This is a genomic window from Leptospira venezuelensis (assembly GCF_002150035.1).
GTDB classification, from domain to species: Bacteria; Spirochaetota; Leptospiria; order Leptospirales; family Leptospiraceae; genus Leptospira_B; species Leptospira_B venezuelensis.
In genome coordinates, this window is record NZ_NETS01000011.1 from 633999 (window position 1) to 864684 (window position 230686).

Annotated in this window: 208 protein-coding genes and 1 pseudogene (2 of these 209 only partly in view); 89 read left to right on the top strand and 120 right to left on the bottom strand. The window is 38.9% G+C overall.

The window, feature by feature from the left end:
• The 6 genes from B1C82_RS19085 to B1C82_RS19110 form a co-directional block, all read right to left on the bottom strand.
• On the bottom strand, positions 1-214 hold the 5' end (the start) of the coding sequence (locus B1C82_RS19085) for a hypothetical protein (protein ID WP_008591236.1). It extends 221 nt beyond the left edge of the window; 214 of the gene's 435 nt are visible here — the first part of the coding sequence; the start codon lies at positions 212-214; its stop codon lies beyond the left edge, outside the window.
• A 288-nt stretch (positions 215-502) separates the two neighbouring features.
• On the bottom strand, positions 503-919 hold the full coding sequence (locus B1C82_RS19090; RefSeq protein ID WP_010514617.1) for a hypothetical protein: 417 nt from the start codon (positions 917-919) through the stop codon (positions 503-505).
• Positions 916-1629, bottom strand: a complete 714-nt coding sequence (locus B1C82_RS19095; RefSeq protein WP_008589799.1) for a hypothetical protein — start codon at positions 1627-1629, stop codon at positions 916-918. Before B1C82_RS19095 ends, B1C82_RS19090 begins: the two co-directional genes overlap by 4 nt.
• On the bottom strand, positions 1622-2071 hold the full coding sequence (locus B1C82_RS19100) for a Mov34/MPN/PAD-1 family protein (RefSeq protein WP_008591230.1): 450 nt from the start codon (positions 2069-2071) through the stop codon (positions 1622-1624). The genes B1C82_RS19095 and B1C82_RS19100 overlap by 8 nt, the downstream gene beginning before the upstream one ends.
• Before the next feature lie 33 nt (positions 2072-2104).
• Entirely contained in the window at positions 2105-3925 is a 1821-nt protein-coding gene (locus B1C82_RS19105) for a ThiF family adenylyltransferase (protein WP_008589660.1), read from the bottom strand.
• A 9-nt stretch (positions 3926-3934) separates the two neighbouring features.
• Complete coding sequence (locus B1C82_RS19110) at positions 3935-5002, bottom strand: ComEC/Rec2 family competence protein (protein WP_008591308.1); 1068 nt, start codon at positions 5000-5002, stop codon at positions 3935-3937.
• Between the two features lie 137 nt (positions 5003-5139).
• Here B1C82_RS19110 and B1C82_RS19115 point away from each other — a divergent pair, with 137 nt between their 5' ends.
• Entirely contained in the window at positions 5140-5496 is a 357-nt protein-coding gene (locus tag B1C82_RS19115; RefSeq protein ID WP_010514620.1) for a helix-turn-helix domain-containing protein, read from the top strand.
• Positions 5474-6016, top strand: a complete 543-nt coding sequence (locus tag B1C82_RS19120; protein ID WP_008591552.1) for an ImmA/IrrE family metallo-endopeptidase — start codon at positions 5474-5476, stop codon at positions 6014-6016. Before B1C82_RS19115 ends, B1C82_RS19120 begins: the two co-directional genes overlap by 23 nt.
• Before the next feature lie 179 nt (positions 6017-6195).
• On the opposite strand, the gene B1C82_RS19125 is transcribed toward B1C82_RS19120, so the two are convergent.
• Both B1C82_RS19125 and B1C82_RS19130 read right to left on the bottom strand, forming a co-directional pair.
• Positions 6196-10452 (bottom strand): NACHT domain-containing protein, encoded by a 4257-nt coding sequence (locus B1C82_RS19125; RefSeq protein ID WP_086449148.1) that lies wholly within the window; start codon positions 10450-10452, stop codon positions 6196-6198.
• A 109-nt stretch (positions 10453-10561) separates the two neighbouring features.
• Positions 10562-11419 (bottom strand): hypothetical protein, encoded by an 858-nt coding sequence (locus tag B1C82_RS19130; protein ID WP_008589851.1) that lies wholly within the window; start codon positions 11417-11419, stop codon positions 10562-10564.
• Between the two features lie 87 nt (positions 11420-11506).
• On the opposite strand from B1C82_RS19130, the gene B1C82_RS19135 reads away from it, so the two are divergent.
• From B1C82_RS19135 to B1C82_RS19145, 3 genes are all read left to right on the top strand, one after another.
• Complete coding sequence (locus tag B1C82_RS19135) at positions 11507-12166, top strand: tyrosine-type recombinase/integrase (RefSeq protein WP_008591022.1); 660 nt, start codon at positions 11507-11509, stop codon at positions 12164-12166.
• Between the two features lie 7 nt (positions 12167-12173).
• Positions 12174-12563: a hypothetical protein gene (locus tag B1C82_RS19140; protein WP_008590197.1), complete on the top strand. Its 390-nt coding sequence runs from the start codon at positions 12174-12176 to the stop codon at positions 12561-12563.
• Between the two features lie 65 nt (positions 12564-12628).
• Complete coding sequence (locus tag B1C82_RS19145) at positions 12629-13027, top strand: LIC_13246 family protein (protein ID WP_010514627.1); 399 nt, start codon at positions 12629-12631, stop codon at positions 13025-13027.
• A 299-nt stretch (positions 13028-13326) separates the two neighbouring features.
• On the opposite strand, the gene B1C82_RS19150 is transcribed toward B1C82_RS19145, so the two are convergent.
• Both B1C82_RS19150 and B1C82_RS20515 read right to left on the bottom strand, forming a co-directional pair.
• On the bottom strand, positions 13327-13734 hold the full coding sequence (locus B1C82_RS19150; protein ID WP_008591550.1) for a hypothetical protein: 408 nt from the start codon (positions 13732-13734) through the stop codon (positions 13327-13329).
• Between the two features lie 456 nt (positions 13735-14190).
• Positions 14191-14547 (bottom strand): hypothetical protein, encoded by a 357-nt coding sequence (locus B1C82_RS20515; protein WP_010514629.1) that lies wholly within the window; start codon positions 14545-14547, stop codon positions 14191-14193.
• A 156-nt stretch (positions 14548-14703) separates the two neighbouring features.
• On the opposite strand from B1C82_RS20515, the gene B1C82_RS19155 reads away from it, so the two are divergent.
• The gene (locus tag B1C82_RS19155) at positions 14704-15063 is read left to right on the top strand and encodes a hypothetical protein (protein WP_008590773.1); all 360 of its coding nucleotides are present in this window, start codon (positions 14704-14706) and stop codon (positions 15061-15063) included.
• 10 nt (positions 15064-15073) lie between these two features.
• A complete protein-coding gene (locus B1C82_RS19160; protein WP_008589841.1) occupies positions 15074-15619 on the top strand; it encodes a tyrosine-type recombinase/integrase in 546 nt (181 codons plus the stop codon).
• Positions 15620-15676: 57 nt separating this feature from the next.
• On the opposite strand, the gene B1C82_RS19165 is transcribed toward B1C82_RS19160, so the two are convergent.
• The gene (locus B1C82_RS19165) at positions 15677-16705 is read right to left on the bottom strand and encodes a hypothetical protein (RefSeq protein WP_008590964.1); all 1029 of its coding nucleotides are present in this window, start codon (positions 16703-16705) and stop codon (positions 15677-15679) included.
• Positions 16706-17173: 468 nt separating this feature from the next.
• Positions 17174-18235, bottom strand: coding sequence for a hypothetical protein (locus tag B1C82_RS19170; protein ID WP_008596728.1), 1062 nt, complete (start codon positions 18233-18235; stop codon positions 17174-17176).
• Positions 18236-18872: 637 nt separating this feature from the next.
• Here B1C82_RS19170 and B1C82_RS19175 point away from each other — a divergent pair.
• Positions 18873-19979 (top strand): hypothetical protein, encoded by a 1107-nt coding sequence (locus B1C82_RS19175; RefSeq protein WP_008591729.1) that lies wholly within the window; start codon positions 18873-18875, stop codon positions 19977-19979.
• Between the two features lie 50 nt (positions 19980-20029).
• Here the strand turns inward: B1C82_RS19175 and B1C82_RS19180 are convergent, their stop codons facing one another.
• From B1C82_RS19180 to B1C82_RS19200, 5 genes are all read right to left on the bottom strand, one after another.
• Positions 20030-22315 carry a plasmid replication protein, CyRepA1 family gene (locus B1C82_RS19180; RefSeq protein WP_008590377.1) on the bottom strand — a complete coding sequence of 762 codons (2286 nt, stop codon included), beginning with the start codon at positions 22313-22315 and terminating at the stop codon, positions 20030-20032.
• 319 nt (positions 22316-22634) lie between these two features.
• A complete protein-coding gene (locus tag B1C82_RS19185) occupies positions 22635-23408 on the bottom strand; it encodes a DUF932 domain-containing protein (protein ID WP_008590676.1) in 774 nt (257 codons plus the stop codon).
• Positions 23409-23520: 112 nt separating this feature from the next.
• Positions 23521-24984 (bottom strand): hypothetical protein, encoded by a 1464-nt coding sequence (locus B1C82_RS19190; RefSeq protein ID WP_008589756.1) that lies wholly within the window; start codon positions 24982-24984, stop codon positions 23521-23523.
• A 113-nt stretch (positions 24985-25097) separates the two neighbouring features.
• Complete coding sequence (locus B1C82_RS19195) at positions 25098-26090, bottom strand: hypothetical protein (RefSeq protein ID WP_234008354.1); 993 nt, start codon at positions 26088-26090, stop codon at positions 25098-25100.
• A gap of 57 nt (positions 26091-26147) precedes the next feature.
• Entirely contained in the window at positions 26148-26540 is a 393-nt protein-coding gene (locus B1C82_RS19200; protein WP_010514636.1) for a TIGR04452 family lipoprotein, read from the bottom strand.
• Positions 26541-26651: 111 nt separating this feature from the next.
• On the opposite strand from B1C82_RS19200, the gene B1C82_RS19205 reads away from it, so the two are divergent.
• Together B1C82_RS19205 and B1C82_RS19215 are read left to right on the top strand one after the other, a co-directional pair.
• A complete protein-coding gene (locus tag B1C82_RS19205) occupies positions 26652-26957 on the top strand; it encodes a helix-turn-helix transcriptional regulator (RefSeq protein ID WP_010514637.1) in 306 nt (101 codons plus the stop codon).
• Between the two features lie 474 nt (positions 26958-27431).
• A complete protein-coding gene (locus tag B1C82_RS19215) occupies positions 27432-30398 on the top strand; it encodes an Eco57I restriction-modification methylase domain-containing protein (protein WP_008591331.1) in 2967 nt (988 codons plus the stop codon).
• 70 nt (positions 30399-30468) lie between these two features.
• On the opposite strand, the gene B1C82_RS19220 is transcribed toward B1C82_RS19215, so the two are convergent.
• A complete protein-coding gene (locus tag B1C82_RS19220; protein WP_008590176.1) occupies positions 30469-32673 on the bottom strand; it encodes an AAA family ATPase in 2205 nt (734 codons plus the stop codon).
• Between the two features lie 117 nt (positions 32674-32790).
• Here B1C82_RS19220 and B1C82_RS19225 point away from each other — a divergent pair, with 117 nt between their 5' ends.
• The gene (locus tag B1C82_RS19225) at positions 32791-34125 is read left to right on the top strand and encodes a transposase (protein ID WP_086449149.1); all 1335 of its coding nucleotides are present in this window, start codon (positions 32791-32793) and stop codon (positions 34123-34125) included.
• Here the strand turns inward: B1C82_RS19225 and B1C82_RS19230 are convergent.
• Positions 34093-34956: a flagellar hook-basal body protein gene (locus tag B1C82_RS19230; RefSeq protein WP_086449365.1), complete on the bottom strand. Its 864-nt coding sequence runs from the start codon at positions 34954-34956 to the stop codon at positions 34093-34095. The two genes, B1C82_RS19225 and B1C82_RS19230, sit on opposite strands and share 33 nt — an antisense overlap.
• A gap of 495 nt (positions 34957-35451) precedes the next feature.
• Here B1C82_RS19230 and B1C82_RS19235 point away from each other — a divergent pair, with 495 nt between their 5' ends.
• Genes B1C82_RS19235 through B1C82_RS19250 form a run of 4 tightly spaced genes read left to right on the top strand, consistent with a single transcriptional unit; the run spans position 35452 to position 40439 of the window.
• A complete protein-coding gene (locus B1C82_RS19235) occupies positions 35452-36702 on the top strand; it encodes an ATP-grasp domain-containing protein (RefSeq protein WP_086449150.1) in 1251 nt (416 codons plus the stop codon).
• A complete protein-coding gene (locus B1C82_RS19240) occupies positions 36689-37327 on the top strand; it encodes a class I SAM-dependent methyltransferase (RefSeq protein WP_086449151.1) in 639 nt (212 codons plus the stop codon). The genes B1C82_RS19235 and B1C82_RS19240 overlap by 14 nt, the downstream gene beginning before the upstream one ends.
• Positions 37303-38190, top strand: a complete 888-nt coding sequence (locus B1C82_RS19245; RefSeq protein ID WP_167373775.1) for a class I SAM-dependent methyltransferase — start codon at positions 37303-37305, stop codon at positions 38188-38190. Before B1C82_RS19240 ends, B1C82_RS19245 begins: the two co-directional genes overlap by 25 nt.
• The gene (locus B1C82_RS19250) at positions 38187-40439 is read left to right on the top strand and encodes a YhjD/YihY/BrkB family envelope integrity protein (protein WP_086449153.1); all 2253 of its coding nucleotides are present in this window, start codon (positions 38187-38189) and stop codon (positions 40437-40439) included. Before B1C82_RS19245 ends, B1C82_RS19250 begins: the two co-directional genes overlap by 4 nt.
• Positions 40440-40479: 40 nt before the next feature.
• Here the strand turns inward: B1C82_RS19250 and B1C82_RS19255 are convergent, their stop codons facing one another.
• Genes B1C82_RS19255 through B1C82_RS19275 form a run of 5 tightly spaced genes read right to left on the bottom strand, consistent with a single transcriptional unit; the run spans position 40480 to position 45434 of the window.
• Positions 40480-40881 (bottom strand): DUF2721 domain-containing protein, encoded by a 402-nt coding sequence (locus B1C82_RS19255; RefSeq protein ID WP_086449154.1) that lies wholly within the window; start codon positions 40879-40881, stop codon positions 40480-40482.
• Positions 40882-40931: 50 nt separating this feature from the next.
• Positions 40932-41759, bottom strand: coding sequence for an SDR family oxidoreductase (locus tag B1C82_RS19260; RefSeq protein WP_086449155.1), 828 nt, complete (start codon positions 41757-41759; stop codon positions 40932-40934).
• The gene (locus B1C82_RS19265) at positions 41756-42703 is read right to left on the bottom strand and encodes a fumarylacetoacetate hydrolase family protein (protein ID WP_086449156.1); all 948 of its coding nucleotides are present in this window, start codon (positions 42701-42703) and stop codon (positions 41756-41758) included. The genes B1C82_RS19260 and B1C82_RS19265 overlap by 4 nt, the downstream gene beginning before the upstream one ends.
• A 17-nt stretch (positions 42704-42720) precedes the next feature.
• Entirely contained in the window at positions 42721-43830 is a 1110-nt protein-coding gene (locus tag B1C82_RS19270; protein ID WP_086449157.1) for a VOC family protein, read from the bottom strand.
• Complete coding sequence (locus B1C82_RS19275; protein ID WP_234008353.1) at positions 43827-45434, bottom strand: bifunctional 3-(3-hydroxy-phenyl)propionate/3-hydroxycinnamic acid hydroxylase; 1608 nt, start codon at positions 45432-45434, stop codon at positions 43827-43829. The genes B1C82_RS19270 and B1C82_RS19275 overlap by 4 nt, the downstream gene beginning before the upstream one ends.
• A gap of 150 nt (positions 45435-45584) precedes the next feature.
• On the opposite strand from B1C82_RS19275, the gene B1C82_RS19280 reads away from it, so the two are divergent.
• Positions 45585-46241: a TetR/AcrR family transcriptional regulator gene (locus tag B1C82_RS19280; RefSeq protein ID WP_234008348.1), complete on the top strand. Its 657-nt coding sequence runs from the start codon at positions 45585-45587 to the stop codon at positions 46239-46241.
• On the opposite strand, the gene B1C82_RS19285 is transcribed toward B1C82_RS19280, so the two are convergent.
• From B1C82_RS19285 to B1C82_RS19315, 7 genes are all read right to left on the bottom strand, one after another.
• Positions 46231-46704, bottom strand: a complete 474-nt coding sequence (locus tag B1C82_RS19285) for a rod-binding protein (RefSeq protein WP_199775796.1) — start codon at positions 46702-46704, stop codon at positions 46231-46233. The two genes, B1C82_RS19280 and B1C82_RS19285, sit on opposite strands and share 11 nt — an antisense overlap.
• Entirely contained in the window at positions 46701-47768 is a 1068-nt protein-coding gene (locus B1C82_RS19290) for a flagellar basal body P-ring protein FlgI (RefSeq protein ID WP_086449160.1), read from the bottom strand. The genes B1C82_RS19285 and B1C82_RS19290 overlap by 4 nt, the downstream gene beginning before the upstream one ends.
• On the bottom strand, positions 47765-48430 hold the full coding sequence (locus B1C82_RS19295; RefSeq protein ID WP_086449161.1) for a flagellar basal body L-ring protein FlgH: 666 nt from the start codon (positions 48428-48430) through the stop codon (positions 47765-47767). The genes B1C82_RS19290 and B1C82_RS19295 overlap by 4 nt, the downstream gene beginning before the upstream one ends.
• Before the next feature lies 1 nt (position 48431).
• Positions 48432-49340 (bottom strand): flagellar basal body P-ring formation chaperone FlgA, encoded by a 909-nt coding sequence (flgA, locus tag B1C82_RS19300; RefSeq protein WP_199775784.1) that lies wholly within the window; start codon positions 49338-49340, stop codon positions 48432-48434.
• A 5-nt stretch (positions 49341-49345) separates the two neighbouring features.
• Positions 49346-50143, bottom strand: a complete 798-nt coding sequence (gene flgG, locus B1C82_RS19305) for a flagellar basal-body rod protein FlgG (protein WP_008590869.1) — start codon at positions 50141-50143, stop codon at positions 49346-49348.
• 267 nt (positions 50144-50410) lie between these two features.
• Entirely contained in the window at positions 50411-51412 is a 1002-nt protein-coding gene (locus B1C82_RS19310) for a zinc-dependent alcohol dehydrogenase (protein ID WP_086449162.1), read from the bottom strand.
• A gap of 3 nt (positions 51413-51415) precedes the next feature.
• Positions 51416-52207 carry a crotonase/enoyl-CoA hydratase family protein gene (locus B1C82_RS19315; protein ID WP_086449163.1) on the bottom strand — a complete coding sequence of 264 codons (792 nt, stop codon included), beginning with the start codon at positions 52205-52207 and terminating at the stop codon, positions 51416-51418.
• 132 nt (positions 52208-52339) lie between these two features.
• Here B1C82_RS19315 and B1C82_RS19320 point away from each other — a divergent pair, with 132 nt between their 5' ends.
• A complete protein-coding gene (locus B1C82_RS19320; RefSeq protein ID WP_086449164.1) occupies positions 52340-52933 on the top strand; it encodes a TetR/AcrR family transcriptional regulator in 594 nt (197 codons plus the stop codon).
• A 237-nt stretch (positions 52934-53170) separates the two neighbouring features.
• Here the strand turns inward: B1C82_RS19320 and B1C82_RS19325 are convergent, their stop codons facing one another.
• A complete protein-coding gene (locus tag B1C82_RS19325; protein ID WP_167373776.1) occupies positions 53171-54322 on the bottom strand; it encodes a DNA methyltransferase in 1152 nt (383 codons plus the stop codon).
• 266 nt (positions 54323-54588) lie between these two features.
• On the opposite strand from B1C82_RS19325, the gene B1C82_RS19330 reads away from it, so the two are divergent.
• The 3 genes from B1C82_RS19330 to B1C82_RS19340 all read left to right on the top strand — a co-directional run bounded on the left by B1C82_RS19330 (position 54589) and on the right by B1C82_RS19340 (position 58187).
• Entirely contained in the window at positions 54589-55095 is a 507-nt protein-coding gene (locus B1C82_RS19330) for a hypothetical protein (protein WP_086449166.1), read from the top strand.
• Positions 55092-55952, top strand: coding sequence for a penicillin-binding transpeptidase domain-containing protein (locus B1C82_RS19335; RefSeq protein ID WP_086449167.1), 861 nt, complete (start codon positions 55092-55094; stop codon positions 55950-55952). Before B1C82_RS19330 ends, B1C82_RS19335 begins: the two co-directional genes overlap by 4 nt.
• 75 nt (positions 55953-56027) lie before the next feature.
• Positions 56028-58187: a cation:proton antiporter domain-containing protein gene (locus B1C82_RS19340; protein WP_167373777.1), complete on the top strand. Its 2160-nt coding sequence runs from the start codon at positions 56028-56030 to the stop codon at positions 58185-58187.
• Positions 58188-58200: 13 nt separating this feature from the next.
• Here the strand turns inward: B1C82_RS19340 and B1C82_RS19345 are convergent, their stop codons facing one another.
• From B1C82_RS19345 to B1C82_RS19375, 7 genes are all read right to left on the bottom strand, one after another.
• Positions 58201-58872, bottom strand: a complete 672-nt coding sequence (locus B1C82_RS19345; RefSeq protein WP_086449169.1) for a response regulator — start codon at positions 58870-58872, stop codon at positions 58201-58203.
• Positions 58873-58882: 10 nt separating this feature from the next.
• Positions 58883-61558 (bottom strand): sensor histidine kinase, encoded by a 2676-nt coding sequence (locus B1C82_RS19350; protein ID WP_086449170.1) that lies wholly within the window; start codon positions 61556-61558, stop codon positions 58883-58885.
• A 10-nt stretch (positions 61559-61568) separates the two neighbouring features.
• Positions 61569-62138, bottom strand: a complete 570-nt coding sequence (gene kdpC / locus B1C82_RS19355; RefSeq protein ID WP_086449171.1) for a potassium-transporting ATPase subunit KdpC — start codon at positions 62136-62138, stop codon at positions 61569-61571.
• On the bottom strand, positions 62135-64225 hold the full coding sequence (gene kdpB / locus B1C82_RS19360) for a potassium-transporting ATPase subunit KdpB (protein ID WP_086449172.1): 2091 nt from the start codon (positions 64223-64225) through the stop codon (positions 62135-62137). The genes kdpC and kdpB overlap by 4 nt, the downstream gene beginning before the upstream one ends.
• Before the next feature lie 11 nt (positions 64226-64236).
• Positions 64237-65916: a potassium-transporting ATPase subunit KdpA gene (kdpA, locus tag B1C82_RS19365; protein WP_086449173.1), complete on the bottom strand. Its 1680-nt coding sequence runs from the start codon at positions 65914-65916 to the stop codon at positions 64237-64239.
• 9 nt (positions 65917-65925) lie between these two features.
• On the bottom strand, positions 65926-66009 hold the full coding sequence (gene kdpF / locus B1C82_RS19370; RefSeq protein WP_008590037.1) for a K(+)-transporting ATPase subunit F: 84 nt from the start codon (positions 66007-66009) through the stop codon (positions 65926-65928).
• Between the two features lie 186 nt (positions 66010-66195).
• Complete coding sequence (locus B1C82_RS19375; RefSeq protein WP_086449174.1) at positions 66196-66909, bottom strand: nitroreductase; 714 nt, start codon at positions 66907-66909, stop codon at positions 66196-66198.
• 106 nt (positions 66910-67015) lie between these two features.
• Here B1C82_RS19375 and B1C82_RS19380 point away from each other — a divergent pair, with 106 nt between their 5' ends.
• On the top strand, positions 67016-67615 hold the full coding sequence (locus B1C82_RS19380) for a TetR/AcrR family transcriptional regulator (protein ID WP_086449175.1): 600 nt from the start codon (positions 67016-67018) through the stop codon (positions 67613-67615).
• Positions 67616-67657: 42 nt separating this feature from the next.
• Here B1C82_RS19380 and B1C82_RS19385 read toward each other — a convergent pair whose 3' ends face one another.
• From B1C82_RS19385 to B1C82_RS19400, 4 genes are all read right to left on the bottom strand, one after another.
• Entirely contained in the window at positions 67658-68191 is a 534-nt protein-coding gene (locus B1C82_RS19385; protein ID WP_086449176.1) for an LIC20153 family lipoprotein, read from the bottom strand.
• A 157-nt stretch (positions 68192-68348) separates the two neighbouring features.
• Complete coding sequence (gene arsS, locus B1C82_RS19390) at positions 68349-69392, bottom strand: arsenosugar biosynthesis radical SAM (seleno)protein ArsS (RefSeq protein ID WP_086449177.1); 1044 nt, start codon at positions 69390-69392, stop codon at positions 68349-68351.
• 14 nt (positions 69393-69406) lie between these two features.
• Positions 69407-69748, bottom strand: coding sequence for an arsenosugar biosynthesis-associated peroxidase-like protein (locus B1C82_RS19395; protein ID WP_086449178.1), 342 nt, complete (start codon positions 69746-69748; stop codon positions 69407-69409).
• A gap of 21 nt (positions 69749-69769) precedes the next feature.
• Positions 69770-70255 (bottom strand): DUF4395 domain-containing protein, encoded by a 486-nt coding sequence (locus tag B1C82_RS19400; protein ID WP_086449179.1) that lies wholly within the window; start codon positions 70253-70255, stop codon positions 69770-69772.
• A gap of 80 nt (positions 70256-70335) precedes the next feature.
• Here B1C82_RS19400 and B1C82_RS19405 point away from each other — a divergent pair, with 80 nt between their 5' ends.
• From B1C82_RS19405 to B1C82_RS19420, 4 genes are all read left to right on the top strand, one after another.
• Positions 70336-71739 (top strand): MptA/MptB family glycosyltransferase, encoded by a 1404-nt coding sequence (locus B1C82_RS19405; protein WP_086449180.1) that lies wholly within the window; start codon positions 70336-70338, stop codon positions 71737-71739.
• Positions 71740-71748: 9 nt separating this feature from the next.
• Positions 71749-73053 (top strand): adenylate/guanylate cyclase domain-containing protein, encoded by a 1305-nt coding sequence (locus tag B1C82_RS19410; protein ID WP_086449181.1) that lies wholly within the window; start codon positions 71749-71751, stop codon positions 73051-73053.
• Positions 73053-73781, top strand: a complete 729-nt coding sequence (locus tag B1C82_RS19415) for a class I SAM-dependent methyltransferase (protein ID WP_086449182.1) — start codon at positions 73053-73055, stop codon at positions 73779-73781. Before B1C82_RS19410 ends, B1C82_RS19415 begins: the two co-directional genes overlap by 1 nt.
• Positions 73782-73907: 126 nt before the next feature.
• A complete protein-coding gene (locus tag B1C82_RS19420) occupies positions 73908-77195 on the top strand; it encodes an efflux RND transporter permease subunit (protein ID WP_086449183.1) in 3288 nt (1095 codons plus the stop codon).
• Between the two features lie 103 nt (positions 77196-77298).
• Here the strand turns inward: B1C82_RS19420 and B1C82_RS19425 are convergent, their stop codons facing one another.
• A complete protein-coding gene (locus B1C82_RS19425; protein WP_086449184.1) occupies positions 77299-77898 on the bottom strand; it encodes a TetR/AcrR family transcriptional regulator in 600 nt (199 codons plus the stop codon).
• Between the two features lie 3 nt (positions 77899-77901).
• Positions 77902-78891 carry an aldo/keto reductase gene (locus tag B1C82_RS19430; protein WP_086449185.1) on the bottom strand — a complete coding sequence of 330 codons (990 nt, stop codon included), beginning with the start codon at positions 78889-78891 and terminating at the stop codon, positions 77902-77904.
• Between the two features lie 151 nt (positions 78892-79042).
• On the opposite strand from B1C82_RS19430, the gene B1C82_RS19435 reads away from it, so the two are divergent.
• Together B1C82_RS19435 and B1C82_RS19440 are read left to right on the top strand one after the other, a co-directional pair.
• Complete coding sequence (locus tag B1C82_RS19435) at positions 79043-80617, top strand: FAD-dependent thymidylate synthase (protein WP_086449186.1); 1575 nt, start codon at positions 79043-79045, stop codon at positions 80615-80617.
• A 100-nt stretch (positions 80618-80717) separates the two neighbouring features.
• The gene (locus B1C82_RS19440; RefSeq protein ID WP_086449187.1) at positions 80718-81896 is read left to right on the top strand and encodes a M20 metallopeptidase family protein; all 1179 of its coding nucleotides are present in this window, start codon (positions 80718-80720) and stop codon (positions 81894-81896) included.
• A 186-nt stretch (positions 81897-82082) separates the two neighbouring features.
• On the opposite strand, the gene B1C82_RS19445 is transcribed toward B1C82_RS19440, so the two are convergent.
• The 4 genes from B1C82_RS19445 to B1C82_RS19460 form a co-directional block, all read right to left on the bottom strand.
• Entirely contained in the window at positions 82083-82511 is a 429-nt protein-coding gene (locus tag B1C82_RS19445; protein ID WP_086449188.1) for a hypothetical protein, read from the bottom strand.
• 275 nt (positions 82512-82786) lie between these two features.
• Entirely contained in the window at positions 82787-84076 is a 1290-nt protein-coding gene (locus B1C82_RS19450; protein ID WP_086449189.1) for an aminopeptidase P N-terminal domain-containing protein, read from the bottom strand.
• Positions 84077-84078: 2 nt separating this feature from the next.
• Positions 84079-85101 (bottom strand): glycosyltransferase family 9 protein, encoded by a 1023-nt coding sequence (locus tag B1C82_RS19455; RefSeq protein WP_086449190.1) that lies wholly within the window; start codon positions 85099-85101, stop codon positions 84079-84081.
• Positions 85102-86226, bottom strand: a complete 1125-nt coding sequence (locus tag B1C82_RS19460) for a thiolase family protein (RefSeq protein WP_086449191.1) — start codon at positions 86224-86226, stop codon at positions 85102-85104.
• Positions 86227-86357: 131 nt separating this feature from the next.
• Between B1C82_RS19460 and bfr the strand changes: the two genes are divergently transcribed.
• The 4 genes from bfr (at position 86358) to B1C82_RS19480 (ending at position 90715) form a co-directional block, all read left to right on the top strand.
• The gene (gene bfr, locus B1C82_RS19465) at positions 86358-86825 is read left to right on the top strand and encodes a bacterioferritin (RefSeq protein WP_086449192.1); all 468 of its coding nucleotides are present in this window, start codon (positions 86358-86360) and stop codon (positions 86823-86825) included.
• Positions 86826-88004: 1179 nt separating this feature from the next.
• On the top strand, positions 88005-89171 hold the full coding sequence (locus B1C82_RS20955; RefSeq protein ID WP_086449368.1) for a THUMP domain-containing class I SAM-dependent RNA methyltransferase: 1167 nt from the start codon (positions 88005-88007) through the stop codon (positions 89169-89171).
• Between the two features lie 18 nt (positions 89172-89189).
• On the top strand, positions 89190-90368 hold the full coding sequence (locus tag B1C82_RS19475) for an acetylglutamate kinase (RefSeq protein ID WP_086449193.1): 1179 nt from the start codon (positions 89190-89192) through the stop codon (positions 90366-90368).
• On the top strand, positions 90368-90715 hold the full coding sequence (locus B1C82_RS19480) for a DCC1-like thiol-disulfide oxidoreductase family protein (RefSeq protein ID WP_086449194.1): 348 nt from the start codon (positions 90368-90370) through the stop codon (positions 90713-90715). Before B1C82_RS19475 ends, B1C82_RS19480 begins: the two co-directional genes overlap by 1 nt.
• On the opposite strand, the gene B1C82_RS19485 is transcribed toward B1C82_RS19480, so the two are convergent.
• Genes B1C82_RS19485 through B1C82_RS19495 form a run of 3 tightly spaced genes read right to left on the bottom strand, consistent with a single transcriptional unit; the run spans position 90712 to position 93805 of the window.
• On the bottom strand, positions 90712-91389 hold the full coding sequence (locus tag B1C82_RS19485) for an iron-containing redox enzyme family protein (protein ID WP_086449195.1): 678 nt from the start codon (positions 91387-91389) through the stop codon (positions 90712-90714). The genes B1C82_RS19480 and B1C82_RS19485 overlap by 4 nt on opposite strands.
• Positions 91386-92543, bottom strand: coding sequence for a D-alanine--D-alanine ligase family protein (locus B1C82_RS19490; RefSeq protein ID WP_086449196.1), 1158 nt, complete (start codon positions 92541-92543; stop codon positions 91386-91388). The genes B1C82_RS19485 and B1C82_RS19490 overlap by 4 nt, the downstream gene beginning before the upstream one ends.
• Positions 92540-93805: a KamA family radical SAM protein gene (locus B1C82_RS19495; RefSeq protein ID WP_086449369.1), complete on the bottom strand. Its 1266-nt coding sequence runs from the start codon at positions 93803-93805 to the stop codon at positions 92540-92542. Before B1C82_RS19495 ends, B1C82_RS19490 begins: the two co-directional genes overlap by 4 nt.
• A gap of 107 nt (positions 93806-93912) precedes the next feature.
• Between B1C82_RS19495 and B1C82_RS19500 the strand changes: the two genes are divergently transcribed.
• From B1C82_RS19500 to B1C82_RS19520, 5 genes are all read left to right on the top strand, one after another.
• Positions 93913-94584, top strand: coding sequence for an HAD family hydrolase (locus B1C82_RS19500; RefSeq protein ID WP_086449197.1), 672 nt, complete (start codon positions 93913-93915; stop codon positions 94582-94584).
• A gap of 58 nt (positions 94585-94642) precedes the next feature.
• Positions 94643-95473, top strand: a complete 831-nt coding sequence (locus B1C82_RS19505) for a GerMN domain-containing protein (RefSeq protein WP_086449198.1) — start codon at positions 94643-94645, stop codon at positions 95471-95473.
• Between the two features lie 80 nt (positions 95474-95553).
• On the top strand, positions 95554-96018 hold the full coding sequence (locus B1C82_RS19510) for a hypothetical protein (RefSeq protein WP_086449199.1): 465 nt from the start codon (positions 95554-95556) through the stop codon (positions 96016-96018).
• Between the two features lie 2 nt (positions 96019-96020).
• Positions 96021-96323 (top strand): DUF3817 domain-containing protein, encoded by a 303-nt coding sequence (locus tag B1C82_RS19515; RefSeq protein WP_086449200.1) that lies wholly within the window; start codon positions 96021-96023, stop codon positions 96321-96323.
• Between the two features lie 231 nt (positions 96324-96554).
• Entirely contained in the window at positions 96555-97808 is a 1254-nt protein-coding gene (locus B1C82_RS19520) for a GGDEF domain-containing protein (protein ID WP_086449201.1), read from the top strand.
• On the opposite strand, the gene B1C82_RS19525 is transcribed toward B1C82_RS19520, so the two are convergent.
• Positions 97756-98154, bottom strand: coding sequence for an LIC11299 family lipoprotein (locus B1C82_RS19525; protein ID WP_086449202.1), 399 nt, complete (start codon positions 98152-98154; stop codon positions 97756-97758). The genes B1C82_RS19520 and B1C82_RS19525 overlap by 53 nt on opposite strands.
• A 92-nt stretch (positions 98155-98246) precedes the next feature.
• Complete coding sequence (mqnC, locus tag B1C82_RS19530; RefSeq protein ID WP_086449203.1) at positions 98247-99347, bottom strand: cyclic dehypoxanthinyl futalosine synthase; 1101 nt, start codon at positions 99345-99347, stop codon at positions 98247-98249.
• A gap of 266 nt (positions 99348-99613) precedes the next feature.
• Between mqnC and B1C82_RS19535 the strand changes: the two genes are divergently transcribed.
• Positions 99614-101695 carry a heterodisulfide reductase-related iron-sulfur binding cluster gene (locus B1C82_RS19535; RefSeq protein WP_086449204.1) on the top strand — a complete coding sequence of 694 codons (2082 nt, stop codon included), beginning with the start codon at positions 99614-99616 and terminating at the stop codon, positions 101693-101695.
• A 508-nt stretch (positions 101696-102203) separates the two neighbouring features.
• Here the strand turns inward: B1C82_RS19535 and B1C82_RS19540 are convergent.
• The 6 genes from B1C82_RS19540 to B1C82_RS19570 all read right to left on the bottom strand — a co-directional run bounded on the left by B1C82_RS19540 (position 102204) and on the right by B1C82_RS19570 (position 106481).
• Positions 102204-102443: a hypothetical protein gene (locus tag B1C82_RS19540; RefSeq protein WP_086449205.1), complete on the bottom strand. Its 240-nt coding sequence runs from the start codon at positions 102441-102443 to the stop codon at positions 102204-102206.
• A 93-nt stretch (positions 102444-102536) separates the two neighbouring features.
• The gene (locus B1C82_RS19545) at positions 102537-102917 is read right to left on the bottom strand and encodes a hypothetical protein (RefSeq protein WP_086449206.1); all 381 of its coding nucleotides are present in this window, start codon (positions 102915-102917) and stop codon (positions 102537-102539) included.
• A gap of 13 nt (positions 102918-102930) precedes the next feature.
• Positions 102931-103332, bottom strand: a complete 402-nt coding sequence (locus tag B1C82_RS19550) for a hypothetical protein (protein ID WP_086449207.1) — start codon at positions 103330-103332, stop codon at positions 102931-102933.
• A 101-nt stretch (positions 103333-103433) separates the two neighbouring features.
• Positions 103434-103961: a hypothetical protein gene (locus B1C82_RS19555; RefSeq protein WP_086449208.1), complete on the bottom strand. Its 528-nt coding sequence runs from the start codon at positions 103959-103961 to the stop codon at positions 103434-103436.
• A gap of 417 nt (positions 103962-104378) precedes the next feature.
• Entirely contained in the window at positions 104379-104708 is a 330-nt protein-coding gene (locus B1C82_RS20960; RefSeq protein ID WP_411550329.1) for a DUF6984 family protein, read from the bottom strand.
• Positions 104709-104855: 147 nt separating this feature from the next.
• Positions 104856-106481, bottom strand: coding sequence for a peptide chain release factor 3 (locus B1C82_RS19570; protein ID WP_086449210.1), 1626 nt, complete (start codon positions 106479-106481; stop codon positions 104856-104858).
• A gap of 292 nt (positions 106482-106773) precedes the next feature.
• Between B1C82_RS19570 and B1C82_RS19575 the strand changes: the two genes are divergently transcribed.
• From B1C82_RS19575 to B1C82_RS19585, 3 genes are all read left to right on the top strand, one after another.
• Positions 106774-107706 carry an ornithine carbamoyltransferase gene (locus tag B1C82_RS19575; protein WP_086449211.1) on the top strand — a complete coding sequence of 311 codons (933 nt, stop codon included), beginning with the start codon at positions 106774-106776 and terminating at the stop codon, positions 107704-107706.
• Between the two features lie 102 nt (positions 107707-107808).
• Positions 107809-108798, top strand: a complete 990-nt coding sequence (locus B1C82_RS19580; RefSeq protein ID WP_086449212.1) for an HpcH/HpaI aldolase/citrate lyase family protein — start codon at positions 107809-107811, stop codon at positions 108796-108798.
• 135 nt (positions 108799-108933) lie between these two features.
• Positions 108934-109422 carry a hypothetical protein gene (locus B1C82_RS19585; protein WP_086449213.1) on the top strand — a complete coding sequence of 163 codons (489 nt, stop codon included), beginning with the start codon at positions 108934-108936 and terminating at the stop codon, positions 109420-109422.
• 57 nt (positions 109423-109479) lie between these two features.
• Here B1C82_RS19585 and B1C82_RS19590 read toward each other — a convergent pair whose 3' ends face one another.
• Positions 109480-109923, bottom strand: a complete 444-nt coding sequence (locus tag B1C82_RS19590; protein ID WP_086449214.1) for an LIC11177 family protein — start codon at positions 109921-109923, stop codon at positions 109480-109482.
• Between the two features lie 137 nt (positions 109924-110060).
• On the bottom strand, positions 110061-111086 hold the full coding sequence (locus B1C82_RS19595; protein ID WP_086449215.1) for a rhomboid family intramembrane serine protease: 1026 nt from the start codon (positions 111084-111086) through the stop codon (positions 110061-110063).
• Between the two features lie 162 nt (positions 111087-111248).
• On the opposite strand from B1C82_RS19595, the gene mtnA reads away from it, so the two are divergent.
• Positions 111249-112328 carry an S-methyl-5-thioribose-1-phosphate isomerase gene (gene mtnA, locus B1C82_RS19600; protein WP_086449216.1) on the top strand — a complete coding sequence of 360 codons (1080 nt, stop codon included), beginning with the start codon at positions 111249-111251 and terminating at the stop codon, positions 112326-112328.
• Here the strand turns inward: mtnA and B1C82_RS19605 are convergent, their stop codons facing one another.
• From B1C82_RS19605 to B1C82_RS19625, 4 genes are all read right to left on the bottom strand, one after another.
• The gene (locus tag B1C82_RS19605; RefSeq protein ID WP_086449217.1) at positions 112329-113819 is read right to left on the bottom strand and encodes a DUF342 domain-containing protein; all 1491 of its coding nucleotides are present in this window, start codon (positions 113817-113819) and stop codon (positions 112329-112331) included. It abuts the gene before it with no gap.
• A 254-nt stretch (positions 113820-114073) separates the two neighbouring features.
• Positions 114074-115099: an alpha/beta hydrolase family protein gene (locus B1C82_RS19615; protein WP_086449218.1), complete on the bottom strand. Its 1026-nt coding sequence runs from the start codon at positions 115097-115099 to the stop codon at positions 114074-114076.
• 23 nt (positions 115100-115122) lie between these two features.
• Entirely contained in the window at positions 115123-115635 is a 513-nt protein-coding gene (locus B1C82_RS19620) for a chemotaxis protein CheX (protein WP_086449219.1), read from the bottom strand.
• A complete protein-coding gene (locus tag B1C82_RS19625) occupies positions 115626-116726 on the bottom strand; it encodes a hypothetical protein (protein WP_086449220.1) in 1101 nt (366 codons plus the stop codon). Before B1C82_RS19625 ends, B1C82_RS19620 begins: the two co-directional genes overlap by 10 nt.
• Positions 116727-116793: 67 nt before the next feature.
• On the opposite strand from B1C82_RS19625, the gene B1C82_RS19630 reads away from it, so the two are divergent.
• Together B1C82_RS19630 and lpdA are read left to right on the top strand one after the other, a co-directional pair.
• Positions 116794-117534, top strand: coding sequence for a class I SAM-dependent DNA methyltransferase (locus B1C82_RS19630; protein WP_086449221.1), 741 nt, complete (start codon positions 116794-116796; stop codon positions 117532-117534).
• Between the two features lie 237 nt (positions 117535-117771).
• Complete coding sequence (lpdA, locus tag B1C82_RS19635) at positions 117772-119190, top strand: dihydrolipoyl dehydrogenase (RefSeq protein ID WP_086449222.1); 1419 nt, start codon at positions 117772-117774, stop codon at positions 119188-119190.
• A 6-nt stretch (positions 119191-119196) separates the two neighbouring features.
• On the opposite strand, the gene perRB is transcribed toward lpdA, so the two are convergent.
• A complete protein-coding gene (gene perRB, locus B1C82_RS19640) occupies positions 119197-119646 on the bottom strand; it encodes a peroxide-responsive transcriptional repressor PerRB (RefSeq protein ID WP_086449223.1) in 450 nt (149 codons plus the stop codon).
• Positions 119647-120025: 379 nt separating this feature from the next.
• On the opposite strand from perRB, the pseudogene B1C82_RS19645 reads away from it, so the two are divergent.
• Positions 120026-121360: pseudogene (locus B1C82_RS19645) on the top strand (sodium:proton antiporter); the annotation flags it as partial.
• 39 nt (positions 121361-121399) lie between these two features.
• Here the strand turns inward: B1C82_RS19645 and B1C82_RS19650 are convergent.
• Positions 121400-122398, bottom strand: coding sequence for a hypothetical protein (locus B1C82_RS19650; RefSeq protein WP_411550333.1), 999 nt, complete (start codon positions 122396-122398; stop codon positions 121400-121402).
• Positions 122379-122993, bottom strand: a complete 615-nt coding sequence (locus B1C82_RS19655; protein WP_024864129.1) for a helix-turn-helix domain-containing protein — start codon at positions 122991-122993, stop codon at positions 122379-122381. Before B1C82_RS19655 ends, B1C82_RS19650 begins: the two co-directional genes overlap by 20 nt.
• A 96-nt stretch (positions 122994-123089) precedes the next feature.
• On the opposite strand from B1C82_RS19655, the gene B1C82_RS19660 reads away from it, so the two are divergent.
• Together B1C82_RS19660 and B1C82_RS19665 are read left to right on the top strand one after the other, a co-directional pair.
• On the top strand, positions 123090-123797 hold the full coding sequence (locus B1C82_RS19660; RefSeq protein WP_086449226.1) for an RluA family pseudouridine synthase: 708 nt from the start codon (positions 123090-123092) through the stop codon (positions 123795-123797).
• A gap of 33 nt (positions 123798-123830) precedes the next feature.
• Positions 123831-124676, top strand: coding sequence for a hypothetical protein (locus B1C82_RS19665; RefSeq protein WP_086449227.1), 846 nt, complete (start codon positions 123831-123833; stop codon positions 124674-124676).
• Here the strand turns inward: B1C82_RS19665 and B1C82_RS19670 are convergent.
• Both B1C82_RS19670 and B1C82_RS19675 read right to left on the bottom strand, forming a co-directional pair.
• Entirely contained in the window at positions 124669-125496 is an 828-nt protein-coding gene (locus B1C82_RS19670; protein ID WP_086449228.1) for an HAD family hydrolase, read from the bottom strand. The two genes, B1C82_RS19665 and B1C82_RS19670, sit on opposite strands and share 8 nt — an antisense overlap.
• Positions 125497-125501: 5 nt before the next feature.
• Positions 125502-126287 (bottom strand): M23 family metallopeptidase, encoded by a 786-nt coding sequence (locus B1C82_RS19675; RefSeq protein ID WP_411550328.1) that lies wholly within the window; start codon positions 126285-126287, stop codon positions 125502-125504.
• Between the two features lie 735 nt (positions 126288-127022).
• On the opposite strand from B1C82_RS19675, the gene B1C82_RS20610 reads away from it, so the two are divergent.
• Positions 127023-127304 (top strand): hypothetical protein, encoded by a 282-nt coding sequence (locus tag B1C82_RS20610; RefSeq protein WP_157894151.1) that lies wholly within the window; start codon positions 127023-127025, stop codon positions 127302-127304.
• Between the two features lie 11 nt (positions 127305-127315).
• On the opposite strand, the gene B1C82_RS19690 is transcribed toward B1C82_RS20610, so the two are convergent.
• From B1C82_RS19690 to B1C82_RS19700, 3 genes are all read right to left on the bottom strand, one after another.
• Positions 127316-127729: a thiol-disulfide oxidoreductase DCC family protein gene (locus tag B1C82_RS19690; protein WP_086449231.1), complete on the bottom strand. Its 414-nt coding sequence runs from the start codon at positions 127727-127729 to the stop codon at positions 127316-127318.
• Positions 127730-127794: 65 nt separating this feature from the next.
• Complete coding sequence (locus B1C82_RS19695; RefSeq protein WP_086449232.1) at positions 127795-129951, bottom strand: alpha-glucosidase; 2157 nt, start codon at positions 129949-129951, stop codon at positions 127795-127797.
• Positions 129952-130013: 62 nt separating this feature from the next.
• A complete protein-coding gene (locus B1C82_RS19700) occupies positions 130014-130865 on the bottom strand; it encodes a sulfurtransferase (RefSeq protein WP_086449233.1) in 852 nt (283 codons plus the stop codon).
• A gap of 260 nt (positions 130866-131125) precedes the next feature.
• Between B1C82_RS19700 and B1C82_RS19705 the strand changes: the two genes are divergently transcribed.
• The 4 genes from B1C82_RS19705 (at position 131126) to B1C82_RS19720 (ending at position 135770) form a co-directional block, all read left to right on the top strand.
• Positions 131126-131944 (top strand): LIC11113 family protein, encoded by an 819-nt coding sequence (locus B1C82_RS19705; RefSeq protein ID WP_234008341.1) that lies wholly within the window; start codon positions 131126-131128, stop codon positions 131942-131944.
• Positions 131937-133406, top strand: a complete 1470-nt coding sequence (locus B1C82_RS19710; RefSeq protein WP_086449234.1) for a S1C family serine protease — start codon at positions 131937-131939, stop codon at positions 133404-133406. Before B1C82_RS19705 ends, B1C82_RS19710 begins: the two co-directional genes overlap by 8 nt.
• Positions 133403-134776: a PDZ domain-containing protein gene (locus B1C82_RS19715; RefSeq protein WP_086449235.1), complete on the top strand. Its 1374-nt coding sequence runs from the start codon at positions 133403-133405 to the stop codon at positions 134774-134776. Before B1C82_RS19710 ends, B1C82_RS19715 begins: the two co-directional genes overlap by 4 nt.
• Positions 134777-134870: 94 nt before the next feature.
• Positions 134871-135770, top strand: a complete 900-nt coding sequence (locus tag B1C82_RS19720; RefSeq protein WP_086449236.1) for an ATP-binding response regulator — start codon at positions 134871-134873, stop codon at positions 135768-135770.
• Between the two features lie 51 nt (positions 135771-135821).
• On the opposite strand, the gene B1C82_RS19725 is transcribed toward B1C82_RS19720, so the two are convergent.
• Positions 135822-137120 carry an oligosaccharide flippase family protein gene (locus B1C82_RS19725; RefSeq protein ID WP_086449237.1) on the bottom strand — a complete coding sequence of 433 codons (1299 nt, stop codon included), beginning with the start codon at positions 137118-137120 and terminating at the stop codon, positions 135822-135824.
• Positions 137121-137124: 4 nt separating this feature from the next.
• Positions 137125-138129, bottom strand: a complete 1005-nt coding sequence (locus tag B1C82_RS19730; protein ID WP_086449238.1) for a phosphatase PAP2 family protein — start codon at positions 138127-138129, stop codon at positions 137125-137127.
• Positions 138130-138327: 198 nt separating this feature from the next.
• Between B1C82_RS19730 and B1C82_RS19735 the strand changes: the two genes are divergently transcribed.
• The 7 genes from B1C82_RS19735 to B1C82_RS19765 all read left to right on the top strand — a co-directional run bounded on the left by B1C82_RS19735 (position 138328) and on the right by B1C82_RS19765 (position 146728).
• On the top strand, positions 138328-141696 hold the full coding sequence (locus B1C82_RS19735) for a methylmalonyl-CoA mutase family protein (RefSeq protein WP_086449239.1): 3369 nt from the start codon (positions 138328-138330) through the stop codon (positions 141694-141696).
• A gap of 82 nt (positions 141697-141778) precedes the next feature.
• Positions 141779-142090, top strand: coding sequence for a hypothetical protein (locus B1C82_RS19740; RefSeq protein ID WP_086449240.1), 312 nt, complete (start codon positions 141779-141781; stop codon positions 142088-142090).
• Complete coding sequence (locus B1C82_RS19745) at positions 142087-142533, top strand: LIC_11090 family protein (RefSeq protein ID WP_086449241.1); 447 nt, start codon at positions 142087-142089, stop codon at positions 142531-142533. Before B1C82_RS19740 ends, B1C82_RS19745 begins: the two co-directional genes overlap by 4 nt.
• Positions 142534-142629: 96 nt before the next feature.
• Entirely contained in the window at positions 142630-143619 is a 990-nt protein-coding gene (locus tag B1C82_RS19750) for an MbnP family copper-binding protein (RefSeq protein ID WP_086449373.1), read from the top strand.
• Between the two features lie 51 nt (positions 143620-143670).
• A complete protein-coding gene (locus tag B1C82_RS19755; protein ID WP_086449242.1) occupies positions 143671-144822 on the top strand; it encodes a methanobactin export MATE transporter MbnM in 1152 nt (383 codons plus the stop codon).
• Positions 144823-144836: 14 nt separating this feature from the next.
• Positions 144837-145706, top strand: a complete 870-nt coding sequence (locus B1C82_RS19760; RefSeq protein WP_234008339.1) for a hypothetical protein — start codon at positions 144837-144839, stop codon at positions 145704-145706.
• Positions 145697-146728, top strand: a complete 1032-nt coding sequence (locus B1C82_RS19765; RefSeq protein WP_086449243.1) for an LIC11086 family outer membrane transporter — start codon at positions 145697-145699, stop codon at positions 146726-146728. Before B1C82_RS19760 ends, B1C82_RS19765 begins: the two co-directional genes overlap by 10 nt.
• Positions 146729-146931: 203 nt before the next feature.
• Here the strand turns inward: B1C82_RS19765 and B1C82_RS19770 are convergent, their stop codons facing one another.
• Complete coding sequence (locus B1C82_RS19770) at positions 146932-147216, bottom strand: LIC_11321 family protein (RefSeq protein ID WP_086449244.1); 285 nt, start codon at positions 147214-147216, stop codon at positions 146932-146934.
• A 141-nt stretch (positions 147217-147357) separates the two neighbouring features.
• Here B1C82_RS19770 and B1C82_RS19775 point away from each other — a divergent pair, with 141 nt between their 5' ends.
• On the top strand, positions 147358-148356 hold the full coding sequence (locus B1C82_RS19775) for an LA_0442/LA_0875 N-terminal domain-containing protein (RefSeq protein ID WP_086449245.1): 999 nt from the start codon (positions 147358-147360) through the stop codon (positions 148354-148356).
• Here B1C82_RS19775 and B1C82_RS19780 read toward each other — a convergent pair.
• From B1C82_RS19780 to B1C82_RS19790, 3 genes are all read right to left on the bottom strand, one after another.
• The gene (locus B1C82_RS19780) at positions 148353-149333 is read right to left on the bottom strand and encodes a cysteine synthase A (protein WP_086449246.1); all 981 of its coding nucleotides are present in this window, start codon (positions 149331-149333) and stop codon (positions 148353-148355) included. The genes B1C82_RS19775 and B1C82_RS19780 overlap by 4 nt on opposite strands.
• 181 nt (positions 149334-149514) lie before the next feature.
• Positions 149515-150570, bottom strand: a complete 1056-nt coding sequence (locus B1C82_RS19785; RefSeq protein WP_086449375.1) for a class I fructose-bisphosphate aldolase — start codon at positions 150568-150570, stop codon at positions 149515-149517.
• A gap of 115 nt (positions 150571-150685) precedes the next feature.
• Complete coding sequence (locus tag B1C82_RS19790; RefSeq protein ID WP_086449247.1) at positions 150686-152179, bottom strand: ATP-binding response regulator; 1494 nt, start codon at positions 152177-152179, stop codon at positions 150686-150688.
• Positions 152180-152528: 349 nt separating this feature from the next.
• Between B1C82_RS19790 and B1C82_RS19795 the strand changes: the two genes are divergently transcribed.
• The 3 genes from B1C82_RS19795 to B1C82_RS19800 all read left to right on the top strand — a co-directional run bounded on the left by B1C82_RS19795 (position 152529) and on the right by B1C82_RS19800 (position 153909).
• Positions 152529-152969 (top strand): CBS domain-containing protein, encoded by a 441-nt coding sequence (locus B1C82_RS19795; protein WP_086449248.1) that lies wholly within the window; start codon positions 152529-152531, stop codon positions 152967-152969.
• Between the two features lie 248 nt (positions 152970-153217).
• The gene (locus tag B1C82_RS20715; protein WP_167373778.1) at positions 153218-153394 is read left to right on the top strand and encodes a hypothetical protein; all 177 of its coding nucleotides are present in this window, start codon (positions 153218-153220) and stop codon (positions 153392-153394) included.
• 8 nt (positions 153395-153402) lie between these two features.
• Positions 153403-153909, top strand: a complete 507-nt coding sequence (locus B1C82_RS19800) for an LIC_12238 family plasminogen-binding lipoprotein (RefSeq protein ID WP_086449249.1) — start codon at positions 153403-153405, stop codon at positions 153907-153909.
• Between the two features lie 30 nt (positions 153910-153939).
• Here the strand turns inward: B1C82_RS19800 and B1C82_RS19805 are convergent, their stop codons facing one another.
• The 8 genes from B1C82_RS19805 to B1C82_RS19840 form a co-directional block, all read right to left on the bottom strand.
• Entirely contained in the window at positions 153940-155880 is a 1941-nt protein-coding gene (locus tag B1C82_RS19805; protein ID WP_086449250.1) for a tetratricopeptide repeat protein, read from the bottom strand.
• Positions 155877-156341: a chemotaxis protein CheW gene (locus B1C82_RS19810; RefSeq protein ID WP_008591961.1), complete on the bottom strand. Its 465-nt coding sequence runs from the start codon at positions 156339-156341 to the stop codon at positions 155877-155879. Before B1C82_RS19810 ends, B1C82_RS19805 begins: the two co-directional genes overlap by 4 nt.
• Positions 156342-156351: 10 nt before the next feature.
• Positions 156352-157083, bottom strand: coding sequence for a hypothetical protein (locus B1C82_RS19815; protein ID WP_086449251.1), 732 nt, complete (start codon positions 157081-157083; stop codon positions 156352-156354).
• Between the two features lie 282 nt (positions 157084-157365).
• A complete protein-coding gene (locus B1C82_RS19820; protein ID WP_086449252.1) occupies positions 157366-158427 on the bottom strand; it encodes a mannose-1-phosphate guanylyltransferase in 1062 nt (353 codons plus the stop codon).
• Positions 158428-159303, bottom strand: a complete 876-nt coding sequence (locus B1C82_RS19825) for a hypothetical protein (RefSeq protein WP_086449253.1) — start codon at positions 159301-159303, stop codon at positions 158428-158430.
• On the bottom strand, positions 159304-159555 hold the full coding sequence (hfq, locus tag B1C82_RS19830; RefSeq protein ID WP_008592014.1) for an RNA chaperone Hfq: 252 nt from the start codon (positions 159553-159555) through the stop codon (positions 159304-159306).
• Positions 159556-159561: 6 nt separating this feature from the next.
• Positions 159562-160446 (bottom strand): tRNA (adenosine(37)-N6)-dimethylallyltransferase MiaA, encoded by an 885-nt coding sequence (miaA, locus tag B1C82_RS19835; protein ID WP_162494900.1) that lies wholly within the window; start codon positions 160444-160446, stop codon positions 159562-159564.
• A 17-nt stretch (positions 160447-160463) separates the two neighbouring features.
• On the bottom strand, positions 160464-160910 hold the full coding sequence (locus B1C82_RS19840) for an FYDLN acid domain-containing protein (RefSeq protein WP_086449255.1): 447 nt from the start codon (positions 160908-160910) through the stop codon (positions 160464-160466).
• A gap of 113 nt (positions 160911-161023) precedes the next feature.
• On the opposite strand from B1C82_RS19840, the gene B1C82_RS19845 reads away from it, so the two are divergent.
• The gene (locus B1C82_RS19845) at positions 161024-161782 is read left to right on the top strand and encodes a pyridoxine 5'-phosphate synthase (RefSeq protein ID WP_086449256.1); all 759 of its coding nucleotides are present in this window, start codon (positions 161024-161026) and stop codon (positions 161780-161782) included.
• A 126-nt stretch (positions 161783-161908) separates the two neighbouring features.
• Here B1C82_RS19845 and B1C82_RS19850 read toward each other — a convergent pair whose 3' ends face one another.
• A complete protein-coding gene (locus tag B1C82_RS19850; RefSeq protein WP_234008338.1) occupies positions 161909-162823 on the bottom strand; it encodes a hypothetical protein in 915 nt (304 codons plus the stop codon).
• Between the two features lie 97 nt (positions 162824-162920).
• On the opposite strand from B1C82_RS19850, the gene B1C82_RS19855 reads away from it, so the two are divergent.
• Together B1C82_RS19855 and nadB are read left to right on the top strand one after the other, a co-directional pair.
• Positions 162921-164741, top strand: a complete 1821-nt coding sequence (locus B1C82_RS19855) for a S41 family peptidase (RefSeq protein WP_086449257.1) — start codon at positions 162921-162923, stop codon at positions 164739-164741.
• Positions 164742-164780: 39 nt separating this feature from the next.
• Positions 164781-166397 carry an L-aspartate oxidase gene (gene nadB, locus B1C82_RS19860; RefSeq protein ID WP_086449258.1) on the top strand — a complete coding sequence of 539 codons (1617 nt, stop codon included), beginning with the start codon at positions 164781-164783 and terminating at the stop codon, positions 166395-166397.
• Between the two features lie 119 nt (positions 166398-166516).
• Here nadB and lsa25 (B1C82_RS19865) read toward each other — a convergent pair whose 3' ends face one another.
• The 8 genes from lsa25 (B1C82_RS19865) to B1C82_RS19900 form a co-directional block, all read right to left on the bottom strand.
• Positions 166517-167203 (bottom strand): surface adhesin Lsa25, encoded by a 687-nt coding sequence (lsa25, locus tag B1C82_RS19865; RefSeq protein WP_086449259.1) that lies wholly within the window; start codon positions 167201-167203, stop codon positions 166517-166519.
• Positions 167204-167213: 10 nt separating this feature from the next.
• Positions 167214-168731, bottom strand: a complete 1518-nt coding sequence (gene omp85 / locus B1C82_RS19870; RefSeq protein WP_086449260.1) for an Omp85 family outer membrane protein — start codon at positions 168729-168731, stop codon at positions 167214-167216.
• Positions 168732-169163: 432 nt separating this feature from the next.
• Entirely contained in the window at positions 169164-169850 is a 687-nt protein-coding gene (lsa25, locus tag B1C82_RS19875; protein WP_086449259.1) for a surface adhesin Lsa25, read from the bottom strand.
• A 10-nt stretch (positions 169851-169860) separates the two neighbouring features.
• Positions 169861-171384, bottom strand: a complete 1524-nt coding sequence (gene omp85 / locus B1C82_RS19880) for an Omp85 family outer membrane protein (RefSeq protein ID WP_086449261.1) — start codon at positions 171382-171384, stop codon at positions 169861-169863.
• Between the two features lie 225 nt (positions 171385-171609).
• Positions 171610-172089, bottom strand: coding sequence for an acyl-CoA carboxylase biotin carboxyl carrier protein subunit (locus B1C82_RS19885; protein ID WP_086449262.1), 480 nt, complete (start codon positions 172087-172089; stop codon positions 171610-171612).
• Positions 172086-173561, bottom strand: coding sequence for an acetyl-CoA carboxylase biotin carboxylase subunit (locus B1C82_RS19890; RefSeq protein ID WP_086449263.1), 1476 nt, complete (start codon positions 173559-173561; stop codon positions 172086-172088). The genes B1C82_RS19885 and B1C82_RS19890 overlap by 4 nt, the downstream gene beginning before the upstream one ends.
• On the bottom strand, positions 173558-174355 hold the full coding sequence (locus B1C82_RS19895) for a 1-acyl-sn-glycerol-3-phosphate acyltransferase (RefSeq protein WP_086449264.1): 798 nt from the start codon (positions 174353-174355) through the stop codon (positions 173558-173560). The genes B1C82_RS19890 and B1C82_RS19895 overlap by 4 nt, the downstream gene beginning before the upstream one ends.
• A gap of 198 nt (positions 174356-174553) precedes the next feature.
• Positions 174554-175663 carry an LIC11274 family protein gene (locus tag B1C82_RS19900; RefSeq protein WP_086449265.1) on the bottom strand — a complete coding sequence of 370 codons (1110 nt, stop codon included), beginning with the start codon at positions 175661-175663 and terminating at the stop codon, positions 174554-174556.
• A 134-nt stretch (positions 175664-175797) separates the two neighbouring features.
• On the opposite strand from B1C82_RS19900, the gene B1C82_RS19905 reads away from it, so the two are divergent.
• Genes B1C82_RS19905 through B1C82_RS19920 form a run of 4 tightly spaced genes read left to right on the top strand, consistent with a single transcriptional unit; the run spans position 175798 to position 179645 of the window.
• Entirely contained in the window at positions 175798-176679 is an 882-nt protein-coding gene (locus tag B1C82_RS19905) for a DUF2225 domain-containing protein (protein WP_086449266.1), read from the top strand.
• A gap of 58 nt (positions 176680-176737) precedes the next feature.
• Entirely contained in the window at positions 176738-177565 is an 828-nt protein-coding gene (gene truA / locus B1C82_RS19910) for a tRNA pseudouridine(38-40) synthase TruA (protein WP_086449267.1), read from the top strand.
• Positions 177562-178383: a hypothetical protein gene (locus tag B1C82_RS19915; RefSeq protein ID WP_086449268.1), complete on the top strand. Its 822-nt coding sequence runs from the start codon at positions 177562-177564 to the stop codon at positions 178381-178383. Before truA ends, B1C82_RS19915 begins: the two co-directional genes overlap by 4 nt.
• The gene (locus B1C82_RS19920) at positions 178380-179645 is read left to right on the top strand and encodes an LIC11270 family surface protein (protein WP_086449269.1); all 1266 of its coding nucleotides are present in this window, start codon (positions 178380-178382) and stop codon (positions 179643-179645) included. The genes B1C82_RS19915 and B1C82_RS19920 overlap by 4 nt, the downstream gene beginning before the upstream one ends.
• Positions 179646-179818: 173 nt before the next feature.
• Here the strand turns inward: B1C82_RS19920 and B1C82_RS19925 are convergent, their stop codons facing one another.
• The 4 genes from B1C82_RS19925 to B1C82_RS19940 are packed head-to-tail and all read right to left on the bottom strand — an operon-like array spanning position 179819 to position 184220.
• Positions 179819-180820 carry an adenosine kinase gene (locus B1C82_RS19925; RefSeq protein WP_086449270.1) on the bottom strand — a complete coding sequence of 334 codons (1002 nt, stop codon included), beginning with the start codon at positions 180818-180820 and terminating at the stop codon, positions 179819-179821.
• A 36-nt stretch (positions 180821-180856) separates the two neighbouring features.
• Complete coding sequence (locus tag B1C82_RS19930; RefSeq protein WP_086449271.1) at positions 180857-181765, bottom strand: 50S ribosomal protein L11 methyltransferase; 909 nt, start codon at positions 181763-181765, stop codon at positions 180857-180859.
• Positions 181762-182544 (bottom strand): PrsW family glutamic-type intramembrane protease, encoded by a 783-nt coding sequence (locus tag B1C82_RS19935; protein ID WP_086449272.1) that lies wholly within the window; start codon positions 182542-182544, stop codon positions 181762-181764. Before B1C82_RS19935 ends, B1C82_RS19930 begins: the two co-directional genes overlap by 4 nt.
• Positions 182541-184220 carry a TonB C-terminal domain-containing protein gene (locus B1C82_RS19940; RefSeq protein ID WP_086449273.1) on the bottom strand — a complete coding sequence of 560 codons (1680 nt, stop codon included), beginning with the start codon at positions 184218-184220 and terminating at the stop codon, positions 182541-182543. Before B1C82_RS19940 ends, B1C82_RS19935 begins: the two co-directional genes overlap by 4 nt.
• 114 nt (positions 184221-184334) lie before the next feature.
• Here B1C82_RS19940 and B1C82_RS19945 point away from each other — a divergent pair, with 114 nt between their 5' ends.
• Positions 184335-185732, top strand: a complete 1398-nt coding sequence (locus tag B1C82_RS19945) for a glycine--tRNA ligase (RefSeq protein WP_086449377.1) — start codon at positions 184335-184337, stop codon at positions 185730-185732.
• Here the strand turns inward: B1C82_RS19945 and B1C82_RS19950 are convergent, their stop codons facing one another.
• Positions 185733-186548 (bottom strand): hypothetical protein, encoded by an 816-nt coding sequence (locus B1C82_RS19950; protein ID WP_086449274.1) that lies wholly within the window; start codon positions 186546-186548, stop codon positions 185733-185735. It abuts the gene before it with no gap.
• 127 nt (positions 186549-186675) lie between these two features.
• Between B1C82_RS19950 and B1C82_RS19955 the strand changes: the two genes are divergently transcribed.
• Entirely contained in the window at positions 186676-187158 is a 483-nt protein-coding gene (locus B1C82_RS19955) for a GNAT family N-acetyltransferase (protein ID WP_167373779.1), read from the top strand.
• A 257-nt stretch (positions 187159-187415) separates the two neighbouring features.
• Here the strand turns inward: B1C82_RS19955 and B1C82_RS19960 are convergent, their stop codons facing one another.
• A complete protein-coding gene (locus tag B1C82_RS19960) occupies positions 187416-189530 on the bottom strand; it encodes a sodium-translocating pyrophosphatase (protein ID WP_086449276.1) in 2115 nt (704 codons plus the stop codon).
• Between the two features lie 101 nt (positions 189531-189631).
• Here B1C82_RS19960 and B1C82_RS19965 point away from each other — a divergent pair, with 101 nt between their 5' ends.
• A complete protein-coding gene (locus B1C82_RS19965; protein ID WP_086449277.1) occupies positions 189632-190813 on the top strand; it encodes a hypothetical protein in 1182 nt (393 codons plus the stop codon).
• Between the two features lie 92 nt (positions 190814-190905).
• A complete protein-coding gene (locus B1C82_RS19970) occupies positions 190906-191550 on the top strand; it encodes a hypothetical protein (protein WP_086449278.1) in 645 nt (214 codons plus the stop codon).
• Between the two features lies 1 nt (position 191551).
• Here B1C82_RS19970 and B1C82_RS19975 read toward each other — a convergent pair whose 3' ends face one another.
• Both B1C82_RS19975 and B1C82_RS19980 read right to left on the bottom strand, forming a co-directional pair.
• Positions 191552-192673: a hypothetical protein gene (locus B1C82_RS19975; protein ID WP_086449279.1), complete on the bottom strand. Its 1122-nt coding sequence runs from the start codon at positions 192671-192673 to the stop codon at positions 191552-191554.
• Between the two features lie 177 nt (positions 192674-192850).
• Positions 192851-193177, bottom strand: a complete 327-nt coding sequence (locus B1C82_RS19980; protein WP_086449280.1) for a TRL domain-containing protein — start codon at positions 193175-193177, stop codon at positions 192851-192853.
• A gap of 486 nt (positions 193178-193663) precedes the next feature.
• Between B1C82_RS19980 and B1C82_RS19985 the strand changes: the two genes are divergently transcribed.
• The 4 genes from B1C82_RS19985 (at position 193664) to B1C82_RS20000 (ending at position 197602) form a co-directional block, all read left to right on the top strand.
• Complete coding sequence (locus B1C82_RS19985) at positions 193664-194158, top strand: DUF3015 family protein (RefSeq protein WP_086449281.1); 495 nt, start codon at positions 193664-193666, stop codon at positions 194156-194158.
• An 11-nt stretch (positions 194159-194169) separates the two neighbouring features.
• Positions 194170-194649: a DUF3015 family protein gene (locus B1C82_RS19990; protein ID WP_086449282.1), complete on the top strand. Its 480-nt coding sequence runs from the start codon at positions 194170-194172 to the stop codon at positions 194647-194649.
• Positions 194650-194724: 75 nt separating this feature from the next.
• Positions 194725-196761 carry an Lnb N-terminal periplasmic domain-containing protein gene (locus B1C82_RS19995; protein WP_086449283.1) on the top strand — a complete coding sequence of 679 codons (2037 nt, stop codon included), beginning with the start codon at positions 194725-194727 and terminating at the stop codon, positions 196759-196761.
• Complete coding sequence (locus tag B1C82_RS20000) at positions 196727-197602, top strand: alpha/beta hydrolase (protein WP_086449284.1); 876 nt, start codon at positions 196727-196729, stop codon at positions 197600-197602. Before B1C82_RS19995 ends, B1C82_RS20000 begins: the two co-directional genes overlap by 35 nt.
• On the opposite strand, the gene B1C82_RS20005 is transcribed toward B1C82_RS20000, so the two are convergent.
• A complete protein-coding gene (locus tag B1C82_RS20005; protein ID WP_086449285.1) occupies positions 197599-198138 on the bottom strand; it encodes a hypothetical protein in 540 nt (179 codons plus the stop codon). The genes B1C82_RS20000 and B1C82_RS20005 overlap by 4 nt on opposite strands.
• Between B1C82_RS20005 and B1C82_RS20010 the strand changes: the two genes are divergently transcribed.
• The 6 genes from B1C82_RS20010 (at position 198137) to B1C82_RS20035 (ending at position 205655) form a co-directional block, all read left to right on the top strand.
• Positions 198137-198580, top strand: coding sequence for a hypothetical protein (locus B1C82_RS20010; protein ID WP_086449286.1), 444 nt, complete (start codon positions 198137-198139; stop codon positions 198578-198580). The genes B1C82_RS20005 and B1C82_RS20010 overlap by 2 nt on opposite strands.
• Positions 198581-198583: 3 nt before the next feature.
• Complete coding sequence (locus B1C82_RS20015; protein WP_086449287.1) at positions 198584-199927, top strand: class I SAM-dependent RNA methyltransferase; 1344 nt, start codon at positions 198584-198586, stop codon at positions 199925-199927.
• A gap of 60 nt (positions 199928-199987) precedes the next feature.
• On the top strand, positions 199988-201109 hold the full coding sequence (locus B1C82_RS20020) for a SpoIID/LytB domain-containing protein (protein WP_086449288.1): 1122 nt from the start codon (positions 199988-199990) through the stop codon (positions 201107-201109).
• A gap of 334 nt (positions 201110-201443) precedes the next feature.
• Entirely contained in the window at positions 201444-202151 is a 708-nt protein-coding gene (locus tag B1C82_RS20025; RefSeq protein WP_086449289.1) for an ABC transporter ATP-binding protein, read from the top strand.
• Positions 202148-204655, top strand: a complete 2508-nt coding sequence (locus tag B1C82_RS20030) for an ABC transporter permease (protein ID WP_086449290.1) — start codon at positions 202148-202150, stop codon at positions 204653-204655. The genes B1C82_RS20025 and B1C82_RS20030 overlap by 4 nt, the downstream gene beginning before the upstream one ends.
• A 49-nt stretch (positions 204656-204704) precedes the next feature.
• The gene (locus B1C82_RS20035; protein ID WP_086449291.1) at positions 204705-205655 is read left to right on the top strand and encodes a hypothetical protein; all 951 of its coding nucleotides are present in this window, start codon (positions 204705-204707) and stop codon (positions 205653-205655) included.
• Here B1C82_RS20035 and B1C82_RS20040 read toward each other — a convergent pair.
• Positions 205642-206361 (bottom strand): hypothetical protein, encoded by a 720-nt coding sequence (locus B1C82_RS20040; RefSeq protein ID WP_086449292.1) that lies wholly within the window; start codon positions 206359-206361, stop codon positions 205642-205644. The genes B1C82_RS20035 and B1C82_RS20040 overlap by 14 nt on opposite strands.
• A complete protein-coding gene (pyrE, locus tag B1C82_RS20045) occupies positions 206361-206918 on the bottom strand; it encodes an orotate phosphoribosyltransferase (protein WP_086449293.1) in 558 nt (185 codons plus the stop codon). The genes B1C82_RS20040 and pyrE overlap by 1 nt, the downstream gene beginning before the upstream one ends.
• 175 nt (positions 206919-207093) lie before the next feature.
• On the opposite strand from pyrE, the gene B1C82_RS20050 reads away from it, so the two are divergent.
• Positions 207094-208182 carry an acyl-CoA desaturase gene (locus B1C82_RS20050; protein WP_086449294.1) on the top strand — a complete coding sequence of 363 codons (1089 nt, stop codon included), beginning with the start codon at positions 207094-207096 and terminating at the stop codon, positions 208180-208182.
• 104 nt (positions 208183-208286) lie between these two features.
• Here the strand turns inward: B1C82_RS20050 and B1C82_RS20055 are convergent, their stop codons facing one another.
• The 7 genes from B1C82_RS20055 to B1C82_RS20085 all read right to left on the bottom strand — a co-directional run bounded on the left by B1C82_RS20055 (position 208287) and on the right by B1C82_RS20085 (position 221279).
• Complete coding sequence (locus tag B1C82_RS20055) at positions 208287-209192, bottom strand: transglutaminase family protein (RefSeq protein WP_086449295.1); 906 nt, start codon at positions 209190-209192, stop codon at positions 208287-208289.
• Entirely contained in the window at positions 209185-211701 is a 2517-nt protein-coding gene (locus tag B1C82_RS20060; protein WP_086449296.1) for a circularly permuted type 2 ATP-grasp protein, read from the bottom strand. Before B1C82_RS20060 ends, B1C82_RS20055 begins: the two co-directional genes overlap by 8 nt.
• 33 nt (positions 211702-211734) lie before the next feature.
• Positions 211735-214155: a TonB-dependent receptor family protein gene (locus B1C82_RS20065; RefSeq protein ID WP_086449297.1), complete on the bottom strand. Its 2421-nt coding sequence runs from the start codon at positions 214153-214155 to the stop codon at positions 211735-211737.
• A complete protein-coding gene (locus B1C82_RS20070; RefSeq protein ID WP_086449298.1) occupies positions 214155-215426 on the bottom strand; it encodes an imelysin family protein in 1272 nt (423 codons plus the stop codon). Before B1C82_RS20070 ends, B1C82_RS20065 begins: the two co-directional genes overlap by 1 nt.
• A gap of 110 nt (positions 215427-215536) precedes the next feature.
• Complete coding sequence (locus B1C82_RS20075; protein ID WP_086449299.1) at positions 215537-218824, bottom strand: transglutaminase family protein; 3288 nt, start codon at positions 218822-218824, stop codon at positions 215537-215539.
• Positions 218825-218826: 2 nt separating this feature from the next.
• Positions 218827-219771 (bottom strand): alpha-E domain-containing protein, encoded by a 945-nt coding sequence (locus B1C82_RS20080; RefSeq protein WP_086449300.1) that lies wholly within the window; start codon positions 219769-219771, stop codon positions 218827-218829.
• An 83-nt stretch (positions 219772-219854) separates the two neighbouring features.
• Positions 219855-221279 (bottom strand): circularly permuted type 2 ATP-grasp protein, encoded by a 1425-nt coding sequence (locus B1C82_RS20085; RefSeq protein ID WP_086449301.1) that lies wholly within the window; start codon positions 221277-221279, stop codon positions 219855-219857.
• A gap of 378 nt (positions 221280-221657) precedes the next feature.
• Here B1C82_RS20085 and B1C82_RS20095 point away from each other — a divergent pair, with 378 nt between their 5' ends.
• Positions 221658-222764, top strand: a complete 1107-nt coding sequence (locus tag B1C82_RS20095; RefSeq protein ID WP_157894152.1) for a hypothetical protein — start codon at positions 221658-221660, stop codon at positions 222762-222764.
• A gap of 19 nt (positions 222765-222783) precedes the next feature.
• Here B1C82_RS20095 and B1C82_RS20100 read toward each other — a convergent pair whose 3' ends face one another.
• The 3 genes from B1C82_RS20100 to B1C82_RS20110 all read right to left on the bottom strand — a co-directional run bounded on the left by B1C82_RS20100 (position 222784) and on the right by B1C82_RS20110 (position 225506).
• Positions 222784-223686 (bottom strand): hypothetical protein, encoded by a 903-nt coding sequence (locus tag B1C82_RS20100; RefSeq protein WP_199775780.1) that lies wholly within the window; start codon positions 223684-223686, stop codon positions 222784-222786.
• Positions 223687-223691: 5 nt separating this feature from the next.
• The gene (locus tag B1C82_RS20105; protein ID WP_234008337.1) at positions 223692-224366 is read right to left on the bottom strand and encodes a hypothetical protein; all 675 of its coding nucleotides are present in this window, start codon (positions 224364-224366) and stop codon (positions 223692-223694) included.
• 78 nt (positions 224367-224444) lie between these two features.
• Positions 224445-225506, bottom strand: a complete 1062-nt coding sequence (locus B1C82_RS20110) for a saccharopine dehydrogenase family protein (RefSeq protein WP_086449304.1) — start codon at positions 225504-225506, stop codon at positions 224445-224447.
• Between the two features lie 168 nt (positions 225507-225674).
• On the opposite strand from B1C82_RS20110, the gene B1C82_RS20115 reads away from it, so the two are divergent.
• Positions 225675-227009 carry a sterol desaturase family protein gene (locus B1C82_RS20115; RefSeq protein ID WP_086449305.1) on the top strand — a complete coding sequence of 445 codons (1335 nt, stop codon included), beginning with the start codon at positions 225675-225677 and terminating at the stop codon, positions 227007-227009.
• A gap of 62 nt (positions 227010-227071) precedes the next feature.
• Positions 227072-227842 carry a phytanoyl-CoA dioxygenase family protein gene (locus B1C82_RS20120; RefSeq protein ID WP_086449306.1) on the top strand — a complete coding sequence of 257 codons (771 nt, stop codon included), beginning with the start codon at positions 227072-227074 and terminating at the stop codon, positions 227840-227842.
• Positions 227843-227964: 122 nt separating this feature from the next.
• Here the strand turns inward: B1C82_RS20120 and B1C82_RS20125 are convergent, their stop codons facing one another.
• Both B1C82_RS20125 and B1C82_RS20130 read right to left on the bottom strand, forming a co-directional pair.
• Positions 227965-229161: an LIC_12337 family protein gene (locus tag B1C82_RS20125; RefSeq protein WP_086449307.1), complete on the bottom strand. Its 1197-nt coding sequence runs from the start codon at positions 229159-229161 to the stop codon at positions 227965-227967.
• Positions 229158-229343, bottom strand: coding sequence for a hypothetical protein (locus B1C82_RS20130; RefSeq protein ID WP_020770936.1), 186 nt, complete (start codon positions 229341-229343; stop codon positions 229158-229160). Before B1C82_RS20130 ends, B1C82_RS20125 begins: the two co-directional genes overlap by 4 nt.
• A 185-nt stretch (positions 229344-229528) precedes the next feature.
• Between B1C82_RS20130 and B1C82_RS20135 the strand changes: the two genes are divergently transcribed.
• Positions 229529-230161, top strand: coding sequence for a TIGR04282 family arsenosugar biosynthesis glycosyltransferase (locus tag B1C82_RS20135; RefSeq protein ID WP_086449308.1), 633 nt, complete (start codon positions 229529-229531; stop codon positions 230159-230161).
• A 179-nt stretch (positions 230162-230340) separates the two neighbouring features.
• Positions 230341-230686: the beginning of a hypothetical protein gene (locus tag B1C82_RS20140; RefSeq protein ID WP_086449309.1), read on the top strand. It continues 467 nt past the right edge of the window; the window shows 346 of its 813 coding nt (coding positions 1-346); its start codon is at positions 230341-230343; its stop codon lies beyond the right edge, outside the window.

The following is a 230686-nucleotide window of genomic DNA, read 5'->3' on the forward strand; positions in this document are numbered from 1 at the left end:
AACTTGAACCGTATCTCGGATTAACTGATTCACCATTGATTTTTCTTGGATTCCCGCCGAATACACTCTTATCCACCTTTCCCCAGTAGAATGGCTTCTTATCCCATTCATGCAGATAGATCCCCTGAGTATGATCTTTTGCATCCTCATATTTCTCACATAGCTCCCAAATTATTTCAATACTATCTATTTGATCTAATTCGAGCTCCGACATTTCTAAATCCTTTAATGCGTTTTTATATTAACGAAAAAATTCCCAGTATTCCAATCTAACTTAGGCTGATCCATGAAGATAGACTCCGAAGTTCGTAAGCCGCAGGAATTGCATTGGATCCAATAGTGCCATTCCCCGGCTTCTGCTTTTCTCTTTCTGAACCTAACTCCAAACCAGTTCTTACACGTTGGACATTTCTTTAAGTTTATAGACTGACCAATAAATTTCAGCATTCTAAACAATGATAGGCATGTCTACGTAGTTAATAAGTTGTATGAAATAAAATCATTATTCCCTTGTCGCCAAATAGCCAAGCCCAAGAAAAAGCAATGCGGCCCCCCAATTTCGCACGTCGTTAGATACTTCGTAACCATCGACAATCGAAGAAGAGAAATGCTGACAATTATAATTAAGCAAATCATACCGCCTATTTCGAACTATAGCATTCTTTATGTTGGTCTTAATTTGAGAGAGTAGCAATCGAGGTCGGCGAAGGCTGTAATATTTCCGTCCATCCATAAACTCATCGATTGAGACTATAGAAATATTTGATTCCGGGTGATTATGAATGACCATAATCTGGCCAAATTCATTTTCACCTAATATGACTCCAGTATGCTTTGTTCCGTATTCTTTAGAGCGCGAAATCTCCCAACTGACAAAACGTCCCAGCGAATGGTAATTACTATCAAAAATTTCTTTCATTTAATTTCTTCCTCTAATTTATAAATACTTTTAAGCAAGGCCTTTGAGTAATTGAAGGCCGTATCTTTAATTTTTGCCTTAGTCGACAAAATTGAAACTCCAATCCAATAAAGTAACGAAAATGATAAATATAATAGTAAGAAGGATAAATTTCCGTTTATAAAATAATAGCTACCAATTGCGACGATTATTCCAGTAAGAGAATAAATGGCAAATTCTAATCGAACAGCATATAAGTTCCTCCAAAAACCGTAAGTTATATTTTCTTCTAACAATAAGCCGTTCGCCCGATTTAATTCTATTAATCTAAATATAATCGACTCCATATTATCTATATTTATTCTTTCAGGATTCTTTATATCCTTCCGGCCAAACTTCTTTGCAAGTATTCTAAGTAGCTCTTTTCTTTGTCCGTTTGAAAATGCAGCATTTTTGCCAATCAGTAACAATGACGATGGATTCCCTCCCCATTCTTTCCAAAGCACACTTTGTATTTCTTGTCCCCTTTTTCTTACGCGGTATACTAACAAAAAAGGGATCCCGAAGAGAAAGAAATAATGTAATATAGGATATTCTTTATACGAAATATTAGAATTTAAAGCAAGTACGAGGGAAAGTGTAGCCGGAAATGTAATTATAAATGCGGGAATAAATCGAGCTCGTAAAGAGTATTCTTTATCCAGTAGTGATCTAATAAATATATCATTCATATCCGTTGCCTTCAATTATACCGTTTTTATCAAAAACATAATATGCCAAACCAATGGAATCGGAATCATTTATTAGGGATGCTATAATTAATATTGGCATTGGACATGAGTATTTTTCACTTAATGCGATCCGCTTCATTGAATTAATATCAGAAATACTTGGCTTATTAATATGAGAAGGATGAAAATGCCATTCACCGATATAAAATAAATTCTTTTGAAAGCCCTCTTCCAAAGCTTCGGCAATACCAGCTACTCCGCGAACAAAACTACTCGGTCGATGCACAGAATCTCGGGTTGGACCAAGAGATTTTTCTACATATGCAATTCGTCCTCTTATTGAATAATTTCCCAAAATAATTCCACCCGTTTCTATTTTTTTATTCTTTATCACTTCTTTAAAAATAGAATCTTTAGTATCCGTCGATATCTTTATTAACATACAGAAAGGGTTATTTATTACATTTATTACACGTTAAGATACTTTCCTAATTCCAAGGTAATCCATATCTTCATTGATTACTTTTTCATAGACGGAGAAATGAAATTCACCAGAAGCCAGTTTCGTTGCTTTTTCAATATTCGTAATTATTGCACTCGTAAATGAAATAATATCATCTAAACGAGCTGGAAATAATGGGTCCCAACATCCTGTACCTTCTGGCCTAAAATCAGATCTATGAAGGTTTTGCTCGCTATATTCAACTTGAGCCCATTTTGCATATTCATCTCGAAAACGTTGAACCATAAACTTGGAAGATTTTGATGCGAAAAAATACAGTCTTTGAGCATTCATACCAAGGAAAACAGTTATCCATATTTTTTCTTTTTTGGGGTTATAATTTTCAAATATTGAAAGCACTGTAGCATCGGCCGAAATATCTATCAGGATATCATAAGCTCCCCAAGATTCAATATCCGGCCCTCTATGAAATATATGCGCATGAGCAGTTACCTCAACTCCGGGTCGTACTAACTCTAATTTCTTTTTCAAAAAGATAGACTTTGGAATTCCGACTTCAGTTAATGAAGCTGAAAATCTACTTAAATTTCCCGCTTCAATCGTATCCCCATCATGTATTTGGATTTTATCCATTCCAAGACGTACTAGATTTTCAATCAGGACTGACCCTAAAGCACCACCGCCAACGATGACCGCAGATAGATTTTCTAACGCCAAGGATTTTCCGCGCTGAATTAAATTCCCTTTTGCCCAATTCTCGGTTTTCTGCCATGCTATATTCAAACTCGAAGCTGACTCAAATACTACTTGCAAATATTTTGATAATTTAATATTCTTTCTGGAGCCGGGAAATTTCTGGACTTCCTTAAGATCTACACTAAAAGCAATCCAAAATATTTCAGAACAAGCGTCTCCATATTTTAGCGGGACAGGAAAGCCCAAGAGTACTAATACTTTTTTTTCTTTAGATAAGCTACCCTTCACTGAAGCGGCCTTAAGCAAAGAATTTTGAAGTCTATTTAATATTTCCGGATATACATTCAACAAATCCCCGTAAGTTTTAGGAAATGCCCAGTCCTTTTGAAAAGGATACTTCTCGCATTTAACCCATATACCGATTTTTTCTTCAGAGTTCTGGTTCAGAATCTCCTTAGACCAGTGATATAACATCACTTCATCACTATTAGTATCTAAAAACCTACATGGAAATATGAAATCTCTTCCTGCGTGAGGCTTTGTTTTTACATATTCAAAATAACCGAAATGTCTTGCTTCTTTGTTCCATTTTAGAAATGACTCTGTAGTTTCCTGAAATAAAATATAGAGTTCGTTCCTTGCACGCCCTGAGAGCCCAGGGATACTTGGCAGTTCAAAGTATTCTCCAGGGTTTTGTAGTTTTTTCTGAAACGCACATTCAAGATAGGCCCTAAGACGAACAATATGACGATGCAAAACAACGCCTTCAAAATTCGAGGAGAACAAATCAGTTCTATTTTTTGCCTTATTAAAATAATCTGCTAAGCAAACTTTTCCAGATCGGCTATTATACTCTTTATTAACAGATGAATTATCTAATTGGTGTGGGAACGTGAGATTCAATCCATTATCAATAGCAGGATATACTTCAATTACTCCTCGAGGATAAGGATTATCGATTACAAAAATCCAATTACTCAAAGAATATTTTTTATATTGAACAGGTATATCAGGAAGATCGACTCTTATGCTTAATTCTATTCTGACTTTCTGCTTTTCTAATTCATCGATTGAGTGAACTTTAACCCAATCAAAAATATCAAGCAATTCAATATCTTTTTTAAGCCGAAGTAACATCTTGGTTTCCTAAGCAAACCTCTCTGGCTCAGGCTCTGATGGTCTTTTGGAATGAAAAAATTTCTGTTCCTTCCTTTTCTTCTCTTTATTAGAGCAATACTCCTCTATCAAGCTTTTGTCTTTACTAAAGCTCATTTTTCCATCTGGCGATATATCTACAACAAGGCAAAATTCTTCTTCTCCTAAATTGAAAATATTTTCTTCTACTACGTACTTCTTATACTGCTCCAATGCTTCTTCATGTGGATGCCCATGCTTGCTTTCCTTAGGAGCACTTATGACTAAATATTCTGGCCTTATTGAATCCATATGTTCAAGATAAACATCAAGGTCTACGTCACCGTTTTCCCAAAAAAAGTCTTTCGATCCATGATGCGAAGCGCTAAGAATTTCGCTTTTCAAAATGCCATTATGATATTCCACAATATGGTTTTTCCAAGCAATACAGTTCGAATCACCGGTAATAAGGATGGATTTTTCCGGATTTCCGTACGTAAATTTTATTACTCCGCAATATTCATGGATACGAGCATAATGCGTTTCTGCATTTTCATCTTCAATGTCATCTTTTACATATTCTGCGGGAGCTAAAACTTGATATGAGATACTTCCAAGTTCCCTAATGACATCTTTTTCATCTTTCGAATTTCTTACTTTGTTTTTTGAATTTGTACCTTTTAGAAGAAAAACCTTGTCAGTACCCAATTGATTGATTACATCTTTCATTTCCTCAAAAGAAGACTTATGATCTCCCTTAGGTGTGTGGCCTGAATGCCATAATTCACTGATACCAAATCTTTCTTGAATTTCTTTGACCTTAGCGTTGTGGTCTTTATGAGGATGAGTGTTGATATAATAATCTAAGGATTCACCACCTAATAAATCCTCTAACATTTCAATCAGATCGACTCCGTCGACTGATGTATCTATGTTTGAATCTATGAGTGCATACTTATGTGCCCCATCTTTATTAGGAATTGCGAGCAAAGTGCTCTCCCCTTGCCCCACGTTTAAAAAGATAATTCGAAACGTATCCGACTTTTCTGGCTTAATTACTTCAACTGCTACATTCTTCATGCTCCAATTCTAGCTCCATTTAATTACTGAACTTTAGACAAAATATATCAGTCTAACTGATATATTTCACTAGTTTTTTTTCATAGATATTCTAAAAAATTACTTGAAATTCCGAATTATGTCTCATTCTTAACTCGATGGAACCTTCATGGATTGTAAGTTTAAATCAATCTATTGGTCGAAATGTCCGAAATTATAGAAAGGACCGGAAGATTTCTGTAGAAAATATAGCAAAAATGGTATCCCTATCTAAATCCTCAATCGTCCAGATTGAAAGAGGGCAACAAGCTACGCCGGTTCATAAGCTATATTTGATTGCAGAGGCATTAAATTGTAGTATATTTGATTTACTACCCTCTATGGAGGATTTTAAGCGTTCTAAAAATAGCAATGTAGATTCTCAGTCTTTGAAAAGAATAAAAGACGATGAATTGAAGAGAATTCTCAAAACAATTTCAAAAGGAAAAACTAGTGCGCGGAAGAAAAAATCCTGAGCGAATCGCGGAATTATTTTTAGAAGAGAATAATATAACCAAGTATCCAGTTAATATAAAAAAATTAATTAAGAAAGCTGGACTCCAATTAGTTGAAATGGAATTACCTGGAGATGTTTCAGGCATTCTTGAAGTGAATGGGAAAGAATATACAGTTTTTGTTCATGAAAAACATCATGAACATAGACAGCGTTTTACAATGGCGCATGAATTAGGGCATTTCTTAATTCATCAACCGAAAGCAACTCACATCGATCGTAAATCTTTCTTCAGAAGTCCATCTTCTTCAGAAGCGCTGAATTATGAAGAAATAGAGGCGAATCGATTTGCAGCTTCGCTATTAATGCCGAAGGAATGGGTGATTAAAGAAATTAATCACTTTGCCTCTCTACATGGTGGAGACCTAATTGATAATGATCAAGATTTAATAGAGTACCTCGCTGACGAATTCGACGTGAGTTACGCAGCAATGGCCTTTCGAATTCAAAACATCGGAATCTTTAAAGGATTCTTTAGTTAATAATGCTATTATTTAAACTTCGCATGACGTTGGAATTACTTTCGTTGCGCTTCAGCATATTAACTTTCAACTTCCGAGAAGAGGAAGTTTTCAGAAGTAATAATATTAATATATTATAATTAAATGGCTACCATCCGAGACACAGCCAATCTCATCTTCTTTATTGCACAATATTCATATTAAATTTTTTCTTTTTTCTTATTTGAATTCTTAGTTTTATGCCCCCCTTTTAAGGTCAAATCTATGCCAATCACAAGAACAGCTTCGATGCTTTTTTTGCTTTCCTCAATAAATCCTTTAGCTAAGGTGTTTAGCTCATCAACAACTTGCACAAATCCAATTTTTTCACCAGTAGATGGACTATCCCAATTCCTTGTGGATCTATTAAACAAAATATAAATACCATACTTTGAATTTTTATCGAGAAGATACTTCCCAATAAGTTGATCCCTTAAGCCCTTGATTAAGTTTAAAAAGGATAAATTTTCAACAACTTTCAACTCCAAGGTAATCGACCCTGATATTCGATTATTAATTAATCTTAAATCCGTCCTATTACCGTCTGAAAATTGTATTTCTTGTTCGACTCTATAGTTACCGCGAGATAGGTCTTCAAGCCTATTTTTCAAATGATTTCGAATATCTGCTTCAAGTACAGAGATAAGTAATTTTGCTTCACTACTTTCTCCAAGTTCCAAAGCACTCTTTATCTCAAAAACATGATCCATTGATAGCTCATGCAAATCACCTAAACTTTCAGGCTTCCGAACATTTCCTTTTTCAAATTCCAGAATGTCATCAAGCTTCTGAAAGTATCTCTCAGAATCATTTTCCGCTCTCTCTCGCGCCATTCTAAGGAAATTTGGTCTCAATTCAATCACAGGATGAATTTCGGATAACTCTATTAGCTTGTTATATGTTTCTTCACCTGGAATGTCACATAGATAAGATAAAATAAACCCTCTACTCATTTGCTCTTCATCGCGAATATCAACTTGGTGCGGAACTCCTTCTAGTCGAATATTATCCTCCTCATATTTAATAAACTCATACGAAAGCTTGTATAATGAATAAACATTTTCAGAACTCAACCTTCCAATATCGAAAGTAGCTCGGGTTCGATTACAAAGAGAACGGATAAAATTCCCTACTATTTCCTTCTGATTTACAACAACTTGGGACCTCACATAATTCTCGAACCTATTAATTCCGCTTTCCGGATCAACTGTTACTAGTAAACAAAACCAAAATATTCTTAAGTCAAGACGATCAGTAACCAATCTCCTTTCCGCTATGTTAATTAATATTGTTCGATCATAGTCGCTCAGCTTAATTAGACATCGCGTAGCATCAGTCAAAAGTCTAATATTCTCAATCGGGATTTCGTATAATAATTTAAGAATTTTGTTCTTTATGGATTGTTTCAATTCATCAAAGGAACTGGAAATAGCATGCAGCAAGAAATCAAAAATTGAATCTTGCTCTTCCGCAGGAAGCTTCATTTCATACTCGATTTCCCTAAGAAGTAATACTTCAACCTCCTTTGAATAATTTAAATAAAGGCTCTCAAACCAGTTCGGGAAATGGTATTCTAAAAACGCATATCGACAGAGTAGTTCAACTTCCGCAACATTCAAGTTTTTGAAAAAAACGTTAGAATGAAAAACTTCAAATCCTATTCCAATTAAAGCATATTTCCTTAAATAATGATTATCCGATTTTATTCTTTCAGATCTGAAGGAAGGCTTTAATAATCTCCAGAGCTGCATTGAAATTCTTGCATAATTTTCTACAAATTCATCTCCAAAATTTTCCTTAAGAATTTCAACATTCTCCGATTGAAAATCAAATTTGGGGTCGACCTCATATTGGAGCTTACCTAATGCAATTTCTATTGCTTGCAGATCGAGGTCTCCAACTTTCGAATTTTGAAAAATCATTTCGATACTCTTTTTGACTTCCGCCTGTCTTTGAAGATTTCTTTTTTCTGAATTTATATTTATTTGCGATCTTTTTCCCCAAGCGCGTTCTGACCTTCTATAATTACGTTGCTCTTTTACTATCTTAATTAATTCTTCCTTTAATTCTATATTGTCCTTAACATTATCTTTTAAAATTTGATTGTTCTTTTTATTTTTATACTTTAGGTACAAGAGATAAGAGATTCTTAAAGCTAGCTTCCTTTTCTTAATATCCACCTGCTCTTGAAATGATCTAATAGCTAAATCAAACGATATTTTCCCAATTTCCCATAACGAATGGTGAATGAAATAAATGTTGGATATGGTAGGTTCAGGAAAATCTTTTTTCCCTTCCCGTTCATTCTTCACAAAAAATAGATCACAATCTTGCCAAATTAAATCCAATGCCAATCGTTCATTTAAGAGAATGAGTTCTTTAAGCTCCCCTCTGTTTTCAAAACCCGAGTGATCATCCGTCCATAAAGAACAAAATAAAATTAATTTGATTAATTCCTTGTTATTATCGTTTAAATTTCTTTTCTTAATAATATAAGCGCATAGTAATCTTGTCGGCTCTCGAAACCAGCTAAATTCTGAAGAATTTTGGACTTCAATGGCGATATTTACAGATTCTTTATATACAATGGAATTAATACCACTGACCAAATTAATTAAGCCTATTTGATTTAACTTAGTAAAATATTTAACAAATACATCTCGAAAACGAGCATTTTCTTTAAACGTTAATGATCTAACATTCGAAAGAAATTCAAGCATTAATTCAACTTTTAGAGAGGCGGACGAAAAACAATCAATACACTCTAAAATTAAAGATATTTTATATTTATCCTTTTTTAAAAGACTTCCCAATACATTTTCTTGGAAAGCAATATCTGGTAATGTAGAAATGTATCGTATACAAACAATTCTTGAATATTCATCAAAATTATCATTATTAACTATTTCTAAAGCTATTTCGGCACATTCCGTATATTCACCTTGCCATATCAAACGAAGTAAGAATTCCCGAATTTCTTTATTTTCTAAATAATCAACCAGAAGCTCTTTTACTTCGTTGCCTATATTAGAATTTGTCGCGAAGCGACGAATTGAAAAAATATCAAATCCAAACCGACCAAAAGGTTTATTACTATACTTCCGACAGAATTCTCTTAAAATTAATATTTTAGTATTTGGATTATATTCGGAAGGACTCCCTTCAGTTAAGAGCACTTCTGGGGCAATTTGCAAAACTTTGTCGAAAATCTCCGGTTTTTCTTGTGCAATCCAAGCACAGATCGCTTTTAATCCCGGTGCAATAAATTCTTCAGAGTATTTTTTCTTAAAAAGTATTTCTTCAATTTTATATTTTGAACTTCTTGCTTCATATAATCTAAGGAACCATTTGGCTGCCAAATATTCTCGAGGTATTCTGTGATAAAAGGCAACTGTCCCGTAGATGGCAGGACTAAATATCGGACGAGCTAATAATCGGTTTAATTTATCTTTTTCCCAATCTGGAAAAAGCTTTTGTATATTTAAGCCTGAAATTGAACTTTCACACTCTGGCAATTTAATTTTCGGAATTCCTGTCAAGGTAACCCCACCCGCCAATTTTTGAACACCTTCCTTAAGCTCATTTAATGATAAATTATCATGATAGGTTTCATTTGATTCTCCTAAGCGAAGTTCAATATTATTTTCTAGTAAAGCAACATACCCTCCGATCTTATGATTTTTCATCCAATATTGAGCAAGCTCTTCAAGGTCAATTGGTCTCTTTAAAAATAAATTTGCTCCTTTTAGATCTACTTCGTGTAAAAATTGATCAATTTTATTCACACCAATAAATTGTAAAAATTCTCGAATCATTCGATCGTCCAGATCCATTAGATTCACAATCAACAATTCTAATGGAATACTTTCATCTAGTCCGGTCTTAAATTGGCTTAGTGCATTGATATGACTGGAATAAACTTTCCTAAAATCCTCTTTGGTTCTCCATTCACTTACTCGACTAGTAATATAAATATTTGACTGGTTTATTTTTGAACCTAATATTTGATAAAATTTTCTCAAAGCGATATCGAAATTGGTTCTGCTAATCAACTTTGCTTCGTCAACTGAATCTAGAAAAATCCAGCCTTGAGTTTCAGAATTTTTCCATTCTTGAAATTCTCGAATAGAACCAACCACAAACGAATAATCAAAATTCGACGGTATGCTTTCGATCTTAATGCAAAATGAATATTTACCTTGCTCTTTTAATTCTTGAGCTTTATTAATCAATTCTACTGTCTTTCCAGTTCCAGCTTCTGACAATATAACGACAAGTTTATTACTAAGCAAATTTTCCCAAGATAATATAACCGAATTAAATCCTATATGATAATCTTCATAATAACTACCGAAGCTTTCATCTTTCTCAATTAAACAGAACTCTCTATTTAGATTTATATAATTAATAGGACTCAAACTTTACGTCTCCGCACGACTATCATCAGATAACAGGTATTCAAATATTAGCCAAACAATTACTTTACTTTCTATGCCCGAAGATTCCTCTTCTTCTGTTTTCCAGAAGCTAAATTAATCGTATTAAACTATTAATTTCGAAATCGAACTCCATTCCTAATTTCACCTTAAACACTTCCAATACAAGATTTGCGCGTAGAGTTACAAGAGCATTCAAACTATTTTCATAATACTCTATAAGGACTCCGGATAATCTAGGGACAACTGGTTCCTTAATTTTATAAAAAACTTTTGGAATTAACCAAAGACCACAACCTGAACATCCTCTTGGAAATTTCCCAGTAACAATTCCAATGGCTGGGTCAATAACCTGCTCTCTATCATATTCGACTAACAAGTGCGAATTCCTATGGATTCCTAACTTATCATATAAGCTCTTATCTTTATGCTCAGGGTTCGTAAAAATAAAAGGTTTACTTTTAATTTCTCGAGTTCTCTTATCGATTTTAGTATTCGAATTCGGATACCCATAAAGAAAATAGGTTTGAGGCTTTTCAATAGCCGGATTAAAGTCAATATTATCAATCTTCATAAATTCATAGATTTCATAAATTTTCTTTAAGACTTCTGAATCAATCTCAATTATTCCAAGATCGATTCGTGACTCTCCAATATCTTTTGATCCAGCGGTTTTAAAAATTCGCCAATTGCCGTCAAGAGGTAGATTCACATCATCTTTATAATAAAAGAAAAGATTTTCATTATACCATTCTAAAGTATGAGCCGTTGTGATTACGAAATACCGATCATTATGTGAAAACAATAATGATGTTGATGCCAAGTCTACATAACCCTTGTCATTCATGTAAAACAAAGGCATTGTAAATTTATTTATTTCAAAGACTCCTTGCTTCGTAATATCAGCAACGTATTGTCGCATACTTAAGAGCTCGTTACTATTAGACATTTTTTGTAGCTTATCCAAAATTTTCCTTTTCTAAAATACCTGGGTACCTTTTGTCAGATTAGTCCGTTTTGGATTGGTTAAAAAATAATGTCAATCAGATCTAACGTTATAAGAATTGAAGAATATCAAAATCGTAGAAGCAAAGGACCACGTGACTCGGAACCAGAAACCGGTATAATGCTCGGAAAGGGACTGACGGATCAGACAATGGTTGAATTGACTCGGAAGTTTTCAACTCCTGTAACTGAAAGAGATTTTCGTAACCGCGCCCTATTCTCCCTAATGAGCAAAACAGGGCTTAGAGCTAAAGAAATTGTTTCTCTTCGCTTCTCCCAATTGTTTCAATCTCCTTCCAGTGAAATGCTAATCACTTATATTAAGAAAGGTGGACGAAGAGGCTTTTCAGTTATAGCAGAGGAAACATTACTTTTTCTTAAAGAATATCATTCTTGGTTTAAGGAGAAGCATGACTATTTTATTCTTTCTCTTTCCGGGAGGAACCAATCTGCCCGCTCTAACCTAAGCACACGAGGGCTTCAGCTGATTGTCAATTCTTGGGGAGTAACTACTTGTAGTGGTCGGCTCGTACATCCCCATTCGCTTCGCCATACATTAGGGGCCAAGCTTCTTGAAACCGCCGGATCAATCGCTGCTCAAAAGGTTTTAGGTCATTCGACACCAGTTACCACTTCTAAGTATTACACAAAACCCTACTTTGATGCTTCTAAGTTTCTTACCTGGGAATAAAGAAAGAATGACCTTACTTGAAAAGATAGAAACCAACTCCGTTCAAGAATTGATCGAATCTGGAGAAATTGTAAGCCTCATGATTCCTCCTTATAGATATCGAGTCGAAGAATTCTATAATTGTCAGGTATACGTTTCCAAAACTGTTTGGTCCGAGTTAAATACGGTATATAGCAAATCACGAGACAAAAAATCTCCTACTCGAATAGTTTATAACCTAATGGCTGGTAGCACAGGCCGAGTAATCGACGAAGTAGAAGAGAAGATAGAAATATTCTTAGTTTATTTCAAAGGCCTATTACCCTCTCTAAATAGATACAGAGCGTTTAGGAAAATTTCATTACCGAAAGATTCGGAGGATCAATACTTACTGATTCTCAGCATAAACGAAGACTAACTTCTTTTTTATTATAATTTAAGTTTTTTCCTTTCGGTATTTTACTGTTTTCGAATATTATTTCGGTGACTGAAATAAGAAATCAAAAACACCAATGGCTCCAAATAAATGAAGAAGGCTTAAAGATCTTCAATGAGATTCTCCGCTCCTTAATTGCCTTCCATGAAATGATCTATGGAAACACTAAAGCCTCAGACGAAACCTGGATATTTAAAAAGAGACTTGTTGAATCTACCAATCCCTTAGTTGCAATAAAGAAATTTGGAGACTATGAATACTTAGTCTTCGCCAAGATTCAAGATAAGTACAACTCCTGGATCCACATTGATGGAATACAAATGGAAAGAATAGAATTAGAAAAGATTGGGACACAAAAGCATGATGTTTTCAATATTCTCAATATGACTGACATCTACACGAATCATTGTGAGCCGTATGCTGGGGAAATACCAGAAGACGTCTAAAAACTACTCAGACAAACGTAAGCGGATAGAAGGATTGATGTATTAATTACTCTACAGGAGGAGTAGACAACTAGTATTTTTATTATAATATCTAACCAACTTCTACTCCACCCTGCGTTTTAGATAGACTGGAAATTCCAATCGAATGAATGCAATCAGTTGGTTTCGATACCAAGAATCATGAAACCTTTGATTACTTGGTAAAACTGATACTTTTCAGACACTAATTTTGGTGACTAAATAAGTCCATATTAAGGGTTCCGGACAGCCACATGGATTATAGTCATTGGTAATTTCAATTAATTCAATTTATATCCTTCAGCTAACCAAGGGTACAATCTCATCAAATCATCTGCAGCTCTATCACGTAGAATATCTAAAGCTTTCTCATTCTTTGAAATGCGTTTATATCCATTATAAAAATTTGACATTTCACTCAAAATAAATTTGCGAACGATATTTACTATTGAATCAGAATCATTCTGAATTTTGTTGAATTCTATTTCACCATAAACTCTTTTATATTTAGAAACCGCATTGGATATAATCTCCTCTTTAGGTAACCTATCAATCACTATTGGAAACCGTTCAGCAAATTCCCTCGGGTAAATTTCCTTATTATTAAGTTCAAGGGAAAGTTTTTCCGTTTCGATCTCCAGTAAACTTCTACGTTTATGATAGCTACTTAGCTTTCTTCTCGTTCTCATTCTAATTTTACTTTAGCAGAACTGACTAGTTCCGCCATTTCTCCTTATTGTTAGTTTCAAATTCCTTCGAAATCATTTCGAAAAAATCTTAGAAATCATTTTGATTTCATAATTATATTGTATGGGCAGGTTTCTCTTTCTCAAAATCAAAATGGGAAAAAAGTTTAACTTTTCAGATTTTTTTTTCAAAAGTCGGACTTGATTAGTAAATTATAAATGAGTGATGTGAATTATCGCATTATGCTTTTTGATTATTGGAAATTTGTAATTAGAACTTTTTTTCTGAGAATTGAAACTTTTTTCCCATTTTGATTTTGAGATATAGCCATTTTTAAAAACCGTGGTCATTTTAATCTTTGATTCACGATCAAATTAGTCGGAGAGAATGCATTCATCACACAATGTAAGCTCTCCCCGGTCGCGTTTACGGAACACTTCTGCAGCTATTCGAACAACTTAAGTTTCTTTCTTCTTCCTTACCTTCTTCTTCATTCCGCATCCTGGAACTCCGACGCAAGTCCAGAACTTACCATACTTCCCGCCCAAGGCTTCCATTCTAATCTTGCAATTGCAAAAAGGACCGAGTTTAATCTTCTTTCCTTTAGCATCTGTCTTACGAGTGCCAAAGGGAAGCTCCATTTCACTAGTTTTATCTATCAGATAGTATTTGGTGGTGGTTAGCTCATCTCTTTGATAGACTGTAGTTCCACATTTTTTACAAGGAACTTCCACTTTCTGTGGCTGACGACCTCCTTTGTTATCATGGCAGAGATCGAACTCTGCGAGACAATACGGACAAGTTAAATTAGCCATTTCTGATTTCCTCCTAATTTGTTTAATTAGTGGAAACAGTTCCGAAAAGTTTCTAACAGAGTTAGAATTAATAGGCTAATGAGTAACCTTCTTAATCCGCATTCATTTATTCTGAATTAATACAATCTCCTACTAATTCCTTAGGTAAAAAAATCTATGGAATTCAAACATATAACACATATTGAGAACCCTCCTAAAGCAACAGAAGGGAGACTCATAATTTCTAAAAAAGTTAAAGACGAGATCAAAAAAGCCAACGAGAAGAGTAGACCTCCGAAAGATCCCGAAACAATTCTTCAGGATATAATTCACGGAAGTAAGGACGGTATTATCACGACCTTAACTCCGAAGATTAAGCTCTTCTTAGTTCGGTTTTCACCGGTCCATCTCTTTCAAATACCTTTCCAAGTCTTTGTCGCTATATCTTCAACGGATGATTTCGGCCAGCCAGTTACTTACATCCGAACTCTCGACGAAGACGACTCCAAACCCGAAACCGTTTCAATCAAGTCCTAAGGAATCTATCATGTCTATTGAATCAAATGTAATCTACCTATCCTCACTTTATCCTAAGTCCGAACCAAAGGATCAAAACTTCTCACTTACCGAAAATCGACTTTCAGAAAAAACACTTACGAAACTGTATCTTGATTTCTCTGAACCTGAAACAGAAGAAGACTATCGAAATAAGGCTCTCTTCCTTGTAATGCAGGAGTTAGGACTATTGGCTATGGAAATCGTCTCCTTAAAGCTCTCAAACGTGTCTAAAGGCCTCTCTGAGCAATCTTACATCAGTTATATGGGTAAATGTGGAAAAAAGAAATCTTCAGCTATTAGCGAAGCTTCTCTAAACGCTGTAAGGGAGTATCACGAAAAGTTCAGAATCGAATCTGACTATTTCTTTGTAAGCCGTCCGAGAAAAAACCAAAAAGAAAGGAAGAACCTTACAACTAGAGGTTTGCAATTGATTGTAAACTCTTGGAACGCTCGTACTCTTTCTGGAAAACTCATTCACCCTCAAAGCCTAAGAAACACCGTCGGTCAAAGACTATTGACCGGGACCTACCCCTAAATGGTCCCGGCCAACAATCACTCTAATTCCTTATTAACAAAATTGCATTTACTTACTTTAGTTTTTTAACTCAATTTTGAACTCTGGACTAATAAGTTTTTTACCAAGCTTTTCTATTGATTTTAGAATGGAAATGGAAACTCCCTCCTGGTCCACAAGTCCTCTTGTTAAGTAGGTAACAAAACTTCTAAACTCATGTAGATTTCTAAGATTTTGAGAAAATCTATCCACAGAATTAAATGAATTTTCATCAGGCTCATCTTCCTCTAAAAATTCAGCATTGCTCATAGATACTGCACAATTCCAGAGAGAGCCAATGTCTGCTTTGATCTCATCTGTGCATTTAAGCAATCTCAATAAAGGATGAATGTAGCCAAGGCTGCTAAAGAAAGAGACTGCATTATCTCTCATAACTTTCTTTAAAGATCCTTCAGTCAGTGCTTCTAATTTATTTTCACCGACGCTTTGCTTGACACTTTGAACATTTTCTAACACAACACTGAACTCAAATTGATACTCATCAGCAGCAAGACTTTTCCAATGGGATTTGTCAGCAGGAGAAAAAATCTTCAATTTCTGAATAATTCTTCCTCCACTAATGGAGTCTACGCATGCTTCAAACTTTGGATAATCTCCATTGTATTTTCCATATATCCATTTTTGTAATTGGAAAATTTCCTGAGGTTCTCCTTCAATTTTTATAGCTTGTATTAGATGAAGCTTTTCAATTTCCATATTATCAAAGCTCTTAATCAGACATCCCTTTTTCTCACCAAGGTTATAACGCATCATCATCATGATAAATGTCTCGTCATGCTCAGTGTCTGTAGGAAGTGTGAATCCTTTATACAATTGTGCCAATGGATAAGTAACGAAAACTTTTCTGCTTTTGACTTGAACTTCAATTTCAGAATATTTAGGACTTTCCCCTTTCTCAGCAGTTAGGTTATCAGTATCAAGTTTCTCAACGTCTTCTATAGGGAAAGAAAAAGTAATCTTCTCTATCCCAATGTTTACACCATCAGGGCGACAAATCAAGTAGCCATCTACCATCATCCCCTGATCCATTTCTTCAACAAGTTCCATTATAGGAACCTCCTAATAATAATTTTCAAAACGGATCGAAGGAATATTCGAAATTAGGTTTTCCCTTTTTCGTACTTCGAAGTTCCGATTTATTAGTTAGTGGAAAGTTTTCCAAAAACTGTTCTGGGATCATTAGCGAAATGAAAGGTTCAGCTTTCAGATTGGGAGTTGTTTCCAAAGTCCTGCTTAAAACCTTCTTAAAACGATTTTAAAGGCCCTTAGAGATGCTAAAATCTCTCACCGCTCCTTTTTCCCTTTCGAATTCAAAAACCGTTAGGAGATCTTTAATAAGCTTAAGTAAAGCCCTAATTACAGACTGGCAAATCCGGTTGATGAAACCTTAAAGACTAAAAATACTATTCAAAAAGTGATGAAGGGGGAACTGTCATCCCCCTCTACAAGTGTTTTAACTTTGATTAAGAAATAGATCTATTAGTTTTCCCTAATTTTCATAAAACCAACTTTGATTTAATTCAGCAGGCCTATCTCCTCTGCAGGATTAATCAGCTTGTTTTTCAACTCTTTAAGTTTTTCAAGCCTGTCATCTAACATCCAGTCTCCGAGCTTCTGCTTGTTTTGGTAATCTTCCAAGCCATAAGACTTAGGAATCCTTATTACCTCTTGGAAACCTTCAATCATTTCAATAAAAGCTGAGATAACACTACCTTCATACTTCCCTTCCATTGCATAAGGAGTCACATCATCTACAATATTGACCAGCTTCTTAGCTCTTTCAAGATGTTCATTGAAAGCCGGGTAATAGTATGTTTTTATCAAGTTTAAGTTTGCTTCTAAGAAAACACTGACGGAGTAGTCTACGTCATATTCTTCAATAGAAGGGAGGAACTCTTCAAGGAAATACTCAAATATTGCATTTATTGAACTTTCATCAAATTCGAAAAATCCTACAGAAATATCTCCAAACAAATTATTTAGAATTTCCCGATCCTTTATCTCTATCCAAATCAGTAGAGCATCTTCTTCATAGCCAGTTTCAATATCATGGTTAATAGGAGAATTATTCTCAGGACCCAACTCACGCTCAAGATTACTACTGGAAAATTCAATGCGACATTCATCATTCTCAAATCTAATAGTGTTATTTTCTTCTAAATAACTCTTCAAAAACCCAGGAGCATTCAAGACATTAAGTAAATGACGATAGTCTTGATAATTATATTTCAAATAGGTTTTTTTAACCAATGTAACATTCATAACATCTAAGGAATAGATACCTTCAAGCAAATATACGCCTAGGTCTCCCAATGCATCCGTCATCATTTCATCGAAGTAATCTTCTCCATCAAATTCAACACCTGGTAACACATACGGAATACTAATGGCATTCATATTGAATCTAATATGAAGATACTCTTCATCTTTACGAAGATAGATTTTAACAGGATCTATTTCCAACTGATCCTTATACTTTTCAGAAAAATCTACTTCATCAATGTATGCTCTAAGAGTAATCCACTCTATTCCAATAAAATCTCTTTTCTCATTCATTTCATTATGAATATCTGTCATTAAATTCTCCTTATTCAATAAACAGTTTTGAAGAATCATTCATTCGAATCTCCAATAAGTTAAGTATTTACTAATACTGTAACTACTAGTAGGTAAAAGTAATTAGAGTAGTAGTTAGGTAGATAAAAACGTTCCAAGTTTTGTATAATAATAGAAAGTTATACAAAACCTATCAGCAATCCCCAAAGTCCTGGGAAATCGCTTGACGAAGTCACCAAACTCGGAAATCATTAAATCTACCAACCAAGTGCTGAAAAAAGGGCCAGCCAGCCTTAAACCCCTACCTGGCCGACCCTAAGTGTTAAGCTTGTTTTTCTCTTTTTTAGTAACCCCTAATTGATCTGAACTCGGGTCGGCGAATTTGCAAAATTCGGAAACCCTACATATATATTATAACGGGAAGTTTCACCGAAATTTGGGAAATCGGAACTTTTTTCAAAAAAAGTTATCACTTTAAAATAACATTTGTTATATAAGTAATTTATAATTCACTTTTTCTTAATACTCTTCCTGAGAATTCGGAAATTGTTGAGTTACGAGTTAAAAAGTATAAATTCTAGGCGTTTTTGCCTCGAACTCGATTTTACGGAGAAACTGACTTTATAAAAAAATTTGAAAGGAATCCACTAACTCAGAAATGACGAACTACAACTTACAATACATTGAAGACTTCTTGGGGATTGATCGGGTCTGCTTTTTCACTCCTTACGGTAATATTAAACATGGGTCGGGAGCTTGGGGACTAAATACTCCACCAGATCAGAAAGTCGAGACCCCAATAGCCAGATTAGGTAATAGCGGGATAGCCTACCGCCGAATGCAGCATACTGTTAAGCAGGATTTAGTATATTTCTGGTTTTCGTACTCGCGCTTATTCAATGGAATCAATCTTTCCTCTTATACTCCGGTAGGACGACTCTTACCTTTGAACGATTTTATAAGTATCGCTGAGGAAAATGGAATTTCCTTTAAAAGCAGCGATGAAATTCACCTAGCTACAATTGAAATTTTCTCCAATATTCAATTAGAGCATCCATATCCCAAATACTACGGACTCTTTAGAACAATGATTTTGCCTCGGATGAAGCTCTTTAGTTATGCGGATACTGTGTATTTAGGAAACAGGCAGTCGAAGATTAAAACCTACGACAAGACGAACGAAGTATTCAATCGGCATGGTATCGGATTGAATAAGAATTTTGCCCGTATCGAACTAACTATAAAGAGGAAGGCGAAAGTTTCAAAATTAATTTCGAAAGCCATACCTCAAGTAAGCTCTGAAGATGATATGGCAGAGTATTTTGGTTACCCCTACAATTTAATTTTTCAGAAGGTCTACTACGATAACATTGAGAAAGCTTTTAAAAAACTACTTAAATTCGACTTCAAACCAAACTCTGGAAATTTGCGGGACGAATTAGTATCTTACTACAAAAATAAAAAGTCCCCCTCTAAATGGGCGGACAAAGCTCTAAATACTCTCTCTGAGATAAGATCTATTGGATTAGGAAACGTTTTCGCTAAACGATTGGAAGAGATCGAAGCGCAAGCGACAAAGCCTTTTGAAGTTAAAGGAAAGATGCAAAGAGTAAGAAAGGAAATCTTAGACTTATATTCCGATGCTCTTCTCATTGAGCATCAAATTAAATTCGGACCTTCACTTCTCGAAGAACTAAGGCGAAAAATGATTCTTCAGCGGAAGAAAATGCTCATATTCGGCGAAAATATCGAATTAGCATCATAATTTGAAAAAGCTCCAGTCCTTTTAACTGAATCTGGAGCTTTCTTGAACTCTTAGAGTAGCATTAACTTCTTATTGAAAAAATCGGGAAGCTTACCCTTCCAACGGATAAAACATCTTTCAAGAAAAGCTAAGTCTTTTCGCTTAAATTTATAGTGCTCTACACCTTCTATTTTCTTAACCAATAGGGAAGTTCCAAATTTTTTCAAAATACTATTCAGCGTATTTACAAATAATTGGCGATTAGAATGCGTAATTTCAATTCCGAAATATTCTCTTACTTGATCTTTATTGCTGTATAGGATGAATCCAAACTTTGCAATTTCAAGGGCAGTGAAATATTTAAACTTATTTAGCTCCTTAAGAGGCGAATAGATTAAATCATAAAACTGGCTCCTTCCGGGTATGCCTTCTTCTATGAAATTCGCGATCTTTACTGTACTTTTAATATAACCTAGAGCCTCACTTGTATTCATACGGAATATGAAGTATTCTTTAAGGCATTCGTAAAGTTTCTTAGTAGACGAAAACGAGACGCATGCATAGTCAAAGTTTCTTTTGCTATCCCAGCTTCCATCAAACCCAATAATACTTTTGATCTGATAGCTTTTTAAACCTAATGCTTCATTGACCGAAATATTACCTTTAGATTTTAAAGCAAGAGCCTCCTTAAATTGAATCTCTGGTGCTACTATTAGCCCAAAAGATTCCTCTGTTTGTCTTTCTTTTACAAATGTTTGGTCCAACGTAGCTATATGAGAACCATCTATCCGGTTGTCTATTTCCGTAATTATAAAATTACGCTCATAGCAGTACAATTTGAAGAAGTATCCAAGATACTTTCTTGAAATTTCACTCTCCGAAACGACCATCTCCCGAGCAATATCCCATGCTGTAATATCGAAATCCGAAGTTATATCCCCACCAGCTTCCATAAATTGAGTCATTTCAATTTGAACTTTAGCTTTTTCGTTATATGATCTTTTCAAGTCCTCTTTGGTTCTAAACTGTTTTATACCAGGTGGGGCATCATAGTTTTTCGTAAACACATGTAAATTTTCGTATTTCCTAAATCGATTGCATAGTTGAAAGGTCTCCCATACATCGAGAGTTTTGTCTGTATTCGCAATTAGGTACATGTTGTTTGCGAACCAGAACTGAAAATCTACTCCGGAGCCAATTACAGATGTATATAATACCACATCAAAATTACTGATGTCTCGGGCATATAATAACACTTCTTGTTGGAGCTTTCCCTCTTTCGTTTCTTCGTTAATTGTTAATATTTTCTTATCAGGATATTTCTCTCTAATTTTAAATTCAAGGTCCTGCAGAAAGGTCTTTGAATGCCCACATACTGATACTCGGAATCCGTTCTGAATATCTCTTTCTATTTGCGACAAGATCGACTTTAAACTTTTATGGCAAACCAATTGTCGCTTTGAATACTTTGTCTTCCGGTTGAAAAAGTACCTAATATCTTCCTTAGAAGCAATCGACTGAATAAAATGTACAGTGCTCGGTAAAATGTCAGCGGATGAAAAAACTGCATATTTGCAATTCTCGATTAAATTCGAAATTGTATATATTACGTCCCTCCATTGTTTTCGCATTGTTTCCTTAAATATTTGAGCAACAACCTGGTCAACCTCATCAATTATCACGACCGCGTCTCGGAAATATCCCGGATCAATCTTGTGAATCGAATTCACACAAATCGCAATACTATCCCTTACGTTATTTAATCTTTCATCTCCTAATTTGTTGTAATTGCGAATTGGGATACCCCCGTTATTAAACCTGAAACATATTTGATCAATGAGACCTACTCTATGGGCAATATATATGACTTTCTCGCCTTTAAACAAATGACAGAATGCCTCAGTCTTACCAGTCCCATGAGCTGATTGCAGAATATTGACTTTGCTAAGATATCTTGAATCTGACAAATATTCGGATACGTAATTTTTTTCAAAAATGGAAGGCTCATATAATTTGCTTAAGTATACTGGAATTTCTAAACGACCATTAAACTTTTGAAAATTTGGATCTACCCAACCGTATTCTTTTGCTATCTTGAAGAATGTTTTAATTTCCCCGAACTTTCTTGTTCTCAAAATTTCACCTAAATTGAAACTATTGGAACCGGATATCTTCTCTTTCATTAATTTAGCGATATCTTCTGCGCTTAACTTATCCGCCAGGGTGCTTGCTATCGTTCGATATTTTGACCAAAGCCCTTTTTCGTCCGACAAGAGATTCGGAATTTGTTTTAAGGCTGACTGAACTACTCCTATTAATATTTCCTTTTCTCCAATACCATCTGACTGGTTATTCATCTTTACAGATTTCTCCAAATATATTTCTATACATTAACTAAAGTAAAAAACAAGAAACCAGCACACGATTTTCTTATTATATAATCATTAATTAACTTATTTAGATATATCAATGGTTGCACCTTGTTTATAAAATAGTCAAACCAACCTCGAAAAAAAATTAAAATCGGATTAAACTTTTTTTCACAATTTTAGATTTTTTTTATAAATATTCAGGATTTTTCAAAACTTTCAATTATAATAGAGTTTTATAGAAAGAATGAAATTTTGATAAATTTTTTGCATTTTTAAGATTTTTTTTCAAAAACATTGATCCGACTTATATTTTTTTTGCCAACTGCCAGAGATCATTATTGAAAGAGACTAACCTATCAATGCTCGTGAGACTCTTTATTTTTCTTTGACCGACGGAAGGAACTATATATCGACCAAGACCTTTGACAAAAGTTTCCTGGACTCGATTTAGGACCTTCCAAGAATCAAATCCCTGGTCTTCGGTGCGGCGAACTCTTAGGACTGAGTTTTCAATACTTTCCTGGTCTCCAACAAAGTCAGATCCGAAACGAAGATCTACAGCGTTCTTTACGAATAGTTTTACCTTGTCGGGAGAAAGTTCCTTAGCTTTTAGAAATCTAATCTCTTCGACAAAACCATCAAACCCATTCAAAACTTGATTAATCTTAGTTTGAATCGGTTCTCGATTCTTCTTGTAGTGTCGAAAGATTGAATGACCGCCAGTCCCCAGGTTTCGGACCATTAACTGATTACCACAAACGACTCTCATAAAGCCGTAGAATAATTCGAGTGAGTTTGTTTGATCGTGGGAATTACGGATTACTACATTTAGGTTTCCTTCGTCCTCAATTTTGTAGTCATTGTGTTTTAAGATCACAAGGTGCTTCTGAAAACCTCTCCGATCTTCTACCCTGACATTCTTCTCTGAGGCAGTTTGAATCTCCCACCCTTTCTCTTGAAAGAGTGAGATGACATCAGAGGTTTTAATATGCAAATATCTTTCGCTTGTTTGCCCGTAATGGGAATCCGAAAAAACAGATGGAGCTCTTTCTTTCAACTCCTCGTAATTAATACTCATTTGAACTCCTAAGAACTAGGAATTTCATTTTCTTCATTTGTAATATACGAAAGCGTTTTTTCTGAGAAGCCAGTATTTTTAGATTAGTCAAATTGAATTACGAAAGTCTATTTTAAATTTTCTTTTTTGTTCTATCTCGTTGCATCGGACTAACTATTGGCAAAGAATAAAATTTCATTCGAGAACCATTATCCCACGAATAATCTATATATTCTCCTGAATAAAAGAGAAGTTTTAATATAATTCTATTTAACAAAGTTCTAAAAGCCAATGTTCGATTACTTAGTTTTGTATAGTTTTTAGGCTTTAATGATCCATGCACGACAGAATTTCTTTCTCTAATAACCTCCTTTTCGACTATATCGAATTCCAGCCCGATTTCATTTAAAAAGATTAAATTCTTTTCGTTATTAGATAAAGCATTCACTCCTTCTATTTTCGAAATCAATTTGGCTCCAGAAGGAACAGCGCTTAGTCGATCCTTAATTGCACCAAACTCTTGTCCAAGTAGTTCTAAATATTCATCAGGTTCAACATGAAAAGAAAATTTAGAATTTGCTTCATTCTTAAACCAAGCGTTCTTCAAAAGATCAAATGCTGTCGCAAGGGGTTGCATTTGTATATCGAGAGGTAAATAATGAGATTGATTAATAAGCCAAATCGCTTCATGAATCGGCAACGAATCAAATTTTAAAACAAATACCTCTAATAAAGATTCAAATAACTCTTCAATTTTTATTCCGCTCTTATCTATTCTTCTTAATTCGATTGGAATTGGATAGATGTGTATTTTTTCTATAATTTCCTTAAGATTACTTCGAATAGAATTTCTATGCAAGGTCTTCGTCGGCTCAAGATTTTTATCTAAAAAGCTATATCCGTTATTAAGTAATTCTTTCCCGCACAAAAAAGAATAAAGAGAAGCTGTTGCATCTACTACTTTTTGAGGCGGTGGGCTTTCACCATAGAATCGAATAATTGATATTGGAATGGGCGATTTATCATCGCTTATTGAATAACATAATTCAATTCTCCAAATTAAATATTTAAATTGAATATGGTTTCTAGAAAAAGAAGGACCAGAAAAATCCTTTAATCTTATGCTTTTATTTTCGCCAACGCGAATTGTAGTAATCTTTCTAGATTCGATGATCTGAAAGCGATTAAATGGAAAATGGCGATCACCATTTAAATACCAATAATTATAATGATTAGTGACCTCACTCTTGCGACGCCTAAAATTAATTGTAATAACTTCACCGGTGGCTATTACATCGTTACCTTTAAAACTTACCTCCTGAATGTAATAATCTCTAATTACTGCAATAAAGAGGTTTCCACTTGTGAGAGCAAAAATTGAGTTCTTTTTAGATTTTCGATTATCATCAAGGAGGCCGGCAGTAATTCGATTCACATCATCCCGGGATTCAGCGTTACAAGTTAATTTAAATTTTATACGATAATTTTCGTCGTATTCTATTTCAATTTCTCTTACTTCAGTAGGCAATGAACCACCAATTACATTAAGTTTAGCCCCTGGCAATAAATTCTGGTTTAGAAAGCGAGAAGTATCCATGGCCAAAAATCCGCGCAAGAGAATAATAATAAAAGAATTTTCTAAATAATTTGAACAGAAATTTGCACTATAATTTATATCCTGAAGATCCTTTGTAATTAATTAAAGAATACTCACTTCTTAATACCAAATTCATTATTTAAAGAACTGCGAATAATAGGAATACAGGAGGAGAAATTGTAAACACAAGGGGAATAAGAATCTGTTCCGTCAAACTTCTTACATGCAGAATTTACTAGACCTTGAGCAACCAATTCATTGGTATAATTACCTTCATCTGAAATATGATTTATACTCTCACGTAAAATAGAATAATCGAAAGAAGCTTTACACTCTGATTCTTTCTTCTTCATCCAAGCATTGTTGATCCTTTTATATGCACTCGCGGAATAGATCTTTTCGCCTTCAATCCAGGCTGCTGGGATCAAATTGTTATTCTGCAGGTCGGTTACAAAATAGAAATAGGAACTTTGCTCGGATTTATATACAGGACGATCATTCCAGTAATGCTGAACCTCCGCGCTCTTTGTTAGCTTGAACATATCGAGATCAGAGATTGGAACTGTGACTTTTCCATTTTTGAATATATAGCTCTTTGCGAAATTCAATCCTTTATTCACTAAGGTAACTGCGGCAGGAGTATTTTCAATTTTTACAGCACTCTTCGGAGACCTTTCTGTCTCTCTCTTTGTTTCATCATAGGTTTTAAGTCGGTAAATCGGATAAGTAGCCCAATCATAGATAAGTATAGGAAGAGTAAAAATGATTCCAATACCCATGATTGTAAACGGACCTTCAACCAAACATTTGGAATAATTCTTTCTTTCACCGCAAACATCACTATCGAAGTCAGCACCGGTCCTTTGAACATTGTAAGTTCTATCATAAGCTACTTTGTCGAAGTTAGTCTTGTTCTCAGTAAAGGAAAACTGCAGACCGCTTTCGGTTAACTTATACTCAATAGAATATTCGGACTTTGAATCAAAATCCGCATTCCTACTTACTTCTGTCTGTGAAATAAGAGTTCTCTTTTTCTGATAAGGCAAACAACCAAAGATTCCAAAAACAATTACTACTTTAATTAAACCTAATATTATCTTCTGCATTCCAATACCCTCGAAACCTGTCATTCCTCCCAGTTCTTTTTACGAAAGGATTTTTTTCTAATAAATTGGACTAGAAGGTTTTAAATGGCACTGAATCATTGCAATGAAGCCAGGAGATCTAATCAGATACCCCCAGGTCTGAATTTCACTGATACATTTATCCACATCTGATTTGTGATAGTAGTCACCGGAATTGATACCTGCAAGACTCGAAGCTTGAGCATTTAATAGAGCATTACTGGCGGTAAGGACTGAAGGATCATAAGAAGCGGCTACAGCGACGTATGTATTTACTGCATCTTGGATCCTTTGCTTTACTTCAGATCCCTTTAGTCGATCATCAGCTAACCCTGCTTCGTTGAGAAGATTGCAGTCATAAAAGGAAAAACAAAGAAAAAGAGTTAATCGAACGAGAAACCTACTCTTCTTGCAATTTAGACAGTTCGTCATTGAACGCCTCCTAGTTTAAGATCCTAAAATAGATCTGGAGCGAATATAGTTAATTTTATCGCACTTTATATAGTGTGTTTTATAAGTCAAATTGGAATTATTCTTCTATATGTGGATTTCACTACCTTTCGCCGAAAAGTCGGTCTTAGATTAAAGGAATTGCGGATTGAAAGGAACCTTTCTCAGGAAGATCTAGATTCTGGCGATGATGGAATTCCTTATCGAACGATACAGAATATTGAAGCGGGAAGATCTAGTATAAATCTCCGAACAATCTACAAGATTTGTAGAAAGCTAAAGGTCAATGCAATGGAACTGTTTGATTTAGAAAAGCTGAGTAATCATCCACCCAAAAAAAGAGCCCGCAAGAAGACACTATATAAGAAAGTGACTACAAAAAGTAATTTAAATAAGTAAAGTTATCTTACTTGAGGTCACTTAGAATCGGCACCCGATTAACTCAGGAAGATATGGATGAAGGAGATTTGGCTGTTCGTTTCAGAACGATTCAAGAAATATAGAATGGTCGAACTAATCCGAATGTAAATACTTTGTTTCGTATTTCTAAAAGATTAAAAGTTAAACCGAAGGATTTATTTGATTTTTGACTGTTTAAATGAGCAACATTTTGTCATAGTATATCTCATTATAAAGATCTTCTTTTATCTAAATTCCATCAACTCGCCTAAATCAATATAATTGAAAGGCTTATTTAATATTACATCTACGATTTTGATCATCTCAGCTCCTGTTACCATTCTTTTGAATTCATTTTTAAACGCTTCGTATTAACTATTTGCTAAGCAATCGAAATTTCGTTCATTATTAGATTATTCTGTATTTTCAATTGACATTATATTTTTTGAAAGGATTTCATACATACGACTGCCTATGGATTTTAAAAGTAAAATAAGAAAGTTAGTATGGGACTTTGAAAATGAAAATACATGGAAAAGTTCAGAAGAACATATTCAAACTTTATTCACTTCTAGACTTTTAGAGATATTAGGATACAGAGTCGGTAATATTCGAATTAACAAAGGCCAAGAAGTAAAAACTGGTAAAATACCTGATATACTATTACTAAATGATTCAGGGAATACTCTATTAGTTATCGAATCAAAAGATGCCAAAAAAAGTGAATCTTTAGACTCCCGATATAAAAGTAAAACATTCATTGAACAGCTTTTGGGCTACTGTAGAGCTGAAGGAATTCATTGGGGAATATTAACTAATTTTGTAGAATGGCGAATTTATTCAGTCTATCAAAACAGATTATATTTGAATAAGAAATTTGCATTTCATGAACTACTCTGGCCCGGAATAAATAAAGAAGACTATGTCGACCTATTATCGGATGAGGGAATACGTTTCCTCGAACTTATCTCTAAGGATAAACTTGTGCGAAGTAAAGGTCGCATTGATGATGATCCAGTTTATTATCCAAAGCAAGATGAAATTAAAGAAAAATTTTTCCAAGATTTAAAGAAATGGAGAAGTAATATTCGGAATTATATTTCAAAAAACTATTCCCACTCCTTTGAATTGAGTAAAATCGATTTAATGACACAACAAATATTGGATCGGCTTATTTTCATCGATTATTGTGCTGATAACAATATAATTACGCAAGATCGGTTACATGCAATAGTTCATAGTAAAGAAAAGTTATATCAAGAATTAAGAACCATTTTCCTTGATATGGATGAAAAGTTCAATTCTGAGTTATTTTCTCAATCAGATTGCGATCTAATAGAGATAGAAGATAGCGTTCTTAGGCCAGTAATAATTGAACTTTCTAATACAGATTTTAGCAAACTGACCGTTCATGTCTTAGGAGAGGTCTATGAAAACTACCTGGGAGAGCTTCTCCAATCAGGCCGAAAAGGAGAAATTATTGACAAAAAGAAAACACAAATTAAGGGTTCGCATGGAATTTATTACACTCCTGATTTTATTGTAAATTATATAGTTGAAAACACGGTCGGGATAGTATTAAGTAAATGTAAAACTTTGCATGAAATTAGCCAGGTAAAAGTTTTAGACCCCGCATGTGGTTCCGGTTCATTTCTTATTCGCGTATTTGATGAATTTCTAAAACACCATGAAAGGATTAGTCCTATCGGACTATATCATTTTGAAGTTAGAAAGAAAATTCTTCAAAATAATATCTACGGCATAGACCTGGACGAAAGGGCTGTCGAAATCGCAAAATTAAATTTATTAGTAAAAGCGTTAGAAGGAAGTGCAAGAACTTCATTGACCGGAAGAAAACTTTTGCCAAACCTTAAGCTAAACATTCGCTGCGGAAACAGCCTAATCTTCGGAGAAGGCAATAGCTCGCAAATGGAATTGTTTCGAAATCAACATTTTCGAGATCTTGCCGAACTAACGAAACTCACTGAGCAATACCATCATGAAAAATACGATGATAGTGAGAAGGAAAAACTGTATAGTCAGATTCAAATAATTGAAGATACAGTGAATCGTAAGTTAAACAAAAATCTATTTAACTATTTTGAAAACCCAGATAACGTTAGACCGATGAATTACTCTGTGCTATTTCCACAGGTAAAAGCTGCTGGAGGATTTGATTGCATTGTGGGAAATCCTCCATATTTAAGCTACTACGCCCGATTTAAACAAGAAATGTTAAAAAAGGAAGAAATCTATTATAAAGAACATTATGAATTCATATCAGAATCCAATCGAATTATTGATAAAAATCAAATTAAAGGAAAATTCAATACGGTAATGTTCTTCTTTGAAAGATCGATTCACCTTTTGAAAGACAGAGGATTATGCTCATTTATCGTTGATTTAAATATTATCAAAGAGCCTTACAAAGATATTCGTCAATATTTAGTGAATACAGCTTCAATTAGTGAAATAGTTACTGATATTGAAGGGTGGGGAGAAGTCGGATCTGGCCAAATAATTATCAATTATCAAAAGGGGTTAAATAGTAATAAAAAAATTAGAATTAAAAAAACTCTACTTGATAAAAGCCCAAGATATGAACAGCAATCGAGTTTTATTTCATTCTTTACCGACTTTAACAATCGAAAGAGTAAGAAAGACTCATTAGAATCAATAATTAAGAAAATTGAAAATAATTCCAAAAAGCTAAGCGAGATTTTTCCAAATAAATTAATTCGTACGTCTATAAATTTCGCGGGGAAAAAATCCACATTTCTGACCACACGAAATGCAAATGACGCAAAACCTCTTGCTGAAGGCGGCGACTCGATTACGCACAAATATTGCATACCTCAAATTAATTCGTATATAAAATATGATAAAAATATAATTCATTCCATTAATAAAAGTAATAATAAGAAGGAAATTGCGAAACAAAACAAACAGGGTAAGGTTGGCGGCCTTGGTGATATTTCAGTCTTCCTGAATCCAAAGATAATAGTTCGTCAGGCTGGAGAGTCTATAGTGGCAACTTTCTATGAAAAAGAACTTTATTTAGATTATAGTCTGTTTTCCATTTCAAAAGGAGACGGACCAAATTTTAAAAGCGTAGATTTAAAAGAAGTATTAGCTATATTAAATTCTAAATTAATATCATTCTATGCTTGGAATAAAAATATTATTGAACACGGTAAAGGAGGGACTCCACAGATTCGAATAAAGGGCCTAAGGAATATTCCGTATCCAAATTTAACGAAAGAGGCCTCGGTAGCTCTAAGTCAATTAACAGATTCCATTTTAAAACTCAACAAAGACACAAACACATTGCAGAATAATAAAATTCGCATACAATCACTTTCTAGAGAAATAGATCAAATTGTTTATCAAATTTACGGACTGACCGAAAGCGAAATTAATATTATTGAAAATTCGAAATAAATTTTTCAAGTTTCATTTTAGTTAGCATTATGTACCTATCGTATGCGCTCTTAGCTTATTTAGCCTAAGCTTAATTACTATCATTGCCCATCATCATATTATAGTGGGCTTCGTGTCCAGACCTGTTAAAAATTTCGCGAAAAACTTGTAGATAATTCTCAATCTGGATATCGTCAATTGCTACATAAAGATCGTCCTGTGCAAAATGAGATCCATCATGAACCCAAGAAAAAAGCGACTTGCAAATCAGTTTATCCCGACCTTCAAACATATCACATATTCGATCAGGATCTATACCTCCCAATATCTTAAAATAGTTTTCTAAAATTCTTCGTAAAGTATTCTGAATTGTAAGATTCGATCTACTCGGATTTCGTATCTCAGACCATAGCAATTCATAAGATGTTTTTATCGGATTGCTTGTATGTTTTTGAAGTTTTTGAGTATTTTCTAGTTTTCTAATGATCCAAAAGGATTCATCATTTACTCCTCGAGTTCGTCTCTTAGGATTAAAAGCTACCTCCTTTTGAAAATAGACATTATGAGTAAGGACAAATATCTGCTTAATAATTCCAGCTTCCGATCTCACCTCTTCAAATAATTTCTTAATCAATGAGCTAACAATAAAAAGAACTTCACTATCTAAACTTGAAATAGGATCATCGAATACGACAATACGATCCGTTATCATGCCACTTTCCGATTCACTACCTTTTAACAAATAATAAAAGTACAAAAAGCATACAAATGTCTTCTCGCCTTCACTGAGCGTATCTTTCGCATTTGCGCCATTCGATCGGATCAATTTATAGAAATTACCGGCATCTGACTTATCGAGCTTGAAATTTTGAAAACCAAATTTCAAAAGCAAATCGTTAATTCCGTCAATAGTTGGCTGAATAGTAGTCATCCTCATTTCTAAGTCACGCAATTGCTGAGATTTAGTTCCAATCTCTCTATCATTTTCATGAATCTTATCTTGAATATTTGAAATGGCCTTTTGAAGTTCATGCTTTTTCTTTTTATAAGAATCAAGAATATCCTTTAACTCAGAAAGAACTAAACACCAAACTTCTCCGATAAGTTTATCTTTTTCTATTGAAATATTTGCAATGACTTGATTGTAATTATTAATTTCCAAATTCACTGTTGAAATTAAAGTATTGAAAACTTCCAAAATACTCTCGAGAGGCTCTAACACTACAATCTGACTAGGTTCCTTAACTTTCTCAGTGATCCTCTGATTATTTATGACTATTTTTGTATTTAATAAATCACTTTGAAATTTCAATTTCTCGAGATCCAAAAAACGAGATGGGTTAGCGATAATTTGATTGATTGACTGTTGTAAAAGGTCTGCATCAGCAGAGTAACGGAAAGCTAAATCTTGAATTCCTTTGGTATCTTTAATAAAAGTTTCGTCAAAGTATTCAGTCAAACTTTTAGTAAATGACTCTTCTGTAGTCCGTTGACAAAAGGGGCAAACACTATTATTAAGTTCGAAATAATTAAGGCCAGCTCGAACCCAATCACTATTCCCTAACTTTTTAATCATTGCTGCTATATCTACATCATCCTTACCTATGATACGTTTTGATAAGATGGCATTGCTTTCGTGCTTTACAAGAGAATTTCCGTCGATCTCAATAACCTTGTCTTCCGGTAGAGACTCTTCACTGAAAACATTTTCCGCTTTCTTTAGCAATTCACTTAGATCAAGAAGAGTTGATTTATTAGATGAATCTTCAATTAAAACTTTATCGCGAAATCTATCTGCAGAATTTCGATATCCTATAAATGCGGTACCAAACGAATCATCATACTTTTTCTTCATTTCCCAACAATCATCTTTAAATTTGGATTCAATGATCGTCATGTCTTTAATCATTCCATTGGAATCTTCATTTCCATTCAATTCTTCGGAAAGTCTTATATTCTTTCTTCTTAATGTATCAATCTCACCTTTCTTATTTTCTATCTGAGATAAAACTTCTGCCTGTTCTTCACCTAGAGTAAAAACCCCTTTCATTTCACTCAATTGAACGAAATTACGATCAACAAAATCGGAATTATAGACCATAGGCTGAAGCTTTGTTCCTGCCTTCCATAATACTGAGCAAGATCCATATTCTTCTTCATTAGCAATAATACGACTTATCGTTGTTTTTCCCGAACCATTAGAGCCAAAAATAAAATTAATTCTAGAAAGACTGCTAAGTTCCTCAGGTGTGGAACCAAAAGCCGCAACGTCGGAAATTCTAATCAACTCAATCATAGCACCCTACTGTTATTTGCACTTTATCGAAATAACTTTTTCAATATCCATTTTTTTTACTTTCTTTTTCTATGTGTCTACCGTTTTGCTTCCTTAAAAAACAAAAAAGTAATACTCATGCAAGCAGCCTTAAAATACACGGAAATCAACTCTCGCAGACAATCCTTCACTCCTACTCGACCTTGGATTGAATTCGGAATATTTAATACACGTAATCCGAACCGAGGACCACCTTTCCTCCAATCCAGAACCGCCCCTTCCATTAGAAATACCGAAAATATAAACCTCTTCCCAACACCCCTACCTAAACACTACAACCCAGCACTAAACACTGATTACTTCACGGAAATAACCAAGAAGATACTTAATGACTTCTACCCAAAACACTGTCCTACTCCTGAATGTAACAATAGAATCTTAGATAAGGAAATCTCAACAAGACCAGATCTAATTAGATGTCCTCAATGTAGATATCTAACATCAAGACTAAGTTACACTCCCCTTCATCATTTCAAACTTCCAATATGGATGTTCGGATATATCCTTTATGAATCACTAATACAATACCCAAAGGTAGTAACAGCAACAGAACTAAGTAAGAGGCTAAGAATAGGATATAATGCAGCCAGCTTACTAAAGAGAAGATTCCAACTCTTTGCATCAAACCAATTACCAAAGTATAAGAAGCTAACCTACGAGGCTCTAAATGATCAGTTCAAGGACTTCCTACTCCCTCCAAATGAGAATAGAGACATTACTAAGATCATGGCAAAGAAGCCTTATACTTGCGTAGACACTGTTGTATTATATTCAGCAGGTGAAAGAGCGAGCCAAGGTAGGAAACGTTACAGACATAGTGGACAAACCGCTTCTATATACCTTTCAGAGAAATTAGGAGGGAGACAAGTCGGAACTCTCGTCCAAACTATAGCAATAAAACAAGGACCAGTATTCTTCTCATCAGTATCTAATCAGAAAGCGGATACGCTTGGACCTCTAATCAAAGAACATCTCCCTACTTGCACTCCCCTTTTTACAGACCAAGGATACCCATGGCTTTGGGGAATATACAAGAACCACAGATCAGTAAATCACTCTGCAAGATCAAAGGACAATAGATTCAGATTCGCTCGAAATCGTTGGTCGAAGAATGGAGTCCACAATCAAGTAGCAGAAGGAAACCATAGAGTTTTAAAAACTGCTTTTGCTGCTTACGGATATATCAAGCCTAAATATTCCCAAATGTATCTGAATGAGTTTAGCTTCATTAAGAATGCTAACGTATTCGGACTGGATGTGCTGGTTGAATGTGATGGTGATGATGCCAACGAAGGAATGAGGTGTAGAGATAGGGATGCTTTTGCTGTCAATCCGAGAGCCGGGATGAAGGAGGCGGTTCGGATTGAGAGGAAAGGATGTTTATCTCAAAACATCATTCAGAAGTTTCCCTAACATCTGATCTTGAGTCTGAACAGTCTTCTGATTCGCTTCATAAGAGCGGTTTACTTCAATCATCTCTACCATTTCAGTGACAACACTAACATTAGAAGCTTCTAAATAACCTTGGAGAAGATTCGGTTCTTCTTCCAAAAGAAAAGGTCTTGGTTCGCCTGATTCAGGAGTATCATTATAGAATGAGTCCCCTTCTTTATCCAAGTGACGAGGATTTTCTACGGTGCGGATCTTGATACGATCCAAAAGAACAGGAGTTTCGAATCTATTCTTATCTGCACCGACAGAATTGCGAGGGTCATTACCGATCTCTCCGTTGATCCAAATTTCACCGTTCTCTTTGACCAAAAAATTGCCTCGAGCAACTTTAATTGGACCATTCTCACCCATTAAAGGAAAACCCTGAGGAGTCACCAAGTAACCATTCGTATCCAAAACAAATGCGCCTGAGCGAGAAAGTCTTTCTCCTCTATTAGTCAATACGCTAAAAAATGCAGGATGTTCAGTGCCAGGTCTGTCTTGCAGCATCATATCGAAAGGATTATCAGTCTTCTTCACAGCACCTTGTTCGAATCTTGTATAAATTTCATTTACCTCGGCACCTAATCCGAGTTTGCCGACCACGGGAGCAGTATCGAACGAGCCCATCGGCACTTTGCCCACACCATCCTCGCTGAATCTATGGATCAAAAGTTCAGGAAAAGTTTTGAACAACGTTGTGTCCCTTTTGAAAGCGGTTTTGTCAACGTTTGCAAGGTTGTTGGAGATCACGTCCATTCGTGTCTGCTGCACGATCATCCCATTGGATCCAGTGTACATTCCTCTTAACATTCTGCTTTCTCCTGCTCTTTTTAAGGATCGGAGTTTTTCAAAAATCCCATTACGCTTTTGAAGACATAAAAAGAAAAAATAAGAAGGAGTTCCTACCCATTTCAAAAATCGAATGAGTGATTTGGCCGCCTCCCTCCCTTACGGCCGGGACCGGGCTGCTACGGATTCGGCGAGTCCGCCTCATCCCACCTGCGGTGGGACAAGTCCTGCGCATCCCTGGCGGATCCTGATTCGGAAAATTCGAATAAAAATCAAGACGTCAACGGAATCCAGAATCTACATTCCATCCCAAACCATGGAAACCAAACTTGATAACTTGAAAATTTTCTGATATAGAGCAAAGGCAGAACCTCCCACGGGCCCTCCTCCACCACCCAAACCAGGGCGGGGGCCGCCCTTCAACACCATGTGGGAGTTCCTACAAAGACCTTGGATTTTGTCTCATTCCTAAAAAACCTTTGACATCCCTTGTTCTGAAGGCTATTTATCCAGAGGATGAAGAAAAAAGGGTATTTTCTCTCCTTAGGAGCTGGTAAAAACCAGGTACCCTTAATCTCTGCTGCAAGAGCCCTAGGCTTAGAAGTAGCAGCAGTAGACAAAAATGATAAGGCCCCAGGCTTCGCATTGGCAAGCATGCGGATCATAGAGTCCACCTTCGAATACAGAAGGATCTTAAGAGCAGTCGCCGAAAATCCATTGCCAACCCCAATCATCGGAGTTGGAACAAGATCCTTCGGCAAAGCAACGTATAGCACAGCCTATCTTGCAGAAAAATTAAAACTCAAGTATGCAAGCACAGAATCAGTATTAAAATTTTCTGATAAACAAATTTTAAAAGAGACTCTTGCCCCGAAAGGGATCAGGGTTCCGAGAGAAATCCCAGCTTCCGAGATCAAAGCTAAATCTAAATCTTTTTCTTATCCTTGGATCTTAAAACCAAGCCAAGGTAGCGGCAAATCTGGGATTCAGCTCGTTGAATCAGATTCAGATCTAAAGTCAGTTTCGAATATAATATCGCCTAAAAAACAATCCAAAGCAAAAGTTACAGCTAACTCTCCTCACCCGGAGACCTGGCTTTTAGAAGAGTATATTCCTGGTCCTGAATATACTGTTTTGGGATTGGTAGAAGGTTCTGAATTTCATTTAGTAAATATCTCCTTAAAGGAAACTTCTTCTTTTCCGCCCTTTTTGGAAGCAGCTCATCGTTTACCCTTTCCTAAATCGGAATTGGAAGGTGAGATCAAGATGTTATGTAGAGCAATTGTAAAAGCAACCGGCTTGAAAAATTGTCCCTTTGTGGCTGAATTCAGATCGGATGAAAATGGGGATCTTGTTTTGATCGAAGCCGCTCCCGAAGTGGGTGGTGAATACTTGGCAGACGTTCTTGTACCAGGTTATTCAGGTTATGATTATTTCACGAACCTAGTAAAACTTTTAGTAGGGGAACCGATTACCCCTCCCCCTTCTAGTTTAGAAATTCCTAAAAAACTAAAATCTCAAGTTCGTTTTGATATTCCACCCAGAGGTGTTTCTGTTCTCAAATCCTGGGAGGACTTTCCTACAAATTATGGTGAAACCATTCTTTTAAATCAGAATTTAAAAGAGCCAGGTTCTAAATTGGATACTTCTCTTGGAAATGAAACAAGAACGAGAGTTCTTTGTCTGAAATCAAAGGCGTCTTCCTCGGAAGAAGAATGGAATGGTTCCGTTAAAAATCGTTTGAAGGCGGAATATGAAGCCCGCTGATCATCCTTCCAAAGAAGCTTGGGAAACTCATTATACAAGACCTAAAGCAAAACTTTCTTATCCGGATGAGAACTTAGTTCGGATGATCTCTAAATTTCCATCTTCTTCTTCTACTTCTCCCAAAGCTTTAGATTTTGGGACCGGTTCTGGAAGACATTGTGTTCTTTTGAAAGATTTCGGTTATGAAGTATATGCAGCAGATTACAGTGAGAATTCCATTCAATCCGTTAAAGAATCTTATCCTTGGGCTAAAACTTTTCTTTTAAATTCTCCTCCTTATCCATTTTCGGATGAAGAATTTGATCTTATCGTAAGTTGGGGAGTCCTACATTACAACTCACCAGATCTCGCAAAATCAATGTTAGATGATACCTTTCGTATTTTAAAAAAAGGTGGTTATCTTGCAGCTTCCGTAAGGGCAGAAGGCGATACTCATCTTAAAGCAGAAAAAGGCAAAATAGGAACTGCAGATCTCGCTGGTGGCGCAACCTGGTTTTATTCTAAAGAAGATGTGCAAAGTCTTCTTCAAATTTTCTCTTCTTTTGAGCTTGGTTATACGGAGAGGACACCATTAGGAAAATTGGATGAGAGGATTTGTCATTGGATCTTTCTCGCCCAAAAGTAATCCAAGAAGAATGTCCCTTAAATGGGGACTGCAATTGGGAACCTTTATACAGATCTGAATTCGGCAATTTCGATCTTTCCATCCAATCTTGCAAAACTTGTGGGTTCCAGGCTCAATTTCCAAGACCAGAACCTGAGTCATTATACACAGAAGAATATTATACAGGCGATAAAGGATTTACTTATAGAGACGAAAGGCAGACTGAAAAATTCGACCGATATGTTTGGTTTGCTCGTTTAAAAAATATTTCCAAGTTCAAATCTTCAGGGAATTTCTTGGACATAGGTTGTTCCTTTGGTGGTTTTTTAGAATGTGCTAAAGAGAAAGGATTCACTCCCTTTGGTGTGGAAATTTCCCCCTTTTCCGCCAAACAAGCGGAAGCGAGAGGTTTCAAAGTTTGGCAGGGCCAATTCTTAGACGCAGATCTTCCCGAAAATTTTTTCGATGTCATAACACTCATAGAAGTGATAGAACATTTAGAAAATCCAAAAGAAGTATTTAATAAACTTGCAAAGGTCCTAAAACCTGGCGGATTACTTCTCATACAAACTGCAAATTTTGATGCCTGGCAGGCAATGGAAGCAGGCAAAAATTATCACTATTATTTACCTGGCCATGTGTATTATTATTCTGCAAAAATTCTCCGGAAAATTCTTGCCATAAGGGGATTCGAAAGACAGATTACCTACCTCGGAGTGGACTTCCCCCTTTCGGCCAAACTTTTAAAATCGAGGGGAAGTTTTTCAAGCTGGAAGGATTATTTAAAATGGTTTAGGATCACTTTTTACCATTTCAAAAGTAAACTTTCAAAAAAAGGAATACCGCTCACTTCTTCTATGGTGCATTACGCGATTAAGAAATGAATTCTCATCCGAATACAAAGTACAGTAGATTTTTCGATTATATTCCAGACGCAGGTTTAGGCAGAAAAATAAACTTCACAGTTCGAGTTTTAGCAGCCTCTGCCTACCGCTTTGCCAAAGACGAATGTCTCATCAAGGCTTCCGGTATTTCTTATACTACGATCGTTTCTTTAATTCCAATGCTTGTAGTAGCTCTTTCTCTTTTAACAATCACTTCCGGATTGGATAATCGAAAAGAAGAAATATTCGATAAAATTAATGCGTTTTTCCTCGTAAGCAATATCAACTTGGATATTAATCCTTACTTGGACACTTTAGGAGAATTGATTGATGCAGCCAGACAAATCGGCGCAATCGGCTTTATTCTTTTAGTATTCTCTGCAACCACTGTACTAAGATCTTTAGAAAACTCGTTTAACTCTATATGGAGAATCGAAGAAAAAAGATCCGTTCTACAAGAATTCGTATTTTACTTTTTTGTTCTTTCTATCGGACCTTTACTCCTAGTGATCGGGGACAATCTGGCTAAAAAGGTAACTGATGTATTTCGCCCTCCTCATTATCTAAGCATGGACAAGGATCCAGAAAATCATGTTTGGATTTCAGGTGAAAATGGCACACTATTTCGAATGGATTCCGGTCTCAAACAAGACTATTATCTGGATGAGAAGGACATCGATCTAAAGAATATCCGTTGTTTAGATTCTTTCGGAGTCAGAGTAGATTTTTGTGAAAAACCCGATATCTCTAAAGAGAATTTCGTAAGAGTTTCCATAAAAGACGGAAAAGTGTATGTACTTTCCGAAAAAGGTTTATTTCTATCTAAACCTGTCGAAGGCTCCGTATGGAATGCCATCTATTTCGATAATTCTAATTTTAAAGATTTCGAATATATAAATGAGGGAAATTTTTATCTCATCTTCTCCAATGGAGAAGTCCTACATTTTTTCACCCAAGGGAGAAGCTACAAACCAGTATTCACAAATCTATTGAAGATCCGTGCAAATCGAGTTTATTTCCCGGAACCATACCTGGGCTATATCGTAGATGAAGACGGAAATGTCTGGAAAAGCGAAGATGGTGGCTATACTTGGAACGCTACTAAGATCACCGGTCACGGCCTAAAAGATATTCATCGGATCAGGCCTGGAGAATTTTTTGTCACTGGAGAAAGAGGTTCCGTTTTCAAAACGGAAGATGGGGGTTATTCCTGGAAAAATCTCAGTCACAAAAGATATACATTTACTAAAGTTTGGTCCATCGAAAACGAAGAATCGGCTGATATCTTTCTTTTAGATGCACTCGGCAATATTTTAGTTTCTATAGACGGTGGAGAACATTGGAATACTTTTTATATTCCTGCCAAAGGAAAAGTTTTCGCTTCCGGCTTATTGGACAGAAGCGAGAATGGAAGATTCAGATTATTGAATATAGGAGAATATAAAAAGATCAGTCTCTCCGAATATAAAGACGTTAAATATGAGACAATCATCCTTCAAGGAGGAGAGTCACTATTCTCACCTTATAATATTCTAAAATTCTTCTTTCCTTTAATAGGGATCTGGCTCTTTTTCTTAGCATTATTCACTTTGATCCCAAATACAAAAGTTCCAATCAGAGCATCTGCATGGGGAGCGGGTTTTACAAGCGTGATCTTCTTGGTCTTCCTATATGGATTTCAAGTATATATCACTTCCTTTTCGGAAACCACAATGATTGTCTATAAGGCACTCGCCTCCATTCCTATCTTTTTAATTGGAGTGTATTCATTATCATTGATCGTTCTATTCGGTGCAGAAGTAACCGCATGCGTGCAATATCCGGAAAGATATTACGCACCTTTCCAATTGATAGAAGAACATCATACTGCATTTAGTTATGAATTCAGAAAATTGATCGGAGTTTTAAAAGCAGTCTACTCCGTTCAAAAAGAAAGTAAGATTGCTCCTCGAAATGCTGATCTTGCAATCAAATCAGGGCTTCATGCAGAAGAGATCCCTAGATTGACTAAAACATTATCAGAAGCAGGACTTTTAGTAGAAACAAATGAGGGTGGAGCTTGGTTGCCAGTGGTTTCCGGAGAAGATTTGACTCTGGGAGATTTTTATCGCAGGATACCGGAACCCCTTTTAAAAGAAGATCCTTCTTTTCATGTTTATCCTGATAAGGTTCGGGAAAAAATGGATAAGGCCGAAACCTCTTTGCAAAAAGATCTGGATGCAATTAGCTTTAGGGATCTAATCGATTGAAATTTCGGATTTCTTATTAGACTAATCTGTTAAATTCAATTTAGTTCTTAGTAGAACGAATTGTTGTTTCGATTTCTATTTCTAAAGCTTTAACTGAAAGTTGGATTTCAATCAACGAATACATTAAAGAGATAAGCATAGAAACCAACGAAAATCCAAAAAAATACCAAGCTCCCATATTCCATATCGCTACCAAACTTATGGAAATCGTACAAAACGTAAGACTTAGAATTCCAAAAGCCTGAGCTGATCTAATCTGAGAAATCCTAATTTTTAGATTTTGGATTTGCGCAATAAGCGCAGAGTCCTGGTGTTCTCTATATTTATCCAATAGTTGTCTAACAAGAGAAGTAAGTCCAAAAAAACGATTCGTAAATGCGAGCATTAAAAGAGAAATTGCAGGAAACAAAATTCCTGGAGTATTATAAGTCAGAACTTCCATATTCACATCGACCCTAATAAGCAATTTCACTGCAAGATAAAAAGACTCTATTATATTACTCTTGCTCTCGTTAGAAACAAACTGAAAAATTTAGGAAAGAATTTATGTAAAAAAATACCAAATCGTTCCTTTATACTGGCAATAATGATTTCTTGTTCACCTGAAACGATAGCATCTAAGATCCTCTTGGCACATTCTTCTACTTCTATACCTCGCTGGATTCCCGGGTCTAATATCCCATGTTTAGAGCCATCTCCTGAAAAAGCGTTTTCTGAAATTTTCGTTTTTATAAATCCAGGATATACCAATAGAACTTTTAAATTATCGCCCGAGTTCTCCGCCCTAAGACCTTCGTAAAAGCCGGATAACGCGAACTTAGAAGCGGAATAACCAGTTCGAAAAGGAACTCCAAATTTTCCAGCTATACTGGAAATACTAACAATATAACCCTTTTTCTCTTTTCGAAAATAAGGAAGAGTCGCTAAGGTTATGGCGATATTTCCAAAAAAGTTAATATTCATCAAAGATCGATAGGTAGAAATCAAAGTCTCATGAGCAAGGGAGCGTTGACTAATTCCACCGTTATTTATTAACACATCTATCTTTCCAAATTTTCGGATCACTTCTTCTGGAAATTGTTTTAAAGAATCATAATTTTCCAGATCAAGAGGAAGGATCATAGAATCCTCCTCTTTCCATCCCTGAGCATCTCTTACTCGTAACAATTCTTGGGTTCTCCTAGCAGAAAGTATTAATTTCGCCCCGGTTCCCTTTAATTCCGCTGCTAAAGCCTCTCCTATTCCGGAAGAAGCCCCTGTAATCCATACTACCTTATCTTTAAAGAAGGAATATGAGTTTTCATTAGAAAAACTTATCATTCTTGAACAACCTTTAAAATCTGATCACCCAAATCAATTCTACGATCTGCACTCCTGATAAAGGAATGAATCTTATCTCCTGGCTGTAAATACTCTGATCGTTTAAGTTGCCCTTTGATAAATAATTCCCATTTCTTTTTTTCAGGAAGAAGTGCCGCAATTTTCTGAAGTAATTTTCCAGGAGCGCGGAGAGCACAGCCTGACGGAGTTCCTGTAAGAAGCACATCTCCAGGAGCTATATCACAAAAACTTGATAATTCAGAAATTGTCTCAGCCGGTTTGAAAACGAGGCTGGAAACAGAATCATGTTGTCTAACTTGATCGTTTACAAGTAAGGTCAGTTCCAAACTTTCTAAAAGAGCGAAATCTCCTGGTTCTAATACTGCAAGAACAGGCCCGGCAGGAAGAAAACTGCGATAAGATTTGCCCTTATACCATTGCATTTGCGGAAGCTGAATATCTCTGGCTGAAACATCATTAGCCATAAACAAAGCGGCTACGTATTCAGAAATATTTTCGGGACCAATCTCCAAAGGCCCTGTAATCGATTTTCCGAATACAAGCCCAAGCTCTATTTCATAATCTAATAATTTTACATTACTTGGTCGGACCACTTCTCCCAAAGGAGAGGAAATAGATGCATCCGATTTAGTAAAAAATAAATTGTACGTTTTTTCGTTAGGATCTAATCCGGATTCGATCAAATGTTGCCGGTAATTCGCACCTTGGCAGATAATCTGGCAAGGTGCCGTGATCGGGGAGAGTATTTTCAAGTCCTGGTATTTATAAACTGTAGAATTCGAAGATGATCGGTTTCCTTTTAAAAACTCTAAAAAATCTCTGGTATTCAAGTCGCCTGCTTTCAATGGAATGGCAGTCCCTTGTTCCAATTTTGCCCAATCTATTTTCCGATCTTTTTCAAAACGTATATAATTCTTAGCCATAGGTATATTCCTTTTTATTAATACTTAATCCAATTTCTAGGAGATTTTGAAGCCACTTTTTTAAGCTCCAATAAAGTTCGGATCTTTATATCCTTGCCAGCGAAAATTCCCTTTAACAGTTCTTTTACTTTATGAAAAGAAAGTTTGGTGTCTAAAAAATTTTCCGGCATATCCTCTCCCCATTGATATAAACTTTTACGATTGATCCAATGAAAACCAACCGGAACTGTGTTATCGAATTTATCCCCGTCCGAGTAGTGTTCCACAAGCATACCGCTCGGATCTCTTTGATAATCGAATATCTGACTCCCTAACAGATGTCTTCCTATCCCCCATGCAGATTTCCAACCTTGTTCCAACATCCATTCCCTCCCTTTGGCGACCTCGTCCAAATCTTCCAATTCGAAAGCACAATGTTCTAATCGATCATCAACACCAGTAGCAATTACAATCGTATGATGGTCCGTAGGTGTTTCACCGTTATCACATCTTAGAAATACTATTACAGGCTCCTTGGATTCCGGTAGGATTTGAATATCAGATGGAATAAACCCGAAAGTATCACAGTACCACTGAGCATTCTTTAAGAATTCCTGTTTTAGAAAAACGGCATGTCCCAAACGGTTTACTTTTGCAGGACCGGAGTCATACGGTCGAGGCAAATTAATCCTTTTTGATTCTCTTGGAGTGTTCCATAATTTTGGAAGAGATAGATCCGAAGTCTCCCTTTTTGGAATATTCGATAATAACACATCGACTGGAAGACCGGACGGATCAATCAAAGTAACAGAAGGACAAGTCCCGAATCTTCCCATAGGCTGGAATTTTGCATTTTCTAGTTTCTTGAGTCTTTCAAATTCTTTTTCTGAAGAAATATACACGCCTAGACCCAATAAAAAGTCCCTGCTAGCTTTTTCTAAAGACCAGCAGGGCAGATCGGAGCTATTACCATGAAACAAGATCCTATTTTCTGTTTTCTCCAGGATAGAAAGCCCGAAATCAAGATAATAATTGGAGGCAGATTCCAAATGTTTTCTACCTAATCGAATGTACGCTATATCGCTTACTTTACTCAAAGGTTGATCTGCTCGAACTGGACATAGAGAAGTAGATTGAATTTGTTTCATAGCATGGATCCTTGATAGACTTTCGTAAATTTACGCACGACTTGGTCAGCGTTTTGAGCAGAAAAGACAGCAGCCACGATTTTATCTGGTCGAACAATCGCAAATCTTTCTAACCCACCGAATGCAGAGAAAAAAGAAGATGTCACATCTTCAGCCTCAGGGGCAAAGGAATCAGATTCAATAATCTTTTGTTGATTAGAAATATATAATATTTTTCCACCCATCTTATTCCATATTTCAGATGAACTCGAATCCAAAATAGAATGAGGATGTTTACCGTAGCCAACAATATACAATGCCGGTTCAAACAAGTCATCCGATAATACTAAAGAACCGTTCTTCGATCGAACTGGTGCCTGTGGAAAAAGTGAACCTGGATAAAGATTACATTTGGACAAAGTTTCTCTTTTTAAAAAAAGTCCTTTTTTAAAAGAATTTTGAGGTCGTATCCTCAAGTCGGATAAATAAGGCCTGAGAGGAGTATAATGTAAAAATTTAAATAGAAGATCCCTAAAAAAGGCTTTAATTTTGCTTCGAGTCATGATGATAGATCCTAAAAATACAGCCAAACGTATCATCTTTTTTGCATGTGGTTTTCTTTCCGTATTATAACTAAATAAAATTTTAGGAGAAGCTTTCTTCTTTAAGACGGCAGCGATTTTCCAAGAAAGATTAAAGGTATCTCTTATTCCACTTACTAAGCCTTGCCCAGCAAAGGGAGGAGTTAAATGAGCAGCATCTCCGAGAAGGAACACCCTTCCCTTTCCCATACAATCCGCTGTCTTTGCCTGAAATCTATAAACCGCGATCCTTTCCAGCTTCATGGAAGAAACGTCTCCCCAAGGTTTCATGAGTTCCGATACTTTCATAGGTGTTTCCATTTCTTCTTTTGTTTCTCCATCTCTCAGGAGGAACTCCCATCGTTGGGACCCATTTGGTCCCGGGACATGAGCGATTGGTCTTTTAGGATCGCAGATAAATTCAACTTTATCTAATGTTTCCGGTAAATTCGCGACATCTAGAATGAGCCAATCTTCCTTATATGCGGAACCTTTTAATCTCCAACCTTGCTTTTCCCTTACTTTACTATGGGCTCCATCGGAACCTAAAAGATAAGCTCCGGTAATTCTATATTCCGTTTCTTTGCATCGAACTCTTACGATAATCTCCGAATCTGTTTCCGTATGAGTAATATAAGTACATTCCGACCAAAGACGAACATTAGGAAATCTTGTAAGACCTTTTCTTAAAATTCGTTCCAGTTCAGGTTGATAGATTGAGACCAAACGAGGATGCCCATCCATGGACCCGGCTGAATTGATTTTGGCAAAGATCCCACTGAAAGGAGAAATCATCTCTATACTGGATATTGCAGGCATACTTTTTGAGATCTGCTCTCCAAAACCAGCAGCCTGTAATATCCTCAATGCATCTTGGTCCAAAGAGATAGCTCTTGGAATTTCCAATACTCCAGGATTTTGATCGATCAAAAGGACCGGAATCCCCTGCTGACCTAAAAGATTTGCTGCGAGCACTCCTACGGGACCAGCTCCAACTATGATCACATTCGGCTTTTCAGGCCATTCTTCAGTTATCGATCGCAAATTCGCTCTCTCTTCCATAAATTGAGAGATTATTCAAAATTGAAATATATGTCAAATATTTTCGATATTCCTCATTCGGTAAACTGTTAATTTTTGAGAAAACTCTCAAAAATGTAATTGTAGCGCAATTGAAGGGGATTTAACGGTATTATGATGGCCTCTACACCTAGAAAAAAATTAGCCCCTAAGCGGGAAAGAACTAAGCTCCAAATCATGAAAGCCGCCCTGAGATTGTTCGCACAAAAAGACGCGGGCGAGACTTCGATTGCGGAAGTAACGGCAGAGGCAGAAGTCGCAAATGGAACCTTCTATAATTATTTCAAAACAAAGGAAGAACTATTGGAAGCTTCCTCCTTTGCATTGATCGAATCAATTGCGTCGGAAGTAGAAACAAGTATGAATGAGTTGGAAGATTCTGCAGAGAGAATGGCTTTAGCAGGGATTTTTTTCTTTAAAAAGGCAAGAATGGATTCTGATTGGGGATGGGCCTTGATTAGAGTTGCAGCGGCTGCGCCAAGGATGAGCGATATGCTACTTAGTTACCCTCTGAAAGATCTACAAAGAGGGATAAAGTCCGGAAAATTCTCCATTGAATCGATAGAATCAGCTCTCGGACTTTTTGTAGGAGCTCTTCATTATGGAATTAGAAATATTTTGGAAGGAAGAGCCAAAGACAAATCGCATGATAAAGACATGATGATATTAGTATTAAGAAGTTTTGGAGTCCCTCTTACCTCTGCCAAAAGCCTGGCTTCTAAGGGTTTCGATAGAGCCTGGAAAAGTGAGCCGGGACTTTCTAAACTTTAGAATCTAATTTAGAGATCGGTGGAAGATTAGAAGACAAAGACTGATAGATCTGCTCTGCCAATCCCAAAGAAGAATTCGCAGATAAGTTCTTAGAATACTCATCATACAGCATATCTTCGAAAATTTCTTCTGCATATCCACCATCGATGAGGCCCGATTTATGAACTGTAGATTTCATTTCTTTCAACATCATCTTAACAAAGATGGATTCAAATTCACCGGAGGCATCGAATAACTTTTTGCGGTAAGGATCCGCAGCAATCTCTTCTTTAATATTATGAGGCATTCTTACTTCGGAGGAAGAAACCTTTCCGGATAAGGTATTATTAAACTCTTCCCTCAGTTGGTCCGGAAAACTTTGGCCCGGCTTAACATTTTTTTCTTCACGTAAAAGTCTTTGCACTTCCGGTCTTTCAGTAAGATCCAATTTAGATCGATAGTCTTGTATTTTATCTATCATTATTGTATCTCCAATTCTGCATGAAGCGCGCCTGCCGCTTTCAATGCTTCTAAAATTGCTATGATATCTTTTGTGGAAGCCCCCACCTTGTTCAATGCTTCCACTACGTCGGAGACCTGAGTGGCTTCTTCAATCACGAAAGACTCTTTAACGGGGAGTTTTTCTCCACTCAGTCTTGTAGGTCTCCTATTCTTATCTGCGACCGAAAGACTTAGGCCAGATCTTGCAACTGCTACCTCATCGATTGTGATGTTCCCTCCCATTACAATTACGCCGGATCTTTCGTTGATTACAACTTTTGCTCTAGGATTTGATTCGACAGTAATGTTTTCCAGATCAGAAAGAAGATTAAGAAGTCCAGGAGATTTAACGGAGAATCCAGCTCCTACTTCTATCACAATCTCGGAAGGAGTTAACGCCTGAATGGACTCGGCTTTCAATCCGAATTTTTCAGGAATGGTTTCCTTAATACGATTAACAACATTATTCATTAAAGAGAAATCTTGGCTATTCAAACGAATAACTACTCTTTGGTTAGAAAAGAAATCTTCTTTTAGCTCAGTTTCTACAATTGCACCTGCATGAACAATTCCTACAGTCTTTTTGGAAGCTCTTCCGAGTCCTCCCGTGCTGTTCTCTTTCCCACCGAAAGAGATAACTCCGCTTGCTACTGCATAAATTTTATCGTTAGCAGTTTTCAAAGGAGATTGAAGAAGAACTCCTCCCTCCAAAGACTTAGCGTCTCCGATAGATGAAACAGTTACATCTAGTCGATCACCTTTGCGAGCATAAGAAGGAATATTAGCGGTAATTAATACAGAAGCTATGTTCTTTGTTTGCTCCGGTTTGAGATTAGCATCCACTCCAAGATTTTTGAGATAATTTTTCATACTTTCAGTAGTCATTGGAGTTTTAGAATCTCCAGTACCCGGAAGCCCAACCACGATTCCGTAGCCAGTTATCTGATTATCTCTGATTCCTTCTATCTTAGCTAAATCCTTCAAACGAACTTCTGCTCCAGAAAGAGATAAGGAGAATATTACAAAAAGAAAAATACCTTTTTTCATTTAGATTCTCCTAATAGACGGTTCAGCTGTTCCAAAATATATCTTTGCTTTTCTTCTTCCGAAAGTTCCGCCTTAACGGTTACAGTTCCATCTGGGTTATTGATCGTTTTTAAAGTAATAGGAGGTTGTAGATTCTTAGGCTCAATTCTGCCAGTAAACTGGATTTGCAAATCAGCGATACGATCCGCATCCACAGAATTATCTTTCGCGATAAATTCAGGGGACAATCTTCCTGTTAAAAGAACTTGAGAAGGTTCTCCATTATAAGTAGAAGAACGTTGTCCCTGTAAAGTTAAAAGTCCGGTATTTGCATCTATCGCTGTTACAACAGCAGTTAGATTTCCTTTTAGTTTTCCTAAGGATTTAATCTTACCTTTATTCTTTCTAACGATAGTGCGGTCTGTATTATAAGCGGGATTATCAGGGATCACTTTTTTATCAGGCACAGCCTTGATCGTGATATTTTCATCCGCAGTGGATTCGATCTCGAACTCCGCAGTAAAACCTTCTTTCAATTTTACGAATATAGCGGTTCCCACTTTCAGATTTTGGCTTCTGGAGTAAGGATTTTTATCCTGCCATTGGGAAAGATCCTGAGCGAATAGAGCGATCATTCCGGATAAAAAGAGAAGTGGAAGTATAAATTTCAAAATACGGATCATATCAATTCTCTAAAAGGACTGTGCCCTTCTCCACTACTCTTGCAGAAATTTTCCCCTCTTTGGAATGAGAAGAAACATCCACGATCTCTCCAATATTACCGGAACTTAATGCTTTTGTCTTAGATTTTACGACCAGGTTTCCCTTGGTATAAACAAGGTTTACATCCCCGCCTCTCTGTACATCGAATAAGAACCTGAATTGTTTTTTGCGGAGAAGTTCCCCTGGTTGCAGATCTTTCAATGCAGTAGAACCAATATCCTTGCCGGAAATTCCATCTGTGAAAGATTCTTCCATATAGACAGTTCTTTCTTCCAGATCGTCTGCCTGTAGTTTTTGTCCCTTGCGGATCTCTTTTTTGGCAAAGAGAGCGTTCGTTCTTCTTTCCAATTTAAATTTGATCCTTTGAGTATGGACCTTTCTGCTCTCGAAATAGAAATCCAAAGATGCAACAATCTGCCCTGGATGAATCACTTGTGGAAGTCCTGCCCATTTCAGTTCCACACCTTGGCTTGGAACTAACCTTTCTCCGCTCAAATAGGAGATTTTGAAATCTCCTTCTTTATCTTGAGGAAGTTTAGATACTTCTTTTTTAAGACTTTCTTCCAAGTCTTCTGGATCCAATTCTGAATCCAAAGGCAAAACTAAAGTTTCCTTTCCAGAAACTGGGATTCCCGCTAAGACTTCTTTTAAATATTCAGGACGAATGACTGTTGGTGCATTTAGATTTCTTAATACAACCTTGTCTTTCATTCCGTCTGGAAGTTTTGCGATCTCGGATAATAAAACTTCTTTCTTTTGGGTTAAAAGTTTTCCGCGAAGATATACCGCTTCCATTCCTTCTATCTTTCCCACACCAGACACAAATAGACCGGTTAAGATATAGAACGAAATATAAAAGCGGAAACTCATATTAATTAACGTTTCAGTCCGATCGCAGTAGATAACATGTTATCAGAAGTTTGGATAGCTTTGGAGTTAGATTCATAAGCTCTTTGAGCCACGATCATATTCACCATCTCTTCCACGATTTTCACGTTAGACATCTCTAAGAATCCTTGCAGAACATTCCCAAATCCTTCCATACCTGGAGTTCCAGGGATTTCAGGGCCAGAAGCAACAGTCTCTTGGAATAAGTTTTTACCTATCGCTTGGAGACCAGCAGGGTTCACGAAACGATACAATTCCACCTGACCTATCACAGTAGGACGGATATCTGCTCCGATCTTTACAGTAACTTCTCCTTGTTCGGAGATCATCAAAGTGTTTAGGATCGCTCCCTCTGGAAGAATAAGAGGAGGTTCCAACAAATAACCGTTAGATGTTACTACTTGTTGGTTAGAATCAATCTTATAAGAACCGTCACGAGTGAATGCAAAACTTCCGTCAGGCATTTGGATCTTGAAAAATCCCATCTCGCTTGTGATCGCAAGGTCCAACTTATTACCGGTTGCTTGGAAAGAACCGATCTCGAATAATTTCTGAGAAGCAGCTGCCCTCACCCCGTGACCCACATTCACACCTGTAGGAATTTCGCTCACGGAGGTAGCAGGAGTTCCTGCCAAAACCATATGTTGGTAAACTAAGTCCTCAAAATCCGCGCGGTTCTTTTTAAAACCGGTGGTATTCACGTTTGCCAAGTTATTGGAAATTGTATCTATATGAAATTGCTGAGCGATCATTCCGGTCGCGGCTGTCCAAAGGGAACGCATCATTTGAGTTTATACCTCGATCCCTTAACCTATCGGCCATTCCCAAAAAATCCACAGGGTCAATTCAGGATTTTTGAGACAAAATACAGGTTTTTCGGAAGTTGGAGACGCAGAGGGATAGAGACTTTTCTCACGCAGAGGCGCTAGACGCGGAGAAAAAGGTTTCGTGTAGGAGTTCCTACATACTTTATAAGCCTCGCAATCTACTTGTTGGAATTCCAACAAAACCCCTCTGCGACTCCGTGACTCTGCGTGAGAAATAGACCTGGTTCAGAATTTCACAAGTAGCTTTGTCGCCCTCTGGCCATACCCTTCTACTGCGTCCTGCCAATTGATTGTATGAGTGGTGATCTTTTCCGGATGCAATTTCCCTTTTGAGATGAGGTCGAAAATTTCTTCGGTATAAGCCCCTACGTTTGCTCTTCCTACTTTCAAAGTAACTCCAGTATTGTACATCTTCCAGTACGGAACAGGAATATCATTTTTGAAATGAACGCTCACACAAGCGCAGGTCCCTCCAGGTTCCAGACTTTCCAATGCAGTGAATAATCCTGCTCTAGTATTTGTGCTATCAACCACCAGATCGAATTTACCTGGACTTTCGGAATGAGGGGCTTCTATCGCTTCCGCACCCAACTGTTTTGCAAGTTCTAACCTAGAAAGATCCGTGTCTGTAAAAACGGGCTTGGCACCTAACGCAATTGCAGACGCAACCGCATATAGACCGCAACTTCCTACACCACCTAAAACCAGTATAGACTGAGAAGGATTTTCTTTCAGATAAGGAGCCACACATCTGTAACCGTCCGCAAGATTGTCTGCTGCAGAAACAGCCTGTTCCGGCAAAACTCCGGTTGGAATTTTTTTCAGCATACTTTCCGCATAAGGAACTCTTACTAATTCCTGCAAGGAGCCTCCCCATTCATACCCGAATCCATATCCAGGGCTATCAATCACAGATGAACAAAATGCAAGAAGACCTTTATCACAATGAGAACAGTGACCACAATTGATATGCCAAGGGACCATGACGATTTCTCCTATTCGGAAATTTTTCACGTCCTCTCCTAATTCAGTAATCTCTCCCACCATCTCATGTCCTAAAGCGATCGGCCCAGGAAGAGGTGTAGCTCCGTAAATAATACCGAAATCAAGATCGCATCTGCTTACATAAATTGGTTTAACGATCGCTTCTATCCCACTCTTTAGCTTGGGCTCAGGCACATCCATCCAAGAGAGTTTTCCTCTTCTGATAAAATTTAATTGTTTCATTGATTATATCCCTTGATAAACCGCAGGACGTTTTTCTAAAAAGGATTGAACACCTTCTTTAGAATCTTCCGTATGAAATAATTTCAGCCCATTCTTCATAAGAGAATCGAATGCGGTTTTTTGACCTTCTTGGATAGAAAGTCTGGCAGATATTAAAGTTTCTTTTAAAGCCAAAGGAGCACATTGTTCCGCGATCAATTGAGCAATGGAATAAGCTCGATCAAACAGTTTATCTTTTTCTACTAGTTCTTGAACGAGTCCTAACTGGAGAGCTTTCTCTCCATTGAATTCTTCTCCCGTAAGAAGATAACGCATTGCATTCCCCCAGCCCGCGATCTCCACCATACGAATAGAGGCTCCTCCCAAAGGCATGATCCCCCTGCGAACTTCAAACTGAGAGAACATGGTTTTGTTGGAAGAAAGTCTTATGTCCGCTGCAAGTAATAGCTCGATCCCTAAGGTAAAACAAAAACCTTGGGCAGCAGCAACGATAGGTTTAGTTCTTGGCCTTGCTTTTAAATTAATTCCGAAAGGATCCACTCCCCCTTCTACAAGAGGCCATTCTCCTCTTTCCTTCACTTTTTCTGCGATGGTATCTAACTCCAATCCCAAGGTAAAATGTTTCCCAGAAGCCACTAAAAGACCAACCCTCGCCTCCGTTGTCTCTTCCAACTCCGTATAAGCCCTGGAAAGATCCTCCAACATTTCCCAAGTGAAAACGTTCCTCTCTTCAGGACGGTTGATCCGAATGACCAATACCTTCCCCTTTAACTCTCTTTCTATAAATCTATCCACAACATTCCCCTAAATTTAAAGTAGAACGATCATTCCACCTTATATTTTTTAAAGTAGAATGATCTGTCTACTTTATTTCCACAGGAAAGTTAATATTTTGACATTTAAACTTGTCTCTTAAATCCTTTATCTGTGAAGAAATGGACATCTCCGGAAGAAACCAAAGGACGAATCGTCCAAGAGGCATTGAATTTATTTTATACCCAGGGCTATTCGAATACAGGGATCAATCAGCTATTAGAAGAAGCAGGAGTATTTCGAAAGAGTTTTTACACTCATTTTTCTGGAAAAGAAGAACTAGGATTGGAATACTTACATGCACAGGACAGATCTTATATAGGTTATATGCGTACCATGATGGAAAAATATCCGGACGCTCAAGATTTTATCCATGCGTGGTGTGCAATGATACTGCGCAATTCCAGGACGAAAAAATTTATAGGTTGTCCTTTTTCGAATTTTGCCAGCCAAACCTTGGACCAAACTGAATATTTCGGAAAGAACTTAAATGAAATCATGAATAATTGGAAAAACGAATTGGCTAATTATTTTTCCAAAGCAAGTTTTAAAGGTAAACCTTTAAGATCTAAGGACACCCAGGATCTTGCTATCCGTTTCCTTACCTGTTACGAAGGTTTAGTGCAACTGTATATTACGATGAGAGAATCTAAGTATTTATCTCGCTTAGAAAAAGATCTAGAAAAGATATTAGAAGAATATTATTAACAAATTATCACGCAGAGACGCAAAGCCGCGGAGAAAAGACGAATTTTGGTATAGTTACTTACTTTAGCTTCCTTTGTGTGCTCCGTGAACTCCGTGCGAAATTCTTTCACATTGGGTTCGCACTGAAATCACCGAGAACAGCGCATATTGGAGTTCCTACGATCCCAACTTTTCGCCCCTCTGCGACTCCGTGACTCTGCGTGAGAATAACCTTGCGGCTCTTCTTTATCCGGGTCTCTACTTCAGATTGCGGAAGACCACGCAGCGATTTGAATTCGTGCCCTTCTCATTATTCGAAACATTCCAGCAATTGGCAAGTTTCGTGAATTTCTGGTCGTTAATGTATGTATTTTCCCAGACAAGACCGGTAGATTCTGCACATTTGATCACATACTCGTCTAGATTGAAGACTGTTTTACCTTTTCGAACTTCTCCCACTTCCATGACGACTGTTCCACCAGGTTTTACCACCCTGGATAGTTCTGCCAAGGTTCCTTGGATAAATTCACACCAACCTGCAAGAGTCGCGAATATACTTGGTTTCTGGTCCTTCTCCAATTCGATATCTAAGAACCAATATCTAAGCCAATTGTCCTCTTCGTAGTTTACCTTGTCCAAAAATGGTGGGCTGGTCACTACGAGATCTACAGAATCATCTTCTAAACCAAATAGGTCCAAAGAAGAATGATTTATGTATTCGTTTCTGGAAGAAAACTCATGATAAAAAGGTGTAAGCGACTCTTTCAGGTCCCTTCTTATCTTTTGAAGGATCCGAGGTTTGATTTCTCTATAATCAGGGACAACTCCCCTCTTTTCGTTATTTCTTTTTTGAGCCAAAGGAGGAATAGAGATCTGAGGAAAACTATAAACAGAAAAGAAACCGTTACTATGGCCATGAAGCCTAGATAATGCTGTCAGACCCAAATATCTAAGTTCAGAAGAATCTGAATCCGAAAGAATCTTTTTTAAATTTTTGATCTCTTTTAAAGTATCTTTATGATAAAAATGTAAAAGACCTTCATCTTCCTTTTCTTCTTTTACTTTTGCACTTAAATTGAGAGAATCAAGCGCTCTTTCCAGTTTTTCGATAGAAGGTACAGTCTGTCTGGATTTCGCTAAGAACAAGGACATAGGACTGATATCGTTATGGATAGCAGCATAACCTTCTAAATTTGCTTGGACTGCAGTGGTCCCTCTTCCGCCAAAAGGATCGAACACAATCCCTTTTCGATTCTCTAAATATTTTCCAATGAAGAAGGCGGGCAATTCAGGCTTGAACGAAGCTCTGTAGCTGACCACATAATGGATTGGATGAGCCTGTCTTTGTTTAGAGGTCCAAAATTCACCGGTGAGTATCTTTCTTTCTTTTTTACGAACTGCGCCGCTCATCAGCTCCGCCTTTTCTTTTTTCTTATTTTCGGAAGAAGGCGCAATTTTCAGTTTTGATTTTTAAGTTCTTGCCTGAGACATAAGAGCCTTTCGACTCTTAAAGCCCGGGACAAGACGCTTACTAGCCAACCTAAGTATAGCAAAACGGACTATAAGAGAAGAATGGCGGAAGTGAAGTCAGAAATACTTGTCTCCCTGCCGAATCCCAAAATCTTAGCATTCAGATCGGGGTTTTTTGGAAAGACTAAGCTCAAATCGCGAACAGAATGGAAACTGTATCCTCTAAACTTTACGAAGAATTTTTAAAAGAGAAAAAAACGAATCGAAGATTCGAACTCGCCGGGTTATATCTAGGATACGGAGCTTATGTAGTAAGCCTTGGGATCGTATTCTGGTTCAAGAGAGAAAATCCACTCTTCTCAGCAATGTTCTTCCTAGGACTATTTACAAGAGTCTCAAGCCTAATGATAGGAAGAGTATTCTTGGTTCCTAAAGTTTTTCTCCAACTTCTCTCTTCCGATATTTCGGAAAAGGAAGAGGCCTGGAAAATCATCCAAGCTCATAAAGATGAGATGATAGGTAGACTCGCTGGAAATATTTTGGGCTGGAATGATTCAAGCGAGTTATACTCGATGAATCAGGAGCAAATGGTCGAATTCGTAAAAAAATATACAGTCACGGATTGGAGAAAGATCGGAAAAATTTTCCTAATCTTCTACATCCCACTTTCATTATTCGTGACTTATCTTACGATTTACGCCTGGTTTTCATGAGGCTAATATTAAGTTTTTCTCTTGTCCTACTTCTGCTTTCCTGTTCCGTAAAAACAGGAACAGACTCACCGCTCATACAAAAAGAAGATCTAAGTCTCTCCGATAAAAAAGTCTGTTTATTCCTAGCCGAAATGGAAGAAGGTACACTACTAAAAGTGGGAGAAGATAACTGTAAAAAAAGCTCCCCTTCTATGTATGTATTCCAACCTGTACTCGCTCTCGCGGCATTGGAACTTGGAACATTGAAAGATCCTCATGGATACTTTCCTTGGGACAAAGCCAAATATCCATATATCAGATGGCAGAAGGAACAGAATCTAAGAACTTCTTTAGAAAGTTCCACTGTTTGGTATTTTCAAAAGATCTGGACGGATACAGGAACCACTAAACTTAGAAGCTGGCTACATTCTGTTGGACTTCCTACCTCGGTCCCATTCGAACCTTCTAAATCCTTTTGGATGGATGGAGGATATTCTTGGACAGCTGAAGAATTCTATCTATTCTTATGGAAACTATTCAATGGAGAGTTAGATGTCAGAAAGAAAAACCTAAACTCGGTTTTAGTCGGCTTGGAAAGAAATCCCGGAGAGATTAAAAATCCAACCGGCACTCACAGATTGGATGGCAACTTTGGGAACTATTCTGGTTTTTATTCTGATTCAGCAACAGGATATGCGCAAGGAAGATCGGTCTCTTGGTATTGGTTCTTCTGGAAAGGACCAAAAAGATCTTATCTATTCTTATCTAGAATAGAAAGTGAATCCGAAACCTTATCTCCATTAGAGGCTGCAAAATTCGGGATGGAATATCTAAGAGAAAAAGGCTTTTGGGAAAAATATTTCTCTCCTTCAAACTAAGTATTATCCTTTTCGCATTCTTTCCATTTTTATAGTATGGAGGAACTCCAACATTCCGAGGGTTTCTTTCTAAGGATGAAACGAAACGCGATTTTCTACATAACTCTGTTATTACTTTCTTTCGGAGCCTTTTTCTTTATAACAAAACAAGGCAAGTCATTAGAAATAGGTAAAGTTGCCGGAATTGAATCCAGCTCTTCCACCTCGGTCGAGTCCACAGAAGATCCAATAGATATTTGGAAAAAAGCTGGGTCAAAACTATGGAAAGGTTTCCATGAACCCCTTCCACTCCTATTATTACAAATCGGAGTCGTAATTGCAGCTACTCGAGTAATGGGTAAACTTGCAGTCATTGCAAGACAACCCTTCGTAGTAGGAGAAATACTTGCAGGTATATTATTAGGCCCATCTTTATTCGGGTTATTATTCCCTGAACAGTATCAATTCCTATTTCCCAAAGTCTCTTTAAGTTCCTTACAACTATTAAGCCAGATTGGTCTGGTGTTCTTCATGTTCGTTGTAGGAATGGAATTGGATATAAAGATACTTAGAAACCAAGCTGATTCTGCAATACTCATCTCACATGCAAGTATTCTTCTTCCATTTTTACTCGGAGCCATCTTAGCACTTTCCATTTACAAAACATTGGCTCCTCCTGAGGTAACATTCTTATCCTTCTCCTTATTTATGGGAATAGGAATGAGTATAACCGCCTTTCCCGTGCTCGCCCGAATTGTCCAAGAAAGAGGACTTACCAAAACAAAATTAGGAGGCCTCGCACTTACCTGTGCCGCTTCCGATGATTTAACCGCTTGGTGTTTACTTGCAATAGTGATCGCTCTTGTGCAAGCAGGAGGACTTTTAGCAGCCTTATTCACCATAATACTAGCGATCATTTATGTTATTATAATGTGGAAGATCGTACAGCCTGCGATGCATAGAGCAGGAAGAATTTTCACAAACAGAGAAGCATTCACCAAAATGGCAGTGGCATTGTTTCTTCTCTTCCCGATCGCTTCCGCTTGGATCACTGAATCCATCGGAATACATGCATTATTTGGAGCTTTCTTGGCAGGTGTTGTCATGCCAGACAAACCAAAGCTTAGGACTCTTCTCGCTGAAAAAGTAGAAGATTTAAGTACCGCAATCTTTCTTCCACTATTCTTTGCACTAACCGGAATCAGGACTCAGATTGGTCTACTGAACCAGGGAAATTTATGGTGGGATTTCCTAATGGTACTTACAGTCGCTATTGTAGGAAAATTTGCAGGAAGTACAATCGCCGCAAGAGCATCCGGAAACAACTGGAAAGATTCCCTGTCCTTGGGCGCACTCATGAATACTAGAGGGCTAATGGAATTAATTGTACTCAATATCGGTTATGATATAGGAGTATTATCCTCAGAAATCTTCTCTATGATGGTGTTAATGGCATTGGTCACAACATATATGACCGGTCCAAGTTTAAATCTAATAGAGAGAATTTTCTCAGTAGTAAAAGATAAAAGAGAAGAAGGTATACTACTCGCTTTCGCATTACATTCCAGAGGAGTAGATCTTTTAAGACTAGCTTCCGGATTATTCCAAAACGGAAACAAAACAAAAGAAGTAACTGCACTTCACCTTACTCCTGATTCTTGGATCTCAGGAAAAACCGCTCAAAAATACGAGAAAAAAAGTTTCGAACCTTTATTTAAACTTTCTAAAGAACTTGGGATCAAACTTAAGACCCTATACAAACCTTCTGATAATGTAACAAGAGACATTCTTAAAACGATCCAATCAGGAAATTATAATATATTCCTGACTGGAGGAGCAAGATCCTTATTCAGCGACGACGTACTCGGTGGAAAGATCAGGACACTTCTTTCTGAATCGGAAACAAACGCGGGAATACTGGTCGCAGAAAAATTAAAGGATCTAGATCGTTTTATCTTAGCAGTTTATTCAGACAAAGACATAAAACTATTAGGATTTGCCCTTGCAATGGCTAAAAAGATAGGAGCCAAACTTTCTATCTGGGATCCAAAAGGTAAAGTTCTGCAATTCTCCCAAAAGGAAAGAAATCTTCTTAAAAAAGAAAAAATCACAATCTTAAAAGGGGAAAATCCTCAGGTTCTTTCCGAAGCAGATTTAGTAATTTGTGATCTTGAAACTTGGGAAGAAGAAACCGAATTTAGGAATTGGGAACTTTCAGACGGTTCGGGTCTATTCTTAGTACGTTATAAAGAATAATATTATAAAGATATTAAGTATCTATTTTTAGAAAGTAACCGACCCCGGGTTCCGTGATCAGAATTTCAGGATTACTCGGGTCTTTTTCTATCTTTTTGCGGATCTGATTTACGTACACTCTCAAATAGCCGGATTCCGCCATTTGATTTGGTCCCCAGAGTTCTTTTAAGATTTGAGTCTGGGTCACTATCTTTCCCGGATAAGTGGCCAATAGTTTCAAAAAAGAATATTCAGTAGGCGTTAGTCGGACTTCCTTACCTTCTTTCAAAACCTTTCTAGTCCCAAAATCCAACTCTAAAAGGCCAATCCTGACTTTAACATCCGTTTTCTCTGGAGAAGAATGTCTTAATAATACCCTAATCCTTGCGAGTAATTCTCCAATGCCGAAAGGTTTGGTAAGATAATCATCTGCTCCATTATCCAGCAAAAGGATCTTATCTTTTTCTGAATCTCTAACACTTAAAACTAATACAGGAATTTTAGAACCGGACTCTCTTATCTTCTTTAGGAATTCATCCCCACCTTTCTCAGGTAAACCTAAATCCAAGATAATAGAATCTGGACGAACCATATAAACTTTTGATAATGCATCATCTACTGAAATTGCTTCTTCTACCTTATAACCTTCCTTTTCCAGAGCAACTCGGAGCAATCGACGGATCTGGATCTCGTCATCTATGATCATTATGATTGGACTAGACAATTGAATCCCCCAAAGGAGGAAAAGTAAGCACGGGGATCCTAATCAGGAATCTAGCTCCCCCTTCTTGTCTATTCTCCGCCCAGATCTTTCCACCTTGCGCTTCCACAAGTCCTTTGCATATAGAAAGTCCAAGACCCGTTCCTTGCATAGAACCTGAAACCTTGGTAAATTTTTCGAAAATTCTATCCTCTTGTCCAACCGGAATCCCTGGTCCATTATCCTCTACCGTTAATAGAAGATGATCCTTCGGAACACTTGCTCTTACTATAACCGTACTATTTTTTTCAGTATGTAAAAATGCATTTTGCAAAAGATGCACCAAAACTTGTATCATCAGTCTTCTATCCATTCTAACAAGAGGCATACTGTCATCTGTTTGGACTGATAATGTATGTTCTCCCTTTTCATATTCTGCAATCTGAATCGTCTCATTCACCAGATCTATAGGGTCTTCCCATTGGAGATCTAACATCAATCTTCCTGATTCCAATCTGGACATATCCAGAAGATCCACTACCAATCTATCTAATTTTTTATAAGCGATTCTTATTTCAGAAAATAGCTGAGACCTTTCTTTTTCATCCTTTTTGGCGCCAGCTTCCAAGAGATCCAATGATGCACGGATCACAGTCAAAGGGGTTCTGAAATCATGACTGACTGAATTAAATAACGCGGAATAAAATTTTTCGGATTCTTCCACTAGCTTTGCATTTGCACGAATTCCAAGTAATTGTATTCTTTCTAATGCTAAAGCAATTTGGTTTAACATAGAAAACAAAAGAGTCTCTTCTTCTAATTCCAGACTTTCCTTATTTTCTCTGTCGAGTCCCACCACTCCGAAACATCCTCCTGGAGTGAGTAAAGGAAGATACAAGCCTTTAGACATTGGAACAGTGTCAGTATCTTTTCCGGACGGTTTTCTATTTTGAAAAGTCCAAGCTGCAAGAGCTGACTCTTTCATATCGAGCTTAAAGCCACTTTTTGGATGAGGAGTGTGAGAAAGATACAAATCCTGATCCGTGAGCAAGATCAAAACCGAAGATTGGAATGTCTCCTCGATTGTCTCTATGGCAACTGATGCGATCTCATCCACGCTATGGGTTTTAGATAATGCTACTGAAAGTCGATAAAGACCGGAGAGTGCCTCTTCACCTGCTTGCAATGCTTCTTCTCTATCCCTTAACCTCGTGGTGAGGACTCCTAAGACTAAGGCTAATACGAAATAAGTTCCGAACATCATCCAATCTTCTACTTTTTCAATATAGAAGGTAAACTTAGGAGGGATGAATAAAAAGTTCCAGAAGATAGCGCTCAAAGAAGCAGTGACTAAAACAGGACCTCTTCCTGCAAATAAAGCCACAAACATTATAAAAAACAGATATACTAGTCCAATCGACCAATAACCTGCAAAAATGTTTAACAAAAGGTTAAAAGAAGTGATACCAAGTAATGCTAAAAAGGAAAGAAAATATTGGATTGGTTTAGATCTGGTCCCTTTCGTAAAAAATCCTAACCGGACTTTAGTTACCTCTTTAATAATTTCAGTAGGGGCAAGAAGTATTTGAAAATCTCCAGGTTGTTCACTCAGTTTTTCTACAAATGAACCACCTGTTAAAACTTTAGAAAGTTTAGACTTACCACTTCTTCCAATGACTACATGAGTCGCCTTAGTACGATTAATTGCTCTTACGATCCCAAGAACTGGATCTCTATCTGAAAAATTCAGGATCTCTGCACCCAACTCTCGCGCAAGAGCTAAGTTTTCCCTTATCAGATCCTTCGCTTCTCGAGCCAATACATTCCCATCGTCCACATGTACTGCAACCAAAGGACATTTTAATCCGAAGGAAATCCGTTTTGCATAACGTATCAAATTAGCTGCTTGCGGAGAAGAAGACACTGCCACTAATATTTTATCTGAAAGTTTGGAGTCTTTTGTTGGCTCTAATCTAGAAAGCTCTCGGTCCACAAGTTTAGAGGTAAAATTTAAAGAAAGTTCCCTAAGAGCGGTTAGATTTGGGACCTTAAAAAAAGAATGTAAGGCCTGGGGAACCTTGTCAGAAGGATAAACCTTACCTTCTTTCAAACGTTTGATTAGGTCATCAGGTACAAGATCGATCAATTCGACTTCATCAGCAATTTCTAAAATAGAGTCTGGAACTCTTTCCCCAACAGGAGCACCCGAAATTTCTTCTACTATGCCCGCCCTACTTTCCAAATGTTGTACATTCAAAGTAGAATAAACATTTATTCCTTGGTCTAAAATTTCCAGAACGTCTTGGTATCTTTTTGGATGTCTAGAACCAGGAACATTTGTATGAGCAAGTTCATCTATTAATATCAGATCCGGTTTTTTCTCCAGAATCGCATCCAGATCCATTTCTTCCAAATCAACCGATTTATATTTAAATCTTTTTCTCGGAATAATAGAAAGTCCCTCTGCCTGAGCTTCCGTTTCTTTTCTATTATGAGTTTCTAGATAACCGATCCAAACATCGACTCCTTCCGATTTTGCTTTTTGAGCATCTCGAAGCATTTCAAACGTTTTGCCTACACCTGCGGCCATACCGAAGAAAATTTTCAATTTTCCTCTGGTTTTAGAATTTTCTCCTCCAATCCTGGAAAGTAACTCATCCGGATCAGGTCTATTTTCTTCTGCAGGTCTCACTCTATGTACTTTAATTTTTAAGAATATTCTTCTCTAAGTAAACCGATCTCAACCTTAGATTCAATTTTAGAATATTGATCTTAGCAGAACCGAACAATCCCCATTTAGGCGATTCTATTGAGTCTTCTACCAATTGAATCAATCTACCTTCTGAAATTCCATTCGATTTCGCAACAATTGGAATTTGATATTTCACAGCTTCCGGGCTCAGATGGGGATCTAATCCACTTCCGGATGAATACAATAGTTCAAGAGGAACAGGCTCTGCTCCTCCAAGAGCGATCCAATAGTCTTTCCTCTCATCTACTTTTTTAGAAAGTTGAGAACTAGTAGGTCCAAGATTAGAAGCGCCGGAAGAAGAAGGATCATATCCTACTGCAGAAGGTCTAGAATGAAAATATTCAGGTGAATCGAAAGACTGAGCAAGTAATTCGGAACCGACTATTTTTCCATTTAACGCAATCAAAGAGCCTGAACTTTCCTTTGGAAAAGTTAATTTAGAAAATCCAAATACTAGAGCAGGATAAATAATCCCACAGACAAAAGTCCAAAGCCCTAATTGTAAGAGAGCCCTTATCATGCGAACACCCCTTTAGTAAAACTTAAAATCAGATCGATACCTTTTATCCCGAAAAAAGGAAGTATGAGTCCGCCTAAACCATAGATAAACACATTTCGGGCCAGAACTGAATCTGCACCCGCTGGCCTATAACTCACTCCCTTTAATGCGAGGGGAACCAAAAATACCAAGATAAGCGCATTAAAAATCACTGCACTTAAAACCGCAGATTCAGAACTTGCAAAACCAAGAATATTCAAAATAGATAAAGCACCTACTCCAGCGATGGGAAATAATCCAGCAAACATCGCAGGAAGGATCACAAAATATTTAGAAACATCATTTGCAATACTAAAAGTAGTCAAAGAACCTCTTGTCATAAGAAGTTGTTTTCCAATCTCTACGATTTCAATTAGTTTAGTCGGATTACTATCCAAATCGATCATATTCCCAGCTTCTCTTGCTGTTTGGGTTCCTGTATTCATCGCAACACCCACATCCGCTTGTGCTAAAGCTGGTGCGTCATTTGTTCCGTCACCTATCATTGCTACAAGTTTCCCACCGGATTGTTCTTCACGGATACGTTTTAGTTTCGTTTCTGGAGTTGCTTCTGCAATAAAATCATCCACTCCAGCTTCCGCAGCAATCGCTGCCGCAGTTAAAGGATTGTCCCCGGTGATCATCACTGTTCGAATTCCCATTTGCCTAAGCCTTGAAAATCTTTCTTTGATCCCACCTTTTACGATATCTTTCAAGTGAATGACACCTAAAATTTCTCTTCCTTCCGAGACAACCAGAGGAGTTCCTCCCTCTCTTGCAATCTCATCTACAATATCCGAAATCTCTTTTGGATATTCTCCACCTAAACCGGTAATATAATTTCGGATGGATTCAGAAGCTCCCTTTCGGATCGAAGGTCTTGTTTTTCCTTCTGCGTCGGGATCAAAGTCAACACCGCTCATTTTACTTTTAGCAGTAAAAGGAACAAATCGCCCTCCTAACTCTGATAAATTCCTTCCTCTTAGATCGAATTTTTCTTTTGCGAGTACTACAATCGATCTTCCTTCCGGTGTTTCGTCAGAAAGGGAAGCAAGTTGCGCAGCATCGGCAATATTCTTTTCTGAAATTCCTGGAGCAGGAAGGAATCTCGTTGCCATTCGGTTCCCTAAAGTGATTGTTCCTGTTTTATCTAAAAGGAGAACATCTATATCTCCGGCTGCTTCTATTGCTCTTCCCGATTTGGCAATTACGTTCCTTCTCATAAGCCTATCCATACCGCTGATCCCAATTGCGGACAATAACCCACCGATTGTAGTGGGGATTAAACAAACTAGAAGACCAACTAACGCAGGAAAAGAACCTGAAAGTCCTAAATTTCCACCTCCTTCTTTTTGGCTATAGAAGACTGCTGGCACCAGTGATGTAATCGCTACTAAAAAAACCAAAGATAATGCAGAAAGAAGGATCGAAAGCGCGATCTCATTCGGAGTCTTTTGCCTAGAAGCTCCTTCTACAAGAGAGATCATCTTATCAATGAAAGTTTTTCCGGGATCTGTTGTGATCTGAACTACGATCCTATCACTTAAAACTTTTGTGCCCCCGGTAACTGCAGATCTGTCCCCTCCTGATTCCCGAATTACTGGTGCGGACTCTCCGGTTATAGCAGACTCATCCACGGATGCGATACCTTCTACCACCTCACCATCACCCGGTATTTGGTCTCCTGCTTTACAAACTACCTTATCTCCAGTTCTTAACTCGGAAGAAGGAACTATAACTACAGAATTTCCGTTTAATTTATTCGCTTTGGATTCCTTTCTTGTTTTTTTCAGGGATTCTGCTTTTGCCTTTCCCCTACCTTCTGCTAAAGCTTCTGCAAAATTTGCGAACAAGACTGTGGCCCATAACCAAATAGAAATTTGCAGGCCAAAACTAAAATTTACAGGATGAAAGACCAAATCATAAGAACTTAATATTGCTCCTATGTATACGATAAACATCACAGGATTTTTCCATTGAATTTTCGGATCCAATTTCAGGAAAGAATCCAAAATAGCTTTTAGCAAAGACTTAGGATCCTGAAAAAAAGATGAATTTTTATTTTTCATTATATTAAACCTTAAAATTTAGAACCGGAATGAAGAAGAATATGTTCACTTCCAGGTCCTAAGACTAAAACCGGAAGAAACGTTAGAGCTCCTACCAAAAAGATTACAGAAAGAAGAAGTATTACAAACAGAGGACTTTCTGTTGAGAAAGTTCCATCTCCCTTTGGAGCAATCTTCTTACCCAATAAGGCTCCGCTTAGCCCCAGAGCTGGAATGATCACAGCAAATCTTCCTATCAACATACAAACAGAAAGAGCAAAATTATAAAATGGAGTATTCGTATTCAAACCTGCAAACGCTGATCCGTTATTTCCCGACGCGGACGCAAATGCGTATAATATTTCAGTTAGACCATGAGGTCCTAAATTCGTCCGAGAAGAAAGTGCAGATTCATGAAGAAGAGAAAATGCGGTGAATAATAGAATGCAAAGTCCAGGCACCAAAACACCTATGAGTGCAAGTTTCACTTCCTTAGCTTCTATTTTCTTTCCGAAATATTCAGGAGTTCGACCGACCATGAGTCCCGCAATAAATACTGTCAGAATCACGTAGAATAACATTCCGATTAATCCAACACCCACTCCACCGAATACAACTTCTCCTAGAAGAATATTCCAAACTGCAAGTCCCCCTGCAAGAGGAGAAAAACTATCATGCATAGCGTTCACAGAACCATTAGATGCTGCCGTGGTCGCTATTTCCCAAAGTACACTTTGGGCCACTCCGAACCTGATTTCCTTACCTTCCCAGTTTCCTATAAAATTACTTTCCGACCAAAGTGAGATGGAAAGGCTTATCACAAATAGAAATGTCATCCCCAAAAATATAGAAAGACCTGCCTTCCAAGAACCAACCCATCTTCCATAAGCAAAAGGTAATGCTCCCGGAAGAAGTAGGATCAAAATACATTGCACCCAGCTGGAAAAAACTGTAGGGTTCTCAAAAGGATGAGCTGAGTTGACTCCAAAAAATCCTCCCCCATTGGTTCCCAATTGTTTGATCGCAATTTGAGAAGCTGCAGGGCCAAGAGGGATTTTTACCGCATTGCCTTCGACCCCGATCGAATCCACATATTTGGAAAAATCCATAACTACTCCTTGGGAGACCAAGATAAACGCGACTAAGATAGAAATTGGTAAAAGAATATATAATATACTTCTGGTTAAATCTATATAGAAGTTACCTATGCCGGAATATTCACCTGGTTTAGAGATCATTCCTCTTGCCATAGCTGCAAGAGCTGCAATCCCCACGCCCGCGCTTACAAAATTCTGCACTCCCAGAAGCAACATCTGGCTTAAATAAGAAAGGGAAACTTCCCCAGAATAAGACTGCCAATTCGTGTTTGTTACAAAACTAACGGAAGTATTCCAGGCGAGATCCCAAGGAACTCCTAACTTTCCTTCCGGGTTTCCTGGAAGAAAGTTTTGGAAATGAAGCCCTAGTACTACCAAGATTAAACCAAAAAAGGTAAAAATCCCAATATCTAGTAAATAATTTTTCCAATCAGAATTTTGATCCTCTCTTATTCCAGAAATCTTATAGAGAAAAGATTCGGTTCTGGCAAAGAATCGAAAACGTTTGGAAACTTCTCCCTTAAGGAGATCTGCTATATAAATTCCTAAAAAAGGAGATAGAAGAAATAAAACTGTAAAATATAAAAAGAAGAAGATAGAGTCGTTTCCGTTCATTTATTTCTCCTAAAATTTTTCCGGTTTTAAAATGGAGAAGGAGAGATAACCGCATAATGCGATGACTAAAACGATTAGAAATGTATAAGACAAGATTCCTCCCAGGCGGAAACATTCCGTCTATTCCAAAAACCTAACCTGTTTTTTGGAATTCGTCAATGCGAACCCGCATGAGAAGAAACTATATTTGCGTTAATTTTGCGTTAAGATTACACACAGACCACAGAAGCCAAGGATCTTGAAAACTCCGAGTTCTCAGTGAGCTCTGTGTAAAATATTTTACGTGTAAAATTTCACTAAATCGGAAACTTCCTCTCTCGGTGTATGAAACTTATTTAATGTTGAGTCGGGCTTAGGATAACCCAGACTTAGGCCGCAGACAATTTTTTCTGATTCTGATAGACCTAATTCTTTTCGGACCACTTCCGGAAAGGCAGATAATGCAGCCTGGGGAACAGTTCCTAGTCCGTAACTTCTGGCAAGAAGCATAACTGTATTCAAGAAACATCCGATGTCCAATGCGATATAAAAATTAAGTTCGAATTCAGTCGTGATAAATACTGCTGTAGGAGCTCCAAAAAACTCGAAATTCCGAAGCATAAACTTATCTCTCGCTTCTTTGTCTTTTCTTTCAATACCCGCTGCACCATATATCTTCATTCCAAGATCAAACATTCTACGTTTCGCATCCGCAGGAAAACCGGTTGGCCAAATCGTATCAGGCACTGGAGTTTCGGACTGTTTTGCTCTTTCTTGTAATAGTTCCGCCATTCTATCTCGTCTAGAGCCACTCACCACATGCACCTTCCAAGGTTGGCTGTTTTTCCAACTTGGAGCACGCAGAGATTTAGAGAATAATTCCTTTAATACGGAATCTTCTACAGGTTTAGAAAGATAGTCCCGGATACTGTGGCGGGTAAAGATTGCCTCTTCCACACTGGAAGCAATTCCTGAAATATCAATGGATTCGGTTTCTGAGGATAAAGAAGACATATAGACCTCCGATTTAGACTTGCATTTTAACAAATTTCGGTCTTTCTGGAATAAGAAAGGACCGGACAGACAAGTCTGTCTGTTATTCAACCCCAGGAAGAAAAAAATGTCAACCAAAGAAAAAGGAGTAAAAGATAGGATTTTGGAAACTGCGGTTCGACTTTTCCAAACCCAAGGGTATGGGAACACAGGGATCAACCAGATCATCCAAGAATCTCAGACTGCAAAGGCAAGCTTTTACGATTACTACCCCTCTAAGGATTCTTTAGGAAAGGCATACATAGAATTTTACGGAAAGGAACAGCTCGTATTATTAGAAAAGTTACAGTCCAGATCGGAGAATGCGCGGGACTTTATCCAAGCCTGGACCCATATCCTAAGAAGACAAACCAGGAACAGTGAGTTTGCAGGTTGCCCAATGGCAAACACCGCAGCTCAAATTGCATCCACTTCTCCTTCCATCTCGGAAGAAGTTAAAAAATTGGCCCTACGGACAGTAGACTTTCTTTCTATCTATTTAAAAGAAATGCAAAAGAAGGGACAAGGACAGATACCAAAGACCGCGGACACACAAACCTTGGCTCGAAAGATATTCGCTTGTTACGAAGGTGTATTACAGATCTGGAAACTGACTGGAAAAATTTCTGCGTTAGACGATTTACCGGAGATGGTAGATGCGATCATTAAAAGTTCAGGAAAGAAGTGAATGATCCCCTCCGCTCGGAAGCGGAGGAAATCGATTTTCAAATTAATTGCGTTCGATTGTTGCAGCAGGAGCTGTAGTTCCAACAATGTATAGCAAGAAATAATAAGAACCGGGAGCATTATCATTAGTCCATACATATGGCCCAGCACCGTTTCGGTTTGTGCTATTGAAAGGAACAAATCCATCTACAATAGTAGATTCTGCTAAAGGACAGTCAGCACTTTCATAAACGACCGGCTCATCTCCTCCGGCTTCTGGATTTGCAATTACATCGACTCCAGTAAATGTTACGGTGTCACCATTCTGCATGCCTAAAGCTTCTACAATTGCAATAGGGTGATTCACGAATGGGATTCTTCCCCAGATTACACTAGTAGCACCAGCCCCTTCTATTGCACGAGTACGGTTTACGCCTACTGATGCTTTACCTGGGAAGGCTACTAAACAATCTCCCCCACCGCCAAGTGCGTTTAATAGCGCTAAGTTTGTTAGGTCGCTACCATCTTCCTTTTTACAATCCACGAAAGAAGCCGAGAGCAAAAGTACCAATAATAACCATATAGCTTTTTGTTTCATTTTAGGTTGTCTCCACAGAACAGTCGTTCCTAATACTCTTTTTCAAGAACGGGTCTGAGTTTCAATCTCAATATTTAAACAAAGAAAGAAATTGATGTTAATTACTGTCAATTTGTCTCAATATTTGGAAAAAAAGTCAGGTTTCTTTACTTTTTTGCTAAGCGATGGAACCGCCACAGGATGAACCTGCACCAGCGGTACATCCATAACAATGTTGGTGTAATAAGATCTCTCTGGAATCCAATACGGATTTGTTGAATTCTGAAATTTTGGAGATCTTCCCTTCTATCTTCATATCCAACATTTGGTTAAAATCGCAATCATATAGACTTCCTTCCCAACCTACACTTAATGTGTTACGGCACATAACGCCTGTAGCAGCTACTGGATTAAAAGCAGTTACTAATTTTTCTAAATAAGCCTCTAAGTTGCCGCTTTCGAGTAAGGATTCCAAAAATCTGCTAATTGGCATATTGGAAAGAGCAAATAAAGAATTGAATTGAACATCGTAGATCTGCTTCAATTCCTTTTTAAAATCGTTCTCTAACGTGGATTGCCCTCCTGCAAGAAAAGAGCCCACAGGATTATAAACTAAATTTAATATAAGATCGGAACCAGGAATACCGTATCCGATAGAATTCAATTTTCTTAATGCTTCAATAGAACGGTCGAATACACCTTCTCCTCTTTGAGCATCCGTTCTTCTTTTCTGGAAATAAGGGAGACTTGAAACCACTTCCACCTTATGTTTCGCGAAAAATTCAGGAAGGTCTTTGTATTTTTCTCCAGCCAGAAGAATGGTAAGATTGCAACGGATCATGATCTTCTTCCCTAATTTGGAAGCTTCTTCCACGAACCATCTAAAATTAGGATTCATCTCAGGAGCTCCTCCTGTGATATCCAAAGTATTCACACCGGGAGTTGCTAAGGCCACCAGACATTCTTCCATGGTTTCCTTGCTCATGATCTCCCTGCGATCCGGACCGGCATCCACATGACAATGTTTGCAGGTCTGGTTGCAGAGTTTCCCCACGTTCACTTGTAGTATGTCCACCCCGGTAGGGCGCAAAGGATAGAGTGCCGCTTCTTTTAATTTATCTGAAAAACTAGGCAGACCCAATTTTCCGGAAACTTCCGTAAGAATTTTCAATTGTTCTTTGGAAGAAGCGAGCTCGCTCCCTCTTGCTAATAGGGATTTCATACTTTAGAAACTCCTTATAAACCGAGTTCTTTTACTTTGTTTAATGCTTGTACGCTATGAACAAGAGTAGCTCCACCTCGGATCGCTGCTCCCACGTGGATCGCTTCCCAGATCTGTTCTTCGGTTACACCTTTTTCTACAGTATCAGTTGTGTAAGCGTCAATACAATAAGGACATTGTACAACATGGGCAACTGCAAGAGCGATTAATGATTTTTCTTTAGCAGATAAGGCTCCATCCGCAAAAACTGCTCCGTAATAATCAAAAAATTTTTTTGCTAGATCAGGCTCGAATTCTCCTATATTCCCGAATTTTTTTAGATCTTCCGGCTTGTAATAAGTTGTTTCCTGCGCCACAAAAGGCCTCCATCGTTTAATTTATTTTTTAATCGCGAATTGGATATTATTGCACTTCTCGCAGACTTCCTCAGGAATCCATCCCCATTGTATCAGAAATCCGAAAACAAAACAACCTGCACAGAATCCCAAAATAGATTCTAAACTTGCAAAAATTACAAGAACTCCAAGAACAACTTGGAATGAGAATACTTGTCCGAAGAATAATAGTATGAATGCAGTTCCGCTAAAGATAACTCCCACAAATTGAGCGAATCTTTTAGGAGGGCCTGCCACTGTTTTGGACCCAAGACCAAGTAACGGTACGATCCCATGTATAGCGAGTTTTGCAAACAGTGAGAACTTAGGCCCGTACAATACTCTAGCGGAAAATCCGTAGAACAAAGCTCCCGCTAACCAAAGCGATTGCGTAATTATCGCGGCCAAACTTAAGATGACAACAAGGCCCGCAACGGTCCTAGCCGCATATTCATTAACAGTGTCTGGGAAATTACCAATTCGAATCATTCTTTCTTGCCCAATACCTTTTCGCCTAGTTAGACCAATACATCTGAGAACTCAAGAATATTTTCGCTATATTGAACAAAATGGTTAATATAATTGTACGAGATATAAATAACTGGCGGCTAAATGTAGGCACTTCTACAATTTTACTCCTTTGGGCACTTCCACTCGCACTATTCCCATTGTTTTTCCAAAGGAGTGATATCTGGCAACTCTCTGGAGCATTCTTCCTTAGCCTGAGCTTCTACTTTGTATTCCTAAAATTCTTTTCGGACAGAAGAGAGAAAATCGGGGTCTGGGCAGGGATCTTACTGAGGGTTTGCTTCCTATTCACTCCCGTATTTTTGTCGGAAGATACATTTCGTTTTTTATGGGATGGTCTTTTAGTTTCGGAAGGTATCTCCCCTTATTCGGAACTTCCTATAAATATAAAATTGGGATTCGACCAAAACTTGGAGAAGGAACTACTCTCCAAAATGAATTCTCCCAATTATTACTCTGTTTATCCACCCGTACTGCAGTTTTTATTTTTGGTTCCGGTATTCTTCTTAAAAAGAGGACTTTCCATTTTCTGGGCGATCTCTATCTGGAAAGGTATTTTAATTTTATTTGAATTAGGAATTCTTTATATATTTTCAAAAAGAAAAAAAGAAGAAGGGTCCGGGAATTTTCTCACATACTGGCTCCATCCACTCGTGCTATGGGAAGGAATTGGAAATGGTCATCCGGAGCCTATCCTATTTTTCTTTGTATTCTTAGGAATACTCTCTTGGGAAAAGGAAAAAGTTTTGAGCGGAATTGTATTTTATATAACTTCCATCCTAACTAAAATACTTCCTCTACTCGCCCTGCCCTTTTTGTTTTTCTATTGGTGTAGAAGGTCCACTGGTCGCAAAATTCTATTGTTATTCAGTGCAAGTTTTATAATATTCGGATCTACATTTGGTTGGTTTTTATTTTCAGAAGCTGGAGAAAAAATTTTAGAAGAACATTGGAGAAAAGGAATAGGAGTCTATTTTACTTTATTCGAATTCCATGGAGGATTTTACTATCTTCTGAAAAATTTAATCAGGCACACTTGGTATCCATACTCTACAGGAATTTTATTAGGTATTTTAAGTATCTTTACAATTTCTTTTTATTCTTTCAGAACTTCTAAAATCGAAACAAAGAACAAAACAATTTTTCTCCTTACAGTCTGGATCCATTTATGTGGAATTTATTATTTGTTTTCGAGCACTGTACATCCTTGGTATTTTCTTCCAATCCTAGCAGCTTCAGTTTTTACAAAAATGATTTGGCCTTTAGTTGCTTCTTCTATTTGGATATTATCTTATTCCACTTATTCTTCTTATCCATATTACGATAGGGACTGGGTCCTGATCCTAGAACATTCTCTTGTAATTGGGACCTTCTTCTTTGAAAATTTTCTCTTGCTTAAAGAAAGGAGAAAACGAATATATTTCGAAAATTCTAGCTCTTGTTAGGAATCATCCATGCTATCCAAACATTTCGAAACCCTTTCAAACACCTTGGAAAAAGAGATCCTAGCCAGCGAACAGATCCGAAGTAAGATCCTTTTAGCGGCTTTCGCATTTGCAGCAGTTTCCTGGAGTATCCTATTCCTATTTTTAAAAGAGGAATTTAACCAGAGCACCGGGATAGATTTTCCATTTGAAGTACTGATAGGAGCATTGGCATTTGGAACAGTTTACGAATTCGGATTCTTAAAATTACTGAATTATCTAAAAGCAAACGGATTTAAACTTCCACTTCTACCCAGATTCGGGAATACGCTCATAGAAACATCCCTTCCTGGGATCATATTATTCATTCTAATCCAAAAACATTCTCACCCGGTAGTTCCTTTAAACTCCCCTATTTCAAATCTATATTTAATTTTCATAATACTTTCTGTTCTCAGAATGGAGTTTGGACTTTCGCTTTTCACAGGAGCTATTGCTGCAATCCAATACTTAGTCACTGGTTTGTTCTTCGTGCCTGAGTCCCCTCTGGACGGAGAATCTGCATATAGTTTCTTCTATTCTAAGATTCCAACTTATATGCGCTCAGGATTATTTTTAGCGTCGGGGATCGTGGCAGGACTAGTAGGCCTAAGACTCAAAAAGGTATTAAAAAACTCAGTAGAACGTTTAGAAGAAAGGAACGAAATTTTGGGAATGTTTGGACAATATGTTTCTCCATCTGTCGTGGATAAACTGATGAGCCAAAAAGCGGATACCGCATCCGAAAACAAGGATGTATGTGTAATGTTTTTGGATATTCGTAACTTCACAAAATTTTCGGAGGATAAAAGTCCTTCAGAAGTAATCTCTTACCTAAATACTCTTTTCGAAGATATGATAGAGATTGTGAACAAACATAATGGTATCATTAATAAATTTTTGGGAGATGGATTTATGGCAGTATTCGGAGCACCTCTCTCAGACAATGGAAAAGATGCAAAAAATGCAGTTTCTGCTTCGTTAGAAATTCAGAAAAAAGTAATAGAAATGAATATCTCCGGCAAAATCCCTGAAACAAAAATCGGAATAGGTTTACATTTCGGAGAAGCAATGACAGGAAGTGTAGGTTCTTCTCAAAGAAAAGAGTACACAATCATCGGAGATACTGTCAATCTAGCTTCTAGAGTGGAACAATTGAACAAAGATTTTGGAAGTGAAATTTTAGCGACAGATACAGTTTATGAACATGTAAAACATTTCTTAGAGGCAGAGTCCCTTCCCCCTGTAAAGGTAAAAGGAAGAGAAAAAGAAGTCCTAATTTACAAATTAACTTAATGCAAACTCCTAAATCACATTACGAAAACTTCTTAGCTCAAAAATATTCCTGGATGTTGGGAGATCTTTCTTCGAAAGAAAAGGAACAATTAGAATTATTCAGATCCTTCGAAATTTCTCCCCAAGGAAATGGAGTCGCTTGGGATCTAGGAGCAGGCAGCGGAATACAATCCATTCCATTGGAAGAATTAGGATTTCAGGTCTTAGCAATTGACTTCAGCGAAAAATTATTATCGGAGATCAAGGACAGAAAATCGGACACAAAGATCAGAACCAAAGTTGCAGATATTAGATCTAGAGACTTATACCAAGGAGTTTCTCCGGAAATCCTTTTATGTATGGGAGATACGATCACTCATTTAGAATCAGAAAAAGATTGGGAGACTACTATAAGTCTTTGGTCTAGTTTCCTTTCTCCAGGAAGTAAATTAATTTTAGGTTATCGAGATCTGAGCCATGGAAAGCCGGGAGAAAAAAGTATTTTTGTAGTCCGTTCAGATGAATCCCAAATTTTCTCATGCCAATTACAATTCTTTCAAGATAAAGTTGATATTACGGATATATTTCATGAAAAGACTGATAAAGGTTGGTCTGTTTCTTCCAGTTCGTATAACAAACTCATACTTCCGATAGATGATTTGATCAAAACTATATCATATAAAAATTTTGAACTGAAAAGAAAGGATGAGAAAAACGGGATGAATTTTTTACTTTTCGAAAAGCTTTAATTGGACCCTAGTTCTTAGAATCCGTTCCTTTTTAGAGTTATATTTAAGAGTTCCTTTTTCTCAAAAACCATTCGACAAGTCCGGACTGACTGGGAATTTGTTCGTATCCTTGCCCGGAACCCTTCCATGATAGATAAACTGATACGTCTCTCCATCAAGAATAGGATTTTTATCCTGATACTCACTGCAGGCATCACCATAATTGGTTTTTATAATGCATATCAACTTTCTATCGACGCAATTCCGGATATTACAAACGTTCAGGTATCCGTAGTAACTCAATCTCCCGGCCTTTCTCCTGTAGAGGTGGAACAGTTTATCACATATCCGATTGAGATGGAACTCACTGGTGTTCCTCACGTAACAGAGATCCGTTCTATTTCCAGAACTGGAGTGAGTAGTGTTACAGTTATCTTCAAGGACGGGACCGATATTTATTTTGCAAGGCAACTCATCAACGAAAGATTGAGAGCTGCAGAAGCAGTGATCCCCAAAGGTTATGGAAGTCCTGAGCTTTCTCCTATTGCTACAGGTCTTGGAGATATTTACGAATTTGTTCTAACAAGCGATCGCCATACTCCGGAAGAACTCAGAACTTATATGGAATGGGAACTTGCTCGAGAGATCAAATCAACCGAAGGTATTATCGATGTAAATATTATTGGCGGGGAAGCAAGACAATATCAAATCAAGATCGATCCCCAAAGATTAGCAGTTCATAATATTACATTATCTCAACTTTGTGATAAACTGGAAACAGCAAACCAGAATACTGGCGGCGGTTATATCTCCAAAAATGCGGAACAAATCGTGATCCGAGGAGAAAGCCAATTCAAAACTGTGGATGAGATCCGAAACGTTGCGGTCCAAACAGAAAGAGACGGAGTTCCTTTACTCTTAGGACAGATCGCTACTGTTGAGACTGGTCCTGCACTTCGTTTCGGGCTTATGACCAAAGATGCCAAGGGAGAAGTTGTTGGCGCTACTGCAATGATGCTCCTGGGCCAAAACTCCTTAGAAGTTGTAAAAAAAGTCAAAGAAAAGGTAGAGGTATTAAGAGCCAGACTTCCGGAAGGAATGAAGATCGTAACATTCTACGATCGTTCAGAATTTATCGGAAGAACGTTAGGAACCATCTTCACTAACCTGGCAGAAGCAGCGGTACTCGTAATTATCGTTTTAATTTTTGCGCTCGGAACAGTAAAAGGTGCACTCTTAGTTAGTTTATCCATTCCGATCCCAATGCTTGCCGCCACAATATTTATGAGAATGTTCGGTATTGTTGGTAACTTGATGTCACTTGGAGCCTTGGACTTCGGACTCTTGGTAGACGGAACCATCGTGATGTTGGAATCCGTTCTTCACGGTTTTATATTGAAACAGGCATTCTACGAACAACAAAACTCACAAGAAGACAGAAAACTCGCAGCAGAACAGATCATCACTGATTCATGCGTGAGAGTAGGAAGGGCTGCAGCTTTCTCTGTTGGGATTATCTTATTGGTATACCTACCTCTCATGACGTTAGAAGGTGTAGAAGGTAGAATGTTCAAACCGATGGCAATGACTGTTGTTATCTCGCTTGCTATGGCACTTCTATTCTCTTTAACTACCTTCCCTGCTGCAGCTAGTATCCTATTCCAAAAGCCGATATTCCACCATAGCAAGTTCTGGGACAGAGCAGAAGAAATTTATATGCAACTTCTCGACTTCGGAATGGCGAATAAAAAGTTATTCCTAAGAGCAGGTGTAGGAGTATTTGCAGTTTCTCTAATATTAGGATCTACTTTAGGATCAGAATTCCTTCCACGTATCGACGAAGGAGAATTTGCTATAGATATCAAAAGACTTCCATCTACTTCTATCAATTATTCCAGAGATACGAATACTGAAATGGAGAAGGTAATCGCTCAATTTCCGGAAGTAACAAGCGTCGTGAGCAAAATGGGTAGAGGCGAATCTGCGGCAGAACCTATCGGAACGGAAGAAGGTGAGTCTATGGTGAAACTCATTCCTTCTAACGAATGGACAAGCGCTTCTTCTCGAGACGAACTTATGGATAAGATGAAGGACGCGATCTTAAAATCAGTTCCTTCTAGTACGATCTCACTTTCTCAGCCGATCGAGAACAGAGTGAATGCACTTCTTTCCGGATCCAAAGCTGACGTTGTAATTAAAATTTACGGAGACGATCTCCAGACATTAAAGGATACTGCATCCAAATTTGCAGATAAGATCAAAAAAGTACCTGGCGCTGCTGACTTAAGAGTACAGAGAGTTCTTGGTCTTCCTTTAATCCAAATCAAAGCAGATCGACAAAAGATGGCACGTTACGGCGTGGCTGCAGAAGAAATACTTACCACAGTTGAATCTTTGCGGATCGGAAGAAAAGCTGGAAAAGTATTTGAAGGATTCAAACGATTCGATCTTGTAGTTCGTCTTCAGTTGGATGTTTCAGATCTGGACAAATTGGAAAATATTCCAGTCATGACTTCTACCGGAGTTACAGTTCCTCTCGGCCAGGTTGCAACAATAGAATTTGTAGAAGGACCTGCCGCAATCTATAGAGAATCCTTAAAACGTAGGATCATGGTCGAAGCAAACGTTCGAGGAAGAGACTTAGTAGGTTTCGTAAACGAAGCACAGAAAGTCACTGCGGATATAGAAAAAAATCTACCGGAAGGTTATAGAACAGATTGGGGTGGTCAGTTCGAGAACTTCCAAAGAGCGAAAAACAGATTGATGCTCGTGGTTCCAATTGCTCTCGGAATCATCTTCGTAATGTTAATTGCCGCATTCGGAAATATTTATTATGCAGCTGGAGTCTTCATTGTAGTACCTCTCGCAGTCGCAGGAGGGATTATTGGTCTTGTGCTAAGAGGACTTCCTTTCAGTATTCCTGCAGGTGTTGGATTTATCGCGGTAAGTGGTATCGCAGTTTTGAACGGGGTTGTGTACGCTTCCACTCTCAAAGAAGAATTAGAGAAAGGGATTACGATATCTAAGGCAGTCTTATCTGCAGGACTTCATTCACTTCGCCCAGTAATGACAACTGAGATTATTGCAGCGGTTGGATTTATTCCAATGGCAATCTCTACGATGGCCGGAGCAGAAGTGCAAAGACCTTTAGCAACAGTGGTGATCTTCGGAGTAATTGTTGCAACTGTTCTTTCCCGAGTACTTCTTCCTATAGTGATGGAATTCCTACTGAATATCTATCAAGACCAAGAAAGAAGAAAAGAAGCTCGAAAAAGAAAATTAGAGTCTGAATTCCAAGCTTCCAGAGCCCAAGAAAAAATTCCGCAAACTTTAGAAGAAGTTTCCTGGGATTCCGAAGAAGTTACAGAAGAGCCGGAAGAAATAATAAGTTCCAAATCAAAACGTTCTAAGAGTGGATTGAAAAAGAAAAAGTAAGGATCAGAATCCGGACTTTCGTCATTTTGATGCGCACGGAGAACACAGAGGTGCTTATATTTTTTTTAACTCAGTGTGCATAGTGATCTCTGTGTGAAAATTTCTATTTCTTACTTTTCAAACCTGATAGGATCGTATTCACAACAGATCTTAAAAACTCGACCCTATCTTCTTCTATATTATCGAATACCATACGCGGATGATGAAAAGCAGCAGTTCCTTCGAAGATAATCCTCGCTCCTTCCTTTGGAGTATTACAAAAAAATAATCCTTTTTGGATTCCTTCTTGGACCATTGCTTCCAATTGCTCATACATTGTCTGGATATGTTTTTTAACGAATGGTCTTGTTTTCTCGGCAGAATTATTGAATGCTGTATAAATTCTAGGATCTGATTGGACCTTCTCTCTTTTCATCGTATGGAGTGTCATAAGCCATTCCAAGATCCTTTCTTCCAATGGACTAGTCTTTGAGGAAACTTTCGCAAGAGCCGCATCGATACGGTCCAACCATCTTTTAGAAATGGAGTCGAGTAGAGCTTCTTTGTCTGCAAAATGTTTATATAAGGCTGCGTGGCTTAGGTTTAGGTTCCTAGCCACGTCTGTAAGTTTCAAACGCTCGACACCGTTTCTTCTGATCTCAATCTCTGCGGCATCGAGCACTTTTTCTTGTAATTCTTCTGGCTTTAAACCTGTTTTAGGCATTTCTCATTTAACGACGAGCTGCATCGAATGAGAAGGATATCTATCTCCTTGGAAAGCACCTTCCGGAAAAGTATCATCCAGGGTTTTCACTTCTTCCGGACTTAATTGGACCGAAAGAGCTTCTAAATTTTCCCTAAGACTTTCTCTTCTTGTGGAACCGATTAAAGGAAAAATATCTTCTCCTTTATGAAGCACCCAAGCGATAGCAAGTTGGGCAGTAGAACAACCCTTCTTCTTTGCAAGCTCTTGTAGCAGACTCACACGCTCCAAATTCGCTTCAAGGTTTTTTCCCTGAAAGCGAGGAGAAATAGATCTAAAATCCGCAACGCCCAAATGGTTTTCGATCTTTCCGGTCAGAAGTCCACGCCCCACAATTCCATACGGAACAATCGCGACTCCAAGTTCTCTCGCAGTATCAAGTAGTTCCTTCTCAATCACACGAGTTGCCAAAGAATATTCAATTTCCAAAGCAGTTACCGGATGAACTTTATGTGCCCTTCTCAAATTTTCAGGAGAAGCTTCCGAAAGTCCTAGATAACGCACATACCCTTCCTTGATCAGATCTGCGATTGCACCAACGGTATCTTCGATTGGAACTTCTGGATCGACTCTTGATGCCTGATAAATATCGATCACATCCACTCCAAGTCTAGTAAGGGAATGTGCCGCAAAGTTTTTCACAGAGTTCGGTCTAAAATCGTATCCGATGAATGCTCCATTCGGATTTCGAAGTCCTCCAAATTTCACACTGATCATTGGTTTGTCTTTTCTTCCTTTGAGTGCTTCAGAGATTAAAAGTTCGTTATGACCTATCCCGTAGAAATCACCCGTATTCAGAAAATTGATCCCTGAATCCAGTGCCTCGTGGATGGTCGCGATAGATTCTTGTCTGTTTCTGGTTTCTTTTGTGCCGTAAAAGTCCGACATCCCCATACAACCCAACCCGACTTGGGAAATTTCTGGGCCATTTTTACCTAATTTTCTCAGTTTCATTCGAAACCTCCATTTAGTTACAGTTTACATATTTTATAATTTGTAACTAAATGCAAGCGATTTTCTAAACGGTTTTTGTCGGAACTCCTACATTTCTTGCTTTTCGCTTACCGACATAATACCATTTTAGTTTTCCGGAGTAGCAGATCCCATGGAACACCAGAAACCAATCGTCCAACTTTTAGATGCGACCACAGAACCTTTCAACCTTGCCATAGCTTCTGCCAGAACCTGCTATTCTTCTAAAGGGATCCTTCTTCCTGAGGACATGATCCGTACTGAAAAATCTCTGGAGATCAGAGACAAGGTGGCCAAATCCACCAAGAAAGCGGGTCACCTCACCACTAGACAGCATCCTCATTTTATATTCACATTGGACAAGGTATCCCGTCAGTTCGTTTGGTCCTTTCTACATTCTCATCCTTATTATAACTCCGAGCAAGTGAGCCAAAGATATGTAGAAGTGAAAAAGGAAAACTATTATATCCCACCTACTCTATCAGGAAAGCAGAAGGAACTGTATCTGGAAGCGGTGGAATCAGCGTCTAACGCGTATTTCGAATTTGTAGAATTACTACATCCATTCATTCAGGATGAATATTTCCTAGTATACAAGGCTCGTGCAAATTATCCTGAAAAATGGCAACAGCCAATCAAGAAGAAGTGTCTAGAAGTTGCACGTTACCTTCTTCCTTTGGGAACTTATACTTATTTATATCATTCAGTAAACGGACTCACTCTTCACAGATATCATCGTTTGATGAATTCTTTTGATGTTCCTGAAGAGCAACGTTTAGTTGTTGAAGAGATGATCGAAAAAGTAAAAGAGATTGATCCACTTTATGTAGAAGAAATGGATGACCCGATCCCTTTAGAAGAAACTGCAGAATATAGATTTTTCAAAGACTTCTACCAGGATGGTTCTTTAGAATATAGGCCAGAAGCGGCTAAAAACTTCGTTAGAGAATTCGACGAAGATATGGATAATCGTTATTCAAGGCTGGTTTCCTACTCTTCTAATGGGCCAGAAGTGCTGGCTTCATCCGTCCGCGCTGTTTTAGGTTTGTCTAAAAATTCTTTAAACGATGAAGAAGCAATCCGACTTGTAATGGATCCTTCTAAAAACAAACATCTGACTTCTACTCTGAATGAAACTACGATGAGCCCTCTCTCCAGAGCGATGTTTAATGTGCATTATTCTTTCAAAAAAAGAATCTCTCATTCTGCCGACAGCCAAGACCAAAGACATAGAATGGTTCCAGGTTCTCGCCCAGTCTTAATGAGCCAATATACTGGAATGCCAGACTATATTGTTCCTAAAGTTGTATTAAAATATCCTCAATTAGAGGAAACTTATAGAAGAAGAATGGACGGCATTTTCAAGAGCCTGAACCGTTTTATTGAAGCCGGGGGATCTCCTGAACATGCTTCTTATCTTCTTCCAAACGCTTTCCCGGTCCGTTTTTATGAAAGCGGGGATCTATTGAACCTTCATCATAAGTGGAGAGCAAGAACTTGTTATAATGCTCAGGAAGAAATTTTCCAAGCTTCTATTAATGAACTTGTGGATTTGACAAAGGTTCAACCGGAAATCGCAAAATGGATCAAAGCACCTTGCTGGATCCGTCTGCAAGGCGATATCAAACCATATTGCCCGGAAGGAGATCACTATTGCGGTACACAAGTTTGGAAAAGAGAATTGGACGAGTACGATAGAACTCTATAGTTCGTCGGTCTTACCTCTACTTCTTTCCTGAAAGTATTTCTAAAAAATAAAAAAGGAGGGACTAAAAACCGATTTCGGGATAAACCATCCTAGATATAGTATGAAAACAGTCTCCCCCGCAAGGACCGAAGAACTGGTCCGATATCGTAGATTCATTCATAAACATCCCGAACTCAGATATGAAGAAGTTGGGACAGCAGATTTCGTATCTAAACATTTAGAATCCTTAGGTTATACGTTCCAATCCGGAATTGCAAAAACAGGGATCGCTTGTCTAATTGATTCAGGAAAACCAGGCAAAACTCTTTTGGTAAGAGCAGATATGGATGCTCTTCCTATCTTTGAGGAGAATAAGACAGATTACACTTCAGTTCATAATGGAGTCATGCATGCCTGCGGGCATGATGCTCATACTTCTGTCTTAATGGGGCTTGCCTCCGAACTTAAAGAAAATCCGACTGCTATCGTTCCTAAAGGAAGAGTCTTACTAGTATTCCAACCGGCGGAAGAAGGTGGACAAGGCGCTGATCGAATGATTGAGGAAGGAATATTAGAAAAATACGATGTTTCTGCAGCCTTAGCTCTCCATGTATGGAATCATATTCCTGTTGGAAAAGTGGGAGTCGTAGACGGACCGATGATGGCGGCAGTAGATGAGTTCCAGATCACTGTGCAAGGTATCAGTGGACATGGAGCCATGCCGCAACATACTGTGGACCCTATATTAGTAGGTTCTCATATAGTTACCGCTCTTCAAAGTATAGTGTCTCGCAACACCGATCCATTGGATTCTTGCGTAGTTACAGTAGGTGCTTTCCATGCAGGACATGCATTCAACGTAATTTCGGAAACTGCAGAACTAAAAGGAACTATCAGAACATTCACAAAGGAAATGTTCGATAAGGCACCCGAATTATTCAAAAGAGTGGTAGAAAATACTGCCTCCGCTTTTGGTGCCAAGGCAATCATCCATTACGAAAGAACGAATGCTCCAACCATCAATCATCCTGAAATGGCAAATATTGTCCGAAAAGCATCGGAAAATATTTTAGGTCCAAATTCAGTCACAGAAGAACATACAAAAACAATGGGTGGAGAAGACTTCTCAGCATTTCTAATGAAAGTCCCAGGATGTTATTTTTTCGTGGGTTCCATGAACGAAGAGAAGGGACTTACTCACCCGCACCACAGTTCCAAGTTTGATATAGACGAAGCTTCACTTCCTATTGGTTTATCTGTAATGAAGGAAGCAATCAGACTTTATTTAGAGACTCATTAAGTACTTATCTGAGGGATCTGCCGTTTGTCGGAGCTCCTACGTGAGTTGAAAACCAGCCCCCACCCGGTCGGGTGGAGGAGGTGGGCTTGTGGGAGAAGCCATTTCCCCTATACTTGAAAATCCCTTAAACTACAACCCCAATTTTCACTTACAACTCATGTTGGAATTCCAACATAGAGCTCGCATTCAAGCGCCCCAGGGCAAAAACTTTTCCTCATTTTTTGCAGTTTTATTTTTCAGCTTCGGATTTTCTATCCTAAACGAACTAAACCCGGAACTCAAGATCCATTCCATCTTTAAAAGTGAACTTAAAAAACTACTAGTAGAAACATTCCTTTCTTTAGCGTAACCCATTGCTTCCCAATAATCAGAACCATAAACTCTGATCCTTTTCCTGAAATCGCTGCTTTTGACTTTTTCAAAATCGAATCTTAGGATTTTACCCTTTTGTTTTCGTTCTTTAAAAGCAGAAATCAAGAATTCAAGGATGTCCTTCGGCTCTCCCAGACTAAAAATTGCATCTCTCCAGATTGATTCCATTTCCATAGGAATTCTCCAATCTATCTGGATCTTACCCTCATTCTCTAAAATTCGTTTTCTAAATACTTCTTCCATATTCGCTCCCAAATGTTGAGATCGAATCCATAATATTAAACAAATATATTCAAATGAAAAACAGACTGAATATTAAAATTTTTGAATTTAGTTCACCTTAGACCAAAATTAGCCGCTAAGACGAAAAGTTAGGAGACGTAAACAAGAAATTAAAGCAGCGATCAAAAGTAAAACCCAGGTCAATTATAAAAACAACGCTGATATCAACAGCGTCTGGCAACTTTTGGAATCAATATTCCGGAATATATTATAGAAATTGAATTGAATAAATTAGCTCAACCCCTCATCGCCTCTATCTCATCAACTTCTTTTGCGATCATAGATGTCAGAACGATAGGGTTTTCGCCATTCAACAAAACATCATCCTCAATCCTAACTCCGATGCCTCTAAAACCTGCCGGAATCGTTTCATCCGTAGGATCAAAGTATAATCCGGGCTCCACAGTTACAACGAGTCCGTTCTCCATAGGTTTACTTTTTCCGTTCTCGAAATAACGCCCCACATCATGTACATCCATTCCGAGATAGTGACCAGTCCGATGCATATAAAATCTGCGGTATTCACCCTTTTCGATGACATCTGAAAGATTACCTTTCAATAATCCAAGATCAATCAAACCAGAGGTTAAATTTTTCACTGTCTTTTCATGAACTGCATTAAACTCAACTCCTTGTTTTGTATCCAAGATCGCTTGTTTTTGCACATCCAATACGAGTTGATAAATAATTCTTTGTTCTGAAGTGAATTTTTTCCCGGATGGGAAAACGCGAGTGACGTCAGCAGTGTAATAATCCTTCTCCGCTCCGCTATCTACTAGTATCAGTTCATTGTCACCTATCTTCGCGCGATTAGTTGTATAATGAAGAATGGTTGCATTCTTCCCTGCTGCAACTATATGACCGTAACCTCCACCCCAGGCACCATGTTTCAAATATTCAGATTCCAGAATAGACTCTAATTCGAATTCGTACATTCCAACTTTAGTCTCTCTGAATAATCTTTCGTGACCGAGAGCAGTGATCCTGGAAGACTCTTTTAGTTTTTCGATCTCTTCCGGGGATTTGTACATCCTCATTTCATGAAGAAAGTTTGGGATCTCCCATCTTTGAGGACCGAATTTCCCTTCTCTTAATCTTCTGTTCAAAGAGCTGATTAGTTCGAGTAACTCAGAATCTCTTTTAGAGTCCTTTCCAAAAAAATGATATAGCGTAAATTGGTTTGTGAGAATATCAGAAATTTTAGAATCCCATTCTCCGAGATCGAAACTTTGGTCCAACTCTAAGTTTTTTTTGATCTCTTCTTTGCCTAAACGAATGCCTGTCCAAATTTCTTTCTCTTTATCTTTAGGAAGGGCAAAATGAGCGGAGAAATCTCTACGTAAAACCAAAACACCGTCTTCTTCCTCAATACCCGTCAGATAATAATAATCGGAGTCCTGTCTAAACTTGTACTCCACATCCCTATTGCGGATCTTTTGAGGAGCAGCAAATAGCAGTAGGACTTCCGACTCTTTTAAAAGATTCTGAACGTCTCGGATCCGTTTTCTAAAAATGTTTTGGTCCATAATTATCCTTTTATTAGACGAATTCCTTCTTCCACCATTCTGTTCGTATCCTGATCCAACATACAACGAAAATGTTTTTTAGGACAAACCCTTCCCCCATGAATACCACAAGGACGACAGTCTAGGCCGTTTACCTCGGATATAAACACTCTATCAGCTAAAGGAGTATAACCGAATGCTGGAATGGTGGCACCAAAAGCAGCCAAAGTTGGGATATTAAATGCAGAAGCAAAATGAATCGGAGAAGAATCATTGGTCACAAGTAGTGCGGCCCCGCTCATCAAATAACTCATCTCGGGTAGAGAAGTTTTACCAGCAAGATTGATCCCGAAACCTTCCCCCACTTCTTCGCAAAGTTTAGAATCTCCTTTGCCTCCGGTCAGAACAATTTTCAAACCTGTTCTTTCATGAAGAAGTTTACTAACGGTCTTAAATTTATCCGCAGGCAAACGTTTTGTTTCCCAAACAGAAGAAGGTGATACCAGGATATAATTCCCTTTTTCTAAACCATTCTTCTTCATTTCAGATTGGATGCCAAAAACGGATTCGGACTTCCAAAATAGTTCAGGTTGCCTTGGAATATTTTTTCTTTCTTCTTCCGAGTAGATCAAAGAAAGAAGTTTATCTACTTCGTGAGGCCCTCTTAATAACCTTGGCCTTCTTTCATTCAATAAAAATGAAAATCCTGCCGTCTTATATCCGATCCTTCTTTTAGCCCCGCTTAAAAAAGAAATAATAGAGGAACGAAATGAAAAATGTGGAGAAATACAAATTGTAAAATTATGTTTTCTTAATTCTCTACAGAAATTCCAAAAACCAAAAAAGGAAGATTTGATCTGCTTTTTATCTAAAGGAATGATCTGATCTATCCAGGGACTCTCTTCCAACACAGATTCAGTTCCTTTATTAACGATCACCGTCATTTTAGAACCAGGAAACTTTTTCTTGATCTCTCTAAAAAGTGGAGTGGTTAAGATCAGGTCTCCCAAGAAAGCAGTTTGGATTACTAAAATATTTTCTGGCATTTATTTTTTGGCCTCGAGGATTGTGGCAAAATTATTCACTCCCAATCCTCCGATGGATAAACCGAGTGCAGTATCCGAATCATTCGTATTCATAAATTCGCAAAGTTCAGCAATCTGTGCGAGACCTGAAACTCCAACCGGGTGACCTCTTGTTTTCAATCCTCCAGATGGATTAATCGGAAGCCTTCCTCTTTTGTCTGTGATTCCCTCGGCCACATTTGCAAGAGCCTTACCTTGCGGAAATAACCCTGCATCTTCTGCGGCAATGATCTCGAAAATAGTAAATGCATCGTGAAGCTCGGCCACTTTGATATCGGACGGTTTTTTACCAGATTCCACATATGCCTGCTGAAACGCTGATTTAGAGGCAGGAAAACTAAGTCCTCCTGGAACTCCGTTTACCTGACCCAAACCATGTCCCGTTCCTGTGATTTCAATCTTTTTGCAGTCCTTCTTCAATCTTGCCGGATCCGTTTCCAATAATAACGCGCAGGAACCGTCCGACAAAGGAGAAATATCATATAAACATAATGGACTGGAAAACATCGGAGAGGAGAAGTATTCCTCTTCGCTTAAATTTTTCTGAATATGTGCGATCTTATTTTCGAGACCGTTATCATGAAGTTTTTTAGATAACTTAAAAAGTTCCTTTCTAGTATATCCAAAATCCCTTAAATACCTGGTAGCTGTCAGTGCCCCACCCTGGGCCATAGACATCGCCAGATTTCTTTGCTGAGAAGAAAGCACTGAACCTAAGAGAAGATTATTTTCTTCTCGAGGAAGCCTACTCATTACCTCTGTCCCAATCACGATTCCTCTTTTAAATTTTCCTGATAGAAGAAGATAACGGGCCAGATGCAGAGCAGAAGCCCCACTGGAAGATGCAGTCTCAGAACGGATCGCGAATAAGGAAGAAAGTCCCAGATCTTCTTTGATCTTTGCCGGTAAAAAAATTTCCCCTGTATAACGTTCCGGGGCCATACATGCAAATATTAGAAATTCAGGAATAAAACCCGGATTCCTCTTAAGTAAATGATTCGCAGTATCATAAGATAGCGATTGATAGTCGGAATCAGTCTTGCCAAATTTGCTTAAATGAGAGTCGAGCACATAGGCCGAGGTCATATTCCTACAAATTTCCCGGCGAATGATTTCGAGCAAAGTCAAAAACTTAAGAGACAACGCTGCCTTTTTTCGAATCTCGCTTTTCAAAATAGGCACTCTCGTTTATAGTGATCTTAGGTAGGAGAAACGACGTGAAAGGAAACCAAGAAGTCCTCGAAATCTTAGCGGAAGTGCTCTCCGCCGAACTCACAGCGATCAACCAGTATTTTATCCACGCAAAGTTGAACAAGAACTGGGGTTACGACAAACTTGCTTCTTACATGAAGAAGGAATCTATTGAAGAGATGAATCACGCAGACCAAGTGATCGAACGTATTCTCTTCCTGGACGGAATTCCTGATCTGCAAAGATACATGAAGATCAATGTAGGCAAGGATATTGAAAGTATCCTAAAGAATGATTTAGACGTAGAGTATAATGCCGTAGAACGTCTGAATCGCGGGATTGAAATTTCCACCAAGAACAAAGACAACGGCACACGTGAATTGCTCGAGAAGATCCTCGTCTCCGAGGAGGAGCATATCGACTGGCTCGAGGCCCAGCTAGAGATCATCAAAACCATTGGGGTCCAAAATTATTTGGCCCAACAAATCGCTTAAGCATTGAATTCCAAAAAACCATCCGCTAAAAAATCCCCTTCTTCCGGTTATGGCAAGAAGGGGCCTGCTAATAAATCAGGTTCTTCTTTTTCAAAACCGACTCGCTCCAGAAACTCTGACTCCGATCGAGATTCCGATCGTAAACCTTATCGCTCTAAAGAAAGAGGCGATTCAGAAAGACCGTATCGCTCAAAAGACGGAAATTCCAAACCGGGATATTCTTCCGACAGACCCTTCAAAGCAAGAAAAGAAGAAGGTTCCGAAAGACCTTATAAAAAAAGAGAAGATAGAGAAACTTCTGATTTCAAAAAAGAAAGAGGTGGCGCTAAACCATTTCGTTCAGGCAATGATCGCAATCCGCCTGCCCGCTCCGGAAATCGTAAATTTTCTGACGATGACAGAAAACCTTATCGAGATAAAGATTCCGATCGCGGAGATCGGAAACCATTCTCACGTAATTCAGACCGTGGAGAAAGAAAGCCCTTCTCTCGAGATTCCGAACGCAGTGAAAGAAAGCCATACTCTCGTGATTCAGACAGAGGCGATAGAAAACCTTTCTCTCGTGATTCAGACAGAGGCGATAGAAAACCTTTCTCTCGTGACTCTGACCGAGGAGAAAGAAAACCTTTTTCAGGAAATACGAGAAGAGAAGGTAGGAGCTCCTACAACGAAGGCTCCTCCGATAGAGGCGACCGCAAACCATTCTCACGTAATTCAGATCGTGGCGAAAGAAAACCTTTTTCTCGCGACTCTGATCGCGGTGAAAGAAAGCCATACTCTCGCGACTCTGATCGCGGTGAAAGAAAACCTTACTCTCGTGACTCTGATCGCGGTGAAAGAAAGCCTTACTCTCGTGACTCTGACCGAGGAGAAAGAAAACCGTTTTCCGGAAATACAAGAAGAGAAGGTAGGAGCTCCTACAACGAAGGCTCCTCCGATAGAGGCGACCGCAAACCATTCCCACGTAATTCAGATCGTGGCGAAAGAAAACCGTTCTCTCGTGATTCTGAACGTGGTGAAAGAAAGCCATTTTCCCGTGACTCAGATCGCGGAGAAAGAAAACCATTTTCCCGTGATTCCAACAGCGGTGAAAGACGTCCGTTCTCACCTCGGGGGAAAGAAGGATTTCGTTCGGAACGCCCTACTCGTCCTTATGAAGAAGATAATTATAGAGAAGGTATCCGTGCTGGTTGGCAGTCAGCAAAACTTTCTCTTTCCGAATTCGATAGACCGGAAGCACTCACCTATCACGCGTCATGCGGAGATGGTCTTGCATTCTTATTAAAAGAAGAAGTAAAGGAAGCAGGCTTAGAAATTCTCTCTGACAATCGAGGAGGGGTTTTCTTCCAGGGACCTGCTAAAAAAGTCAGAGACTTCTGTTTGAGTTCTGGGATTTCTTCCGGGATCAGCTTTGAGTTGTCTTCTTGGCAAGATATACAAGGGCCAGACGATCTTTACGAAGTCGCGGCAATGTTTCCTTTTGAGAAATTACTTTCTCCCGGCACCAAGTTCAGAATAGACGCCGCGACAAAAGACAACCTGCAAGATTCACGTTACGCAACCTACCGCTTAAAAGATGCGATATTCGACAGATTCAGAGCCCAAGGTCTGGAACTACCAGAAGCGGATCGTGAAGAACCTGAAGTATTATTCTATCTTCGTTCCAGAATGAACCAGGTAAAATTATTCGTAGCATTACACGCGCAACCTTTACAAAGAAGGGGACATGGAAGAGAAGGCGGAGAAGCTCCGCTCAGAGAAACCTTGGCCCAAGCACTTCTCCGTTTTTCTGGCTGGAAACCGGGAGAGGCATTGTACGATCCATTCTGCGGTTCCGGAACTCTATTAATAGAAGCCGCGCTCAGAATGAGAAACGGCGGCTGGGTGAATTATAAAAGTTTATCTAGATCTTCTATCTTCACTAGGCTTTTTGGACCTTGCAAAGCCAAAGAAGAATGGGATTCTAAGGAGCCCCTACTCTTTGGTTCGGATATTTCAGAAGATGCAATAGAGCTTGCTAAGAAGAATGCAAAAGAAGCCGGTGTTGCTGACCTAATCCGCTGGAAGGTTGCTTCCGCAGAAGAATTGGATTCAAGCTTTGGATTCAAAGAAGGAAAGATCGTAACAAATCCTCCTTACGGAGTCCGATTGGGAGATAAAGATTCCGTTTCAGAACTCTACTCAACCTGGGGAGAGTCTTTGAAAAAGAATTTCTCCGGATCCTATGTGGCATTAGTTGCAGGAGATCCTTCCCTTTTAGGCTTCTTAAAACTGAAGTCAGACAAAGAACAATCGGTTACCATCGCAAAGTTAAAAGGAAAATTAGTTGCCTATCGGATCGACTAAATCAGACTCCCGGGAGAGATGAATCACCAGGAGATCCTACTCAAACTTTTAGAAGTCACAGAAAACTCCAAGGACAGTTTTCAGTTCCTGAAACTCTTCCAGTCCTTGGAGCCTGAAAAATTTGCGGTTATACATGCAAGCTCCGAGACCTTAACCGAGTCGGCTGAAGCATTCTTATACAATCTAAAATTATTACAAAAGTTACAGTTATTCCCGGTAGTCGTTCTGGAGAAGGACGGAGTCTCATACGCAAATCTATTCTATCGCTCTCCTGCTTCCAAGATCAGTTTGGAATCAATCAAGGACTCCCTGGAAGAAGGACAAGAACTTCCAGGTTCTAGAAACCTTCCTGCCAAATGGTTCAGAAATCCAAGTCATGCATTGGAATCCGTTCTTTCTTCCTTAAAGGAGAAGAAGATCCCAGTATTTGTGACAGACCAAGGTGGATCTGAAATTTATCCTTATCTTTCTAATTTATGCAAAGAACTTAGAACTAAAAAGTTAATTCTTCTTACTACAAGAACGGGACTTCATAATTCAGAAGATAAAAAGATCTCCATATTAGATTTCGAATCTACTGAAACCCTCCAAAAAGAAGATGAGACACTATTCAAAGAGTGTAAAATGATCTTTGAATATACAGGAGATCCGAACCTTCAGATCGCAATCACATCTGCTCCGGGTTTATTAAAAGAATTATTCACTATCAAAGGTAGTGGAACTCTATTAAGAAAAAAGAATAAAATAGAATTCCATACCGATTTCCAGAAAATAGATCCTAAAAGGTTGAATAAACTTATAGAAGATTCTTTTGGAAGAGGACTTAAACAAGGTTTTTGGAATAAGGAATTTTCAGGGATCGTTTTGGAATCAGAATACAAAGGATGTGCACTTCTACAAAATACTCCTTGGGGAACTTTTCTATCTAAATTTGCAGTGAACGAGATTGCAAGGGGTGAAGGAGTAGGAAGAGATATCTGGGACGAGATGTTAAAGAAAACACCTACTCTTTTCTGGAGAGCCAGGGCAGAAAATACAATTTCTAAATGGTATGCTAAAGAATGTAGCGGACTTCAAAAAGAAGGTATCTGGATCTATTTTTGGATAGGATTACAAGAGAAAGAAATTCCTTCCGTATGTGATTTTTTAAGAAACCTTCCGGAAGATTTGGAATCTAAACAACGGATCGATTCCTGATGAAACAAAATGTTTTTTTGTATGATGGTGACTGTGAATTTTGTTCTGGTCTTGCTTCTAAACTTGCAAAACTATCCTTAGATCAAAACGTAAAATTTGTAAGTTTTAGAGATTTATCTTCTCAAGATCTAAAAGATTTACATCCAAGTTTAGAAACTAAATTGGTAGAGGGGAATGTGCAGCTTATCTCTGGAAACACGAGATATCCTGGTTTCTTTGCAGTTCGAAAACTTTCTCATTCATTAAAAGGATGGAGATGGATTTCTCCACTTCTTTATTTACCCTTGGTTCCTTTATTAGGAATGTTCTTTATGAGTTTATTAAAATCAATCCGCTCTAAGATTTAATGAGAAACAGAAGATACTACCTTCTTTAAACCTTCATAAAATACTAAACGTGCATCCAATGCTAATCGAGAGCCTTCTCTTACCTTTTGCATTTTTTCAGGATCTGTAGCAACCTCCTCTATCAATCTAAACATTTTTTCGGAATGAGATTCGTCTGCCTCCAGATTCACCTGGAAAAATTTTCCTTCCGGAAGAGTGATTCTGGATTTTAGATCAGAATAAGACTTATACATTCTAGAATATTCTAATTTCAGAAGATATTCGTTCGCAGGTCCAAGAGCTCCTAATGCAGAATAAAAATCAGTGGTAGTAATTCTTTTCATTAAATCCAGATAGGCTTTGGTCTCAGGAAGCATATCTTCCTGAGTCACTGCCTCTCCCATTTCAGAGAGAAATTTCCGAAGGATAGAAACATGTGAATCTTCTTCTTTACCTTCTCCCAACTCTTCCCAAATATTATGCACTAGTATTATCTTAGAAGGTACAAAATTAGTTAGAGCGGCAGTGTTCAAGAACCAGTTCACAAAATCCACGGACACAAAATATTCCTGCTTCAACCAAAGAAGAAGGTCCGATTTTTCCATTTTCTCTTCTTTTTCTTCCAACCATAAATTTGCAGTCAATACAGGATGATATTTGACCTGGTCTATTAATTCTTCTCGAAACGTTTTCATCCTTCGATCCCGTTCGTTTGTTTTTCTTTTTTCAGTTTGGAATAGTGAAATCTTTCCGTTAAAAATTCTTTTCTTGCGATCTCCAAAAGTTCCTTCATCAGATCAGAATAAGTTCCTAAACTTTCAGAATAGCAGATAGGAAAGCTACTATAATAAGAAGAAAGCCCAGGAGTCAAATTCCACTCTAAGAACATAGGTTTACCTTGGGCATCCGCCTTCCAATCCAAACGAACTGCTCCGGAACTTTTAAGTAATTTACATAATTCTAATGAATTCTTCTGAATATATTCAGATCTTTCCTTATCTAAATCGAAATACAATCTTTCAGGCATGCTCAGTTTGGTTTTAGTAATTTCTCCGTAAATCGTTTCGGGAGAATTTTCTAAACCGATCCTTGCCACCTTGCTTGCCTTGTATCCGCATGTTGGTGAACCTATCACAGCAAGAGTCCATTCTTCTCCTGGTAGATACGATTCACAAACCCAAGAAGAGTATTCTTGGAATTTGGAGTTAAGAAATTGATTCAAATCTGCTAAATCTGAGATTAGATTTTTCTCTCCCACTCCCAAACTGGAACCTTCGAATCTGGGTTTGAAGAATACTGGGAATTCGGATCCTAGCGGAAGTCGATTGCCGCGGAATGTGGAATCCAAATTCAGCATGCCATCTGCGCCGCGGAATATAGAATCCGAATTCCGTGCCGCATCTACATCCTCAATAAATGTAGTAACTTCGACAGAATCCTTCTCCAAAATCGTCCATGCGCTACTAGGAACACCTGCAGAAACACAAAACAATTTAGAAAGATGTTTATCCAGACTCAAATTCTGCGCATATGCATCCGATCCAGTATGAGGAAATCCCGCATATTCTGCGATTGCAGGAAGTAGAGCTTCGCGATTCCGAGACCGAAAACCTTCTACCAGATGAAATAGAACAGGTCGATCTTGCGGTTCTAAAGATGAATAGTCTGAAAGATTCTGTAGTAGCTTCGATGGAAATTCAAGGATCTCAACCTTCTCCCCTAATTCCTCAAGGGTCCGTTTCATTTCCAGAACTGAATTTCGATCTTCCCATTCCTGAGTATCCTTTGGATCCAAGTCTGGCTTTTGGATATCCGCAACGATCAAAACAGATGGAGAATCTGAATTCATTTTCCCGATTCTCCTAAAGGACCAAGACCTTTAAATGCAGAATAAGAATTCTGTAGTATCTTCGACCAAGTTTCTTCGCTGATCTCTGGATAAAATTCCGCGTATTCGCTATCTGTCGGTTCCGGACTAAGATGATAAGTCCCTCTCACCGCAGATCTAAACACATGATTTCGAGAAGGTTTGTGAAATCCAAGATACCAATTTGGACCAAGACTTACTTTTCCGCCACCACCTGGAAGATCGTTCACAAACTGCGGGATTCCCATACCTGCAACTTTTCCGCGCATATATTCAATTATTTGAATACCTTTTGCAAGTGGAGTCCTGAAACCGCGAGAACCAGGGATCAATTCCGGATCATACATATAATAAGCGCGGATCCTGAGTTCCAAAAGTTTTCGATGGAGTTTAAGCATTGTCTCTCCATCATCATTAATTCCTTTTAGAATGACACATTGGTTTCCAACGCTTACTCCAGCTTTTAGAAGTTTGAGAATTGCTTCCTTTGCTTCCGAAGTGCATTCCTTTTCATGATTGAATTGTGTATTACAAAAAATGGATAACTTATCGGTATTATGAGATTCTATGATCTTACATAGATCAGTAGTAATTCTCATAGGAAGAGTAACTGGGTTGCGAGTCCCTAACCTGCAAATTTTCACATGAGGGATCTTTTCCAAATTTTCCAAGATCCAATCTATTTTGGAATCGGATAGATTGAGAGGATCTCCACCCGAGATCACAATATCTGAAATTTCAGGATGATTTCGAATATAATCAAAACATAATTCCAGATCCGCAGTTTCCATTCTTTCAGAAGAATCTGAAACTTTTCGTCCCCTCATACAATGTCTGCAATACACAGAACATTCATGATTCGAAAAGAGTAATACTCTGTCCGGATACATATGAGTGAGACCTTTTACGGGAGAAAGGTCTTCTTCATGCAAAGGATCCAGTGTTTCTTCCGGAGAGAAGAAACACTCTTCTTTTCTCGGAACAATCATTTTTCGGATGGGACAATTCGGATCTTCGGGATCTGAAAGAGAAAGATAATATGGAGTAGTTCCTACATTCAGTCGGATGGTTTCTTGGATCCCGATTTTCTCAGATTCGGTTAAATGAAAATATTTAGGAAGGTCTTCTACCCTTACCCTTTTTTGGAGTTGGGCTTTATAATCTATCCAGGCAAAAGAAGAATATAAACTCTTTCTAGAATCTGCAGGTGACTCTAGATCCGCTAATCCCCGGTTTTTACCCATTCTCTCCATCCGGAACTCTTTTCCCATCCTTACGCCAGTGCTAGGAAAATCAAGCGAAGGAAAAAAGGAATGCCTCGAATTCCCCAACCAAAACTATTGTCTTGCTAATGGATTGGAATCCCAAACGAGTCCGCGCACTTGCCTTCGATGTGGACGGAACCCTATTTTCTTCTGAAGGAATCATCTTAGAAACCTATGCGGAAGCAATCCGCAGATTTTCGGCCAACTCCCAGATCCCAATCGAGGTCCCTGATAGAGAGAGGATCATGCTCGAGATCGGAAAACCGGTCAAAACCATCTTCCTAAACCTGGTTCCACAACTTAAAGAGTCAGAAAGGGACCAGATCTCCGACTCAGTCCTAGAACTTTTGGTGTCTAAGATCCGACAAGGAGAAGGTGAATTCTACCCTAAGGTCAAGAAAACGGTCACCTCCCTCAAAAATAAGGGTTATCAGATCTTAGCTGCTTCCAATGGCAGAATGCCCTATGTAAAAACCATCCTGGAAGTCTCGGGCATCCTGCCTCTTTTCGACCCGATTGTAGTTTTGGACAATGAAACGATCAAGACCAAGCCGGATATAGTCGCAAAATACATCCGAGATTATTCTTATTCCCCAGACGAAATTTTGATGATCGGGGATAGAAGTTCTGACCACGAAGCGGCCCGCAAAAACGGTACCCCATTCGCATTCTGTGCCTACGGTCACGCACCTGAGGGAGAAATTCCGGATTGGGAAGTGAGTCTGGCACAATTGGAAGATTTGGACCGTATATTCTAATCACTTTTCCTCCTAAAAAAGTGAGAAGGCGGTTTCCGGATCAGCCGAAAATTGTATTGTGCCCGAATCGGATAAACTTAAATCACTTCTTTATATCCTGACAGGGGCTCTATTCGTTTTAGTTTTATTGGATAAATCTATGGGGAATAAGAATACCGCCTCCCCCGGACAAGAATCTCCTTCTTTCTTTTCAAAATTTAATACAATCGGAAAAACAAATCCATTATCTCCTTCTTCTTCTTCAGAGAATAAAGGAAAACAAACCCATGAACAGGTAATCGATCAGGCAGAAGATGAAATTCTAAATGAATTAATGCAGAATGGAGAAAACTCTTCCGAAGAACTTTCCTCGGACTCAGGTGATCCGGAAGAAATGTTTATCCCTATCGTGGAAATGCCTAAACCTGGACCAACCGGACCTTCTCCCAAAATTCGATTGGATCATTCTCCTGGAGAGATCAAACTTTATTTTCTGAAGTTTTATGGAAGAGGAAACAAAAGTCACTCTAGACTAGTTCAATTGAAAAGAAAATTCGATCATGGGGATAAGATCCTATTCATCCTAAAGGAACTTACAAAGGGACCTACTGCGGATGAAAAGACCCAAGGTGTTTTGAACGCACTTCCAAACAGAATGGAATATTCCAAAGAATACTCAGTGGAAAATGGAGTATTAAAACTATATCTTGGTCCTGACTTTGAAGCGGGAGCAGGTCCTGAACTTTTGAAAGATAGAGTGGACCAAATATGTTATAGTATTCTGGAAAACTCTGAGTTAAAAGGGATCAGACTATTTATTAACGGAAAACAAGTCCGTTCTCTAGGTGGTGTAGGACTTCCTATTCCAGAAGTTCTAACCAAAAATCCAAGAAAGATCGCTACTCTTTAATCTAAAAATCCTTTAGATTTTGGTTTATTTTTCTTGAAAAAATAACATGATCGATCGTTCTTTCAATTCATGATCTCGGTATGTATTCATATTTATTAATATTTCATTCATTTACGCGATGGATCGTTCTATTTTTCCTTTTGTTCACATTGGTAAGATGTATCCGAGGAATCCTATTCAAAAAGAATTTCAAAAAATGGGATAATTTAGGGAGAGTCCTGCTGATTACATTCTCTCACTTACAATTGATATTAGGATTTTTCCTATATTTCAAAAGTCCTATTGTTCAGGCTTTTTTCCAAAACCCCTTAGGATCCCTTCAAATTTCTGAGATAAGATTTTTCGCGGTAATCCATATCTCAATTATGACTATTTCGGTGGTGCTTCTTACTATTGGATCTGCAATCTCCAAACGTAAAAAAGAAGACTCCGAAAAATTCAAAAGTTTATTCGTTTGGCTGCTGATCTCGATCATCTTAATATTGATTGCGATCCCTTGGCCTTTTTCTCCATTTGCGCATAGACCATATATCAGAGAGTTTTAGAAATGACAAAATTTTTTACAACTGAGCTTGGAAGGCTTAGGCTTTTAGGATTTTTAGAAGGGACTTCCCTACTTCTTCTTATATTCATAGGAATGCCTTTGAAATATTATTTCGGATCTCCTGAGCTAGTAAAACTTTTAGGTCCAATCCATGGAGGGTTATTTCTCCTATTCCTTCTTCAGACATTTCATTTTTCTATAGAGAATTCCTGGAGTTTTAAAGAAAGAACTTGGAAGGTAGCACTTGCCTCCGCTTTTCCTTTCGGGACCTTCTATATAGATAATACGATTCTCAGGAAACTATAGACCATCCCAAAATCTATCCCTTTGTGGATAGATTTCTCTCTCTCGAAAAGGGGTCCTATTTATCCTAACGCTCCTGGAATTCCAATCTTCTGACAAAGACGCCAATCACTTGCCTTAGAATTTTTTTGACTAATTATAGATTCTTCCTTGCCCCAAGGTAGGTTATATTTGAACGCTAGTCTTATTATGGAGGTTTTTTTCAGAAAACCTTCCATGCGGAAATGAAAACATATGTTCAAGTGGTTCCCAGGCATTGACCGAAGAATTCGCTTACTATCTAAGCGGATCTTCTTTAATCGATATCCCCAAGGATTTTTAGAGACCAATTGGAGCGAAATTCGCCAATCCTTGGTGGCTCACTATTCCCTCTGTATCGTAATCAGTTTAATTACCTATTTCCTGCCGAATTCACGGGACTTCGAAGACGACTCCCTGATACTTCTACAATCTAGCCGAATCACGTTAATTGTCCTTTCGCTCATATTTTTATGGAGACATGCACGTAAAAAGGATTGGGTACCTAAAAAACTGGAGTTCTACAAGGTATGGACTTCTTCTACTCTACTGATCTCATTCTTTCCTTTCTTATATTCAGATAAAGTTCATTACGATGTCTATCTTCACCAGGCATCTGCGATCTTACTCAGCATGAACCTTCTTCTTTGGTTAACCACTACAACGGCAGTTGCTACAAACCTTGCGTTTTGTTTGATGTTCTTAGGTGTATGCTACTTAGGAGATTCTCCTGTGGAAGCTATGAAAGAGTTTCCGATCCTTCTGACCTATTTATTCGTAGGAACTTTCGGTAATGTGATCATGAATTACTGGAGAACGATGGATTACCGAGATAAAAGAAAATTATCCGGTGCTGTACTGAGACTACAGGCAAAAAATCTGCATATAAGAATGATTTCCAATTTGGATGATCTTACTGATCTTTATAATCGCAGATATCTGATAGAACAATTTGATATATTTAAGAAGAGAGCGAGACGACACAGATTCCAAATGGCACTTGTGATCCTGGACCTAGATCATTTAAAAGAGATCAATGATAAATATGGACATATGGCAGGAGACGATGCCCTCCAAACTCTTTCTGCAGTTATGAAGTCAAGAGTGAGATCTACTGATATTTGTGCTCGTATCGGCGGAGACGAATTCTGCGTTCTTTTAGATTCAGTAGATCCTAAAAGTTTGAAAACATTATGCGAGTCTTTACGTAAAGGTGTAGAATCTCATGCACTTTCTTCCGTCAGAGATGCAAACAATAAACCTGTGAAAATCACAGTATCTATAGGTGCTGCCATTCTTTCTTATGACGAAGATTTTACTTTCGATGATCTATACCAATCTATAGATTCAGGATTGTATAAATCCAAATCAGCCGGTCGAAACAGAGTTACGATAGTAGAGGCTACTAAGCTAAATACTAAGGTTGATCTTTCTGCTTCTTGGCCGGAGGAAGTTCGTATATATAAGTAAGTTCGCAGTATTCCCCGTCTCCAAAGTATTTCTGTTCTTTTTGTTCTAAGAAGAATTGTCTATGCTTCTGGTCTGCTTCCAATTCATCCAATCTTTGGGTAACTTGTAATTTTGCAGCCTCGCAGGAAGTCTTCTTCATTTTGAATAGATCCTGGTCTTCCACGGAAGGAACAGAGGCTTTTCCAATTGCCACGAATTGGTATTTATGAGGACCTAAAGTTTTTACGCTTACTCCTGTATCCATATGGATTCTCTCTCTATGAGAATCCAAACAATTCGATACACAGAATAGAAATCCGCAGATCGCGGATAACTGCAGTATTTTAGAGCTCAAAGATTTTTTCATTCTTCCCCCGTTCGAATCTATCTATTTAGAAACTTTAACGGACTGAAGTCACCCGGATTTTTGAAAAAAATTTACAATTAAATAGGAAAAGATCAAACCGTGGAAAGCTCTCTTCCCTCATATCTTTCGTAATTGTAAAGAAGGTCTCTTCTTTTAGGTATAAACCCACCTTCTTTTAGGAACTTGATTGCTTCTTTTTCTGTTTTTAGACCAAAAGAACGTAATACGTTTTCTTCAATCACCACGGAAGAAATATCATCAGCGCCACTTGTAAGAGCCAACTGACCGACACCTTTTCCAAGAACCATAACTGAAGTTTCAATATGTTTTATATTGTCTAAGAAGATCCTACAAATCCCAAGAACTTTTAGATACTCTTGAGTAGAAACTGCTCTTACCTTAAATCTTTTAGTTTGGGGTTGGAAGGTCCAAGGGATAAAAGATAAAAATCCTCCAGTCCTGTCCTGAAGATTACGAACCACAGTGAGATGTTCTATCACTTCTTCTTTAGTTTCTTCTGAACCAAAAACAATATTTGCACTTCCAGGAAGTCCTGCTTCATGACAAGTCTCCATCGCGCGCACCCATTCTTCGGTAGTTGCTTTTTTAGGAGAGATGATGTTTCTCATTCTATCCGTTAAAATTTCCGCTCCTGCTCCGGGAACGGAATCTAAACCGACTGATTTTAAAATTTGTAAAACTTCGAATAAAGATTTACCTGTGATCTTCTCTAAATTGATAATTTCAACAGGAGAGAATGCACGAATATGCATTTCAGGGTATTTGGATTTTACAGTGGAGATCACATCCAAATAATAATCGAAAGGTAGATCAGGATACACTCCACCTTGCAAAAACATTTGGTCCGCTCCTTCCGAAACGGCATAATCCATTTTTTCTAATATTTCTTCTTTAGAAAGTACGTAACCTTTTCCATTTCCAATCTCGTCCATGAAGGAACAAAAATTGCATTCAACATTGCAATAATTGGTGTAGTTCACCACTCTGAACATTGTGTAACTGGCATGTGTATGAGGCAGAACCTTTTCCCTCAAGGTCCGAGCAGTTGCCATAATTTTAAGATGATCTCCAGACTCGTACAACTCCAGTGCCTCACTGGGTGAAATACGTTCTCCATCTAAGGCTTTTTCTAATATAGAATCTGTGGAATGATTTGGGAATATTTGGCTCATCTGGCTGGAAAGATTTCTTCCTTAACTTCTTCAAAGTTTTCTATTTCTTCAGAAATGCACGTCCTTTTTAAATCATATTCTCATTTATTGCGATTGAGTCGCAGTTAAATATTTACAAGATTTGAAATAAGAAGGGCCCGGACCTTTTCTCCATAGGTAGGAATTCCTACAAGGAGACTAAGTATCTTTTTTCCTGGACAGGGCACCTCCTAATCAGTAGCCTGCTATGAAAGACCATCCAAATACAAAGGGTAACCTGAAAAACTATGGCTATTTCTCAAATCGCCTTCCACGTGATCTTCACGGCTCTATTTATAGTAGCAAATGTTGTATTCGTTCGTGCCGTTCTCTACAGATTAAATCTTGTATTTAATGCTAGAAAGGCAAACGGAACCGAAAACTTCCTGGAACATAAAAACTGGGGATTCCGGATCAAGAGTTTCGTATTAAACGTAATCTTACAAAAAAAGAACTTTAAAGAACCATTACGCGGTATCATGCACGCATTCGTATTTTACGGATTCGTCACTTACTTACTGCATACCACCAGCCAGTTCATCTCAGGTGTATTTGGATATGCGATGGATGATCCTTACAAATTTACTTTGGTAGGAAGTCTACTCGGAGAAACTGCAAGTCACTATTACGAAGCAACCGTTCAAGCGGTTTCCATTTTAGTATTAATTGGACTAGGCTTCTTTGCATGGAGACGTTGGATCCAAAAAGCAAAAGGATTAGATGTTCATTCTCCTGCTTCTGCAATCGTAATCGGAATGATTTCCCTGCTCATGATCTCCACCCTATTGGGAGAAGGTGCAAGAGCAGTTGGAGCAGAATATGCAAACCCATTCCATGACGCTGCCCCTATCGCAAGCGCTATTGGATCCTTTTGGGAATTAATCGGTGTAGAATATTCCTCAGCTGACTTGGTTTTCCAAATCATGTGGTGGACACATATTCTTTCAGTGTTCGCGTTCATGTTATATGTTCCAACATCCAAGCACGCACACTTGATCTTTGCGCCATTTAACTATTTCTTACAATCTGATACTCCTAAGGGTGCTCTTTCTAAATTAAATTTAGAAGATGAGACAGCTGTTTGGGGTGTTACTAGAACAGAAGACTTCCCTTGGCCTAACCTTTTAGACGGACTTTCTTGTATCGAGTGCGGACGCTGCCAAGTGCAATGTCCTGCAAACCGTACTGGAAAAGTTCTGAACCCAAAAGCGATCATCGTGGAATTAAAACACGCGCTTATGGATAAAATGCCAGAAGTTGTAAAGATTAGAGAAACAAATCCAGAAGGAGCTGCTGATGCAGTTGCTGCATTAGATACTTCGGTAATCGGAAAATACGAAGGCCTTTCTGAAGAAGCTCTTTGGGGATGTACTACTTGTTACGCATGTGTAGAAGCTTGTCCTGTTGGAAACAACCAAGTAAACGCGATCATGGAAATGAGAAGACACTTGGTGCTTGTTGATTCCAACTTCCCTGCTGAACTACAAGGTGCATTTGTAAACATGGAAAACAACTCCAATCCTTGGGGAGTTGCTGCACACTCCAGAGCAGATTGGTCAGAAGGTCTTGGCGTTAAAACCATGGCAGAAGATTCCAATGTCGATGTTCTATACTGGGTAGGTTGTGCTGGAGCTTTTGATGATCGTAACAAACGTATTGCTCAGTCCTTCGTTAAGATTATGCAAAAAGCAGATGTTAAGTTCGGAATTTTAGGAACGGAAGAAGGATGTTCCGGAGATTCTGCACGTAGAGGTGGTAACGAATACCTCTACCAAACATTAGCACAATCTAATGTGGACACCATGAATGGATACAACGTGAAAAAAGTTGTAACCGCTTGTCCTCACTGCTATAACACAATCAAAAACGAATATCCTCAGTTTGGTGGAAACTTCGAAGTGGTTCACCACTCTGAGTTTATCAACGAACTAGCAAAAGACGGAAAGATTGAAGTAGGCGTTGCAGAAGATGCAAATGCTGGAAAATATACCTACCACGACTCCTGTTATATCGGAAGATATAACGACAACTACGAGAATCCAAGAGACCTGGTCAAAAAGGTTTCCGGTGGAAAACTCGCAGAAGCTTCCGACCATCACTCCAAAGGACTTTGCTGCGGCGCAGGTGGAGCTCAGATGTGGATGGAAGAGCATGGCGAAAGGGTCAACGTCAAGAGATCCAATCAGCTTCTGGATACCGGAGCGACTACGATCGCAACAGCTTGTCCTTTCTGTATCACTATGATTACAGACGGTGTAAAACAAGAAGGAAAGATCGAAGAAGTAAAAGTAAAAGATATCGCGGAATTAGTCGCGGAAAACTTGAAATAAGAAGATATTATTCTTCTTCGAATGGAGAAGCCTCGGTGAAAGCCGGGGTTTTTTTATTATTTCGCACAGAGAACACAGAGCCGACGGAGGGTATGTAGGAGCTCCTATAACCGGATCGTCCGAACAAAAAAATAGCGGAATGTTTCCATCCCGCCCTGAATCATCTGGTGCAAATACATTATATACGACGGAAGGCAATCCGTCATCCCACAGGAAATTATTTATTTTCTATAGAAAGAAATTTCGGGGCCAAAAACTAGACTGAAGGGGTTAGAGTCATTATCGATTTCCTGCTTCAATACCACCCCTTTTAGGATAATTTCTGCCTCAAAATGCTTACGAGGCTTATGGCCCGACCTCAACCAGGACATCCAAAGTATTCTAAAGATTATCTATAAATTTAATTTCCTGCGCAACATGAAGAACATGATACACAAAAACAATTATTCCAACTATCCTGGCTGGAATCGAATCTATACTTCGCTTTAATTTTACAATAAAGTAAAAATCAAAGAAGTTCCTTCTCCGCATTAAAAGTTAAAGCTGGGATGATATCTGAAGTTAAACCAAATGCAGCTGCTTGTCCAAGAAATGTAGAGACTACTTCATAATAAGCTAAAGCTCTTCCTTCATTAAACGATCTCTCTTCGTCAGAAGAATTTTCATCTTTTATTTCATTTTTCGCTATAATTGCCCGTTCAATTATTAGTATTAATACATCATTTAAGTAAGACTGTTCTAAATTCATTTTGCCATTCCCAATGTAATCGGAGAGCTCGAGTTGATTTGTGGCTTCCCTTTGCCAATACCTAACAGATCCTAATTTCGCTTACTAGCTTCCTTACTTCCCGGTGACACGAAGTAAAAATCTATACACCTCCCAGACATCTCGCAATCTCTCTCTCCTACCTAAAACTTTCAACTCAATTCGACTGCCATCTTTTCTTTCAATGCAAATAGATTCGGCGACTTCCTTTTGTTCTATAACCTTGAAATTTAAAATTTCACTATATTCGATATATTCAGATTTCTCTTCTGATTGAATAAAATACATTCCCAAATCAGTAAACAGGATTGAATCTTTGAAATAAGATAAGGAGTTTAAATAAATTCCTAAAATTTCATTCTGAGTGATTTTACGAAGACTTGAAGGGACTTCCGAATGAAAATCATTTAGTTTTTCTAAGATACGATATGATAGTTGTTGTATCCTATTTTTCATTGAATGGGTTAGATTAAAAATTTCTCTGATTTTCGCTTAATTCAGCAAGTTGATGAAGTAAAGTTGCTAATATTGAAAAGACAGGAAAAGGAAAGAGCATTCTTATTCTTTCTTCGTTTCTTAAAAATAACTCAATATCCATATCTTTGTTTTTAGCATCTGATCCAAGTTGAGTGATCTCTCTTAATGAAGCAAACTCTACTTTTGATATATCTTTGAAAAATATTTTTTGCCCGCCCCATTCTAATCCCCGGACTCCTAGATAAAATGTTTCTCCTCTATGCTTGTGATAATACAAACATATACCTAATTCATTTTCTCTATTTGAACAAATTTCGCCGTATCCGAATTTCACAAGACTTTGAACAGCTATTTCAATACGTTTCTGAATTGATTCATCTATTCGAGAATTCATCAACCTCTGCCTCCAAGAAAACTTAATGCAGTTATTGTAACTTCTTTCTTTGCAGAAATCAAAATTTCAAAAGTAGAGTTTATTGGCAAGATGCGTGGATCTCATAACAATGAGTAATTACCGGTTTTAATATTTATATAGATCGAATTTCGATGTTCCAAGTCGTCAATCCGATCAAAATCCCTTACATACTTCCAGAAAAAAGTATCCACGGAAATTTCACCTCTAAAAATCAAGTTAGCCAACTTACATTGAATATCATCTAAAGTATTGAATAGAATTTCAGTTTCCGAAATGGAATCTTTCATTTTTATTTCGAATATAGTATCCATGATTATCATTTTCAACTTATTAAGTTTAGCGGATATTACTAGTTCATCTTTTTCAAGACCCAAAGTACCCAACAATTCCTCAAGATTATCCCGCATAAGATTACCTTCATTGATTCTCATATCAATTTCATTTGGCAAATTTTCCGCCAATTCCCTTAGCTGGACAACTAATATTACAGCTTTTTGATAAGCCGGCTTTCCTGCTAAATATTGTTCGATATCCTCATGATAGCTAGTAAATCCCAAATGGCAATCTTGATGAGAATAACCACCAAGAAAATTCACTAGTTCATTCACATTCTATATTTTTATTCGGTAAATAAGTTATGAATTTCGTTCTTCGGAAAGTTTGTCCAAAAAATAAGTAATTTCCTGAATAAAAGTAATTTCTTCCTTTCTCAGACTTTCAAAATTCAATTCATGCAATCTATTCAACATAAAGTCTAATCCGGATCTAAGATTATCATTAACGTATACAAACAAGCTGGGTAAAAAAATATAAAAATGATTCATCAGTTAGCATTGCAGAATCAATTAAGAACATTTTACAAAGGTAATTATCCAGCTGTTCTAAGCCGAGCCATTTAAAATCGGATTCAATGGATATGGCTTCAAAATCGATTTCTTCAAATTTGCTATTTATTTCGTTTATCCCCATTGCCTCAATAGTTGCCCTGCTTTATTCAAGCAGTCTATCTACTTTTGAATTTTAAATTATTCGAAAAATTCGGGAATACACTTTAGCCCACTAAAGTCGACTTTCCAAAGATCAAGCTCGTACAAATCACCATATTGGTCTATATTTAATGAAACAGACACTTCGATTCCGTCTTTATCATGAAAGCTTATGCTCGCTATACATTTGCCAAATTGCCGCTCTTTATTATCGGTCCCAAAGACAAGGCTCCCCATCCCCCCGTCGGCCATTTCTTGAACATTCAATTTGTCTAAATCAAGACTTTTGTATGCGTCAATATTAGATTTAGTTAATAAAAATAAGAGCAATCGCCGTTCAGACGAAGTAATTTTTCTGAAACTTTCCATATACCAGGAGGTTTAACTTGGTCCAAAGAAAGTTTTTAAGTAAATTTAAATATCTCAAGTGAAATATCGTAATTAGTATAAAAAGGCCAAAAATCTCTCCGACTATATGGATCCGAGTAAGAAAACCTCTGTGCGAACCTTTACGGCTCAGTATTCCTGATTTAATTCAGAAACATCTTGTGTAGGATAATCCAGAAGTCTGATCTCAGGATTTTTCTTTTGGAAATATCCCTTCTCCCATTCTGAATCGAATAGAAGTGCAGCCCTTCCCAAACTATCGGTTACAAGATTAGAACCTTGCGGAACCTTTGCGATATCTTCTTCAGGCAACCAGCAAGATACTTGGTAGGGAAGAATATTGATATTCGTAGGTGCAGAATACTCGTCTTGGAGCCTTCTTCTAAACACCTCGAACTGCAGCTGACCCATCGCGCCTATCACAGGCAATCCACCGCCCACAGTCTGAGAAGTGAATAAGTGAAGAATCCCCTCTTCTGCTAATTGTTCTATTCCCTTTCTAAAACTTTTAAGCGCGCCTGTTTCCACGCAGGAAAGAGTAGCAAAAATTTCAGGAGCGAATACTGGAAGAGGTTTTAGATCAGGAACTTTACCGATGGCGAGAATGTCTCCGATAGAATAAGTGCCTGGATTCACAAGGCCAATGATGTCTCCGGGATAAGCCTCATCCACAGTATTTCTGTCCTGACCGAAAAATGCAAAAGAAGAAGAAAGTTTTACAGCCTTTCCTAATCTTCCATGATTCACGTTAAGTCCTCTTTCGAACTTACCTGAACATACTCTTAAGAATGCAATTCTATCTCTGTGAGCCTTGTTCATATTGGCTTGTACCTTGAATACGAATCCACTGAAAGGAGTAGTGATCGGATCTAAACGATCTCCATTCTTCAATGGAAAATACAATGGAGGAGGAGCGATCTTTAAAAAATGATCTAAGAATAATTGGATCCCGAAGTTGTTTACTGCAGATCCAAAAAACACTGGAGTGATCTTAGATTCTAAAAATTCATCTAAAGAGAATGCAGCGATCCCTTCTTCTACAAGTTCCACTTCTTCCCTAAATTGTTTTAGGACCCAATCCTCAAACATAGAATCTAAATTTGTATCTTCTATCCCTGAACTTTGGAAAGCGGATTTTTGAGAACCACCTGGAGTTTTATCATAAGTGTAGATTTTTTTATCAACACGATTATACACTCCGCTAAAATCCACTCCTGTTCCGATAGGCCATACCATCGGAATTGCAGTGATGCCCAAAACATTTTCGATTTCATCCAAGAGTTCGAACATCTTTTTAGTTGGGCGGTCCATCTTGTTTACGAATGTAACGATCGGGATCCCGCGGTCCCTACATACTTTAAATAATTTGATTGTTTGAGGTTCTACTCCCCTACCAGCATCTAACACCATAACTGCGGTGTCGGCTGCAATCAATGTGCGGTACGTATCTTCGGAGAAGTCTTCGTGACCTGGAGTATCTAATAAATTTAATACATGATTTTTATATTCGAATTGTAGTGCAGCAGAAGTGATCGAGATCCCCTTCTCTTTTTCCATCTCCATCCAGTCGGAAGTGGCGGCTTTGCGGTTTTTACGCGCCTTTACTGCACCCGCAAGTTGAATAGCACCCCCGTAAAGGAGAAGCTTTTCTGTCAGGGTAGTCTTTCCCGCATCCGGATGGGCTATGATTGCGAAGGTTCTCCTACGTTTGGTTTCCTCTTCTATTATATTCTGGCCGACAGCGTTTTCCGACACGGTTCCCCTCTCTAATAGGAAACGTTTTTGAAACGATGGCCCTTGTCAGCATGAAAACAGAGCTTTATTCTTCACGGATTCGTATTCCTTCGGTAAAACCTACGTAACCAAAAGGTCTTACTCTTCCAGCCGAATTCATTTCTTCTAAAGAATGGACCACGCTTTTTTCCCCGGAAAACACTTAGGGAGGGAGATTCATATCCCTCCCCTTTTTCCCTGCTTATCTCCCCGAGTTTTGAGATTGTCGAATCTACCAGCGCTGATTTTCTAGACTGTAATAGTTTAACGGTCTATGGAATCCCCTAAAATTAAACATCTCATCTCCTGGCAGGATTGGTCGGACGCTGAAGTCTTGGACCTTCTACAATTTGCCGTCCATGTGAAAAATCACAGGGCCAATTATCTGGGACATATGACCGGCAGGACTCTTGCTATGCTCTTCCAAAAGACTAGCACACGTACTAGAGTTTCGTTCGAAGTTGCAATGACTGAGATGGGAGGACATGCGATCTATTTGGATTGGATGACTTCTAACTTTCTTCTTTCTGATATCGATCTGGAAGCTGAATATCTTTCCAGAAACGTTTCCGTTATCATGGCTCGGATGAGAAAACATGAGGAACTTTTACAATTAAAATCAGGCTCTCAGGTTCCAGTCATCAATGGATGTTGTAATAAATTCCATCCTTGCCAATCATTAGCGGATATTCTTACCATAGTGATGGACAATCCGAAACCTTTGAAGGATCTGAAGCTTACGTATATAGGTGTACATAATAACGTAGTAAATTCTCTAATCGGGATAACTTCTGCTTTAGGAATGGAACTTACTCTTCTGACACCGATTGCAGAAACAGAAAACATTGATCCGGATACTGTGGAACGAGCTAAGAAGAAGGGCACAATCCAATGGGAGACTGATCTAATCCGTTCTGTAAAAAATGCGGACTATATTTATACTGATACCTGGGTGGACATGGAGTTCTTCAACGATCCTAGTTTCGCTGATAAGAAGAAGGAACGTATGAACCTAATGATGCCTTTCCAGATCAATGAGGCATTACTCAAAGAGACCAAAGCAAAGGTTATGCATGATATGCCTATTCACTCCGGATACGAAATCACTAGAGAAGTAGTCAGAAGTCCTAGATCCATCATCTTCCAACAGGCAGAGAACCGCTTGGATGCTCAAAAAGCAGTCATTCTACAACTCTTAGAAGCTTGAGGCTACCCGCCAAAAATCCGTTGCCGGGAAGGCCTTTCCTGAAAACCCTGTTCTAAGACAGCCGAGCTAGGCTAAAATCGCAAAAACTTAAAAGGTACTTGTATGTCCAAATTACCACATCCTAAGGATGCATTATTCGAAGGAGAAAAACCTTTCCCTATCATCCCGGCCTGCGAACATTTTGCCGGATCCGAAAAACTGATCACTAAAGCTCTAGAGTTACAAAACAAACTCGGCGGTCTTTTCGACATCACAATGGACTGTGAAGATGGTGCTCAAACCGGAAAAGAAAAAGAACACGCGGAAATGATCGTCCGTATTCAAAACTCCGAACTCAATAAACATAATATGAGCGGTGTTAGGATCCACGATTATACCAATTCTTTCTGGAAACAAGACGTAGATATTATTGTTCCAGGTGCAGGAAACAAGATCGCATACATCACTATTCCTAAACCTACTAAAGCTTCCCAAGTGGAAGAAATGATCACTTATATCCAAGGCGCTGCTAAGAAAGCAGGGATCACTAGAGAGATCCCAATCCACGTTTTGATCGAAACTCACGGAGCGCTTGCTGACGTAGACAAGATCGCTGCTCTCCCTTGGATGCAAGTAGTTGATTTCGGTCTAATGGACTTCATCTCAGGTCACCACGGAGCAATCCCAGCTTCTTGTATGAAAAGCCCAGGACAATTCGATCACGAATTATTAAGGAGAGCAAAAGCTTCTTGTGTAGCTGCTTCATTAGCTCATGGAGTAATCCCAGCGCATAACGTTACTCTTGACCTTAAAAACCAATACCAAACTTATAAAGATGCTAAAAGAGCTCATGATGAGTTCGGATTCCTTCGTATGTGGTCCATATATCCAACTCAAATCCAAGCGATCTTAGACGCAATGGCTCCAGACTATAGCGAAGTTCAAACTTCTGCTGCTATCCTTGTAAAAGCACAAGATGCAGAATGGGGACCGATCCAACATGACGGAGATCTTCATGACAGAGCAACTTACCGTTACTTCTGGGAAGTTCTTCAAAAAGCAAAACTTACTGGTATTGCAATTCCAGAAGAAGCAGCGAAAAGATTCTTCTAATCTTTTAACTAAACTTCCAAACAAAAAAGCCGCAGACATCTGCGGCTTTTTTGTTTATTAAAACGAGATAAAATATAAATTAAAACTGTCCGTTAGTCTCTTTCTCGGGGTATCTATTTTATAGGTCTATAGAAAATGCCTCAATTCATTCTCCTCATACTGATCCTATTTCATTTCCAATTTTGTTTATTAGAAAATGATGATCCTGGACGCAAAACAGTAGAAAGGACGGATAATCTTTATATATTATCCGAATACTTAAGAAATGAAAGTGTCTGCCAAGAACCCGGCTCAATACGTGGTATCAATCGTATTTGTTTCAGAGCAGGAGGTTCCAATATGATCTATAATTTGAATACTAGTGCCTATATTTCAGGAACGGTTTCAGCAAATACTCCACTCAAATGCAGATGTCCGGAAGATGGATCTGATTCAGTTTTTTCTTGGTACCTGTATATACCAACAAACGCAAATTCTCAAAAAGGATTAGAATTGGTCCCGAATTCTTATACTTCTATAACACCCGAAACCTTAGATAATTATTCTTCAGGAGAACAATTTGCCTGTATGCCTACCGGGTGTCCATCTACCCGGTATTATCAAGTTATAGACGCAGTCCCTTGATTATCTTGTTGGAATTCCAACTTACAGTTTCTACTTAGAGTAGTAGTTTTCTAAATCTTACTTATTAAACTTTTCGTTCAGTTTTCCGATCAGTTCAGACAAACTTCTTTCCAGATATTCCCAACCTTTCTTGTTCATTGGTTCCAAAGGCATTTTTTTCTGTAATTGTTTGAAACGATCGAATGATTCTCTAGCGTAATCTAAAAATCGTCTAGGAGTAATACCCAATCTGTCGAATTGGCTTTCATTACGATTGAATAGGTCGGCAACCTTATCCCCATACTCCCCTTCCAGAAAATAATATCTGAGATCAGAGAGGGATTCGTCTATGGCCTTAAAAATTTTTGAGCCTGGTCCGTCGTCTCTTCTTGGATCAGATTCGCCACCGACTTTATCTGATCCTAGTACCCGGGCTGCTTTTGCTTTTTCATTAAGGGCGATCTTTTGTAATTTCTCCCTCATAAGAACATCGGGAAGAACTGTTTTCTTTTTATCCGCCAATTTTACTGAGGTCCTCAAAGCCGATTGTCCGAATTTTCGAACGGAACCTATTCTATGGACGTATTCGATTTATGTCCAGAAATTTCCGCCCAATACTTGTTATAACAACATAGACGAAAAACTTCTCAAAAATTCTTTCAGAGTTCGGGGTGATCTTTCTTTAATTTTCTTAATTCGCAATTCTGAAGCCATTCACAGCGAAGACAAAACATATCCTCCGGGTTGTAGTCCGAGGGAGGACATAGATTTGTATTCTCCGCTTGTATGGGCGAAAGAATATTTTCCTTCTCCCATACATCTGAAATTCCATACAGTTGACTTAAGAGTTCTCTATTTTTCCGAACCTGCGTCTCAAAAGGATCTTCTAAATTTTTTTGGAGAACGACTACTCTTTCCTGGTTTTCTTTAGGCTTCTCCCATCTTCTTACAAAGATCGGAGTTTTTGTTTTTCCTCCGAATTTTTGTAAGCCAAGAAGACTCAATAGACCAAAGACTGCTCCACCTAAATGACCCGAGTTGCTCATCATCCCAAAAAAACTTTGGGACATGACTCCACTGGAGTGGAATTGCATAAGGTAATAAGCATCTACTGAAAATCCAACACCAATCAAAACCCAAGGAGCAAATTTTGCCCTCACAGGAGGGAATACAAATCTAGCTTCAGGGAACATTAGGCTGAATGCGGCAAGCACGCCAAACACTCCGCCACTAGCTCCAACTGTTGTAGAATGATAACTATCCCAAATTGAATTTTCAGGAACAAGTCCGGTCTTCCAGCCTATATAAGAAAAAGACAAAACGAAAAGTCCCCCACCTAGTTGGGAGAGAAGATATACACTTAAGAATTTCCAACCGCCAATATATCTGCAAAGCCAGAAACCGACTGTGAATAGTCCGAACATATTCATTCCGATATGAATGAGAGAAGAGAAAAAATCTCCCCCTACCACGTGTAGGAATCCGTAAGTGAATATCTGCCAGTACATTTTCTTTTCGATGACTAGGCTTGGGTTCAATCCGAAAAAATAAGTAATAATTCCTCGTCCGCCTTCCAACAACAGAAGTACCCAGACGAAAATATTGAAGAATAAGACCAGATTCAGCGGGTGAATCAGTGAGAATCCGAAAAGCTTCGGACCTGAGGTCGGATTTCTCTTTGCCATTATGTAAGGATTAAAGGTACTGGTATCCTAGTCAAGTAGGCAAAGCCGGGGCGGGATCTGCCCCGGTTCGTCCTCATCCGCCGGGGAGTCGGTGGATGATTTCAATCACAGTTTTATCATCGAAAAAACGAAAGGCCTGCTTTAGCCTCGGAGAGTAAAAAAATGAAAAAAGAGAACTTAAGGCCGATTTTTTGGGAGAAAGGAGGACTAAAACTTTTAGACCAAAGACAAATCCCAGGTAAAAAAGAATGGTTCACTGCTAAAAACTCCGAGGATACAATTTTCGCCATTAAAGAAATGGTGGTACGGGGCGCTCCAGCAATCGCCATCACCGGGTTATTCGGTGCAGTTTTAGAATTTAATAAATTTTCTAAAAAACCCGATTACCAAGAATTCCAATCCATACTTTCCAAAATTTTAGAATCCAGACCTACCGCAGTAAATCTTCGCAGGGCATTTGAAGAACTCTCTTCTATTTTTCCTAAAGAAAAATATGATAATGTGTCCTTGTCGGAACTCCAACAAAAGTCGGAAGAATTCGCGATCCATGTTTTCGAAGAAGATATTCGAAACAATTTAGCATTAGCAAAGAATGGAGTGGGACTTTTTCCTCCTTCTCCTTCTAAACTTAAAATTATTACCCATTGTAATACTGGAGCACTCGCAACCGCAGGTCACGGAACAGCATTAGGAGTCATCAGATCCCTGAAAGATGCCGGACATGATCTTACTGTATACGCAGATGAGACCCGTCCTTACCTGCAAGGCGCCAGACTAACTGCCTGGGAATTGATGGAAGAAGGGATCGAAAATTATCTGATCACAGACAGCATGGCCGGCTGGCTAATGTCCTCCCAAAAAATAGACGCAGTCATCGTGGGAGTAGACAGAGTAGCTGCTAACGGCGATTCTGCGAATAAGATTGGAACCTACCCTTTGGCAGTTTTAGCAAAACACCATGGTGTGCCTTTTTATATTGCTGCCACAGAAAAAAGTTTTGATTTCAAAATTACAGACGGTTCCCAGATCCCAATAGAGATGAGAACACAAGACGAGGTAACTCGTTTGAACTTTTTGAAAAATGAAAAAGGAGAAGCTATTCTTGCAGAAGGTGTGATTGCACCAGTAGGAGTAAAAGCACTCAATCCTTCCTTTGACGTTACTCCTGCAAGTCTAATCAAAGCATTTATCACGGAGAAAGGAATTGTTCCTCCGGATAAGATCAAAGATTTTTTCGGCTGATCACTTTTGAGGCTTAATAGCTACCATGGCAGCTTTATCCTGCCCTGGTTGGAAACGCATCATAAATGCAGACTGGAATTTTTCGACTTTCTCCACCTGTCTTCTGTACTTGATGATACTTCCCTTATAAGAGCCTTTGCGAACCACGAGCTGAACTTCTCCAGGATTAAATCTAGAAGACTTTAATGCTTCCAGTTTTTGTTTCACGAGTTCTATGAACTTATTCTGCTTATTGTATTCTTCGAAGACCTTACGATAACCTTCTTTTTTATCTTCAGGTATTTGGCCTCTGGATCTTTGGACCATCTGTTTGATTTGTTGAACCTTAGGAAGTACCTTTTCTATTTCCTTTTCTGCAACTTGGAGACGTTTAGTTAGATCTTGAAAACTTTTCTCGTTCCTAAAATGAAATCCGAGTTCCACAGTTACATCTAATTCTGCCTGAGAACCTAAAGTTGCACAGGTCAGACCCATATAAGTAGAAACGGTAGAAGATACCAAGTTTCCACTGGATCCATTTAAGATCACATTTCCTAAGGAATGGATCTTGGAGTTAAGAATAAAACCTTCTACAATGACATCTCCATCTACTTCTATCTCTGCGTTCTCAATGAACTTAGCATAAAGATGTCCGCCAATCTTGATCACATTCTTTCCATCACCTTTGATACCACCGCTGACCTCTAAGTCACGAGCGATGACCAAATCCGAAGTCTCCACATTCCCTTTTACCATCAAGTTCCCTTGGGTCTTGATAGAGGTAGCGGCTTCTACATCTCCTTTTACTAAAACGTTTCCATCGTAATTGATGTTTCCGGTTCCGAGCCCAACGTTGGAATCGATCTGCAATTCTTGAGAAACAGTGATGGAAGATTCGGTAGAGAAGATTGCACCATTGCAAGTAGCAAAATATTCAACCAAAGGTTTGTTCTCTTGGACTAAACCCTTCTCTTGTACATTCTTGCCAATAGTAAGTTTGGGTCTTCTGATTGGAGGAGGAGAGATCGGTTTTCCGAAAACATCCATACCAGGTTTGCCAGGGATCCCTTCGAATAGAGTTGCAAGCTTCTCGCCTGCTTTTACATAAATATACCTTTCAATATTTCTATAATCAGCGTGTCCGTCCTCGCCGATCTTGACCCTTTGAGCCTGGGGATGATAGAATTTCACCCAACCGTCCTCACCTTTGACTGGAGGGAAACCCTGGGCAACCACGAAAGAAATAGGAGAAAAATCCATCCGAGATGTGGATGATTGTAACTGTTTTAAAGCACCGTAGATATTATCCCCAATGATACGATCTTGGGAAATATCCTTATTATGAAGATATTCGATAACAATGCTAGTGGAAAGAGCCCTTCCCTTGATCATCCCAGGACGAATCGTTAGATCGGCGCCCAGATTATCCGAACTGATCTTAAGAGAGAATACACTCTCCCAGCTTGTCTCTTGATCTGATACACCCGAAGTTTGCTCTGTACTCACAACCATACTACCTAGCTAACAATTCAATAAGAAGTTTCCTCCGCCTTTTTTTATCACGGAAGAAATCCATTCTCGGAACCTTTTAAAAGATCCGAAAAAGATCGTATTTGAACCCCGCCGGTTATTCCTTTTCGCGTTTTTAACGATAGACCACTATAACCTTTTGCTCCGAATATACAAGAGTCCGGAGCCCAAAAAAAAGACACAAGGGGCCTATCTCTAAGGACGGAATATTTTCAGAAAATATAACGTAAACAATATTAGAGACCGGAATTTTTTAGAAAAAATCCCCAGAGTCCAGCAAGCTTCGGGATCTCACCTAATTGAGTATAAAACGGAAGATGGTCCCCATGAGTGATCAATTTAGACCTTAAGATCACTTTCCTCCCTCCTTTATCGTTCCCTAACGAATCAAATAATTGCGCTGATTCGTCCGGAGAGATCACTGGATCGTCCGATCCATGCAATAATGCAATAGGTGCCCTCCATTCAGCTAGAAAGTTCTTAGGAGAATTGTGTAAAATGAAGTTAGGCGGCAATACGGATAGAATAGGCTCTACTAAGCTCATTCTGAAGCCTGGATCGGATTGGACACAGTATACGAAATCCTTTTCCTTCTGGTTTAGCTTTTCCAGAAGTTTGGGGGACTTCTCATCTTCTCCCGTTCTTTTTAAGCCGTTGTCCAAGGCTGCCTCGAAATAGAATTCTTCTAATTTGGAAAGTTTAGGTCGGAGCTTTGAAATATAATTATAAAGTAAAACATGAACCGCATAAGGCTCTATATCGTAATTGGATAGAATGAATGGAAGCGTGTCAGCAAAGTCAGAATATGTTCCAACAAGTAGAGCAGATTTTAGATTCTTCTGCTCTTCCTTTCCAGACAAAGCCACCATTCCCATTCCTGCGGAGAAGCTTGCTGATAAGAAGGAGATTGCCTGGCCTTCTATCCTCACTATCTCTTGGAATAAAGCTCTAATATTCGGGACTGTGTCGACAGAGATCTCAAGACCTTTCACTTCTGAAAGTTCAGGAAGATATACAGTTGCACCCGTATTCTTAAGATGTTTCGCAAGAGTGAGAATTCTTGGATCATCAATCCCTCTATTACTCATCCCATGTTGTAAGTAAATCACAGGAGAATTTTTGGGTCCTGGAAAAATTTTGGTCCTGAAGGAAGGCTTCTTAGAAACCTTTAAATTTTCTTCTCTGATTTCGGAATCAGGAGAATCTATCATGTCTGCGTATTTGAGTAAGAATGGGAGTCCCTGGAAAGAGTGTTGAATCATGCTAAGGAAGCCTTTTTTCTATATTAGTATTTTTGCATCAGAAGAATGAGATAGATCCTACCCAAATATTCTTTGGCATCCTCGTCTTTTAAAAAATATATCAAAATGTACTGTCTTAAATTTTCCAGATCGATCGGGACCAATTTATTGTTCAGATTTTCAGGAGGAAGAATATCTATTTGGAATCTTCCCAATTTCATTTCGGAGATGAGTTCAGCGCAAATCTGGTTGGCAAATTCTAACATGATAGAAGCAGCATGACTACGGATCGTAGGATCAATATGAAAGGACCTGGCGATTTTGGGGAGAAGTTTGAGTTTAGTATAACCATCCATTGCAAGAAAAAGCCTCCCCTTTGCTTCTCCTTGAAAATCCACCGCAGTACAATTCTCGTAACATAGACCTTCATTTTTAGAAGGACCAAATGCTTCTCTTACAGCTTGAACTCCCAAGTTTTTTTCCAAAAACTCAGGGAAGATCTGAGAAATTGTAAGTATGAATTTTTCATCCAATAAAGGATCTATGTTCAAAGACATACTAAACGATTCGGTCCCTCTTCTTTAGAAGAATGTAATGCTTTTTTGGCTCTCGGTTCCCATTCAGAATCGTTTTTTCTGACTCGAATAGAAGCACCGATATTGAGCCTGGTCTTATCTGGACCTAAAAATTCCATAAGTCCTGAAAGTGAGTTTTGGAATTTTATCCAATCTTCCGCATTAAAGAAAGTAGCTAAACGATTCTTTCGGATACGATAGATGGAAGAATTTTCTCCAAATCTGGACTTCCACCAATTCCCAAAACTTTTGAAATCGGAGACCAAATCACCGTCTGACTCGAATTCCATAAAAACCAGGATTTTGGTATCTTCTCCCTCATATTTTTCCCTTTCCAAATGTTGGGAAAATATCGGGTAGGAATTCCAGCCAGTCTCTCCATCCTGAGATTCTCCAGCAAGAACAAGCCCTTCTACAAGTTTATCCAATCTCAAAGAAATTTCATCAAGGGAGAATTCAGAAGGCGAAGAAGAAGTTTGTCTGACTTCTCCCAGAGAAAATGAATCCCATTCCAGTTTCCAAATGATTGCTCCCTCTTTAGGTTCAGATGACCTTTTTCTTTCGGATGGAAATATTGAAATACTTCCAGTCTTACTAGCTACAGTTTGTAGATCTCCTTTCGAATCGTGGAGCAATATTTCCCAGTATTCTTCGCCTGTTTGGATAGAATCTAAGAATGATTTTACTGCTTCGTAGGTTTTTCCGCGAACAGGAAAGAAGAAGGATTGAAAGGGAGCTTTTGTCTCCTTAGGAACTTCTTCCGTATAAGCAAAACTTTGTTCTCGGGAGATGGTAGGAACACCTTCCTCTAAATGACTCTTTTCGGAGACAACTTCCTTATGGACTTCGGGAACTTCTTCCGTTGAAACTGATTGGAAGAATGGAACTTCGACTTCTGATCCCTTCTCTTCTCTTTTATCCATTGTAGTATGAACTACATAACCAAAAAGGGAAAGAAGGCAGAATGAGATCCCACCTAAGGCCAATACTTCCCCATCTATCCAGGTGGAAAGAGAAGCGGAAGCGATTGGAAAAACTTCTGAAATTGGAAAAAAATCGGGGAAAAATTGCATTTTGTAAACTTCAGTTCCGTTACTATATCTAACGGGTTTTTCCCGGTCCGGCTCAAACGATTTTTCTATGAAACTCTACTCGGAACTGGCAGAATATTACTTCGATATAGAAAAGAACGCTCGAAAATTCGAGATGGAGACCCAGTTTATAGATAGGCTTTTCCGAAAACACAGGGTCCGAAATATTTTGGATCTAGGTTGTGGGACCGGAGAGCATGTCACCCATTTCCAAAGTCTTGGATACAAATCCCGCGGAGTCGATTCCTCCATCAAAATGATAGAGGTGGCCAAAAAAAGATATTCCCATTGCAAATTCGAAGTTGGTGCAATGCAATCTTATAAATCCCAGGAAAAATGGGACGCGATCATTAGTTTATTCGGTTCCTTTAATTATTTATTATCTAATGAAGAAGTAGAAGCAGCGCTTAAAAATCTGGAGCTGAACTTGAAACCTGCAGGTATAGCAGTTTTAGAAGTTTGGAATGCAGAACCTCTGCGCAAGATCAAAAGAAAAGCAATCGGCCCAGTCGCTCAAATCAAAGCCAAAAACACAACCATACAAAGAAACAGAGGATTTCGTCTAGTAAGGGCAGACCAATCAACAGTTGTAGAAGTAAATTATATCTATAATCTGAACGCAAAAGAGATTAAAGATAAACATTTGATGCGAGCCTACTTCCTAGTAGAACTCCAACGAATGCTCGCAAAACACAGGATGGAGATCCTACATGTTTACTCCAATTATAATGAAGTAAAATTCAAAAGTAATGCGAGTAGAATGATCCTGGTTTTAAAGAAGAAAGTGTAGGAACTCCAACAAGTTTGCAAAAATAATCTAATTGCCAAGAGTCACATTTTGTGATAACTCCATCAGGTACCACCGACCGGCCCCCACCCTAAGCGGGCGGGGACAAACTTAAATTCACGTTGGAACTCCAACAAATCTTTCCTCTGTGCTCTCCGTTGAGCTCCGTGCGAAAAAACTTAGAAAATCTTCTTCCCAGAGTCAGAATAAAAATCCAAAATTGCCATCCGGAGGAATGAGATGGCGGAAAACTACGACCTGACTGTGATCGGCGGAGGCCCTGGAGGATATGTGGCCGCCATTCGAGCTGCCCAACTCGGATTGAACGTATGTCTAGTTGAAAAAGAAAAACTCGGCGGAGTATGTTTAAACTGGGGTTGTATTCCAACAAAAGCGCTTTTAGAATCCGCACATTTATTAGAGTCCATTCGTAAATCCGAATCCTTTGGCCTGAAAGTTGAAAAAGCCTCTCCTGATTTTCCAAATATTATCAAACGTTCCAGAGGTGTTGCAGACACAATGTCTAACGGTGTCGAATTCTTAATGAAGAAGAATAAGATTTCCGTAAAGAAAGGAAATGCCGTTTTCAAAGACAAAAATACGATCTGGCTTCCGGATACTTCTAAGGAAGAGATCCAATCCGAATATTTTATCATAGCAACAGGTGCAAGACCAAAAGAATTTCCAGGACTTCCATTCGATGGGGAGAAGGTTCTCTCGAGTAAACATGCAATGTTACAGAACTCCCCTCCTAAAACATTGGCTGTTATCGGTGCAGGAGCTATAGGAATTGAATTTGCGGACTTCTACTCTAGCATGGGAACCCAAGTAACAATCGTAGAGATGCAGGACAAAATCCTTCCATTAGAGGATTCTGAAATATCTAACTTACTAAATCGTTCCTTCGTAAAAAGAGGCATCCAAATCCTTACAAGTGTAGGAGTTTCAGAACCAAAACTAGAATCAGATGGAGTTTCTATTCTTCTAAAAGGAGAAGGAATAGCACCAGAAGGTGAAAGAAGAAAGTTTGATAAGGTACTCGTTGCTATAGGTGTTACTCCAAATACGGAGGACATACACTTGGAAGAGATTGGAGTATTCCTTCAAAAAGGATTTATTAAAGTAGATTCTAAATTTAAAACCAAGGTCTCGAATATCTACGCGATCGGAGATTGTATTGGAGCACCGTTACTTGCCCATGTGGCTTCTACAGAAGGAGTTAAAGCGGCAGAAGCAATCTCCATCCAAAACAAAAATCCACATGGATTAGTTTTTGAACCTTTGGATTATCTCAAGATCCCTGCTTGCACTTACTGCCATCCTGAAGTTGCCTCGGTAGGTTTAAAGGAAGAAGAAGCCAAAAAATCAGGTATCGACGTTGTAGTAGGAAAATTTCCATTTAGAGCAAACGGTAGAGCGCAAGCCCTAGGCGAAGTTGAAGGAATGGTAAAACTAGTAGCCGATCGAAAAACGGGTGAAGTATTAGGAGCTCATCTAATAGGCCCCAATGTTACCGAAATTTTAGGAGAGATCAATTTAGGTATGGGATCCGAACTGACTCTAAAAGAAATTGCAGGAAGAATTCATGCCCATCCTACACTTTCAGAATCCGTAATGGAAGCCGCAGCGCAAGCTTTAGGAGAGGCGATTAATATCTAACTAGGCTTATACGGAGACGTTTGATTCTTCCAAAGATCCGGTGAACAGGATATCCATCTTGTTCACTTTAAACTCTTTAGGTAATTTAGAATCAATGGTCAAAAGTTCTGAGTCCAAATCATGGAATTTGCCTGACTTCTCATCGAAGAAATGGAAATGGTCATCGATATTGCTATCGAATACCGATTTACCCAAACAAGAAAATTTAAATTCTCTTAATAGACCTGCAGATACTAAAACGTTCAAAGTATTATAAACGGTAGCCAAACTCATCTTCAAAGATCGCTTATCTACCCATTCTTTTACTTCTTCTGCAGTTGGATGATCTGCTTCACAAAGCACGTATTGGCAAATGGAAATCCTTTGCATGGTCGGTTGTATTGAAACCGATTTTAATCTACTCTCTATTTCGTCCGGAGTCAGGCAGTATTGTTTGTGTTTACCTAAAACAGTCATGGTCGTCGGTTCTCTCTATTGGCCTATATATCTGACGGTCCGAATGGCCCGAATATAAAGCAAAAAGTCTAGAAGATATGAATTCCTATAAGGATCTTGCAAAAAAGGAAGGATTTATGCAATCTAAAAAAAGGAGGCCAAAAAAACCCCGGAAATCGCGGATTTTCCTTTGAAACGTATCTGAATCTCTATAACCTGACGAAAAATCTTTGAAAAGCAGAGAATGATGAGAAACAAATTTTTTACTACCCTACTCTTTCTCTCCCTGGTCCTAAACGTTTCAGTTTGGGCCGAAACAGGGGCATCCCCTCAAACAAATACATTAGCTCAATCCGAAACGGATTCGGCTCATGGGGAACATGGAACTGGAAACGGGCACCAAGAGACTGCATCGGCCCATGGTGAAGCAGGAGACGATCTTCCTTTATGGTCGGTTATTCCTTTCGTTTTAATCCTACTCAGTATTGCACTTCTACCTCTGATCTCTCATACAACTGAGCATTGGTGGGAGAATAATAATAATAAGCTCCTTCTTTCCTTAGCTCTAGGAGGAGTTTCTTTCGGGATCTTAATGGCACATAGCTGGGGTGGAAAAATTTTCCATACAATGGTATTCGATTATATTCCGTTTATCATTCTGCTAGCATCGCTCTTCTATATTTCCGGAGGGATCGTTTTAAAGGGAGATATAGAAGCTACTCCTGTGAATAATACAATCTTCCTGGTTGTAGGAACTTTCCTGGCTTCTTTTATTGGAACGACTGGAGCTTCTATGCTTCTCATCCGTCCTTTACTTAAAACTAACTCAGAAAGAAAACATGTGGTCCACACAGTGATCTTCTTCATTTTTTTGGTTTCTAATATCGGCGGTTCTCTAACTCCTCTCGGTGATCCTCCATTATTCTTAGGTTATCTGCAAGGTGTTCCATTCGTTTGGACATTTAAACTATTCCCTCAGATGATCATCGCTTCCGGAATTTTACTTGTGGTCTATTTTATCTGGGACACGATCATGCACGGAAAAGAAACTAAAAAGGACCTCCGTTACGATCATTCTCATAGACAACCTCTTGGGTTAGAAGGTCAGGTAAACCTACTCTGGCTTTTAGGAGTGATCCTTTCAGTAGCTTTCTTAAACCAAAACTATATCCCTGCGATTGAGAAATATCCTTTCTTAAGTTTCATCAGAGAAGCAGTTCTGGTCGGCTTGATCGCACTCTCTAAAGTGACTTCTGATCCTAAACTAAGAGAAAAGAATAAATTCACCTTAGGCCCAATCCAAGAAGTGGCTTATCTTTTCATCGGGATCTTCTTAACCATGATCCCTGCACTTCTCCTGTTAGAACATCATGGAAAAGAATTGGGAATTACCGAAAGATATCAGTTCTTCTGGGTAACCGGTGGATTCTCAGGAGTCCTGGACAATGCTCCTACCTATCTGACATTCTTATCCTTGGCTAAAGGATTATTAGGATTTTCTAATGTAACTCAAATCCTGGCAGATCCAGTGGGCGAAGAATTGTTAAAAGCGATTTCCGTGGGCGCGGTATTTATGGGCGCATTGACCTATATTGGTAACGCTCCTAACTTCATGGTAAAATCTGTGGCCGAAGAGAATAAGATAAAAATGCCAAGTTTCGGAGGATATGTAGTGTATTCCTTCCTACTTTTGGTTCCTACCTTCTTACTTTTGACCTGGATTTTCTTTATCTAGATTAATTTCTTCTCCGCTTCATTAAGAGGCGGAGAAGTTTCACTCTTCCTTCACCGGAACAAACACCACTGAATGGATAGTTTTGGTGCCTGGAGTTCCATCTTCCGATAATCTTTGCGTGTACATCACTTCTGCTTTTGTATTTCTTGCAGGTTTGTACATTATAATTTGATTCACATAGTCGAATACTGAAACGGAATAATCGATCACAGTCAAAGCAGCTTGCAAAGGAAGAAACCTAGATCTGCTCACGGGTTTCATTTCAGTTTCCTGAGGAAGTGCCAGCCATTTGTACATTCTAGCAGATCTTCCTATACTTTTAACATTCTCCCATTCCAGTTTTGTTTCCGGAAATATAGCCTGCACTTGTTTGAAATTTACTCTAACTGGAAGATTTTTCTCTTTGGATTCTCTTAACGCGGTGGATAATTGAAGATCGAATGTGTCTTCATCTAAATATTCTATTTCATTGCAGGAAGAAAATACAGTCTCGCAGATATCTCCATATCTTTTATGAACAAAGAAGATCAGATTGATCTTTCCACTTCCAGGATGATATAGAACTTTAGCGTTATAATCTCCTGTCTTCTTGAAATAGACACCTCTGTAAATTCTTCGGATAAGCCCCCATCCAATCAGACCAACATCCTTTAAAACGGGAGGATCTGCAATTTCTAATCCACGGATAGCTATATGAAGTTTTTCGATAGCGACTCTTCCGTCTCTTTTAGATATTTCTAATAGAAAATCTCTGAGTTCGTCTAATTCATCATCTGCGAGTTTTAGATTTTTTCCGGAAAGATCCACCAGGACCTTTCCGGCATTCTCTTCTAAAAGTTTTCGGACTTCTGATTTTCCGCCTTTGGAATTTAATTCATCCAAAGTATAACGGATACAATCTTGCTCGTGACAAGAGATCTGCTCTTCGTATCTATCGATACCAAAATAGCCTGTGGAAGGATCGGGCGCTTCTGAAAACAGAAGGCCCGGAGAGAGAAATAAACTTAGGACTAAAAGTTTAGCTAGCTTCGTCCGTATATTCCATGACCAGATACATGAGTGTCTCAGTATCTGTTGGATTGATATATTCGTGGGGAACATCCGCTCTAAAATATACGGAATCCTTTGCATCCAGTTCTACCACCTTGTCCCCCACACGGAGGCGCAATTTTCCTTGGACCACGACTAGGTTCTCAGTTGTTCCAGCCTTATGAGCTTCTGCAACTTCGATTCCACCTGGTTTCAGGATCAGTTCGTAAAATTCTACCCTTCTGCCTCCGATAAACGGAAACAAGGCACGACTAGAATATACCTTTGAACTGGAATATAAGACTTTTGTATTCTCTGCTTTTAAGAGAAAAACTCCCTCTGTTCCTTTTTCTTTTAGAAGTTCACTGAAAGGAACATTAAGACCAGTTGCGATCTTCCATAATACTGCGATTGTAGGAACACTTTTACCTTGCTCTATTTGAGAAAGCATGGCTCGGCTCACACCACAACGAGATGCCAATTTGTCTAATGAGAGTCCTTTAGTATGGCGAATTAATTTTAGGTTTTCTTTAACGACTTCTGTTATATGTTCGCTGGAGATGAGTTCCTTCCCATCCAGTTCTTCGGCGTCGGCCTGTTTCATACCTAATTCGTCCAATATAACGGAACATGTGTCAATCCAATTTCAATCCTTTCAAAAGAGGATGATTAAATTAGAGAAGGATCCACAGAGGAGTCTATGAGGGAAACAAAGCACAAATTCCAAGTCCCTAAGACTCCAATCCATAAATGGTATGAAAAGGGATTCATACTCGCTGTAGAAAAACCTGCTGGGATCCCGGCCCAAGCTACATTCGATCCGAACCGTCCTAACTTGGAAGATCTTGTTAGGCAACAAGAGAAGGAGCCAGATCTACGGTTACTTCACAGATTGGATAGAGATACAAGCGGCATTCTATTATTCTGCAAAGAGCCATCCAGAAACAAAGAAGCAGATTCAATCTTAGCTGATTCAAAAAAAACTTACATTGCAGTTTGTAACGGAATTCCAACAGAAAAAGAATTTAGAGTTGAGTGTTTCTTAAAAGACGGAAAAGGAAAAGTAAGTTCAGTTCGTTCAGGTGGTAAAAAAGCGATTACCGATTTTACACTTCTTTCTGCTTCAAAGGAGAAGAACATCTCTTTGATTGCTGCAAAATTAGTTACTGGCAGAAGACACCAGATCCGATTTCATCTATCTTTTATCGGCACTCCTATCTTGGGAGATGAAACTTATGGTGAAACTTCCACTAAAAGTTTAGTTCCTAAACCAAAGCGTTTTTTATTACATTCATATCTTCTAAAATTCAAAAACGAATTTGATGAAGATGTGAAAATTGTATCCGAACCTCCGAGCGATTTTCAACCTTATCTTCACTTTTTTTCTGGCATACGATTCCCAGAATAAGTAAGGTGGTCCTCACTTTTCCGGGAGGCGAAAATGAGCGAGTCCATAGCATTGATCGTAGGCGGGTCCGGAGCCGCAGGCCAAAGTGCAATCCAAGCATTCAGAGAACATTCTTCCAAAACAGGACAAAAATGGAAGATATACTCCACTACATCGGGAGAAACCCAGGTAGAAGGTTCTGATAAAACAATCCCATTTATCAAATTAGAGGAACCACAAGAAGCAGTTTCGAATATTCAAAAATTCTTAAATAAGGAACATGCAAAGGTAGATGTATTGATCTACACACCTGCCAGAGGAAATTTAGGATACCCGGTTTCCGAAACTCCGGATCAGGATATTATTGATACTGCAAAATTTTGTTTGGATCCAATGTTAGATCTGGAAAAAAAATTAAATCCAAGGATCACAGTTGGATATTCAGCTTATTATTATCTTCCCCACTTACTAACTTTCTATGGTTCTTTAGCATTTATAAAAAAGAAAATGGAAGAATGGGCGGTCCAAAAACCTGATTCCAGAAAGATTATCCGCGCGGGAACATTTTTTAGCCAAAGTGTAAGAGGGATCACGATCATTTTGCAAAGACTTGCAAAATCTTCTCCTCATCCTGACTTACAAAAACTGATGGAAGAACAAAAATCCTCTGGGAAAAAGTTTGGAGACTTCTTCATTGATTATATCCAACAAAAGGAAAATGAAAGTTTTGGAAAAAACTTTCCATCTATTCCGTATAGGATCACTGAACCAAAAGATCTGAAAATCGCCTTATTAAAAATTTTAGAAGGAGAGAATGCTCCCATTGTTTCCTTAGTAGGAGATTGGATCTGGACAGAAGACAAACTTCCAGCAATGCCCGATTATCTAAAAATCAGGTAAGTGGTTTCGGAATTGTTTTCCAATCCGATACACTTTGGATAAGAGTCCCCTTAGGCGGGACCTTCTTCTTGCCCCTATCCAAAAATATTCCTTTGGATCTACCATGCGAAAGCATAGGGAAATCATTTTCTGAATCTCCGAATGCAATATCGAATCCTTGGCTTCCATTTGCAAGATTCAAGAATTCTACTTTTCCGATCCCATAAGTAAAAGGTTCCATTAACTCGTGGCTTAAAAGCCCGCTTTTTTCAACGAGTCTCATACCAAGTACATTCTCTTTCGGAATTCCCCATTGCTCAGAAACTAATTGGATCACAGGCGCAGGAGAAGCGGTTATGATCCAAATTTTAGTTCCGACCTTTTCCAATTCTTTAACAAGTTCAAACATAGGATAAAATGCTTGGACCGCATGGGAACTTGTATCCTTCTGATGTCTTTCCCAAACATGATTTGCGGTATTCTGCAAATCTTCGGTGGATCTACCGGAAAATATCCAGGTAGACCATCTATATCCGGCCTCGAGACCTTCTTTTTCGATCTTGGATTCGTAATATTTCCAGACCTCGTTCATGAAAGTTTGGGAATCAGTTTTACGTAATGTTTCCATTTTTTCAGAAATTGTAGTTTCTGGGAAAAAAGGAGAAAGAGATTGGATCCAAGGAACTCCTGCTTTTAAGAGTTCACACATAACTTCCTCTCCGAAATCACCACGGACAAGAGTATTATCAAAATCGAATAGAGCTGTTTGGAATTTCCGACCAGTCAGGTTCTCTTCTAAATAGGAAAAGATTTCGGAAGACCAGTCGGAATTAGAGAACAATGCGATTATTGTTGGATGGTTTCTTTTGCAATCGCAACTTGGGATTCTTTATCCGCTAAGAAAGGAGGAAGATAATGTTCAGGGTTCAACACAACGTTTTGGTAACGAACTTCGAAGTGAACATGGGGACCAGTCGTGTGACCAGTGTTTCCGGAAAGTGCAAGCACCTGTCCTTTTTTAACTTTATCACCTTGTTTAACGAAAAGTAGAGAATTATGAGCGTATAATGTTTGGATCCCATTGATCTGAGGATGAGAAAGTACCACTCTTAGTCCGTATCCACCATCTCTTTTGGAATCAGTCACTACTCCATCAGCCGCAGCAATGACTACTGATCCATTCGGGCAAGCAATGTCCACGCCAGCGTGAAGTGCATTCCAACGTCTTCCCAATCTGGAAGTAACTCTGGAATATTTGAAGCTTAATGGCCAAATCAATTCTCTTGCATCCGAGGTGAAGATCTCTCTTCCTTTGTCCTCTAATAGAAGATTGCGTGTATAATTTGCGTTATATGGGAAGAATATAGGCTCTGAGTTTTGGATCTTACCGCTGTCGTGAATTCCGTTTAGAAGGCGAACTTCTCTTTCGGAGGTTCCGAATTTATGGTAAAGATCTTCTAGGGATTCTTTTACTTTTCCAGGAACAATCCAGATCCCTTCTCTGGATTGATAGGTTTGGATGAATTGGTTATCTACCTTTACCTCTTCCAAATATGTATTTGCGAAAGATTTCCAGGAAAGGAATATGAGTGCAGATGCGCCGACTAGCGAAAGAATAGTTTTTCTTTTCATTTGGTTCTTTCCTTTTTGCGCCGCCAAAAATTCTCTTAAAAAACGGGTATTGCTTTTAAGATCGGCAGTAAATTTCCGAAAGTTCAACCTATCCTCCTGGTCCATAATCTCGGGACAAGGATTTTTCTCCACCCAAATCCAGGGGAATTGACGATATCGAACGAATCCGACCGAATCCTAATGAAATTAATTATTTTAGTTCCTATTCTATCGACTTTTGGCATTTTTTAACAGATTTTCTGCGTTTTTACAAGGTGTCACATATAGAGTCCCGAAAAAATACAAACTTACTGAAAAGTTTTCTGAAATTGGAGGAAAGTTTCGTCATGGAGGAAGCTGCAAACAGGGACGGAATAGACATAAAGACAGGCACTTAAAGGCCAGAGTCGGGGCTGTTTTTTGGGTTTTTTTGGAAAAGAGGCCTTGAAGGTTGAACAGGAAGTTTCGAATAGGTTTTCATTTCCTTACTAATGATTGCATATGAAAGAGAATTATGCAAAGTAAGTCGACATGGTAAGAAATTTTAATAACCACGTTAGACGAATATCAGTCTTTTGTTTTAGCATCTGTATTTTGTTCGGCTGTGAAAACTTGCTAACTCCCAAAGAGGATAATCTAGGACTATTCGACTCCCTTCCTGTATTTATACAATATCTAGAAAACGAAAAGATCTGCCAAGAACCAGGATCCATACGAGGTATCAATCGTTTTTGTTTTCGCTCCGGAGGCTCAAATATGATCTACGATTTGACTCTTGGGTCTTATGTTTCCGGAACAGTTACAGCAGGACATCCTCTCAGCTGTAGATGTCCTGAAAATGGTGCTGATATGGGGTTATCTTGGTATTATTATGTGGCCGCCAATGCAAATACTGTTACCGGATTGAGTTTGGCTTCTGATAGAGTAACTGGATCGGAACAATCATTATCTATTTATTCAGCAGGCGAAGAATTTGCCTGCATGCCGCCAGACTGTCCAAATACAGATTTTTACGAATTGATCCAAGCCGTTCCGTAAATAAAGAACCTTTACCCTAGGATCCTCTCTTTCAGTTCCGGAGTAGGCATTCTACAAGACTCTCTTTTTCCGAAAAGTCTATACCTGTTTTTGGCGATCAGATCATAGAACAGATTTCGAATGGGCCTTGGAATGATATATCCGGCCAGAAGAATTTTCCAAAATCCTCCGAGTGTCCTACAGATCTCTAAGACCGCATTGGACTTGCTATGAATTTCCTTCCCATCCCAGAAAAGGATACTGTCAATACCTCGGACTTTTTCTTCCAAGGTATTAGATTGGATTAGATTTTTTGCATATTCGGATTGAAGGCTCGCGAATTTTAATCTTTTATGTTTATCCAGATCCAAAAGTGCGTTCACTGCACCATTGCACAAATTGCAAACTCCATCAAATAGCACGATCGGATCCGTAAATTCTGACAAAGGAACCTTCTTTCTTTTATTTAGACAGTTTAGAAGTTTTATTACTCAAATAAAACCGCGCGAATTCAGTTCTTTTTGAAATTAGAAAGCGCAGATTTTAGTTTTTCATACCAAGCGCCTTTCTTTTTCAAGAAGATGGCAGGAGATCCAAGAGGTGCATCGGTTTCTATCCAAACTCCTCCCTGGAAAGTTTTTCCTGTCCATACATGTTCCCATTCTCCCTTAGGAAGATAACCTTTTACTGTATCTTCTCCTTTTTCTAAAACAGGGATCACCAGTAGATCCTCTCCTAGTAAGAATTGGTTTTGTAGATCTCTTGTATTACTATCTTCCGGATAGGAAAGATACATTGGACGCAATAAGGGAAGTCCTGTTTCACTCGCTTCTTTATTTAGAAATTTGAAATATTCTTTTAATGCAAGATGTATCTGTCCGTATTTTGCAAATTCTTTTATTGTATCAGGATCTGAATATGGTTGGTGATTTTTAGCAGGCCTGTTTCCCTCATGAGTCCTAAAGACTGGAGTGAATACATTCAATTCTGCCCAACGAAGAAACAATTCTTTGGATCTGAAATAATCTTTGATCGGACTTGGAATTGTTGTGTATCCACCTATATCACTATGATTTAAACTGAGTCCTGACATTCCACCGCTCAAGATCCCAATGAGAGAAGATACGATTCCATCATGTCTTCCCCAACTCACCATCTGGTCTCCCGCCCAAAAGGAGGTAGAATATTTATTAGAATAACTGTATCCTGCTCGTGTAAAGAATACGATTTGCCCTTCTTTGCCCGCTTCTTGGATGGCTTCTCTGTTTAGCCTTGCCCATTCTACAGGGTAACGATTATGATAGAGTTCTGAAGATTCTTTTGAGAATAATACTGCATCAGTCGGCAACCATTCTCCAAAATCTGCCATCCAGCCTGAGAGTCCGTTACCTATCAGATTTTGTTTGATGATATTTTTGATCCAGGTCCGAGTTTTTGGATTTGTTAGATCTAGTAGTCCTGCTGGGAATCCTGCTGTTTGGACTATATAATCTTTTCCTTCTTTATCTTTTACTAAATAATGATTTTTGACCGCGTCTTCGAACAGAGGACCTTCGGTAGCAAGCATAGGATTAATATATCCTAAAACTTGAATATTCTTTTGGTTTAATTCTTTTACGAAGTTTTTGAAATCTGGGTAACGAGTCTCGTCCGGAAACCATTTCCACCAGAGCTGGGAACCAAACACTGTCTTTCTTTGCCCTACCCAGTCTTGGATCCAAAGTGCACTGATTGGATTTCCTGCGAGTTTTGCTTCTTCTATCTTTTCCAAAACGACAGCTTTTCCGCCTTGGATCCCGAGCCAGGTTCCATATGCCCAATCCGGCAAATTCGGAAATCTTCCAGTATGAGAAGTGTATAATTTCAGGATTTCTTTAGGATTCGCAGCTTTCCAGGATTTTACGTTAAGTCCTCTTTCTCTGAATTCTATTGTAATTTCAGAATCTTCTTCAAAATTAAAAATAGAATAGGAACTATTTTCAAAGAAGAAGGCTCTATTCCGAGAAGTGAGAAAAAATGGGATGGGAGTATAAGTGCTATATTCATTTCCCCCCGCACCTTCTAACAATTCAGCTCCCCAGGTAATCGGTTGGTCTCCCCTTCCCACTCCTTGTTCTTCGGAGAATAAGAAAGGTTTTTTTCCTTTTAGGTTTAGATGAGAGAATTGTTCTCCTAATCCATAGATACTTTCGGATTCGTCCGATTTGAATTTTATAAATGTGCGGTTTAATTCCGGGTTAGAAATTTCTACCTTCCAATCTAGTCCAGAATTAGAAGAAGAAACAAATCGGATCGTATAAGATGTTTCACAGTTTTTTCCGGAAAGTTTTCCTTTCAGAAGTAATGCCCCAGATTCTAATGCAAGACTTTCGATCGTTTGGGATCCACATTCTAATAAGATCTTATCTTTGATCTTAAAGGTCGCTTTTCTATAATTTACATTCTGTTCTCCTTTAGCGGAAGAAAGAAACGCATCTTTTAAGTTGAATTCTAAAATTCTACCCTTGGAAGTAATGAACGATAGTTCATATGGTATAAATACAGCTTTGACTCCGTTACCAAGGTCGAATTCTTGAGGAGGAATGGAAAATGGAGAAATTTTTTCAAACCTGGATCCACAATCTAATAAAAATGCAATTAGTATGCTAATAATAAAAAAGAACCTCATCGTTATTCCTCTTAGAAACTAACGAGAGGTTCTTTTATGAAGCTTAAGAAGTCTTTCTTTTTTTAACTTTTTCTATCAGTTCCACCGACTCTTGGTGCAGAAGCTCCTGCCCCAGTCTGTCCGTAAATATTCGCAGCTTGTTTCGGTAGATTGGATTTTCTCCACTCAAACCAAGAACCAACATAAACATTCACGTCGTTGTATCCTACTTCTTTGAGCATCATTGCGAGCAAGGAGGATCTTGCTCCGTTATAATCATAGATAACAGTGGTCCTTTCCGGCATGAAAGGGAAACCTCTTAACTTTTTATTGAAGAAGGTTTTGTCCACGAGTTCGCCGTTCGCGTCATACAACATTCTCCAATCCCAAAGGAATGCGCCTGGCAATCTTCCGCAAAGACTTCCTGGTTCAGGTGAAGTCAAACGAGGAAGTTTTCCATCATATTCTTCCGGTGTGCGAGTATCGAAAATTTGGAGTCTAGTTAAGTTCTTTTCTAAAAAAGCTTTGTCTATCACTCCCTCCAGTTTGCGCACTTTGGAAGAAGGACCTATATCTAATTCTTTGGAGCCTTTTTCTTTTGCGCCATCTACAGGCCAACGTTGTCCGATCAAATACGCGTTTTGAAAACCTGCGCATCTCAAAAGGAAGACGAGTCTGGATGCAAACATTCCCATTCCCTCGTCGAAAACCAAGATCCTAGACTTCTCTTCTTTTTTAGCGAGAGCAAGTATCTCTTCGATCGGACCCAATAATTTTTTGGAAGAGTCCGGATCAGAAGCAAATGCCTTTTTGACGAATGGAAAATAATACGCACCCTTTAAGGTGGATTCCTGATATTGTGCTTGGGAGCGACAATCGATGAATAAGTCCTGTTTTTCGTTCAGGTCGGTTTTAAGAAAACTCCAGTGAGACAAGATGAATACCGTTATATTTTTTACTCTTAGTTTTAACCATATTCCAGACTACCGTTTCAGAGTTTAACTTTTTTTTGGTATTCTTGGAATTTCGAGACATAATCGCAAGAATTCTACGGAAATTCCTCTTCTATTTTCAGATCTGTAAAATCCGCTTTTTCCCGAACCGATAATAATTAAGAATGTTTTCCTCGATGCAGAATATTTTCCATTTAAGAACGAAAAGACTCCTTCTTTCTTTTGTGAGCCTGGGAGTTTTATTGTTTTTTTCCGTTTTTATTCCGGATTCTGGAAGTTTCGCGGAAGAACCTCCCCCTAAAAAAGCTAATTCCAGGATTGGAGATTTTGCTGAGAAAGAATTTCAAGAAGGCTTCCGAAAATATACCAAAGAGAAAGATGCAAGACCCTTGAAAGAATGGTTCAAACAACATGGAACCGTTCATATTGGTGAGTGTAAGTTCAGATCTAGTCCTGAAATGGAAGAATTACAGGTTCTTTCTTTGGATTGTCCCGGAAAAAAACTAAACGGTTTCTTTTATTCAGGAGAAGAAAGATTACGTTCTCCTGAAAAAATAGATTCTTTCAGAGTAAAAGGTCCTGTTAAATTAGGAAAAACAGTTTATTGGGAACTAGAATTTTCTGAAGAGAATTTAAAAGCAGCGAGTTCCAAACCTACGCCCGGTGGTAAATCCAATCCGGAAACTAAATTAGTGGATAAGGCCTCCACTGTGAATTTTGGTCTGCAATATTTCTTAAGCATCGCAAAACATCCTATTGATCGCCCCACTCCTAAAGGAAAAGAGATCTTTTTTGATTCCTCCTGCCCTCTTCTTTACTTGGGCAAGGATGCAGATTTTTATTGGGACAAGTCTTTGTATTATTCTTTCCAGGCCAGCTGTTTACCAGATTCTCCATATTCCTGGATCCGAATCAAAGCAGATCTGAGCGGAAATGTTTTAGTAGATAACCAACCAACGGAAGAACTCCAAGAAGGAGCACGTTACCTGGCAAAATTGAAATTAGAATCAGTAGAAAAGGATAAAATTGTATGGTCCGACGCGGAGTTGTTTCATGAATAAGTTTTGGATACTTCGCGCAGGATTGATCCTAATTTTTAGTTTTCCTGTTCTTTCTCAAACAAACGGAAACTCGGATCTGAAAACATTATTGAACGGGGTAGTAATCGTCAGAAGTGATATTTATCCAGATGCAAGCGATCCTTTGGAATTCGGGGACCAAGATCTTTCCAGGGATGTAGGTTCAGGTTTCATTATTGCAGGAAATAGAATATTAACAAATGCTCATGTAATCTCAGAATCCAAGTATCTGAAGGTAAAACGTTTCAATAGTAGTAAGTATTATAATGCTAAAGTGGAATTTATTGGTTTCGACTGCGATTTAGCATTGATCTCGGTAGAAGACGAGGAATTTTTTGCCGCTGTAGAACCTCTGGAAATCGCAGAAGAATCCCCTTCTCTAGGTAGTAATCTTTTAATGTTAGGATATCCAGAAGGTGCAGAAAATCTCACTTTAGAGAATGGACTCGTCAATCGTGTGGAAAGATTGAGATACTCTTTTACGGGATTAGATTATAGAAAAGTAATCCGTGTGGGTGCAAATATTCTCCCGGGATATTCGGGCGGTCCTGCTATCCAAAACGGAAAAGTAGCAGGGATCATCTTCGAAGTTAGCCAAATCCAAGGAAATACCGCTTATCTAATCCCGCCAGAAGTAGTGCAACATTTCTTAAAAGATATACAAGACGGGCAATACGATGGTTTTCCATTCGTAGGTTTTACTTTCCAAAATGGAAATTCAGAATCTGTGAAAAAGTATTTAAGAGTTCCTCAAAACTTGCAAGGTGTGCTTGTAAATAAGGTATATCCGAATTCTTCATTCTCGGACGTTTTGCAAACGGATGATTTTTTATATAAAGTAGATGAAGCCTATCTGAATAACGAAGGTGGCCTTTTAGAATTTACAGGGAGAACAATCGTAGACCTGATTGAACCTGGTTTTGTAGGCCAAAAACTGAATCTGTATTTTTACAGAAACGGCAAAAACTTCAAGATCCAGGCTGAGTTAAAAAAGACAGATTCACTTGAATTGTATCGAGATCGCCAGATCAGAAGTTTCCTAGGTGCAGGACTATTATTCCAACCTGTGAATCGTGCATTATTTGGGAAAGAAAGCCAAAGAGTGGAAACCGCTCTCAGATACCATTACAGTTATTTCATACAAGACGATCTTTTCAAATTTACAGAAAGAGATCTGATCTTAACTACTTTATTTCCGGATCCTCTTAACTCTAAATATCTAAATTATCGTTTTAAAATATTAGAATCCATTAATGGGAAGACTCCTGCCAATATCTCTGAGTTTAAGGATTATTGGAAAAAATTCTCCAATGGAACCTTAGTTTTAAAATTCAGGGGTGTCGGACTTCCTTTGGTTCTGGACGCTAAAACAGTCAGGACAATAGACTTAAGAGTTAGAAAAAGATTCGATATTAAGTCGGACGAATCCAAGGAGGGAAAATGAGATCTTATAAATTAGTATTCCTTCTTCTCTTTTGTTTAGGATTTTTTGAAAATATTGAAGCTAAAGCAGATTCAGAATTTTCACTTCTAGTACATTTTAGAAAGTACTCTCATCATAACCCTTTCCAAAAAGGAACTCCTTATCAGAAAAGAATCCCTGCTATCCGTGTGGATGAAAGAACTGCACTCGCACTTTTAAAACCGGGAGAGGTTCCACTATTTGCGGAAATTCATCCAGAAGAATCCGCCGAAAGAAAGGCTTATTTCCAAAAAGTGGATCTGGATACTGGACTCGGTATCGTGCTTCTTCCTGAAAATTATGGTAGAACGAAAAAGGTATCCCCGATCGCAATATTAGAAGAAGGAACAAGAACGCAAGGAGCATGTTCTTCCTTCTTTACAAACTTTGAATGGGGAAGTTTAGAATTTTCCAAATCAATTCTGCCTCTCTCCAAACTTTCCAGAAAAGAAAACCAAGACGGAACCAGGAGTTTTCTTTTTGCAGGTAAGAAAGTTTGCGGATTTACTGATGGAACATGGAATGCAGGAGCTGATCTTCTTCGTAGATTTTATCAGAGTAGATTTTCTTCTGCTTCTCCATTTCCTCACCCAGGTTTCTCCGCAGAAGGTTCTTTAACACCTGCCGAAGAAGATTATTATTTTCCGAAAGGTAGTGTTGGGGCGGTAGTTTCAGAAGTTCTTCCTGGAATTGGCCCGATGCATAATCTATTTCCAGGAGATGCAGTTCTTTCCGTGAATGGAACTCCGGTTGCTTCTAAACAAAAACAAGTACTGTATGATATCCTGCTCAGTAAAGGTGGGTCTTATCTAAATTCTGGAGAATGGGTCACTCTTTCCTTGTATCGTGACGGCAGAAAAAGAGAGATACGTTATCAGCTAAGACCGTATAACGAAGATTCTTTTTTAATCCCTGAAAGTTCTGACAAGATTGCTCCTAAATATATTATTGCTGGCGGATTACTTTTCACTGAACTTACTCATACATATTTAAAAGAGTATGGAGAAAAATACAAATCCACAAGCGATCGAAAGTTAGTATATTTAGCAGAAAGTTATTCTAAAAAACTTCATCCGGAAAGGAGTCGTATCGTGTTACTTTCCAGAGCATTTCCGGATGAGAAAAACAGGGCTTACCAAGAATTTCAAGATTTGATCTTAGAATCTGTGAACGATAAGGTAGTGGACTCAGTCGAAGGTTTGAAAACGGCCATTTCTGAGAATAAGGATGAATTTTTGATCTTCCGGTTTTCAGGAAATAAATTGGCAGTTTTCGATAAGTCAGAGTTAAAAAGTTTGGATGAAAGGATAAAATCCTTATATTCTCTTGATTCTCTAGACAATATCCGCTGACAAAATTCTTGACTAGAATACCTTTCCAGGGTTTTCTTTTGTTTTCCGAATAAGTCACCTTAAATATTCGGAAGTTCTGAATTAGGAATTTATTATGAAAATCCTTTTCGTTGATGACGAAGAAGTTATCCGAGATCTGTTCCAAGAAATTTTCGGCAGCGAATACGAACTCGTTCTTGCCGGGACCGCGGAACAAGGCTTAGTCTTAGCAGAGTCGGAAACTTTCGATCTTATCATCACCGATATTCGTCTTCCAAGGATGAATGGTATAGAGTTCATCACTAAATTGAGAGAAAAGGGAGTAGAAACTCCTTTTATAGTCATCACAGGAAATCAGGACATTCAAATCTCCATCAATGCTCTTAGATTAGGAGCAGTGGATTTTTTCCTCAAACCTTTTCGGATGGAGGCGATCCGTTATTCTCTCTTAAGGTTTAAGAACTTATTTTATGCGGGTAAGGACCTTGTAGACAAACGAATGTTCCAGGTCCGGGAGTCCAGACAGAAGTTTGCACTTCTTCCTAGACTCGGAAATTTAAACCAGTATGTTCACTTGATCCTGAGGTCTTTGGCTCACCTTCCCAATCTGCGTAACGAGGACCAACTCTCTTTAAAAGTTGCATTATATGAATTGATCGGCAACGCAATTGAACATGGCTGTGCACGAATCACCTATCACCAAAAACAAGATTTAATGTTTCAGGAAAACGATTACTTCTCTTATGTAGACAAAATCTGCGAATCCAAAGAAGAATGGATCCAGGTAGAAGTGGACTATGATGATACAAGAGTAACTGTTATTTTAGAGGACGGAGGAGATGGTTTCGATCCTGCAAGAGTTCCAGATCCAGTACAAGATCCAAATGCAAGCCAACTTTCGGGCAGAGGAATTTTCTTAGTCCGTATGAATGTGGATTCTCTTTCTTATAATGATAAGGGAAACCAAGTTACATTCGTAAAAAAATTGCAAAAAGGAGAAATGAAACAAGTATAACGGGTCAATCGATCAGAAAGAAATAATATTCATATTTCTGAATATATCTTACTATTCCTTGGCAGAAGGTTTGTAATACGCTAAAAAATAACCGCTGAGCAAAAACCAAGAAGGGATCTGACCAAGGAAGAATGCGCCAGCCGCTCCCATGGTCCCATATTCAGGGATCAAAAGATTATCCAAAATTAATCCAAAGATCAATCTCACCAACGCAAGAATTGCCAATAATCTAGGCTGGCCCAATGCAAATAATGCCATTCCAAGTGGAGAAAACACCAATTGGAATAGATAATTCGGGTACAATAGCTGGAATACAGGAACTGATTCAGGATACTTTCCTGAGAATAAAGCTGAGAAAACCCAATCACCCAAAAGCACCCAGGGCCCTAATGCCAAAGCAAACACAACCGCTACTAAAATGGATTTACCCAAGTAACTAGTGAATTCTTTATTCTCCGTAAGCCTGGAAAGTTTGGGATAGATCATTGAATTCAAAACGGAAAATAAGATCACAAATCCACTGAAAGGTTGTAATGCTACTCCGTAAGCTGCTACCGCTTCGTTAGAATGGTATTTATTAAGGAAAAATAACTCCATTCTATCCGATACGATCGCAAATAAAGATGCTAAAAATGCGTAACGGTTGAAAGAGATAAGCTCTTTGGTCTGTTGCCGGACTTCTTCCTTATCTCCTGCCCAATGTAATTTGCCTCTTGGAAACAAAAGGAAGAATAGAAAAATTGTAAATACTGGAGCAACGGAGAAGATCCCGAGTATATCTAAATGTCCTAAAGCGTGATCTGAAAATTGGTCAGCTAAATACAGGATCAAAATGCGGATCAGGTTTGGAAGAGGATACCAAATCGAAAGTGCATGATATTGTCCGAAAGATACAAATATACTTTCAAAGTAAGAATTAAAAGAAAGAACAAAGCTACCGAATACAAGAAGAAACGCTGCCAGTGCATTCTCTTTTAAAAAAAACACAGCAACTCCTGTAACAAGCACCAATAGGAATAATGCAGCCCATTTAACCCAGAGAGAAGAAGCTAAAAGCACTCCAATCTTTCTTTTGTCTTCTGTCATTGGAGAAAGGAATCGAACTAAAGCTGTGGGCAATCCGAATTCTGCCACAGCTAAAAGCACAGGCAAAAATCCGGAATAATATTGGAATATTCCGTTTTCGTTCTTACTTAAGATACGAACGGAATAAACCATGAAGATAAAATTCAGTAGTGAGGCGACTACCTTGGAAAATCCTACTGAAAAAAAGCTGCGTATGAATCCGGAGGTCCGTAATTTTCCGAAACTTTCGAAAATGAACTGTAAGGAGGATCCAAAGCGAAGCATGAAGTTAAGTCAGATAGATGCCTCCGCGTATCCTTTTCAAAAGAATGGGAGCGAGATGGCCAATATAGTAACACACGATCCCATACTTAAAGTATCTGGCAACCGGATTTTCCCCAAATAGAGCGGAGAGAATTTTTCCAAGAGCCAAATAAAAGATCAAGATCCCAAGAATGATCACACTGACTCGGATCAAAAAATTGATCCAAGAATCGACTGGTTTCCAATCCAGCCCTGCCCTCTTATTGTACAAAATTCCGATACCAAAACCTGCAAGAGCTCCGGCAGAAGAGATCACCTGCTCCCAGGATTTATTCGTGGATTCGGGCTGGCTCGGATCGTGCAGAAGAATACTAGGCACAGTGAGAGCCAAAATAAAAAGTACGAGTGACTTTAGCCTTTTTTGATCCGGTTCCTTTCCAGTAAAACTAGGTTCTAAAATTCCAGGATCTTTTGCGAACAAGTATTCTAATCCGAGTAACACCAATAGTCCTAAAACAAAACCGCCCAATGTATCTCCCAGGAAATGAAGTCCAGCATACATTCTCGCAATCGGCATAAATAAGATCAAAAAAGCAGTAAGTATTCTCACCCAACGAATTCTTACATGCAAAAATAAAGTTCCATATAACACCACCGCAGTCTGCACGTGTCCGGATGGAAATCCGTAGGAACCTTCCATGAGTCCAAGCTCAGATGGAAATGGTAAACCGATCGGCCTAGGCATAGTTAGAAAAGCCTTGAAAGCCCCATTTACAACTCCCGCGATGAGTAGTCCCAGAGTCATTCTGAGTCCGATCTTACGATCGAAACAAAGATAGATCAGAGAGACCAAGCCCATAAAAAAGAGAGAAGATCCTAACTGATGGAACAAAATTGTAAGTGGATCCAACACAGGTTTTAAAGCAGAAATATGAAGAGCCGCTAAAGGCGAGTTAGAGAATAAGATCTCTTTCCACAGGAAACTATCCGTCATAAAAACGAGCATATAAAGTTTCGGTTTTAAACGCAAAATGAATTCTTTGCAAAAGACTCACCTTCTCGATGTTTTTAGAACATTCGTTTTGTAAGCCAAAATCCAGTTGCTAGATTCCTATTCATGCAGCATGATAGATATATAAATGGCATTTATTGAACGATCGTTCTCCAAACGACAAAACAAACAAAGTTCGGTTGAAATTTACCCAAACCGGAACATTAGGAGAATATAATGGAACCTGAAGTTTATATCCCACATAATAAATTAAAATTTGTAACTGCTGCCTCACTCTTTGACGGCCATGATGCTTCCATTAATATTATGAGAAGAATTCTCCAATCCTCAGGAGCAGAAGTAGTTCACTTGGGTCATAATAGATCTGTCCAGGAAATAGTAGACTGTGCCATCCAAGAGGACGTACAAGGGATTGCAGTCACAAGTTACCAAGGTGGTCACGTAGAATATTTTAAATATATGATAGACCTTCTGAAAGAAAAAGGAAGTTCTCATATCAAGGTATTCGGTGGCGGAGGGGGAACTATCCTGCCTTCTGAAATCCAAGAGTTGGAAGCTTATGGAGTTTCTAAAATTTATTCTCCGGATGATGGACGTTCCTTGGGTCTCCAAGGAATGATCAACGATCTATTAAAAAAATCTGATTTTATTCCTCCTCATAGGTTTAACGGAAATCTATTCTCGGAGATCCGTAAAAAAAATCCAATCGCAATTGCTGAATCCATTTCCTTAGTCGAATCTTCTGAAAGTGACTCCATGAAAGTTGATCCAGGCAAATTGGATTTTCCACTTTCTAAAAAGACAATTCCGATCTTGGGGATCACTGGAACCGGAGGAGCAGGAAAATCCTCTCTCACCGATGAGCTTGTAAGAAGATTCATTCACGATTTCGAAGACAAAACTATAGCTATCATATCTGTAGATCCTTCCAAAAGAAAAACAGGAGGAGCACTACTAGGAGATAGAATTAGGATGAATTCGATCTCTCATCCAAGAGTGTATATGAGATCTTTTGCGACTAGAGAAGCAAATATCGCACTAAACCGAAATGTCAAAAAAAGCCTGGATGTTCTCAAAAGTTCTGAATTCGACTTAGTGATCGTGGAAACTGCAGGGATAGGACAAAGTGATTCTGAGATCACAGAAGTCTCAGATCTTTCTCTGTACGTGATGACTCCCGAATTCGGTGCGGCTACCCAATTAGAAAAAATCGATATGATTGATTATGCTGATCTGATCGCAGTGAATAAATGTGATAAAAGAGGTGCGTTAGACGCGATCCGTGATGTTCAAAAACAATTCCAGAGATCCAGAAAATTATTCGACTCTTCTCCGGAAAAGATGCCCGTATTCGGAACAATTGCTTCTCAATTTAATGATCCTGGAACAAACAACTTATACGTGGCACTTATCGACTCTTTGAATAAAAAATTCAATCTGGATTGGAAATCTAATTTTGCATCCAGTTCTGAGACAAGCCAAAAGATCCATATCATTCCTCCGGACAGACAAAGATATTTAGCCGAGATCGCAGAAGAATGCGAGAAATACGAAAACTTCGTAAAAAAGGAATCCGAAACTGCAGAAATCCTATATAGGATCAAAGGTACGATAGAAGTATTAAAAGAAAGGGGCAAAAACGTCTCCGACTTGGAAGAAGAATATTCTAAAATAGAAGCTAAACTTCATCCGGACACAAAGAAGATCCTGAAAGAATGGGATTCAAAATTAGAAAAGTATTCAGGAGAATTTTTCACTTATAAAGTCAGAGATAAAGAGATCAAGGTAGAGAATTTTACAAAATCTTTAAGCAATCTAAATATCCCCAAGGTTTCTGTTCCTAAATTCCGCAATTGGGGAGAGATCGTAAAATGGTCTTATACTGAGAACTTCCCGGGAGAATTCCCATATGCCGCAGGAGTATTTCCTTTTAAAAGGACCGGGGAAGACCCTACTCGAATGTTCGCCGGAGAAGGTGGACCGGAAAGAACAAATGCAAGATTCCACTATGTAAGTCATGGAATGCCTGCTCATCGTTTGAGCACAGCATTCGATTCAGTCACTCTGTATGGAGAAGACCCAGGACTTCGTCCCGATATTTATGGTAAGATAGGAAACTCTGGAGTGAGTATCGCCACATTAGACGATGCTAAAAAACTTTACTCAGGTTTCGATCTTTGTAGCCCGAGCACTTCAGTGTCCATGACAATCAACGGACCGGCACCGATGCTTCTATCCTTCTTTTTAAATACTGCGATCGACCAAACCTGCGAGAAGTATATTCGTGCAGAAGGTAAAGTAGAAGAGGCAAAATCCAAACTTGCAGAGATCTATTCTAAAAAAGGTGTTCCTATACCTCAATACAAAGGAGAGATCCCTAAAGGAAATGATGGTCTGGGCCTTCTTCTTTTGGGAACCACTGGAGATCAGATCCTTCCTAAAGAAGTTTATGAAAAGATAAAGAAGGAAACTCTTTCTTCTGTTCGCGGAACAGTACAAGCGGATATTTTAAAGGAAGACCAAGCTCAGAACACATGTATCTTCTCTACTGAATTCGCTTTAAAGCTCATGGGAGATATCCAGGAATATTTTATCTGGAATAAGGTCCGCAATTTTTATTCAGTTTCTATATCAGGATATCATATCGCAGAAGCAGGAGCAAATCCGATCACTCAAGTTGCATTCACTTTAGCAAATGGATTTACATTTGTGGAATACTATCTTTCCCGGGGGATGAAGATAGATGATTTCGCACCGAACCTTTCCTTCTTTTTCTCCAATGGGATCGATCCTGAATATGCTGTGATCGGAAGAGTGGCGCGTAAGATCTGGGCCAAGAGTATGAAATATAAATATAACGGATCTGATCGTTCCCAGATGTTAAAATATCATATCCAGACTTCCGGCCGTTCATTACACGCGCAAGAGATCGCGTTTAATGATATCAGAACCACCTTACAAGCTCTGTATGCTATCTACGATAATTGTAATAGTTTGCATACGAATGCGTATGACGAAGCGATCACCACTCCTACGGAAGAATCCGTAAGAAGAGCAATGGCAATCCAGCTCATCATCAATAGAGAATTGGGTCTGGCTAAAAACGAAAATCCTCTACAAGGTTCCTTCATCATAGATGATCTTTCTGATTTGGTAGAAGAGGCGATCTTGTCCGAGTTCAGACGTATTTCAGAAAGAGGCGGGGTTCTTGGTGCAATGGAAAGAATGTACCAAAGAAATAAGATCCAAGAAGAATCTTTGGAGTATGAACATAAAAAACATACTGGAGAAATCCCAGTAATCGGTGTGAATACTTTCTTAGGTAAGGATGGATCTCCTACAATTCTTCCAGAAGAAGTGATTCGTTCCACTGAGGATGAGAAAAAGGCACAGATTAGAGAACTGGAAGCATTCCAATTCAGGAACCAAGATGATTCATCTAACGCCTTAAAAAATCTACAAGCTGCCTGCCTTTCCGGAGAAAACGGATTTGAAGCATTGGTAGAAGCCGGAAAGGTTTGCTCTTTGGGACAAATGACCCATTCTCTTTACGAAGTGGGCGGGCAATACAGAAGAAGTATGTGATCTATCAAATGATACAAATCAATTCTGAGGACCTTTTTTTGTTTCCCTTAAGATTTCAAGGTAGAAAATTTGGTCCAAGGCCATGACTTCGTCTGCAATCCAGTTTTCAGAGACACATGTATACGCTGAAAAAAAACGATTTAGAGTCGTTTTTGTGCGAAACGTATGTTCTGTCGAAACGGAAGAAATCGGCCTCATCCTGCAAAAGATCCAAGAAATTCAGCCAAGCGTTGTAGAACTGGATCTTGAAAGTGTAGTAGCAATCCCTTCTTTGATACTGAATCGGATCTTAAAACTTTTGGCGGAATTAAAATCCAAAGGGATCCCGGTGGAAATCAAGACTAGCGAAGGACTCAAAACCGTCCTCAATCGGCTGAAAATCTCCCTTCAATGAAAACGATCTCTATCATTCTGACCCAATGCTTCCTGTTCCAAAGTTTGGTATTCGGAAGCGGTTGGTTCTGTGGAATGCTCGCTGGAGAAATCAAACTTTGCCATTGTAATCACGGAAGCCAGAAAGAAAAACATTCAGACTCTGAAGATTCAAGATTCTCTTCTAAACTTGCTGATGCTGGAGAAGATCATTCTAATTCGAAACCTTCTTCCCTACCCGACTGTCACTCCGCTAAATCGGGAGAAGCACATAAATGTGCCTGTAAAAAAGCAAAAGACAAGGCTTCTTATTTAAGCAGCACCATCTGTACTCAATTTTTCACTTATTCTAAACTAAAAAACATAGCCCCAGAGACTCTTGGTTCAGAACTTCCTGGCCACATACAAGACGGTTCTGGAGTGTTTGTTTCATTTGATTTAGAAAGACCTCCTCAATTCTCCTGATCATTTTCTAAACCTCGAACGAGGAAGCGCTAGGATAGGTATATCCTAATGCTCAAACGAAAAATGGGAAAATTAAACCTTCCCCAGGAGAATATTATGAAATCATTATATATAGTCGCTATGGCGGCCTGTTCGTTAATTTTTATGGGTTGTGACGGATCTAGTAACCCGAACATGGCTCTTTTGGCTTTAATGAGCCAAACTGAAGTTCCAGGAATACAATTCAAAGCAGTTGTCGGAGATAACGACGCAAAATGTGGAAGTAACATAGACGGACATGGGCACGCATCCATAACATCATTCGGAAGCATGAGTTCCGAATCTACTGTAAGCATCATGCATGTAGCGGGAGCGATGCCTATTACCTTGCAAGATCTTAGATTTTATGTATCCAATCTAGAATTGATAGACCAGGATTCTAATACTGTAACAGTTAATATTCCCGATGACGGAGTATGGCAGGCTTCCGGAGTAACTCTTTTAGATTTTGAAAATGATACTGGAAATTGTAGTGGTACTACTGCAACAAATACTCTGATCAAAGCATCGGTGCAGAATAAAACATATAAAGGGATTAGATTCTATTTGGGAGTTCCTGAGGATCTGAACCATTTAAATCCGGTGACTGCTCCGAGTCCTCTGAATATTTCCGGACTAGCATGGATGTGGAGCACTGGATACATTTTCGGAAGATTCGAATTCGCTGCAACGGTAGTAAATTCACAATCTGAAACTAGTTTCTGGAAAGCAGCAGTCCATTTCGGTTCCTCAGATTGTAGTATGGGCACTCCTTATGGCTGCAATATTTCAAATCGCCCCTTCATCGAACTATTGCCTAGCGGAGGTTTCAACCCATCCCGGCACGCAGTTCAATTCGATTTAAAATCTTTAGTAGCAGGTTGGGATATAGGAACAGCAGCTGAGAGTGTTGCGGCAAATTCGAATAATACGATCGAATGCCATTCGAACCAAGGAAATACAATTAGCGATACGAACTGTCCGGTTCCGTTCACCAATATTGGCTTAAGTTATGCAACGGGTAATCCTTCTGGAACCCAATCAGTCTTCTCGGTCGTTTCCAAGTAAGATTTCAACGGTCCCCTTTCCGGAAGGCCAGGGGACTTTTTGGAGAATATTATGAAATATTTATTCTTTATTCTGATCATTTCAGCAGGGTTCTTATCTTGTACAGACTTATTGAATCAGAATGAAAACAGAAGTTCTTTAGAAAGTTTAGCTTTTTTGGGGAGGACCCCAAATGCGATCGAAGGAACTCCATATATCTTCGATCTTCCAGATGGGTTTCCAACCCCTAAGGTTCCTTCGGAAAATCCGATTACTGTAGAAAAGGTAGAGTTAGGAAGATTTTTATTCTTTGACCCTAGGTTATCAGAGAATGAAACACAGTCTTGCTCGAGTTGCCATAATCCTTCCATGGCATTCACTGACGGCAGAACGGTTTCAATCGGATCTACCGGAAATAATCATCCGAGAAATGCACAACATTTGTCGAATGTAGCTTATAACGTCCGTCAGACCTGGGCAAATCCGCTTTTAAAAGATTTGGAACAACAAGCTTTAGTTCCTCTTTTCGGCGAAAACCCTATAGAACTTGGAATGAAGGATAAAGAAAATGTATTATTCGATCGATTAAAGAATGATCCGCAATATCAGGAATTATTCAAAAAGGCATATCCGAGTCAGTCGAATCCATTCAATTTATCGAATATAGTCTCCTCGTTATCCAGCTTCCAAAGAACTCTTATATCCGGAAATTCTGCTTATGATAGATACCAAGAAGGAGATTCTTCGGCCCTAAGTGCATCTGCCATCAGAGGTAAAAATTTATTCTTTGGAGAAAGAGCAGAATGTTTCCATTGTCATGGTGGTTTCAATTTTACTGATACGATCCTACACACAGGTACTGTGTTTGAAGAAATTACATTCCATAACAATGGATTGGATTCATCCAGATATGTGAGTCCAAACGGAGGACTCTATGAGTTTACATTCAAGGCAGCGGATAGAGGAAAGTTCAGGGCTCCCTCTTTACGTAACGTAGAACTAACTGCTCCATATATGCATGACGGTTCCATTCCTGATTTACTGGCCGTAGTCAATCACTATGTAAGCGGTGGAACTGGAGATGGAACTACAAATCCAAACAGGGATGTCTTTGTTAGAAGTTTCTCCTTAAGTGAATCTGAAAAACAGGACTTGGTAGAATTCTTAAAAAGTCTGACTGACACTGAATTTACGACCAATCCGAAGTTCCAGAATCCGTTTTAAAATTTTAGATAAACATGATGAAGAATAAAATAAAATTCGAATATATCTTACTGTTCCTGCTTTCCTTCCAAGCTTGTGCCTATGGAAATTTAGGAAATTCTACGGAAGAAAGATCGACAGAATTACAGGCGTTATTCCGTATCTTTGACGAAAGAAGAGCAATCATCTCTCCCTGGTTATATTACTCGGATGACCAAGGAGATTCTGACATAGGTTCTTTTACTTTAAATGGAAGTTCTTCCTACCAGATACAGCTCACAGGGAATGAAGTGGTACTGGAAAGTATTTCTATGTTGTTTCGGGCTCCAGAGAATTCTTTTTCGGTTTCCTCTAGTTCCTCAGATTCAAAATATCATGTGTTTCATGATGGTGGTTCAGAAACTCCTACAACAGGAACCGGCTCTTATTCCAAAAAATATGGGATCAAAGGAAGTTTCTCTCCCGGGGATATTTCAATCTCTGATTTTAATACTTTAACCGGGCCTGTAAAAAGACAAAGTTTATCTCCTTTTCCTCCAGTTCCCTACGGGACTTTAGAACATATTTATGGAGAATTTTCAGACCTTCTTCTTACATTCCAGATTTTCAATGGATCAAGCACGAAGACGGTCCACGTGGAATTAAGGGAGGCAGAATTCCAAGTAGAAGCTTCCTGCGATTTAGAAATCCCGTATAAAAAAAATACGCCATTCTCCATTGGATTTAGGACGGACGGTCTGCTTTCACAACGAGCGGGGTCTTCTGTTTCTATCCTGGATGGGATCTTTGCACTTTCTGGTTCAGAGATCACAATCAACGATTTTCAAAACACTACACTTTATTCCGAAATCCTGGAGAACTTGGAAACAAACGGCCAGGTGTTGGTATTATATTCATGTTTCTAATATTCAAAAATTATCATATTATATCTGTTATACGATTTTTTGCATTTTTATTCTTCATATTTTTAGGTGGAGAAGTTTTTGCTCACCATGCAGGAGAAGGCCAAAATATGATCTCTTCTACAAGGTTTGTGGACCCTTTTACTGGAAAAAGAGAGAAACCTTCCGATTATCTTTTGATCACCCAGGATTTCCAAAAAGGAACGATAGATAATTCTAATCTTCACACAACCACTGTGTTCGGTGAATTTAATTTTGCCGGAGGTAAATTCGCAGCTAACTTTAGTGCTCCTTGGACTTATTATGAACAAAAGGATAGAAGTGATGCCGCTCGTTATGGTAAAGCTTTTGTGGGGGCAAAATGGAATCCTCTGATTGATACCGGCTGGCCTTTCTTCATTATTTTAGAAGGAAGGCTTGGTTTTCCTTCGGGTGGGAATACTGACAAATTTGCGGGCGGGGATTATTATTCTGGGATCGCAAATCTTACCTTAGGTGCAACCTGGAAGCAGTTCCTATTCGTGCTTAGAGGTTCTGGAATCTTTCCACTCTCTAAAGATCATGCGAATCTAACTACTCAGTCGGGTCTTCCCTATTGGGCCCAGAGTTCCACCACTCAAAATACAGAAGAACATCCTGAGATCCAAAAAATCACACAATGGTTTGCGTATGTGACGTATTTTTGGACCAAAGATATTAGCGTTTTTGGAGGACTTTTGTATAGAACTCCTTATGTGAATGTGATCGGCGGCGGTAGTCTTCTGGAAGAAGATTCAGAAACTCAGAAAAAATTCCCGAAAGCGTTCAAAGAAGCTAGTTTAGGTTTTAATTATACTCTTACCAAAGGTACTTATCTCACCATTGCAGGTCGCCTTCCTTTGATCCGGGATCCTGAGATCAGACTTTATGATTATGCCATCACTACTTCGATTTCTTTTGAACTCCCCGAATGGAGGGATTCTTCTAAAAAATCGGATAAAGAAGCGGAAGAGTTTGAATCGGAAGAGGATTTGGAGAAGAAGTAGTTCACGCATAGAAAAGAAATTTCGCATAGAGGCCACGGAGAACACAGAGGTTTTTCTCACGCAGAGACGCTAAGGTGTAGAGAGTTTTCTCTCAGACATGTTGGAGATTTTAGTTTTGATGATTATGCGATGTGGGAATTCCTACATCCGAATCCCAGTGAGGTCGGTGATCTCTATGCGAAATGATTTTATATTAAAAATATTTAATCCCAGAGGGATTGGAAGCAGAGCGCTGAATTTTTTTCGAAACTTTGGAAACCAGGTTTGGCCACACATTCTTCCTCAGTGGAAGGAAAATAATCAATACCTCCCCCTTCGTATTTGATCCGGCAACAACCTTGAGTCTTAGAGGGTTTTTCTTTCTTGGGAGAAGGTTCTGAAGTTTTAGCATCCTTTGGCTGCTCAGGAGAAACTCCTAAAACGGAAGTCTCAAATGCACATATACCACAAATCACCAAGATCGAAATCCAAAACCGGAAAAAACCCATGCCTAATTTTATCCGGACGCATATTCTACGACAAGGAAAAATCCCTGAATTCAAAAAGTGAAGTCAAGTTTTTACGTTGACTCGCTTACCTTCTGAAGGTGACAAAGAGAGAAAAGTACAAAAGACCGAATAGGAATTCAAATGAAAAATCACCGCTCAATTCTAATAAGACCTAAGTCTTTATCAATCTCCGTTATCTTCCTTACGATCGCATTCAGCCAAGTTTCGGCAGAAACGATCCTTTTAAAAAACGGTGAAAAAACCTATGGAACTGTAATCGATCAATCTACAGATACTGTTACAATCCTTAAAGAAACTAAAAGGCAAACCCTTGCTAAGTCCCAGATCTTAAAAATTATCTTCAAAGATATCAAGGACGAGGCGGAACTTGCAAAATTATTCGATACTGAAAAAAAGAAACTGAATAAAGACGGCAAAAAGCCTGAAAAAGAAGAACAATTAGACACCATTCTTCTAGAACAAATGATCAAGGAGAATAGTTATAAGGCGGTCCAAAAACGTCTGGCATTGATTGAGAAATACATCGATGAACAAGATTCTAGTTGGGAAGAATATATTTCCGCAAACAGAAATCCATGGGAACCTGTTTGGAAATCAGCCATCCTCCCAGGTTGGGGACTTTCAACTATGAAACATGATAATTACGCGAGAGCTTATCAGATAGCGATCGGTCTTTCTATCATTGTTGCGGTGGGTGGAAGCCAAGCAGCAACAGAACAGCATAATAAAGCAGAGAATCGTCTAGGCAAAATTTTATTCGAAGATCCAGTTACTTATGCACAGATCCAAGGTTCCGGAATTATGGGAGCGTCGGTTCTTGTGACTAAACTTCAATCGGATAGTATTTCTGAGTATAATTCCTTTAAAAGTAAAGAAAACCAATATGAAACTTATAGCAGAACCGGTCTTTATTTCGGTGTAGGATTGTATTTAGTGCAGTTGGCCCAAAGCTATTTTTTAGGACAAAAATGGGCGACTCATAATATTATCCAAACTCCTTCTGGAGAAGCAGTTAAGGAAGGATTTAACTTCAAAAGTAATTATACACCAATCGCTGCAGGTGGCGCGAGTAATCTTTGGGAATATCACACCGACCTAAGATATGTAAGTACTTTCTAAACTTCCGGAATAGAATATCCTTTCGATTTCAACCAGTCCTGGTCGTATAGCCTGGACTGGTATCTTGCCCCACTATCGGCAAGAATGGTGACTATTGTATGTCCTGGCCCTAACTCTTTTGCAAGTTTTACAGCAGCACCTATATTGATCCCGCTTGACCCTCCCACAAACAATCCGTCTTTACGAAGAAGTGTATAAATATATTCTAAACATTCTGCATCTGTAACTCGGATCGCATCGTCAAATGGAGCATCTTTCATGTTTTCGGTAATTCTCCCATTACCGATCCCTTCTGTGAAAGAATTTCCTTCCGAGCTTAGTTCACCCTTCTTTATAAAATTGTAAATTGCTGATCCATAAGGTTCCGCAGCGATTGTTTTGATCTTCGGATTTTTTTCTTTTAAGAATATTGCGGTCCCGCTGAATGTTCCACCGGTTCCTAAAGAGGCTAGCCAAGCATCCACCTTCCCTTCTGTTTGTCTCCAGATCTCAGGTCCTGTAGTATGATAATGTGCTAAACGGTTTGCCACATTATCAAATTGATTTGCCCAAATTGCATTTGGAGTTTCTTCCGCTATGCGGGCTGAAACTTTTACATAATTCCCGGGATCTTTATATGGAACTGCGGGAACCGTTCTTACTTCTGCGCCAAGTGTTCTTAACAAATCTATTTTTTCTTTGGATTGAGTGTCTGGGATCACGATCAGGCATTTATATCCTTTTGCATTACAAATATGTACTAGACCGATTCCAGTATTTCCTGCAGTGCCTTCGACCACTGTGCCACCCGGCTTTAAAAGACCCTTCTTCTCCGCTTCTTCTATAATGAATAATGCTGCCCTGTCTTTTACGGAACCTCCAGGATTTAAGAATTCTGCTTTTCCTAAAATTTCACAACCTGTTAGGTCTGAATAATAATTCAAACGGATGAGAGGAGTATTCCCGATCGAATCTGCAAAACCTTTTTTGATCTCCATAAGAGCCTCTTTATTAAACTATTTTAATATATACCAATAAAAAAAGGAAAGCAAACCCACTTTTGTGGACTCGCTTTCCCCCTCGAATTTTTCCGGTATTATTTTTGTTCCGGAAAAATATTTTATGTTTTTGAATTGGCCCTACAGACCGCCTACGCGGACTTCAAGAACCTATAAATTATTAAGCGATTGTTACGTCTTTAGACAGATATACGTCTTGGATCGCGTTTAACAATGCTACTCCGTCTTTCATAGGCTTTTGGAATGCCTTTCTTCCGGAGATAAGTCCCATTCCACCAGCTCTTTTGTTAATGACTGCAGCTTTTACCGCATCGCCCAAATCGTTAGAACCGGAAGGACCGCCGGAATTGATCAGACCAATTTTACCCATATAACAGTTTGCTACTTGGTATCTTGCCATATCGATCGGATGATCAGAAGAAAGATCGGTATACATCTTATCGTCTTTTTTACCAAATTTCAGATCTCTGAATCCGCCTAAGTTGGTTTCAGGCAATTTTTGTTTTACGATATCCGCTTGGATAGTAGCAGCTAAATGGTTTGCCTGTCCAGTAAGGTCGGTAGCGATATGATAATCTGCTTTATCGTTTTTGAATGAATCGTTTCTGAGATAAGCCCAAAGAATAGTTACGAGTCCAAGTTCATGAGCTCTGTGGAAAGCTTCTGAGATCTCTTGGATCTGTCTGGAACTTTCGTCAGAACCGAAATAGATTGTAGCTCCTACAGCAGCAGCACCCATATCGAATGCCTGCTCTACGTTTGCAAAAAGGATTTGGTCGAATTTGTTAGGATAGCTTAGAAGTTCGTTATGATTGATCTTAACTACAAAAGGAATTTTGTGAGCGTACTTGCGAGATACTAATCCTAAAACTCCAAGGGTAGAGGCAACTGCGTTACATCCGCCTTCGATCGCGAGTTTTACGATATTTTCAGGATCGAAATAAGCTGGGTTCTTAGCGAAAGACGCGCCCGCACTATGCTCGATTCCTTGGTCCACAGGAAGAATAGAAAGATATCCTGTTCCTGCTAAACGTCCAGTGTTATAGATGGATTGGAAATTTTTAAGAACAGAGTTGTTTCTGTCAGTCTTAGCAAAAATTTCATCAACGTAATTCGGACCAGGGATGGTCAGGGTTTCCTTGGGGATGGTTTTAGAGACATGATTTAAGAGAGAATCCGCTTCCGCACCTAATGCGCTCTTGATTTTATCTAACATTCCAGTTATACCTATTGGTTTTATCGATCTGATGACTAGTTTTGGGGCGAAGCCCAAAATTTCCATCGATTTTCGATAAGAAATCCAGAGGATAAAAGAGGCCTAAATTGAGTCCTTATTTTGTTTGGATAGGAAGACGGATATGGAAGTCAGTGCCTGAATTTGACTTTTGGACATCCAGTTTTCCTTGATTGGATTGAATGATACCATAACAAACAGAAAGCCCCATCCCTATCCTGGAATCATCCGATTGTATCCTTTCAAAAGGTTGGAATGCATTCTCTGGGTCCAGCTCTCCGTTCAAGGTTCCAGAAAGCCGGATGACTAGATACTTTTCAGAATCTGTTTTAGTATCTTCCAACCCTGCACTAAAATGGATGGTGCTGCCTTTTAGATCGGAGCCGACTCCATCTGCATAAAAATATAAAAGGTAATATAATACTTCTTTAATCTGATTCTGCTTTAAGAATACATCCGGCAGATTATCAGGAATATTCTTTGAAATTTCCAGGTTTTTGGATTTTAATAATTCAGAGATAATTCCTTCTACCCCGGCCAGAATATCATCCAATTTACACCAAGTGGGCTCTTCATTATCAGATCGAGAGAATAGAATTAGATTTCGGATAATACCCGAAATTCTTTCTCCTTGTTCTATGATCACTCTGGCATAATTTCTAATATCAGCAGGAAGATCCTTTTTATTCCGAATAATATTCCCGTAATTGATCACCCCCATAAGAGGATTATTGATCTCGTGAGCGATACCTGCTGCCAATTTCTGGATAGACTCCAATCTTTTTTCCGATTGGATCACCTTCTCCATTTCGGAAATTCTTTTTTCAGATACAGATAGAAGGTCTAATTCGGAGAAGGTTACGATACTTCCTACGATCCGATTTGCCTCGTCTCTAATAGGAGATACTCTAAATCCTACTCTGATCTTTCTATCATCCTTTCTAACAAGAACTGCAGGAATATATCTAAGATTATGGCCTAAATTATCCGGATGTTCTCCGGAACCAATCTGGGTTTGGATAAAAGAGAGAACTACATCTCCCGGTTTTCCAAGAGCCTCTTCCAGGGTCCAACCCGTAAGCTCTTCTGCAGAATGATTTAAGAATATAATATTCCCCTCTCCATCCAGTGAAACTGCACCTTCTGAAATGCTTTGGATTACATTCTTAAATTCTTTGCCACTTTCCTTAACGATTCCCAAACGTTTTTGTTGTCGAAGTGCGATCTCTATCGAAGACTTAAGTTGGTGGTTCTGAAATGGTTTAGTGATATAAGCGTAAGTAGAAGCAGCATCCATCGCTCTCATGAATGTGGAGTCGTCGGTGTATGCAGTCATAAAAACGATCGGGACGTCTTTGATCCTTTGGATATGTTGCGCTGTCTGGATCCCATCCATATCTCCTTCGATAGAGATATCCATAAGAACTAGATCTGGATCTGTTTCTTTAAAAATTGATTGGGCGTCCTGACCGTTCGCAGCGACTCCTGCAACCTTATAACCTAAATTTTGGAGAGTCTTTTGGAGGTTGAAAGATAGAAGCCACTCGTCTTCAACAATTAGAATATTCGGTTGTTCTGAAGAAGAACTCATGTTCGATAATAACATATTCCTGAGGTGGTAAAAACTGCGGCTCTTCCGTTATGCTCCCACGTTAGGAGTGAATTGGGAAATCCTTTTTTCGGAATATAATTGTTTCCGCAAAATTTTCAAAACTTCTCCTTTGATCTATTTTACCACTTTGAGATCCAAGAATAAATCACTGAATTTTCCAAATTCAAATGGAGTCTTATTTTATTGTTTTTTGCCAATTTTAGTCCTAATTTTTCCGCTCATTCGACTAAAAGGACCAATAGCTTGTCATAGTTCCGACCTCTTTTTTCCAAAAAAAGTCCTTGAATCGAAGCTCCCTCGAAACTACACTTTGGGCCTAGAGGTAGCCATGCTGGTAAAAGATATCTTGGAAAAAAAGGACCGAAAGATCCTCTCGGTGGAACCCAGTACCACCGTTTGGGAAGCGATCCGATTTATGACCAAGTATGATATAGGTTCCGTGATAGTGCTTAAAGAAGGGAAACTCGCCGGTATATTTACAGAAAGGGATTTACTTCATTTCGCTTCCACAGATCGGGAAGCAGTATTCGATAAAACAGTGGCGGATCTAATGTCCACCACATTGACTACTATGCAACCAAACGACCAAGTGGATGAAGTTCTTTCTATTATGCTAAAAAAAAGGATCCGGCATATGCCTATTCTGGATGGGAACAGATTGGTCGGGATCGTCTCCATCGGAGACGCTGTAAAAGCTAAGATCGCGAAAACGGAAGAAGAGAATAAGAACTTAAAAAACTATATATATAGCGAATCCGGATTTATTTGATCCTGCTTATTCCTTCTGAGTGGGAATTTTTTCCAATCACGAACCTTTTTGAAATGAATAGAAAAATGCCCCGCCTGGACTATATCCAGGGGGCAAGTGGCTCACATTCGGGTATTCCCGTTAATTCCTAAAAAGTAATATCATTACCCAAATCAGCAACTCTGTTTTTTGGAAATCGGGTTGCCGGAATCACTTTTCCGCCAAGTATAGACTACAGGCTCCATTCGAAAATGGAGCAAACTTAAGAGATGAAATTCCTTTTAATTATATTATTCGCATATTTAACCTATCGCTTCTTACAAAGACTCATGTATCCTCAACGGAACGAAGATTCCGGCTTCAGAGTTGTTTTTCCTGATAGAGAATATTCTTCTAGAGAAAAAGACATTTCCGATAAGGGAAGAGTGGTAGAAAAGGGAGAATGATCTAAGGAATGAACATCCGATTTTCCTATTTTATAATTTTATTATACTCTTTCTTCCTTGTTTCCTGCTTGGGAATGAGCGGAGAATTCGGCTGGGCCTTGGTGGATGAAACCAAACAAAGTTTGCTGGAGAAAAAATTCACCACCGTTCAAGAGTTCACTCTCACCAGAGAGAAGTTAATCTTTCCCACCAACAAAACACTGGTATATATTTATAAATTTTCCAGAGTTCCGAATCCGGAAGCGGAAATATATGTGAGCCTAAGCAGATTTCAAGTAGGCTTTAACGAGATAGAAGTAACACGTAAAAGACCGGAAATCTCCAGTTCCAGTATTAGAGGCCGTTTCCAAGAATTGATCGCAGGCAAATATTTAGTAAAAGTCTCCTATGAGGGAGAAGTGATCGATCAGGTAGAATTCAGAGTAATAGAACCGGAAGATAGAGAAGAAGAAGAAAAAGAATCCGGTGTAGACGATGTGGAAAAATATACAAAAGCGAAGAAGATTCTAAATTAAACTCGCGCGTAGGAAATCCAACAGACCGTTCTAATATGTATCGCCGGAAAGTGGATCCCTTGGATAAGGATCTCTCGCCATTCCATCTTCTAAGATCTTATTTATCCTTTCTATATTTTTAAGAGCCAAATTGATTTCAGTCTGATTCCCTACTTTCAGGATCTCTTCATTCATTTTTTTGGACTGTCCATAATCCTTTTCGAATTCATATAAGACTGATAATCTTTGCATTGCTCTTGGTCCAGGCGATGCATCCAGTTTAGTTCGGATAATATCCATTTTTTCTTTGGACTCCTCCATCTCTAAACTTTTGAGTCTGTATTGGGCCATGTCTTGGTCATTTGTTCTTTCCAAAAGACCTTTTTTTATCTGGAGTAATTCCTTTTTCCCCAGGGAATATTTCTCTTCTTCTAATCTTAAATTTTCTCGGAGTCGATCATAGGCTTGGATAGATTTAATCAGCTCTTCTTTTTCTTTAGGAGGTTTTTTCTCGTATCTGTATAGTTTAGAAATCCCTAAATAAGCCAAGACTTCCATTCGGATTCTTTCCTGCGAATCTGGAAATGATAGATCGGAAGCAACCGCTTTTTCCTGCTCTCTGATCTGTAACCAGTCCTCGTAGTATTTTTTGCCTGATTCTAAATTGCCTAGTTTGCTTTCGAAAAAGTTTCCAAGCTCAAAAGCATAAATCCCTTTTTTCTTAGGATCTGGTTCTGCGAGATAATATTTTTCGTAAAACTCCGCGGCCAAAACATATTGTTTAAGTTCAGTATGCAAGGAAGCGATAGCACGATATACATAAGCGATCTCTGCAGGAGTTTTATTTTCTTTTAATGCAAGCGCCAGATACTTTAAGAAGAAGTCCAGTGATTTGGCTTTTTTACCAGAAGCCTTTAACTCTTCTGCCAATGCCAAAACCACTTGGGAATGTTCCGGATCTAAACGAAATGCTAACTCGAGTAATGCCGCGTAAGCAAAGAAGTCCGTATTTCTTTTATAATCAAATAGAACGAAGATCCCCTGCCCACTCACGGAGGTTTTATTAACTACTTTTAGTCTTTCCTTGTTTTCATTCTCCGAATCTTTTACAAATTTCGCTAATGCAAAAACTGTATCTGCGTCCTCTTTGGATTTTCTTTTGAAAAATGGATAATAATTATTCTCGAATGAATCCTTATATGCATTTGCAGCTTTTTTAAGAGAATCATCAGCATTCTTTACGTTTTGTTTTGCAAGACTGATATCATTCGCAGTTACTTTGCGAGCATTGCTAGGCGGATTAGATTCAAAGATCAGGTCCTTCTCCCTTACGGAAGAAGCTTCTAAAAGATGGACTCTATCTTTCGCATTTTCCAGATCTAAATTCGCTTTTTCTAATTCCTTTTTGACCTTTGCATGTTGTCTGGCTCTTTCTACTTCGTTTGTATCGTATAGTTCTCTCAATCTTTCTTCTTTCGAGAAGGACTCCTCTGTGTGAGAAAAATCTCTATATCTCAGTGCCGCCAAAGCTTCTTCTAATGCCTTGAAGTTTTGTTTCTTTTTGGAATATTCTTGGCTAAGTAACCAATGTAGTTCAAATAAGATCGGAGAATCACGAAGCTGCTGCCCCGTAGTGATCTTTCCTAACATCTTTAAGATCAGAAGCCTTAGAGTGTTTCTGTCAGTTTTTTCGGTAAAGATACGACCTAGTCTTCTTTCTTCTTCCGTTCTTTTTGGATCTACAAATTGAGCATAGTATGGATCTAAAACTTGACGAATCGTTGTGATCGGATCAGAAGCTGTGTCGGTAGAATTGAGCAAGTTCTCCTTTAATGTTCGGAGACTTGCTGGAGGGATTACCTCATGAGGAAGTTTATATATACCTGCAGGATCTAATCTTTGGTCCTGTTCATCCGCCTCGGTTCGGACGTTTACCCCAAACCCAAAGAAGATCAGGAGTAATACGCCCAGTATCAGGCGGGTTTGTTTCATTTCGCCCCAGCACCCAACTCCGCTAATTCTTCTGACCCTAGAATTTTTTCGATATCGATTAGGATGATAAACCTATCGTCCTTTTTACCGACACCCGTGATATAACGAGAGGAAATTCCTTTGATAGAAGGAGGAGGAGGATTGATTGTTTCAGGAGGAAAGAGTGCTACGTTAGCTACCTTATCTACTATGATGCCGACAGATTCTCCGCCGATTTTCACTACAATCGCGCGGTCGTAACCTTGTTCGTGAGAATGGGGGATATTCAATTTCACACCTAGATCCACCATCTTCACCACTTTACCCCGGATATCCATGATACCGGCAAAGTAGTTTTTGGATCTAGGAACCTTGACCAGGTTATGGATCTTGATGATCTCATCCACAAGAACGATTGGAAGAGCGTATTCTTCCTCGCCTAAGCTAAATAGAATGTACTGATGTTCGATTTCGGCGGACATTCCCCCTCCTTTAGAAACGGGTGAATCCGTAGTAATAAAAATACGATCCAGAACCTAGAAAGATTACAACTTTCGAGAAAAGTGGATCGCGTTTCCTCAGTATCCAGTCCAATCCGCCAAAAAGCAAACCGAAAACGGCGAGCGAAAATCCGAGTAAATAAAAATCCATGTATGCATACCAGATCCCTAAAGCAGATGCAAGACCTAAGGCATAATCTTGTAGATCTCCCCAAATCCTTCTTTTGATCCTGGTCCATAAGGGCTCTTTTTTCTCTCTTTGGAAAAATCTTTTCCAGGATCTCGGATTTCTATCTATTCCGAAAATATGATCATACTTGGTAGAAATTTCCCAAGGTTTAGGGGTCCTTCTCTCCGGTCCCCCCAGAGGTTCCGGAGAAACTCCATAGGCACCGCCCAAAATTTGAAGCGCGTCCTTGTCAGGAAGAGAAGATAATAAGTCTCTAAATGGTGCGAATCTGGAATAAAGAGGATAAGATCTACCAGTGGTTAGATCAGTCTCTTTTAGAATGGATCCATCTCGGATCGTGGAAACATAAATGCGGCCATTCTCTCCGGCGACTTCCAAAGTAAGTCTGATCTTGCGATCATGAAAATGAAAGTCGGCCTGGAGAATATCTCCATCCGGAGTTTTAGCTTGGTAGGATTTCGTATATCCTTTGGCTGGAGGAAACTCAGGTTTCCACCAACGTCTTAAAAGAGAATAGTCCTGGAAGGAGGCCATACAGCAACATGATCGGCCAATTTCGGATTTTGCTTTAGGCTTTGATAGTTGCTAATTCCAAGTCGGGAGAGGTCCCGATTGAGGGGCGGGGCGAAAAAGACCGGGTCTTCGATTCGATTTCCCGGTCCTTTAGATATCAAAAGAATATCTTATTTGCCTTTCTTCTTATGACGATTCTGTCTTCTTTTTTTCTTCCTCTTATGAGTCGCGATCTTTCTTCGCTTTCTTTTTTTACCGGAAGGCATTCGGTTCTCCTGATTCTGTTCCTAACCTGCCAGGAAATTATTCAGTGTACTTTTGTAAACCTTTATTTTTACGGATCTCGGCTACCATATTCTTGATATCACCTATCCCTTCTTTAGAAGCGATGAAGAGAACATCTTCCTCTTCTACTACAACGATATCCTGCACTCCAAGTAGAGCTGTGAATTCTTTTCTAGTCTGAGTGACGTTGTTTCCGGATTTATAAAATAGAATTTCTTTACCGATATGACGATTACCTTGGTTGTCCCCAGGCAATACTCTTTCCAAAGAAAGCCAAGAGCCTACATCATCCCAAGAGAAGCTTGCCTCTACCATTCTAATACGAGCGCTCTTTTCCATGATTGCTATATCAACAGGTTCGGATGGAAGAAGTTTGAATGCTTCTCCTAAATCTCCCATCTTCTTGAATGGAAATCTATCCTTAAGAGGTTTTAATATTTTAGGAGAATGTTTTTCAAACTCATCCAAGATTAAACTTGTCTTCCAAAGAAAAATCCCCGGGTTCCAATAGAAGTTTGCTTTTTTAATATACTTGAGCGCAGTTTTTACATCCGGCTTTTCAAAGAATGATTTTACTTCGAATCCATGTTTAGTTGGTTTTCCAGAAGCGATATAACCATAACCTACTTCAGGGCGATTCGGTTTAATACCGAGTAAAACCAAATGTTCATCCGCTTCTTTCAAAGCCTTTTGGATACTCTTAGCAAATTCTTTGTCTGAATTTACCCAAGCATCTGCAGATAATACAACCTGAACCGGATCTCCAAACTTCTCCTTAAAATATAAAGAAGCTAGAGCAATGATTGGTGCAGTATTTTTTCCTTCCGGCTCTATTATAAAATTATTCTCAGGGAAACTTCTCTCCTGAGCTAAGATTGCTTTTTTTAAAGTAGCATTTGTTCCAATAAATACTCTATCAGGACTTGTGATCGTATAAGCACGATTCAAAGTCTCTTTTAAAAGAGTATTTTTAGAATATACTTTCTGGAGTTGTTTCGGAGTGGAAATTCTAGATCTGGGCCAGAATCTTTCTCCCTTTCCTCCCGCCATAATGAGTACTACGGGTTTGTCTTGTGTCATTTATTCCACCTCTTTAGGTTTGGGGGCGGACTTTTTCTTACTCAAAGATTTAGGATCTCCAAAAACGGTATCGGAAGGAAGAAGTAGTACATCTACATTCTCTCCAATATTATCGTATAATAGAAACTCTTTCATATCAGGATTCTTCTTTAAGAAATCCTTATATTGTTCCCATTTTTTTTTGGAAACTGCAAGTTTTGCTTCTTCTTGAATAGAGTAAGATTCCGCCTTTTTTAAGGCTTCTATTCTTTCTAACTTTTTAGCCAAAATATAGTTAGGATTACGGAATATATTCGCGATGAGTATCGGGTCCGGAATATCCAGACTGATAATGCGAACTGATTCTATCTTTAGCCAAGGAAGTTCATTCGAGAGAATTCTCACGAGATCGTTTCTTAGGAAAGCAGAGATAGAATCCTTGTTTAAGTTGATATTTTTCTCATCTTCGATCCCAGCCCTAAGTTTAGACTGAAAGATATTAGAGAGATACTTTGCTCTTCCTTGGTCAGTCTTTCCTCCGGAGAGAAAAAACTTTTTGGATCCTTCTCCTTCTATATGAAAGGACAGATCCAATTTCGCTCTGACCTTACCTTCTTCCGATTTTTCGGAAAATAATCCGGAAGAAAGATCATGATGGATCTCTAACTCTAAAGCCAATGAGTTTAAGGATTCTTTACGAACTGATTTATCCCAGAACTGGATTACTGCAGGTTCATAAGCAAAGCCTGGACCACGAACAAAGGAAACTAACTTAGAATCTTGCTCCCAGACAAGCAGGGCTTCTCCTTCTTTTATAAAAAAAAGCGGATAGGATACCAGTAGGATCCCCGCTAATATAAATAGAATGAAAAGTGCCCGGCCTATCTTTCGGAACATTTAGGCGGAAGGAGCTTCTTTTGCTGCTTCTTCTGTATAAAGTTTGATTACTTTGGAAGGAATGATCGTGGAGATCGCGTGTTTGTACACCAAACTCTGCTTATTCTCCTGCTCAAGGACTATAGTAAAATTATCAAAACTTACCACTTTCCCTTTTAAAGGAACTCCGTTAAGAAGATAGATGGTTAATTCTAGTTTTTCTTTTCTAGCCGTATTGAGCAGTTGGTCCTGTATATTATTTTTAGCAGACATAGATTTTTATCCGTTTATATTTTTTATCTTTTTATACGCTTCTTTCGGATGGATCGGTTCCAAGATCTTTTGCTTTCGGAACCAAGTAATCTGACGCTTGGCGTAATTCCTATGGGACTGGCTTAAATTCCCAAAGAATGTCTCAAGATTGGACGTTCCTTTAATATTTTCAAGCGCGAAATTATAACCTAAGGACTGAAGACCGGGACAATCTTCCCCGTATTTTTCTGAGACCCTTTTTGCTTCTTCTGCCATTCCAGATTCTATCATTTTTTTGGCCCTGGAATCGATTCTTTCGTATAATTCTTTTCGATCCAGATCCAAGAAGAAGGCCCCAAGTATATTCAAATTTTTGGAAATTAGGGCGCCGCTCCCCTCCTCCACTTTAAGCTCTGACCATAGAGTTCCCATCCAGTTCACTTCCAAGGCTCTTCCATATCTGTAGTTATCGTTTGGAAAGATTTTTTGGAGAGCTTTAGGGTCCAGTTTTTGGAGTTCTTCGATCCTTTCTTCCATACTTAAGGATTCCACTTTCAGTTTTATTTCTTCAGTGATCTTTGGAACAGGAAACATTCCGTATAAAAAAGCATTCAAATAAAACCCTGTTCCAGCTGTTAAAACTGGGATTTTATCTCTGGAAAGTATATCATCCAGCGCTTCTTCTGCCATTGTCACAAATTTTGCTGCGTCTATGGATTCGGAAGGGGAAAGAAATGAAACAAGATGATGGGGGATTTTTTCGCAGTCTTCTGAAGTTGGGGCTGCAGTCCCGATGCTTAGCTCTTTATAGATCTGTCTAGAATCAAAGGAAATAATTTCAAAACGGGAAGGATCTAATTCTCTCACCAGAGCCGTTTTTCCGGCCCCAGTGGGAGCGGTGATAATTAGAATGGAGCGAAAAGGGGGAATTATTCCTCCTCCTCTTCCTCGTCTTCTTCCTCTTCAAGAGGTTCTTCCACAATACCTTCTTCTTCTTCGAAACCTGCTTCGGAATCGTAGTCTAAGTTTTCTTCTGGAAACTCTTCTTCTTCCACTCTGGCAGCCGCTACACGGGACCTAGATTTGGAAGGAGGACGTTTACTTTGATCGGCTCCGCATTTAGGGCAGATTTTTACTTCTTTGTTTAGATCGTAGAACTTAGTTCCACAAGTATGACATGTGAATTTTTTGCCCAGAGGATTGAGAGAAGACTTGGATGCAGAAGACTTTTTAGTCCCTGCCGCCGGTTTGCTTACGCTAACCGCTTCCTTCTTTTTTGCCGGAGGAGCTTTTTTCTTTGGAGGGGCGCTTTTTTTCACCGGAGCTTTGGACTTCGGTGCAGCTTTTTTCTTAGCCGTTTTCTTAGCTGTTGCCATCGGAATTGACCATGCTGGAAGACACTTATTCCGATTCAAGCAGAAAAAGTAGTCAGAAATCTAGTTTCCGCTAATTTGTATTTTCTAAGAATTGGATTCGGAAAACGAGGTTTATGGTCCATCTGAGCGTAAATGTAAACAAAATTGCCACTTTAAGAAATTCCAGAGGTGGAAATCATCCGGACCTGATCTATCTATCCAAACTGATTTTGGATTCCGGCGCTCATGGGATTACTGTTCATCCAAGAGAAGACGAAAGACATATAAAGAAGAGAGACGTATTTGATCTAAGGGAGTTCCTCACGCTCTACAATCAGGATAAAAAGAAGAAGATAGAATATAATATGGAGGGAGAACCTTCTTCCCGATTTTTAGATCTTGTTCTGGAAGCAAAACCTGACCAAGCAACGTTAGTCCCGGTGACTCCTGGAGAAATTACTTCTGACCATGGTTTCGATCTAAAAAAGGACTCCTCTGATCTAAAAACATACATCCAAAAGATCCAAAATGCAGGGATCCGAGTATCTATCTTCATGGAAACGGATTTAGAAAATCTTAAATTAGTGAAAGAAACCGGAGCAGACCGTGTTGAATTTTACACAGGTCCTTATGCCCATGCTTTTGATCATTCTCCAGAACAAGGTAAGACAGTATTCGAATCTTTCAAAAAAGCGGCAGAGTTCCTACAGAGCCAAAATATCGGGATCAACGCGGGTCACGATCTGGACCATTTTAATCTTCCACTATTCTCTCAGCTTCCAGGTCTGGCAGAAGTATCTATAGGTCATAGACTCATGTCGTATGCGCTCGAAATCGGTTTAGGAGCCGCAGTGAAGGAATATCTAAAAGCGATTGGCACGCAGAGTCGCTGAGACGCGGAGTTTTTTTTCGCACGGAGCACACTGAGATCACGGAGAGAAGATCCCGATGTTGGAGTTCCTACAGTGCCAATTTAACTCTGCGGCTCCGCGCCTCTGCGTGAGAAAACCTCTGTATCTCTATTTTCTCTGCGTCTCTCCCTCGGAGAGTTCTTTCGCAAGCTCTTTGAAAGAAGAATAATTCGAATCTTCAGAGAGTAATAAAAAGGCTGCCTTTTTTAAATTTGCGGAAAGTAAAGATGCTTCCGAATTAGTTTTGGCCAATTCTTCCAAATTCGATTTAAAACTTAAAAGATGTCTTTTAGCAGAAGCCTGATCCTTTGTCGAAACCGCTTTTTTAAGCTCTTTCCAGGATTGGGTGGCCTTATTTCCTGAAACAATATCCTTAGGGGTTCTGCCGAATTCTCCACTCAGGTCCCAAACTTTTTTATAAGGGTGGTTCTTCTCCAGAAATTTATAATATTCGGAAGAAGGTTTGAATGTGTTCGGTTTTGCTTTTGAGATCAATTCCTTGTCCAGTCCACATTCAGCAAATACACCTTTTGTTAATGATTCTTTGGAAATGGACTGAATTTCTATCAGTTTAGAAACCGATTCAGAAGCTTCTGGAATATTCCCTTTTTTGCATGCGGAAATTGCAGTTTTATACAAAACTTCTTCCTGGTCCGCGAGAGCTGACTTTTCAGAATCCAATTTTAAGGAAGAAGTGAATGCTAGTTCCCTATAGAGTGGATCGTTCGGATCTGAATTTTTTGCCCTGACTGCATATTCCCAAGCAGACTGATTTTCTCCTAAAGAATCGTATAAAATGGATAAATTATAACAAGCGAGTCCCCTATCTTTTCTCAGGGATCTACAGGAAGATTTTAATAAATCTAGAGAAGATTTTCTTTCTTCTTCTGTTCCGTAAAAATCTAGAATTGCCTGCTCTTGTATGAGTTCCGACCCGAATCTTCCCCCACCTGGGACGGAAACAGAAGTGCAGTAAAAAGTTCCCACAAAGCAGAAAAAAGGAAGAATACAGAACTTTTCCAAAACTTTATAGAATGAGAGATTTCGGGGGAATAGATTGACAATGCTTGTTCGGGGTGGAAAATGATCGAAAATCAACCTTGCAAAAAGAGGACCCGATTTGAAAAGCTTGAGATCCCTCTCCTTATCCTTTCTTTCAGTTATCTTATGTACGAGCATCTTCTTCTGCCAACCCTCTTCCGGAAATTCCAAGACCACGGCAGATTTCACTCTCAAAGATTTTGACAGCGTAGTCAAGACTGTTGAGGGAAACTATATAGATAAAAATATAGATAAAAACCGCGCCTATAAGGACGCAGCAGTTTTTGCTCTTCTATCTTTGCCTCATGGTCTTTATCTCTATCCGGAAAGTTATTTTACCGATCGAGAAAAATACGAAGAATCAGATGATATTTTCCCAGGAAAATCTTTCAAACTTTCTCCTGAGGATAAATTTGTTCTATTCGATCCGGATTATAAAGAAGTAGAAAAAATCCGAGACAGAAAACTAAAAGAAGAGTCTAACAAACCTAAACTTTCAAATGATGAGGTTCTCAAGTTAGTTGAAAGGGAGAAGGTCCGCAAAAAAGTGCTCACAGCTAAATGGGAGCAAACCAACTTCTCCAAAAAGGATTTTGATAGGGTCCTTGCCTACCTCGAAAAAAATCTGCAAAACTATACCACTCCTCCACTCAAAGATCCGTTTGGAGAAGAAGACGCTAAAGATAAAGAACCTTTTAGCATTAAGGATGTATATTTAGCTGCGGCAAACGGTTACCTTTCTTCCTTAGATCCTCATAGCCAAGTATTCCTAAAAGCTGCCTGGGAAGAATCCATGGCAAAAATCGAAGACGGAAGTTTCGAAGGAATTGGAGCAATCTTAAGCGGTGGCGGTAATAAGGAAGTTATCGTTGAAAATCCTCTAGAAGGAAGACCTGCTGTCACAGCAGGAGTTCGCGCCGGAGATGTAATCCTTGCAGTGGATGGAAAATCCACAAAAGGAATGTTACTAGACAAAGTAGTAGAAAGGATCAAAGGAAAAAAAGGATCCAAAGTAGTTCTAACCATCCGCAGAAAAGGAGTGGCTGGAACTTTGGCTATCGAAGTGATCCGAGACACAATTGAGATCCGAAATATCACAAGCAAGTTGATAGACAATCATCCTTATATTGGATATATTAAGTTAACTGGTTTCGTAAAATCAGATCCGTCCGTTGATAAAGAATTCGTTCAACATTTCAAAGAATTAGAAAAACAATCTACTTCCAAAGGAACCAAACTGAAAGCGCTGGTTTTAGATCTAAGAAATAACCCAGGAGGTTATTTGGATCTAGCAATTGATCTTGCAGATATGTTTGTGACGAACGGGCTTATCGTTTCCGTAAAAAGCCCGAACAGAAGTCCTGAAGATTCTAACGCCGGCAAAAAAGATCTAACGGATCTACCTGTTGCAGTTCTAATAAATGCTAAGTCCGCTTCTGCTTCTGAGATTGTAGCTTCTGCACTGAAACATCACGGTAGAGGTTTGATTCTTGGAGAAAGATCTTTTGGAAAAGCAACAGTTCAAAAACTACAAGAGTTAAGAGGGAACGGAGCTTATTATATTAAGCTGACTCAGTCCAGATATTATGCTCCTTCTGGAAATACGATCCAAGTAGTCGGAGTTAAACCTGATGTGGATGTTTCTTCCGAAGAAGATGGAAGTTTTCCTTTTCATTATCGCGAAGAGAATATGTGGAATCACCTTCCTGAACTGCCTTCTTCCGCTGAGGAAAAAAGCCATTTCGACGTGAAAAAATTAGAAGGTTGGGTCAAATCGAACGGACAAGCAGAGAAGTTCATACAAGAACATAAAAACGATCCGATCAAGCCTGACTTCCAATTGATCCGTTCCATAGATTACGTAGATGCTCTTTTAAACACTGGCACAAAACGTAAGTAATCTAATCTCGGCGGTGTGATAGCCGCCGATTGTCTAAAAATGCCAAGAATAAAAACCGATTTTTTAGTCATTGGGAGCGGTATTACCGGTCTTTTCCAAGCATTAAAACTTTCTAATGTTGGTCAGACAGTGATCGTGACCAAGAAGTCTGATTATGAGTCTAATACCAACTACGCACAGGGCGGGATCGCTTCCGTATTTGCGCAGGGAGACAAATTCGAGGATCATGTAAAAGACACCCTCGAATCCGGAGCAGGATTATGTGATCCGGAAGCCGTTCGAGTTTTAGTTAAAGAAGGCCCCCCTTTAGTCAAAGAACTTTTAGAATACGGTGTTCCATTCAACCTGAACCAAGAGGGAGAATTCGATCTTCATAGAGAAGGTGGACATGGAACAAATCGAATTGTCCACGCTCATGACAGAACAGGTCACGAGATCGAAAAAACACTTCTACAAATCGTAAAACAAAATCCAAATATTCAAATATTAGAATACCATACTGTCGTAGATCTGATCACACCACACCATCTCAAAAAGAAGGGTTTAATCTGTTTTGGGGCATATGTTCTTTCTAATCAAACCGAAGAGATCATTCCAATACTTGCTAAAAAAACGATCATTGCAAGCGGCGGAGCCGGACAGGTATATTCTCATACTACAAACCCAAAAATTGCAACTGGTGATGGAGTTGCATGTGCCTATCGTGCAGGTGCAGAGATCAGGAATATGGAATTCTATCAGTTCCACCCTACTTCTCTCTATCATGAAAAAGGAGATTCATTTCTAATCTCTGAAGCAGTGCGAGGGAAAGGTGCAGTATTACTCGGAATGGACGGAGAACCGTTCATGAAAAAATACCATCCAATGGCTGATCTCGCTACTAGAGATATAGTTGCAAGAGCCATTGACGCAGAAATGAAGAAGTCAGGAGATCCTCATGTTTGGTTGGATATCTCACATAAACCTGCAGCCGAGATCAAGGAAGCATTTCCTTCTATCTATGCAAAATGTCTTGAATTAGGAATAGATATCACTACTGATCCGATCCCAGTTGTGCCTGCGGCCCATTTTATGTGCGGCGGGATCGCAACAGATCTTTGGGGAAAAACTCGAATAGAAAATCTTTTTGCCGCCGGAGAAGCTTCCTGTACTGGAGTTCATGGTGGTAACCGCCTTGCATCCAATAGTTTATTAGAATGTCTTGTATTCTCTAATCGTATCGCAGAAGAAATCCGTAAAAATCCTCCAAACTTCCTACCTGAGCATGACCAGATCCCTGCTTGGGACAAGGAAGGTTTGGTAAATACGGAAGAATGGGTATTGATCTCTCATGATCTTTCAGAGATCAAAAATACAATGTCCAATTATGTGGGAATTGTCCGCTCTAATTTGCGCTTAGAAAGAGCAAAAAGAAGAATGGATCTGATCTACGCAGAGGTCAGAGACTATTATAACAGAACAATAGTTACAAATCCTCTATTAGAACTTCGTAATTTGGTATTAGTAGCTGAATTGATTATTCGTTCTGCTCTTGCAAGACATGAAAGTAGAGGACTTCATTACTCTACTGATTATCCGGAGAACAGATCCCCATCCAGGCATGATACAATTCTGATCAATGACCTGGTTCATGGAGATCTCCAGGCCCCGTTATAATATTTTCACGCAGAGGCGCTGAGACACAGAGTTTTTGATTTACTATTCCAAAATCAACCCTCGGCGACTTTGCGTCTCCGCGTGTAAAAATACTCTGCGTCTCTATTAAACTCTGCGTCTTATCTTACACAGCGAACAAAGTATCTGCTGGTTTTGCTATAAGACTCATCGTCTCCGAATTTGTCTCTGGTAAAGGATACCGCCCTAGCTGTCTTACCACCGACATCTTGTTCGTTAGATGTTGAACTCCAATAGTATGACTCTATCGTATCAGGAAATTTCAAAAGCATGAAGTTACGGCTATTAGAGCTTAAATATTTTAACTCTAAGAAACTAGCTACTCTCCAATCTGTATGACCTCCTGTGTTATCATTCGCACAAGAATCATATGCTTCTGAAGTACCGGGGATACCTATCGGCGATACTGTCGTAAGTGTTTGAGGAATTCCTAAAGTATTACAAGAACTCAGATCTACACTACAATATTGTAATTCTTTCGCTCCAAAGGAACTTGGATTTGCTAAAGTTCCACTTGCTCCTCTACAACTAAAACTAGTCGCTGTTCCGCTGAACTCTTGGCCTTGGCTACATGTCTTCCACATCAGACCGCTCGTTGCATCCGTTGTTGTTCCATCTCCATTATTAGTGAAACTTTGGAAGAACAGTGCTCCCGCTATTAAATCACTTTCATCTTCTTCTCTGAAGCCATAAGGACTACGATCTAATTTCTCTTCACAACCCATCGCAAGTAGACTAAACGCGAATAAGGTGAATAAGGATCTTATTATATAATATACTTTTCTCATTTCTTTTTCCTTAGAACGCGTGGCTGAAGTTTACGAATAATTGTTCGTCTTCTCTAGATTTTGCCCAGTCGATCATGATGATTGTAGCCATATTCCATGCGATCCTAAGTCCTAGACCATGTGAATATTTATAATCCTTGGTTCCGACTTTATGTTCGTCATCCCAGACTCGTCCAAAGTCCATAAAAGGAACTAGGTTGAATGCGAAGTATTCATCACCGACACGTAAGGATCCGAATTTCCATCTTACCTCGATATTACCCCAACCCATCATTCTTCCTACGAAACGGTCTTGTTTGTAACCGCGGATGGTACGAATACCTCCAAGTCCTCCAATTAAACCTTCCGTTCCCCACATGTTTCTATATTCGAAGAATGGAACGTCTCCTTCAGACAAACCTGCTCCGAAGCGAGAAGCAATAACAAGTTTTTCGAAAGCTTTAGGAAACGGGCTCCAGAAAAATTTCCCTTGTGCAAAATATTTTTGGAAATTGAAATCCGAACCAAATGTCTTGCTGTTTTTCTCAAAGGTTCCTTCTAAGAATACACCACTGTTCGGATCAGGTTCGAAGTCACGAGTATCATATACCAATGCAAGACGAACTGCATTTACATAACCACCATGATAACCTAAGATCTTTCCAGCTTGTGCATCTTCGGTCAAACGGGTTTTAGCGTTAGGCACATTTGCTCCGTAGTCCATACCGAGAACTGGATCATATCCCGGCGCTTTCCTTCCATCAAAGGTTCTGATAATATTTTCGGAAGCTTTGATCCCGGCGACCACACGAACCGTTCCACCAAAGAAAGATCGTTCCGTACTCAGGTTGATCATAGGAGTTTCTATGATATATCCGTTATACATTTTGTTTGTAACAACGAAACCTGGCTGGCTTGGAACTCCGTAATAGGTATTTCCTCCAAAGGAAACCGGATCCTGAGGACCTCCTGGTCTATAATAACTGAAGTTTTTACTTTGATCCGCAAAAGTTGCGTTATTAACGTAATCTCCACCGGGCTGGTTTCGATCGTAATAACTCAAAGTTTTTAGGGAACCTTCACCTATTCCAAAATAAAGAGTGGTTGGTGTGATTGTTAGGAATGCATCTGCACGAAGGCGCCATTGCGTATTTGCAATAAATGGCATATCCAAACTAAGCTGATGATATTGAGCATTCTTACTAGTATTAAAATACTGCGCAAAAAATCTTACTCTATACGGAGTATAATCAAATAACGGATCTGTTTTTAGACCGTTATTATATGCATAAGCACGAACACCAAAACCAACACCCTCGAGAGGATCAGAATTGATTAGAGGAAGTCCAGTAGGATACCAACCTTCCCGTTTAACTGCTAAGTCTTTTGCACAAAGCTGTTTAGAAGAATCCATATGAAACGGTAAATTTTTACGAGCAGGTGGCTTCTCGCATCCCGGTTCTGGAATATAATCATCGGCGCTTAATTCTAGAACGCCTCCCACAAAACAAATCGCTAGCACCAGCGATTTAATTTTCTTAATCCTCATGTATACCCCGGATTTAAGATTTTAAGTTCGTTAGTTATTGAAGTTATAAGAGCTTATGTCAATTGAAAATTTCGAATTAGAGCTTTAGTGACCCCGTTCATCACGCAAAAGTTCCCTTTCATCACAGTAGTAATAAAAAAAATAGCAGCATACATTAGAAAAACACGATTTCGACCCAGATATAAGAGAGATATAAGTGAACTCTCGTTTAAGTCATATAAAGAAGTGGAGAAGGTAAATTAGAACATTAATGATTTTTAATATTAAATAAGACTCACAGAGTTATGGAGCCACCGAGTTCTTTCACACAGAGACACAAAGGCACGAAGACCATAAAGCAGGAAGAGCAAATGTAGGATTTCCTACAAAATACTCCTCTGAATCTCCGTGACTCTGTGTGAAAACTCCCTGTGTTTCTATTAACTCTGCGTCTTATCTTACACAGCGAACAAAGTATCTGCTGGTTTTGCTATAAGACTCATCGTCTCCGAATTTGTCTCTGGTAAAGGATACCGCCCTAGCTGTCTTACCACCGACATCTTGTTCGTTAGATGTTGAACTCCAATAGTATGACTCTATCGTATCGGGAAATTTCAAAAGCATGAAGTTACGGCTATTAGAGCTTAAATATTTTAACTCTAAGAAACTAGCTACTCTCCAATCTGTATGACCTCCTGTGTTATCATTCGCACAAGAATCATATGCTTCTGAAGTACCGGGGATACCTATCGGCGATACTGTCGTTAGTGTTTGAGGAATTCCTAAGGTATTACAAGAACTCAGATCTACACTACAATATTGTAATTCTTTCGCTCCAAAGGAACTTGGATTTGCTAAAGTTCCACTTGCGCCTCTACAACTAAAGCTAGTCGCTGTTCCGCTGAACTCTTGGCCTTGGCTACATGTCTTCCACATCAGACCACTCGTTGCATCCGTTGTTGTTCCATCTCCATTATTAGTGAAACTTTGGAAGAACAATGCTCCCGCTATTAAATCACTTTCATCTTCTTCTCTGAAGCCATAAGGACTACGATCTAATTTCTCTTCGCAACCCATCGCAAGTAGGCTAAACGCGAATAAGGTGAATAAGGATCTTATTATATAATATACTTTTCTCATTTCTATTTCCTTAGAACGCGTGGTTGAAGTTTACGAATAATTGTTTATCTTCTTTGGAAACCGCGTAGTCGAACATGATAATCGTTGTTTGGTTCCAAGCAATCCTAAGTCCAATACCTCGAGAATATTTGTAATCCTTGGTTCCGACTTTATGTTCGTCGTCCCAAATTCGCCCAAAGTCCATAAAAGGAACTAGGTTGAATGCGAAGTGTTGGCCCGCAACAGAAAGTGAGCCAAACTTCCAACGAAGTTCGATATTACCCCAACCCATTGCACGTCCCACAAAACGGTCTTGTTTATAACCTCTTAATGTAGTACGTCCACCTAGTCCGGAGATCACACCTTCCGTTCCCCACATATTTCTATATTCGAAGAATGGTGCATCACCTTCAGTAACAGAGAAACCGCCTCGTCCCGCGACAACCAATTTGTCGAAAACTTTAGGAAATGGGCTCCAAAAGAATTTAGCCTGAGTAAAATATTTAGAATAATCAAAATTAGATCCAAAAGTTTTTGCAGATCTTTCGTAGGTTGCTTCTAAGAACACACCTTGGTTTGGATCCGGTTCCAAGTCTCTTGTATCATAAACCATTCCTAAGCGAAGTGTATTTACCATACCACCATGATAACCTAAGATCTTTCCAGAGTTATAGTCTTCGGTAATTTTAGTAGTACCGTTAATCGCCTTTCCCCCCGAATTGATCCCGAATCCATCTAAGTAAGGATCGGTACCATTGGCGAGAGTTCCATCAAATGCTCTTACGATATTCTGAGACATACGAACTCCCGCTACAAGTCGGACAGTTCCACCAACGTAAGATCTTTCTCCGCTCAACATCGCAGTAGGAGAGATCAAATTATACCTGTTATACTGAGAATCTGTTACTCTAAATCCGTTTTGAGCCGGAAATCCGTTGTATACAGCACCATTGATATCTACAGGATCTCCAGGGCCACCCGGTCTAGTATAAGCCAGGTTTCGTTGTTGGTCAGCAAAGGTTGAGTTAGTATGAACTGCGCCGCCATCCTGATTCCTATCAGTATAACTTAAAGTTTGGAGAGAAGATTCTCCCAAACCGAAGAATAACGTATTCGGGTTTGCATCGTATACACCTTCTCCTCTCAAACGCCATTGTGTTCCGAACACATAAGGAGCATCGAAAGCGATATCCTGATACTGACGTTGTTTTGTGGTATTGAAGTACTGAGCGTAAATCCTGAATTTGTAAGGAGTGTATTCAAAAAACGGATCTTCTTTCTTTCCATTATTATATGCGAATACACGAATTCCGTAACCAATCCCTGTATTCGGATCCGAATTTAAAAGAGGAAGTCCAGTTGGGAACCAACCTTCCTTCTTCTTTTCTAGATCCTTTTTACAAAGTTGTCTTTTAGGACTTATGTAAAATGGTAGATCCGTTCTTTCAGGTGGTTTTTCACAACCATCCAAAAGACCTGGATCAGCGGAGATATTTTGAGTCGAAACAAAGGCCAATATAGCAATTATGCCAATGCGAGTAAGGAAATGCTTCATGCAGTACCTGGAAATTTTTATGGAATTCGCAATGTATAATAGTGTCTTAACCGATGTCAAATTTATTCCTGGAACCTTTTCTTTTGATCCAGGGTCATGGGCTTCAGCTTGAACCCTATTCTAAAATTATCATATCGTTTGTTCGAAATAAGAATTTAATTTTTAACAATACTGAAATGTTGCAGTTCTAAAAAACATTTCAGTATATACGTAAGAGGAAATTTATTATTCGCTTAATTTGATAAGCAATTGGTCTTGGGAAACGATATCACCTGGATGAGCGAGTACATCCTGAACCGTTGCATCAGCTCCAGCCTTCAATGCATGCTCCATCTTCATCGCTTCCACAACGGCAAGAATCTGTCCTTTTTTAACAGAGTCTCCTGACTTCACCTCTACCTTAATGATCTTTCCTGGCATCGGACTTTTGATCTCTAAAGATGCGGTTTGCGCATCGGAGGTTTCTCTTCCTTTGATGGCAAACTGAAATGTTTTTCCTTTCGTATGAATGAAAAGTCTTCCACTTCTAAGTAATGCTATACTTCCATCTGGTAATGAATAAGAACCATCTTTCTCTTTGGTCCAAGAATAATGAGTCAGAAGTGATTCCCATTTTTTTTCCGGACCGAATAGTCTGGAGGAAGAATCTCCCAGATCTAATACGTATTCTTTTTCTTTCCATTGGAGTCGGAACAAGCGGTTCAAGATATTTCTCCCCAAACTCCGTTCGGCCCGACGGCTTCCCATACGGAGGAAGTTTTCACTGTACGATTCGCAAGAAAAGAAGCGGTTCTCATGAGAGCCTCTTTTTCTTCTCCGGATTCTTCCCAAACTATATTATGCTTTTCTAAAAAGTGGGTGTCCGTATGTCCCTTTACGAATTCAGAATGTTCCAGGATTGCTTTTAGATAATTCAGGTTCGTGATCGGCCCGAATACGATTATTTCTTCTAGGCCTGCGATCAGGTTTTTGCGTGCTTCTTCTCTTGTTTTTCCTATACCAATCACTTTCGCAAGCATTGGATCATAATAGAGAGAAACTTCAGAACCGGTAATTACTCCAGAGTCCACTCTAAGATTTTGAACTTCAGGAAATCTTGCGAGTTCTATCTTCCCGATAGAAGGCAGGAACTCATTCTCAGGATCTTCTGCATATAATCTGACTTCGATTGCATGTCCGTTTTGAGCTGGAGATTTTCCTCCGGTGAGTTTTTCGATACTCATACCTTCTGCAATTCGGATCTGCCACTCTACTAGATCAAAACCAGTTACGGATTCAGTGACAGGATGTTCCACCTGCAATCTTGTATTCATTTCCAAGAAGTAGAATGATCCATCTTCTCCCAAAATGAATTCAACCGTTCCGGCACCAATATAGCCAATGGAAGAAGCGGCCTTGACTGCAACTTCGCAGATTTTTTGTTTCAAGTCGGAAGGCAGATTAGGTGCAGGAGATTCCTCCACTACTTTCTGGTGTCTTCTCTGGATGGAACATTCTCTCTCGAATAGATGGGTTATATTCCCGGAAGAATCTCCAAATACCTGAACTTCAATATGTCTAGGATTTATAATATACTTTTCTAAGAATACTCTTGCGTCTCCGAAAGCGTTTCCTGCCTCTCTCTGGGCGGATTCTAATGCAGGTAAAAATTCATCTTTGGAAAAGACACGTTTCATCCCTTTTCCACCGCCGCCAGCACTTGCCTTGATCATGACGGGGAATCCGATCCTCTCTGCTTCTTTTAATAAAACGAAAGTGTCCTGGGAATCCCCTTCATATCCAGGAACAACTGGAACTTTAGCCTTCTCCATTGCTGCGCGAGAACGGATCTTGTCCCCCATTAGGTCCACGGTCTCTGCCTTAGGCCCTAAAAAAGAAATCCCCGCTTTAGAAAGTTCTCTCGCAAATTCAGCCTTTTCAGATAAAAATCCATAACCAGGATGAACTGCATCCGCTCCCGTTTCCTTGATAGCTTTAAGTATATTAGGGATTACTAAATAAGATTTAGAAGGTTCAGACTGGCCTAAATAAAAAGAAAAGTCTGCGGCCTTTACGAATGGAGCATCCTTATCAGCATCTGAATATACAGCTACTGTTTCTATGCCTAACCTTTTGCAGGTCTTTTGGATTCGGAGAGAGATTTCTCCTCTGTTTGCGATGAGTAGTCTTTTGATCACTTTGATTTAGAAGAGACAGGCTCGCGCACTGTTCCGACCTCGGAGTCTAATGCGATTTTTTCCTTGCTCATGGTTTCGTATAAGAAATCTCTAAAACTCTCCCAGTTCTCGTGTGTCCAGGGTTCGTATCTTCCTATAAATTTATATCCAACTTTTGCAAACATAGGTTCTGTTTGGTAAGTGGTGATCCCTGATTTTAGGACTACTGCTACAGGAATTTTATTCTCATAAGCGAGTTTAATCATTCCTTTTTGCATAGGCTGGATAATTTCCGAATAAGAGTTATGACCTTCCGGATAAACAATATAAGAAGTAGTGGAAAGTCCCTTTATTAAATTACGAACAGATACCGCAATTGTAGCAGCTTTGGAAGTTTCGAAAACCTGAGAACCCATTGCTTTCATCCACCAATAGGCGACTAAAGTTTTTTTAATCACTTGGTTTGCCAAATACGGTTTATTCACCACCAGGCAATCATAAGGAAAATCTATTTCGTTCACATGATTTAAGAAGATCATATGACCCTTTTCAGGGATCTGCATTTCATTCTTTATCATCAGATCCGTTTTGGTCATACGGATCACTGCGGTTCCCCAAGTTTTTGAACCTCTTAAAAAAGCTGCGTATTGTTTTTCCCTCTTACTTAGGATTGCATAAAAAATCCCGGCGACCATAGAAGGAAATGCTACCGTAAGTACCAGTCTTAGGGTTACGACATAGGTTCGTAATACCAGTTTGCGATACTTCGGGGAAAACCTGCCCAAACGGCTTTCCATAAACTTGAGTGGATTCATGCGAACTATGCTTTAGTATATCACTGAACAAGGAAAGCAAATTCTTAACATAAGTCAAAACAAGGAATACAGATAGAACAATTCATCTCGGACATAACTTACGATGTTCGCTTTAAGCGGAATAGGATGACAGAAATAAAAAAGCCTGTCCCTTTTTGGAAACAGGCCTTTTCATTTTTTCAGAAGAATGGAAAGATCTTACTTATTAGGTTGGCTCGCAGCTGCAGCTTGTTTTCTTTTCTGAGCTCCAGGAGGAATTTTATCTCCCAGAAGTTTTTTACGAGTCTCTGCGTCCCAACGAAGATACAGTTTATTGTCGATCTCGTCGTCATAAACTCTGCCTAAAATATCCACGGCGTCTCTGCGATAATCATCCGGAATTCTTTTATCAAACACAGGACTCATTCTATTATCTGCACGAACCAGAGGGTTTGTAGAGAAGTCATAAGTAACTCCTTCTACGGAAACAACTTCACCAGGAGTGACCTCTCCGATCTCGTTACGAGTCTCTTCAGTTTTAGCGTCAGATCTTTGCAGATAATAATTATCATAAGGATATTTAAGTTTGAAAATATTCATCGCATTGGATCTTGCGTCCCTGCAAAGATTGATCGCTCCCAAATACATTTCGATGCGATGTTTTCTGTGCTCAGGTTGGAGTTTTTGGTGTTTCTCCAAATGTTTTTCTATCTTAAGTGCGTTATTACGTGCTTCCTTGGCTTCTCCCAAGAATTGATAACCTAACTCCATATTTTTTTCGATGGTGTATTTATTCACCACGTAATGGAATTCGCGCGGGTTGTACATCCTGCGAGTATAAGGAGCTTCTCTATTCTCCTTAATGTCCGCACGGATATAACTTGTTTTTCCATATTCCACGGAAATATCCACAAGAGCTCTATCCATAGGATTGTTTGGATTTTTCTTTTCGATCGCGGTTTTTAGGATCTCTTCTGTTCTTTCCACATAAGCTTGTGAAAGTTCTTCCAGAAGAAGTTCCATTCCAAGTTGGGATTCCAAAAATCTACGATAAGAATTTACGAAATTCCCTTCGAAGAAATATAGAAGACCTTCTTGGTACAATCTTTTTAATTCTTTGTACTTCGCGAGTCTCTCCCCATCTGCCTGAGGTTGACCCGTTCCGGAGGTTTTTACCTCTCCCGGATAATTTTTTACGACCGGCTCTATTGCTCTTAAATAAGTTAAGAGCTCTATCCTCTTCTTATACGATTTCATAGAAACGGCTTCGCCGTGTAATAGAACTGGGGCGACTAACATCGCAATCATGAAAACGAGAAGTTTTTTCATTGGAGGACCTTTTCCTTAGTATCTTCCTGAGAAGACCGGGTTCAACCCGAAAATCGTGCTTTTCTTCTTAGTCTATCGGTTAGAATACGGTGAGAATTGACGCTTCCGGCTCGATTTTTCCGGAAATTCTTCGTATGACAGCAACTGCATTAGCCCAAGGCAAAAAAATCTCGTTTCGCAACAAAGAAGATACGGTCTGCCCTATCTGTAGCGAGGTCCACCAAAGGGAAAGTATGTTCCAGGGGGGAGGGAGGCTGATAGCAGGCAAACTCACCCAGGAATTACGTCGCTTATACGAGAAAAACAAAAAATTTGGCAGAGTTTCGCCAAATGATTACGTTCTAAACGTATGTCCACGATGTCTTTATACTGCATTTCCTAAGGACTGGTCAAGCCTAGATGCAGACGAACTCGCCAAATTGAGAGAATCTGCAGAGATCCGTCGTAAAAACATAGAATCCATCATGGGACCTACTGATTTTTACCAAGAAAGAAACCTGATCCTGGGAGCTGCATCTTATCTATTAGCGATTGAATGTTACCAGTCCAGAAAAGTGACAGTAGCTCCTACACCTAAAAAAGCAGTCTGCGCAGTTAGAGGTGCTTGGTACTTTGATGATGTGAATACTGAGTTTCCAGGTATGGGTTATGACAAGATCCGTGACCTTCTCTACCAAAAATCCGCTGGCTGGTACACGGACACAATGGAAATTATGCAGTCGGGTTCAGAACCTGTGGATGCTGCATCTTACTTACTCGGACCTGATACTGACAAAAACTGGGGATTTGACGGAGTCATTTATCTTTCCGCTTATCTCACAATGAAGTTCAAGGAAGAACTTGCATCGGATGCTGCTTCTAAACTGAACCTTCTCATTCGTGCCAAAAGAACTCTTTCAAGATTGTACGGTTCAGGTAAGGCGTCCAAGTCCAAACCTTCTGTCATCATTGATATGGCCAAAGAACTCTATGACGAATACAATAAGATCATAGAAGAAATGGGCGGAGAGAAATAAGAGAATTGTCTCTACCTTCTCCCCTTAGTCATATTCCATCCTACTTTCGTTCCCTACTATGACAGAAGATCCTAGAAACTATGCCCTATTGATCGAATTCGATGGTGGATGTTTTTTCGGGTACCAAAGCCAAAAACAATCTCCCACTGTTCAGGAAGAAATAGAGAAGGCCCTAAACACCCTTCTCAAAAAACAAACTCGTATCTGGGGAGCCGGAAGAACAGATACAGGTGTCCACGCACGGGGGATGGTCGTAAATTTTAAGACGGATTCCCCTATTCCAAATCTGTCGAAGTTCCTACTTGGAATGAATGCACTTACCGACCGAGGTCTGGCCATTCATGAGATCACAGAAGTTCCTTTAAACTTCAATTCTCAGTTTTCCTGTACTGCACGTGAATATGAATACCTTTTGGTGAACGCAAGGTTTCCGAGACCAGTTTGGAAAAACAGAGCATTCTGGTACCAACATCGGATTGACGTTTCCCGCTTAAGAGAAGAACTGGAACTACTAAAGGGAGAGCACGACTTTAGAAGTCTGGCAAAAGCCACTTCGATGCGGAACCGTAGGAGTACTACTCGGGTCATCTATGATGCGAGCCTTTTAGAAAGTGAAGAAGAGCCCGGACTTCTTCGTTTACGGATCAAGGCAAACGGTTTCCTCCATAATATGGTCCGGATCCTAACCGGAACACTTTTTGAAATAGCGATAGAGAAGCGCAAAGAGACGAATATATTGAAAATACTTTCTTCCAAAGATAGAACCATAGCAGGGATCACCCTCCCCCCTTACGGATTGTATTTTCTAAAAGCGTACTACGATTCTTTTCCTGAGATAGATCGGATGTACCAGAACAGGAAAGAATTCGGCGGGGTCCCTAGATGAAAAAACTTCTGCCGATCGCATTTTTACTTTTTCCCTGGGCTCAAGCATTCTCTTATCCAAACCAATTGGATAATAAAGCTGTTAAATATATGGGCGGAAATCCTGTTTCTCCCCCAATAGATTTTAATAAGATTGGGAATAGTTTTAAGAATGGCGAGTTGATCCTTGCACAAGCAGGAGGCAATCTTCCTTCTTCAGGGCTTACTCGCTCAGATAAAAAAGAAAGCACAGATGATGAGGAATTAGAGGAAGAACTTCCAACATTCTACGATAATAGAAAACCGGAAATAGGTGCCTGGGTTGGAGCTTCGAACCCATTCCCTGGATCCGAAGCCCAAAAATATTTGGATACTACTTTAGGTGGCGGACTCTTTTTCAGAATCCCTTGGCCTTGGATCTTTTATGTGGAATTTGGAGCGTCTTATTCCAACTACTTATCAAGATCGGAAAGGGCGCTGACTACTATCCCAGTTTATTCTGCACTATGTTATAAACTTCCTTTCGAACTTCCAATTACCTTTATGCTAAAGGCTGGATTCGGAGAAACCTATGTTGTTGCAAGACCTGCAAACACTTCCCGCTGGAATGATACTTTATTCGCTGGATTTGAGGCAAGTTTCGTAGCGGGTAAGAAGATACGGATCGGGATCCGACTGGATTATAATAAAATTTACGAATCTGATTTAAATTCGCCTCCGGAAACAAAGTATCCTTACGTAGGTCCTACTGTGGATGCCAGGTTAAGTAACCCGTATTATTACAATAAAGTGGATACAGAATTTTTTCATTTCGGTTTAATGGTGAGCGTATTCCTATGATTTCCAAAGCGAATCGGTTTCTATACCTTTCTTCCTTTTTACTGGCATTCTTTTCGGATTGTAAAGTGGGGCATTGGGAAGGAAACGCCACAGACTATCCTGTAATCAGTACTCTTTTCAATAACAGAATGTTACTTCTAATGAAAGGTACTTATGCTACGGATAGCCCTTTAGAATTTTCAGATTATAATAGCGGAACTGGAAATGCATATCATGATCCAGCTGGAGATCCTACATTCAATCTGTCTGGTATTCCTAAAATGACAAATCTTCCAATATATATTGATATAGGCGAGATTCGTATTTCCTCTAAATACCAAGACGGTCTGAACAATCTATCTCAAATCAGAACTGTCGCTGCTGCAAAGGCTTTCTGGGATAATATTGCTCCAAATAGAGAAGTGTATTGTACCCAACCTTATACGTTGAATGCGAATACTTGCCGCTCTCTGAACGGTGAATTCAAAATGGTCCAATTCTTAAATGGAGAAGGAGCCGAATTCCCTTCCAACGATCCTACTTCCGGAACTAACTCTGGAGCCCCAAGCCAATATTATTATACAGGAACGTATATCCGTTCTTTAGTAACTGGTTGGGGAAATGTCCCTGGTGTGGATCTAACAAAAGTAACATTCTTTGATAACTATGGCGTTTATGGATTTAATATAGTTCCAAGACTTGCTTATGCGGCAGGAACTACTGACAAATCAGGTTATCCATTAGTATTCCCTCTTCTCTATTCAGTACAACCTGGAGAAGCGGATATGGATTTTAAACCTGGCTATGAACCTTATATTTTTGAAGTAAGAATGAATCTTAAGGAAAACTTAATGGTTCATTCTATCAAAGCTGCTGACGGCAGTACTGCAGCAACCTTCATCTCTATAAGCGATTGGAAAACAAAACATAGTGGCCAATCCGATATGGGTGGCGGGATTTTAACCAGATCTAGAGCAATTTATCCAAGCGGAGCTTCTTCTTTAGCGATCACAGGCGGCTCCGGAAATTTAACTCATTACTTTGCAATATTCAGAGAGGGTGAAACGGATATTCTGACAAAACTTCCTTTAGCTGCTACTCCCGCAAGAAATGGCACGGTAACAATTAAATATATTAATCCAGGGACTCATAAACTGTATTGTCTTTCGGACACTAACTATGTGGATGGTTTTCCAGATACGATAGTAGGAACTCCGCTCACATTTTCCGTGCCGGAGAACGGAAATATGAGCACAATCCCTTTGACTTACTCTTGTCCTTAAAGAAAAGTCGCAGAGATTCATTAGAGACACCGAGATTTTTGGCACGCAGAGACGCGGAGCCGCCAAGATTTTTTTATAGATAGTTTGATAATATTAGATTCCTACATGCATCATGAGTTACATAACGTCCAACAAACCTTATTCTCTCTGCGTAATTAATTCTGCGGCTCTTCTTAGCTCCGTGCCTCTCCGAGAATCTCTTCCTGTCTTCCCATAAGCCTGACAGAAAGCCTAGGTCCGATCTCTTGTACGATCCTAGATGCAACGTAATTTCCCCATCTTGCTGCATTCTCAGGAGAGAATCCATGGGTAAGTCCATAAAGCACACCAGCAGCAAAACAATCCCCAGCTCCAGTAGTATCTAGTAAATTTTGAGCAGGAAATCCACCTACATGGCTGATTGTCCCATTTACTGAAACGAATGCTCCATTAGAACCGTCTGTCATCATCACATTTTTACAAATAGAAGAGATAAATTTTAACGCATCTTCTTTAGACTCAGTAGCGGCGAGTGCCTTAGCTTCTTCTGCATTACAAAAAACTAAATCACAATATTCTTTCGTTAGTTTTAAAAAATCTTCTCTCGAACGATTCACGCAGAATGGATCACTAAACGTAAATGCTACCTTTACTCCGGCTTTTTTGGACTCTTCCATTGCCAAAAGACAAGCTTCCTTGGTAGAGGGTCCGTCCCATAGATATCCTTCAACATAACTATAAGAAGAAACCTTAAGTTTGTCTAAATCCAAATCGTGCTTGGTCAAAGTCGAAGAAATTCCAAGGTGAGTGAGCATTGTTCTCTCAGCGTCAGGAGTAGTTAGAATCACACAGGTTCCAGTATGTCCTTCTTTAGAAGGAGGAACTTCAAATAAGATCCCCGCCTTCTCCATGTCCTGTTTGTAAAATTCTCCGTAAGTATCTTCGGTTACTTTTCCGGTATAAGTCCCAGTCCCGCCTGAATTTGCGAGCGCGATCATTGTATTTGCTGCGCTTCCACCTGATCTTAATTCTTTTTTATGTCCGTCTAAAGCGGTAAGAACGCCCCCCTGCACTTCTGCATCCACCAGGGTCATAATCCCCTTGTTCCAGCCCATTTTTTGTAAAAAAGAATCTTCGGTAGGGATTAGAATATCCACAAGTGCATTCCCTATTCCGAATACGTCGTAATGTCTCATTTTTTCTCCGATATTAAATATTAATAAAACGTTATACTACTTGCGGCTCCATTCTATTAGTTCCCATCCGTTCCAGGAAGTCTCATAAACAGATTTGCCTCCCACTTGAGAAGATAGAAGTTCCAGAAATTCATCTTTTCTTTCGGTAATCACTCCACTAAATAGAAAATGATCCGTATGAAGACCTGCAATCTTTTCCATATTCGCCTTTAAGACGGCGAATGTGATATTTGCCACACATAGATCAAATGTTTCGGAAGAAACTTGCGGGTGATCAAAACCACCTTCTTCCACAACTAGAATATCAGAAGAGATTCCGTTTTCGTCTCTATTAAATGTAGAAGAACGTACAGCATTCGGATCTATATCGACAGCTATTATTTTAGACGTACCTAATTTTGCCGCTGCCACTGATAAGATCCCCGAACCTGCGCCAATATCTGCGACTTTCTTTCCTTTCAGATCTATGGAACCTAACCTGGAAAGAACCAACCGAGTGGTTTCATGGTGCCCTGTCCCAAAAGCAAGTCCAGGGTTGATATATACTGGAACTGAATCTTTTTGTTCAGACTTTTTATTTTTCTCCCAATCTTCTTTTTCCCAGGTAGGCACCACCCAGAACACTCCGACTGAAAATGGTTTATAAAATTCTTTATAAGCTTCTTCGTATTCTTTTGTTTCGATCCATCTGGATTCTGCAAAAGAATCTTCTGGAGCAACTGTCTGTAAATAGATCCAAATTTTAGCTTCAGATTGAATATCATCTTCGGCAAGGTACACTCTAATAGGAGTATTGTCAGAGATGATTTCTTCTCCAGGTTTTCTGGGTTCTTCTCTATCGAATAAGATTTCGTAATATCCTGCTACCTGCCATTCTTCCAGGTACACAGAAAATTCTTCCGCAAAATCTTTCGGAATGGAAACTCTAATTTCTTTGTATTTCAACGGATTATCTCTGGAACCGATTGGGAAATTTCTTCCCTGGGAGGTATCTCTTTCTGTATTTTATATATTTTTTCTTCTTTCATATACACTCTTCTGTCTTTCACGATCCAAACCCAGATCCCCACGAAGAGTGCGGTCGCTGCCCAATGCCCAAATCTTCCCACTGGGATCACAAAAAAGTCGAATAGTCCATGTTGGGCTACAGCAAGTAAAAACCCAGCAAGAATATACCAATATTTTTCTGGGAATTGTCTTCTATTACTTTTGATCAGACAAAGTGCAAAACAAAGATTGATCAACAAATGTGCATTCGAAGATTTTAATGTTCTTAAAATGAATGTATGTATCCTATCATCTTCTTTAGCGGTAAAAATATAATGATAATTTTCGATCCCGGCAAAACCCAATGCAACAAATCCACCCACCAAAAATGTTTCGGGAAGAAATTCCTTTTTCTTCCAATCATATGCTAATGTAAGGGACAATAAAACGATTAGAATGGATTTACATAATTCTTCCATCATCCCTGCTTTTACAAATGCGAGAAATGCTGTTTGAGATAGAATTGATTTTGCTGCTTTCGCATTGATTTCAGTTTCAGGCCAAATCAAGGCACTTGCTCGCAGTACTAACTCTGTGGAGATCCAACCGAGTACCAAAGCGAAGAATATTATAAAAAAGAAACGTTTTTCTCTACCTGTGTTAGGCTGGGTATAGATGAGATAAAAACCCCAAGGAAAAATACTTCCTACCGCCAGAAGAATTACTTCTATACTCATAATTCCTCCATATAACGGCCATCAAACATGTTCACCAATTCCTGTTGTAAAGGTGTTGGCATTGCCTTAGCATCTAACGGCCCATTCCAGAAAAGTTCAGTGACTCTGATATAACCTTTGGTTCCAGGAGGAGGCATCATAGGAGATAGATTCTCAATCAGTTCCAATGTTCTTTGATCTTGTTCCGGGTATGAAGAATTTTGCACAAGTTCCACATCCACAACTTCTCCATCCGGAGTGATCGTATAAGCAACAACGCAGGAATAATTTCGAGGAGCACTTCTCCAATAATCCATAAAAGACTCAAAGGTTCTCATTTTTGCGGAGATATAATTGGAATATGTAGGAGGAAGTTTTTTACCCTTAATCCTCTTAACCTCTCCCTTTACTCTTCCCTCATCAGAAGATTTTTCTTCAGGGATTTTTTCACCTTGAATAGTATTCGGAGTTTCCGTTCCAGTGATTACTCCACCATTCAGTCCTTTTACTTCATCCGGAAGATTTGGATCTATAAAATAAAATTCCGCATGGTTCTCAGGAGTAAAATGATCCGAAGGACGAGATTGGCTTTCTTTTTGGAAAGCAATAGTGGTAGGCATAAGCAAGATCAAACAAAGCACTATCAAATGAACAAGAACACTCAATCCTAGATTATTCTCAAAACCTGGACTCAAACCCAAAAGTGGAGTTTTAGAATGGAAAGACCTGCGCAATAACCATCCGGAAAATACATTAATTAAAATTAATATAGTTAAGATCGCGGACCAGACCCAAAAGGAAGACGCCACTTCGAAAAACTTTTTGTCAGAAAGCCCCGGTTTTAAGCCCAAACTTGCCAAAAAGCGGATACCCAAAGCAGGCTCCCACCAAGAAAAGAAGAATGTCGCAAATAATAATAACCCAAGCAGATATACGAACAGGATCGGAAATCCTTTCCATAAACGTCCTGTATAGATATGGCCCCAACCCGCTAAGATCCCATCTCTTACTTTTGCATTCCTACGCTTTCTGGCAGAAGAAGGCAGATCTCCTTCTTCATCTGCAAAAGAATCTTTCGTCTGTCTTACGAACCAAGCCCAAGGCTTACGAAATAAGAAGAATGGCCTTTTGCCAGAAAGAAGTTCTGCAAGTCCGATCCCAGAAAAAAAGAAAATCCAAATACTTTCGGAGAAGACCGCATAGGTCGCCATTTTTGCCCGAAAGGTATCAGAATAAGTTAAATAATGAGTAAACAGAATTAAACAGAATACTGTCAGAAAGACCAGGACTGGATTTAAGATAAGGGGTTTTGAATCTTCTGGTTTTAATTGTTCCCGAATATTTTTAGCCTGCAGAAAAAATAACGCGAGGCCTAAGAAGAACATCAGAGTTAAAACAAGGAAACCGAATGCACTCGGATCTTCAGAATTGAGTAGAACGAATGCTGAAAAGACTTCTTCTGCTTTTGGGAAAATTAAAAATATAAGTTCTAGAGAGAACAAAAATAGTCCAAGGACCACTTGCAGAAAAACGGAATGGAATGCTGGTCTACGGACCCTATCTTCTCTCGGAAATAGGAAGATTACTCCCAGAGGAAAAAAGATCCCGAACCCTATCATAGAAATGGGAGAGGTCCAAGAGAGAAAATTGATCCCCCAAAAGACTAATTTTTCCTTCTGCGAAATTTCCTTTTTCATTCCGAATATCCTTGTCCATTGGACCCTAGCTTGTTCCGGAAGCAAACAAGAATTGAAGGAATTCCTACGAATTTAATACTTTATCACGAATCCTATTCGGGAATCCTTGGACCTATGGAGAAAAAAGAAACCCTAGATTCCTCTCTCAAGGATATTGTATCCGTTTGCAAAAGAAGAGGATTTGTTTATCCCGGTTCCGAAATTTACGGAGGACTTTCCAATACTTTCGATTATGGCCCTTACGGAGCCGAACTTCTTCATAACTTAAAAAGACTCTGGTGGAAACATTTTGTCCACTTGAGAGAAGATGTTGTCGGATTAGATTCTTCTATCCTTCTTAACCCAAAAGTATGGGAAGCATCCGGACATGTTTCTAATTTTAATGATCCACTTATAGATTGTAAAAATTGTAAGACTCGCATCAGAGCCGACAAATTTTTGGAAGACCAAAAAGGAGAAGGAGCGGCCACAGGATTGACCCTGGAGAAAATGAACGAGGTCATTAAGGCAGGAAACTTTGCCTGTCCGAATTGCGGCAATAAAGGAACATTCACAGAAGCAAGAGACTTCAACCTAATGTTCAAAACTTCTCATGGAGCTTCTGCAGAAGATTCCCAGGATATTTATCTCCGTCCTGAAACTGCCCAAGGTATTTTTATCAATTTTAAGAACGTTATCTCTACGACCAGAAACAAGATCCCATTTGGTATAGCTCAGATCGGTAAATCCTTCCGTAACGAGATTATGGCAAGACAGTTCGTTTTCCGCACCAGAGAATTCGAACAGATGGAGATGGAATTCTTCTGCGAACCAGGAACCCAGAAAGAATGGTTCACTCATTGGGTAGATTATTGCCTTAAGTTCCTAACAGATCATGTAGGTTTAAGAAAAGAAAACCTGAAAATCAGAGAACATGAGAAAGAAGAACTTTCCTTTTATAGCGAAGCTACTTCGGATATCGAATATAAATATGGATTCGGATGGGGAGAACTTTGGGGTATTGCTTCCAGAACAGATTACGATCTTTCTCAACATGAAAAATTCTCCGGAGAAGATCTGAAATACCAAGACCAGGCTGCAAATAAAAAGTACGTTCCGTATGTAGTTGAACCTGCACTTGGCTTAAACAGATTATTCTTAGCTGTCGTTTCAGACGCTTACGCGGAAGAAAAACTTCCAGATGGAGAAACAAGAACAGTTCTTCGTTTTGCTCCTCAAGTAGCTCCTGTTAAGATCGGGATTTTTCCTCTTATGAAAAAAGACGGACTTCCTGAACTTGCAAAATCGATTTATGCAAATCTATCTTCTTTAGGGAATTTAGAATATGATGAAGGTGGCGCTATCGGAAAAAGATACCGCAGGCAAGACGAGATAGGAACTCCTTATTGTATTACTGTAGATTATGATTCTTTAACAGACAAATCGGTTACCGTAAGAGAGAGAGATAGTATGTCCCAAGAAAGGATCGCGATCGATTCGTTGAAGTCTTACTTTGCGAATAAAATACTTTAATCAGGGATTGTAGTTACGAATATCGTCTCTACATTCTTGTCCAAAGATTAAAGGACTTGCTGGGCTGAAAGTTTCGACCTTGGTGTCGTCTAAGGCCCAGAACATTCCACAAGATTGATTAGTACAATGATTTCCATGTTCTTTATCTTGGTGAGAAGAATATAATGGGATCCCTGCATTCACAAGTCCAAGTGCATGCCCAAGTTCATGTGTCACAGTTATTTGCTCAGCCTTCTTCGCTTTATCCGGTGAGATAGAATCAAATTGATCTATCATATCTTTGAATACAAAGATCACTGGAGGTCCAATTCCTAGAATTCCAGAAACTGTAACTGCAATCACTCCAGGTGCATCTGCCATCTGCCCTCTTATATACATGATAAAGAAGCTAGTAGATTGAAAATCGGAAGATCTTTTTCTATATTTAGGCACGAGACCCAAAAGTTGGTTCACACTCCAACTAGATCTGTTATGGTTTGGGACCTCGTTCATCTCAGAAAGATCACTTGGCACGGTAACTGTGACAGAATAACCTCTGTCTGCAAAAACATCTTGTAAATTGCTATCAGTCACGCTCCAAATATTAGAGCCACCAATCGCATAATTCCCTGTAAAAGGTTCCGCATCTGCTTCATAAGCGACCTCCAGATCCACCGACCTTACTGTAGAAAAATAAACGGAAGAACGATCTGGATCAGTTAAGATAAGATAATCCAAAGCGATATACCCCAAAACCGCAGGCGGCAGTTCCGATTTACCGTTTTCACAATTTATAAATGAGAAGAAGGATAGAATTATAAGTGCTCGAAAGATCATTTTACCTTCGTATTAATAACAACCGGAATCGTTTCTTTTTTTATTTATTCCTAAAAAGAAGAGAAACTTCTCCTTTCACGATAAAAAATACTCCACAAACGCCAGTCATTTGCAAAGTTTTATTTTAATGTCCCAGAAACTTTTGGAGATAAGACCCGTCCTCCCCCAAAATAGGGAGGCTGCCATTGAATTGGTAAATCAATTTTTTAGAATGGTCAATAAACTTCCCTTAGATGGAATTTTCAAGATCCGTCCGAGAGCTGCTGCTAAAATGGTGGACATCTACTTAAAACTCAGAGCCACAGACAAAGTATTATTTATAGGCGGCTTCATAGAAGAAGAACTTGTTTCACTTCTAATCGCAAGAGTGGAAGAAAAACCATATCTAATCGAAGAGAAAAATTTATTTATAGATTTGGCAGTCACTAAGCAAGGAAAAAGAAAATCCGGCTATATGAAACCTCTCGTTGACGAAACCTTCCGTTACGCAAAAGAAAAAGGAATCTTAGCAGTTGAATTAAGGGCAATTTCCGAGAATGAGGGAGCAGTACAGTTCTGGAAGAAGATGGGATTCGATCCGTTCTACGTGAGATTCAGAAAATCTGTGTAGGAACTCCTACACAAAACAAAGACCGCCCCCACCCTGCGTTGGGATTGGGGGGAGTGGCTCGTGGGAGCACGTTCTCCCTATCACAAAATCACAACTTTGTCAAATAAATCATTCGCTTAAAATTCATGTAGGAACTCCTACAACTGAAACTTCTAAACTTTATTCACTCAGTTATTCTTATCTAGCTCCATATAAACCTAAAACGAAAAAGGGACCCTTTCGGATCCCTTTTTGCATATTAGAATTTTAGAAAATTCTTATTGGAACAAGCGAAGAAGTAATCCGCCGTGTTGCACGAAGAATTCAGCAAATACTAAGCTTGTAATCGCCATTAATTTGATCAAAATATTGATAGAAGGACCAGAAGTATCTTTTAAAGGATCTCCTACGGTATCTCCCACAACTGCAGCCTTGTGTTGGTCTGAACCTTTTCCGCCAGCAGCTTTTTCGATATATTTTTTAGCGTTGTCCCAGCCACCACCGGAGTTCGCGGAAGAAATTGCAAGAACCACACCCGCTACCAATGCTCCAGCTAAAACACCGGACAAAGATTTAATTCCGAATAAGTAACCTACTACGATCGGAGTTAAAAGAACTAAAAGTCCAGGAAGGATCATTTCTCTTAAAGCCGCAGTGGTGGAAATATCCACACATCTTTTGTAATCAGGCTTAGCTTTTCCTTCCATGATTCCAGGGATTTCACGGAATTGTTTTCTAACTTCTTCTACCATGTCTACTGCAGCTTTACCTACAGATTTCATAGTCATTGCAGTGAAAACGAATGGAAGCATTGCTCCAAAAAGTAATCCGCCGAAAACTTCCGCATCTAAGATATCCAGACCAGTAGTTTTAGTTCTGGTGATGAATGCAGCAAACAATGCCAAGGAAGTAAGCGCAGCAGAACCGATCGCAAATCCTTTTCCGATAGCAGCAGTAGTATTACCAGCTGCATCTAAAGTATCTGTACGATTACGAACTTCTTTTCCAAGTTCCGCCATCTCAGCGATACCACCCGCGTTATCCGAAACCGGACCGTAAGCGTCGATCGTCAGACCGATTGCGATAGTGGAAATCATTCCGAGAGCAGCAATTGCAATCCCGTACATTCCCGCTAAAATATTCGCAGTAACGATTGTGATAACGAGAAGGATCACAGGAACCACAGAACTTTGGTAACCTAATGCAAGTCCATAAATGATGTTTGTAGCAGCTCCAGTTTTAGAAGCGTCCACAACTTCTCTTACAGGCTTGTAAGAATGAGAAGTATAATACTCAGTGATGAGACCAATGAACATTCCGGAGAACAGACCTACAATCAATGAAATGTATACATTCCATTTACCAATGGTTTTACCAGCGATCTCGAAAGAATCCACCATGTATTTATCAGTTACAAAATACATAATCGCACCAACGATCAGAGTAGAAACCCAAAGTTGGATTTTTAGGACCTTCTCCACATTTCCTCCTTCTTTCACAGAAGCGATGAAGGAAGTTAAAAGAGAAGCAGGGATCCCGAAAGCAGAGATCAAAAGTGGATATAAAAGAGCGTCAGTATTTCCAGAAAGAGCAGTCGCCGTTGCACCGATCACAAGAGCAGCACAAGTAGCTTCAGCACAGGAACCGAAAAGGTCAGCACCCATACCGGCAACGTCCCCTACGTTATCTCCCACGTTATCTGCGATAGTTGCAGGGTTTCTAGGATCATCCTCTGGGATTCCCTTCTCTACTTTTCCTACAAGGTCCGCACCAACGTCAGCAGCCTTAGTGTAAATTCCACCACCGACTCTTCCGAAAAGAGCCACAGCAGAACCACCCAGACCGAAACCAGCCAGAGCTTCCATAAGGAAAAGAGTTCCTACGTTTTGGAATAAATGAGTATAAAGTTGGAAAAGCCCGATCATACCGGAAACTGCAAGACCAACCAGACCAAATCCCATTACCGCGCCAGAATCAAAAGCGACTCTGAAAGCCTTGGTCATGGAAGTTTTAGCTGCTTGAGCCGTACGAACGTTTCCGATGGTCGCGATCTTCATTCCGATAAAACCGGAAAGACAGGAGATAAGCGCTCCTGACACGAAAGCGATCGCAGTAAACAACCCGTCGTTAAAATCCGGAGTTTCCGGATTGTCCAAAAGGAAGAAGATCAGAACTGCCATAAAGGCGATAAAAAGAGAAATGGTCTTGTATTCTCTTATGAGAAACGCCATAGCTCCTTCGGAGATTGCGGAAGAAATTTCGATTAATTTCTTGGATTCTTGGTCTTTTCCGCCCTCAGTTCCGATTTGGATCCTGGTGACCTTCAATGCGTAAACTACGGCGGTCAAAATAGCCAGGACGGCAAAAGCCAGAATAATGGTTACCGAATTCATTCAGGGAAACCTCTTGTTTTTTTTTAAAATTTCCGATGGATTAAAAAGATGGGAACTGTGTTTGCCAAAGCTAAGGAGAAGACCGTAGAGGGCTGCCACTGATGAGACGTACACTTTCCATTTGGTTCTTTTTAGTTATTTGCACTATAAAATCGGTCCTGGCCTTGAGTTCAACCTTTTCTTGGGAAGAGCTGATCCAACAGGCGGCAGAAGAGGCTTTGCGAGGAAGATACCAACAAGCACTAGAAAAATTACAGATTGCTGACGAAACTGGAGAGCCCAGAGACTTCCGTTATTATTGGATTTTAGGAAAATCCCAAAAAGGAAAGGGAGAAGAATTAGAAGCCCTCAAATCTTACGAAACAAGCCTTCGATTAAATCCTAACCAAACCAAATTATTGGAAGAAATGACGGATCTATACGATTCACTTAGATTCCCAGATAAAGCTCTGAACACTGCTCGGGTACTATTATCCAGAGATCCAGAAAATAGAAATCTCAGATACAAGGCATTACTTTGGTCTTCTCGTATCGGAGATATCGAATATTATAAAGCGACCTTAAAAGAATTAGAATCTTCCAATCCGTATTTAGCAGAAGAACAAGCTCTATTAGATGAGATCTCAGGATTTCAAAAAGTTGGAAAAATAGAAGACTCCATCGCAAGATGTAAAAGATTTCTCCCCTACTTCCCCAGAAATAAAAACCTACATAGACTTTGTATCTTATCTTATAAATCCAAAGATTCCAATTTATATGAAGAAGGATTACTTCAAAGAGCAAATATCTTCAGAGATGAGCCAATCTTCCATCACATCTTAAGTATGGAATATTTAGATCAAAGAAGATTCATAGAATCAGCGGCATTAGCAAGAAGGGCACTCCTACTTTCTCTCAGAAAAAGTCTTTTTCCGGATAAGGACTATCTTCTTCCTTTAAGAAGATATTATATACAAATCGGATCGGACTCCGGAATATTAGGAACTGAACTTTTAGAAGAGATTATCCGCACCAAAAAAAATCCAAGCGTAGAGGAATGGAACGTACTACTCAAACATTCTTCGTATAGTTGGGAAGTATTAGTATTTGCGCTTAGATCAGTCGCAGAAACGGAACAAGAAGAATCAGCTCTTATCATTTCCAAAGAGTGGAAAGATATGTATAAAAATCTAAAAGCCTCAGAATTAGAGAAGGATCTATCTAGATATTCTGGGCCGTATAGTATAGACAAAACTTTTCAATTCTATTTGGAAACAGGTTATTCTCTCGCCGAAATGGAGTAAACCTCGCGTATAAAGTCCTTGCCTCCCAAGATTGAATTATTTCAATAATCTTCGTGAAGATCCCTGAAAGACACACAACTTACATACAAACTATGCGCTATATTCCTTTTTTATTTTTGCTCTTATCGAATTGTATCATTAGTTACACAGATTTTCCTACAAAGGGCAAAACTTCTACTCCGGAGAAACCTGCTATCTATTTCAGCGTGAGGGACCCTAAGGAATGGGATCCAGAGGAAAGAAGAAAAGAATTACTAGGTAGAGGCTGGAGAGAAGTAAATCCCGGAAAACCTCCCATAGACAGGAAGAACAAGATCCAATTTTTGATCAGCAGATTTCCGGGAATAAGCAGAAGCGAGCCGGACGTAAGAAAAGCATTGAGCGATAAAGGTTGGGTAGAGATTGAAAATTATCCACCTAAAAAAGGATATTATATAGATATGAAGTCCTTACAAAAGGATCCGTCTCTCCCCTCAATGATCTTCTTATATTTGTCTTACGCTACATTCACTATTATTCCAGCCTATATCGGTCAGGATGGGGCCAATATTACATTTACTGTATTTAAGGACGATTCAGTCTGGAGAACATTCGAATATCAGATCAGTAGAAAGACATTCGTTTGGATACTGACTCTGCCCGTTCTTTGGTTAAATTATATGTATCCCACAGAAGCAGAAGCCTATCAAGCAGTAATCGATCAATTCGAATCAGATCTGCATTCTTCTAAATTATAGTTCAAGGTGCAGGAGCATTCGGGTCTAAAAGATACTCTATCATAGCAAGTATTCTTTCGGAAGGCATAGGTCTCGTAAAATAATGATCATTCCGGAAGGAAGGATATACTAAACTTCCAGGATGAACAGAATCAGATAATAAAATAATCCCGTCGTTCGGACCGAAATTCATTAAGAAATTATAATACGGACGAGCTCTTTCTGTGACATGACGGAAAAGTGGAACTCCTACCAAATTGATCATTTTGATCCCTGGAGGTAGTTTCCAATCCCTATCCAGAGGGGCATCCTCCCCTTTTCGGATCGATAAGAATCCATCCCAGTCGTAACCCTTGAAGAAAAAATAACTTCTGACTTCCAGTTTTGTCCAAAAATCGTTCAATATTCCTTCGATCATTCTGGAACCCTGTAAGATCCCACCTATACTATACCAGCCTTTGACTTTTTTAAAATAAGGCTCATTCCCACATCTTTCGATCGCCATTCTGAAATCAGAGGAGCCCTTGCTAGGGGATGCGACTATCACCGTTTCTTCCGGATTAGAAACTTCTAAGTATTCACAGATGATCTTTGCATTTTCACGTACATCTGAAACCTGGCCTATAGGGATCAGATCGGAACGTATCCCGACAGAAGCAACCATCTTGCGAATCGATGCGCCGTCTGCTCCTACGCTTGGATTATCTGCATAAAACATTCCCGGCACCATCGCAAGTACGATCTTTTTAGAAGAGAAGTCAGGACGTTTCTTCGAAAATTCCTTCTCCTTCTTATCCAAATATTCCAGAAACTTTTTATTCTTTGGATCATTGATAACCCGATGGTAAAAAATCGCGGCACCCTTATCTATATCCTCAGTCTCTTCTGAAACTTTCAAAAGATTTGTCTCGGTCAATTTGTCCAATGAGTCGAGCTCAGGATAAGCTTTGGAGGCCCAATCCAAGTAAGCCTTTTCGTCCTCACAAAGATTTTTAACACGGTAAGCTGGAGTATCGCAGGAAACTTTTTTCATTTCAGGATCTGCATCTGAAATTTTCAGATCTCCGTCTGCTCTTCCGCTGCAAAAGTTAGAAAAAACAAAAATAGAAAATAATAAGAATATTTTAAAAGGAAAGCGAAGCATATTTTGTGACTTCATCTAAGAAGGAAATACGATGGGGAGAAATTTTAGGAAATAGAAAAAAGGCCGCATAAAATTAAAATTTACGCGACCCTTAAAAACCATTTCCGTTGGACGATCGGATCGATCGCCCGAAAACAATTCGATAGATTTGTTCGTTACAAACGAACTAAGAGATGATTAATCTCCGTAAGCTATCGTACATTCAGAAACGTAAATGGATCCAAGAACGTTGGATCTATTGGAATCGATAGATTTAACTATTTTGATCCCGCCTTTTTTAGCAGCAGCTTTAATACCTGCGTCACCGGTAGCGATTAGGCCTAAAACAGAAGATGCACAAGCTTCTCCGGATTTTTCACCGATTCCGTCTTTTTGAGAATTGTCTCTGTTGAAGATGGTCGCATTTTCGGTTACGTTAGTGTATAAAGATCCGTAAACGACAGCACAATTGCTGGCTACAGAAGCCAATACTAATGCCACAGCGACTAGCATAATTTTTCTCATTGATTTATCTCCGTTATACTATATTACTTTTTTGTTTATTTTCGCTTAGTTTTGCGTGATGTATTGATCCGAAAGTTTTTCGGCAAAGGGTATAAAACCATAGAAGAGAACGTCATACCTTCTTAATAAAATTTCCAAAGGTAAAAACTCAAGAGAGGATCATCTTTTTGAGAAGATTCGAGTCAAGATTTAAAAAAAGAAAAATAGCAAAAAAACTACAGAGGTAATATTCCAAATAGGAGATAAATATCATACAAAAAAGTTTTATCCGAACTCTCTGCAAATACGGACAGAAGTTTGGAAAAAATTTTCAGATTATCTGCGATTTTGTGAGTAAACAAACCTCTAAGCAAAAAATTCTTTCCAAAGAGAGAACTTTTCCGTTATCGCGAAGGTGAATCTTTCGTTTTCTTTAATTCTAGTTGACATATCCTATTTCCGGGAATTTTATATTTTCCGATTAAAAAAGGAAGGAGAGGTTCATTTATGAAAAAAGAACTTCTATCGCTAGGATTAGTCGGTTTACTCTGCTTGTCCTCAGGAATTTCAGTCTCCGCCGCAGACTACGGTGTAGCAGGTTGCGGATTCGGATCTCTAATTTTTAAAGAAAACAAAGGTGGCCAACAAGTTTTAGCTGCCACTACAAACGGCACTTCAGGTAGCCAAACTTTCGGTATCACTACTGGAACTTTAGGATGTGCTACTGATGGATTAGTCCAAAAAGAAAAAGTACAGGAAGTATTTGTTTCTCTTAACTTCAATTCTTTGGAAGCTGAAATGGCTCAAGGAAAAGGAGAAAAATTAGAAGCACTTTCAGGACTTCTCGGCTGCTCCACAAATGGAATCGCACAATTCGGAGAATACACTAAGTCAAATTTTGACGTATTGTATACGCAAGAAACAACTCCTTCTTCTTTACTACTCGCAGTAAAAGACGGAATTAGAAAAGACGCAGTGCTCTCTAAGAGCTGCAAAATTTAAGGAGATAACTCATGAAAAGAATATTAGCAGTATCTCTATTTCTCGCTTTAGTAGCTTCTCCACTTTACGTAGCTTCCGCTAAACATGGCGCTGCAGGTTGTGGATTAGGTTCTCTCGTAATCACCGAGAACAAAAAAGTTCACCAAGTGATTGCGGCTACCGTTAACGGAACTCTTGGAAACCAAACTTTCGGGATTTCGACAGGAACTTTGGGTTGTGAGACTAGCGGATTTTCTCAAAAGCAAGTCGAACAACAGATCTTTGTTCATATGAATTACCAATCACTTGAGCAAGAATTTGCAAAAGGTTCAGGCGAAAAAATGGAAGCTTTCGCTTCTTTGATGGGTTGTTCCGATGCGGGAACTTTCGGAAAAATCGGGAAAGAAAAATTCTCAGCACTTTTCGACCAAAACACTCCTGATTCCTTTTTGGAAAAAATGAGATTCGAAGTAGCAAACAACTCCGCTCTAGTCGGAAGTTGCAAAATCTAATCAACCCTTTTCAGTAAGGTTTAATTCCCTTCTCCGAAAGGAGAAGGGAATATTTCGTTCCATCTAAAACTTTAAGTGCCATACAAGTCCCATTCTCTTTTCATAATATTCTTCTTATTTTCTATCTTCTCCACGTTTAGTTCCGCATATGCGACGAGCACAGAAAAGATCCAGGAATATCAAAAATTAGCCGAATCCAAAAAGTTATGGGAAGATAGATATTGGATCCTTCTATTACATTATACTAAAACTACATTTGGGAACTGGGTGAGCGAGGCGGATTCACCTTCCTTCTTTCTATCAGGAGAAGGGCAAAAAAATCCCGGGCAAGAGCTTCTCTCCTCTATCCAAACATTTATGACTCCTGCTACAGCTCCGCCGGGGGAAGAAAACTGGATGCACCCAGTATGTAAATTCCCAGAAAGAAAAAGATGGATCCAAGAAAAACTTTCTATTCCGGATTCAGACTTTGCAAACGTAGATTGTAGTAGATTCGAAAAATGGTTTGCGACCTTAAATCCAAAGGGCGCAAAGATCATATTTGCTTCTTATTATATGAATGCTCCAGCTTCTATCTTTGGTCATACTCTTTTAAAAATAGATTCAGGAGATCCGAATCGAAAAGAAATTTTAGAATACTCCGTCAATTACGCTGCAAACGCAGATCCGGCATCTACGAATGCGATCGTGTATTCAATTTTAGGCTTATTCGGCGGGTATCCCGGTACCTTCTCTTTATTTCCTTACTATGTTAAGATTGCAGAATATAACGATATGGAAAGTAGAGATCTTTGGGAATACGAACTGGATTTAAAAGAGGAAGAAGTCAGACGAATGACAAGACATCTCTGGGAACTGGGCGCCGCTTCCTTTGATTATTATTTTTTAGACGAGAATTGTTCCTATCATCTGTTTTCTCTAATAGAAGTTGCAAGACCAAGTCTTCATTTAAGAGACAAGGCGCCCTTCGTAATCCCTGGAGACACCGTCAAAAAATATATTGAACAAGAAGGTCTCGTAAAAGATATCAAGTATAGACCTTCTTTACATAGCAAAATTATACAAAAATTAAGAAAGATGAACGATGATGAAAGGGACCTTTACGAAAGTATAATGAAGAATGGAAATACTTCTCTTTTAACCAACAAAGAACCTGACCCTAAGATCAGAACTTCTCTTCTTTCTGATACTATTCTGGATTCTTTTCGTTATAAAAAAGCAGAAGGAGATTCTCCTAAAGAATGGGATCAAACCTATAAACAATTACTATTATTTAGGAGTAAACTTCCAAATGACTATGAAGACTCCGGATATTCTCCGATTACCCAAAGTCCCCACGTAGGTCACGGAAGTTCTGCATTGTATAACGAAGTCGGAACTTCTAACTTAGGAAATTTTGTAGGATTCGGTTATAGAGCTGCAGTTCATGATCTTTTAAATACCGACCAGGGCTATATTCCAAATTCCTCTGTGGATTATTTTTCTCTCAAGGCTAGATATTATCAGGATACTAAAAAATTACATCTGGAAGAATTCCATATAATTCGAATGCTTTCACTAACTCCATATAATTCATTGGGTCGTTCCGTTTCTTATTTTGTAGATTCTGGAGCTGATTCCTCTGTGTATGAAAAGAAAGGAAACAAAGAAGATAAAAGAAATTTGGAATGGCAGGCATTACTCCGCCCGGAAGACCTGTCTTATACACTGTATAGATTGGATGACGTTTCTAAATCCGAAAAATATGAAAGAGTCACAAATGCAAATTTAGAAACTACATTCGGTTATAGTTTTCAGGATCAGTTTTCAGAAGGACCAAAACGTTTCTTATTCTCTACTCAGGCTGGGGCAAAAATTAGATATAACGGTAAATATGATACGAACGCAGTTGTAGCTCCACAAATTGCTGCTTATTGGATCGCAAATTTTGATTCTTTTAAAGCGGTATTATCTTTACATTATTATACTTTTTCCATTTACGGAGTCCCTGATGATTACAAGGCACAATTAGGCTTACGTTATGCGATCCATGCAAACCATGAATTGAGAATAGAGGCGAAAGCCCAAAGGAATTATAATGAAGCTAGCTTCTCCTATGTATATCAATTTTAAATATATCTTATATACCATTCTTCTTTTCCTATCTTTGGGCAACTGCTCTTCCATGTTATTTTATCCTACGAGAGAAATGTACATCGCTCCTGAAAAAATGGGATTCCAGCCTGAGAAAATTTCTCTTCAAATGAAAGATGGAATAAATATCAAAGTTTGGATCTTCAAACCTTCTAAAGGTAAAGCTAAAGCCAGTATCCTTCAGTTCCATGGAAATGGGGATAATATGTCCAGTCACTATATCAGCCTTGCTTGGCTGGTAGAAAAAGGTTATGAATTGGTGATATGGGACTATAGAGGCTATGGCGATTCGGAAGGAGAAGCTGAGAAGGAACCTATATTAGAAGATTCTAAAGAAGTCCTGAAATTCCAACAGAATAGGGCAAAAGAACTTGGGATCCCTTGGATTGTTTACGGACAAAGTATGGGAGGAGCACTTGCGATAAGAGCGGTAGGAGAAATGCAGAACAAAGAAGGATTACTCCTAGTTGTTGGAGATGGAACTTTCGCGTATTATTCTCATGTGGCCAAGACTGTGGCAGAGAGAGTGTTTTTCTTTCCGATCGGACAGTTAGTCGGCTTCTTCTTCTCAAACCATTTAAGCCCTGGCGAGGTTGTAGATCAAATCTCTCCGGTCAGATTATTAATAGTTCACGGAACGGAAGATCAGATCGTTTCTTATCCTAACGGAATGGAACTTTTCCAAAAAGCAAAAGATCCTAAAATTTTCTGGGAAATTAAAGGTGGAAAACATTTGGATTGGATGGAAATGGGAAGATCTAAAGGTGCCAAAAATTTTCTTAAATTTCTGGATGAGCTGATTTCACATGGAGCTAGTTAATTTTCGGAAGAAGTCCAATACATTCTTTTACCCTCTAATAAAGATCTAAGTGCATCTTCCTGTTTGGACTCTTGGATGAATAATTCAGGTAAGGAGAAGTTCCCGGTATTAAAAAGTTCTATGGATAAGAATTGGATCTTACCCTCACTTGCAAAAATTACCTTTTCGAAGTCTCTACATTTTAGTGCATAAAATCCGGGACTAAGCTCCAGGATTTTATATTCTCCAGATTCCAATCCAAAGTTTTGGAATAAAGTACGATTCCCGTCTTTGAAAGATCCTGGATATTTGTACAATTCTATACGGAAAGAGAATAAGGACTGAGCCTCTCTTTGCGGTCTAAGCACATACAAGAGTGCCTTGCCTTCTTTTACTTTTTTAAGCTGGTCAAATCTAAGGACGCTTGCACAAGATCCGAACCCTAAAACTAGACAAATATAAAATAAGAAGGTTCTAAAGTAGATAGAGCCCTGAAAAAATCTGGTAGCTCCTTGGGCTCTCCAGTTAAAATTGACCTTAATTCGAGGATTTTTCATGAAAATTGAGTTCACACCCGAGCAGTACGAAACCTTACTAAAATCCACTGCGATCTCCAGTTGGATGATCAATGCATTTAATGAAGGTGACGAGGAATTAAATTCCTACGCAGAACTCGAGCAATACATACTTTCCTTTGCAAAAGATTTTGGGAAGCAGGAATTCGTAGATTATGATGCAGCGGATAATGTCTACTTCCCTACACGTAAATTCGAAGACCAAACGGATATATTTGATATCATCTCTGATTACGATAATGAATTATTTTGGGACGAACTAATCCACAGAATGGCCAGAAGAGATTTTCTACAAGAGTTTGGAGAAAATGGAGTGGCTTCTATGGCGATAGAAGAAAGGATCGAAAAGGAAGCTCCTTATATCAGTAAATACGAAGAGATATTTACAAACCAAGGCCTGGAGAATATAGACATTCGTCCTTAATCCATGTTTGATCAGGAACCTTTCGGAGTTTTAGAAATTGAAAACCTTCTACCCAATTTAAGAGGAGAAGGTACATTAGGAAAAAGAAAAATAGAAATCCCTTATTCTCTTCCGGGAGATGTTTATGAAGTATACAAATTCGGAAAAAGAAAAGTCTTCTATAAATGGAATCCTACTCACCTAGAAACAAGAGTATCTTCTCCTAAATGCCCAAATTTTGGAGAATGTGGTGGATGTTCAGGCCAACACCTGCCCTACACTGACCAATTCATATTAAAATCCGAACCGATCTTAAAAGGATTAGAAAATTTTAATCCTATAAACAAAAACATATCTCCTGCTGAATCTTCTTACACTTACCGAAACCGAATGGACTTTGCAGTATTTCCTGGGCGGACCGTTGGCCTAAGGATGTCTGGAAATTTTAGAAGGATCGTGAAAATAGAAAACTGTTCTATCCAAACGGATTGGGCAAATTGCGAAATGCCTTTATTCCAAAAACTTTTGGAATGTTTTCCCGAATTGGAATACGATAGAAAAAAGGAAACAGGCTTTCTTAAATATTTCACTCTTCGTAAATCCGTTTTTAACGATGACTCCATGAGTATTCTTACATTCACAGAGGACTTCAAGAATGAAGGTCTAATGGAGCAAGTGGCAGAAAAAGCAAAAGAGATCTTAAGCGCTAAAAACATAGTATTCTGTTTTAATCGTAAAAAGGGAGAAATTTCTGCTTCGGGAGAAGCTATTGCAATCAGAGGAAATGTTTATCTGATAGAAGAAATCTGGGGGAAAAAATTCAAAATTCCTTTTGATGGATTCTTCCAACCAAATCCAAAAGAGTTCATTAAAATTTTAGAATTTATCAAATCGAAGATAAAATCAGCTGAAAATCTTGCAGACCTTTTCTGTGGGAGCGGATTTTTCTCTATTTTATTCGGGGAAAAATTTTCTAGAATATTAGGAATTGATATCATATCTTCTTCCGTATCCGCAGGTGAGGAGTTCCTACAGGAAATTTTCCCGGGCAAAAAGATAGAATTTCTGTCGTTTGATCTCTTCCACAAAAAGGGCTTGGAGAAAATGTCTTCTGCAAATCTTCCTTGGAGGGATTCAGTCGTAATTGCAGATCCACCCAGAAGTGGTCTTTCCCCCGAACTATGCGCCTTCTTAAACGCAAACCCTGTTTCCCAACTGATCTATATTTCCTGTAATCCTGAAAATCTGCTTAGAGACGCTCGTATTTTAGAAGAATCCTACCAAATGGAGGAGTTCCTACTATGCGATCCGTTTCCTCAGACTCCTCATTTGGAAGCAGTATCCATCTTCTCCCCTAAAAATCGCTGAAGGGAATCCGATTTTCATTCGATAATAAGTACCAAAGGTATACGAAACCGACAGGTGCCCATGAAACGACTTTCTACTATCATTCTATCATTCTTAATTTTGGCGGCTTGGGGCTGTAATACCGTCATCATCCGTCCTTGGAATTCACCGAACGCGCTCAAAACTTCTGAAAAGATCAGAGTTTTTTTAGGAAAGGCTGAATCTGATCTGATGATCAAAGCAGACGGAGTTATTTTTGTATATGATGTGAACGATCTTTTGATCAAACGCGCTTATGATACCGTTTCTTTAGATGCGAAGAAATTAAAAGCGCCTATCCGTTTCGTAGCAGACAATCCTGGTTTGGAATACAAAGGAAGAAAGTTCAGAGGAGAAATTTTACTCCAACCTGATAAGAGTGGCAACGTTCTACTTATCAACAAAGTTCCATTAGAAGAATATTTGTATTCTGTTGTTCCTTCAGAAGTTCCTGCAGGTTGGCCTACTGAGGCTTTAAAAGCGCAAGCAATCTGCTCCAGAACTTATGCAATCAGAGAAATCTTAAATAAAAAAGACACTGCTTATGATGTGGAATCCACTGTGAATTCACAAGCTTATTCAGGTATGGCAAAAGAAAATCCGAGGACTACTCAAGCTGTTCGTGATACAGAAGGTGTTCTTGCAGTTTATGAAGATGATCCTATCCATATGTTCTTCCATTCCAATAGCGGCGGAAGAACTGAAACTCCAGACCAAGTTTGGGGAGGAAAAAGACTTCCTTATCTAGAATCTGTTGCCTCCAGATTCGATGAAGCAGGTGATAATTTCGTTTGGAAAGAAGTTTTAAACCAGGATAAAATGGACCAGACACTCTCTTCCTTGGGTGTAGGTTCTATCCAATCCGTCCAAGTTCTTTCCAGAACTCCCTCCGGTAGAGTGGATCTTATAGAAGTGATTGGTAAACAAGGCACTTCTAAAATTAAAGGAAAAGAATTCCGCAGTTTACTTGGAACCTCAGTGAAATCTCTTCGTTTCGGTATCAAAAGAGAAAGTGAAGGATTCCTGATCAAAGGTATGGGATCGGGTCACGGTGTAGGCTTAAGTCAATGGGGCAGTTTCGGTATGGCAAAACAAAATTTTACCTACGCAGAGATCATTCGCCATTATTACCAAGGAATTGAATTCGCTAGGATTACTAGGTAAGAGACACGGAGTTTCGCACAGAGGGCACTGAGAACACAGAGCTGCAAAGATTCCCACGCAGAGACGCTGAGCCGCAGAGAGAAAGTCAGGAAGGTTTTTGTAGCGGTGTTGGAATTCCTACAATTCCCTTTATCTCCGTGCCTCTGCGTGAAAAAACTTTGTGTTCTTTACGAACTCAGTGCGAAGTTTCCGTTTGTCTTCAAACTTATTTTAAATCTATAAAACCATTATATAATCTAACAACCTATCTCTCCAGCTCCGCGTCTTCGCGCCTCTGTGTGAAAACCACCCTTCTTTTCCTTGCATGATCTCCTAGAGAAAACAAAATAGGATCATGTCGAATCCGACAAACAAGATCCTAATCAAAAATCTAACCAAGTCCTATATAAACGGAAAACAAAATGTTCCAGTCCTGAAAGGGATCAATTTAGATGTAGCAGATACTTTTCTAACTTTGATGGGCCCATCCGGTTCGGGTAAATCCACATTTTTAAATATCCTATCCGGAATCGACCAAGCAGATTCTGGAGAAGTTTGGATCGGCGGTAAAAACCTAAGCAATTTTACGGAACAAGAGCTTACAGAATATCGCAGGAACGAAACTGGGATCATCTTCCAATTCTTTCATCTTCTTCCTTATTTAAGTGCTTTGGAAAATGTAGCCTTACCTCTTTATATCTCAGGTTTAGGAAAATCTAAGGCAAGGGAAATCGCAAAAGAAGCTTTGGAGAAGGTTGATCTTACTCATAGATTCAAACATAAACCCGATGAACTTTCCGGTGGTGAACAACAGAGAGTCGCAATTGCAAGAGCACTCGCAAAACGACCAAGTATCGTTTTGGCAGACGAACCTACTGGAAATTTAGATACATATCACGCTCATAAAATTTTGGATCTTCTATTGGAGTTACAAGAGAAGGAAAAGTTTTCCCTATTCATAGTCACTCATGATAGAGAGATCGGAGAAAAAGGAAAAATCCGACTCAAGATGCAAGACGGACTCATTTTACCGGAACAAAATCCTGCTCTTGGTCTTGTATGAATTTATACTTCTTATTCTTATACGAATATTTTAAGTCTCATCTTCCCAGATTCATATTTGCACTTTTAGGAATTTCCTTGGGTGTAGGCTTGTTCCTATCCACTACTAGCAACGCAAACAAAGCAGAAAAATCTCTAGTCGATTTCTCTATGGGATACTTAAAGGGAGATTTTAATCTAAAAATTTCTCCGGCCCGACCGGGACAAAGCCTAGATTGGAAAATCCTGTCAGAAATAAATTCTCATCCGGACCTAAGGAATATTTCCGCAGTTAGACCTAGGATACAACAAGAGGGAATTTCCTCGGACAATCTAAGAGTTCTATATATGGGAATGGATTTGACCAAAGAACATTTGGGAATTCCTTTAAAAGAAGGCACAGGCTCTGAATCCTCTGGTCCATTAGAAAAAACGTATGTATCTAAATCCTTGGCTGAAAAATTCAAAGGGGCACCATTTACTCTTCTTCTGAATGGAAAAAACTGGGAGTTTAAGGATTATACGCCGGTGGATATGGAAGGCGGTTTTCTGATCATTGAAGACATTTCATTAATCCAAGAAAAACTCTTAGATATAAAAGGAGCAGATTATCTTCTTTTAAAATCTTCTAATCCGAATCTTTCGCAAATAAAAGAAAATTTGCAAAAGGTTCTAGGATCGAATGTCAAAATAGAAACTTCAGAAGAAATCCAAGAAAAATCTGCAAATGCTCTTCGTTCTTTTCAGTTAAATCTTCTGATCATTTCTTTTATCTCTCTATTGATCGCATTCTTCATGGTTTCTAATACCATGACTGGTTTGTATTTGAGTAGAGAAAGAGAACTCGGGATCTTAAGAACATTAGGACTGGATGTAAGATCTTCTATTTTTCTTTTTCTAAGTCAGTCCGTTTTGTTAGGAAGTATAGGAACCGTTTTAGGGATTATATTCGGTATATTCTTCTCTGGTTTAGATTTTTTCCGTCCTGAATCAGGTCTTGTTGATAAAAACTTATTATCAACTTATAGTTCTATTTCTCTCTCCGACTTGGGCCTGGCTGCAGGGCTTGGTATCCTGGGTTCTGTAATTTCTTCTGTCTATCCTGCGATCCGAGCTGGAAAAGTCCCTCCCCTTTCTATACTCAGAGATTCTCAAAAAGAAAAAGGGAAGATCCCAAATTCCAGACTAGCGATTTATGGAGGGATCATATTTTTCGCTTCTTTAGGGATTTCTAATCTACCTTCTCCTTGGAAACTTCCACTTCCCGGTTTATTGGGTGTAGGAGGTGTGACAATTGGGATCACATTCGCTTTTCCTTATTTACTGTCTTTATTTAGTTCTCGAGTTTCCAAAATCCTGGATAGAAGTGATAAAAGTTTTCCGTTTTTCGGAATAGGCCTAGAAGAATTAAAAGAAAATCCAGGAAGGAATACTTTGACTGCCGCGACTGTAATGCTTGCAGTCTCCTTGGTTTTATGTCTGACCATTCTGACCGACAGTTACAAAAAATCCCTAAATGATTGGGTGGATTCAGAATATCCTTCGGATTTTACGATCATCAACGATCGATTCTTTCATTCGGGGATACACGGTGGAGTTCCTAAGGATCTTCCGGAAAAGATCAGAGAGCTTGGGGTCAGCTCTTATCTGGATGGATTTTTAGTGAATACTTCTTTCGAGACTGACAAAGGAAACTTTATCATTCATGCTTATGATTTTTCAGTCTACAGAAACAAACAGGAAAGAATAGAAAATGAAGTAAAAGAAGAAACGGATGTTTTAATTTCTTCTAATATGGCACATTTGAAAAAACTGAAGGTTGGAGATGTTTTAGTAGCTCAAACTCCTTTTGGTAAGAAAAATTTTCATATCAAAGGAATTAAAGAACATTTCTTTTCGGAAAAAGGAACCGTGATGATGGATATTCGTTCCTACGAAAAAAATTTCGAATTCAAGACGATTAACTCTATTAAACTTTTCTTAAAAAAGGAATATTCTGACCCGTCCGGGATAGAATATTCTAAAAAGAAAATTTTAGATTTTCTGAAATCGGATCAAGAATATAAAGATCTGATCTTACTTGATTCTGCACAACTAAGAGAAATCTATCTTTACGAGATCAATAAAGTATTTAGAGTTTTGGATTCTCTTAAGGCGACAGCAATTCTGATCTCAGTGATTTCTCTACTTTCTTCTCTTGTTCATACACTTTACGATAAACGTAAGATACTCGGGCTTCTCAAATATTTGGGAGCTTCCCAGGACCAACTTGGCATTATCCTCAAAACAGAATCGGTTTATCTGACAGGATTTGGAGCATTCTTCGGGATTATCTCTTCTCTAATAATGTCTCCGATCATTCTTTATGTGGTGAATAAGAACGCGTTCGGCTGGACACTAACCTTTTCATTTTTGCCCGAAACCCCGATCCTAATTCTATTTTTTGCGCCTGTCTTAGGTTGGATTTCCGCGGTATATCCTCTGCATTTATTGAGAAAAATGAGCTTCCAGCTTAGTCCGGAATGAGGAAAACTATCTTGATTCCTAACTAGCCCGGAAGTAAGTTATTCCTTCGATGGCTACTCAGCTTGAAATCGCACTGGAACTTGCGGAAGAGATCAAAAAGATCAACCAGCAAGAAGACAATCGTATCCCTACTTCTGATTCTTTTTTGAAAGATATGATTGCATTCTTCTCCAGGGATGTTCATGAGATCAGAGAAACCCTGGAAATGCTCCGGGAAGCAAAATATCTTTTCATCATCAAGATCGTTCTTCCGGAACAGTCTAAAAATTCTAGGGACCAAGACCAGGGAGTAGACGCTTATATTTACGCAGACCTAAAGATCGTGAACGAGTTAAAAGGTTTTGCGGAAAAAAAACTAGAGAAGGCCTACGAAGCCACTTATTACAAAAGAAAATCTCCCTTTCAGATTACTAGAGAATTATTTCCTAAGATAAAAGAGCATAATAATACTCCTTTGGGAAGATTTATCAACATCGCAGTGATGCTGGAAGAATACCAGAGGGTTCTTACTGCTGCCCCGAATGATTACGATGATAATAGACGTAGAAATTATTTATCAGAGTTATTGGAAAGAAACGGAACTCCAGTTACTGTCGCGAGAGATATTCCGGATTATGAGATCACTTCTTTGGGCGGAGGAGGAAGTTCTCCCTTAGGTTTTAAAAGAGCAGCCGATGCTGTTGCGTCTAACGAAGTCTCTTTTAATCCAAAAAGCCCTTGGTCCAGGCTTACTTCTAAATTTTCTGCTGAGTTTTTAATCCGTATTCATTTGAGAAAATATGAATTCGATACAGTGCGTAAACTTATCTTAGGTGGAAAGTTAGTAAACTTTGATGATCTGAAATATGTTAGAGATAGTATCCAAACCATGGAAAACCATATACATCTGGATCCTATCTTACAAAATTTTACGGAAGAAATGACTGAACTTAGAAGACTTGCTCAGAAAAAGATGAATATCCTGAAAGGTATCACCAATTCAGGATCTATCCAAAATTAATCCATTCGAAATATCGAGCTAATAAAACGATCAAAAGTACTACTAATATAAAGATATAACGTCTTCTCGCAGAATATCCTGTGTCCATTCTATCCTTAGGAAAATAGATCAGGAACAAAAGTGCATTCGCTACAAATACAATAAAGAGTGCATCTTGTTTTTCTTTCCAGTATCCGCTCCCGAAAGCGATTGCCGCTCCTAATGAAGGCAGAAATGCTAACAGAGTTTTCCAACTGAGAACTTTTATATCTTCTTCAAAAATTTTCGCCTTTTTGCCGGACTTCTTCTCCAGTTCACTTAAGAACTGATCCATATTTTCCAAATTTAATATTGGGATATAAGTTCCTTGTTTGGATATGAGAAGAATCCTTTCGTAACCTCTGAATCTATCCTTTTCGATACTTTCCAGATCACGGAATTTGAACTCCATACATTGGCCTTTCGCATTCCATTGTTTTAAAGAAGAAGAGTCCAATTCTACTTTTGCACCTTCTAATACTTTTAACTGTCTTCTATAATTTTTTAAAAGAAGAAGTATAAGTACTCCGCTCAATAACAGATACATGGATAGAAATGCAGATCTTTTGTCCAATTCCACCTGAACAAAACTAACGCCTATAAATATTACGAAAACTGAAAGCACGAGTCCGGTGCGGATCAGTAGTTTTTTCTTAAAAACAGGAGAATCGTATTGAAATACGGACATTAGTCTAAACTTCCGAATTCAGATTTTTTAAATAAAGGGAAAACCTTGATCCCTTCTTCTTCGATTGCTTTTCTGCCACCTTCTTCTCTGTCCAAAATACAGATACAGGCAGTGACTTCTAATCCTGCATCTCTCAAACTTTTGATCGCTTGCAAGGTAGAACCTCCAGTAGTGATCACGTCATCCACTACCACGCAGGATTTCACCGCGTTTACCCCACCCTCTACCAAATTTTTGGTGCCATGCTCCTTGGCTTGTTTTCTCACGATGAGCGGAAATACGTTCTTGGATTGTTTGCGGTATTCTAAGGATATTCCGAAACAGATAGGATCTGCTCCCATTGTAAGACCGCCAAACGCCTCTTCTCCAGCCAGACCGGATTCTGGGAGGTGTTTTTCCACAATATACTTACAAAGTAATTCTAATCTTTGCGGATGGAGAGTGATTTCCTTACAATTAAAATAATGCCTGGATTTTCTACCACTGGCCAGTGTGAACGGTTCCTCTCGGAAACGATAGGCGTGGGTTTGAATGAGTTGAAACAATTCTTCCCTCAAAGCGGATCTCCCTCGGACATTGCCCGGAATCCCATGATAGTAGGAACTCCTCAGGAAAAAACAGATTTTTGAGCTGGATCGGAGCCTCAGGGAAAAATTCTAAATTTCTGAATTTTTTCGCAACCTGGGCCCTTGATTCTGCTCTTATCAGAAAAACCAAGACGGGAAAGCCGACATGGAACAAACGAAAAAGAAATTAGCGTTGAAGACCACAATCTTCTTAATAGCGACTCCGATCATCGGGGTCATTGGGACGGGTGCCTTATTATTTACTAGAGGTATTCCATTAAACACATGGCTTGTGTATCTATTTATGACCGCAGCTACAGGGCTTGCGATCACCGGGGGATACCACCGTTTGTTTTCGCATAGAGCTTATAAAGCCTCATTGCCGGTAAAACTTTTTTATCTTCTTTTCGGAGCTGCTGCATTCCAACAATCAGTGATTGAATGGAGTTCTGACCATAGAATTCACCACAGATTTGTAGATAAGGAAGAAGATCCTTATGCAATTACAAAAGGATTCTGGTATGCTCATATTCTTTGGTTATTCGAGAATAGAGACCATAGAACTCCTGTTAATGTGAACGATCTTTACGAAGACAAATGGGTAAAATTCCAAGACGATCATTATTATCCGATCGCTATCTTCATGGGATTTTTATTCCCTACTCTTCTTTGCGCTCTTTGGGGAGATGCATTAGGTGGACTATTATTAGCAGGTTCTTTAAGAATTGCAGTGAACCACCACATGACATTCTTCATCAATTCATTAGCACATTATAAGGGAGACCAACCTTTCTCTGATAAACATACTGCTAAGGACAATTGGATCATCGCTTTATTCACTTTTGGCGAAGGATATCATAACTTTCACCATGAGTTCCAAGCTGATTACAGAAACGGTATTCGTTGGTTCGATTACGATCCAACCAAATGGTTGATCAATACTTTCGCATTCTTCGGTTTAGCAACTGATAGAAAGACTATCCCAGAAGAGCAGATCCTGCGTAAAAAAATGGTAATGGAAGAAAAGGCTCTACGTAACAAACTAGAAGCTAAATCCCAAACATTAAGCCAAGGATTCGAAGAAAGATTAGAAGTTCTGCGCAATTCCGTTCAGGAAAGCCAAGCAAGAATGATTAATCTGAAATCTGCGAAAGAAGAAGCTGGCAGAAAGGCCGTTAAAGAAGCAGAATCGGAATACAAAGTGGCATTGAACACTTGGAAAAGATTCGTTTCTGGAGACCTTGCACCGGTCTGATATTATTCCCAGTACCTGATCCATTGCCCTCCTTCGGGAGGGCCTTTTTCATTCCAACACAACCCAGTATGTTGGAATCTCTACTTTAAAATCTTAGAATAAACTCAAATATGATTTCCGATCGCGTTCGGATCTCCTAACCGAGAAACATCCACTTCCACCTTTAATTTATGTTTCCCTCCTCCAAATAGAATTCCTTTTAAAGGAGATACATCCGAAAAATCCCTACCTACAGAAGTATGAATGTATTCATCTGTAATTGCTTTTCCGTTTGTAGGATCAAAATCGAACCAACCTTCTCCTGGGCAGTAGACAGAAATCCAAGCGTGAGTTGCATCGCTTCCCCTTAATTTAGGTTTTCCAGGAGGAGGATAAGTTTCTATATAACCTGAAACATATTTGCAGGGCAGGCCCAAAGAACGAAAAGCAGCCAAGGAAAGATGAGTGAAATCCTGACATACACCTTCTTTTTTCTCCAAGACCTCATCCAGAGGAGTATAGATATTCGTACTTCCTGCTTTAAATTTAAAATCTTCTCTAAATCTTTTTACATATTCCAAAACGGATTCGAGATAAGGACGATCCATAGGCAGATATTTTTCTAAAAAATTCTTATACGAAACGGAACGGGTTACAAAAGAAGAATCTCCTGCAAATTCCATCGCTTCCAGATCTTCTTTTTCCGTAACGGTTTTCAATTTATTTAATATTTCAGAAGTAGAGATCATAGTTCGATCTTTCTTCTTTTCTAACTCAGAAGTAAAAACTTTTGCTTCTGCAGTTACAGATAGAATATTATGAGGAGTTTCTACTGCGAAAGAATATACAGTGTTCCCGAAATAATCAGTTCTGAATTCAGTATATTTAGGTTTAGGGGAAATTTCTATCCTAAACTCTCTGCAGATCTGTCTTTCATTGGATGTAGGACAAAGATGAGCCAGATTCAAACAATGTGAAACTTCCTTTTCATACGTATAATGAGTAAGATGACGAACTGAATACTCAGCCATAAGGTCCTCCCAATCTAACTTGGTTTTCCACATAGCGGAAGTATTTGGCGGCAACTGCGTCAGAGACAGACTTTAATTGTCCGAGAATATCTTCTAACCATCTGCGAAGTCCACCGGCAGGATCTGCGTATTCGAAAATACGTTTTGCATCTTCTTCGCTAAACCTAACGAGAACGTCAGTGAGTCTTTGGATCTCTTCTGAGATTTCTTCGTCTTTTCCTGTAGAAGAGAATAGTGTATTCTCTCTTAATCTTTCTAATTGGAAAGCAAGAGAGCGAGGGTTACTTTCGTCGAAGATCAGAATGTCTACGACTGATTCAGCTTCTACTCTATATTTATAACGTCTTCTGTAAGTGATCCGGATATCGTTCACATTCAAAAGACTTTCGAACATACTTTTATTATACACAGAAGATCTTTCTATTGTGGAGAGTAAGAGCCTTGCTATGAACTGTGCTCTCTCCAACCTTTTTCCCATATCCAGGAAGAAAAATCCTGTTTCTCGGCTCATACTTTCATTTGCAAGACCGGAGAGAGATGCAAACAGGTTCACTAATTTTTGTAGGTATTCCAACACTTCATCATAACTTGAATTTCGAGGTGCCTCCGATTCTAATCTGGAAATTAAGTAACGTGTATCGTCGGAAATCCTATCTCGAACTGCCTTTGTACTTCCCACAAAAAAGTTCAGATCGTGGCGAATACTTCCGGAAGAATAAGGAGAAGTCGCCAATTGAAATATTTTTTCCCGGATAGAATCCAAAGAGTCCAATCCGTTTGTTTCGAAAAATCCAAGACTATACCCTGAAAGCTGGTCCAAGATTCCGAGTAATATCGAAAATTGTTCTTTTTCATAAGATTCTTCTGCTTCTAAAATCTTATGCACTGTTTCTCTAAGAAGCCTGGACATATTCTCTGCACGTTCCGCATAACGTCCCATCCAGAACATATTGTCTGCGACCCTGCTCGGAATACCGGAACCCTTTCTTTTGATAGGCATCCTTCCGATCTGTCCAGGGAGAAGACTAAACTCCTTCTTCTCTTCAGAAGCTAAAATCCAAAGGTCCTTTGAAATAGCTCCTCGTTGGTTTGTAATGATAAGTTCGTCTGCCTTAGGAGAGACTCGAACGAGTCCTCCGGGCATACAGGTATATCCATTCTCAGATAGACAGGTAAAAGTTCGTAAAACGGACTTACCTATTAGTAACTCTTCCGAGTCTCCTGAAAAGATTGGAGATGTAGAACCCGGGAGTATTTCCTGTGCAACATAACGTTCCGGTCTTGTTGCTACCCTTGTTTTTAGTTCTAACATTTCCTTTTCATTCAAAGTAGAAAGGAAAACGGAAGTATCTAAAGGAGAACGAATTGCAGGTTTAATCGTATAATTATTAGGATTAGAGAATACTTCTTTGCGAGAACTTTCATCTCCCATCCAAAGAGTGGGAACATTCGGAAGGATCAAATCCTCTCCCAAATAAAATTTACATAAATTAGCAAGATATGCGTGAATTGCTCGATTCTCTAAAAATCCAGAGCCAATTGGATTTGCAACAGTGACGGTACCCGCTCTCACTGCTCCTAAAATACCAGGAACTCCCAAAAGAGAATCTCCCTTTAATTCGAGAGGATCCATATACCAATCGTCTACCCGACGAAAGATCACATCTACTTGTTGCAAACCTTCTATCGTTTTTAAAAAGACCTTATTATCTCTAACCGTTAGGTCTTCCGCCTGAGCTAAAGTATATCCTAGATATCCCGCAAGATAAGCATGCTCGAAATAAGTTTCGTTTCCTGGGCCTGGCGTAAGCAGAATAGTAAGTGGTTCTCTATCTTTATTAGAAGAAAATGAATTTAGAGTTCTTCTTAAAGCTCTGAAGTATAATGCTACTCTATGGACCTGAGAGTCTCTGTAAAGAGAAGGAAAAATACGAGAAAGAACAATACGATTTTCTAAAGCATATCCCGAACCGGAAGGAGCCTGGACTCTATCCCCTATTACATAAAAATTACCTTGGCTATCGCGGCTAATGTCTGTGGCCAAGAATGCCAAACGGAAATTCGTAAAATCATAAACCGGAGCACAGGCTCTTAAAAATCCGCCGGATTGGAATAGAACTTCATGAGGGATTTTTTTTTCGTATAAGGATCTTTTAGGACCGTAAACGTCCTTTAGGATTTCATTAAGTAGCTCGGATCTTTGGGCAAGACCTCTTTCGATCCCATCCCATTCTTTGCTATCCATGAGAAGAGGAAAAAGATCCAGTCCCCAGACTCTTTCTCTCTCGTCTCCGTAAACATTATACGTTACTCCGCTTTCTTTTAAGATACGGAGACTATCTTCTTTGCGTCTTCTTAATTCGGCACCACCCAGATTATTAAGAGAACGAAGTAAAAATTCGTATTTATCCCTGGACTTTCCGTCAGGGAGGCATAGCTCGTCATAGACTCCTGGAGCAGGTTTATATCCGGAGAGAAGATTTGCTGCTTGGGAAGTTCTCTGATTCATCTTCCGTGAGACATTTTCATCTCCCGTCGGAATTTAATCCAGCTTTAAAGTAGCCCCAATATTGATTTGTCTGTATGGCCCTTGTTGGATCCCCACTGGAAGTCTTCCCGAGATATACACCCTATCTTCCAAATTTTTTCCGTTTACGAAGATGGACCATCTTCCCCCAGGAGCTTCGTATCCAAAATCAGCATTCCAAATTCCGTATGCGGGCACAACACCTTGGCTTCCATCCGTACTTTGGTTTTTAGTATTCTGCAAATCAGAATATTGTTTATCAAAATACTGATACTCCACTCTGGCATAAAATCCATATGGGCTTTTCACTCCGATCGCACCTATAAAAACATTCATCGGAACGTAAGGTAGATAGTTTCCGTTCGTGTTTACCTTTATCAAGTTCCCAGCGGAATTAACTGCATACAAAGGTTGGTTGGTGATACTTACAGTCCCATCTGCATTCTGTATTGTGCCAACAGGAACGTAAGTTGTAGAGATCGCTTTCGTATAAGAATAAGTAAATTCGAGAGGAACCTCCCATTTGGATTCAGCAAATTTCCCGAAATCGAAAACAAAATTACTTTCTACACCTCTGTTAACGGATCTTCCAGCATTGATCGGAACTGCACCTAATCCGGAGCCAGCCTCGTTTGTATTTACAATTTGATTCGAAAAATATAATGCATATGTGCTGACCTGTGTGTAGAAGTAGCGCGTAATATTTCCTCTAAATCCTGTTTCATAGTTATTGGATCTTTCAGCGCTGAGCTTATAACCTAAACCTAATGCAGGGTTTTGAACCGTGGAGAATGTAGGAGGAGAGAATGCAGTATGTGCACCTGCAAACCAGATAAACTTTTCTGTTATGTCAAAGGTAAGACCAATACCAGGTAAAACTACCTTTGTATAAGTCTCATTTGCATCATTTACTAAGATGGATTGACCTACAGAATTCGCGTTTCCCTTGGTAACATCATCTAAAGTTGCAAGCCTTCTATGAGTATAAACACCTTGGAAAATATGTTCGTAACGAACGCCAGGGATCACTTTAAACTTGTCTGTCAACTTGATAGAATCCTGGACATACAGAGCATAAGCTCTTGCATTACGATTCTGTTGTTGGGTAGTAAGACCTTTCGTAAGAGTCGGATAAGGAAATACGTTATTTGCAGCATTTACGGATTCATAATGCATTCTCGCGCCAAAAGCGATCTCATGATCCAGACCAAATGTATTAAACTTACCTTCTACTTTGGTCTCCAGACCACCTGTCTTAAAGAAGGAATGTCTGTTGGGAGTGGAATTTAACATGTAAATCACATCCCCAGGTTGATTACCTATAACATCAGGAGCATAGACGCCAAATGCATTCTCAGGAGGCCTTGCAGGAAAACCGAATTCAGTCAGATTATTATAAGAATATGATTCTTGACGAAATAAGAAGCCAACATTGGTCCAATACGCTCTTGTGATCATCTTCCAATTTTCATTAAAAGTGTGATCGTGACCTATAACCGCAGCCTGTCTATCGATGGATTTCTGGTCGTATCTGGCAGGATTGATCTTTGGATTTCTCCAATATAAACCTTGAGTTAATCCCAAATACGTAGACTGAGCTTCTTGTTGGTAGGACTGGTATTTTAGAAAAACTGAATCCTTCTCCCCTAATTTCTGGATCAACTTTAAGTTCAAATCGTTTACTCTAAAACCTTGGTAATCCCTAAAACCATTTCCTTGGTTACGCATATATGAAATATCATAACCAGTATTTGTAGTTTGGTTCGTTCCACCATATTGCAAAAGACTGGAAGCATAACCATTCATTCCTCCGATCACCTTTGCACTGAATGTAGGTTTTTCAGGAGGTTTGCGGGTCACATAGTTTACAATACCACCCAGAGTTGTTGGTCCGAAAAGAATAGAGCCTGAACCTTTCACAACTTCTACTCGTTCCATTCTGTCTATATGGGGTACAAAATAACTTTCAGGCTGTCCATAAGGACTCAAAGAAGTGAAAACCCCATCTTCTAAGATCAAAGTTTTTCTAGACTCTTCGTTACTCACACCTCTGAATGCGATATTCGGAGTAAGACCAACTGCGTCCTGGTAACGGATAGTAGCCCCTGGAACCCTACGCAGAGCTTCCATGGAATCAATTGGATTTGTTTCTTTTAAGATCTTTTTACCGATCACATTCGCGGAACCGGGGATCTTTTTAATATCATCATCTTTAGCGCCGATCACATTGATCTGACCGCTTTCTAAAAATCTTCTTTTCTTTTCCGCAATGGTTTCTTCTTGTTTGGATGTTTCCTTCTTGGAAGGATCTTCCTGTTCAGTCTCTGAAGAAGTTCCATTTGTCCCAGCATTTCCATTTGGCTGGGAGAAAAGGGAAGAATTAGAAAAAATTAAAATACATAAAATAAGAGAAGAACGGAATCGTTTTCGGAACATCAATCTCCGTCCCCTCCTGGTCCACCTGAAACTGGACTCGAACCTGTAAGAGCAGCGAGTTCAGTATTCAGAATTTTTAATAATTCACTTAGGTCAGCAATACTAGATTTAATAGCGGCAAAATTCGCAGAATTAGAACTTCCCCATGCAGCGGGTGGATTCGAGGTAGAAGGAGTAATATCAGCGAGGTGTTCATCTAATTCTGCAATCTCTCCCTTAATCTCCTCATCCAAGTCGGGGCTATAAAATTTTACGTAATCTGAAAGACCCGCACCTGTTCCGTTACCAGTATAGATCGCTTTAAAAGTACTAAAATTATCTATTACATTCTGAAAAGATTCTCCTGAAAATCTGGACTCTGCGCGATCCGATTTAGGAGAAGAACCATTTCCTCCTCCAGAAAGACCTTCCGGAATTTCCAGTTTTCCATCCTTCATGATACTTAAAAGTTGAATTGTAGAAGATAAAATAGCATCTAATGCAGCACCAGAACTTGTAAATGTAGCAGAAGTTCCGTTTCCTGCAGTTGCAAGCTGAGTGCCCAAAGGATTTGTGTCACCAACGTCCCAAGCTGCAGTCACGTTAAATGTATGCCCACTATATTCTAAAACCAATGCTCTTAAGAGTGCTGCTCTTCCATCCGGAGCAGAAGGAAAATCGGAACAACTTGGTGCAGTCCCTCTGTTCACTCCCGGTCTACTAAATAACATGTATTCAATCGCACTAATACCTTTGGCTTTATTTTTCATCTGGCCTATTGCTTGTTGTGCCTCCGAAAGATCTCCGATGGTAAATGAATCTAAATCATCTAGCTCAGTTGCATTAGGCGACGATTCTATTAGATAATTAATTAAGAACGGATCCATCCGAGTAAAATAAGCGAGTGTAGATCCAAAACGAAAAGGTTCTACTTTTTTCAGATCGGATTTATGAGCAATCCATGCAGCTTGCGCGGTACCTAAAGAATCAGAGGCGCAAAGATCATTTGTTGCGTTTACAAGTGCAACCCTACTCGCTTCTAAATTCACAAATAGCGGGGGAATTATATTATTTCCTAAATTCTGCAAAAGAGATCTAGGATCGAATGAATTGAACATCTGATAGAGATATCCATTCGCATTCGCCGCACCTGATGCGGAGTTTTTATGTGAACAAGAAATTAGAATAGAAAGTAAGAAGATACTTAGAATGATCCAAGCGGTAAGGATCAGCTTTTTTATTCGGAAAAACCTGCCGAATCGTCCGCTTTTAACAGAATTGTTTTGTCGCATAGTTCCCTCGAAACTGGGTTCTTTATCTTGAGAATCAGAATTATTTTTCTAGAACTGGTTGCAACTGTTTTTGAGATCTGTTCTCACAAACTGAGTTTGATAAATACTAATTATTCAATCCAACGGAGATCCATTGTATAAGCGTTCGTATGCTTTAATCGTTTAGGTTCGGAACCATCTAATGCGGAATGACCGTCCGCTAAAAATCTGGAGATCCTCCTAGACTCAGCTTCATAAGAATTCACAGGGAAAGTATCGTAAGCCCTTCCACCTGGATGGGAAACATAATAACGACAACCTCCTAAAGGACGAGAAGACCAAGTGTCCCAAACATCAAACACCAATGGAGTGTGAACCGGAAGATTCGGATGTAAAGTAAACACAGGATTCCAAGCCTTGAATCGAATTCCTGAAACTGCTTCTCCTTTTTTTCCAGTGCCGCGAAGAGGAACTTCATAACCGTTGCAACTAAGAAGATAACGATCGCTCCAACCTTCTAACTTTACTTGCAATCTTTCCAAAGCTGAATCTACAGATCTAGAAGTTCCGAAAGAGGAAGACTCTTCTCCTAAAACATTCCATGGCTCCAATGCCATTCTAAGTTCTAAGAATACTTCTTCTCTTTGGGTCTTACCATATACAGGAAAACGAAATTCAAAAAATGGAAGGAACTCCTCTTCTTGGAATGCAAATCCATGTTCTTTTAAATCTCTCAGAACATCTTTAAAATCGGCCCAAACAAAATGAGGAAGGAGAAAACGATCATGTAGTTCAGTTCCCCAATGAATCGGAGGTTGAACATAAGGTTTTTCCCAAAATCTGCAGATCAAAGATAAAACCAAAAGTTGCTGCACAACGCTCATCTTATAATGTGGAGGCATCTCGAATCCTCTTAACTCCACGAGACCTAAACGAGGACCCATGGGAGGATAAAGTTTATCTATAGAAATTTCAGCTCTATGAGTATTCCCCGTTAGATCCACAAGAAGATTTCTAAAAAGACGATCCACAAGCCAAGGATGGTGTTCTTTAATTTTATCTAATTGAGAAGAAGCTAATTCATATTCGTATAATATTTCATCTCTGCCTTCGTCCAAACGAGGAGCCTGAGAAGTTGGCCCAATAAACAAACCGGAAAAAAGATAAGAAAGAGAAGGATGATGTTGCCAATAACTCACTAAGCTACGTAGAAGGTCCGGTCTTCGAAGGAACGGACTGTCTTCCGGAGACATTGCACCAACTGTGATATGATTCCCTCCTCCTGTTCCGGTATGTCTCCCATCTATCAGAAATTTTTCTGCACTTAGGCCGAGTATCTTTGCCTCTTCGTATAAGATACGAGTCTTTTCTTCTAGCTCTTTAAAATTAGAAGAAGGGTGTAAATTCACTTCTAAAACACCTGGATCAGGAGTTATCCTAAATAGGCCTAACCTTGTATCAGAAGGAGGTTCATAACCTTCTAAAACGATCTGAACTCCAGACTTTTCAGAGGCGAATTCCAAAGAAGAGATCAGATCCAACCAAGGTTCCAAACCTTCTACCGGAGGTAAAAATATATGAATAGAACCTAGTCTCGGCTCAATGACTAAAGTAGTTCTGATAGGAAGATCTTTTCCTTCTGGAAAAAATTTAGATTCTTTAGAAGATCTTTTTCCTAAAACTGAATCCAGATCCTTTCTTGAACTTAATTTTTTACTCTTGGATAGATCCGTGAGAACTGCATTCGGTCTGAAATTTTCAGAGATAGAAGAAAAAGGCAGCCTAAAACCGGCAGGGCTGTCCCCCGGGATCAGATATAATCTTTCTCTTTTGTATTTCCACTCGGAACTTTCCCATTCTGATTTTGTATAATTAAATTGTAATGGAATCGCGATCGCTTTTTTGAGTTTGAAATCTCTATCGACCAAGGAAAGAACCTTCTTCCTTTCCAAAGCCTCAAAAGAAAAATCCTCTGAATTAAAATCTTCACTCTTAGAGTCCTTCCATTCTGGAAGTTGACCTTCCTTCCACAAATAGTAGAATCCGTCCTCGTATAAAGGAACCATATGTTTGGGAGAAATTCCCAAGGTTTTACAAATTTCTTCTCCTAATTTCTCAGAAGACTTTAGGTCCAGATCGAAATCCTGTTTTTCTTTTTCAACGGAAGAAGAGAGCAATCCTTCGCTTTTCCATAAGGAATCTCCGTCCTTTCTCCAAAAAACATTTAAGGACCAACGAGGCAAAGGTTCTCCAGGATACCATTTGCCTTGTGTCACCTGGACCAAAGAACCGGGTGAAAATTTTTTACGAAGGCTAGTAAGAAGATTTTCTCCTAACTCTAGTTTTTCTTTTCCAAGAGCCAGAGTATTCCATTGAGGATCTTGTCTGGAAGTATCCGAAATAAAAGTTGGTTCCCCACCAATAGAAACACGAATATCATTTTTCTTGCATTTAGCATCTAAATCTTTTCCTAGTTTTAAAACTCTATCCCAGGTTGGATCCGTATAAGGTTTAGTAACGCGAGGAGATTCCTGAAAACGTTTTACTTCCATCCTAAATCCAAATTTGGATTCAGCAGGATCAGAATATCCGAATACAGGAGAAGCACTTCCTGGTTCAGGAACGGCTGCTAAAGGGATATGACCTTCTCCTGCAAACAATCCTGAAGTTGGATCAAGACCGACCCAACCTGCACCTGGTAGGAACACCTCCGCCCAAGCATGAAGATCAGTAAAATCTTCCTTAGCTCCGGAAGGTCCGTGGATTGAGACTTCGTCCGGTTTCAATTGGATCAAATAACCGGAAACAAATCTGGATGCGAGGCCGATATGTCTTAAAATTTGAACGAGCAAAAATGCAGAGTCTCTGCAAGAACCGGATCTTCTTTCTAAAGTTTCGGTGCAAGTTTGAACACCCGGTTCCATTCGGATCACATACGAAATGTCCTGGTATACTCTTTGATTCAATCCAACTAAAAAATCGACGGTTCGTTTTGGTTTTAATATTCCGTCCTTTCTTAAACCTGAAATATAATTAGCGAGTGCATTACTTCCATCGGTAGCGCTTAAATAAGGAAGAAGTTCCTTTCTCAATGCATCCGAATAAATAAACGGAGTCTCCTCTGCATCTGGCTCCAGAAAAAAATCGAATGGATTAATAACTTGTATCTCTGCAACCAGATCCACGAGTATTTTTAATTTTTCAGTCTTCTTAGGAAATACTAACCTTGCCTGGTAATTTCCAAAAGGATCCTGCTGCCAATTTAAAAATTGATCAGAAGGTTCTACTAATAGTGAATAAGAAACAATCCTTGTCCTGGAATGAGGTGCTGGCCTCAATCGGATAATATGAGGAGATAAAGCCACCGGCCTATCATATTCGTAAGAAGTTTCGTGAGTAAGAGATACGAGTAAGGACATGATCAATTCCTAAAATAGGTTTCATCCAATTGAGCAGCGATCCCATTTAATCTCACTTGAAGTTGATCCAAATACTCATGCATTCCGGAAGAAAAAATTTCGTCTATCGAGGCGTAATTCATTTCAGAAAGTAGGACACCTACCCTCTTCTCCGTTTCGTCCCCGTAACTGTCCTTCTCTGTTCCGCTTAAAATTTTCAAACTATCGAAGGTTTTAGAAAGACAAAAGCGTATCGCTCTTGGAAAAATTTTATCTAAGATTAAGAACTCGGCTATATTCTTAGGAGTGATCCTGGTATAAAAACGATTAAACATCTCATGAGCACTTGCAGATTTCAAAAGAGAAAGCCATTGGATCAAATCCAAAGTAGATCCAGCTTCTTCTCTAGCAGGAAGAAGTATAAAATATTTCATATCTAAGATACGTGTGGTTTTATCTGCTCTTTCTAATAATCTTCCAAGCAATGCGAAATGCCAAACTTCGTCATGAGAGATTGTGGCTTCTTGGCAACCGTAGAATAATAAACACTGATTACGGATCGCCTTGAAAAATTCAGCAATCCCTGGCATATCAGATTCTTCGAATTTTTTTTTGGATTTGATTGTTAGATAAAATTCGTTGATCACTTCCCACATTGGAGTGGAAATATTCTCTCGAACGGTCCGAGCATTCTCTCTGGCCCGGATCAAACAATTCATAATCGAATTCGGATTTTCAGTATCCAAACTCATGAAGTGGATCACATTTTCTTTGCTTGGAGAATTATACTTTCTAGAAAATAATTCATTGTCTCCGGTGGTATACACCAAAGGCATCCATTGTCTGTTGGAGTCCTCATTTAGATCTAAGGAAAGTTGAAAATTCACATCCAAAAAGCGTGAATAATTCTCGGCCCTTTCCATATAACGATTCATCCAGTATACGGATTCAGCGACTCGGCTTAGCATTAGGAAACCTCTCTAGTTTTATGATGTTTTTCGGTTCCGCTTGGGATATTCCCCTGATTGCCAGTTCTTCTTCTTTTTTAATATTAACCCATTACCCAAGTATCTTTAGAGCCGCCACCTTGGGAAGAATTCACAACTAAGGAACCTCTTCTCAAAGCAACTCTAGTCAAACCACCGGGCATAACATAAATCTCTTCTCCGTATAAGATAAAAGGTCTTAGATCCACATGTCTTCCTTCTAACTTATCTTCAATCAATGTTGGGATCCTGGATAAACTCAAAACAGGTTGAGCGATATAGTTACGAGGGTCCGCTTTTACTTTTTCTACGAATTCCTCTTTTTCTTTTTCGCTCGCAACAGGTCCTATGATCATACCATATCCACCTGCACCGTTAGCTGCTTTTACAACCAGGTTTCCAATATTTTCACAGACATATTTTAGGTCCTTCTCCCTGGAACATAGATATGTAGGAACATTTGGAATAATCGGTTCCTCTCCCAGATAATACTTAATAAAATCAGGAACATAAGAATAGATCACCTTATCATCGGCAACTCCCGTACCAGGAGCATTCGCAAGTGCAACATTACCTTTTTTGAATACCTCAAATATACCAGGAACACCCAAAAGAGAATCTTTACGGAAAGCTTTAGGATCCATAAATGTATCGTCGATCCTTCTGTAGAGAACATCCACCTGTTTCAAACCTTTGGTGGTTCTCATATACAATTTATCATCTCTAACAGTAAGATCTGTACCTTCTACCAAAGGAACTCCCATACGAGATGCAAGAAAGCTATGTTCGTAATATGCTGAGTTATAGATACCAGGAGTTAATACTCCGATATTCGGATTAGGCTTATCGGAAAGATGTTCCAACATTCCCCGAAGTCTGATCGGATAATCATAAATAGGCCTAACTGAAAGACTCGCAAAAAGTTCAGGGAAGGTTTTTTTCATTACTTCACGATTTTCTAATACATAAGAAACACCGGAAGGACAACGAAGATTATCCTCAAGGACCAACATTTGCCCATCTCCGTCGCGCACAAGATCCGTTCCTGTAATATGGATCCAAATTCCTTTAGGAGGTTTGATCCCTTTACATTCTTTTAAATAACCGGAACTGCTATAAACGATCTCTCCAGGAATAATTCCGTCTTTGATGATCTTCTCATCTCCATATATGTCTTGGATAAAAAGATTTAGAGCACGGATCCTTTGCTTAAGACCTTCTTCCATTTTTTTCCATTCGAAAGAAGTTACGATCCGAGGAATGATATCGAAAGGCATGATCCTCTCTTCTTCTTCCTCATCTCCATAAACATTAAAGGTAATGCCCAAGGAAAGAAGCGCTTTCTCTGCAGAAGCTTTCCGTTTCAAAAGCTCCTTATCGTCCATGCCTTCGATCCTGGATTTTAAGATATGATAACTCTGGCGAATCCCCCCCTCTTCAAAGAACATTTCGTCGTAAAAGGAATCCGTTTGGTAATTTGTCAGGAGCATAGAATTCTCCCCCCATCTATCTGAAGGAGACTAATTTAGCTCCCAATAAACAAGCAGAAATTAAATTACTAGCTTATTTTTTATACCGATTATTTATCAATGTTCAAATATTGAACATTTTAACAAAATATTAATCTAAGTGTATGGGAAGGAATCTGATTTTTGGGGGAAAGCGGGGAAACTGATGGGTGAAGGATGTAGAGTGGTTTTGAGGGAGTTGGGGGTGAAATTTGTTGCGGGTGCGGGAGTGCGGTTTGGCGCAATTTCGGATATGCGGTGGGTGGGGAACGGCTTGGCGAATGTTCGGATATGCAACGTGATTAAGCTGACTTGACGAACTTTCGCCAATGGGTAACGTTAGGCGAAATTTTATTAAAAATGTATCTGCACGAACACATTGCATTCTTATTCCTTTCCATGGTTAGCTTCCTCATCGTTAATAACATAGGGGAAAAAATTGTTACGACGGGTTATGAGCGAGTCAGTGTTTCTTTGCCTATAGACAACGCTCCTGCGTTCAATATTGTCTATAGGGTTTTAACTCCAATATTATTATTGGTTGGCTATTCGGTCGCACTATCATATACGTCATACGATTATTTGAATAGAAATATTGCGTATGTTAACTATTACTATATTGGCTTAAGAATCGCTGCAATCGTAATATATCAAAGGATACTGGTAGTAAATTGGATTAGGCAGATTATTACTTATGTGGGGATAATCGCTATAACAAACTTTCTAGATGAAAATTACTTAGCAAATTCAACGAAAATTCTACCGGACCCAACAAATCTAATTAATGAGCTTTGGATTATTATTATCATATTTACTTATAATTTATTAAATAAGATTTCCGTTAGCCCGGAGGATTTGGATAGACGGAAAACAAAATATATTCTGAAAAGATATCAGAATTTTTCGAATAAATGGGGGGAATATATAGTTAAATCCAAAGGGGAAATAGTTTTTCTTGAAATCATATCGATTATGATTTATGAAAATTTTAATCGACCATTTTTATTTAGAAAATTAGAAACTCTACTGAAATATCTCAAGCTTCCGATTCATTCTACCGGAATAATGCAAGTGCAAACTGATGAGATATTAGATGACAAAAGGAGCATTTTTCTAGCCGTAAGATTCTTACGAAATGCGATAATTTCGGTTTTAAAAGGTTCTCCGTATTCATCCTTGCGATACTACTACTCTTCTCCATCCATGTTAATTAATGAGGTGGTCGGAAAATATAATGCAAAACATGATTATTGGACTGAAATAGACTATATAAAGGACATCATAAACACAAAGTATGGTGGCAATTTAAATAATGAGAAAGTCTTATACCAATTAAAGAGATTGGTAGCTAAGTATATGATTTTAAGGGATGGTCATCCTGAACGCGAAGATGTTAATTACTATCGACCTGAGATTGATATCGGGGAACTGAAAAGCATTTATTTTAAAGGGAAATATCGGAAGTGAACCCGACTATCTCCCCCCCCTACTTCTTCTCTAACTCCGCAGCGATCATACACTCTTTCGGGATCCATTCCTTCTCCACTTGTTTTTGGCGAACGTAACCAACCACATGACCCGTGCTAGCAGCGACCGCTAGAATGGAATAAGAATATAAAAGTGTATAAGGAGAAGTTGGAAGTAAATCGGAGATCCCTCCTCCCACGTAAGAACCGTAAGCAGGATATAATGTGCGATATGCGGTCATTTCTTCTGTTTTATCGCAGCGATATCTAAAATATCTGATCGCATCATCCGAAGCTCTAGCTTCAGGGTAGAAGGCCCCAAGGATAGGAACTGCATAGCCTAACGCGTATAAAGAACGATATTCTCTTTGCGCAAAATCTTTGGAGTGACCTCCTTCATGTATTACTACTGCAGGAATATCAGAATACACATGGATCGTATTAGAATATGGATTATAATGGTCCCCGCCAAATATACGGCCTACTAAGAGCACATCATTCACCACATAGGCAAATAAACCTACGGTCCATTTTAATAGTGGATTTACCGATTTAGAATCCCAGAGTCTTTTGAAATCATCTAAAGGAGCATATTGGTTGAAACGCACTTTAACATCTTTCAGATTATTATCTCTCATATAATCCATAAGATACTTTTTTGTTTCAAAAGAAAGTTTGTGATTCTGTATCCTTCGATCCCAGATCATGACCTTTGCAAATAAACTTTCTATCCAGATCCAACTTCCTATAAAGTCTATGACCGAATAAGGCTCTCCTTCTTCGAATTGAGGATTTTTCTCATCAAAGTACATTTCCTCATTCGGCCGAAATGGCTGAGCCACTGTGTATCGTTTTTCTGTAGAATAATAGCAGGACTGAAAAGAAGAACATGCAAGCAAGAATATTAGAATTTTCTGTTTCATCTTACTTACTTTCTTCCTTTTTTGTTGAGCTGTTGTTTCGGATCTATAGAGTGTTTTTTGATCTCATCCATAAAATCCAAAAGGGCAACTCTGCCCATTTGGTTTACTTGATCTTCCCTATTCCCTCTATGACCCATATAAGGAAGATGAATAATCCATCCCAGTAGAATCGGAAGTGTTGCAAGAGTCGCCATAAAATCAGTGACTCCGGATTCTATCCCATCCTTAAATTGATAATGCCAGGTTTTTCCAGATGAGACAATGTCCGCCTCCATCTCTACATTCACTTGATTATAAGTCCAATGATCTATGGATTCCAATCTGAACTTTTGGATGACGATCTTATGTTTTCCAGGATATTCATCTTTATGATCGTTCAATTCCTTTCGGATCAGTTTTGAAATTGGTCCATATAAATTCTCATAATCCTTTCCCCAACCTGTCCAGGAAGTGAATCCGTCCTCGTAATATACGAAGCGAGAAGGATCCTCATTTGGAAATTCGACTTCGATATCTGGATCCTTAGAATCGTAATCCGGAGCACCTGACTTTATCTCCATCCAATGCTCTTGGATTTCATGAGCACCCGAAAGAGTTTTAGGAATATGCACTTTGATGGACGTGCAAGAAATAGTGAATATTATAAAAAGTAAAAATACGAACGGACGAAAATAAGACATGATAGATCGCTTTGTAATTTAAAAGTACGAAGAAGAATGTAAAGAATAAATTCTAAACTAAAAGGAAGAGATACCTATTCAATTTGGAATATCTTTCCATTTAGATCCAGGAATTTCTAAAACGAATTCGGAACCAAATGCAAGACTTGGGGTCTTAAATCCTTTCCCCCCTTTTCCTGAAAGAACCTTGGCGACTGCAGCAAGAGAAGATTCCACCGTAAATTCGTATCCTTCTTTACATTCTAAAACTTTGGTGATTTTTTTTCCATCTTCCGATCGAACTTCGCCCCATACGGTTGTTTTGACTAGTGTCCTTGTTCTTTCTCCGGGACCTTTTATTGTTTTTCCTACCAATGCCTGGACTCCTTTTAATATAAAAGGAATTTTTAATAATGAGATGATCGGTTTAAAATAGCGTAACGCATTCACTTGGCCAGAAGGAATATCCGTATATACATCAATATTCGGGATACCGGTAGAAATATAAGCAGTGAAAACATCTCCCCAAGGAATTCCATACACTCTGTAGGTTTTCCCACCGGCGATCACTTCTCTAGTTCTACTCAGATGGGGAACTCCAACCATCTGTCCGTCCCTTCTGATCTTGGAACCGTAAGGCAATTGAGCGAGCGCACTTTTCATTGTGCCCGGAGAAACCTCGCTCAGTCCTACAAATGCAAGTTCCAAAAACTTAGGCTTTGAAAGTGATTCTTTTAAAGAAGAAGCCAGACAATCCGTAGGAACAATATCAAAACCCACACCGGGAAGAAGAAGAACTCCCGCTTCTTTAGCTTCTTCCCCTAAAGCTTGGAGAGATTCATATACCGGGATTTCGCCGGTGATATCCAGATAATGTACTTTTTTAGAAATGCACGCCTTTGCCATCGGAACAGAAGTTTGGATGAAAGGTCCCGCACAATGTAGAACGAGTTGGAATCCCTGAATATTCGAACCGACCTCGTTCGAATTATTTAAATCGAAAATTTTATATTCTAAACGGAGTTCGTTTGCTAACTCTTCAATTTTGCCTCTGCTTCTTCCTGCAAGCACAGGTTTTAAACCACGAGACACTGCTCTTCTTGCGATCAGTTCTCCTGTGTAACCGTTCGCTCCATAGATCATCCATTTAGATTCTGCCATAAGGTAGGAACTACGACATCGTTTCCGATTTAGTCAACCTGCATACCACGAACGAGTTAGTTTTTTTCACACAATTGATAGGTAAAGAATTTTCGATTTGGAGTTCGTTTTAGTTTTAGATTGACCTAGTTGCTGAACGAGGAATGATAGAGGTTACCGGCTTGTATTATGGAAAAAATAAATCTCATCACAATCGCAATTCCATTTTTCTTTTTGCTGATCGGGTTAGAGCTCGCATTCTCCTGGTATCATAAAAGAAAACTTTATCGTCTGAACGATTCTATTAACGATCTCAGTGCTGGGATCGCTAGCCAAATTTTCGGAATCATTTTTAAGACGATTACATTCTTCGCCTATCTTTGGGTTTATGAGAATTGGAAAATATTCAATCTTCCTTCTTGGCCAAGTGAACCAGTTTCTTGGATGCCTTCTTCTGAAGTATTGGGACTTTCCGCTTCTACCTGGGCATGGGGAATTGTTATAGCAGTTTGGGTCAGTTGTTTCGTACTCTATGATCTAGCTTATTATTGGCTGCATCGATTGAGCCATGAGGTTAATTTCCTTTGGGCAGGACATGTGGTCCATCATCAAAGTGAAGAATATAATCTCACTGTTGCATTACGCCAAGCAAGCTTTCATGGATTATTTACTTGGATCTTCTATATTCCTTTAGCGATTATAGGATTTTCTCCCATCGTAATGGTTCTGAACGGACAATTAAATTTGATCTATCAATTCTGGATCCATACAAAAGCGGTAGATAAATTCCCGAAATGGTTCGAGGCAGTATTCAACACTCCTTCTCACCACAGAGTTCACCATGGTATCAACCCTAAATATATTGATAGAAACCATGGCGGAACATTGATCGTTTTTGACAAATGGTTCGGAACTTTCCAAGCAGAAGAAGAAACTCCTGTTTACGGAACAGTAAAACCTCTTCGTAGCTTTAATCCATTATGGGCAAATGTTCATTACTGGGTAGAAATGTGGGAACAAGCAAAACAAAGCCCTCGTTGGTCGGATAAGATCAAAGCATTCGTTGCTATGCCTGGATGGAGACCTCAGGATCAGGGAGGACAATATCCTATTCCTGAAGTAGATGAGAAAACATTCAAAAAATATGATGTAACTCTTTCCAAGAGTTTAACCGCATATGCAGTAACCTGGTTTGTTCTCACGTTGGTTGGAACATTCTCAATGCTTGTAAAAATACATTCTATTCCTACTGGGCTTTTATACACGATCTTCTTCTTTAGTATCTTCTCCTTAACGACAGTGGGAGGAATTTTAGATCTAAAACGTTGGACCTTGTATCTGGAGCCGATCAGAATTGGACTCTTGGTAGGAACTGCTTTTCTTTTAGGAGTTTCTACAGGGACAGCGTTTATCGTAGCAGGATTCGGTGCACTTTCGCTCGCATGGTTTCTTTCTCAGAGACATTTATTTGCAGAATGGAAAGATATTGATCCTGTAAAAGAGATCCAAAGCAAAGCCGCATAATCACTCCTATCCTTCACTTCTCCGCTTGGAATTTTTCATTGCATGCGGAGAAGTTTTATTAAATGAATCCTAACAAAGCCGTTTTAGCTGGAAACGAATCCATTTTACAAAACGGTTATTTTCTTTATTCAAATTTTTTCAGAGCGGAAGAACTAGAAAATCTAAGAAACATTCTCCTGGATGCAAATTCAAAATGGAAGATCAGATTTCCGGATGAAAGCTCAGTAAATAGCGCTTACTTAACCAGTCCTGATTTTTGCACAAACGAATCGGATAGACTTACTCTATTTCATTTTATTTCTCATATTAAGCTTGTAGAACTTGCAAAAAGTTTAATACAAGAGAAGGTATACTTCCTAAATACACAATTATTCTTTAATCCTACATCTTCGCGGAAAAAGAATTATTGGCATAGAGATCTGCAATATCTGGGAGTCTCAGAAGAAGAACAAAAGAATATCTTAAAGCAAACAAAGGTATTCCATTTCAGGATTCCACTCTATCCGGATCCAGGTTTGGAATTTATTCCTGGTTCTCATATCCGATGGGATAATGAGCAAGAATACGAGATCCGTATGGAGAAAAACGGTCATAAAAATTATGAGGATTTGCCCGATGGAGTGCTTGTACCTCAGAATCCAGGCGATCTGTTAGTGTTCTCTGCTCATTTGATCCACAGAGGGATTTACGGTGGAAACAGACATTCATTAGATATTCTTTATACGAATTTCCCAGACAAACGATCCAATTCTAAAATCTTCCGCCAATTTCCTGAGGAAAGCATTCTCTCTAAACTGGAAAATCCAGAAATTTTTGAGCAAGAAGCGGACTAGTTCGCTACAGCAAAGCATTTCCAAAGCTTGTCAGGACTCGTCGCTATGTAAGTTTGTATGATTAAAAAACCCCCGAGATTCGGGGGTTCTTAAGGAGCAAATTGAAAAACTTTTTTATTACTTCAATTGAATGGCGGAGGAGAAGATTCGAAACCGATATCCAGAGTATCTATCGTGTTTTGTCTTGTATCGTCCCAATAAACACTGTTATTATCGCCAGTATTTCCAGATTTGCCTGAATCTCCAATCCTCAGATAAAGTCCATCTACTCGATTAGATTGAACATAACTTGAAGGAATATTAGCAGATGCAACCATGTCTTTTACAAATCCGTTCACATTAAATAATCCGTAATTTAAAGAGGTAAGACCGCATAATGTGCCATCACCAGGAGTAATTGCTCCTTCTTCCCATCCAGATTTAGCAGTTACTTCCAGGTTACCGGTTAGTTTTTGGCTGTACGCAAGTTTATAATATTCAGCATTAGTATTTCCCAGGCAAAGACCTGCATTCGGATTGCCAGGAACTAGATTTGCAGTCGCATCCACACGAACAATTGCTTTGAAACAGAAAACAGTACGATCGTCCATTTCTTCCAAGATTACTCTACCGCGACGAGCATGCAGAGAAATTTCGTTATCGTTATTCAATTTCTCATCCCAAGAATACACTTGTACTAAACCTTGATTCGGGTAATTAGTTGAATAGAAAGGATCAGTTACATCAGGAGAATACACATAACTTTCTATATCTGCAGAAGATCCACCGTCTTGAGAAGGATTTAACATTTGCAAACGATATTTAACTAATGCGCCATCTTGTTGAGAATCTCTCGGGTTGTCGTCCCAATAAAATTGTAATGCGATATCTGCAGTTGTTGTAGTTCCTACATTTTTCAATTCTAAATAATTAGAAAATTCTTTCTGTCCTGTATAAGCAGTCGAAGAAGCCATGAAGGATCCACCAAGTTTGATAGAGATCGTAAAATTAGTTCCGGAAGTAGTAGAGAAACCATCTTGGGAAAGACCATTAACTCCACTAGCTAATAAGATCAGTCCAGGGTTCGCCTGAATAGAACCGATCACATCGTCCATGAAAAGTGAATTTCCACGAGCCCAGGAAGCAGATCCTCTTACGAAGCCCCATTGGTCTGCACTTGCATGCAATGGTCTGAGTAGGGAAACATTTAAAGAAAATGGAATATGATTTTTTTCCTTTTTAAAACTCGAGTTAAATTGAAAACTCGCAGTGATCCCGAAAAAAACCAATAAAGCCAGAACGACTTTAGGAAGAATAGAACGACGATTTTGTAACTTCACTGTGCAATTCCTCTTGGAACGATGATAAAAAATCCAGTTTTGCTTTTTTCCAATTGGTATCCAAAATTAAACAGAGGAATGAATGGGTCCTTTCCTCCCGGTGCACAGGCGGTCCCAACTAACCCAGTCAGGATGATCCCTAAGCTAATGAGTAAGATTCCTCTTTTTAGGTTTAAGATCATAAGTAATCTCCTTATAGAATAATGAACATTTGAGATTTGATTTTTTTCAAATTGCTTTGATTTTAAAGAGCTTGTTCTAATTATTAAATCCTTCTATCAATGGATAGCTTTATTTAGGTAATTCCTTGGAAAAAACATCCCCCAAGGAATAGATGTTTTAAAATCAAATCGTCCCGGAGACAATAATGAAAGGTCCCATCTTGAATATATTTCTGAAAAATCCTGTCCCGGGAAAAGTTAAGACACGTTTAGCAAAAGACATCGGAGAAGAAGCTGCACTGGAAGTCTATCAGGCCTTGGTTGAAAAAACCAGAGCTGTTTGCAAAGACTTAGATATTCCTAAGGTGTTATGGTTTGATTCTTATCTTCCGAATCCATCCGATCTGGGAAGTTGGGGACATTCTCCACTACTCATTCGCAAACAAGAAGGAAAAGATCTAGGAGAGAAGATGAGAAATGCTTTCTTGTATTGTTTTCAAAACGGTTCCGGTCCAGCGATACTCATAGGAAGTGATTGCCCTGAATTAGATCTATTACATCTAAAAGAAGCATTTCAAATTATAGATCATAAAGATGTAGTTTTAGGACCTGCGAAAGATGGAGGTTATTATCTGGTAGGACTCAAGTCGGATACTCCCGAACTTTTTCACGGCATAGAATGGAGCACTGAAACTGTTTTTGCCAGAAGTTTAGAAAAACTGCAGTGGGCCAGAAAACAAGTAGGACTTCTTCCTATATTATCTGACTTAGATGATGTCCAAGATTTGGAATATTTCGAATCCAATGGAATTTTGGACTGGAGAAAGAACGGCTCCTGATCCTCAAGTCACACAATACATCTTCCAAATTATACATTATAAATATAGAATATAGTCTATAGACTTCGGTCTCGACCTATGTCTGGAGAAGAATTTAACATTTTCTCCTGCATTATGTAATTATTTGATTACTTGGTAAAAATCCCAGGTCTCATATATGTAATTGCTTGATTACATATATGAGCAGTAAAACCAACTTTGTTTTTTTAAAATTCTTAGTAATTGTATTCTCCGCATATTATCTGGCGTCACTTTCTCCTTTAAGAGCTTTCGGGAAGAAGGGCCCACATACTCATGTGAGCATTACCCAAGAGGCCTTTCTCGAATTCGCAGATAAAACTGGCTGGGAACTGAGAGCAGACTGTATGGAGCTAATGGTCCAGGGAAATTTGAGAGCAGATTCAGCTTTTATGAACAACGATGCATATCATTGCGATAATGATAATATACTTGGATGCGCAGATCGTTTCCGTACTTTAAAAGACGACTCTTATAGAGATCCGACCCAAATCACCGGGTTAATCA

What these genes read in the sequence shown, in the direction of transcription:
- B1C82_RS19980 (WP_086449280.1), bottom strand. Translation starts at nt 193,177, where the DNA reads ATGAGAAAAATTATGCTAGTCGCTGTGGCATTAGTATTGGCTTCTGTA.
- lpdA (WP_086449222.1), top strand. Translation starts at nt 117,772, where the DNA reads ATGGCGGAAAACTACGACCTGACTGTGATCGGCGGAGGCCCTGGAGGA.
- B1C82_RS19110 (WP_008591308.1), bottom strand. Translation starts at nt 5,002, where the DNA reads ATGAAGAATGTAGCAGTTGAAGTAATTAAGCCAGAAAAGTCGGATACG.
- B1C82_RS19970 (WP_086449278.1), top strand. Translation starts at nt 190,906, where the DNA reads ATGCGCTATATTCCTTTTTTATTTTTGCTCTTATCGAATTGTATCATT.
- B1C82_RS20110 (WP_086449304.1), bottom strand. Translation starts at nt 225,506, where the DNA reads ATGGCAGAATCTAAATGGATGATCTATGGAGCGAACGGTTACACAGGA.
- B1C82_RS19490 (WP_086449196.1), bottom strand. Translation starts at nt 92,543, where the DNA reads ATGAATTCAGATTCTCCATCTGTTTTGATCGTTGCGGATATCCAAAAG.
- B1C82_RS20095 (WP_157894152.1), top strand. Translation starts at nt 221,658, where the DNA reads ATGTATCTGCACGAACACATTGCATTCTTATTCCTTTCCATGGTTAGC.
- B1C82_RS20050 (WP_086449294.1), top strand. Translation starts at nt 207,094, where the DNA reads ATGGAACAAACGAAAAAGAAATTAGCGTTGAAGACCACAATCTTCTTA.
- B1C82_RS19265 (WP_086449156.1), bottom strand. Translation starts at nt 42,703, where the DNA reads ATGGCTAAGAATTATATACGTTTTGAAAAAGATCGGAAAATAGATTGG.
- B1C82_RS19735 (WP_086449239.1), top strand. Translation starts at nt 138,328, where the DNA reads ATGGAACCTGAAGTTTATATCCCACATAATAAATTAAAATTTGTAACT.
- B1C82_RS20115 (WP_086449305.1), top strand. Translation starts at nt 225,675, where the DNA reads ATGGAAAAAATAAATCTCATCACAATCGCAATTCCATTTTTCTTTTTG.
- B1C82_RS19580 (WP_086449212.1), top strand. Translation starts at nt 107,809, where the DNA reads ATGTCCAAATTACCACATCCTAAGGATGCATTATTCGAAGGAGAAAAA.
- kdpB (WP_086449172.1), bottom strand. Translation starts at nt 64,225, where the DNA reads ATGAAAAATAAAAATTCATCTTTTTTTCAGGATCCTAAGTCTTTGCTA.
- B1C82_RS20100 (WP_199775780.1), bottom strand. Translation starts at nt 223,686, where the DNA reads ATGAAACAGAAAATTCTAATATTCTTGCTTGCATGTTCTTCTTTTCAG.
- B1C82_RS19575 (WP_086449211.1), top strand. Translation starts at nt 106,774, where the DNA reads ATGGAATCCCCTAAAATTAAACATCTCATCTCCTGGCAGGATTGGTCG.
- B1C82_RS20055 (WP_086449295.1), bottom strand. Translation starts at nt 209,192, where the DNA reads ATGGCTGAGTATTCAGTTCGTCATCTTACTCATTATACGTATGAAAAG.
- B1C82_RS19760 (WP_234008339.1), top strand. Translation starts at nt 144,837, where the DNA reads ATGATGAAGAATAAAATAAAATTCGAATATATCTTACTGTTCCTGCTT.
- B1C82_RS19615 (WP_086449218.1), bottom strand. Translation starts at nt 115,099, where the DNA reads ATGATTCAACACTCTTTCCAGGGACTCCCATTCTTACTCAAATACGCA.
- B1C82_RS19240 (WP_086449151.1), top strand. Translation starts at nt 36,689, where the DNA reads ATGAAGCCCGCTGATCATCCTTCCAAAGAAGCTTGGGAAACTCATTAT.
- B1C82_RS19480 (WP_086449194.1), top strand. Translation starts at nt 90,368, where the DNA reads ATGAAACAAAATGTTTTTTTGTATGATGGTGACTGTGAATTTTGTTCT.
- B1C82_RS19290 (WP_086449160.1), bottom strand. Translation starts at nt 47,768, where the DNA reads ATGAAAAAAGGTATTTTTCTTTTTGTAATATTCTCCTTATCTCTTTCT.
- B1C82_RS19445 (WP_086449188.1), bottom strand. Translation starts at nt 82,511, where the DNA reads ATGGAAGAAGTATTTAGAAAACGAATTTTAGAGAATGAGGGTAAGATC.
- B1C82_RS19100 (WP_008591230.1), bottom strand. Translation starts at nt 2,071, where the DNA reads ATGTTAATAAAGATATCGACGGATACTAAAGATTCTATTTTTAAAGAA.
- B1C82_RS19975 (WP_086449279.1), bottom strand. Translation starts at nt 192,673, where the DNA reads ATGCTTCGCTTTCCTTTTAAAATATTCTTATTATTTTCTATTTTTGTT.
- kdpC (WP_086449171.1), bottom strand. Translation starts at nt 62,138, where the DNA reads ATGATAAGGGCTCTCTTACAATTAGGGCTTTGGACTTTTGTCTGTGGG.
- B1C82_RS19380 (WP_086449175.1), top strand. Translation starts at nt 67,016, where the DNA reads ATGTCAACCAAAGAAAAAGGAGTAAAAGATAGGATTTTGGAAACTGCG.
- B1C82_RS19485 (WP_086449195.1), bottom strand. Translation starts at nt 91,389, where the DNA reads ATGAAAACGTTTCGAGAAGAATTAATAGACCAGGTCAAATATCATCCT.
- B1C82_RS19770 (WP_086449244.1), bottom strand. Translation starts at nt 147,216, where the DNA reads ATGGGTTTTTTCCGGTTTTGGATTTCGATCTTGGTGATTTGTGGTATA.
- B1C82_RS20065 (WP_086449297.1), bottom strand. Translation starts at nt 214,155, where the DNA reads ATGTTCCGAAAACGATTCCGTTCTTCTCTTATTTTATGTATTTTAATT.
- B1C82_RS19130 (WP_008589851.1), bottom strand. Translation starts at nt 11,419, where the DNA reads ATGTCTAATAGTAACGAGCTCTTAAGTATGCGACAATACGTTGCTGAT.
- B1C82_RS19510 (WP_086449199.1), top strand. Translation starts at nt 95,554, where the DNA reads ATGTATTCATATTTATTAATATTTCATTCATTTACGCGATGGATCGTT.
- B1C82_RS19655 (WP_024864129.1), bottom strand. Translation starts at nt 122,993, where the DNA reads ATGAAACAGGCCGACGCCGAAGAACTGGATGGGAAGGAACTCATCTCC.
- B1C82_RS19630 (WP_086449221.1), top strand. Translation starts at nt 116,794, where the DNA reads ATGAAACTCTACTCGGAACTGGCAGAATATTACTTCGATATAGAAAAG.
- B1C82_RS19460 (WP_086449191.1), bottom strand. Translation starts at nt 86,226, where the DNA reads ATGACCTCGGCCTATGTGCTCGACTCTCATTTAAGCAAATTTGGCAAG.
- B1C82_RS19825 (WP_086449253.1), bottom strand. Translation starts at nt 159,303, where the DNA reads ATGTTCCGAAAGATAGGCCGGGCACTTTTCATTCTATTTATATTAGCG.
- B1C82_RS20030 (WP_086449290.1), top strand. Translation starts at nt 202,148, where the DNA reads ATGAATTTATACTTCTTATTCTTATACGAATATTTTAAGTCTCATCTT.
- B1C82_RS20035 (WP_086449291.1), top strand. Translation starts at nt 204,705, where the DNA reads ATGGCTACTCAGCTTGAAATCGCACTGGAACTTGCGGAAGAGATCAAA.
- B1C82_RS19620 (WP_086449219.1), bottom strand. Translation starts at nt 115,635, where the DNA reads ATGTCTTTGAACATAGATCCTTTATTGGATGAAAAATTCATACTTACA.
- B1C82_RS19230 (WP_086449365.1), bottom strand. Translation starts at nt 34,956, where the DNA reads ATGTTAAGAGGAATGTACACTGGATCCAATGGGATGATCGTGCAGCAG.
- B1C82_RS19385 (WP_086449176.1), bottom strand. Translation starts at nt 68,191, where the DNA reads ATGAAACAAAAAGCTATATGGTTATTATTGGTACTTTTGCTCTCGGCT.
- B1C82_RS19475 (WP_086449193.1), top strand. Translation starts at nt 89,190, where the DNA reads ATGAATCACCAGGAGATCCTACTCAAACTTTTAGAAGTCACAGAAAAC.
- B1C82_RS19195 (WP_234008354.1), bottom strand. Translation starts at nt 26,090, where the DNA reads ATGCAGAAGATAATATTAGGTTTAATTAAAGTAGTAATTGTTTTTGGA.
- B1C82_RS19270 (WP_086449157.1), bottom strand. Translation starts at nt 43,830, where the DNA reads ATGAAACAAATTCAATCTACTTCTCTATGTCCAGTTCGAGCAGATCAA.
- B1C82_RS19550 (WP_086449207.1), bottom strand. Translation starts at nt 103,332, where the DNA reads ATGAATTCTCGAATAGATGAATCAATTCAGAAACGTATTGAAATAGCT.
- B1C82_RS20105 (WP_234008337.1), bottom strand. Translation starts at nt 224,366, where the DNA reads ATGTCTTATTTTCGTCCGTTCGTATTTTTACTTTTTATAATATTCACT.
- B1C82_RS19840 (WP_086449255.1), bottom strand. Translation starts at nt 160,910, where the DNA reads ATGGCAACAGCTAAGAAAACGGCTAAGAAAAAAGCTGCACCGAAGTCC.
- B1C82_RS19420 (WP_086449183.1), top strand. Translation starts at nt 73,908, where the DNA reads ATGATAGATAAACTGATACGTCTCTCCATCAAGAATAGGATTTTTATC.
- B1C82_RS19605 (WP_086449217.1), bottom strand. Translation starts at nt 113,819, where the DNA reads ATGGTTGTGAGTACAGAGCAAACTTCGGGTGTATCAGATCAAGAGACA.
- B1C82_RS19675 (WP_411550328.1), bottom strand. Translation starts at nt 126,287, where the DNA reads ATGAAAAGAAAAACTATTCTTTCGCTAGTCGGCGCATCTGCACTCATA.
- B1C82_RS19790 (WP_086449247.1), bottom strand. Translation starts at nt 152,179, where the DNA reads ATGAGTTCTTCTTCAGAACAACCGAATATTCTAATTGTTGAAGACGAG.
- B1C82_RS20000 (WP_086449284.1), top strand. Translation starts at nt 196,727, where the DNA reads ATGAAGCTAGCTTCTCCTATGTATATCAATTTTAAATATATCTTATAT.
- B1C82_RS20610 (WP_157894151.1), top strand. Translation starts at nt 127,023, where the DNA reads ATGATCTACGATTTGACTCTTGGGTCTTATGTTTCCGGAACAGTTACA.
- omp85 (WP_086449261.1), bottom strand. Translation starts at nt 171,384, where the DNA reads ATGAAGCATTTCCTTACTCGCATTGGCATAATTGCTATATTGGCCTTT.
- B1C82_RS19155 (WP_008590773.1), top strand. Translation starts at nt 14,704, where the DNA reads ATGGAATTCAAACATATAACACATATTGAGAACCCTCCTAAAGCAACA.
- B1C82_RS19810 (WP_008591961.1), bottom strand. Translation starts at nt 156,341, where the DNA reads ATGTCCGCCGAAATCGAACATCAGTACATTCTATTTAGCTTAGGCGAG.
- B1C82_RS19820 (WP_086449252.1), bottom strand. Translation starts at nt 158,427, where the DNA reads ATGACACAAGACAAACCCGTAGTACTCATTATGGCGGGAGGAAAGGGA.
- nadB (WP_086449258.1), top strand. Translation starts at nt 164,781, where the DNA reads ATGCCAAGAATAAAAACCGATTTTTTAGTCATTGGGAGCGGTATTACC.
- B1C82_RS19710 (WP_086449234.1), top strand. Translation starts at nt 131,937, where the DNA reads ATGAATAAGTTTTGGATACTTCGCGCAGGATTGATCCTAATTTTTAGT.
- B1C82_RS19090 (WP_010514617.1), bottom strand. Translation starts at nt 919, where the DNA reads ATGAAAGAAATTTTTGATAGTAATTACCATTCGCTGGGACGTTTTGTC.
- B1C82_RS19800 (WP_086449249.1), top strand. Translation starts at nt 153,403, where the DNA reads ATGAACATCCGATTTTCCTATTTTATAATTTTATTATACTCTTTCTTC.
- B1C82_RS19940 (WP_086449273.1), bottom strand. Translation starts at nt 184,220, where the DNA reads ATGAAAAAGGAAATTTCGCAGAAGGAAAAATTAGTCTTTTGGGGGATC.
- B1C82_RS19795 (WP_086449248.1), top strand. Translation starts at nt 152,529, where the DNA reads ATGCTGGTAAAAGATATCTTGGAAAAAAAGGACCGAAAGATCCTCTCG.
- B1C82_RS19785 (WP_086449375.1), bottom strand. Translation starts at nt 150,570, where the DNA reads ATGTTAGATAAAATCAAGAGCGCATTAGGTGCGGAAGCGGATTCTCTC.
- B1C82_RS19520 (WP_086449201.1), top strand. Translation starts at nt 96,555, where the DNA reads ATGTTCAAGTGGTTCCCAGGCATTGACCGAAGAATTCGCTTACTATCT.
- B1C82_RS19950 (WP_086449274.1), bottom strand. Translation starts at nt 186,548, where the DNA reads ATGATCTTTCGAGCACTTATAATTCTATCCTTCTTCTCATTTATAAAT.
- B1C82_RS19935 (WP_086449272.1), bottom strand. Translation starts at nt 182,544, where the DNA reads ATGAGTATAGAAGTAATTCTTCTGGCGGTAGGAAGTATTTTTCCTTGG.
- B1C82_RS19715 (WP_086449235.1), top strand. Translation starts at nt 133,403, where the DNA reads ATGAGATCTTATAAATTAGTATTCCTTCTTCTCTTTTGTTTAGGATTT.
- B1C82_RS19225 (WP_086449149.1), top strand. Translation starts at nt 32,791, where the DNA reads ATGCAAGCAGCCTTAAAATACACGGAAATCAACTCTCGCAGACAATCC.
- B1C82_RS19780 (WP_086449246.1), bottom strand. Translation starts at nt 149,333, where the DNA reads ATGGAGATCAAAAAAGGTTTTGCAGATTCGATCGGGAATACTCCTCTC.
- B1C82_RS19400 (WP_086449179.1), bottom strand. Translation starts at nt 70,255, where the DNA reads ATGATTCGAATTGGTAATTTCCCAGACACTGTTAATGAATATGCGGCT.
- hfq (WP_008592014.1), bottom strand. Translation starts at nt 159,555, where the DNA reads ATGTCTGCTAAAAATAATATACAGGACCAACTGCTCAATACGGCTAGA.
- B1C82_RS19500 (WP_086449197.1), top strand. Translation starts at nt 93,913, where the DNA reads ATGGATTGGAATCCCAAACGAGTCCGCGCACTTGCCTTCGATGTGGAC.
- B1C82_RS19525 (WP_086449202.1), bottom strand. Translation starts at nt 98,154, where the DNA reads ATGAAAAAATCTTTGAGCTCTAAAATACTGCAGTTATCCGCGATCTGC.
- B1C82_RS20040 (WP_086449292.1), bottom strand. Translation starts at nt 206,361, where the DNA reads ATGTCCGTATTTCAATACGATTCTCCTGTTTTTAAGAAAAAACTACTG.
- B1C82_RS19175 (WP_008591729.1), top strand. Translation starts at nt 18,873, where the DNA reads ATGACGAACTACAACTTACAATACATTGAAGACTTCTTGGGGATTGAT.
- B1C82_RS19765 (WP_086449243.1), top strand. Translation starts at nt 145,697, where the DNA reads ATGTTTCTAATATTCAAAAATTATCATATTATATCTGTTATACGATTT.
- lsa25 (WP_086449259.1), bottom strand. Translation starts at nt 167,203, where the DNA reads ATGAGAAAAGTATATTATATAATAAGATCCTTATTCACCTTATTCGCG.
- B1C82_RS19660 (WP_086449226.1), top strand. Translation starts at nt 123,090, where the DNA reads ATGAGGGAAACAAAGCACAAATTCCAAGTCCCTAAGACTCCAATCCAT.
- flgA (WP_199775784.1), bottom strand. Translation starts at nt 49,340, where the DNA reads ATGAGTTTCCGCTTTTATATTTCGTTCTATATCTTAACCGGTCTATTT.
- B1C82_RS19220 (WP_008590176.1), bottom strand. Translation starts at nt 32,673, where the DNA reads ATGATTGAGTTGATTAGAATTTCCGACGTTGCGGCTTTTGGTTCCACA.
- B1C82_RS19990 (WP_086449282.1), top strand. Translation starts at nt 194,170, where the DNA reads ATGAAAAGAATATTAGCAGTATCTCTATTTCTCGCTTTAGTAGCTTCT.
- B1C82_RS19815 (WP_086449251.1), bottom strand. Translation starts at nt 157,083, where the DNA reads ATGGCCTCCTTCCAGGACTATTCTCTTTTAAGACGTTGGTGGAAACCT.
- B1C82_RS19905 (WP_086449266.1), top strand. Translation starts at nt 175,798, where the DNA reads ATGACAGCAACTGCATTAGCCCAAGGCAAAAAAATCTCGTTTCGCAAC.
- B1C82_RS19255 (WP_086449154.1), bottom strand. Translation starts at nt 40,881, where the DNA reads ATGGAAGTTCTGACTTATAATACTCCAGGAATTTTGTTTCCTGCAATT.
- B1C82_RS19545 (WP_086449206.1), bottom strand. Translation starts at nt 102,917, where the DNA reads ATGAAAAATAGGATACAACAACTATCATATCGTATCTTAGAAAAACTA.
- B1C82_RS20010 (WP_086449286.1), top strand. Translation starts at nt 198,137, where the DNA reads ATGAAAATTGAGTTCACACCCGAGCAGTACGAAACCTTACTAAAATCC.
- B1C82_RS19450 (WP_086449189.1), bottom strand. Translation starts at nt 84,076, where the DNA reads ATGGACCAAAACATTTTTAGAAAACGGATCCGAGACGTTCAGAATCTT.
- B1C82_RS19375 (WP_086449174.1), bottom strand. Translation starts at nt 66,909, where the DNA reads ATGTCTTCTTTATCCTCAGAAACCGAATCCATTGATATTTCAGGAATT.
- B1C82_RS19585 (WP_086449213.1), top strand. Translation starts at nt 108,934, where the DNA reads ATGCCTCAATTCATTCTCCTCATACTGATCCTATTTCATTTCCAATTT.
- B1C82_RS19745 (WP_086449241.1), top strand. Translation starts at nt 142,087, where the DNA reads ATGAAAACGATCTCTATCATTCTGACCCAATGCTTCCTGTTCCAAAGT.
- omp85 (WP_086449260.1), bottom strand. Translation starts at nt 168,731, where the DNA reads ATGAGGATTAAGAAAATTAAATCGCTGGTGCTAGCGATTTGTTTTGTG.
- B1C82_RS19335 (WP_086449167.1), top strand. Translation starts at nt 55,092, where the DNA reads ATGAGGCTAATATTAAGTTTTTCTCTTGTCCTACTTCTGCTTTCCTGT.
- arsS (WP_086449177.1), bottom strand. Translation starts at nt 69,392, where the DNA reads ATGAAATCCCTATTAGCAAGAGGGAGCGAGCTCGCTTCTTCCAAAGAA.
- B1C82_RS19165 (WP_008590964.1), bottom strand. Translation starts at nt 16,705, where the DNA reads ATGGAACTTGTTGAAGAAATGGATCAGGGGATGATGGTAGATGGCTAC.
- B1C82_RS19180 (WP_008590377.1), bottom strand. Translation starts at nt 22,315, where the DNA reads ATGAATAACCAGTCAGATGGTATTGGAGAAAAGGAAATATTAATAGGA.
- B1C82_RS19945 (WP_086449377.1), top strand. Translation starts at nt 184,335, where the DNA reads ATGGAGAAAAAAGAAACCCTAGATTCCTCTCTCAAGGATATTGTATCC.
- B1C82_RS19325 (WP_167373776.1), bottom strand. Translation starts at nt 54,322, where the DNA reads ATGAGCGGCGCAGTTCGTAAAAAAGAAAGAAAGATACTCACCGGTGAA.
- B1C82_RS19845 (WP_086449256.1), top strand. Translation starts at nt 161,024, where the DNA reads ATGGTCCATCTGAGCGTAAATGTAAACAAAATTGCCACTTTAAGAAAT.
- B1C82_RS20015 (WP_086449287.1), top strand. Translation starts at nt 198,584, where the DNA reads ATGTTTGATCAGGAACCTTTCGGAGTTTTAGAAATTGAAAACCTTCTA.
- B1C82_RS19260 (WP_086449155.1), bottom strand. Translation starts at nt 41,759, where the DNA reads ATGATAAGTTTTTCTAATGAAAACTCATATTCCTTCTTTAAAGATAAG.
- B1C82_RS19115 (WP_010514620.1), top strand. Translation starts at nt 5,140, where the DNA reads ATGGAACCTTCATGGATTGTAAGTTTAAATCAATCTATTGGTCGAAAT.
- flgG (WP_008590869.1), bottom strand. Translation starts at nt 50,143, where the DNA reads ATGATGCGTTCCCTTTGGACAGCCGCGACCGGAATGATCGCTCAGCAA.
- B1C82_RS19595 (WP_086449215.1), bottom strand. Translation starts at nt 111,086, where the DNA reads ATGGCAAAGAGAAATCCGACCTCAGGTCCGAAGCTTTTCGGATTCTCA.
- B1C82_RS19455 (WP_086449190.1), bottom strand. Translation starts at nt 85,101, where the DNA reads ATGCCAGAAAATATTTTAGTAATCCAAACTGCTTTCTTGGGAGACCTG.
- B1C82_RS19440 (WP_086449187.1), top strand. Translation starts at nt 80,718, where the DNA reads ATGAAAACAGTCTCCCCCGCAAGGACCGAAGAACTGGTCCGATATCGT.
- B1C82_RS20075 (WP_086449299.1), bottom strand. Translation starts at nt 218,824, where the DNA reads ATGTCCTTACTCGTATCTCTTACTCACGAAACTTCTTACGAATATGAT.
- mtnA (WP_086449216.1), top strand. Translation starts at nt 111,249, where the DNA reads ATGAAAAAAGAGAACTTAAGGCCGATTTTTTGGGAGAAAGGAGGACTA.
- perRB (WP_086449223.1), bottom strand. Translation starts at nt 119,646, where the DNA reads ATGACTGTTTTAGGTAAACACAAACAATACTGCCTGACTCCGGACGAA.
- B1C82_RS19310 (WP_086449162.1), bottom strand. Translation starts at nt 51,412, where the DNA reads ATGAAACAATTAAATTTTATCAGAAGAGGAAAACTCTCTTGGATGGAT.
- B1C82_RS19915 (WP_086449268.1), top strand. Translation starts at nt 177,562, where the DNA reads ATGAAAAAACTTCTGCCGATCGCATTTTTACTTTTTCCCTGGGCTCAA.
- B1C82_RS19965 (WP_086449277.1), top strand. Translation starts at nt 189,632, where the DNA reads ATGAGACGTACACTTTCCATTTGGTTCTTTTTAGTTATTTGCACTATA.
- B1C82_RS20005 (WP_086449285.1), bottom strand. Translation starts at nt 198,138, where the DNA reads ATGAAAAATCCTCGAATTAAGGTCAATTTTAACTGGAGAGCCCAAGGA.
- B1C82_RS19140 (WP_008590197.1), top strand. Translation starts at nt 12,174, where the DNA reads ATGACCTTACTTGAAAAGATAGAAACCAACTCCGTTCAAGAATTGATC.
- B1C82_RS19250 (WP_086449153.1), top strand. Translation starts at nt 38,187, where the DNA reads ATGAATTCTCATCCGAATACAAAGTACAGTAGATTTTTCGATTATATT.
- B1C82_RS19430 (WP_086449185.1), bottom strand. Translation starts at nt 78,891, where the DNA reads ATGAAACTGAGAAAATTAGGTAAAAATGGCCCAGAAATTTCCCAAGTC.
- B1C82_RS19235 (WP_086449150.1), top strand. Translation starts at nt 35,452, where the DNA reads ATGAAGAAAAAAGGGTATTTTCTCTCCTTAGGAGCTGGTAAAAACCAG.
- B1C82_RS20960 (WP_411550329.1), bottom strand. Translation starts at nt 104,708, where the DNA reads ATGGAAAGTTTCAGAAAAATTACTTCGTCTGAACGGCGATTGCTCTTA.
- B1C82_RS19425 (WP_086449184.1), bottom strand. Translation starts at nt 77,898, where the DNA reads ATGCCTAAAACAGGTTTAAAGCCAGAAGAATTACAAGAAAAAGTGCTC.
- B1C82_RS19625 (WP_086449220.1), bottom strand. Translation starts at nt 116,726, where the DNA reads ATGCAATTTTTCCCCGATTTTTTTCCAATTTCAGAAGTTTTTCCAATC.
- B1C82_RS19985 (WP_086449281.1), top strand. Translation starts at nt 193,664, where the DNA reads ATGAAAAAAGAACTTCTATCGCTAGGATTAGTCGGTTTACTCTGCTTG.
- B1C82_RS20080 (WP_086449300.1), bottom strand. Translation starts at nt 219,771, where the DNA reads ATGCTAAGCCGAGTCGCTGAATCCGTATACTGGATGAATCGTTATATG.
- B1C82_RS20025 (WP_086449289.1), top strand. Translation starts at nt 201,444, where the DNA reads ATGTCGAATCCGACAAACAAGATCCTAATCAAAAATCTAACCAAGTCC.
- B1C82_RS19515 (WP_086449200.1), top strand. Translation starts at nt 96,021, where the DNA reads ATGACAAAATTTTTTACAACTGAGCTTGGAAGGCTTAGGCTTTTAGGA.
- B1C82_RS19170 (WP_008596728.1), bottom strand. Translation starts at nt 18,235, where the DNA reads ATGACAGATATTCATAATGAAATGAATGAGAAAAGAGATTTTATTGGA.
- B1C82_RS19405 (WP_086449180.1), top strand. Translation starts at nt 70,336, where the DNA reads ATGGTTAATATAATTGTACGAGATATAAATAACTGGCGGCTAAATGTA.
- B1C82_RS20085 (WP_086449301.1), bottom strand. Translation starts at nt 221,279, where the DNA reads ATGCTCCTGACAAATTACCAAACGGATTCCTTTTACGACGAAATGTTC.
- B1C82_RS20120 (WP_086449306.1), top strand. Translation starts at nt 227,072, where the DNA reads ATGAATCCTAACAAAGCCGTTTTAGCTGGAAACGAATCCATTTTACAA.
- B1C82_RS19200 (WP_010514636.1), bottom strand. Translation starts at nt 26,540, where the DNA reads ATGACGAACTGTCTAAATTGCAAGAAGAGTAGGTTTCTCGTTCGATTA.
- B1C82_RS20130 (WP_020770936.1), bottom strand. Translation starts at nt 229,343, where the DNA reads ATGATCTTAAACCTAAAAAGAGGAATCTTACTCATTAGCTTAGGGATC.
- B1C82_RS20715 (WP_167373778.1), top strand. Translation starts at nt 153,218, where the DNA reads ATGAAATTCCTTTTAATTATATTATTCGCATATTTAACCTATCGCTTC.
- B1C82_RS19900 (WP_086449265.1), bottom strand. Translation starts at nt 175,663, where the DNA reads ATGAAAAAACTTCTCGTTTTCATGATTGCGATGTTAGTCGCCCCAGTT.
- B1C82_RS19955 (WP_167373779.1), top strand. Translation starts at nt 186,676, where the DNA reads ATGTCCCAGAAACTTTTGGAGATAAGACCCGTCCTCCCCCAAAATAGG.
- lsa25 (WP_086449259.1), bottom strand. Translation starts at nt 169,850, where the DNA reads ATGAGAAAAGTATATTATATAATAAGATCCTTATTCACCTTATTCGCG.
- B1C82_RS19805 (WP_086449250.1), bottom strand. Translation starts at nt 155,880, where the DNA reads ATGAAACAAACCCGCCTGATACTGGGCGTATTACTCCTGATCTTCTTT.
- B1C82_RS19150 (WP_008591550.1), bottom strand. Translation starts at nt 13,734, where the DNA reads ATGAGAACGAGAAGAAAGCTAAGTAGCTATCATAAACGTAGAAGTTTA.
- B1C82_RS19750 (WP_086449373.1), top strand. Translation starts at nt 142,630, where the DNA reads ATGAAATCATTATATATAGTCGCTATGGCGGCCTGTTCGTTAATTTTT.
- B1C82_RS19105 (WP_008589660.1), bottom strand. Translation starts at nt 3,925, where the DNA reads ATGTTACTTCGGCTTAAAAAAGATATTGAATTGCTTGATATTTTTGAT.
- kdpA (WP_086449173.1), bottom strand. Translation starts at nt 65,916, where the DNA reads ATGAACGGAAACGACTCTATCTTCTTCTTTTTATATTTTACAGTTTTA.
- B1C82_RS19495 (WP_086449369.1), bottom strand. Translation starts at nt 93,805, where the DNA reads ATGGGTAAAAACCGGGGATTAGCGGATCTAGAGTCACCTGCAGATTCT.
- B1C82_RS19095 (WP_008589799.1), bottom strand. Translation starts at nt 1,629, where the DNA reads ATGAATGATATATTTATTAGATCACTACTGGATAAAGAATACTCTTTA.
- B1C82_RS20060 (WP_086449296.1), bottom strand. Translation starts at nt 211,701, where the DNA reads ATGAATCAGAGAACTTCCCAAGCAGCAAATCTTCTCTCCGGATATAAA.
- B1C82_RS19190 (WP_008589756.1), bottom strand. Translation starts at nt 24,984, where the DNA reads ATGGATACTTCTCGCTTTCTAAACCAGAATTTATTGCCAGGGGCTAAA.
- B1C82_RS19725 (WP_086449237.1), bottom strand. Translation starts at nt 137,120, where the DNA reads ATGCTTCGCTTTGGATCCTCCTTACAGTTCATTTTCGAAAGTTTCGGA.
- B1C82_RS20135 (WP_086449308.1), top strand. Translation starts at nt 229,529, where the DNA reads ATGAAAGGTCCCATCTTGAATATATTTCTGAAAAATCCTGTCCCGGGA.
- B1C82_RS19215 (WP_008591331.1), top strand. Translation starts at nt 27,432, where the DNA reads ATGGATTTTAAAAGTAAAATAAGAAAGTTAGTATGGGACTTTGAAAAT.
- B1C82_RS19535 (WP_086449204.1), top strand. Translation starts at nt 99,614, where the DNA reads ATGGCTATTTCTCAAATCGCCTTCCACGTGATCTTCACGGCTCTATTT.
- B1C82_RS19895 (WP_086449264.1), bottom strand. Translation starts at nt 174,355, where the DNA reads ATGAATCCACTCAAGTTTATGGAAAGCCGTTTGGGCAGGTTTTCCCCG.
- truA (WP_086449267.1), top strand. Translation starts at nt 176,738, where the DNA reads ATGACAGAAGATCCTAGAAACTATGCCCTATTGATCGAATTCGATGGT.
- B1C82_RS19280 (WP_234008348.1), top strand. Translation starts at nt 45,585, where the DNA reads ATGATGGCCTCTACACCTAGAAAAAAATTAGCCCCTAAGCGGGAAAGA.
- B1C82_RS19540 (WP_086449205.1), bottom strand. Translation starts at nt 102,443, where the DNA reads ATGAATTTAGAACAGTCTTACTTAAATGATGTATTAATACTAATAATT.
- B1C82_RS19740 (WP_086449240.1), top strand. Translation starts at nt 141,779, where the DNA reads ATGACTTCGTCTGCAATCCAGTTTTCAGAGACACATGTATACGCTGAA.
- B1C82_RS19720 (WP_086449236.1), top strand. Translation starts at nt 134,871, where the DNA reads ATGAAAATCCTTTTCGTTGATGACGAAGAAGTTATCCGAGATCTGTTC.
- B1C82_RS19755 (WP_086449242.1), top strand. Translation starts at nt 143,671, where the DNA reads ATGAAATATTTATTCTTTATTCTGATCATTTCAGCAGGGTTCTTATCT.
- mqnC (WP_086449203.1), bottom strand. Translation starts at nt 99,347, where the DNA reads ATGAGCCAAATATTCCCAAATCATTCCACAGATTCTATATTAGAAAAA.
- B1C82_RS19415 (WP_086449182.1), top strand. Translation starts at nt 73,053, where the DNA reads ATGCAAACTCCTAAATCACATTACGAAAACTTCTTAGCTCAAAAATAT.
- B1C82_RS19340 (WP_167373777.1), top strand. Translation starts at nt 56,028, where the DNA reads ATGAAACGAAACGCGATTTTCTACATAACTCTGTTATTACTTTCTTTC.
- B1C82_RS19410 (WP_086449181.1), top strand. Translation starts at nt 71,749, where the DNA reads ATGCTATCCAAACATTTCGAAACCCTTTCAAACACCTTGGAAAAAGAG.
- B1C82_RS19920 (WP_086449269.1), top strand. Translation starts at nt 178,380, where the DNA reads ATGATTTCCAAAGCGAATCGGTTTCTATACCTTTCTTCCTTTTTACTG.
- B1C82_RS20070 (WP_086449298.1), bottom strand. Translation starts at nt 215,426, where the DNA reads ATGCGACAAAACAATTCTGTTAAAAGCGGACGATTCGGCAGGTTTTTC.
- B1C82_RS20515 (WP_010514629.1), bottom strand. Translation starts at nt 14,547, where the DNA reads ATGGCTAATTTAACTTGTCCGTATTGTCTCGCAGAGTTCGATCTCTGC.
- B1C82_RS19330 (WP_086449166.1), top strand. Translation starts at nt 54,589, where the DNA reads ATGGAAACTGTATCCTCTAAACTTTACGAAGAATTTTTAAAAGAGAAA.
- B1C82_RS19435 (WP_086449186.1), top strand. Translation starts at nt 79,043, where the DNA reads ATGGAACACCAGAAACCAATCGTCCAACTTTTAGATGCGACCACAGAA.
- B1C82_RS19665 (WP_086449227.1), top strand. Translation starts at nt 123,831, where the DNA reads ATGAGCGAGTCCATAGCATTGATCGTAGGCGGGTCCGGAGCCGCAGGC.
- B1C82_RS19345 (WP_086449169.1), bottom strand. Translation starts at nt 58,872, where the DNA reads ATGATCATAGATGACGAGATCCAGATCCGTCGATTGCTCCGAGTTGCT.
- B1C82_RS19160 (WP_008589841.1), top strand. Translation starts at nt 15,074, where the DNA reads ATGTCTATTGAATCAAATGTAATCTACCTATCCTCACTTTATCCTAAG.
- B1C82_RS19960 (WP_086449276.1), bottom strand. Translation starts at nt 189,530, where the DNA reads ATGAATTCGGTAACCATTATTCTGGCTTTTGCCGTCCTGGCTATTTTG.
- B1C82_RS19775 (WP_086449245.1), top strand. Translation starts at nt 147,358, where the DNA reads ATGAAAAATCACCGCTCAATTCTAATAAGACCTAAGTCTTTATCAATC.
- B1C82_RS19185 (WP_008590676.1), bottom strand. Translation starts at nt 23,408, where the DNA reads ATGAGTATTAATTACGAGGAGTTGAAAGAAAGAGCTCCATCTGTTTTT.
- B1C82_RS19135 (WP_008591022.1), top strand. Translation starts at nt 11,507, where the DNA reads ATGTCAATCAGATCTAACGTTATAAGAATTGAAGAATATCAAAATCGT.
- B1C82_RS20020 (WP_086449288.1), top strand. Translation starts at nt 199,988, where the DNA reads ATGAAACGACTTTCTACTATCATTCTATCATTCTTAATTTTGGCGGCT.
- B1C82_RS19295 (WP_086449161.1), bottom strand. Translation starts at nt 48,430, where the DNA reads ATGATCCGTATTTTGAAATTTATACTTCCACTTCTCTTTTTATCCGGA.
- B1C82_RS19695 (WP_086449232.1), bottom strand. Translation starts at nt 129,951, where the DNA reads ATGAGGTTCTTTTTTATTATTAGCATACTAATTGCATTTTTATTAGAT.
- B1C82_RS19925 (WP_086449270.1), bottom strand. Translation starts at nt 180,820, where the DNA reads ATGAGACATTACGACGTATTCGGAATAGGGAATGCACTTGTGGATATT.